At 48.4% G+C, this 230686-nt stretch carries 206 protein-coding genes, 1 tRNA gene and 1 pseudogene (2 of these 208 only partly in view); 73 read left to right on the top strand and 135 right to left on the bottom strand.

Features of this window, described 5'->3' with window-relative positions; all coding sequences use genetic code 11:
- The 3 genes from PPG34_RS04955 to PPG34_RS04965 all read left to right on the top strand — a co-directional run.
- Positions 1 to 432, top strand: partial view of a YifB family Mg chelatase-like AAA ATPase gene (locus PPG34_RS04955; RefSeq protein WP_313832036.1) — the 3' end only. 1095 nt of this gene lie to the left of the window's left edge; the window shows 432 of its 1527 coding nt (coding positions 1096–1527); the start codon falls outside the window, past its left edge; the stop codon is at positions 430 to 432.
- Between the two features lie 72 nt (positions 433 to 504).
- A complete protein-coding gene (locus PPG34_RS04960) occupies positions 505 to 723 on the top strand; it encodes a hypothetical protein (RefSeq protein ID WP_313832037.1) in 219 nt (72 codons plus the stop codon).
- Between the two features lie 17 nt (positions 724 to 740).
- Positions 741 to 1166, top strand: coding sequence for a hypothetical protein (locus PPG34_RS04965; RefSeq protein ID WP_313832038.1), 426 nt, complete (start codon positions 741 to 743; stop codon positions 1164 to 1166).
- A gap of 89 nt (positions 1167 to 1255) precedes the next feature.
- On the opposite strand, the gene PPG34_RS04970 is transcribed toward PPG34_RS04965, so the two are convergent.
- The 3 genes from PPG34_RS04970 to ltaE form a co-directional block, all read right to left on the bottom strand.
- Positions 1256 to 1462, bottom strand: coding sequence for a hypothetical protein (locus PPG34_RS04970; protein ID WP_313832039.1), 207 nt, complete (start codon positions 1460 to 1462; stop codon positions 1256 to 1258).
- Between the two features lie 61 nt (positions 1463 to 1523).
- Positions 1524 to 1754, bottom strand: a complete 231-nt coding sequence (locus PPG34_RS04975; protein ID WP_313832040.1) for a hypothetical protein — start codon at positions 1752 to 1754, stop codon at positions 1524 to 1526.
- 148 nt (positions 1755 to 1902) lie between these two features.
- Positions 1903 to 2931, bottom strand: a complete 1029-nt coding sequence (gene ltaE / locus PPG34_RS04980; protein WP_313832041.1) for a low-specificity L-threonine aldolase — start codon at positions 2929 to 2931, stop codon at positions 1903 to 1905.
- 89 nt (positions 2932 to 3020) lie between these two features.
- On the opposite strand from ltaE, the gene PPG34_RS04985 reads away from it, so the two are divergent.
- Positions 3021 to 3878, top strand: a complete 858-nt coding sequence (locus PPG34_RS04985) for an SDR family oxidoreductase (RefSeq protein WP_313832042.1) — start codon at positions 3021 to 3023, stop codon at positions 3876 to 3878.
- Here PPG34_RS04985 and PPG34_RS04990 read toward each other — a convergent pair.
- The 3 genes from PPG34_RS04990 to purH all read right to left on the bottom strand — a co-directional run bounded on the left by PPG34_RS04990 (position 3862) and on the right by purH (position 7558).
- The gene (locus PPG34_RS04990) at positions 3862 to 4509 is read right to left on the bottom strand and encodes an L-threonylcarbamoyladenylate synthase (RefSeq protein ID WP_313832043.1); all 648 of its coding nucleotides are present in this window, start codon (positions 4507 to 4509) and stop codon (positions 3862 to 3864) included. The genes PPG34_RS04985 and PPG34_RS04990 overlap by 17 nt on opposite strands.
- Positions 4510 to 4536: 27 nt before the next feature.
- Complete coding sequence (purD, locus tag PPG34_RS04995) at positions 4537 to 5790, bottom strand: phosphoribosylamine--glycine ligase (RefSeq protein ID WP_313832044.1); 1254 nt, start codon at positions 5788 to 5790, stop codon at positions 4537 to 4539.
- Positions 5791 to 6001: 211 nt separating this feature from the next.
- Positions 6002 to 7558, bottom strand: coding sequence for a bifunctional phosphoribosylaminoimidazolecarboxamide formyltransferase/IMP cyclohydrolase (gene purH, locus PPG34_RS05000; protein ID WP_313832045.1), 1557 nt, complete (start codon positions 7556 to 7558; stop codon positions 6002 to 6004).
- 289 nt (positions 7559 to 7847) lie between these two features.
- On the opposite strand from purH, the gene PPG34_RS05005 reads away from it, so the two are divergent.
- Genes PPG34_RS05005 through PPG34_RS05015 form a run of 3 tightly spaced genes read left to right on the top strand, consistent with a single transcriptional unit; the run spans position 7848 to position 10282 of the window.
- Positions 7848 to 8411, top strand: a complete 564-nt coding sequence (locus PPG34_RS05005) for an RNA polymerase sigma factor (RefSeq protein WP_313832046.1) — start codon at positions 7848 to 7850, stop codon at positions 8409 to 8411.
- A 14-nt stretch (positions 8412 to 8425) separates the two neighbouring features.
- Positions 8426 to 9040 (top strand): anti-sigma factor family protein, encoded by a 615-nt coding sequence (locus PPG34_RS05010; RefSeq protein WP_313832047.1) that lies wholly within the window; start codon positions 8426 to 8428, stop codon positions 9038 to 9040.
- An 18-nt stretch (positions 9041 to 9058) separates the two neighbouring features.
- The gene (locus PPG34_RS05015; protein ID WP_313832048.1) at positions 9059 to 10282 is read left to right on the top strand and encodes a S8 family serine peptidase; all 1224 of its coding nucleotides are present in this window, start codon (positions 9059 to 9061) and stop codon (positions 10280 to 10282) included.
- Between the two features lie 250 nt (positions 10283 to 10532).
- Here PPG34_RS05015 and PPG34_RS05020 read toward each other — a convergent pair whose 3' ends face one another.
- The 3 genes from PPG34_RS05020 to glgX form a co-directional block, all read right to left on the bottom strand.
- A complete protein-coding gene (locus PPG34_RS05020) occupies positions 10533 to 11768 on the bottom strand; it encodes a hypothetical protein (RefSeq protein ID WP_313832049.1) in 1236 nt (411 codons plus the stop codon).
- A gap of 292 nt (positions 11769 to 12060) precedes the next feature.
- Positions 12061 to 12276 carry a DUF1653 domain-containing protein gene (locus PPG34_RS05025; RefSeq protein ID WP_420888085.1) on the bottom strand — a complete coding sequence of 72 codons (216 nt, stop codon included), beginning with the start codon at positions 12274 to 12276 and terminating at the stop codon, positions 12061 to 12063.
- Between the two features lie 94 nt (positions 12277 to 12370).
- Positions 12371 to 14512, bottom strand: a complete 2142-nt coding sequence (gene glgX, locus PPG34_RS05030; protein ID WP_313832051.1) for a glycogen debranching protein GlgX — start codon at positions 14510 to 14512, stop codon at positions 12371 to 12373.
- A gap of 176 nt (positions 14513 to 14688) precedes the next feature.
- Between glgX and treZ the strand changes: the two genes are divergently transcribed.
- From treZ to PPG34_RS05075, 9 genes are all read left to right on the top strand, one after another.
- A complete protein-coding gene (treZ, locus tag PPG34_RS05035; RefSeq protein ID WP_313832052.1) occupies positions 14689 to 16575 on the top strand; it encodes a malto-oligosyltrehalose trehalohydrolase in 1887 nt (628 codons plus the stop codon).
- Positions 16576 to 16771: 196 nt separating this feature from the next.
- The gene (gene treS, locus PPG34_RS05040) at positions 16772 to 20110 is read left to right on the top strand and encodes a maltose alpha-D-glucosyltransferase (RefSeq protein ID WP_313832053.1); all 3339 of its coding nucleotides are present in this window, start codon (positions 16772 to 16774) and stop codon (positions 20108 to 20110) included.
- A gap of 17 nt (positions 20111 to 20127) precedes the next feature.
- Complete coding sequence (locus tag PPG34_RS05045) at positions 20128 to 22116, top strand: alpha-1,4-glucan--maltose-1-phosphate maltosyltransferase (RefSeq protein WP_313832054.1); 1989 nt, start codon at positions 20128 to 20130, stop codon at positions 22114 to 22116.
- Between the two features lie 116 nt (positions 22117 to 22232).
- A complete protein-coding gene (gene zwf, locus PPG34_RS05050; RefSeq protein ID WP_313832055.1) occupies positions 22233 to 23828 on the top strand; it encodes a glucose-6-phosphate dehydrogenase in 1596 nt (531 codons plus the stop codon).
- Between the two features lie 258 nt (positions 23829 to 24086).
- A complete protein-coding gene (locus PPG34_RS05055) occupies positions 24087 to 25568 on the top strand; it encodes an NAD-dependent malic enzyme (RefSeq protein WP_313832056.1) in 1482 nt (493 codons plus the stop codon).
- A gap of 169 nt (positions 25569 to 25737) precedes the next feature.
- Positions 25738 to 26922: a hypothetical protein gene (locus tag PPG34_RS05060; RefSeq protein WP_313832057.1), complete on the top strand. Its 1185-nt coding sequence runs from the start codon at positions 25738 to 25740 to the stop codon at positions 26920 to 26922.
- 79 nt (positions 26923 to 27001) lie between these two features.
- The gene (locus tag PPG34_RS05065; protein ID WP_313832058.1) at positions 27002 to 27418 is read left to right on the top strand and encodes a hypothetical protein; all 417 of its coding nucleotides are present in this window, start codon (positions 27002 to 27004) and stop codon (positions 27416 to 27418) included.
- A 265-nt stretch (positions 27419 to 27683) separates the two neighbouring features.
- On the top strand, positions 27684 to 30362 hold the full coding sequence (locus tag PPG34_RS05070) for an MGH1-like glycoside hydrolase domain-containing protein (RefSeq protein WP_313832059.1): 2679 nt from the start codon (positions 27684 to 27686) through the stop codon (positions 30360 to 30362).
- 32 nt (positions 30363 to 30394) lie between these two features.
- Positions 30395 to 31213 carry a YihY/virulence factor BrkB family protein gene (locus tag PPG34_RS05075; protein ID WP_313832060.1) on the top strand — a complete coding sequence of 273 codons (819 nt, stop codon included), beginning with the start codon at positions 30395 to 30397 and terminating at the stop codon, positions 31211 to 31213.
- Positions 31214 to 31269: 56 nt separating this feature from the next.
- On the opposite strand, the gene PPG34_RS05080 is transcribed toward PPG34_RS05075, so the two are convergent.
- From PPG34_RS05080 to PPG34_RS05095, 4 genes are all read right to left on the bottom strand, one after another.
- Positions 31270 to 31605 (bottom strand): DUF2934 domain-containing protein, encoded by a 336-nt coding sequence (locus PPG34_RS05080; protein WP_313832061.1) that lies wholly within the window; start codon positions 31603 to 31605, stop codon positions 31270 to 31272.
- 46 nt (positions 31606 to 31651) lie between these two features.
- Positions 31652 to 31885, bottom strand: coding sequence for a YtxH domain-containing protein (locus PPG34_RS05085; protein ID WP_313832062.1), 234 nt, complete (start codon positions 31883 to 31885; stop codon positions 31652 to 31654).
- A gap of 375 nt (positions 31886 to 32260) precedes the next feature.
- On the bottom strand, positions 32261 to 33139 hold the full coding sequence (locus tag PPG34_RS05090; protein ID WP_313832063.1) for a mechanosensitive ion channel family protein: 879 nt from the start codon (positions 33137 to 33139) through the stop codon (positions 32261 to 32263).
- A gap of 62 nt (positions 33140 to 33201) precedes the next feature.
- Positions 33202 to 33741: a hypothetical protein gene (locus PPG34_RS05095; RefSeq protein ID WP_313832064.1), complete on the bottom strand. Its 540-nt coding sequence runs from the start codon at positions 33739 to 33741 to the stop codon at positions 33202 to 33204.
- A gap of 763 nt (positions 33742 to 34504) precedes the next feature.
- Here PPG34_RS05095 and PPG34_RS05100 point away from each other — a divergent pair.
- Together PPG34_RS05100 and PPG34_RS05105 are read left to right on the top strand one after the other, a co-directional pair.
- Entirely contained in the window at positions 34505 to 34675 is a 171-nt protein-coding gene (locus tag PPG34_RS05100; protein ID WP_313832065.1) for a hypothetical protein, read from the top strand.
- Between the two features lie 183 nt (positions 34676 to 34858).
- Entirely contained in the window at positions 34859 to 35158 is a 300-nt protein-coding gene (locus PPG34_RS05105; protein ID WP_313832066.1) for a hypothetical protein, read from the top strand.
- A gap of 10 nt (positions 35159 to 35168) precedes the next feature.
- Here PPG34_RS05105 and PPG34_RS05110 read toward each other — a convergent pair whose 3' ends face one another.
- From PPG34_RS05110 to PPG34_RS05140, 7 genes are all read right to left on the bottom strand, one after another.
- Positions 35169 to 35801: a MarC family protein gene (locus tag PPG34_RS05110; protein WP_313832067.1), complete on the bottom strand. Its 633-nt coding sequence runs from the start codon at positions 35799 to 35801 to the stop codon at positions 35169 to 35171.
- Between the two features lie 79 nt (positions 35802 to 35880).
- Positions 35881 to 37374: a Do family serine endopeptidase gene (locus tag PPG34_RS05115; protein WP_313832068.1), complete on the bottom strand. Its 1494-nt coding sequence runs from the start codon at positions 37372 to 37374 to the stop codon at positions 35881 to 35883.
- A gap of 124 nt (positions 37375 to 37498) precedes the next feature.
- The gene (locus PPG34_RS05120) at positions 37499 to 37837 is read right to left on the bottom strand and encodes a DUF4398 domain-containing protein (protein ID WP_313832069.1); all 339 of its coding nucleotides are present in this window, start codon (positions 37835 to 37837) and stop codon (positions 37499 to 37501) included.
- A complete protein-coding gene (locus tag PPG34_RS05125; RefSeq protein WP_313832070.1) occupies positions 37831 to 38046 on the bottom strand; it encodes a hypothetical protein in 216 nt (71 codons plus the stop codon). Before PPG34_RS05125 ends, PPG34_RS05120 begins: the two co-directional genes overlap by 7 nt.
- 343 nt (positions 38047 to 38389) lie before the next feature.
- Positions 38390 to 39745 carry a sigma-54-dependent transcriptional regulator gene (locus tag PPG34_RS05130; protein WP_313832071.1) on the bottom strand — a complete coding sequence of 452 codons (1356 nt, stop codon included), beginning with the start codon at positions 39743 to 39745 and terminating at the stop codon, positions 38390 to 38392.
- A 10-nt stretch (positions 39746 to 39755) separates the two neighbouring features.
- Positions 39756 to 41351 (bottom strand): sensor histidine kinase, encoded by a 1596-nt coding sequence (locus tag PPG34_RS05135; RefSeq protein WP_313832072.1) that lies wholly within the window; start codon positions 41349 to 41351, stop codon positions 39756 to 39758.
- 74 nt (positions 41352 to 41425) lie between these two features.
- The gene (locus tag PPG34_RS05140; protein ID WP_313832073.1) at positions 41426 to 41596 is read right to left on the bottom strand and encodes a hypothetical protein; all 171 of its coding nucleotides are present in this window, start codon (positions 41594 to 41596) and stop codon (positions 41426 to 41428) included.
- 488 nt (positions 41597 to 42084) lie between these two features.
- On the opposite strand from PPG34_RS05140, the gene PPG34_RS05145 reads away from it, so the two are divergent.
- The 4 genes from PPG34_RS05145 to PPG34_RS05160 all read left to right on the top strand — a co-directional run bounded on the left by PPG34_RS05145 (position 42085) and on the right by PPG34_RS05160 (position 44632).
- Positions 42085 to 42327: a hypothetical protein gene (locus PPG34_RS05145; RefSeq protein ID WP_313832074.1), complete on the top strand. Its 243-nt coding sequence runs from the start codon at positions 42085 to 42087 to the stop codon at positions 42325 to 42327.
- A gap of 35 nt (positions 42328 to 42362) precedes the next feature.
- Positions 42363 to 42815 carry a response regulator gene (locus PPG34_RS05150; RefSeq protein WP_313832075.1) on the top strand — a complete coding sequence of 151 codons (453 nt, stop codon included), beginning with the start codon at positions 42363 to 42365 and terminating at the stop codon, positions 42813 to 42815.
- 208 nt (positions 42816 to 43023) lie between these two features.
- Positions 43024 to 43548, top strand: coding sequence for a response regulator (locus PPG34_RS05155; protein ID WP_313832076.1), 525 nt, complete (start codon positions 43024 to 43026; stop codon positions 43546 to 43548).
- A 55-nt stretch (positions 43549 to 43603) separates the two neighbouring features.
- Positions 43604 to 44632, top strand: coding sequence for a D-alanine--D-alanine ligase family protein (locus PPG34_RS05160; RefSeq protein ID WP_313832077.1), 1029 nt, complete (start codon positions 43604 to 43606; stop codon positions 44630 to 44632).
- Here the strand turns inward: PPG34_RS05160 and PPG34_RS05165 are convergent.
- From PPG34_RS05165 to PPG34_RS05190, 6 genes are all read right to left on the bottom strand, one after another.
- Positions 44624 to 46657, bottom strand: coding sequence for a CocE/NonD family hydrolase (locus PPG34_RS05165; RefSeq protein WP_313832078.1), 2034 nt, complete (start codon positions 46655 to 46657; stop codon positions 44624 to 44626). The two genes, PPG34_RS05160 and PPG34_RS05165, sit on opposite strands and share 9 nt — an antisense overlap.
- Positions 46654 to 47643: a hypothetical protein gene (locus PPG34_RS05170; RefSeq protein ID WP_313832079.1), complete on the bottom strand. Its 990-nt coding sequence runs from the start codon at positions 47641 to 47643 to the stop codon at positions 46654 to 46656. The genes PPG34_RS05165 and PPG34_RS05170 overlap by 4 nt, the downstream gene beginning before the upstream one ends.
- A gap of 103 nt (positions 47644 to 47746) precedes the next feature.
- A complete protein-coding gene (locus PPG34_RS05175; RefSeq protein WP_313832080.1) occupies positions 47747 to 48478 on the bottom strand; it encodes a hypothetical protein in 732 nt (243 codons plus the stop codon).
- Entirely contained in the window at positions 48438 to 49085 is a 648-nt protein-coding gene (locus tag PPG34_RS05180) for a L,D-transpeptidase (RefSeq protein WP_313832081.1), read from the bottom strand. The genes PPG34_RS05175 and PPG34_RS05180 overlap by 41 nt, the downstream gene beginning before the upstream one ends.
- Complete coding sequence (locus tag PPG34_RS05185; RefSeq protein WP_313832082.1) at positions 49082 to 50290, bottom strand: L,D-transpeptidase family protein; 1209 nt, start codon at positions 50288 to 50290, stop codon at positions 49082 to 49084. The genes PPG34_RS05180 and PPG34_RS05185 overlap by 4 nt, the downstream gene beginning before the upstream one ends.
- Positions 50291 to 50295: 5 nt before the next feature.
- A complete protein-coding gene (locus PPG34_RS05190) occupies positions 50296 to 50907 on the bottom strand; it encodes a hypothetical protein (protein WP_313832083.1) in 612 nt (203 codons plus the stop codon).
- Positions 50908 to 51646: 739 nt separating this feature from the next.
- On the opposite strand from PPG34_RS05190, the gene PPG34_RS05195 reads away from it, so the two are divergent.
- Positions 51647 to 52063: a hypothetical protein gene (locus tag PPG34_RS05195; protein WP_313832084.1), complete on the top strand. Its 417-nt coding sequence runs from the start codon at positions 51647 to 51649 to the stop codon at positions 52061 to 52063.
- 439 nt (positions 52064 to 52502) lie between these two features.
- On the opposite strand, the gene PPG34_RS05200 is transcribed toward PPG34_RS05195, so the two are convergent.
- Together PPG34_RS05200 and PPG34_RS05205 are read right to left on the bottom strand one after the other, a co-directional pair.
- The gene (locus PPG34_RS05200; protein WP_313832085.1) at positions 52503 to 52703 is read right to left on the bottom strand and encodes a hypothetical protein; all 201 of its coding nucleotides are present in this window, start codon (positions 52701 to 52703) and stop codon (positions 52503 to 52505) included.
- 59 nt (positions 52704 to 52762) lie between these two features.
- Positions 52763 to 52915, bottom strand: a complete 153-nt coding sequence (locus PPG34_RS05205) for a hypothetical protein (protein WP_313832086.1) — start codon at positions 52913 to 52915, stop codon at positions 52763 to 52765.
- Positions 52916 to 53368: 453 nt separating this feature from the next.
- On the opposite strand from PPG34_RS05205, the gene ppc reads away from it, so the two are divergent.
- The 10 genes from ppc to PPG34_RS05255 all read left to right on the top strand — a co-directional run bounded on the left by ppc (position 53369) and on the right by PPG34_RS05255 (position 65688).
- Complete coding sequence (ppc, locus tag PPG34_RS05210) at positions 53369 to 56197, top strand: phosphoenolpyruvate carboxylase (protein ID WP_313832087.1); 2829 nt, start codon at positions 53369 to 53371, stop codon at positions 56195 to 56197.
- Positions 56198 to 56424: 227 nt separating this feature from the next.
- Complete coding sequence (locus PPG34_RS05215; RefSeq protein ID WP_313832088.1) at positions 56425 to 56979, top strand: ATP-dependent zinc protease family protein; 555 nt, start codon at positions 56425 to 56427, stop codon at positions 56977 to 56979.
- A gap of 4 nt (positions 56980 to 56983) precedes the next feature.
- Positions 56984 to 58513 carry an inactive transglutaminase family protein gene (locus tag PPG34_RS05220; protein ID WP_313832089.1) on the top strand — a complete coding sequence of 510 codons (1530 nt, stop codon included), beginning with the start codon at positions 56984 to 56986 and terminating at the stop codon, positions 58511 to 58513.
- Positions 58514 to 58520: 7 nt separating this feature from the next.
- Positions 58521 to 59471 (top strand): alpha-L-glutamate ligase-like protein, encoded by a 951-nt coding sequence (locus tag PPG34_RS05225; protein WP_313832090.1) that lies wholly within the window; start codon positions 58521 to 58523, stop codon positions 59469 to 59471.
- A 167-nt stretch (positions 59472 to 59638) separates the two neighbouring features.
- Entirely contained in the window at positions 59639 to 60538 is a 900-nt protein-coding gene (locus tag PPG34_RS05230; RefSeq protein WP_313832091.1) for a mechanosensitive ion channel family protein, read from the top strand.
- 109 nt (positions 60539 to 60647) lie between these two features.
- On the top strand, positions 60648 to 62108 hold the full coding sequence (locus tag PPG34_RS05235) for a circularly permuted type 2 ATP-grasp protein (protein WP_313832092.1): 1461 nt from the start codon (positions 60648 to 60650) through the stop codon (positions 62106 to 62108).
- A gap of 1 nt (position 62109) precedes the next feature.
- Positions 62110 to 63999, top strand: coding sequence for an alpha-E domain-containing protein (locus PPG34_RS05240; RefSeq protein WP_313832093.1), 1890 nt, complete (start codon positions 62110 to 62112; stop codon positions 63997 to 63999).
- A 130-nt stretch (positions 64000 to 64129) separates the two neighbouring features.
- Positions 64130 to 64645, top strand: coding sequence for an RNA polymerase sigma factor (locus tag PPG34_RS05245; protein WP_313832094.1), 516 nt, complete (start codon positions 64130 to 64132; stop codon positions 64643 to 64645).
- A 2-nt stretch (positions 64646 to 64647) separates the two neighbouring features.
- The gene (locus tag PPG34_RS05250; protein ID WP_313832095.1) at positions 64648 to 64830 is read left to right on the top strand and encodes a hypothetical protein; all 183 of its coding nucleotides are present in this window, start codon (positions 64648 to 64650) and stop codon (positions 64828 to 64830) included.
- Between the two features lie 12 nt (positions 64831 to 64842).
- Positions 64843 to 65688, top strand: coding sequence for a mechanosensitive ion channel family protein (locus PPG34_RS05255; protein ID WP_313832096.1), 846 nt, complete (start codon positions 64843 to 64845; stop codon positions 65686 to 65688).
- Between the two features lie 235 nt (positions 65689 to 65923).
- Here PPG34_RS05255 and PPG34_RS05260 read toward each other — a convergent pair whose 3' ends face one another.
- On the bottom strand, positions 65924 to 66898 hold the full coding sequence (locus PPG34_RS05260; RefSeq protein ID WP_313832097.1) for a zinc transporter ZntB: 975 nt from the start codon (positions 66896 to 66898) through the stop codon (positions 65924 to 65926).
- 388 nt (positions 66899 to 67286) lie between these two features.
- Here PPG34_RS05260 and PPG34_RS05265 point away from each other — a divergent pair, with 388 nt between their 5' ends.
- The 11 genes and pseudogenes from PPG34_RS05265 to PPG34_RS05310 all read left to right on the top strand — a co-directional run bounded on the left by PPG34_RS05265 (position 67287) and on the right by PPG34_RS05310 (position 77897).
- Positions 67287 to 69017 (top strand): monovalent cation:proton antiporter-2 (CPA2) family protein, encoded by a 1731-nt coding sequence (locus PPG34_RS05265; protein WP_313832098.1) that lies wholly within the window; start codon positions 67287 to 67289, stop codon positions 69015 to 69017.
- A gap of 386 nt (positions 69018 to 69403) precedes the next feature.
- A pseudogene (locus PPG34_RS18340) lies at positions 69404 to 69565 on the top strand (hypothetical protein); the annotation flags it as partial.
- A complete protein-coding gene (locus PPG34_RS05270) occupies positions 69562 to 70596 on the top strand; it encodes a DUF21 domain-containing protein (protein ID WP_313832099.1) in 1035 nt (344 codons plus the stop codon). The pseudogene PPG34_RS18340 and the gene PPG34_RS05270, both read left to right, overlap by 4 nt.
- Positions 70597 to 70742: 146 nt before the next feature.
- Positions 70743 to 71699, top strand: a complete 957-nt coding sequence (locus tag PPG34_RS05275; protein WP_313832100.1) for a hypothetical protein — start codon at positions 70743 to 70745, stop codon at positions 71697 to 71699.
- 92 nt (positions 71700 to 71791) lie between these two features.
- Positions 71792 to 72328: an ATP-dependent zinc protease family protein gene (locus tag PPG34_RS05280; protein WP_313832101.1), complete on the top strand. Its 537-nt coding sequence runs from the start codon at positions 71792 to 71794 to the stop codon at positions 72326 to 72328.
- 1 nt (position 72329) lies between these two features.
- Positions 72330 to 73235 (top strand): 30S ribosomal protein S6--L-glutamate ligase, encoded by a 906-nt coding sequence (gene rimK, locus PPG34_RS05285; protein ID WP_313832102.1) that lies wholly within the window; start codon positions 72330 to 72332, stop codon positions 73233 to 73235.
- Positions 73195 to 74283 carry a succinylglutamate desuccinylase/aspartoacylase family protein gene (locus tag PPG34_RS05290; RefSeq protein ID WP_313832103.1) on the top strand — a complete coding sequence of 363 codons (1089 nt, stop codon included), beginning with the start codon at positions 73195 to 73197 and terminating at the stop codon, positions 74281 to 74283. The genes rimK and PPG34_RS05290 overlap by 41 nt, the downstream gene beginning before the upstream one ends.
- Before the next feature lie 169 nt (positions 74284 to 74452).
- Positions 74453 to 75034 (top strand): hypothetical protein, encoded by a 582-nt coding sequence (locus PPG34_RS05295; protein ID WP_313832104.1) that lies wholly within the window; start codon positions 74453 to 74455, stop codon positions 75032 to 75034.
- 138 nt (positions 75035 to 75172) lie between these two features.
- Positions 75173 to 76054, top strand: a complete 882-nt coding sequence (locus tag PPG34_RS05300) for a mechanosensitive ion channel family protein (protein WP_313832105.1) — start codon at positions 75173 to 75175, stop codon at positions 76052 to 76054.
- Between the two features lie 118 nt (positions 76055 to 76172).
- Positions 76173 to 76361, top strand: a complete 189-nt coding sequence (locus PPG34_RS05305; protein WP_313832106.1) for a lipopolysaccharide assembly protein LapA domain-containing protein — start codon at positions 76173 to 76175, stop codon at positions 76359 to 76361.
- Positions 76362 to 76583: 222 nt separating this feature from the next.
- The gene (locus PPG34_RS05310) at positions 76584 to 77897 is read left to right on the top strand and encodes an MltF family protein (RefSeq protein WP_313832107.1); all 1314 of its coding nucleotides are present in this window, start codon (positions 76584 to 76586) and stop codon (positions 77895 to 77897) included.
- 11 nt (positions 77898 to 77908) lie between these two features.
- On the opposite strand, the gene PPG34_RS05315 is transcribed toward PPG34_RS05310, so the two are convergent.
- From PPG34_RS05315 to PPG34_RS05325, 3 genes are read right to left on the bottom strand one after another with little or no spacing between them, the layout of a single operon-like run.
- On the bottom strand, positions 77909 to 79204 hold the full coding sequence (locus tag PPG34_RS05315; protein WP_313832108.1) for a magnesium transporter: 1296 nt from the start codon (positions 79202 to 79204) through the stop codon (positions 77909 to 77911).
- Positions 79205 to 79207: 3 nt separating this feature from the next.
- Complete coding sequence (locus PPG34_RS05320; protein ID WP_313832109.1) at positions 79208 to 80074, bottom strand: CBS domain-containing protein; 867 nt, start codon at positions 80072 to 80074, stop codon at positions 79208 to 79210.
- Positions 80075 to 80079: 5 nt separating this feature from the next.
- Positions 80080 to 80904, bottom strand: coding sequence for a mechanosensitive ion channel family protein (locus PPG34_RS05325; RefSeq protein WP_313832110.1), 825 nt, complete (start codon positions 80902 to 80904; stop codon positions 80080 to 80082).
- A gap of 368 nt (positions 80905 to 81272) precedes the next feature.
- Between PPG34_RS05325 and PPG34_RS05330 the strand changes: the two genes are divergently transcribed.
- The 7 genes from PPG34_RS05330 to PPG34_RS05360 all read left to right on the top strand — a co-directional run bounded on the left by PPG34_RS05330 (position 81273) and on the right by PPG34_RS05360 (position 88788).
- Positions 81273 to 81755, top strand: coding sequence for a DUF2934 domain-containing protein (locus tag PPG34_RS05330; protein WP_313832111.1), 483 nt, complete (start codon positions 81273 to 81275; stop codon positions 81753 to 81755).
- 21 nt (positions 81756 to 81776) lie between these two features.
- A complete protein-coding gene (locus tag PPG34_RS05335) occupies positions 81777 to 82007 on the top strand; it encodes a 4-alpha-glucanotransferase (RefSeq protein WP_313832112.1) in 231 nt (76 codons plus the stop codon).
- Positions 82008 to 82089: 82 nt separating this feature from the next.
- On the top strand, positions 82090 to 82221 hold the full coding sequence (locus PPG34_RS05340) for a hypothetical protein (protein WP_313832113.1): 132 nt from the start codon (positions 82090 to 82092) through the stop codon (positions 82219 to 82221).
- Positions 82193 to 83719 (top strand): pyruvate kinase, encoded by a 1527-nt coding sequence (gene pyk / locus PPG34_RS05345; protein ID WP_313832114.1) that lies wholly within the window; start codon positions 82193 to 82195, stop codon positions 83717 to 83719. Before PPG34_RS05340 ends, pyk begins: the two co-directional genes overlap by 29 nt.
- Positions 83720 to 83949: 230 nt before the next feature.
- Positions 83950 to 84879, top strand: a complete 930-nt coding sequence (locus PPG34_RS05350; protein ID WP_313832115.1) for a universal stress protein — start codon at positions 83950 to 83952, stop codon at positions 84877 to 84879.
- A 202-nt stretch (positions 84880 to 85081) separates the two neighbouring features.
- Entirely contained in the window at positions 85082 to 86755 is a 1674-nt protein-coding gene (locus tag PPG34_RS05355; protein WP_313832116.1) for an MFS transporter, read from the top strand.
- Positions 86756 to 87075: 320 nt separating this feature from the next.
- Positions 87076 to 88788 (top strand): Na/Pi cotransporter family protein, encoded by a 1713-nt coding sequence (locus PPG34_RS05360; RefSeq protein ID WP_313832117.1) that lies wholly within the window; start codon positions 87076 to 87078, stop codon positions 88786 to 88788.
- A 323-nt stretch (positions 88789 to 89111) separates the two neighbouring features.
- On the opposite strand, the gene PPG34_RS05365 is transcribed toward PPG34_RS05360, so the two are convergent.
- The 4 genes from PPG34_RS05365 to glgB all read right to left on the bottom strand — a co-directional run bounded on the left by PPG34_RS05365 (position 89112) and on the right by glgB (position 93877).
- Positions 89112 to 90005, bottom strand: coding sequence for a hypothetical protein (locus tag PPG34_RS05365; protein ID WP_313832118.1), 894 nt, complete (start codon positions 90003 to 90005; stop codon positions 89112 to 89114).
- Between the two features lie 593 nt (positions 90006 to 90598).
- Positions 90599 to 90925 carry a nucleotidyltransferase domain-containing protein gene (locus PPG34_RS05370; protein ID WP_313832119.1) on the bottom strand — a complete coding sequence of 109 codons (327 nt, stop codon included), beginning with the start codon at positions 90923 to 90925 and terminating at the stop codon, positions 90599 to 90601.
- On the bottom strand, positions 90904 to 91281 hold the full coding sequence (locus PPG34_RS05375) for a HEPN domain-containing protein (RefSeq protein ID WP_313832120.1): 378 nt from the start codon (positions 91279 to 91281) through the stop codon (positions 90904 to 90906). The genes PPG34_RS05370 and PPG34_RS05375 overlap by 22 nt, the downstream gene beginning before the upstream one ends.
- Positions 91282 to 91630: 349 nt before the next feature.
- Positions 91631 to 93877 carry a 1,4-alpha-glucan branching protein GlgB gene (gene glgB / locus PPG34_RS05380; RefSeq protein WP_313832121.1) on the bottom strand — a complete coding sequence of 749 codons (2247 nt, stop codon included), beginning with the start codon at positions 93875 to 93877 and terminating at the stop codon, positions 91631 to 91633.
- Positions 93878 to 93908: 31 nt separating this feature from the next.
- On the opposite strand from glgB, the gene PPG34_RS05385 reads away from it, so the two are divergent.
- From PPG34_RS05385 to PPG34_RS05405, 5 genes are all read left to right on the top strand, one after another.
- Complete coding sequence (locus PPG34_RS05385) at positions 93909 to 94187, top strand: LapA family protein (protein WP_313832122.1); 279 nt, start codon at positions 93909 to 93911, stop codon at positions 94185 to 94187.
- 75 nt (positions 94188 to 94262) lie between these two features.
- Positions 94263 to 95519, top strand: a complete 1257-nt coding sequence (gene glgC / locus PPG34_RS05390; RefSeq protein ID WP_313832123.1) for a glucose-1-phosphate adenylyltransferase — start codon at positions 94263 to 94265, stop codon at positions 95517 to 95519.
- A gap of 114 nt (positions 95520 to 95633) precedes the next feature.
- Positions 95634 to 98531: a malto-oligosyltrehalose synthase gene (gene treY / locus PPG34_RS05395; protein ID WP_313832124.1), complete on the top strand. Its 2898-nt coding sequence runs from the start codon at positions 95634 to 95636 to the stop codon at positions 98529 to 98531.
- Positions 98528 to 98782, top strand: a complete 255-nt coding sequence (locus PPG34_RS05400) for a hypothetical protein (RefSeq protein ID WP_313832125.1) — start codon at positions 98528 to 98530, stop codon at positions 98780 to 98782. The genes treY and PPG34_RS05400 overlap by 4 nt, the downstream gene beginning before the upstream one ends.
- Before the next feature lie 27 nt (positions 98783 to 98809).
- On the top strand, positions 98810 to 99136 hold the full coding sequence (locus tag PPG34_RS05405; protein WP_313832126.1) for a YtxH domain-containing protein: 327 nt from the start codon (positions 98810 to 98812) through the stop codon (positions 99134 to 99136).
- A 43-nt stretch (positions 99137 to 99179) separates the two neighbouring features.
- On the opposite strand, the gene PPG34_RS05410 is transcribed toward PPG34_RS05405, so the two are convergent.
- The 5 genes from PPG34_RS05410 to pal all read right to left on the bottom strand — a co-directional run bounded on the left by PPG34_RS05410 (position 99180) and on the right by pal (position 105760).
- Entirely contained in the window at positions 99180 to 100457 is a 1278-nt protein-coding gene (locus PPG34_RS05410; protein ID WP_313832127.1) for a glycosyltransferase family protein, read from the bottom strand.
- Positions 100458 to 100581: 124 nt separating this feature from the next.
- Entirely contained in the window at positions 100582 to 101298 is a 717-nt protein-coding gene (locus tag PPG34_RS05415) for a mechanosensitive ion channel family protein (RefSeq protein WP_313832128.1), read from the bottom strand.
- A gap of 30 nt (positions 101299 to 101328) precedes the next feature.
- A complete protein-coding gene (locus PPG34_RS05420) occupies positions 101329 to 102603 on the bottom strand; it encodes a glycosyltransferase family protein (protein WP_313832129.1) in 1275 nt (424 codons plus the stop codon).
- Positions 102604 to 102748: 145 nt separating this feature from the next.
- Positions 102749 to 104443 (bottom strand): glycogen/starch synthase, encoded by a 1695-nt coding sequence (locus tag PPG34_RS05425; RefSeq protein WP_313832130.1) that lies wholly within the window; start codon positions 104441 to 104443, stop codon positions 102749 to 102751.
- Between the two features lie 216 nt (positions 104444 to 104659).
- On the bottom strand, positions 104660 to 105760 hold the full coding sequence (gene pal / locus PPG34_RS05430; protein ID WP_313832131.1) for a peptidoglycan-associated lipoprotein Pal: 1101 nt from the start codon (positions 105758 to 105760) through the stop codon (positions 104660 to 104662).
- A gap of 365 nt (positions 105761 to 106125) precedes the next feature.
- Here pal and PPG34_RS05435 point away from each other — a divergent pair, with 365 nt between their 5' ends.
- From PPG34_RS05435 to PPG34_RS05450, 4 genes are read left to right on the top strand one after another with little or no spacing between them, the layout of a single operon-like run.
- Positions 106126 to 107094, top strand: a complete 969-nt coding sequence (locus tag PPG34_RS05435; protein WP_313832132.1) for an ABC transporter ATP-binding protein — start codon at positions 106126 to 106128, stop codon at positions 107092 to 107094.
- 8 nt (positions 107095 to 107102) lie between these two features.
- Complete coding sequence (locus PPG34_RS05440; protein ID WP_313832133.1) at positions 107103 to 107873, top strand: ABC transporter permease; 771 nt, start codon at positions 107103 to 107105, stop codon at positions 107871 to 107873.
- Entirely contained in the window at positions 107864 to 109393 is a 1530-nt protein-coding gene (locus PPG34_RS05445) for a GldG family protein (RefSeq protein ID WP_313832134.1), read from the top strand. The genes PPG34_RS05440 and PPG34_RS05445 overlap by 10 nt, the downstream gene beginning before the upstream one ends.
- 54 nt (positions 109394 to 109447) lie before the next feature.
- A complete protein-coding gene (locus PPG34_RS05450) occupies positions 109448 to 110788 on the top strand; it encodes a DUF4340 domain-containing protein (protein WP_313832135.1) in 1341 nt (446 codons plus the stop codon).
- Positions 110789 to 110898: 110 nt separating this feature from the next.
- Here PPG34_RS05450 and PPG34_RS05455 read toward each other — a convergent pair whose 3' ends face one another.
- Complete coding sequence (locus PPG34_RS05455; protein ID WP_313832136.1) at positions 110899 to 111075, bottom strand: hypothetical protein; 177 nt, start codon at positions 111073 to 111075, stop codon at positions 110899 to 110901.
- A gap of 220 nt (positions 111076 to 111295) precedes the next feature.
- Between PPG34_RS05455 and PPG34_RS05460 the strand changes: the two genes are divergently transcribed.
- Together PPG34_RS05460 and nirK are read left to right on the top strand one after the other, a co-directional pair.
- Positions 111296 to 112048 carry a Crp/Fnr family transcriptional regulator gene (locus PPG34_RS05460; RefSeq protein ID WP_313832137.1) on the top strand — a complete coding sequence of 251 codons (753 nt, stop codon included), beginning with the start codon at positions 111296 to 111298 and terminating at the stop codon, positions 112046 to 112048.
- 100 nt (positions 112049 to 112148) lie between these two features.
- Positions 112149 to 113156 carry a copper-containing nitrite reductase gene (nirK, locus tag PPG34_RS05465; RefSeq protein WP_313832138.1) on the top strand — a complete coding sequence of 336 codons (1008 nt, stop codon included), beginning with the start codon at positions 112149 to 112151 and terminating at the stop codon, positions 113154 to 113156.
- A 92-nt stretch (positions 113157 to 113248) separates the two neighbouring features.
- On the opposite strand, the gene PPG34_RS05470 is transcribed toward nirK, so the two are convergent.
- Entirely contained in the window at positions 113249 to 113569 is a 321-nt protein-coding gene (locus PPG34_RS05470; protein ID WP_313832139.1) for a cupin domain-containing protein, read from the bottom strand.
- Between the two features lie 247 nt (positions 113570 to 113816).
- Between PPG34_RS05470 and PPG34_RS05475 the strand changes: the two genes are divergently transcribed.
- The 4 genes from PPG34_RS05475 (at position 113817) to PPG34_RS05490 (ending at position 116427) form a co-directional block, all read left to right on the top strand.
- Positions 113817 to 114449: a DsbA family protein gene (locus PPG34_RS05475; RefSeq protein ID WP_313832140.1), complete on the top strand. Its 633-nt coding sequence runs from the start codon at positions 113817 to 113819 to the stop codon at positions 114447 to 114449.
- A 287-nt stretch (positions 114450 to 114736) separates the two neighbouring features.
- Positions 114737 to 114940 (top strand): hypothetical protein, encoded by a 204-nt coding sequence (locus PPG34_RS05480; RefSeq protein WP_313832141.1) that lies wholly within the window; start codon positions 114737 to 114739, stop codon positions 114938 to 114940.
- A 151-nt stretch (positions 114941 to 115091) separates the two neighbouring features.
- Positions 115092 to 115183, top strand: a tRNA-Ser gene (locus tag PPG34_RS05485).
- 182 nt (positions 115184 to 115365) lie between these two features.
- Complete coding sequence (locus tag PPG34_RS05490; protein ID WP_313832142.1) at positions 115366 to 116427, top strand: hypothetical protein; 1062 nt, start codon at positions 115366 to 115368, stop codon at positions 116425 to 116427.
- A gap of 143 nt (positions 116428 to 116570) precedes the next feature.
- On the opposite strand, the gene PPG34_RS05495 is transcribed toward PPG34_RS05490, so the two are convergent.
- Positions 116571 to 117560, bottom strand: coding sequence for an SGNH/GDSL hydrolase family protein (locus tag PPG34_RS05495; protein WP_313832143.1), 990 nt, complete (start codon positions 117558 to 117560; stop codon positions 116571 to 116573).
- A gap of 235 nt (positions 117561 to 117795) precedes the next feature.
- Positions 117796 to 118635: an FkbM family methyltransferase gene (locus tag PPG34_RS05500; protein ID WP_313832144.1), complete on the bottom strand. Its 840-nt coding sequence runs from the start codon at positions 118633 to 118635 to the stop codon at positions 117796 to 117798.
- A 377-nt stretch (positions 118636 to 119012) separates the two neighbouring features.
- On the opposite strand from PPG34_RS05500, the gene PPG34_RS05505 reads away from it, so the two are divergent.
- Positions 119013 to 120140 (top strand): SGNH/GDSL hydrolase family protein, encoded by a 1128-nt coding sequence (locus tag PPG34_RS05505; RefSeq protein WP_313832145.1) that lies wholly within the window; start codon positions 119013 to 119015, stop codon positions 120138 to 120140.
- Positions 120141 to 120169: 29 nt separating this feature from the next.
- On the opposite strand, the gene rfaQ is transcribed toward PPG34_RS05505, so the two are convergent.
- The 4 genes from rfaQ to PPG34_RS05525 form a co-directional block, all read right to left on the bottom strand.
- On the bottom strand, positions 120170 to 121198 hold the full coding sequence (gene rfaQ, locus PPG34_RS05510; RefSeq protein ID WP_313832146.1) for a putative lipopolysaccharide heptosyltransferase III: 1029 nt from the start codon (positions 121196 to 121198) through the stop codon (positions 120170 to 120172).
- Between the two features lie 31 nt (positions 121199 to 121229).
- A complete protein-coding gene (locus PPG34_RS05515) occupies positions 121230 to 122270 on the bottom strand; it encodes a glycosyltransferase family 4 protein (protein WP_313832147.1) in 1041 nt (346 codons plus the stop codon).
- A 101-nt stretch (positions 122271 to 122371) separates the two neighbouring features.
- A complete protein-coding gene (locus PPG34_RS05520; protein ID WP_313832148.1) occupies positions 122372 to 123484 on the bottom strand; it encodes a glycosyltransferase family 4 protein in 1113 nt (370 codons plus the stop codon).
- A gap of 60 nt (positions 123485 to 123544) precedes the next feature.
- The gene (locus tag PPG34_RS05525) at positions 123545 to 124354 is read right to left on the bottom strand and encodes a hypothetical protein (protein ID WP_313832149.1); all 810 of its coding nucleotides are present in this window, start codon (positions 124352 to 124354) and stop codon (positions 123545 to 123547) included.
- 162 nt (positions 124355 to 124516) lie between these two features.
- Between PPG34_RS05525 and PPG34_RS05530 the strand changes: the two genes are divergently transcribed.
- Positions 124517 to 125629: a glycosyltransferase family protein gene (locus tag PPG34_RS05530; RefSeq protein WP_313832150.1), complete on the top strand. Its 1113-nt coding sequence runs from the start codon at positions 124517 to 124519 to the stop codon at positions 125627 to 125629.
- A gap of 76 nt (positions 125630 to 125705) precedes the next feature.
- Positions 125706 to 127205 carry a B12-binding domain-containing radical SAM protein gene (locus PPG34_RS05535; RefSeq protein ID WP_313832151.1) on the top strand — a complete coding sequence of 500 codons (1500 nt, stop codon included), beginning with the start codon at positions 125706 to 125708 and terminating at the stop codon, positions 127203 to 127205.
- A 134-nt stretch (positions 127206 to 127339) separates the two neighbouring features.
- Here PPG34_RS05535 and PPG34_RS05540 read toward each other — a convergent pair whose 3' ends face one another.
- The 20 genes from PPG34_RS05540 to bamA form a co-directional block, all read right to left on the bottom strand.
- The gene (locus PPG34_RS05540; protein ID WP_313832152.1) at positions 127340 to 128482 is read right to left on the bottom strand and encodes a glycosyltransferase family 4 protein; all 1143 of its coding nucleotides are present in this window, start codon (positions 128480 to 128482) and stop codon (positions 127340 to 127342) included.
- Positions 128483 to 128498: 16 nt separating this feature from the next.
- Entirely contained in the window at positions 128499 to 129293 is a 795-nt protein-coding gene (locus tag PPG34_RS05545) for a glycosyltransferase family 2 protein (RefSeq protein ID WP_313832153.1), read from the bottom strand.
- Positions 129294 to 129347: 54 nt separating this feature from the next.
- Positions 129348 to 131030: a glycosyltransferase family 9 protein gene (locus PPG34_RS05550; RefSeq protein ID WP_313832154.1), complete on the bottom strand. Its 1683-nt coding sequence runs from the start codon at positions 131028 to 131030 to the stop codon at positions 129348 to 129350.
- Positions 131031 to 131109: 79 nt separating this feature from the next.
- The gene (locus tag PPG34_RS05555) at positions 131110 to 131949 is read right to left on the bottom strand and encodes a glycosyltransferase family protein (protein ID WP_313832155.1); all 840 of its coding nucleotides are present in this window, start codon (positions 131947 to 131949) and stop codon (positions 131110 to 131112) included.
- A gap of 55 nt (positions 131950 to 132004) precedes the next feature.
- The gene (locus PPG34_RS05560) at positions 132005 to 133120 is read right to left on the bottom strand and encodes a glycosyltransferase (protein ID WP_313832156.1); all 1116 of its coding nucleotides are present in this window, start codon (positions 133118 to 133120) and stop codon (positions 132005 to 132007) included.
- Positions 133121 to 133217: 97 nt separating this feature from the next.
- Entirely contained in the window at positions 133218 to 134018 is an 801-nt protein-coding gene (locus tag PPG34_RS05565; RefSeq protein ID WP_313832157.1) for a glycosyltransferase family 2 protein, read from the bottom strand.
- Positions 134019 to 134021: 3 nt separating this feature from the next.
- Complete coding sequence (locus tag PPG34_RS05570; protein WP_313832158.1) at positions 134022 to 135074, bottom strand: glycosyltransferase family 9 protein; 1053 nt, start codon at positions 135072 to 135074, stop codon at positions 134022 to 134024.
- 62 nt (positions 135075 to 135136) lie between these two features.
- Positions 135137 to 135706, bottom strand: coding sequence for a D-glycero-beta-D-manno-heptose 1,7-bisphosphate 7-phosphatase (gene gmhB / locus PPG34_RS05575; protein ID WP_313832159.1), 570 nt, complete (start codon positions 135704 to 135706; stop codon positions 135137 to 135139).
- 11 nt (positions 135707 to 135717) lie between these two features.
- A complete protein-coding gene (gene waaF / locus PPG34_RS05580) occupies positions 135718 to 136812 on the bottom strand; it encodes a lipopolysaccharide heptosyltransferase II (protein WP_313832160.1) in 1095 nt (364 codons plus the stop codon).
- 62 nt (positions 136813 to 136874) lie between these two features.
- Positions 136875 to 137897: a tetraacyldisaccharide 4'-kinase gene (gene lpxK / locus PPG34_RS05585; RefSeq protein ID WP_313832161.1), complete on the bottom strand. Its 1023-nt coding sequence runs from the start codon at positions 137895 to 137897 to the stop codon at positions 136875 to 136877.
- A gap of 37 nt (positions 137898 to 137934) precedes the next feature.
- Positions 137935 to 139221: a 3-deoxy-D-manno-octulosonic acid transferase gene (locus PPG34_RS05590; RefSeq protein ID WP_313832162.1), complete on the bottom strand. Its 1287-nt coding sequence runs from the start codon at positions 139219 to 139221 to the stop codon at positions 137935 to 137937.
- Between the two features lie 218 nt (positions 139222 to 139439).
- Entirely contained in the window at positions 139440 to 139994 is a 555-nt protein-coding gene (locus PPG34_RS05595; protein ID WP_313832163.1) for a lysophospholipid acyltransferase family protein, read from the bottom strand.
- Positions 139995 to 140011: 17 nt separating this feature from the next.
- Positions 140012 to 141769 (bottom strand): lipid A export permease/ATP-binding protein MsbA, encoded by a 1758-nt coding sequence (gene msbA / locus PPG34_RS05600; protein ID WP_313832164.1) that lies wholly within the window; start codon positions 141767 to 141769, stop codon positions 140012 to 140014.
- The gene (gene lpxB / locus PPG34_RS05605; protein WP_313832165.1) at positions 141757 to 142893 is read right to left on the bottom strand and encodes a lipid-A-disaccharide synthase; all 1137 of its coding nucleotides are present in this window, start codon (positions 142891 to 142893) and stop codon (positions 141757 to 141759) included. The genes msbA and lpxB overlap by 13 nt, the downstream gene beginning before the upstream one ends.
- A 16-nt stretch (positions 142894 to 142909) precedes the next feature.
- Positions 142910 to 143884: a Gfo/Idh/MocA family oxidoreductase gene (locus PPG34_RS05610; RefSeq protein ID WP_313832166.1), complete on the bottom strand. Its 975-nt coding sequence runs from the start codon at positions 143882 to 143884 to the stop codon at positions 142910 to 142912.
- A gap of 68 nt (positions 143885 to 143952) precedes the next feature.
- Complete coding sequence (locus PPG34_RS05615; protein WP_313832167.1) at positions 143953 to 144822, bottom strand: LpxI family protein; 870 nt, start codon at positions 144820 to 144822, stop codon at positions 143953 to 143955.
- On the bottom strand, positions 144823 to 145632 hold the full coding sequence (lpxA, locus tag PPG34_RS05620; protein ID WP_313832168.1) for an acyl-ACP--UDP-N-acetylglucosamine O-acyltransferase: 810 nt from the start codon (positions 145630 to 145632) through the stop codon (positions 144823 to 144825).
- Between the two features lie 69 nt (positions 145633 to 145701).
- Positions 145702 to 146154 carry a 3-hydroxyacyl-ACP dehydratase FabZ gene (gene fabZ / locus PPG34_RS05625; protein WP_313832169.1) on the bottom strand — a complete coding sequence of 151 codons (453 nt, stop codon included), beginning with the start codon at positions 146152 to 146154 and terminating at the stop codon, positions 145702 to 145704.
- A 108-nt stretch (positions 146155 to 146262) separates the two neighbouring features.
- Positions 146263 to 146787 (bottom strand): OmpH/Skp family outer membrane protein, encoded by a 525-nt coding sequence (locus PPG34_RS05630; protein ID WP_313832170.1) that lies wholly within the window; start codon positions 146785 to 146787, stop codon positions 146263 to 146265.
- A 77-nt stretch (positions 146788 to 146864) separates the two neighbouring features.
- A complete protein-coding gene (gene bamA, locus PPG34_RS05635) occupies positions 146865 to 149195 on the bottom strand; it encodes an outer membrane protein assembly factor BamA (protein WP_313832171.1) in 2331 nt (776 codons plus the stop codon).
- 481 nt (positions 149196 to 149676) lie between these two features.
- Between bamA and lon the strand changes: the two genes are divergently transcribed.
- Genes lon through PPG34_RS05655 form a run of 4 tightly spaced genes read left to right on the top strand, consistent with a single transcriptional unit; the run spans position 149677 to position 155187 of the window.
- Positions 149677 to 152199 carry an endopeptidase La gene (gene lon, locus PPG34_RS05640; RefSeq protein WP_313832172.1) on the top strand — a complete coding sequence of 841 codons (2523 nt, stop codon included), beginning with the start codon at positions 149677 to 149679 and terminating at the stop codon, positions 152197 to 152199.
- A complete protein-coding gene (thiL, locus tag PPG34_RS05645; RefSeq protein ID WP_313832173.1) occupies positions 152196 to 153251 on the top strand; it encodes a thiamine-phosphate kinase in 1056 nt (351 codons plus the stop codon). The genes lon and thiL overlap by 4 nt, the downstream gene beginning before the upstream one ends.
- A gap of 17 nt (positions 153252 to 153268) precedes the next feature.
- Positions 153269 to 153754: a DUF2062 domain-containing protein gene (locus PPG34_RS05650; RefSeq protein WP_313832174.1), complete on the top strand. Its 486-nt coding sequence runs from the start codon at positions 153269 to 153271 to the stop codon at positions 153752 to 153754.
- Between the two features lie 53 nt (positions 153755 to 153807).
- Positions 153808 to 155187 (top strand): HD domain-containing protein, encoded by a 1380-nt coding sequence (locus PPG34_RS05655; RefSeq protein ID WP_313832175.1) that lies wholly within the window; start codon positions 153808 to 153810, stop codon positions 155185 to 155187.
- A 32-nt stretch (positions 155188 to 155219) separates the two neighbouring features.
- On the opposite strand, the gene PPG34_RS05660 is transcribed toward PPG34_RS05655, so the two are convergent.
- From PPG34_RS05660 to PPG34_RS05985, 66 genes are all read right to left on the bottom strand, one after another.
- Positions 155220 to 156272, bottom strand: a complete 1053-nt coding sequence (locus tag PPG34_RS05660; RefSeq protein WP_313832176.1) for a hypothetical protein — start codon at positions 156270 to 156272, stop codon at positions 155220 to 155222.
- Between the two features lie 27 nt (positions 156273 to 156299).
- Positions 156300 to 157424, bottom strand: coding sequence for a glycosyltransferase family protein (locus PPG34_RS05665; RefSeq protein ID WP_313832177.1), 1125 nt, complete (start codon positions 157422 to 157424; stop codon positions 156300 to 156302).
- A 112-nt stretch (positions 157425 to 157536) separates the two neighbouring features.
- On the bottom strand, positions 157537 to 159276 hold the full coding sequence (locus PPG34_RS05670) for a CsgG/HfaB family protein (protein WP_313832178.1): 1740 nt from the start codon (positions 159274 to 159276) through the stop codon (positions 157537 to 157539).
- Positions 159277 to 159298: 22 nt separating this feature from the next.
- Positions 159299 to 159922 (bottom strand): PilZ domain-containing protein, encoded by a 624-nt coding sequence (locus PPG34_RS05675; RefSeq protein ID WP_313832179.1) that lies wholly within the window; start codon positions 159920 to 159922, stop codon positions 159299 to 159301.
- A gap of 188 nt (positions 159923 to 160110) precedes the next feature.
- The gene (locus tag PPG34_RS05680) at positions 160111 to 160410 is read right to left on the bottom strand and encodes a hypothetical protein (RefSeq protein WP_313832180.1); all 300 of its coding nucleotides are present in this window, start codon (positions 160408 to 160410) and stop codon (positions 160111 to 160113) included.
- Between the two features lie 318 nt (positions 160411 to 160728).
- Positions 160729 to 161253 (bottom strand): hypothetical protein, encoded by a 525-nt coding sequence (locus tag PPG34_RS05685; protein WP_313832181.1) that lies wholly within the window; start codon positions 161251 to 161253, stop codon positions 160729 to 160731.
- Positions 161254 to 161257: 4 nt separating this feature from the next.
- Positions 161258 to 161686, bottom strand: a complete 429-nt coding sequence (gene fliS, locus PPG34_RS05690; protein ID WP_313832182.1) for a flagellar export chaperone FliS — start codon at positions 161684 to 161686, stop codon at positions 161258 to 161260.
- Between the two features lie 18 nt (positions 161687 to 161704).
- Positions 161705 to 164053 (bottom strand): flagellar filament capping protein FliD, encoded by a 2349-nt coding sequence (fliD, locus tag PPG34_RS05695; protein WP_313832183.1) that lies wholly within the window; start codon positions 164051 to 164053, stop codon positions 161705 to 161707.
- Between the two features lie 71 nt (positions 164054 to 164124).
- On the bottom strand, positions 164125 to 164526 hold the full coding sequence (locus tag PPG34_RS05700) for a flagellar protein FlaG (RefSeq protein WP_313832184.1): 402 nt from the start codon (positions 164524 to 164526) through the stop codon (positions 164125 to 164127).
- 155 nt (positions 164527 to 164681) lie between these two features.
- The gene (locus PPG34_RS05705; protein ID WP_313832185.1) at positions 164682 to 166508 is read right to left on the bottom strand and encodes a flagellin N-terminal helical domain-containing protein; all 1827 of its coding nucleotides are present in this window, start codon (positions 166506 to 166508) and stop codon (positions 164682 to 164684) included.
- Between the two features lie 299 nt (positions 166509 to 166807).
- A complete protein-coding gene (locus tag PPG34_RS05710) occupies positions 166808 to 169498 on the bottom strand; it encodes a 6-hydroxymethylpterin diphosphokinase MptE-like protein (protein ID WP_313832186.1) in 2691 nt (896 codons plus the stop codon).
- Between the two features lie 10 nt (positions 169499 to 169508).
- Complete coding sequence (locus PPG34_RS05715) at positions 169509 to 170528, bottom strand: exo-alpha-sialidase (protein WP_313832187.1); 1020 nt, start codon at positions 170526 to 170528, stop codon at positions 169509 to 169511.
- Positions 170529 to 170554: 26 nt separating this feature from the next.
- Positions 170555 to 172594, bottom strand: a complete 2040-nt coding sequence (locus tag PPG34_RS05720) for a hypothetical protein (RefSeq protein WP_313832188.1) — start codon at positions 172592 to 172594, stop codon at positions 170555 to 170557.
- Entirely contained in the window at positions 172585 to 173835 is a 1251-nt protein-coding gene (locus PPG34_RS05725) for an ATP-grasp domain-containing protein (RefSeq protein ID WP_313832189.1), read from the bottom strand. The genes PPG34_RS05720 and PPG34_RS05725 overlap by 10 nt, the downstream gene beginning before the upstream one ends.
- A complete protein-coding gene (locus PPG34_RS05730) occupies positions 173832 to 174590 on the bottom strand; it encodes an SDR family NAD(P)-dependent oxidoreductase (RefSeq protein ID WP_313832190.1) in 759 nt (252 codons plus the stop codon). The genes PPG34_RS05725 and PPG34_RS05730 overlap by 4 nt, the downstream gene beginning before the upstream one ends.
- Before the next feature lie 223 nt (positions 174591 to 174813).
- Positions 174814 to 176700, bottom strand: a complete 1887-nt coding sequence (locus tag PPG34_RS05735) for a B12-binding domain-containing radical SAM protein (RefSeq protein WP_313832191.1) — start codon at positions 176698 to 176700, stop codon at positions 174814 to 174816.
- Positions 176701 to 176859: 159 nt separating this feature from the next.
- On the bottom strand, positions 176860 to 177885 hold the full coding sequence (locus tag PPG34_RS05740; protein ID WP_313832192.1) for a transketolase family protein: 1026 nt from the start codon (positions 177883 to 177885) through the stop codon (positions 176860 to 176862).
- Entirely contained in the window at positions 177872 to 178741 is an 870-nt protein-coding gene (locus tag PPG34_RS05745) for a transketolase (RefSeq protein ID WP_313832193.1), read from the bottom strand. The genes PPG34_RS05740 and PPG34_RS05745 overlap by 14 nt, the downstream gene beginning before the upstream one ends.
- Before the next feature lie 7 nt (positions 178742 to 178748).
- Complete coding sequence (locus PPG34_RS05750; protein WP_313832194.1) at positions 178749 to 179900, bottom strand: class I SAM-dependent methyltransferase; 1152 nt, start codon at positions 179898 to 179900, stop codon at positions 178749 to 178751.
- Between the two features lie 32 nt (positions 179901 to 179932).
- Positions 179933 to 180811 carry a sulfotransferase family protein gene (locus PPG34_RS05755; RefSeq protein WP_313832195.1) on the bottom strand — a complete coding sequence of 293 codons (879 nt, stop codon included), beginning with the start codon at positions 180809 to 180811 and terminating at the stop codon, positions 179933 to 179935.
- The gene (locus PPG34_RS05760) at positions 180808 to 181791 is read right to left on the bottom strand and encodes a class I SAM-dependent methyltransferase (RefSeq protein WP_313832196.1); all 984 of its coding nucleotides are present in this window, start codon (positions 181789 to 181791) and stop codon (positions 180808 to 180810) included. The genes PPG34_RS05755 and PPG34_RS05760 overlap by 4 nt, the downstream gene beginning before the upstream one ends.
- The gene (cysC, locus tag PPG34_RS05765; RefSeq protein WP_313832197.1) at positions 181784 to 182431 is read right to left on the bottom strand and encodes an adenylyl-sulfate kinase; all 648 of its coding nucleotides are present in this window, start codon (positions 182429 to 182431) and stop codon (positions 181784 to 181786) included. Before cysC ends, PPG34_RS05760 begins: the two co-directional genes overlap by 8 nt.
- 61 nt (positions 182432 to 182492) lie before the next feature.
- Positions 182493 to 183557, bottom strand: a complete 1065-nt coding sequence (locus tag PPG34_RS05770) for a PseG/SpsG family protein (RefSeq protein WP_313832198.1) — start codon at positions 183555 to 183557, stop codon at positions 182493 to 182495.
- Positions 183558 to 183560: 3 nt separating this feature from the next.
- Positions 183561 to 184523, bottom strand: coding sequence for an aldo/keto reductase (locus PPG34_RS05775; RefSeq protein ID WP_313832199.1), 963 nt, complete (start codon positions 184521 to 184523; stop codon positions 183561 to 183563).
- The gene (locus PPG34_RS05780; protein ID WP_313832200.1) at positions 184520 to 185884 is read right to left on the bottom strand and encodes an aminotransferase class III-fold pyridoxal phosphate-dependent enzyme; all 1365 of its coding nucleotides are present in this window, start codon (positions 185882 to 185884) and stop codon (positions 184520 to 184522) included. The genes PPG34_RS05775 and PPG34_RS05780 overlap by 4 nt, the downstream gene beginning before the upstream one ends.
- A gap of 1 nt (position 185885) precedes the next feature.
- Entirely contained in the window at positions 185886 to 186665 is a 780-nt protein-coding gene (locus PPG34_RS05785; protein WP_313832201.1) for a glycosyltransferase family protein, read from the bottom strand.
- On the bottom strand, positions 186638 to 187510 hold the full coding sequence (locus tag PPG34_RS05790) for an N-acetylneuraminate synthase family protein (RefSeq protein WP_313832202.1): 873 nt from the start codon (positions 187508 to 187510) through the stop codon (positions 186638 to 186640). The genes PPG34_RS05785 and PPG34_RS05790 overlap by 28 nt, the downstream gene beginning before the upstream one ends.
- A 40-nt stretch (positions 187511 to 187550) precedes the next feature.
- The gene (pseC, locus tag PPG34_RS05795) at positions 187551 to 188717 is read right to left on the bottom strand and encodes a UDP-4-amino-4,6-dideoxy-N-acetyl-beta-L-altrosamine transaminase (protein WP_313832203.1); all 1167 of its coding nucleotides are present in this window, start codon (positions 188715 to 188717) and stop codon (positions 187551 to 187553) included.
- Between the two features lie 11 nt (positions 188718 to 188728).
- Positions 188729 to 189796, bottom strand: a complete 1068-nt coding sequence (gene pseB, locus PPG34_RS05800; protein WP_313832204.1) for a UDP-N-acetylglucosamine 4,6-dehydratase (inverting) — start codon at positions 189794 to 189796, stop codon at positions 188729 to 188731.
- A gap of 300 nt (positions 189797 to 190096) precedes the next feature.
- Positions 190097 to 190351 carry a carbon storage regulator CsrA gene (gene csrA / locus PPG34_RS05805; protein WP_313832205.1) on the bottom strand — a complete coding sequence of 85 codons (255 nt, stop codon included), beginning with the start codon at positions 190349 to 190351 and terminating at the stop codon, positions 190097 to 190099.
- 60 nt (positions 190352 to 190411) lie between these two features.
- Positions 190412 to 190891, bottom strand: coding sequence for a flagellar assembly protein FliW (gene fliW / locus PPG34_RS05810; protein ID WP_313832206.1), 480 nt, complete (start codon positions 190889 to 190891; stop codon positions 190412 to 190414).
- A gap of 23 nt (positions 190892 to 190914) precedes the next feature.
- Entirely contained in the window at positions 190915 to 193275 is a 2361-nt protein-coding gene (locus PPG34_RS05815) for a response regulator (protein ID WP_313832207.1), read from the bottom strand.
- Between the two features lie 25 nt (positions 193276 to 193300).
- Positions 193301 to 194248 (bottom strand): GGDEF domain-containing response regulator, encoded by a 948-nt coding sequence (locus PPG34_RS05820; RefSeq protein ID WP_313832208.1) that lies wholly within the window; start codon positions 194246 to 194248, stop codon positions 193301 to 193303.
- Positions 194249 to 194444: 196 nt separating this feature from the next.
- Complete coding sequence (locus tag PPG34_RS05825) at positions 194445 to 195866, bottom strand: flagellin N-terminal helical domain-containing protein (protein WP_313832209.1); 1422 nt, start codon at positions 195864 to 195866, stop codon at positions 194445 to 194447.
- A 116-nt stretch (positions 195867 to 195982) separates the two neighbouring features.
- Entirely contained in the window at positions 195983 to 197641 is a 1659-nt protein-coding gene (gene flgK, locus PPG34_RS05830; protein WP_313832210.1) for a flagellar hook-associated protein FlgK, read from the bottom strand.
- Between the two features lie 12 nt (positions 197642 to 197653).
- The gene (locus PPG34_RS05835) at positions 197654 to 198154 is read right to left on the bottom strand and encodes a flagellar protein FlgN (RefSeq protein WP_313832211.1); all 501 of its coding nucleotides are present in this window, start codon (positions 198152 to 198154) and stop codon (positions 197654 to 197656) included.
- A 41-nt stretch (positions 198155 to 198195) separates the two neighbouring features.
- Positions 198196 to 198510: a flagellar biosynthesis anti-sigma factor FlgM gene (locus PPG34_RS05840; protein ID WP_313832212.1), complete on the bottom strand. Its 315-nt coding sequence runs from the start codon at positions 198508 to 198510 to the stop codon at positions 198196 to 198198.
- 150 nt (positions 198511 to 198660) lie between these two features.
- Positions 198661 to 199002: a rod-binding protein gene (locus PPG34_RS05845; protein WP_313832213.1), complete on the bottom strand. Its 342-nt coding sequence runs from the start codon at positions 199000 to 199002 to the stop codon at positions 198661 to 198663.
- A 106-nt stretch (positions 199003 to 199108) separates the two neighbouring features.
- Positions 199109 to 200254 (bottom strand): flagellar basal body P-ring protein FlgI, encoded by a 1146-nt coding sequence (locus PPG34_RS05850; protein ID WP_420888062.1) that lies wholly within the window; start codon positions 200252 to 200254, stop codon positions 199109 to 199111.
- 47 nt (positions 200255 to 200301) lie between these two features.
- On the bottom strand, positions 200302 to 201006 hold the full coding sequence (locus PPG34_RS05855; protein ID WP_313834270.1) for a flagellar basal body L-ring protein FlgH: 705 nt from the start codon (positions 201004 to 201006) through the stop codon (positions 200302 to 200304).
- 5 nt (positions 201007 to 201011) lie between these two features.
- A complete protein-coding gene (flgA, locus tag PPG34_RS05860; protein ID WP_313832215.1) occupies positions 201012 to 201788 on the bottom strand; it encodes a flagellar basal body P-ring formation chaperone FlgA in 777 nt (258 codons plus the stop codon).
- A 37-nt stretch (positions 201789 to 201825) separates the two neighbouring features.
- Positions 201826 to 202617, bottom strand: coding sequence for a flagellar basal-body rod protein FlgG (gene flgG, locus PPG34_RS05865; RefSeq protein ID WP_313832216.1), 792 nt, complete (start codon positions 202615 to 202617; stop codon positions 201826 to 201828).
- Between the two features lie 144 nt (positions 202618 to 202761).
- Positions 202762 to 203478, bottom strand: coding sequence for a flagellar hook-basal body protein (locus tag PPG34_RS05870; RefSeq protein ID WP_313832217.1), 717 nt, complete (start codon positions 203476 to 203478; stop codon positions 202762 to 202764).
- Positions 203479 to 203889: 411 nt separating this feature from the next.
- On the bottom strand, positions 203890 to 204639 hold the full coding sequence (locus tag PPG34_RS05875) for a flagellar motor protein MotB (protein ID WP_313832218.1): 750 nt from the start codon (positions 204637 to 204639) through the stop codon (positions 203890 to 203892).
- A gap of 43 nt (positions 204640 to 204682) precedes the next feature.
- The gene (locus PPG34_RS05880) at positions 204683 to 205447 is read right to left on the bottom strand and encodes a flagellar motor protein (protein ID WP_313832219.1); all 765 of its coding nucleotides are present in this window, start codon (positions 205445 to 205447) and stop codon (positions 204683 to 204685) included.
- Positions 205448 to 205480: 33 nt separating this feature from the next.
- Positions 205481 to 205963, bottom strand: coding sequence for a chemotaxis protein CheW (locus tag PPG34_RS05885; protein ID WP_313832220.1), 483 nt, complete (start codon positions 205961 to 205963; stop codon positions 205481 to 205483).
- A gap of 95 nt (positions 205964 to 206058) precedes the next feature.
- Entirely contained in the window at positions 206059 to 207258 is a 1200-nt protein-coding gene (locus PPG34_RS05890; RefSeq protein WP_313832221.1) for a protein-glutamate methylesterase/protein-glutamine glutaminase, read from the bottom strand.
- Between the two features lie 58 nt (positions 207259 to 207316).
- Positions 207317 to 208993, bottom strand: coding sequence for a methyl-accepting chemotaxis protein (locus tag PPG34_RS05895; protein WP_313832222.1), 1677 nt, complete (start codon positions 208991 to 208993; stop codon positions 207317 to 207319).
- Positions 208994 to 209139: 146 nt separating this feature from the next.
- A complete protein-coding gene (locus PPG34_RS05900) occupies positions 209140 to 211251 on the bottom strand; it encodes a methyl-accepting chemotaxis protein (RefSeq protein WP_313832223.1) in 2112 nt (703 codons plus the stop codon).
- Between the two features lie 142 nt (positions 211252 to 211393).
- Positions 211394 to 212353: a chemotaxis protein gene (locus PPG34_RS05905; protein WP_313832224.1), complete on the bottom strand. Its 960-nt coding sequence runs from the start codon at positions 212351 to 212353 to the stop codon at positions 211394 to 211396.
- Positions 212354 to 212445: 92 nt separating this feature from the next.
- Positions 212446 to 214410: a chemotaxis protein CheA gene (locus tag PPG34_RS05910; RefSeq protein WP_313832225.1), complete on the bottom strand. Its 1965-nt coding sequence runs from the start codon at positions 214408 to 214410 to the stop codon at positions 212446 to 212448.
- A 110-nt stretch (positions 214411 to 214520) separates the two neighbouring features.
- On the bottom strand, positions 214521 to 215165 hold the full coding sequence (locus tag PPG34_RS05915) for a protein phosphatase CheZ (RefSeq protein WP_313832226.1): 645 nt from the start codon (positions 215163 to 215165) through the stop codon (positions 214521 to 214523).
- 50 nt (positions 215166 to 215215) lie between these two features.
- A complete protein-coding gene (locus tag PPG34_RS05920; RefSeq protein WP_313832227.1) occupies positions 215216 to 215617 on the bottom strand; it encodes a chemotaxis response regulator CheY in 402 nt (133 codons plus the stop codon).
- Between the two features lie 35 nt (positions 215618 to 215652).
- Positions 215653 to 216066, bottom strand: a complete 414-nt coding sequence (locus PPG34_RS05925; RefSeq protein WP_313832228.1) for a response regulator — start codon at positions 216064 to 216066, stop codon at positions 215653 to 215655.
- Positions 216066 to 217118: a CheR family methyltransferase gene (locus tag PPG34_RS05930; protein ID WP_313832229.1), complete on the bottom strand. Its 1053-nt coding sequence runs from the start codon at positions 217116 to 217118 to the stop codon at positions 216066 to 216068. Before PPG34_RS05930 ends, PPG34_RS05925 begins: the two co-directional genes overlap by 1 nt.
- Positions 217115 to 219055, bottom strand: coding sequence for a HEAT repeat domain-containing protein (locus tag PPG34_RS05935; protein ID WP_313832230.1), 1941 nt, complete (start codon positions 219053 to 219055; stop codon positions 217115 to 217117). Before PPG34_RS05935 ends, PPG34_RS05930 begins: the two co-directional genes overlap by 4 nt.
- A 212-nt stretch (positions 219056 to 219267) precedes the next feature.
- Positions 219268 to 219474, bottom strand: coding sequence for a helix-turn-helix domain-containing protein (locus PPG34_RS05940; protein WP_313832231.1), 207 nt, complete (start codon positions 219472 to 219474; stop codon positions 219268 to 219270).
- A 171-nt stretch (positions 219475 to 219645) separates the two neighbouring features.
- Positions 219646 to 220596: a response regulator gene (locus tag PPG34_RS05945; RefSeq protein WP_313832232.1), complete on the bottom strand. Its 951-nt coding sequence runs from the start codon at positions 220594 to 220596 to the stop codon at positions 219646 to 219648.
- 37 nt (positions 220597 to 220633) lie between these two features.
- Positions 220634 to 223621, bottom strand: coding sequence for a response regulator (locus PPG34_RS05950; RefSeq protein WP_313832233.1), 2988 nt, complete (start codon positions 223619 to 223621; stop codon positions 220634 to 220636).
- 140 nt (positions 223622 to 223761) lie between these two features.
- Positions 223762 to 225141: a cyclic di-GMP phosphodiesterase gene (locus tag PPG34_RS05955; protein ID WP_313832234.1), complete on the bottom strand. Its 1380-nt coding sequence runs from the start codon at positions 225139 to 225141 to the stop codon at positions 223762 to 223764.
- Positions 225142 to 225395: 254 nt separating this feature from the next.
- Entirely contained in the window at positions 225396 to 225752 is a 357-nt protein-coding gene (locus tag PPG34_RS05960; protein ID WP_313832235.1) for an STAS domain-containing protein, read from the bottom strand.
- 186 nt (positions 225753 to 225938) lie between these two features.
- A complete protein-coding gene (locus tag PPG34_RS05965) occupies positions 225939 to 226991 on the bottom strand; it encodes a protein-glutamate methylesterase/protein-glutamine glutaminase (RefSeq protein WP_420888063.1) in 1053 nt (350 codons plus the stop codon).
- A gap of 93 nt (positions 226992 to 227084) precedes the next feature.
- Positions 227085 to 227675, bottom strand: coding sequence for a hypothetical protein (locus tag PPG34_RS05970; protein WP_313834271.1), 591 nt, complete (start codon positions 227673 to 227675; stop codon positions 227085 to 227087).
- Positions 227676 to 227735: 60 nt separating this feature from the next.
- Entirely contained in the window at positions 227736 to 228557 is an 822-nt protein-coding gene (locus PPG34_RS05975; RefSeq protein WP_313832237.1) for a CheR family methyltransferase, read from the bottom strand.
- A gap of 403 nt (positions 228558 to 228960) precedes the next feature.
- The gene (locus tag PPG34_RS05980; RefSeq protein WP_313832238.1) at positions 228961 to 229503 is read right to left on the bottom strand and encodes a c-type heme family protein; all 543 of its coding nucleotides are present in this window, start codon (positions 229501 to 229503) and stop codon (positions 228961 to 228963) included.
- Between the two features lie 107 nt (positions 229504 to 229610).
- Positions 229611 to 230686: the final stretch of a methyl-accepting chemotaxis protein gene (locus tag PPG34_RS05985; RefSeq protein WP_313832239.1), read on the bottom strand. The gene runs 1156 nt beyond the window's last position; only the last 1076 of its 2232 coding nucleotides appear in the window; its start codon lies off the right edge, out of view; its stop codon occupies positions 229611 to 229613.

Here is a 230686-nt window from a genome sequence, read left to right on the forward strand (position 1 = left end):
CCTCAACAAATCCGGCGGTACCGTGGACGGCTTTCTGGACCACTCCTTGATCGTCTTGACATTCACCTAGAGGTACCTGCGGTGGTCGTATCAGAGTTGAGCCAGAACCTCGCTGCGGAATCTTCTCTCACCATTCGCGAACGCGTTTCCCAAGCACGGTCCATACAAACGCAACGGTTGCACACTGAAGGACTCTTTACCAATGCCCAACTCAAACCCCGTCATATAAAAAAATATTGTCCTCTTGATGAACCAGGGAAAAAATTGCTCGAACAAGCTGTGAATCGACTGGGCCTTTCCGCGAGGGCTTACGGCCGAATTCTGCGCGTTGCACGAACCATTGCCGATTTGGCAAACTCTGAACGGTTGGAAATATCCCACCTCGCTGAGGCCATCCAGTATCGGAGCATGGACCGTGTTCTTCCCCTATAGAATGCGTCATGACACACCCGGCTATCAGCCGACGGTTGAGGCATGTCAGCCACCGATTAAAGGTTCACTTGCATGAGTTCCTTGAGAATCTTCACGTGGTGGTTTCTGGTGGGATCGCTCATGGCGGCAGCCGTAATTCTCATCCAAGGTGGCATACGCGACATCATGCTCACCGGAGAACCGTTGTGGGACATCAAACTCATCGAATTGATTACGCCGATCTTCGGAGGAGGCATCTTAGGTGGTTGTATTGCTTTAATCCTTAATCGTATTCGCAAACCTGATTCATAAAAAGGGGTACGTAGGGCATGGATATTCAAATCGGGGCACATCTGTATCGCAACACTGACGGAACCATTGAAATCGAGGGCGCATTGCAAATAGAAATTGATATACGCGGAAATGGGACTCCACCTCGACTGAATTTCGCCATATTCGACGGAGGAGGAAAACTTCCGGCAAAGATCATGAATAGCGTGTTTACCATTAACGAAAGCAACGCCTATGCTTTGGAAAAAACCCCCGACAGCATCGTTGTGACGCATCCAGGATCTGGGAGAGAAGTCCTGAACCTTGCCGTGGAATCTGAAAAGAAGGTCATTATTTCCAGAGGAGAATTCGCCACTCTCAAGGGCCATACCATTAAAATTAGCCCTGAGGAATGGACTATCGAAAAAACCACAGTGAAGGAAGGCGAAACAGATATGAAAGGAAAATCAGCGTGCCTGGGATGAATGGAAATGCGTAATCCTGGAGACATCGGGAAGGGGAAAATTCTGTTCTTTCCACAAGGATTACGGATAGGGCGCTACGGATCATGTTTCTAAATTTCTGCCGCCGGAGCATTCCGTGTCCCTTCACACACCGAACACACCTGAGGAGCAATTCCCTCACTGACTCGAGCCGGTCCCAAAGCAAACTTCGGATCCAACGCCACAACATCGGCGCCTTGATATGTCCATAATCGCCCACACTTCGGGCAGCAAAACCACATAGTATAGCCAGGCCAATCGCGATCTCGCGTTCCCATTAACCCTACATTCTCCTAAACAGGCGTGTTCTTAAGCTGAAGTTTCCCGCCAACAAACATCTTAGGCATCCACATCAAACACCTCTCGAATCTTTGACTCCAGACTCCCCAACCAGTCTTCGAAAGGCTCATCAGCATCTACAACTATTTCTAACTTGCCATTACTCAGCTTGCGAACCACACCTGGAGATTCCGCCCCCAATGGAATTTCCACCCATTCCCGATTAATCTCCAACTCATCCGTCAATTCCAAAATTTTATTGATTTGCTGAAACGACACGGCATCCGACATAGACTTAAGCCTCGCTGTAAATTTCAATTCAACCCGTCAAATTTTAGGAAGCCCTTCCACTCGTGTCAATGATGGCAAACGAAGTATCACCAAGAGAATTAAGGAAGTGACTGGGAACACAACCTCACGAATTATCCAGAAGGCATACTTACGCAGAAAGAACGGAGCCCAAATTTTGTGCAGCTTTTTCTATATCCACACCATCCACATCCAGATGTGTAACCGCACGAAACACTCGATCTCCCATCGCATTTAACAGCACCCCCGCCTCTTTGAATGCCTGCAACAATTCTGGAGTCGATCGGTCACTTCGAACGACCTCAAACACCACAATATTGGTTTCCACCCGATCCGGATCGACAAACACGGTGGGGATTTGCTGGAGCTGAAGGGCAAACTGTTTCGCATGTTCATGATCTTCCTTAAGACGGGAAATATTATGTTCCAACGCAAAGAGGCCCGCTGCAGCTAAAATGCCGACTTGCCGCATTCCGCCGCCAAACATTTTCCTCAAACGACGTAGCTTTTCAATATTCTCCAGCGTCGAAACGATCATTGACCCTACCGGCGCACCCAACCCTTTGGACAAACAAAATGAAACAGTATCAAAATATTGGGCATATTCAGCCGCCGAAATCCCTGATGCGACGACCGCATTGAATAACCGCGCGCCATCTAAGTGGCAGGCCACACCTTGCGCTTTAGCCCAGGAGGTCAGGGTTTCAATGGTCTTGAGGGGGTAGACCGATCCCCCGCCGACATTATGGGTTTGCTCAAGACACAACAATGTGGTGCACGGGTTGTGTACATTTTTTGAACGCCACGCAGCCTGAACTGGGTTCAAGGCAAGAATGCCTCGATCCCCAGGCACACAACTGAGTTGCACTTGAGATAACGCCGATGCCGACCCACCTTCAAACCGAATAATATGTGAGGAACTTTCAACGATGACTTCATCACCGGATCGTGTATGAAGCTTGATGGAGAGTTGGTTCGCCATCACTCCGGTCGGGACAAACAACCCGGCCTCTTTACCAAGGAGTTGCGCCGCGGTTGCCTCCAAGCGGTTGACCGTGGGATCCTCACCATAGACATCATCGCCAACCTCAGCCTGGACCATTGCCTCTCGCATGGCCTGAGAAGGTTGAGTGACCGTATCACTGCGAAGATCTATCATGACTATTGCCTCAATATTCCAAATACAGTTACAAGTTTCTCTTCATTCATTTTACGGGAAGCCCAGAGGGAGGACAACACAGATTTCCCATGTCGCATAGAACGTTACTCATTACTGGGGGTTCTGGCTATCTAGGGTCACAACTCATTCGCATGGCCAAACATTGTGACGTCCACGCGACATTTTTTCAGCACGAACCAAGTCCCAATTCCACCGCCACCTTTCACCAGTGCGACTTACGGGAACACGAAGAGGTCGAGACTCTGCTGACTAAAGTACGCCCGGCCGTTATTATTCACACCGCTTGCTCCAATCAAAATCAAACAAATCTTGAATCCATTCGTCCTTCGGCCTTGAACCTGGCCAAGGCTGCCCTAAGAATTAACGCGCGATTCATTCACGTTTCCACGGACCTCGTATTCGATGGACAACACGGTCCCTACTCAGAAGACTCCCAACCATCTCCATTTTTGGAATATGGATTAGCCAAAGCCCAAGCCGAAGATTTGGTGAAGAACCACAACCCTAACGCACTCATCGTGCGCCCTTCATTGATTTACGGCATCGATCCTATCGACCACCAAACACGATGGCTAGTCCAAGGAATAAAAGAAAACCGAAAAGTCACGCTGTTCACCGATGAAATCCGCTGCCCTATTTGGGTCAACACTTTATGCCTCGCCCTGTTAGAATTAGCGGAAATCACAGAGATTGGAATATTGCATCTTGCTGGGAATCAAGCGCTAACCCGATGGGAATTTGGCCAAGCCATGTTGGCCATGCTGAAGATGGACACACCGCCCAATGTCGTGCCCTTAACGATCAAAGAATCTGGCTTGGTTCGCCCAAAAAACTTGATGTTGAATATTAACAAGGCAAACCAGCTCTTGAACACTCCGATGCTTTCCGTGTCCGAAGTGTCCCAGCAACTCAGTCGAAAAGCGTAACTCCATGCTTGACCAACTCCACTTGGATAGAATTTGAAGAAATCGGTCCCTCCCGCAATATTCGAGGACGACCAACCAGACTCAGCAGTGTCGAAGGCCTCCCTCCCGGTGATGGGCCGCGGTCCAAGATCAAATCAATCTCTCCCCCAAACTCACGTAACACCTCTTGTGGATGAGACAGCGCAGGAAAGCCAGTGCGATTCGCACTTGTCCCAGTGAGCGGTCCCGTCGTACAAAGTATTGAACGCAAGACCTCATTCCCTGGACAACGCACACCGATCGTTTCCCCTTCTCCAAGAAGGGGTGGAGGAAGGCCAGGCTTAGCATGAAAGATACAGGTCAAAGGTCCAGGCCAAAAACGATTTAAGAAAGAATCAGCCCACGGGGGCAGGGATATCACTAAGGATTTCATCTGACGTCGCTCGCCGATTAACACCAACAGCGGCTTATCAGCGGGTCGGCCTTTTATTTCAGCCACACGTTCAACCGCAGAGACCGATCGAACCGAGGCCGCCAGCGCGTAAAAACTTTCGGTAGCCACGGCAAGGATGCCATCTTGTTCCGCGCACTGGCGCACTTCCTCAAGAAAATCGGATGAAAGGGGGAAAGGAACTGGAAGGATGTTGGCCACAAGGCCCTTTGAAGTGGAAATAGATTATTATAGAGCGCGGTTTGCGATATCTCTGCGAAAATACTGCCCATCAAATCGAATCGAGGCTAAGGCTTCGTACGCCTCACGCTGGGCTTGAGCCAGATTCATACTGACTGCCGTCACTCCAAGCACTCGACCACCGGAAGTCACCAACTGATCGCCTTTCCATGCGGTCCCGGCATGAAACACGGTTGAGCCACCAGTGACCAAGGAATCGGGAATCCCGGAAATGGGGAGCCCCGTGGAATACTTTCCTGGATACCCACTAGAACTCATGACCACACATACGGCAGAATCCTCCGACCACTCAATGGATAACTGTTCCAATCGATGTTCAACCACAGCTTCTAACACATCGACCAAATCCGTTTTGAGTAACGGCAACACCACCTGCGTTTCCGGATCACCAAATCGGGCATTGAATTCGAGCACATACGGGATGCCATCCTTGACCATCACCCCGGCATACAGCACCCCAAAAAACGGGCTTCCCACACGAGAGAGCCCTTCAATGGCAGGATACATCACCTCGCGCATGATCGTATATCGAAGGGCTGGAGTCGCTAACGGTGCTGGGGCATAGGCACCCATACCGCCAGTATTGAGACCTGTATCCCCCTCCCCAATCCGCTTGTGATCTTGAGCCGCAAGCATCGGCACGACAGTTTTGCCGTCGGCAAAGGCCATGAGCGTCACTTCTTCCCCTTGAATATATTCTTCGATGATGACCCGTTGTCCCGCCTCTCCAAAGGCATGGCGCTCCAACATATTCTTGACTGCATCCTTGGCCTCCTCATGCGTTTGCGCCACAACCACGCCCTTTCCCTGCGCCAACCCGTCGGCCTTGACCACGATCGGCATAGACCGAGATTCGAGGTATTCTAATGCCGGACTAATCTGCTCAAACGTTCTGGATTCAGCGGTAGGAATACGTTGACGAATCATCAAGTCTTTCGCAAACGCTTTACTCGACTCAATGCGTGCTGCGTTTTTTGTGGGACCAAAGACTTTGAGTTTGTGTCGACGAAACAAATCAGCAATGCCCAGCGCCAAAGGTGCTTCAGGACCAACCACCGTAAGGTCAACCTGCTCGTCCTCGGCGAACTTTTGCAATCCAGGCAAATCATCCGCAGCAATCGGTACACAGGTGGCTTGCTGACTAATACCGGCATTACCTGGGGCACAAAAAAGCTTGGTCACACGAGGGCTTTGAGCCAACTTCCAGACCAGGGCATGCTCCCGCCCTCCACTGCCAATCACAAGGATTTTCATAATATTGAGTGATGAAAAATATTGTCTTTATAGGCTCTAGAAATAAAAACAGGACTTAGAAAATTTTATGAAGCAAGGCGGCAGCCGTAAAGAGGTTGAGGCGCAAGGGTAAGTACGGGAGCCCTCTGAGCGCCAACGGCTCCAAGCCTATGAGCCCGAAGACCGAACCCCCAACTGGCGAGGATTATTCTACGTCCGGTCAATGACGGAAATGCCGCATCCCCGTCATAATCATCGCCACATTCTGTTCATCTGCAGCCTTCACCAACTCCTCGTCACGAATGCTGCCTCCGGGTTGAATCACCGCCTTGATGCCGGCCTTGACTGCGGCATCTAGCCCATCCCTGAAGGGGAAAAACGCATCAGAGGCCATGACGCATCCTTCAATCGGCAGATTCGCTTTCATCTCAGCGAGCTTGACCGAATCCACTCGGCTCATTTGTCCGGCCCCGATTCCCACGGTCTGCGTGTCATTGGCAAACACTATGGCATTGGACTTCACATGTTTGCACACCTTCCAGGCGAACGCACAAGCCGCATATTCGGTATCGGTCGGAGATCGTTTTGTCGGGACTTTTAAGGTTTTCAAATCGGGGAGGCCCCCCAAATCACGGTCTTGTAAAATCAAGCCACCGACGAGTTTTTTCAAATCATACCCATCACGGGCTTGGCTTTGGAGCGAACCCACTTCTAACAATCGTAAATCCTTCTTTCGCTGCAATTCCTCCAGTGCATCCTTGGCAAATTCCGGAGCAATTAGCACCTCCACAAAGGTGGAAGTCACTTCTTTCGCCATAGCCAAATCTACAGGTCGATTACACGCAATCACACCGCCAAAGGCCGAGATGGGATCGGTCTCTCTCGCTTTCACATAGGCGTCGACTGATGAACCGCCAATCGCCACGCCACAAGGATTATTGTGTTTGATGATCACTACCGCGGTTTCACCAAACTCCTTAGCCAATTCCAGTGCCGAGTTAGCATCCAAGTAATTGTTATAGGACATGGCCTTGCCGTGTAGCTGCCTCGCACCGGAAATGGAGGGTTCGCTGGACCCAAGCTCGCGGTAAAATGCCCCTTCCTGATGCGGGTTTTCCCCATACCGCAAGATTTCCGCCCGTTCATAGCTAAGAGACAGTCGGGCTGGAAATTTTTCCACAGCACCCTCACCATTCTGCTGGCTTAAATAATTGGCAATCAAACCGTCATAGCGCGAAGTATGCTGAAACACCTTTTGGGCGAGCTCACGGCGAAGCCCAGCAGAGACGTTTTCGGCTTTCAACGCATCCAACACTCGTCCGTAATCACTTGGATCTACGACGACCAATACATCCTCGTGATTCTTTGCAGCCGATCGCAACATGGAGGGACCACCAATATCAATATTTTCAATAGCATGTTCAAAGGTACAATCGGGCTTGGCAATCGCCGACTCAAACGGATAAAGATTGACCACCACCACATCGATGGGCGCAATGCCTTGCTCCTGCATTTGTTTCACATGATCAGCCTTTCCCCGGCGTCCCAATAATCCACCGTGAATCTTGGGATGCAGGGTCTTGACCCGTCCTTCCAAAATTTCCGGAGAACCGGTATGGGAGGACACGTCAGTGACCTCAAGGCCCGCATCACGCAGGGCTTTGGCCGTTCCACCCGTGGAAAGAATTTTGGCTCCTAAGGCGCTTAATCCCTTGGCAATCTCCACGACTCCAGTCTTATCAGACACACTAATTAATGCATGGTTCAATCCGCCCATCGTGATTCCCTTTATGATTAAATTGGCTTGAAAATGAGTAAAAACGAAGAGGCGTAGCTTACCAAATGCAGGAGGGTAAGTTCAACGAAGATGGAAGCGAAGTAAACAGGCTAAAAGTGGTGGATAACGGCAATGGGTAAAGTATTGCGTTTCTGAGAAAGATGCCCCTATTCTAGAGAACCAAAAGTTCCTGCAAATTATCTGGAAGAGCATGCCATGGAGTTGCAACTGCAGGATTTACCCACATGGAAGTCCGCTAAATAGCCAAACATCATTTTCAATCACCCCCATGCCATCCTCACAGGGAAACACTCCAGATGATTACCGCACACTCATTCGCCAAATGGCCCAAGGTCAAGAAACCGCCCTGGTAGAGTTTTATCGCATTTTTGAACAGAAAATATATGCATTTGCGAAAATTCGCTTAAACGATTCTCAGGAGGCCTCCGACTTACTTCATGAAGTCATGTGGGAAGTCTGGCGAAGCGCGGGACGATTTGAAGGGCGTTCGTCGGTTTCAACCTGGGTATTTGGGATTGCCCACCACAAGGTCATTGATCGAATCCGTCAGGCGAATAAGCACAAAACCGAAACGCTGGAAGGAATACATGCGACAGAATCCGAGGAGGATTTGGAGGCCCTGTTGACCCAAAAACAAATGGGCGAACATATACGTTGGTGCATAGAGATGCTATCTGATGATCAGAGACAGGTTGTCCACCTCGCATTTTATGAAGGTCTGCCCTACAGAGAAATTAGTAAAATCGTTGATAGTCCTGAAGGCACTGTGAAAGCCAGAATGTTTCATGCCAAACAGGCATTAAAGCGTTGCATGTCCAGGCGACTCAAATAAAGGTCTCCCACCAAATGAACCTCGACCCTCTTCAACCATCCTCGCATCCTGACGAACTATTGCCCTGGTATGTAAACCAGACACTGTCGTCTCAAGAACACGACAAGGTGAAAAACCATATCGGTGACTGCCCCCGATGCCAGAAAGAAATCGACTTACTCCAATCCATGCGGAAACAAGTACAGGATACGCCTTTTGATTCACCGGGAGAGGTCGGACTTCAACGACTGCTCTCAGAGGTCAAGAAAGAACAGGCCGGGATTCAGGACCTGCCAACTCTTCCCTCTCATAAACGATGGAAGGCTTGGGCCATCGCCGCCTCATTTATTATTACCGTGCAGGCTGGCCTATTAATGGACGCGTATTTTTTATCAAAACCCTTAGTCCCCTTGTCGGGGCCACAAAGGGAAGGTATCGTCTTGCAAATCTCCTTCATCCCCACAGCCACGGAAGAGGAAATTCGAACAACCTTACTAAACATCCATGGAAGCATTATTGATGGGCCTGGACAACTAGGTATTTATCGGGTCCGTCTTGACATTCACCCTAACACCCCAAAAATCATCGAAGAGACTATGGAATTCCTTCAAACACAAACAGCGGTCATTCGACATGTGGCCAAAGAATAAACGGCTGTGGTGAACCATATGATCAGATCCATCACCCTCCTCTGCCTTGGAGGTGCGCTAATTTTTGTGAGAACTTCCTGCGCCCCGGGGCCAACCAGCTCCTCTCCCTCGACCCTTTCGCCTAATATCATCCAACAGGCCGGTATTGATCTCGAACAACTTGAACCGAACGAGGTGTGCGTGATCAATACCAATCTAGAAGAGACGCAAGAGGTGGACAAATTTGCCTCGGCCCAGGGATACATCAAAAAGAAGCGTCGCATCCTTGAGAATCTCGGCGTCATCATGAGTATTTTTCAAGTACCACCTGGTCTAACAGTGAACCAAGGTATTGCGGAATTTCGTCAGGCGTTTCCTACATTCCCCATCGATGCCAACCATCGCTATCACATTCAAGGAATTCACCACGATTTTGACATCCTCCGTTACGGGCACCTTCTGGTGGGTTGGGATAAAGAAGCCCTTCGCTGCACTGCCACTCCACTCTTCATTGGTATGATTGATACCGGCATAGAAAGCACTCATCCCTTCCTGCAGCCCCATAACATTCACAGGCAATCTTTTCTTCAAGAGAACACGGTCATTGCGCCAACGACTCATGGCACAACCGTGGCCATTCAATTAGTAGGGCAGAGTGATTCAACTACTCATGGGTTATTGCCCCATGCGGTTCTCTTTGTGGCTGAAACATTTCGGGAACGGCACCCCAACCAAATTATTGAGGCCACCACCTGGGGTATTGTGCAAGCACTAGATTGGCTCATCTCGAAAAAGGTTCATGTCATAAATATGAGCCTCGGTGGGCCCAATAATGCCTTACTGGCCTTTGCCGTTCACTATACGTTAGAACAAAACATTTCCATCATCGCGGCTGCGGGAAATTTGGGACCGGATGGACAAGCGGTCTATCCGGCAGCCCAAGAAGGCGTAATTGCCGTTACGGCATTGGATGCCAAACTCAATCCGTATCTGCATGCCAATCGCGGAAATTATATAATGTTGGCCGCCCCAGGGGTTGATATTTGGGTGCCAGACGGAAAAGGACCCGGGCTCTTTCATTCAGGCACGTCCTTCGCAACACCCTTTGTAACGACAGCTGCCGCCGTCCTCAAACTGGCTCATGCTCAATGGACGCCAGCCCAAATCGCCAAGCAACTCGCCAAAGATGCTGTCGACCTGGGGGAAGCTGGCAAAGATCATATTTTTGGTTGGGGTCTTGTCCAAATTTCTAAACACTGCTAATCCCAGTTCATCGTTTCACACCTCTCTCATTTCAGTTTCTCAGCGATCGCTCTCCTCTGCTATTCGTCATCTTTCTGCGACAGCTCGCCCGTGACATCCTTCAAGGTAGCAAAAAGGATGATTTCCTTATTGGCCGTCTAGGCCCAGATATCATGTAGAGGAAAAAAGGAAACGTTTTTTTGGGTGGCGGCACATTGGAATAGGACCATGCCAACATCGCTGCTTCCCATTGAAAGGAAAGCACTGCTTCTTATGGCTTGGAGGTCGCAGGTTTCGAAGCTGGAGGATTGGTCAGAATACCGTTGGAAGAAATGGGAATAGAACTGGGATGAGGGTCCGCACGATAAATACCTTCGGTGCCATCATCAAGTCGGGCATAAAACACGATTTGCCCGGCGTCATTGAATCCCCGATTGGAGAAGACTGGACCATCAATAATTTTCGTCCCAAGGAGCAGGTCCCTCGTTTTAATCACGACATCCGTCGTGGGATTGGGACCAGCAAAGATCCCTGTGATCTCTCCATCCAGAAGGGCGCTAAACACCACCTGCCCTTGATTATTCACGGCATGGGAACTCAGAAGGTCTAAAAAAGGACCTTGCGTAGAAGCCAACACCGTCACCTTCCCGTCCTCAATGGCCACAAGATGTTTGGCCACCCAATCATCTTGTGGTTCGGAAGCGGTTTGCACCACCACCATCCCATGGTCATTAATGACCGGTCGGTAAAAAAGAAAATATTGCTTATCGCCATCAGTGAGGAGAGTGGTGGTCTTGCCATCACTCACATAGACTTTACTGCCCGTGGAAAACGCGACATGACCTACATTGTTCAGGGATAACATGCCAATTTGGTTATTCTGCGATTCTGGAACGGGAATGGGCCTGCCCCCATTTCCTAGAAATATTTGCCTGCGCTCCCTACGCCCCTTGGACTTTTTACCTTTAAAGGCAAGAGTGCCCCCATTGTTAATGACCAAATCCCCAAGATCCTCAAAGTCTTTATTGCTATAGAGGAAATCCCCGGGGACATCGGTGCCACGGGAATACCCGAAATCACCACTTGGCCGGCTTCCAAGAAACACGACTTGGCCGTTACTACTAACGGCGGGCGTTCCGCGAAACGCATCAAAATGTTCAGAAGTATTGGCAATCTGGGTGGTCACTGACCCATCGGACTTAAAAATTCCCTGTCCTCCGCCTACTAAATTCGCCCGGAACAAAACCATCCCTTGCTCATCAATGGATGTTGATAAGTGGAATTCGCGAAACACTCCACCTCGGGTGTCGGCGATCTTGGTGAATTGATAGGGCGCAGGATGTTCTTGGGGAAAAGAGAAGTGCCAGAACCCTGGGACTGCCGCACACAACAGGCCGCATACACCAATGAGTTTCATAGCTCGTCGCTTTCTTGGATTGGGTACTTGGGAAGACTCAGTGGGTGAGAGCTTCCGGGTGGTTGATGTTTCCACCTGCAGGTGTTCCACGTACAAACTCCATTAAGACCTATCCCTTTTTCAGGGACGATTCGGGTTCGCCATGAAGGTCGGGGTAACTGTGGGCAAGACTTTTTTCCTCGTCGCGCCATGCTAAGAACAATTCTACTGAACAATGAGTAAACTTATTCGAAATTATCATTCCTTTGTCTGTATTTATTATGTATTCCATCGGTTCCCGAAAACCGAACCTAAAGGGCTACGGACCATCTATTGGCTTAAATCCTCAAGAACTTTGAGAAAGCCTTTGGGTCCATACGGCAAGACCATTGTTCCCGCCAATTTATGCTGGTTCAATCATCACAAACCGGGGAGTAGCCTTCCCTTCTATGAATACAGTTTCCATGAACATCGACTTAGGTCTCACCCATAAGCCTCGCTCTCCATACAAGGCTCGGTACACGACGACTTCTTCCTCGGTTTCAGTATGCCGCGCACAACCGATTACCTGATATTCCTTCCCTTTATAATGTCGGTACCGACCAGGTTGAAGAGGCAGAGACATATTCATTTTGCGTATCCGAAGTTGGCATCTCGTTTAAGCATTTCCCTTTTTACGAAATACGGACGCCGAGATACTAGAAACCATGTTTTCATCCCCTTCTTTCCCCTCCCGGCATTAACCGCAGTAAGGCACAGGTTCGCTCACCCAAGTGATATTCCTCCCCTCCCTTATGCAGCGGCCCACGCTTGTTGCATTCCGCCAGGGAAGTATCAAAGATGAGCTCCCATCGAACCCCTTTCTTATGAGCTGGCAGGGTAAAAGAAATTGGCTCGTGATAGGCATTGAGCAACAACAGAAATGTGTCATCGTAAATGGCACACCCTTTGGCATCCACTTCTTCGATGGCATCACCGGATAAACGTAAGCCCAAGGAACGAAATCCCTTTCCCCATTCTTCATCCATCATTTCCTTACCGTCGGCATGGAACCAGGAAATATCCTTCACTTCTGAACCCTGAATTCGGCGCCCTTGGAAAAACCTCCGGCGTTGAAACACCGGGTGATTCGTCTTGAGTTGAATCAGGCGTTTGGTGAATTCCAATAAATGCTGGTTATTCTTCGTCAAGGTCCAGTCAAACCAACTGACCTCGTTATCCTGACAATAGGCATTATTATTGCCCTGTTGGGTTCGACCCAACTCATCCCCACCGCTAATCATCGGAACACCTTGAGAAAGAAGCAGAGTCGCTAAAAAGTTTCGCTTTTGTTTTTCTCGAACCTCATTGATTTGTGGATCGTCAGTGGGGCCTTCCACCCCACAATTCCAGCTCAGATTATGATCATGCCCATCGCGATTATCTTCACCATTCGCGGAATTATGCTTATGATTGTACGACACCAAATCGTGAAGAGTGAAACCATCATGAGCTGTGACGAAATTAATGCTTGCATACGGTTGCCGCCCACTGGCGCTATACAGATCACTGCTCCCTGAGAGCCGATGCGCCATCTCTCCAAGAACGCCGCCATCTCCCTTCCAATAACTCCTGATGGTATCTCGATATTTACCATTCCATTCCGCCCATCCTGGCGGAAAATTTCCCACCTGATATCCGCCTTCGCCTAAATCCCAGGGTTCGGCGATCAACTTCACTTGAGACAACACGGGATCTTGGTGGATGATATCGAAGAATGCACTCAGCCGATCCACATCATGTAACTCCCTCGCCAAGGCCGAGGCCAAGTCAAAACGAAATCCATCCACATGCATTTCTAGCACCCAATATCGCAGGCTATCCATGATGAGTTGGAGCGTCCGAGGATGCCGCACATTCAGGGTATTCCCACATCCAGTATAGTCCATGTAATACCGTTCCTTGTGAGGAACTAACCGATAATACGCAGCATTATCCACGCCACGGAAACAGAGAGTGGGACCTAAATGATTGCCTTCACCCGTGTGGTTATAGACTACGTCTAAGATCACTTCGATCCCGGCACTATGTAATGTTTTGACCATGGTTTTAAATTCATAGACTTTTCGCCCTTGTTCCGGAAACGACGAATAGCGAATGTCCGGAGCGAAGAATCCAATGGAGTTATAACCCCAATAGTTGGTCAACCCCTTTTCGGTAAGATATTGATCATTCACAAAGTGATGAATAGGAAGAAGTTCAACGGCCGTGACTCCAAGCGATTGTAAATAATCAATCATGGGAGGAGACGCCAAACCTGCATAGGTTCCGCGCAGTTGCTCGGGAACATCAGGGTGCCGCATCGTAAAACCTTTGACATGGACTTCATAGATCACGGTTTTAGACCAGGGCGTATTTAGCAATTGATCTCCGCCCCACGTGAAGGCTTGATCAATCACCACGCATTTTGGCACATTGCCTGCGTTATTCCGCTCATCAAAAGAGAGATCCTCCTTGGGGTCTCCGATTCGATAGCCAAACATCGCATCCGACCATTTCACCACACCTGTCAGTGCTTTGGCATAGGGATCAATCAACAGCTTGGATGGATTAAACCGGTGGCCGGCTTGCGGTTCATAGGGACCATGAACACGATACCCATATAATTGGCCTGGTCGGACTTCCGGCAAATACACATGCCAGACGAGATCGGTGCACTCTTCCATGCGAATCCGGTGACTCTCTTGATCTTGGTGCTCATGATCGAATAAACACAGCTCCACCGCAGTTGCGTTTTCAGAAAACAGCGCAAAGTTAACGCCTTCGCCATCCCACATCGCGCCTTGGGGATAGGGCCGTCCTGGCCACACTCTCATACGTATCATCCTTTCAATGGAAGGAAACTGTTTCAGAAAAGGGAGCAAACTATACGCTGGAACACCCAAGTCCGCAATAATAATGGTTTAGGGAAAAACCTGTAGACATAAGCAATCAATTTGTTATCATTTATCGCGTCTTGACGCACTCATCACATTCCCGTAAAGCACGACTTATGTCAACGTTGAAATCTTCTTCCACCCACCACACACCTTGGGCTCTCGACTTGGGTGCCACCACTCTGGACTCCACTACGGTACAATTTCGCGTCTGGGCTCCGATGGCTCAACGCGTGAGCGTGAAATTTTTCACCCAATCTTTGAAACCCCATTTGCTCAAAAAAGATAAGGAAGGCTATTGGGAGGCTAAAGTCGCTGGAGTGAAACCAGGAACGACGTATAAGTATGTCATCGATGACGAGCTGGAGCGTCCCGATCCCGCCTCACGTTATCAACCCGAGGGAGTGCATGGTCCGTCACAGATCATTTCTCCTCAGAACTTTTCTTGGAATGATCAGGGTTGGAAGGGACTTCCTCTGGAAGAATACATCATTTATGAATTACATGTAGGCACCTTTACCCCGAGCAGCACGTTTGATGGAGTGTGCACTAAACTCTCCTACCTTCGTGACCAAGTCGGAGTGACGGCGATTGAATTGTTGCCGGTAGCGCAATGTCCGGGTCTACGCAACTGGGGGTATGACGGAACCTATCTCTTTGCACCGCAATCCAATTTTGGCGGCCCCGAAGGATTAAAACGCTTAGTCGATGCCTGCCACGCTCAGGGCCTCGCCGTTATCATGGATGTGGTCTACAACCACCTCGGGCCTGAAGGAAATTATCTAGGCTCGTTTGGCCCTTACTTTACCGACACCTACAAAACACCATGGGGGAGCGCCATTAACTATGACGGTCCATACAGTGATGCCGTCAGACAATTTATCATCAGCAACGCTCTCTTTTGGGTGACGGAATACCACATCGACGCCCTTCGACTTGATGCCATTCATGGAATTTTCGATTTTAGCGCCAAACATATACTTCAGGAGTTAGGGGAAGCCGTTCATGCGGAAGCACAACACTTAGGACGTGCTATACACGTGATCGCTGAAAGCGATCTCAATGATTCAAAGATCATTGCTCCTCTCAACAAAGGTGGCTATGGACTCGATGGCCAATGGAGTGATGATTTCCATCATGCTCTACATTGCCTCCTCACAAAAGAGAAGAAGGGCTACTACGAAGATTTCGGGAAACTCAGCCAACTCGTCAAAGCCATCAAAGAGCGCTTTGTGTACTCCGGCCAATATTCCGTACATCGCAAACGGCGTCACGGAAATTCCGCAAAAATTGTCGCCCCCACACAATTTGTCGTGTTTTCCCAAAATCACGACCAGGTCGGCAATCGGGCTCAAGGTGAACGGTTATCGACTCTCATTCCTTTCGAGGCGCTGAAAGTCACAGCAGCAGCAGTCCTGCTTTCTCCAAATATTCCACTCTTATTCATGGGTGAAGAATATGGCGAGACCTCACCATTTCTATATTTCATCGATCACGGTGACGAAGGCCTGATAGAAGCGGTCCGGCAAGGACGGAAATCAGAATTTGCCGCCTTTGGGTGGACGGAAGTTCCTGATCCCTATGCGCAATCAACCTTCGACAAATCTCGGCTTCAGTGGGACAAGCCACAATCAGAGGAACAACAATTTCTACAACAGTGGTATCACGCCTTGATAGAACTGAGAAAATCTATTCCCGCCCTTGGACCAGGACAAAAAAAAGATTCGATAAAAGTTTGGGCCAATCAAAAAGCCAAAGTCCTTACCATTCATCGAACAGGTCAATCTGGGCCTGAGGCACTCATCTTGCTTAGCTTAAACCAAAACGTCATAAAAACTGGCATCGCCAAGCCTGAAGGCAAATGGACCCTCATTCTATGTTCAAATTCTCAAAAGTTCGGAGGGCAACAGAACAGCAAGCTTTTAAATACCCTTCAAGTACCGTCGGAGTCATTGGCGTTAGAACTTCCACCTTACGCCGTATGGGTTTATACTAATTCGTGATGAAAACATGTTCCACCTTGAACTCTGGAGAGCATGGCGTCCCTCTGGTATTTTGGATAACCGCCCTATTTACAAGTGATCAACAATTATCTGGCATCACCCTTACTTGCAACCCTTAATTTATTTTTCGTGGTCAACGTGACTGTCTTCCTCTGGGAGTGGTCAAAGAATCATTGACCAAGGAGGCCTTTTACCCATGTCCCCTGACTCCCTCGACAATGATCCACTCTGGTATAAAGATGCCATCATCTATGAGTTGCATGTTCGGGCTTTTGCGGACAGCAATGCCGATGGGATTGGCGACTTTCGAGGACTCACGAAACGACTCGACTATCTTCAAGACCTTGGCGTCACGGCAGTCTGGCTCCTCCCCTTTTGCTTGTCGCCACTAAAAGACGACGGCTACGACATTTCAGATTATACGAATATTAATCCTTCCTACGGCACTCGCCGAGACGTTCAAGCATTTGTGCGGGAGGCCCATCGGCGTGGCTTGAGAGTCATTACCGAACTCGTCGTCAACCACACCTCGGATCAACATCCCTGGTTTCAACGCGCCCGCAAAGCTCCAGCCAACAGTAAATGGCGAAATTTTTACGTATGGAGTGAGTCGCCAGAAAAGTACAAAGGCACTCGGATTATCTTTAAAGATACCGAACTCTCCAACTGGTCCTGGGATCCAGTCGCCAAAGCCTATTATTGGCATCGCTTTTTTTCCCATCAGCCGGATTTAAACTTTGAAAACCTAGACGTCCAAAAAGCGCTCCTGCAGGTCATGGAGTTTTGGTTGGATATGGGTGTGGATGGGCTTCGCTTGGATGCCGTCCCTTACCTCTACGAAGAAGAAGGGACAAGCTGTGAAAATCTACCTCAAACCCATGCATTCTTAAAAAAGCTTCGCAAGCAAATCGACAAAAAATATAAAAATCGTATGTTGCTCGCTGAGGCCAACCAATGGCCTGAAGACGCCGCCGCCTATTTTGGGGATGGCGATGAATGCCACATGAATTTCCATTTCCCTCTTATGCCACGACTATTCATGGCTATCCAAATGGAAGACCGATTTCCCATTATTGACATTTTGGACCAGACACCCACGATTCCAGAGAGTTGCCAATGGGGGCTGTTTCTTCGAAATCACGACGAGTTGACCTTGGAAATGGTCACGGATGAAGAACGCGACTATATGTACCGCATGTTTGCTCATGATCGCCAAGCACGAATCAACTTGGGTATTCGCCGTCGCCTAGCCCCACTCTTGGGCAATGACCGAAAGAAAATTGAGTTAATGTACAGCTTGCTCTTCACCATGCCTGGAACGCCGGTCATTTATTACGGTGAAGAATTCGGCATGGGCGATAACTTTTATCTCGGTGATCGGAACGGGGTACGTACACCCATGCAATGGAGCGCGGATCGCAACGCGGGGTTCTCACAAGCCAATCCGCAAAAATTGTATCTTCCCATTATCATGGACCCGGAATATCACTACGAAGCCTTGAATGTTGAAATTCAACAAAACAATTCTCAATCACTCCTCTGGTGGATGAAGCGAACACTGTCACTTCGCAAACAGTACAAAAGTTTTGGCCGCGGAACTATTCAGTTCCTGCATCCTGCGAATCGGAAAGTCTTGGTGTTCCTTCGCCAATACGAGGACGAGACCATTCTCGTCGCCGCCAATATGTCGCGCTACGCGCAATGCGTAGAATTAGACCTCGCCCAATTCAAAGGGATGATCCCGACTACCTTATTCGGACATAATAAATTTCCGCCCATCGGTGATTTACCATATTTCCTCACGCTCTCCGGCCACACTTTCTATTGGTTTCTGCTGGAAGCTCCAACCACAGAAGGCACGACAACCGGCCTTTCTACGGATACCTTGCCAGCATTGACCATAATCCATGAATGGGATGCGTTGACTCGTGGACGGGAAAAATCTCGCCTGGAACGCATTCTCCCCTCCTACCTCAAGGCGCGACGTTGGTTTGGTGGAAAAGCCCGCATGATCCAAAGCACAACTATCTCGGAGGTCGTACCAATCCCAAGTGACAATCCTGTCGCTGTCTTATGTTTTGTGAAGGTGGAGTACACCGAAGGTGAAGCCGAATCATACATTTTACCCTTGGCCTTTGCCTCATCCAGTCAACCCACACATTTTGAAGATACCCCTGCAGCCATTGCCCACGTTACGATTCAAAATAAAGGCCATCAACAAGAAGGGTTGCTTTATGATGGAGTGTGGAGCCAAGAATTTCTTAAATTACTAGTGAGCAACCTTTCCAAAAATCGAAGAGTCAGTGGCCCGAAGGGGGACCTGGTCACGACATCGATCAAAACGTTTCGGCGGCGACTCCAGCAAGAGGGCCCCACGCTAGAACCCACTCTTCATCGAGGAGAGCAAAGCAACACTTCCATTATCTTTGGCAACCAATTCATTTTAAAAATATTTCGGCGGGCGGAAACCGGCATGAACCCCGATGGAGAAATCGGACGGTTTCTCACGGAAAAACAATTTCCCCACACGGCTCATGTGGCTGGACTGCTCGAATATCAACCGGATATGGGGGATCCCACGACAGTAGGAATTTTACAATGCTTTGTCCCTAATGAAGGCGATGCCTGGCGATTTACGTTGGATGAAATCGGACGATATTTTGAAAACGCCTTGACCCAACCGCCACTGGACCCATCCTCTCCCGCTCTATCCCGCAAGCCGCTGCTCCAATTACTCCATGATCCCATTCCTGATATTGCCGAGGAAATGATCGGGGGTTACCTGGAAGAAGCCCGCTTGCTCGGCCAGCGAACAGGTGAACTCCATGTCACGTTGGCTTCGGACATGGAAGATCCAAATTTCATTGCGGAGGCCTTTACAGATTTTTACCGACGCGGGTTGTATCAAAGTATGATTGGATCGATCTCTCAAAACTTTCCTTTATTAAAACAACAACTCAAAACCCTACCCGAGTCGATTCAACCGCTTGCCAAACAAGTGGCCACGTTGGAATCCACGATTCGCAAACAGTTCCTTCCCATTCGCGACCTCAAGATTACCGCGAAACGGATTCGGATTCATGGGGATTATCACCTCGGCCAAGTGCTCTACACGGGCAAAGATTTTTTGATTATCGATTTTGAGGGAGAACCAGCACGGCCACTGAATGTGCGCCGACTCAAAGAATCCCCCCTCAGGGATGTGGCAGGCATGTTGCGGTCATTTCATTACGTCGCCTATGCCTCATTGATAGGAAAAGTCTCCGGTATTCGTCCTGAAGACTTTGCCGTATTGGAGGCTTGGGCTAAACTCTGGCAAACATGGGTCAGCGCCACATATCTAAAGGCATACTTGACAACCACGGCGGAAACAGACTTTCTGCCAAAAACCCAGCAAGAACTTCAGCGGCTCCTCGATGCGTATACTCTCCAAAAGGCCGTGTATGAACTTGGCTACGAACTGAATAATCGCCCCGATTGGTCCAGGATTCCGCTCGAAGGCATCATGCAGATTATTGACTCATCGAACACCTAAGAAGGAATATTCCAGCCATGAGCCATCCTCCACAACACTTTCAGAGTATTATCATTGAGCATGTGAATCCTGAGATTAATGGCGGACGGTATCCCATCAAACGAGAAGTCGGAGACCGACTCGAAGTCTCAGTGGATATTTTCAAGGAGGGGCATGATCTCATTGGAGCCGTCTTACGACATAAAAAGACGAGTGAAGCCGATTGGCAGGAAACTCCCCTTCAGCATATCAATAATGACCGATGGGCAGGTAGTATTGAGCTTACGGAGAACACGCGATACCTCTACACGATCGGAGCCTTTGTTCGAACTTTTGCAAGTTGGCGAGAGGAACTTGAAAAAAAGCAGGGTGTACAAGACGATCTCAGTAGCGAATTATTAGAAGGCCAGGCCCTTCTTCAGGCTGCGGTTGCCTATTGTAAAGATCCCACAAAAGGTACATTACAAAAATGGCTCACGAAATGGACAACTCAACAAGGGCAGGAAGCCATCATCGCCATTGCCTTGAATGAAGAGTTGTCGACTTTAATGGATCGACATGAGGAACGGCATGCCTGGGCAGTGTACCCTCGAGAACTTGAAGTCATTGTGGATCGCGTCCGAGCACGATATGGAGCTTGGTATGAAATTTTCCCCCGATCCCAGGGCACCCAACCAGGAAAAGGCACGACCTTTCGCGAGTGCGAAGCTCGCCTTCCTTATATTAGGGACATGGGATTTGATGTCTTATACCTCACCCCCATTCATCCGATCGGGACAACCAATCGCAAAGGTCCCAACAATAGTCTAAAGGCTGGCCCCAACGACCCTGGGAGCCCCTATGCCATTGGCAGTACCCATGGTGGGTATGATGCCATCGAGCCCAGCCTTGGCACATTGGACGACTTTGATCATTTTGAAAAGGCCGTTCGCGCCCATGGGATGGAATTGGCGCTCGATTTTGCCATCAATGCCTCCCCCGATCATCCCTATGTGAAGTCGCATCCCGAATGGTTCAAGCAACGGCCGGATGGTACAATTAAATATGCAGAAAATCCTCCAAAGAAATATGAAGACATTTATGCCCTCGATTTTTATTGCCAGGATTGGCGTGCCATTTGGGAAGAACTCAAACGAGTCATTCTGTTCTGGGTCAGCCATGGGGTCAAAATCTTTAGAGTGGACAATCCCCATACCAAACCCGTGCCGTTTTGGGAATGGCTCATTCAAGAAATCCAAGCCGTGCACCCCGATGTCATCTTTCTCGCCGAGGCGTTTACACGACCCAAGATGATGCGCGTCCTGGCCAAAGCCGGCTATACCCAATCCTACACTTATTTCACGTGGCGAAATTTCAAACAGGAAATGACAGAATATTTAGTCGAACTCACCCAAAGTGAAATGAAAGAATATTTCCGACCAAATTTTTTCACCTGCACGCCGGACATCCTTCCAGAAATCCTTCAGCAGGGCGGCCCTCCGGCTTTCAAATTTCGAGTCGTGCTCGCCGCCACGCTATCACCGACGTATGGAATTTACAGCAGCTATGAGTTGTGTGAAAACCGGGCATTGCCTGGCAAGGAGGAATATCTCGACTCTGAGAAATATGAAATCAAAGCGTGGGATTGGGATCGACCAGGCAACATCCGGGACTATATCACCAGACTCAATCAAATTAGAAAAGATAATCCAGCGCTTCACGATTTCGAAAATCTTCGATTTTATCAAGCGGATAATGACCACATCATATTCTATGGAAAAAGCACCATTGATAAATCAAACATCTTGCTAATTGCCGTCAATATGAATCCCTATCAAACCCAAGAGGCGGTTCTGCATATCCCCATTGAGGAATTTGAAATTAGCCACAATGACACCTATCAACTTCACGAACTCTTGTGGGGAACCTATCACCTGGTCAAAGGGTCATTCTATACCATTCGACTTGATCCACAGGAGAACCCGGCCGTCATCTTTGCTGTACGTCGCTGGAGTCGCAAGGAACAAGACTTTGATTACTTTTTATAATAAAAATGAGGGATTTCTCTCGCCGGATGATGAATTGATGTCGAGAAAAAGCTCCTATTCAGATTCAACGGAAACACGCCAATGGCTGCATACACAGGTTCGGGGAAAAAGCACTCATGAGTAGTCCGTCACAAACACTACCTTCGCAATCTGACACTACCTCTCAGCCAACAGAAACTCCCCCAAAAGAGACTGCGGAAAGCCCAACACCCGCCAGAGGGCAAAAGCTCCCCCCAACGCTATTCATTATTTTTGGAGCAAATGGGGATTTAACCAAACGAAAATTAATCCCCGCCCTTTACAATCTGGCCGCCAGCCATAACCTCTCGAAAAAGTTTGCCGTGATCGGAGTCGATTGCGTGTCAATGTCGAATGAAGAATTTCGCGATAAAATAGATCGAGAAATCCGGGAATTTTCTTCTCAGCCAATTGCCAGTCAGGTTCGAGAATGGCTGCGCCAACGGATGCATTACCTTGCAGGAGATTTCACCGACCCACAGACCTTTGACTTATTAAGAGCCAAACTCCATGAGGTAGATCTGTCTCAGGGCGGCGCTGGTAACTACCTCTACTACATGGCCACTGCACCCATCTTCTTTTCAGAGATTGTGCAACACCTTGCAGGCAAAGGGCTCATTGCACAACACAAGGGAGGGGCAAGGAGGGTAATTTTCGAAAAACCCTTTGGACATGACCTGGCATCGGCGAAGGTCTTGAACCAACAACTGTGCACTATTCTCGCCGAGAACCAAATTTATCGGATCGACCATTATTTAGGAAAAGAAACCGTACAAAATATTTTGGTCTTCCGATTCGCCAATGGCATTTTCGAACCGGTTTGGAATCGGCGCTACATTGATCATGTTCAAATTACCGTAGCGGAAAGCTTGGGAGTGGAACATCGCGGAGCCTACTACGAAAAAGCGGGGGCCGTTCGCGATATGGTCACCAATCACCTCTTACAATTGATGTCCTACATTGCCATGGAACCACCCAATGCTTTTGATGCCGAAGCCGTTCGGGATGAAAAGGCCAAGGTGCTGCGTGCCATCCTTCCCATGGAGGCCGAGGAGGTTATGCGCTCCACGGTCGCCGGACAATATGGGCCAGGCACGATTTCCGGCCATCCGGTTTTGGCGTATCGCGATGAACCCCACGTAGCTTCGAATTCCAACACTGAGACATTTGTCGCGCTCAAATTATTTATTGAGAGCTGGCGGTGGGGAGGGGTGCCATTTTACCTCCGAACCGGAAAACGAATGGCAAGACGCGTGACGGAAATTGTCATTCAATTCAAATCGGCCCCGCTAATGCTGTTTCGTAAAACCCCGATTCATCACCTGAACCCCAACCGATTAATTATCCGCATCCAACCCGAAGAGGGAATTTCGTTAAATTTCGGCGCAAAAATTCCCGGCCCCTCGGTCCAGGTGGGTACCGTGGATATGGATTTTCAATATGGAAAATATTTTGGTGACACCCCCAATACGGGCTATGAAACGCTTCTTCATGATTGCATGGCTGGAGATGCCACATTGTTTCAGCGAAGCGACAATGTCGAAATTGGCTGGAGCGTTGTGGATCCGATTTTGGATGTCTGGCGAGAACTCGGGGCTCAGGCAACACGTCCTTATGAATCAGGCACATGGGGTCCTCCGGAATCAGACGCCTTACTTGAGAAAGACGGTCGGAAGTGGCGAAATCCAGGATAGTCAATCATTGCTTCAGTGGGTTTGGTGTGACGAAAACCATCCTGAACTTGTCAAAATCCGGAAGAGGGTTAAAGAGAGTTTCTTTCAATGCTTCATAGGCATATGGCCCCTACCCACATTTTCCTAGGAAAAAATTTAAGCATTTGACCAGCATTGGCAGACAAGGTCACGACACACTCCAGTGATTCACATCCCTATTTTTAATTCCTCTCACTCTTATTACCTCTCTATTCGTTATTTCACCAATAAGGGAGCCCTATGATTTGGCGTTGGCTTGGTTTTGGCAAAGATTCTTATCAACCAGAAAAGGATATTGGGCCATACTCAAACTACCGGCTGGCCATTCGACTCGAACTCAACCAAAAACCCGGAGTTTTCGCCAAGCTGACGAATGCCATTGCCAAGGAAGGGGCCAGCATTGGTGCGGTGGACATGATATCAGCCACCAAGACCAAAGTCGTTCGAGATATTACACTAGATACCAAAAATGAAGAACACGGGCAGCGGGTCCTCGACCGTCTTGAAAAACTCCCCGACGTCAAAGTCTTATCCGCTTCGGATCGTATTTTCATGTTGCACCTGGGCGGAAAGCTCAAAATGGGCAGCAAGTTTCAAATTTCGACTCGGAACACACTCTCCATGGCCTATACCCCGGGGGTCGGTCGAGTATCCCAAGCGATTGCAAAGGATCCTTCGTTGACCTATCGCTTCACGAGCAAGAGCAACAGCGTAGCCGTAATAACGGATGGATCGGCCATCTTGGGCTTGGGGGACCTTGGACCAGAAGCCGCGCTTCCCGTCATGGAAGGGAAGGTGATGCTCTTTCAACAATTTGCTGGCATCGATGCCTGGCCCATTTGTTTAAACACTCGAGATCCCGAACAAATCATTCAAACAATTACGAACATTGCCCCAGGATTCGGAGGTATCAACCTCGAAGATATTAGTGCCCCACGATGTTTTGAAATTGAACGCCGTTTAAAAGCTACTCTGGATATTCCAGTGATGCATGATGATCAACATGGCACTGCTGTCGTAATTCTTTCGGCACTGTTGAATGCGTTAAAAGTCACGAACCGAGAACTCAACCAAACTAAGGTTGTCGTGAATGGGCTGGGAGCGGCGGGAACCGCCTGCTGTCAATTGCTCATTGCCGCAGGTATTGGGCAACTCAAAGGGTGTGACAAAAAAGGCCTTGTCCTCAATGAGCCAATGGACGTGTTACGATCCACGAATGATCACCTGACAAATTTTATTCACTATGACCAGCCAACGGGTACGTTACAACAGGCCTTAAAAGGCGCAGATGTGTTTATCGGATTGTCTAGCGGCAACATCTTAAGACCCAAAGATTTAAAGCCTATGGCGCCAGAGGCGATCGTCTTTGCCCTCGCCAATCCCGACCCGGAAATTTCTCCGGAAGACGCTCTTGGTAAATGCCGCATTTATGCCAGTGGTCGATCGGACTACCCAAATCAAAGCAATAACCTCTTGGCCTTTCCAGGACTCTTTCGTGGCGCATTAGATGTGCAGGCCAAGGAAATTAACCAAGCAATGAAATTAGCAGCGGCGCATGCCCTGGCTAATGTCATTCCTGCGCAATCGCTGAATGACGAATACATCATCCCCAGCGTCTTTGATAAAAATGTCGTCCCTGCTATTGCCAAAGCCGTCGCCATCGCTGCAAAGGAAACAGGAATGGCCCGACGCAATCCCAAACATGAAGAAGGCCTTGAGTAACTCTCGGGAAACCATCAGGCGAACAAAAAGACAGCGCGTTAAATCAAGCCCGATAGAATAATCACTCTATTTATGTGCTAATCGCCAATCATAAATCATGATCTTGTTTTCCCCAACTTCTCTTTTGAGAATGGCACCTTTCATTTATAGATCGCTTGAATCCATACCTATGCGTCGGCAGACTGGCATCCTCCTTGGACTCCTCATGATGTTTGCGCTATCAGGTTGCCTGGCTCCGTTAAGTCTTCAACATTCTATCGTGGCCTATGACCATTCTGTCACGAACTCCCTCACGGAGCAGCTCCTGCTCAACATCGCACGAGCGCATAATCATCAAGCCATCCATTTCACTGGAGTATCGAATATCGCCGCAACATTCGACTTTCGCGTGAATGCCGGAGCAACGCCCCCGCTTGGGGGCCTCACTGGTGGAGGAGATTTATCACCGATCTTTGGCGCCAGCATCGCCGAAAACCCTACCATCAGTATTGTCCCCATTGAAGGAGAGGACTTTACCAAACGACTCCTTACACCATTCCAGGAAACCAAACTCACGCTTTTGCTTCGACAGGGGGTCGATATTGATTTATTGCTGCGCCTGATGGCCGGCGAACTTCGCATCCCTAGGAACCATTCGGAAATTGTCTATTATAATCGGCCCAATGTGAAAGACGGATACACCGTCTTTCGACAGGTTGTGTTGCACCTTTCCACGCTTCAGGACCGAAATTTGCTATATGTAGAGCCACTCATTTTTTATAAGACGTGGGAAATTCCCATGGCCTCGGTATCGGGTGGAGATTTTGAGGTCTTGGAAACTAAATATGAGGTCTCTGTGGATGCGCCACGGCAGCTCTACATTCTGAAGAAAAAAATTTTAGGCCGAACCCTGATTACCAATTATGATCCCGAGAACCTGTCTAACGAAGAACGCATTCAACTCAACGCCACAGCCGATCGCTGGCCCCCCAACGATCTGTCTATTGACATCCGACCTGATTTTCCTGGGGGCGAGTACCCCATCCAAGGAAACTTTCGACTTCGAAGTTTCCATGCCATTCTCAATTTCCTCGGCCGCAGCATTCACGAGGAAGCTGAATACCATGTGGAGAAGGATTCCCGAACTCCTCACGTCATAGAAAATCCCATCCGAACACTCAGCATCCTTGAATCCGCAAACTCGCCCCCTGAGGTAAAATTACAGGTTGAATACAACGACCATTATTACTTTGTGAAGGACGGCCCAGACGACACATGGAATCGAGAAGCCTTTCGCTTGCTATATCAACTCTTTCAGATGACGGTTTCAGAAGTCTCCCGCATCGGAGCTCCCAGCATCACCATCGCAAAGTAGCTGGGGGTTTAGAAAAACAAAAGGGAACGCGGTGGGGGAACTAGGTCCCAAATTTTTCTAATAGATAGAGGAAAAACAGATGCAAAGAATACTTCAATTCACCATGATTTCAGTGATACTCGTATCCTGTACACTGTCCATAATGTACTCCAGCAATACCGTTCTTGCCGGGTCTCCCGATGATCCCCAAAATGAAAATTCTTCAGACACCAAACTCAAAGTTGCAAGTGGGGCCTTGACCTTATTTTATCTTCCCGTGAAAGCCACGTATGCCGGTCTTGGTGCCATCGTAGGTGGAATTGGCTATGTCTTAGGAGGGGGGGATGAGGAGATGGGCCAGGTGGTCTGGACTCCCACTATGAAAGGCACCTACTTCATCACACCAGAACATCTTCGAGGAGATAAACCTGTCCAGTTTTTTGGTAAAGCCGAATCGGACACCTCGCAATTTGAATTGGGCAGGGGAAAAGGCTTAAATAAATCCCCACCTCCATAAGCGTAGTATACCTGATCATTCATGCCCTCATTCTCTACTAAACGAGAGAAAGGCTTTTATGAGAAAACCCATTTTTGAAAATAGTCGTGCAAATTTGACAGACAATCTCTAATATACGGATTAGCACAACACAACTCCCTGAATATTAAGTACCACGGGTTAGCCAAAAAATCGGCAACCTAAAATAAACACGGCACTCCTTCCATTCCGACCAATTGTTGAGTACATTCCCACTCTTAGTGTCAGGCAAGACCCAGAGTCACTCATGTCGAAACTGACCAAAGAAGAACAGCGCCTCGATGCTTCTCGGAAGCGACTTGCCCATTGGAAACGATGGGGCCCATATCTGAGTGAACGCCAATGGGGCACGGTCCGGGAAGACTATAGCCCGGATGGCCATGCCTGGCAGTACTTTCCCCACGATCAAGCTCGTTCGCGAGCCTACCGCTGGGGAGAGGATGGCATTGGCGGCCTGTGCGACCGTCACCAATATCTGTGTTTCGCCTTGACGCTTTGGAACGAGCAAGACCCCATTCTCAAGGAACGGTTATTTGGTTTAGCCAACCATGAAGGTAATCACGGTGAAGATGTCAAAGAATCATATTTCTATCTGGACTCGACTCCCACCCATTCCTACATGAAGTTCCTCTATAAATATCCGCAAGCCCCTTTTCCCTACTCCCAATTGGTGGAAGAAAATCAGCGTCGAGACCGTCAACAACCTGAATATGAGCTGAGCGATACGGGCATCTTTAATGAGCACCGATACTTTGATGTCTTCATCGAATACGCAAAATCGACACCTGAAGACATTTTGATCAAGGTCACAGCTTATAATCGGGGGGCAGTGGCTGCGCCCTTGGTCTTACTACCCACCCTCTGGTTCCGCAACACATGGTCTTGGCAACGTTCAGCCGCAAAGCCCAATATTTCCTTGGAGACCCATAGCCCTAGTGGGCAAGCCATACGAGCCGAACATTCCCATTATGGACAACGATGGCTTCTTTATGAAGATACGCCCCAACTGCTGTTTACGGAAAATGAGACCAATTTGGAGCGAATCTGGGGCCAACCAAACCCTACCCCCTTTGTGAAAGATAGCTTTCATAACTATCTCATTCATCAAAAATCTGACTGCATTAATCCGAATCTAACCGGAACCAAGGCTGCCGGTCACTATCACAGGACCATTCCTGCCGGAGAATCTGTCACGATTCGCTTACGCCTCACGGACCAACCTCCTGGCGAGCACCCATTTGGAACAGGGTTCGATCGCATCATGGAGACACGAATAGCGGAAGCGGATGAGTTTTATGCCCAACGCATGCCCGAGCTAAGCACAAAAGAGGCCAAAGCCATTCAACGGCAAGCCTTTGCTGGATTACTCTGGTCCAAACAATTTTATCATTACGATGTTGCCACCTGGCTGGTGGGGGACGAAGCGGGTCCTAATGCACACCCTCATAGAAACTCAAGTCGCAATCAAGATTGGCGTCACCTGTACAATGCCGATGTCATTTCGATGCCTGATAAATGGGAATATCCCTGGTACGCCACTTGGGATCTCGCCTTTCATTGTGTCCCCTTCGCCTTAATCGACCCTGACTTTGCCAAGGATCAACTGATTTTGTTGTTGCGCGAATGGTATCTTCATCCCAACGGACAATTGCCTGCCTATGAGTGGGATTTTAATGATGTGAACCCACCGGTCCATGCCTGGGCGGTATGGCGGGTCTATAAAATTGAGCGACGTATTCGTGGCCAAGCGGACCGAAAATTTTTGGAACGCGCGTTTCACAAATTGCTGTTGAACTTCACGTGGTGGGTCAACCGAAAAGACGCGCAAGGGAAAAACCTGTTTCAAGGCGGGTTCATGGGATTGGACAATATTGGGGTCTTCGATCGTTCGCAGCCGTTGCCAACGGGCGGACACCTTGACCAATCGGACACCACCAGTTGGATGGGTATGTTTTGTCTCAACATGTTGGCCATTGCCCTTGAATTAGCCAGAGATAATTCGGCTTACGAAAGTGTCGCGAGCAAATTTTTTGATCATTTTGTGTACATCAACCATGCCATGAACGGTCGCGGGGACGATTGTTTAAATTTGTGGGATGATGAGGACGGATTTTATTACGACGTGCTCAACTTGCCTCATGGGGAACAACGATTTCTCAAAATCCGATCGCTCGTTGGATTAATCCCCTTATTCGCCGTCTTGACGCTTGAACCGGAAACCCTCTCGCAATTGCCAAACTTTCACGAACGGATGATGTGGTTTCTCAAAAATCGTCAGGAGTTTCGCACCAATGTGGGCACCCAAGTCCGGGAAGATGGCAGCATTCGATATTTATTGTCACTCGTGAGCGAAGAACGGCTCCGCCGGGTATTGCATCATATGCTCCAAGAGGAAGAGTTCCTTTCCACTTTCGGTATACGCTCCCTGTCACGCCATCATCGAGATCACCCTTTTGAATTTCATGTGAATGGAACGGAATATCGCGTGGCCTATGAACCTGGAGAGTCGCGTAGCCCCATGTTTGGAGGAAACTCGAATTGGCGAGGACCGATCTGGTTTCCACTCAACTATCTGTTGATCGAATCGTTACAGAAATTCCATTATTTTTTCAGAGAGTCCTTTACCATAGAATGCCCCACAAACTCGGGGCCCGTCCTTAACTTGTGGGAGGTCGGAGGAGAACTTGCCGCACGCCTCATGGCAATATTTCACCAACATCCCTCGGACAACCGACCGATATGGCCAGCTGATCACATTGCCCAACATGATCCATTTTGGCGGGACCATTTACTGTTTCATGAATTTTTTCATGGAGAAACGGGACAGGGCCTCGGCGCGAGTCACCAAACCGGATGGACTGCGCTTATTGCCAAATTGCTCGAGCAGTATGGAGACGAGTTGATCTCAACGAAAGTAATCTCATAATGCGACTGGCTTCCGTGAGAAATATGGTAAAAATGGTTGTCGTTAAATTTTTCGATGACCATGGACCATTTCTGGCCTCTGGGCTTTCCTTTGACTTGGTTTTGTACTGCTTACCCCTGCCGATTATTTTTGTCTCGGCTCTGGGATATACGGTTGTAGGCTCGGAACAGGCCATGGAATGGACCCGCCATATTATTCGAGATCTCCTCCCCGGCACCCAGAAAGTCTTCATGCAAACTCTCAATGCCATTATGATCAATCGAGGAACGTTAGGACTCACGGGTATTACATTGTTTGTTATTTTTAGCAGCGCGGTATTTGCCTCAGCCCGGCATGTCTTAAGTGGGGTGTTTCTTGTCGAAACACCCGAAACGTTTTTGAGGGGAAAATTGACGGATTTGCTTCTGATGATCGTACTGTCCTTACTCCTTATTGTCACGGCGGTAATCGCCTCAGGTTTTGCAGTCGTGCAAGCCTTAGGCGAGTCAGTTCCGATCATTGGAGGCTTGCTGAATCCCTTTGCCGTAGTTCTCGGCAAGATCCTCAGCTTTTCGTTTTTGACCCTGTTGTTTTATATGTTTTACGGACTGGCCACCACATCCCGCTTAAGTCAGTTAGCGTTGTGGGTTGGAGCCCTGACCGGAGCTGGGCTGTTTGAAATGTCAAAGTTTGCCTTTTCCTATTATGTCTCGATGGCGAAACTTATGACATCTTTTTATGGAGTGTTAAGCGGTATGATGTTTTTCTTGGTATGGATTTACTATGCATCCGTGGTTTTTATCCTTGGAGCAGAAGTTGGTTGGGCCTATGACCGCATTCAACAAGAAAAGCCTGACCTTCCAGCAGAATAAAAAACTAAACGCCTGATATTACACGATGTAGCCTTACTGACGATGCTCAATCTCCCTTAAGAATCTAGTTCGGCCAAGACTTCCCGTTCAGCTCGTAGCCAATCCTGAAGAGATGCCCCAAGACGGCACCGCTCTTCATAGATTTCATAGGCCCGTTGGGCGATTCTAGCCTCGATATTTTCCTTCCGTACCATGGGCTTCTTCGATTGCCCTTTGGGGGCAACCGCCGATGATTTTGGAGCTCCCTTTTTAGGAGTAGCCCCACCGGCCTTCTTTGTGGATGACTTTCCCCGCTCCACCAGTTTTAATTTGCCAACATTGGTAATATCAAGCTCCTGAGACTTTTGGTTTTTCTTGAACCCCACCATTGGAGATTTTTCTTTCTCTCCCACCAGATCACCCCCTAGGGTAAAAACACGTTTCTCAAAATGCCGCGGATTAGGAATTGGCCATGAGTTTCTTTCCCTTGTCTACCCAGCCAGAAACCTTCTCTTTGGTATCCTTGACCAGTGTTTCCGCATCCTCCTGAGCATCCATCGCCATATTCTGCAACTGCCGGCGGGTACGATTACCAGATTGCGGAGCCACTAACAGACCCGTTCCCAATCCAATCATCACGCCCGCGAAAAAGGCCACAAAACCAAACACCAATGCTCGGTTACTTTCTTCCATGGAACACCCTCCTTATCCAAACTCGGGTTCATAAACAATACACAAAATTTGATTATTAGTACTTAGTATAAACTGTAAAGATATTCTTTGCATTAGAGAAGGAGGGGTACCCTGTATCTCTCTTTAGTAGACCAAACATTACGAACATGAAAAAGCTAACTGCCCCCACCCCTAATTAATGCACAAAAAATGCCAAGTTTTCCCAACAATTTGGTCCCCAGTTTCTTTGTTTTTAAAGGAATTTCCTGAGGACCATTTTTTGTCAAAACAGACGGACCTGACAAATTGCGCCATGGGCAGACAACCTTTCCACAACTTCGCGGTTAAGACGCGAAAGTTAAGTTGAAAGGGCATTATACCCGGAAAACAAATCCCCTAAAAGGCTTCCTTGGAGCGGGAGGAAAGGGTATCGAAATTTGAAGGATCAACAAACCGAAACTGGGAGAGAAATCGCCGCAGGATCGCTTGTTCCAATCGTGAGGGAATCCTCGTGGGACAGGGAATACGCAATAGCAAATTAATTCGACCGGGTTCCGGCAAATGAAAAGTCACACGAGGTTCAACCGAGGGCGCATCCAGCCACGTTCGGCCCTCAAGCTTTTTCATATGCTCCTTGGCTTTTTCAATGAAAAGCTGGCACTCCTCATTCGCCGCCTCCAAGAGAATCCGCTCAGCTTCTCTCCAATCATCTGCCGTACTCAGGGGAACGGTAATAATATGGAGCCGATATTCCCGGCTATACGATTCATTGATCACGGTATTCCGAAGCAAGACACTATTGGGAACGGTCATGGCTCGCCCCGTATATTGATGTGAAGTTTGTCCTGGTCCAATTTCTAGGATCGTCGTGGAAAGGAGATTCACATCCACCACATTACCACGCACCCCTCCCATTTCAATACGGTCTCCTACCGAATACACCCCATTGACCATCCGAACCGCGCCCCCGCTAATACAATCAATCAGCTCTTTGGTCGCAATGGCCAGGGCCACCGCAATGGCCAATAACGAAACAGCGAGAGTTTGGATATGCGGGGCCCATATCAGAATTACCCCGAAAATTAGCAGAATCAGCAAGGCGTTCCGTATATTGACCGCCCGGCGACGCCTAGTTTCGCCAACAATATCGCTTCGGCCCAAAAACGCTCGATGCAAGAGCATTCGTATCAACATGACCACCACGATAAGGAAGGTCGTTCCCAAGCTATAGCGGAGGATGGAAGGATCTAAGGACGCAAAAAATGATTCAACCATAGTTACTGGCTCTACTGACATAGAGATTAACGGACAAAAGGATAAAATCCTTCATTTAAAAATTAATTGCCGATTCTTCGCCCAGGTAGTACTCGACGTTTATTCACTATCTCGGTGAGTTCTTCCTTATTAATTAATAAATGTGCCAATTGGCTGTTTTGTTCCATTTGAAACTCCGCCCCACCGTATCGGACAATGGGTTGTCCTTGTTCATTATTCACAAAAGCTAGCACATACACATCCGACTGTGGCCCCGTCCCTCGGACAAAACCAAAGGAAAAATTCTCTTCAAAACTGACGCGGAGTTCAGGGTCTCGCACATCCACCGCAATCCCCGGGGTCCCTCGATTCACGACAATTTCATTCACATCCTTTCCGTCCTTCACGACCAATTTTCCCTTGGCAATTTCATACTTACCGGAAGTGTCTACATGACGAAGCTGAATAGGATGGGACACATAGAATTGCAACCGTTTCAGTTCGGGAGGCGTGAGATTATATTCCATTCTTAAGGAATGGGTAAAAGGAATTTTGTCAAAGGTGCTTCGAACTTGTGGACGATTTTCACACCCCAAAAGTCCGAGAATTCCAAAAAGAACCATAAGAAAAACCACCCGACCCCTCATTTGTGTTTCCACCTTTTTCCGTCTTCCCTCAGGAAAACCCTGACAAATTGCTCGGAACATCCTCACCCTCCTTCACATTCTATTGAGTATTAGTTTTTTTAGAACATTCAAGGACATAACACAAGTCCATAGGCCACCTATTATCCACCTCAGGCAACACCCATGAACCTTAGACCATCAAGCCGACTTCCCCGTCACGGCCTGACTTATGATAAGGATCAGCCATTCAGAGTCCCAAGGCCTAGCATTGGCCGTCAATATTCCATATGGGGAGCAATCCATGTGCTAACCTCCAAGTTCATTCTGGATTATAAACAATGAACCTTTCAGACTCACAAATTTTGGAACCATCGGCGGACCAAATCTTTACTTCCTGACCCTAAAGAAAGGTTATGAAGCCATACCTCCATAGAATTTTTTGGGACATTTTGTTCCAATCCTGGACAAAGTTCCCCATCAATGGAAGTTGATGAAATCCCACGCATTTCAGGTCTCTTTTCTCAACTCTGCTAATCCACATCGAACAATTTGCACTTGGCTACTTGTTTCCTAAGAGTTTCCTAAGGAAAAATTTCATTGAATTTCTTAAGAAATTTGCAGTAAACAAAAAATGCAAAAGTACGTAAAAATTGGTATATCTTTTGCACCTTCTATCTCTTGCAAGCAGGAAGATCCTTCCTGCAAACAATCCTCATTCGGCAGGAATTCATAAGGATGCCTTTAAAAGGAGGTCAGAGAGATGAATGCCTCAATCATTGATGCCACCCTCGCCTTAGTCGGCGCCTTGGGTGTCATTGCTACAGCTATGTTGATGTTTAGTACTTCAAGGGGTGAACGCTTCACGGGTCATATGAAGACTGAGACTTCACTTCAGAATCATGTTGCGGCCACTGTCCGAAAAGCGGCGTAAATCTCTCTGTACACATAAAACATGAATGCTCTTGCACACATTGAGCAACCAACATCTACCATCTCAAGGAAGGTGGAGAAAGTCATCAAGGGGAGAAGACCGTTCTCGGTTTCTCCCCTTGGTTGGTTACAACACACAGTAATAATGGCAGCACAGGATCACCACCAACAGCCAAGGACTTTTATGAGTAATAAACAACAAGAGGGTTGGGTACCCCGCTCAATCAAGTGGGTAGGCCTATCTACGCTTATTTTGGTGATACCTGGGGGGCTGATTGCCTGGGGTGCTCATTGGATCATAAGTCGAAGGCACCAACGAGAGACACCTTCCGAGCCACAGGTTCTCCCACTTATTGATCCCATTACTCCTCTTTCCCTTTCTTCGGTCGAAGAGGAGATGATTCCCGTCATTCCAATTTCGACACCTATCCCTTTGGCAGTAGGCCCTATCGCCATATCCCCTCAACCCACATCGGACAAATAACCAAACCATCCTAGGGATGAAGACCAAACGCCTCTTGGATGGCATTAAACATGAATTGCACGGCAATGGCGGCAACGACAAGCCCCATGAGTCGAATCGTAATCTTCATAGCGATGGGCCCGAACCAGGAGGCGCGTTTGATAGCCACGGAAAAAATGACATAACTAGCCAACCCCACCAAGGCAATACAAGCACACAAGACCGCCCGAGCCCCCCAATGCTGAGCCTGAGTCTCCAAGAGCATTACCGTGGTAATCGCCCCAGGGCCCGCCAACAATGGTATGCCAAGCGGAGTAACCGCAATGTCGAGTTTTTCAATGGCCTCTTTCGCTTCTTCTGGAGATTCTTGAACGGAAGATCGCTGTCCACGCAACATATCCAGTGCAATCAATAAGAGAACTAATCCTCCGGCAAGTTGAAACGCCGGAAGCATAATGCCTAATAATGTGAAGAGCGTCGAGCCTAACAGCGCAAATCCCAGAAGCACGCCCACCGCCACCATACAGGCCACCTTGGCCATGCGGAGTTTATCCTCTGGGATATCACGACCGGTCATGGCCAAAAACGCCGACACGCCGGAAATCGGATTTACCACTACAAATAAGGAACCAAGGGCGAGGAGTGAAAAATTCAGAAGGTCCATGAATAGAATTTGTGGGGTTCAATCCCGGTCCCAGTTAATTTCTTCTGAACCCTTCCCGTAAATTTCCCATCTTCACCCATCACTCATTTTCCAATGTAAGAAAAAGAGTCGCGCCGCCACGGCGAACCAGAAGCAACACATTTTCTCTGGGCCCGAGGTGTTTGGAGAGCGACTCAAAGTCCCTGAGAAATCTCACTGGATTTCGATTAATCTCAATTAAGACATCCCCGATTTGTAATCCTCCACGCTCAGAAGGACTGTTAGGTGGCACGTCGCTGACCACTACGCCTTCATCCCCTTGACCTTGGCCAGGAGGCAAAGGTTCAACAATCACACCGTCCAAAAGGTGGTGGCCTTTGGCTTGGCGGGAAAAGCTTGGCGGTGCGATAAATCTGGGCAATTCGCCCATAGTCACGGACATTCCTAGCTCTCGACCATTTCGGAGAATTCCCATCTCCACCACGACGCCAGGAATCGTATCCGCGACCAACCCCCTCAATTGTTGTGGATTGATGACAGATTGCCCATTGAACTTTCGGATAATGTCTCCGCGTTCAATTTTGGCTCGCCCTGCGGGTCCTCCATCGTTCACATCTCCGAGCAACACGCCCTTGGCATCCGGCGCCTTAAATTGTTTGGCAAGTTCAGGGGTCATGGCTTGCATGGAAATACCCAGCCATCCCCGAACGACTTTCCCTTTCGTCATCAGTAAATGGGATACCTTTTTGGCCATTTGGCTCGGGATGGCAAAACCGATTCCCATGGACCCCCCGCTTTGGCTGAAAATGGCGGTATTAATACCGATGAGTTCGCCTTTTAAATTCACGAGCGCACCACCAGAATTTCCAGGGTTGATGGCGGCATCAGTTTGGATAAAGTCTTCGAAATCCACGATACCCATATTGGCGCGACTCACAGCACTGATAATACCCATGGTCACCGTCTGATTCAGACCAAAGGGATTTCCAACCGCAACCACGATTTCACCAACTTGCAGAGTGGTCGAGTCCCCCCAAAGGAGAAAAGGCAGCCCCCCGGCTTGAATCTTTAAAACCGCAAGATCCGTTTTTGGATCAGTCCCCACAACCTTGGCCTTAAACCGTCGTTGGTCAGTCAGGAGAACCCGTATTTCATTCGCCCCTTCCACTACATGATTGTTCGTCAAAATATAACCATCCGCACTCATAATCACCCCGGAAGCCATCCCTTGTTCTCGCTGGTCCTGGGGAGTTTGCCCCGGCACACTGGGCTCTTGGTCAAAAAACTTACGAGAGTACGGCGGAGAATCAGGAGCTCCTTCGTTTTGAAAATTTCCAACGGTCATGACATTCACGACCGAGGCTTGGGTGAGTTTGGCAATCCGAACCAATTCCAGGCTGAGTAGAGAAACATCTCGTGAGGGGATCTTAACACTTTCCTTCTGGTTGCCAGTACCTGGCACCGGAATGGTGTCCTTCGCCAACACAGTGAGAGTCCTCCCTGACCCAGAAACTTCATCCTGAGGTAGCCCCATTCCCCAACAGCTAACAAAGAAAACACCTGCCCATATGTTCAAGATTAATTTCCGATTCATACCGCCTCTCATCTCTTTACGTCTATACGCTTCGTTCGTTGGCCATGTAGAAAAGTTGTCCGTTCTCTGGAATCTTGTCACGTTTCACAGTCATTGGCCATTGATTTATAGAAAGGTGGGAAGGTTAATTTTGCCGAAGTCGTTGATGTTGAATTGCTTCCTCCATCGCACGATGGGCGTCGAGAGTTGCCAATACAAGAAGATCTATCGTCGTGGAATAATCCCGCTCCCAACTCCACCGGGCATTTTGCGCATGCCACTCATGAGTCGCAGCACTGAAGGCCGCCATGGCCCGGACATAGGTCTCCTGGGAAAACTGTGGGGCATTTTCCTCCACAGCTCGTTTTAGCGCTTGACGAGCTTCCTCGAATTCTGTCACCGGAGTCCCCGAACAACCGGTGAGGACCACCGCCATCAACAAGCTCATCAGCCCCAGACGAAGCCATTGAAAGATGGTCAACACGACGATCCACCAAGGGCAATCACTTCAAGACGTCGAGGCTGCCGACCCACTTTCTTCGGTAGCTGCTTCAACTGACGATGTCGGAGTAATACCGAGTCCGTCACTTCACCACAATTCACACACCGATATCCTTGCGCTCTTGAAGATTGGCCATCCATATCCGACAGCAGTTCTTCAACCATGAATCCATTACAACGATGGCATATCATCGTTACTTCCTTTCTTCCCGATCTTCACATCCACGGAACCACAGCCTCCTGGCCTAATACGTTAATTAGCTAGCAATTGAGATGCCAAATGAGGAAAACCACCAAACCCCATTCTCAATACAAAAACCATAAAAATTTCAATGAAGTAGCGGCATCATTGTCACTTGCCTTTGAAAGGACCAGGGTGACACCTCTTCGCTCCGGAACAAGTTGTCCTGAGAAAAGCCTCTTAAAGGAATAAAGGCCCAGACATTCGGAGAATACACGAGGAGTACAACTTGTTACTGGAGAAGAAGTTATGTCTAGCCGAGAATCGGCTAGATGAAGGAAGGAAAACTATGAATTATCGTAATCCGTATTCCTTAAGTTTTCGTTGGAGAGTTTTTCGGTGGATCCCAAGAATCTCGGCCGCTTGGGCTTCATCCCCTTTATAGGCCTCCAGCACTTTTAAAATCTGTTCCCGCTCAAGCTGATCCAAGGTTTTCCACCCGGTATCCTTACCAACCAGCGGGGGAGCTTGGGAAGCAATTGCCGGAGGAAGATCTTCTGGCACAATGGTCGTGTGAGGGGTCAAGACAATGGCCCGTTCGATCGTATGTTCCAATTCCCGCACATTACCTGGCCAATCATATTGCTGAAGCAGAACCATCGCCTTGGGTGAGATGTCCGTGACCTGCTTCGTATTCGTGACTCCATATTTTTGAAGAAAATAGCGGACTAGCAAAGGAATATCATCAGTGCGCTCCCGCAATGAGGGCAACTGTATCGTTACTACATTCAACCGATAATATAAATCCTCTCGAAATTTTCCACTCTTCACGAGTTTGAATAAATCCTTATTGGTCGCGGCCACGACTCGAACATTTACCCCAATAGAATCCTGACCTCCAACCCGACGAATTTCTCGTTCCTGAAGCACCCGGAGAAGTTTACTCTGAAGGGCTGGGGTAATATCCCCGATTTCATCCAAAAAACAGGTCCCTCCATGGGCCATTTCCAATAAGCCCTTTTTGTTCCCGATGGCTCCGGTAAAGGCACCTTTTTCGTGTCCAAATAATTCGCTTTCCAGAAGCGTTTCGGCCAGAGTTCCACAGTCCACCGCCACAAAGGGACCATCATGTCGTTGGCTATTGGAATGTATGGCGCGAGCAATCAATTCCTTCCCGGTGCCACTTTCGCCTTGAATCAAGACCGTACTTTCACTCGGAGCCACGCGAGCCACGAGCTTATATACGGCAACCATTTCTGAACTCTTTCCCTGAAGTTGATCTATCCCTAAGGTGGCCTGTACTTGTTGCTTCAAAGAACGATTTTCTTGAAGAATTTTTTTATGGTCCAAGGCCCGCTTCACCAACAATCGGACTTCATCCAGCACAAAGGGTTTGCTGATATAATCAAATGCTCCGGATTTAATGCCTTCTACCGCCGTCGTCATGCTGCCATACGCCGTTAACAAGATTACCTGAGTATCCGGATGCCGCGATCGGATATTTCCCAATAATTCAATCCCATCCATAATCGGCATTTGAATATCACTCAACACCAGATCCATCACCTGGCCTTCTAGTTGATCCAAGGCCTGTTTCCCATCCTGCGCCGTCTGTACGACATACCCTTCCTTTTCCATGATTTCTTGAAGAAGGTTTCTCGTTTCTGCTTCATCATCTACAACTAGGATCGACGTTTGTGGGGTCATCATGATCTCCTCGTCAGACCTGCAGAGCAATGACAAATGAGGTGCCGGTGCCCGCTTCACTTTTAACAGAAAGCGTACCCCCATGCAGCGTCACAATTTCATTCGCAATCGCAAGCCCTAACCCGGTCCCTTTACCCATCCCTTTTGTCGTAAAAAATGGGTCAAATATCTTAGATTGAAGTTCTTGAGAAATCCCGGGTCCAGTATCGGTGACTTCAATTTTGACCTGAGGTTTGTTTGTGGATGAATTGGAGGAGTTATCGAGAGAAACGCGAAGGGTCAATCGTCCCCCTTGCGGCATGACATCAATAGCATTATCGATGAGGTTTCCCAGGACTTCTTGCAATTGAGCAGAATCGGCCTGAATGGTGCTCACGGATGGATCACATTCGGTGGTCAGCACAATATGATGTTCATCGCATAACGGCCGAAAAAAAGTTTCAATGTGTTCTAAAAAAACTCGAAGTGAAATGGCTTCCCTATTCAGAATCGGTGGCCGTGCCACATTTAACAAGCTTTGAATGACCTTGCCTAAACGATCGGTTTGCTTCAGCACCGTATCCACTCGATTGCGAATTTTTTCCGGCAACTCTGGGGTTTCCTGAAGGAGTTGTAAATGACCGGAAATTGCCGTTAAGGGTGTCCCGATTTTATGAGCGATGGTGGCTACCAATTGCCCAAGGACCGCTAACCGTTGATGATGAACCACCTCCCGACGAGCAGCCGAAAGCTGCTCATTCATTTGAGTCAATGACTCATTGTTCCTCAATAGTTCGGCGGTGGCGTGATCGACCCGATGCTGCAACTCATCTCGAGATTGAGCCAAGGCCTGCGTCAGTCGGTGATTTTCCTCTACCACCGTTCGGATATGATCGGCCATCGCGTTGAAACTCTTGGCGATCGCGCCAATTTCATCGTCGGCATGCACCGGAACCTGAGCCTTCCATTCCTGCTGACGCAAGGAGGTAATACCAGACTCTATCTTTTCCAGGGGACGCAATACCCAAAGATATAAAAACCCGTTCATGCCGATGACTAAAACCACCCCTAATCCAATTCGTATGATTTGCGACCACTGAAAGAGAAACTTCGTCAGAGCATCAAACTGCCCAGTCCAAAATTCCGCATAGGCAACACCTCGAATTTCTCCCTGAATCATAATAGGCAGAGCCACTTTAATAATGTGTTCACGTCGAACGTCTTGGGGAGTACTCACAGGTTGGCCTCGCTTCACCGCTTCCTCGACTTCATGGGGAATAGTCTGAGAAAAACGACTACTCTCCCCAACCTGGGTGAGCAGCAAGAGTTGGGCTGACTGGGATTTTACGATTTGATACACACTGATATGGAGCAGATCGGGAGTGCGTTCCATTAATTCCCGGACAATCTTTTCTCTCGCTTTTTCCGCACGAAATTGAGCCATAGTTTGAAGCCGGGCATCGACCTGCCGGAGTAAGGACACGGTTTTTAATTGAATGTTTTCTTTCGCTAACTCCGTAACATACGCCCGCTCAACAACCTCTGCCAAAATCAGAGCTAAGGCCACCATTCCAATAACCATCACACTGGCTTTTGCCGGAAGCGAATAAGGCCAATATCGAAACGACATAGCGCATCATATCCACCCCCGTAGATCTTGCCAAGATTAGGGGTCTTGGGGTCGTAGCGAAAACTACAGGATTATTACGCGGCCTTTGGCAACCTTTGGAGCTCACCGTCTGCCATGGCACTAAACAAGCATGTGCCCTGGTAAACTAACCGTTGATAGCACCAAAGACAGACTTCTTGTTGGGTGACCAACTCATAGACCGTCGTTGAAGAATGCCTTCCACACCATTCACATTGATTTATCATGAAATATCCTCCAGGTCTAAATCTCTTTGTTCAACCCACTGCAAGATAGATTTCCTAACAACTGACTTTAACAAAGAATCTCGCAACTTACTTTTTAAAGAAGCAAAGACAATGCCAAATCATTATCTCCGAATAATCCAAACGTCTGAAATCCGAAACAATGAAGGCCACCAACCCTAGGTTCGCGGTGTATTAACGAATAGATCGCAGAATATAAAAAAGGGCATCTATCGATGAAGTTTCGGGACAATTTGTCTTGGCAACGGACAGAATATCTTTCAAACCCGAATTGCATTTTCATTCGGCGAGGACCAAGAATTGGATTTCCATTGTATTTTTTAAAAAAAAGTCTAACCAAAGCGCCCTGGTATGGTTTTTGCTTTATTTTTCTTCTTATTCGTAAGACATCTCGCTCCTAATCATTCATTAGTCGCGATGGATGTCTGCTAAAAAGTCATACCAAGCCAACCTTTACAAAGGAGCATTTCATGTCTTCTCAGCCCACAACGATTGTCGCATTGTTTACCGCCCTCACCTTCACCTTAGGAACACCTGTGTTTGCCGAACCGGAAGTTTCACAACCAGCCGCTCCTCCTGCAGAACAGCACATGGGCGCGGATCATGCTGCAGCTCCAGCCAAATCGGAAGCCAAGCACAAAAAAATGGCGAAAAAAAAGCGCTCAGGGAAAAAGGCCAAAAAGGAAAATAAGAAATCTGGCGACGAATCCTAATCCGCCGCAACCTATCAAGGGCACGTCTCGCAATAATGAGACGTGCCCTTGATCATTTATCTTTATTAACCAGAACAAATTTCAAAATGGCCAACACGCCGCCCCCTTTCCCGTCAATACTAATCGTTGACGACATCCCCTACATTCGCCTTTATTTCCGTGTCGCTCTTGAATCATTTGGACATCAATGTGAAGAAGCGAGCCACGGGCTTGACGCCATAGGAAAATTGCACAACCGCCATTACGATGTAGTCCTCACCGACGTTCAAATGCCCCACCTTGATGGATTCGAATTAGCCAAATGTCTTAAGGAAGACCCGTCTCTCGGGAGTCCAATCGTCCTCATGATGACAGCAAGTAATACTGACTTGTTAGCGCCACTGGCCCAAGCAGCGGGAGTAAGAAAAATTTTTGCCAAACCGTGTCACCCTGTGGTTATTCACCAAGAAATTATGGACATTCGACAAAGGTTTCCCACTGCGGCCTAAGATTTCGCTAAAGTTAAATGGGGTTCACGATTCTTGTTACATTTAATCCCCACCTCCCCAAAGACACTTTTTCCACGATTTAAACAAAATGTCTCTCGCTCGAGAGGACATTCCTCAGGTTCCGTTTATTCTTTCGAGGTATTTTGACATTGGTGTCGGTTAATCCTTGGTACACCTTTTGCTTCACTAATATATGCGAAAGGAGCAAATGATGAATTCAAAATTTTCCACGGACACACGACCTACCGGAGTGAATAAAGATCGCAGCATGTCGCCCTCACCATGCATTTATCAACCTCCTCTCCCTCATGCCACTCAGCCTACATTTCATTCCTTGTCTTTGGGTTGTGCTTTGCCGTCCATATTGATCGTTGACGACGCAGCCGAATTTCGGCGCACCCTGCGTGAAGGGTTAGTTATCTTTGGCTATGACTGCCAAGAAGCCGAGTGTGGAACCGACGCCCTACGCTATTTGAAAAACAGAAAATTCGATGTCGTGCTGACTGACCTGGTCATGCCGTTTCTTGATGGGTTGGGATTAGCCCAACACATCATGGAAGACCGTTCCTACGGTCACCCCTTGGTCATCTTGATGACATCGGGCCACAGTGATATGGTCAAATCGTTGGCTAAAACGTTTGGCATTAAGAATATCCTGGATAAACCATGCAAGGCGTCCGAAATCAACCGGATCATTCGAGAAGAACCCCTCCGATTCCCCAAGGCAGCTTAACAATTCAGACCCACGTTTTGGGACGAATCGAACCCTACTCCAACCGCTTTCTCCCATGACTCAGTCCTTTCAAAAGATTGCCGTAATTACTGGTGACCACCACCTACCGGATACTACCAAGCGCAATGCCCAATACAATGAAGAAGATCGATCCACGCATGTGGCCATGATGACCGCTTTTCAAAGTTGGCCGGATTATGATTTTGAATTCATTGACGATCATAGGGCACTCCTCAAACAAATTCGCAGTCACCCCCCGGATTTGGTCGTCAACTTTTGCGACACGGGATTTCGGAATCAAGCCTCTCAAGAGCTAAATATCCCTGCCTACCTCGAAATCTTAGGAATTCCCTATACAGGCGCGCCCCCTTCCGCGATGGTGATCTGTTATGACAAGGCCATTGTGCGGCTGGTGGCACAGTCCCATGGTGTCTCAGTTCCCCAAGAACAATTTTTAGGCACCAACCTGCTCACACAATCCTTTCCACTCGTCTTCCCAGCCTTGATAAAACCAAACACGGCCGATGGAAGTGTCGGAATCACCAAGGACTCTGTGGTGCGATCTTGGCAAGAAGCCAACACCTACGTGGCCTGGCTGCACGAGACTCTTCCCGGTTGCGACATCCTCATCCAAGAATATTTACCAGGACCGGAATACGGAATTGGGGTCATCGGAAATATCGAGACGGGTTTGCGAATATTCCCGACATTGGAAGTCGACTTTTCTCGTTTACCGTCAGGCTTGAATCCTATTCTTTCTTTTGAATCAAAAGCCTATCCCGACTCCCCGTATTGGACTGATATTCAATTCAAAAAAGCCATATTGCCGACAGAGGTGGAAGCCAAAATGCAGGGATGGGTGCGTACTTTATTCAAGCGATTCGGGTTGCGAGATTATGCAAGATTTGATTTTCGTGTTGGAGCAGATGGCGAGCCCAAATTGATGGAAGTCAATCCGAACCCGGCCTGGGCGAATGATGGAAAACTGGCATTTATGGCTGGCTTTGCGGAAATGGAATATCGAGATATGCTTCAGGACATCCTTCAATCCGCAATCAAGCGTTTGTCGAAGCGGTCAAAGTAGCGCGCGAGGAATCGCCAAGGTCCAATCATGGCGCTTCAAGAGGTGATCCCCTTCAAAGGCTTCAAGTTCCCCGGCAAATTGAAACGTATCCGCCGTCGCACTCAATCGCGTCCGACATTCCACTCGAATAGCCCAATCCCCCCGCCGCATGATGGCCGTTTGAGAAAATTCAGTTTGCGCGGACAGAGGATCATTTTCAAGAATGCGATACCGCTTCAAGAGTGTATAACCTAAGTTCAGATCAATCTCTTCGATTCTAGCCAACGACGCACCATCAAATTCACCACCATCACTTTTGAGGGTATACACCATTTCCGTCGTGGCAAGATCAATTTCAATCGTGCGCCGCATAGGCATCTGTCGCAATTTTTTATGCGTGGTGCCAGGGGCGGCTTCCGGAGGATCAAAGGGGCGCAACTGAGAATCTTCTGGACGCGGTGGACGAACGGGAAGCTCCAGATAACTCGGGCCTGTACGAACGGTTAACGTCACCGGCACGGGAGGAGGCCAGGCAATCGGCCAATAGCTGGTGGAAACAGAAACCCTAATCCGATGTCCCAGCGGAAAGGCATGAGCGAAATCATTGAGTTGGATCCGAACCGTATACCAATTTCCAGGCTTTAGCGATTCTGGCGTTTCATGACTCTCTCTATGCGTAAGGTTCAAAAGGCCATAGGTCACGCGTAACACAGACCCATCGGGTGCCACATCTCCCAATCGAATTGCCACCATCGCCACAGGTTGATCCGTGGCCAATTCCAATTCAACAATCGGAGCCCCCAAGACTTCGAGCCTCCCAGGTAATGGATCACTATCAAACACGAGAGAGCCACCATCGTCAGGACGCTGGTCTCGTGGCATTTCCCCATCCGCACCAAACCCGCACCATTCCCCAGAGCGCACACCAATCGTTTGAGGCGAACAGAATGAGACATCTATGGGCTTCTCTGGAAGGGGAGATAAGTGCCCAGGCTCCAAATACCAACGCTGAGGGGTCATGTGTGAGCTGGGAAGATGGTCTTCTGCCACCCATCGGCCAGGCCATTCTGCATATTGAGGTTGAGGCTGCTGACTCTCTTGCATCCACACGCGAATTACTGGCTCGTCCATGATTCCCGTGGATTTGCCATTCAACCAGTGTTCCCACCACCGCACGGCTTCTTGGAGAAACCCTATAGCTGGCCCAGGAACGCCATCATGCGGAAAGTTATGCGCCCATGGACCAATCAGGGCCTTCTTCGGACAGGAAAGATTTCTCATCAACCGAGGGATGGCATTGGTATAGCCATCGGCCCACCCGCCAATGGCATACACGGGGCATTGGATTGCAGAAAAATCTTCGCATATTGATCCATGCTTCCAAAAATCATCACGCCATTGATGGCGCATCCATACAGCGGGAAACGGTTCCAGGTTTTCGAGGCGTTCCTGCCACATCGCCTTCCATCGATCACCAACAATGTGCGGGTCCGGGGGCAAGGCGGAATACAAGGTGAGGATTGAACCCCATTGCATGTTTTCGTTGAGCAAACATCCGCCCATGAAATGGGCGTCATCGGCATAGCGATCATCTGTGGAACACAGGGTAATAATGGCTTTGAGCGCCGGAGGTCGTAAGGCCGCCACTTGCAACGCATTGAATCCTCCCCAAGAAATACCCATCATGCCTACCGATCCAGAGCACCAGGGTTGGGCCACGATCCAATTAATAATCTCTAACGCATCGGCATGTTCTTGTGGCGAATACTCGTCATGGAGCACGCCCTCTGAATCTCCAGAACCTCGAATGTCCACACGGACACTGGCGAAGCCATGATCAGCAAAATAACGATGAATGGGTTCATCACGAGACCGCATGAAATCCCGCTTTCGGTAGGGAATGTATTCTAAGATGGCAGGCACAGGTTGATGCTGGGCAGAATTCGGCAGCCAAATACGGGCGGCAATCCGGCATCCATCGGACATAGGAATCCAGGTGTTTTCGATTTCCTGGATTCGCTCTAAAATATTGGCATCACTACTCATGAGATTTTTGATTTCTTACGATTACGATTGGAGGAAGATTTGGAACCTTGTGATTCGGCCCCTTCGTGAGAAAGCAACGATTGAGCAGACCAAAAACTCAACGCGAGTTTTTCTCTCACTTTGAACCCTGTTTCGAGATCCCAACAATTCACGATCGCCAACCGAAACCCTCCGGGCGGCATGGAATGATCTTTCGGGGCGCGGTCCTCATGAAATGTGATTTGAATACTCGAGACCTTCGGCGTGTGACGCAATTCATCAACCAATACTTTGGGAGGATGAGAGTATTTCACATCATGCGCCCCAAACAGCACGACACTGAATCCTTCTTGACGTTGCGCATCATTGAATTGCCAAATCCCTTCGGCATACAAGCGAATGAGGGCTTCGACCCAACCTTCCCCATAGAGGTCAGGCCATTGATCGGCAAATCTCAAATGAACCTCAATGATTTTTCCACCAATCGTTTCAAAGTTGACCATGCCCGTATAGTTTGACAAACATCGACGAAGCCAATCCCCGCAATAGGCTTCAACGTCAGGAATGGGATTGGCCATAACGGTCCAATAATCAAACATGCCCCCTTCCAAGGGTTTTCCAGTGGTATGTCTCCACCATTGAGGTTCTCCCTGGACCACAACCACATCACTTGAGACATGATCGCCTTCAAGTAAGGTCATCCAAAAATGCCCTGGCCGTTCATACCGTTTATATTTTTTTGAAGAGCGGATCACCCGACTTCCGGCCCCCATCCCCTTCATGTTGTAGATTGGCTTGGAAAACACCGGAAAGGAAGGTGGCTCTAACCCATGCGGAGCGCAGGGTAAGTTCTGGCTTTCGGCAATCGCAAGTTTGTTGTAGACCCACTTGTACGCTGGATACCACAACCAAGCATCACTATCTTCTGTAGGAATGTTGACCCCATCCGGGCAGGGAATTCCCTCAAAATACTGTATCCGCCATGGATCGGCTTCACAAATCGGCATTGGTCTACTGTCCTTTCATGAAAATAGGAAAATTTACCGCACCATACTGAGGGAGATTCGGGAATGCAATGATTTAGAAACATCGGTCTCAGGAGACCGGTCTTTAGTGACTATCTCCTGAACATGAGGCAGGCACGATCAACATTTTCATGGGACTAACAAGGGCCCAATAGAGGGCTTGGGCTTTTGCAGGTGGCAGGTCGAGCATTAAGTCTCTTGAGGAGGAACCAAAGATGCCCACCCCCCAACCCGAAACCCGCATTGTCAATCTCTTTACCCATTTCGCCGTTGGTTCAAAGACATGATCCCATGCCGAATCAATTTTTTCTGATTGGATCACTAATGAAAACTCTTCCCCCCAAACTACGGTATACCGATGCGGCATATCCGTCACGACCAAGGGATGCGCTTCTGCCTGGGAGACAGACCCGTCATCCTTGGCAATAGAAGGAATCGTCGGTTCGGGTTCAATAAGGGGAATTTTCCGGGTAAGAGTGGCCACCTTCACATTCGTGAACGGCTCTCCCACCCAAGAGGATATGAGAAAGGGAAAGGACTTGAGGAGGATACCGCGAGCCTTGAGTTCCAACATTCCTTGCGAAAGATTCATCACAACGTAGAGCGCTTTTTCTTTCGCTAACACGACTTCTTGTTGTTGGCTTGCACGAAGGATTTCTTTGACTGGTGCGGTCGAGGCACACGTCACCTCCTGCGCAGCTACTGGCAAGGTGAAAACAGTCAGACCACTGACCGCCACCAACCAAGCCGTCCAAAAATTCCCTTTCATGCCATGATTAATAGATAATGAGCGTAGTGCCCACAGAGACATGTTCATACAAATACTGTAGATCTTTATCGCCAAGTCGGATGCACCCATGCGTCACGTTCGTGCCCAACAGACGCGTATACAGGGTACCATGAATGAAGTACCCGTCCCCAAATCCCAAGGCATAATCTCCCAAGACACCAGCTTCGGCTCGATCCTGTTGCCGAGTGGGAATCGGCAGCCCTTCCTCAATAAAAGCCCAGTCAGGTTTAAACCAAATGGGATTGGCAATTTTCCCCGTGATAGAAAATATTCCACGGGGCGTATTGAATATCCAACCTTTCTCGGGGTTACGTGGATCTTGAAGGCGTGACCCACTTCCGGTGGAAGCCACTGCCGCAAACAAGGTCTTTGTCCCGTTTTTCAGATACACCCGATTTTCTGCAGTATCCACCATCACAAACGTTCCTTGAGGAGCCAAGCGGGCCAAGGAAGATGGTGATGGTTTCTTGGAACGGCCCTCACCATTTCCTCGAGAAGTCGTTTTGACAGCAGCCTTGTTGAACTCGGCAGACGGACTTTCCGCACTACCCAAAAGGATGAAACTGAAGAACAGAAGGGATAGCAGGCTGACTCCTGAACGACCTAGGTTTGGACTTGACCAAAGGGAATTCACCCAACTTTCCCTTTTCCAACCGGAATCAATCGTGTCCTATCAGAAATGTGCGCCTGAATGTCCTGAATCATTTTGACAATTTGATTGTCAGGTTGAATGGCACCAACAATGGTCACTGCCATACCAACTTTGGCTTTTTCGAAAAGGCGATCCATCGCCTCATTCTCCAAGGCCACGCATCCGCGAGTCAGTTCCTGGGCATCATTGGCCTTGCCGTGAATTTCAATGAGTCCTCCAATGGATTGGTTACTGGGAATCCTCCCCTTGGCTTGTGCTTCCTTAAACCGAAGAGTCTGCTCAACGGTGGGATAATTGAGGAGTAAGGCTTTGTAAAACCGAGTCTCCCCTTCACTTTTTTTCTTTATGATATGAAATCGTCCCTCGGGGGTGGCTCCGTCACCTTCATGCTTTTTATCCTCCAGGCCATTAAATCCTAATTCCACCGGATACTGGGCGACTTCTTTTCCTTTGTCATACACCAACAATTTCCGCGAGGCCTTTACCACGACTACCACCCTGTCCTGTTGCGTTTTCGACTTTTGGATTGTTTCCTGCACCCACTGCTCCCATTGAGCCAACTGCGACTCATCCGCATACCGCATCATTTGACTCATCATATGGGATTCGACTCCCTGCAACTGCATGACGACCTCCCCGACGGTGACTCGCGCTTCATCGAGTTGGCCGTAAGCCTGACGACGCCCGGCTTCTTCTAATAACCCATACGCCTTGGAAAGCGCAGTCACATCATTTTGGAAATCGAATAAACTGATGAGATTTCGAAGACGTACTAACTGCAGACTCTCATGCGCGATAAAGGCCCGCACCTCTTCTTCCTGAACCGCTCGCTTTTGCTGAGCCGCTTGGAGAAGAAGCGTGCCTTCTTTCACAATGTCCGCATAAGATTGCGCAAACCCCTGACGATCATGGGGCGACCACCATTCTGCGTTGTCTTGCAAAAATTTCTGTCGAAGGGCAGCAATGTTCTGATGAAATATTTGATAGCGTGTAGGGAATAAGGTATGGGCCGAGTCCAGCCAGGCCTTTCGATCCAATTCTTCTACTTCCGAAGGAAAATTCTCCGGCCATTCATCGGTTTCCCACCATGCGCCCATGGCTAAAAACGGTAATGTAATAAGGAGAGGCAGAATTGCCCACAACACCTTTTTGAGATATGAGTGCCACCCTGCCCCCCACATATTCATTAATCTTATGCTTTCGCTTTGCCAGTTTTTTGCAAAGCATGAGCCACCTCATCATGGACCCGAATAGCTAAGGATTCAATGGCCTGCGCCTTGGCTTTTGCACCAAGAAAGTCTTCGGCTACGAGAGCGCCATCAACTTCCACGAGCATGGATTCCGCCGTTTGCAAATCGCCATTTAAGGCTTGCAGATCCGCCTGTGAACCTTTTCCCATCGGGGCTTTGGCTAAAATAACTCGCGCTTCCTGGACACGAGATTTTGCATTCGTCATTGCAGATTGCGCTTCACTTTTTACTCGTTCTTTATTCGCCACGGCTTCCGTCTTGGCTCGAAGCGCCTCCTGATTCACTGCTTGCAACATTCCTTCCACGCTTTCATAGTTTCTCATGATCGCGAACTTGGAATCTTGAATGGCTAGCTCTTCTTGAGCCATTTGATAGGCGGTCTCGGCTTCACGAAAACTTTCCGGAGCATAATCCGGTGCTCCCGCTTGCCGGGCTTCCTTCAGCGCCATGTCCGCCGCATCAAGCGTGGTCATGGGTTTTTCCGCACACCCCAACATCAACATGCCGATTAGAATCGACAAAGTTCCCATACTGAGCACAGTGTTGCGTTTCACGAAAGTCATCCTCCTCATTATTATTGTTGTTGATCGCATAAATCCTTGGTTGGAGGATATTTTCCCCCAACCAAGGGTTCGCCTGAAGTTTGTTGAGACCAAGCTCGGGCAAAGGGTTTTGATAATTCTTTTGGCACTGAAGGGCAGGACCTCCTTAAGGTCAGATTCCAAGTGATCTCAATCCTTGGCATCAGGTTCCTCTCGGAAGGGCAAGGGGTATTACTTGCCAAAAGGCTTTTTGGGTTGAGACTGGGGTTGAGGCTTTTGGGCTGGTTGAGCCGCGCCTGGCTTCCCAACACCCACTCCTTTCTTAGATTCTTGTGAATTGGTAGAACTCATGAATGGTCACCTCCTTTCATCCTGTGGATTAGGCCGTGGCCTTACTTGTAAGAGAGAGCAAAAGATATGCCACACGACATCTTCCACAAGAAAAAGGAAAGGCTTGAATTTTTTTAATGATGTGATTGTTTTCAAATATCATTTGGACAGAATTTCTGTCCCTACAAAGACAGATTGTCTTCGTCTATCCTTGACGATTTATCATTTTTCCTTAGTCGCCTTCCTCACCGTTCACTAGTCTCTCTCATTTGAACTATTTTGACTCCCAACTCCAGGCAAAAAGGACATAGATAACCGATGAAGAAATTTCATGGAGATAGATAGTGGCATACTCCCGATAACAGAAGAATCCAAATGAATTGGCATATTCATTGCACTTATTCAATTGTGGAGTCTCGACATGAGACTAAAAAATCACTCAGTTTGGCAGCGTGCAATCCAGGGACCCCTTGCCTTCTTTTTGGCACCGGCTCATCGTCCTATTCTGATGGTCACCGGGATTTTCCTACTGGGAATCAGTCTGACAATTGGTTTGGCAAGTGACTCTCATCTTACACCGCTTTCCCCACCAGGAACCTTGTCCGATGGTGAAGGCAACACAGACCGCACTACCCTATTCGTCAAAGGAAAAATTCTCGATATTGTTGGTGAACTCATTTTGATTGTGGAGGGGATGGATGGAACAGTGGAATTGCGGCTTACGGAGGATACCGTCTTTCAAAGTACCTTGCATATTGGAGACTACATTGTGGCATCCGTCTCTCCACAAGGGGTCGTGCGACAAATCACGGTTGTGGAATCTCAGGAAAATTTTTAAAAACTTTCACCGTCGACAACGACCACCATTGGGCAGAATCAGGAGTTGCCGACCATGAAATGCGAACGATGCGAAGGCTTAATGGTACGAACCCAACACTATGGGTTCTCCATTTTGAAGCGAATGATCTGGTTTTGGAAATGTGTAAACTGTGGAAATGTTTTTGATCACACAGTGATTATGAATCGGCAACAGATCTGGGAAACTGGCGGGCTTCCCTCATCAGGGCGAGCCGCAGCACCAAGAATTCATTACATTTCCCGACCACCAAAGGGAAGGCGCGCTGCCTAACTAGTAGGGAATACGTCCAAAACGCCCAATATCGGGATCACTCCCTTAGGCCGTTTGCATTTGTCAAGAATACATTGGACTTGGAAAACACAATTCCGAAAAGTCTCTCACCTAAGAACTCCTCAACGCGATGCCTTTGCCTTTAAAATTAGTCTTTTGGTTCCGGAGTTTCTGAAACCGTGTCTTCGCCGGCCGGCTGATCTTCTGATGCACTAGAAGGATCAACCCGTCCTTCTTCCTCTTGGGTTTCAGGGACCGAAGGGGTTTGTGTGCTGGTCTCATTCCCACATCCGGCGAACAATACAATCGCAATAAACAGTGTAAAAACCCATTGTTTTCTAAATTGCATTTTGACTCCTCTGATTAATCAATAGTATGAGATCCGATGGCCCTTTATGAACCGAAAGACTATTTGTCTTCTTTCTTGTCAATTTCCTTTGGAGGTCGTAGCTGTGCGGATTCTTTATCATCCAGTTTAGGAAAAAATGGTTTGCGTTCCTTCTTTTTTTCTTCCTCCGACTGATCCCCATCAAATAAGAATCCTGGAATGCCTGTTTCCATAACAACTCCTGAGTCATTAGGGGTGATAAAATTCCCAACCTCATGGTATGTGGTGCAACTGTCATTCCATTTTCAGAAAGAATCCAAACGACCTGCGCGACGGGTTCAGACCAACTCCCAACACAGCATTTTTCAGGATTTCCTTGGTATTCGAGCTATTGGCCGAGGCAAGACGAATCGGGCTTATAATTGGAAGACTTCACAAGATGAGACATTTTGTCTTGCAAAAGAGCTATTTGTCCTTAAACTAACAACTCAATCATAAGAAAAGTTGAACTAGTGAAGGTAAAACCACTTCCCTGGTGGCCAGAAGAAATGGAATATATTTTGCTTTGACCTTCCATTTCGTATAAGTAAAGGCAAGGCCTGCATGCAGAAACCTAAGTAATCATGTCTCTGGTCCCGTAGCAGACAGACTTCATCCCTAATTTTTTACCAAACTCCCATCTTCCTATGGTCAATCTCCCTAATCCTGCACCCTACCAACCATCCAGCGACAAGGCCTTGCGAGCTCGGGTCAAACTGTTTGGGCATATTCTTGGCGAAACACTACGTGACCACGCAGACCATCAGGTTTTTGCCACTGTCGAGGCCTTGCGAAAAGGGTATATCCATTTGCAAACCAAACCGAATCCAACACGGCGGAGGCGGCTAAGGAAATTGGTAGAACACTTAGAGGAACCAATTTTGGAGCAGGTGGTTCGAGCCTTTAACACTTACTTTAGTTTGGCCAATATTGCCGAGGAGTCGTTTAAGCACCATCAACGCCGCAAAAACAGTCAAGCAGGACTCCCACGTTGGGAGGGATCCTTTGACCATACCCTGTTGGCTTTTCAGGAAAGCGGTCATTCCCCCGAGGATCTCCAACAGCTACTTCACACCATACAATATATTCCGGTATTCACGTCCCATCCCACGGAAACCAAACATCGAAATATTCTGGAAACACTTCAACGCATCTTTGTCATTAGCGAAGAACTCAACAATTCCCAACTCAGTAAATATGAACGCGCTCAGGTCATCAACCAATTGCAAGCCTCCGTCCAGATCCTTTGGAAAACCGAAGAGGGTCGTGCTCGGAAGCCAAGCGTGGAAGATGAGATTCACAATGGATTGTACTTTTTTCGCACCACACTCTTTAAAGCCATTCCATTGGTATATCGACATTTTGAAGAATCCATCCAGCGGGTATATACCGGAGAAACGGAACAGCCCACTCTGCAGGTTCCAAGCTTTTTGCGATTTGGCTCGTGGATTGGAGGTGATCGCGATGGGAATCCGTATGTCACCCCCTCCATAACGCGTCGAGCCATCCGTTTACAAGCCAGAACCGCTTTGAGGGAATACCTTAGACGGGCCAAAGAGTTAATTCAGGTTCTCACCCACTCGGATAAATGGGTTACCTTGCATCCAGCATTTCTCGAGTCTCTCACCCATGACCAACCCGTGGCACAAAAGGCTTTTGCCCGAAATCTCCACCTCTTTCGTCATGAACCCTATTGTCGAAAATTGGCGATCATCCGCTATCGCTTACGGATGAATATTAGTCTGATCGAACACAGTCTCTCCGGCAATAAAGGAAAACCAGCGGACCATGCCTATCGGTCGGAAGCTGAATTGCTCGACGACTTGTATGTCATTCGCGATTCCCTGCATTCGCATGGGGACGGCAATATCGCCGATGGTGAGCTGAAAGATCTTATTCGCCTGGTGGAAACCTTCGGAATGTATTTGGCCCATTTGGATGTACGTGAGGAATCATCTCGGCATACCAGTGCCGTGGAAGATATTCTCAGGGGCCTGGGTATCGCTTCAGCCTATCAATCCCTTCCCGAAGAGCAAAAACTGAAAGTCCTGAGCGATCAACTGACAGCAACCCAGAATTCAACCTGGCCGGAATCACTGAGCGCCGAAACGCTTCGAATTCTTGAAGTCTTCACGGTGATGACCGAGATGGGACGAGAAGTAAGTCAGCACACCTTTGGTAGTTATGTGATTTCCATGACCCACCAGGCCAGCCATGTGCTGGAGGTGGTGTACTTAGCAAAACTGGCTGGTCTCATCAGTTACTCATCGACAGGGCAGTGGGCTTGTCGCATTCGGATCGTTCCATTATTCGAGACCATCGAGGATTTGGCACATTGTGAGGCCATCCTTCACACGTTGTTCAACCATTCCATCTACCGTGAATTGCTTCGCTGTGCCAACAATTTCCAAGAAGTCATGTTGGGGTATTCCGATTCTTGTAAAGATGGCGGCATCCTGGCATCTGCCTGGGGATTACATGATGCCCAACGGAAAATCATTTCCCTGGCAAAGTCTTTTGGAATCACGTGCCGCTTGTTTCATGGACGAGGAGGCACCGTGGGCCGTGGAGGCGGCCCCACCCACCAGGCCATTCTCGCCCAACCCGAAGGCACCGTGCATGGGCAAATCAAATTCACCGAGCAAGGCGAAGTGCTCTCGCACAAGTATAGTCACGTGGAAACAGCGGTGTATGAATTAACCATGGGGATTACGGGTCTACTTAAAGCCAGCTCCCATTTGATTAAAGGATTGTCTTATGACTGGAACCAAGCCCATGACATAATGACAACACTGGCCAAGTCCAGCGAAAAAAGCTATCGGCAACTCACCGAACAAACCCCAGGGTTTTTTGACTATTTCTACGATGTGACGCCGGTTCGGCAACTTGGGCAATTGAACATCGGATCGCGTCCCACGCATCGCCAAACTAGTGAGTCATCCAAAGAATCCATTCGCGCCATTCCCTGGGTATTCGGGTGGGGACAAATTCGGCATACCTTACCAGCATGGTATGGTATCGGCTCGGCATTGGAAATTTGGCGATCTCATGATCCAGCTCGGCTGGGGTCACTTCGTGCCTTGTATCGCCAATGGCCATTTTTCCGGTCTTTGCTCAGCAATACGCAAATGGCATTAGCCAAAGCGGACATGAACATTGCTAGCGAATACGCCCAGCTATGTCGAAATTCCCAACAGGGCGCCATGATTTATTCGTTGGTCAAGGAAGAATACGAACGGACAGTCAAGCAAGTATTGGACATCATAGGGGCCGAGACCCTTCTCCAAGAAGATTTGCCTTTGGCCCTTTCGATTTCACGTCGCAACCCCTATTTAGAGCCGTTGAATCATATTCAAGTCACTTTACTCCAACGACTTCGAACATCTCCGGAAAACGAAACACCACACGCTATCTGGCAATCGATTTTGCTTCGTAGTATCAATGCCATTGCCGCAGGTTTGCGGAATACAGGATAACCACCCCCATCAAAACAAAAAATGGTAAAGTGAAGAAACGGAAACCGGTCACTTCTACATCATTTTCATGACCACCAGAAATACTTACTGAGGAACTGGGATTTTTGGGAATAAGGTGCAGAAATTTGGAAAACATGGCATTATCGGGCTCCAGTATTTTTGGCAAGGCTTTTCCCTACAACAAAAAATATTGAGCGTGAAAATTTCCAACTTTTAAGGATAACTCTATGATGTTCCCCAACCGTCACAATCAATCTTCCAATATGCCACTTGGATTAGGGCAAGGATATTGGCTCGTTATAGCCTTACTGACCCTCGCACTGATGGGAACAGGCATTTCTCCAGTTTTAGCAAAAAAAGCGAAGATAGGGTGGCTAGAAAAAGTACGTGTCTTCCCCGGCCAAATCCTTATGCATGCCAAAATTGATACCGGCGCTGACAACTCTTCAATTCATGCCACTGATATCGCCACCTTTAAAAAAGGAGAGGAGGAATGGGTCCGCTTTACACTAAAGTCTATCGATAACCAAACTACAGTCATGGAACGACCCATTTTCCGAACCACGCAAATCACCCGACATGGCGTTCCCGATGAGGTCCGCCTGGTAGTAAAGATGGGGATTTGCCTTGGCACCATTTACAAAGAGGATATGGAAGTGAATTTAGCGGACCGTAAAAATTTTGAATATAAAATGCTCATTGGTCGAAGCTTTCTTCGTGGAGACACCCTTGTAGATCCGAGCAAAGAGTTTGTCCACGAACCTCAGTGTTTTCCTGAATGACCCCATGTCAAAACGCCACCTGTTCATCCTTGTCGCCTTCCTGACCAGTATGGGCATCGGTGCATTCGCCTACAAGGCGATCGTTTTGGAATTCCCTCTGAAACCAGCTACGACCACCACTATCTGGGATATCGAAGTTCATGTCACATTTTCCGGAAAAAAGAAGCCTGTCAAAATCTCTTTGATGATCCCACGCAACACCAGACGATATTCCGTCGTGAATGAGAATTTCATTTCTCAAAGTTTCGGCCTTACCACCAATACCGATGAGGCCAACCGTCAAGCCGTGTGGTCGAGACGTTCGGTCAAGGGAAAACAAAGCCTGTTCTACCGCGGCACCGTTCGACGAGTCGTGTCGGTAGAAGATCCAACAGTCACAGCCTTTCCTCCGATGCCTATGCCGGACTGGACCGGCGCCAAACTGGAGGCTGCCACAGCACTCCTGAGGGAAATCGAAACCAAATCAGCGGACACACCCACGTTGGTATCAGGACTCCTCACCCGCATCCGAGAAGTGGACTCCGACCCCATTATTCAGGGATTAGTAAACCCCACCGCCACCTCTGAGGAACGTTTGCAGGTAGTCACGCAAGTCTTAGCCCTCGCCAAAATTCCTGCACGTGTGGCTCACGGCATTCAACTAAAAGAAACCTTGAACACCGCTCCAATCATTCATTGGATTCAGATTTTCGATAAAGGCCTGTGGAAATCATATGATCCAGCAACCGGAACGCCTGAAATTCCTGACGACTATTTCACGTGGTGGAGAGGGACCTTCCCAATGATGGATGTCATTGGCGCCGAAAATGTAGAGGCCACCATCCTCGTGGCGCCCAATCAAGAGGCCGCGATTCAATCCGCCATTGTTCGAAGCCAACTCGCGACACCGAAACTCCTGGAATTTTCTCTGTTCAGTCTTCCACTGGAAACTCAAACCGTGTATCGCGTCTTACTCATGGTCCCCTTGGGAGCACTCCTATTAGTCCTACTCCGCAATGTCATTGGACTCAAAACCTTTGGCACCTTTATGCCCATCCTCATTGCCCTCGCCTTTCGTGAAACCCAGCTCCTTTGGGGAATTATATTGTTTACTGTGATCGTCACTTTGGGACTCGGCATTCGATTTTATTTAGAACATTTAAAGCTCCTACTTGTTCCTCGATTGGCCTCCCTCCTGATTCTGGTCGTCATGTTAATGGCTTTTCTGAGTATTTTAACCCACAAGTTGGGTATCGACCATGGATTATCCATTGCCTTATTCCCTATGGTCATTCTGACAATGACCATTGAACGGATGTGCATCGTCTGGGAGGAACGGGGACCACAGGAAGCATTACAACAGGGCTTGGGAAGCTTAGCCGTCGCAACCCTCACCTACCTCACCATGAGCCTACCCTTTCTTGAACATTTATTATTCGTATTTCCCGAATTACTCTTGATTATTCTTGCGGCCACATTACTCCTTGGAAGATATTCCGGATTGCGTCTATTAGAACTGAAGCGATTTAAAGCCTTAGCCCAGGAAACCGGATAGTCTTACGATGTTTGCCCTGGCCAAAAAACTCAAGGAAGGTGGGGTCCTCGGCCTCAATCAACGAAATGCGGAATACACCCTGTGGCATAATCCTCGCCAATTTTTTCCCCTCGTTGATGACAAACTCACTACCAAGCGATTAGCCGAACAGGCAGGAATCGCCGTCCCGCCGCTCTATGGCGTAATTGAGTTTGAGCGGCAAATTAGACAACTCCACACTCTCCTTCAGCCCTATGAAGATTTTGTGCTTAAGCCCGCTCAAGGTAGCGGAGGAGACGGTATCATTGTCATCTCCGGACGACGGAAAGACCGATATCGACATGTGAATGGCCAACTCATTGGTCAAGAGGAATTGGAGCACCACGTCTCGAATATTCTGAGTGGCCTCTATAGTTTAGGCGGGCACCCGGATAAGATGTTGATCGAATACCGTGTGAAATTTGACCCTGTTTTTTCGGCCATAAGCTTTCAGGGTGTTCCGGATATACGAATTATTGTGTTTTTGGGCGTACCCGTCATGGCCATGGTTCGATTGCCCACGAAGATGTCGGATGGGAAAGCCAATCTGCATCAAGGAGCTATTGGCGCGGGAATTAACTTGGCCTCCGGCCGGACACTCAAAGGTGTCTGGAAAAATGAAATCGTGACGGAACACCCGGATACCGAAAACCCCATCCAAGGCGTCCAGATTCCTACGTGGGACACCCTGTTGAATATTGCGGCACGGAGTTATGAATTAACCGGACTGGGTTATCAAGGTGTAGACTTGGTATTGGATCAAGACAAAGGCCCCTTGGTTTTAGAACTTAATGCACGCCCTGGTCTGAATATCCAAATCGCCAATCAGGCTGGACTTCTTCCACGACTGAAAAAGGTAGAACAATGGCACCCCACCCTGACGACTCTGGAGAAACGCCTGGAATTTGCCAGAGAACATTTCGGTTATTTGGGGGCTTAACCTTTTCCCTTCTTCCAAACACGGATCGATTTCCTTCTACCCGTTTCAGATCAAATTGTTCAAACTTCTCAAAATTGGTATTTTAGCCATCCGCGTTACCCCTCACATAGAAAGACCATCACTTTGCAGTACGGCGCATTCGCATTCATTGTATAGGGAGGTTGCATATGGAGACTCAAACCATGGAACAAATCACCACGCAACTGCTTTCCTGGCTCTTGGGAAACGGTCTGTTAATTCTGGTCGTCCTCGTCGCCATGTTTTTAGGATTTACACTGTTAAAGAGAGGGTTGGCCCGTCTCGGCCGGTTTATTGAAGGAAGCTTTCCGGATCAAGCCCAAATCAAGAGGGCCAATACCCTCACGAATGTACTTGGAGATTTAGTTCGCGTTCTTATTACAGGAATTGGTGTCACCACGATCTTATCCCAACTCGGCATCGACCTGGGGCCATTGTTGGTCGCTGCCGGCATTGGAGGCGTGGCCATTGGATTTGGCGCGCAGAGCTTGGTCAAGGATGTGATTTCCGGATTTTTCATTCTACTTGAAAATCAAGTCCGGGTTGGAGATGTGGTCAATATTGCCGGTGTCGGCGGGCTCGTGGAAGATGTCGGTTTGCGAACGATATCCCTGCGCGACCTTGCGGGCAATGTCCATATTGTCCCGAATGGCACAATTTCGACCGTCACCAATATGACTATGGGGTATTCGCGGTATGTCTTTAATGTCGGAGTTGCTTACCGGGAAAATGTCGATCAGGTCATGTCAATCCTGAAAGACGTGGGCGCGGCAATGCAGAACGATCCAAAATACGGCCCAGACATTTTGGAACCCTTAGAAATGTTAGGTGTCGATTCATTTGCAGACTCTGCCGTGGTCATCAAATGCCGAATCACGACCAAACCTATTCAACAATGGGCCGTGGGGCGAGAAATGAATCGGCGTATCAAACTTGCGTTTGATGCAAACGGCATAGAAATCCCTTTCCCGCATCGAACCATTTATTGGGGCGAACCGAAAGAAGGATCGGCCCCACCTTTGAATATCCACAGCTTGCAGACATCATGAGGATTGAGGTTCAATAGCCAGCCATGGATTTGTTTCCACCATCAGAATGGTTGAGTGATACCACCAAACGAATATCATTCCGAATGGAATCGCAGAAAAAGGATACGATGTGAAAAGCTTGTTTGATGCTTATCAGCTCATGCGCGGCTATGATGAAATGTTTGAGGCAAAGGGAACCCCCCGCCCCCATTACCGGCAGCTCTGTCACCGCCTTCAAGAACTCTCTTTGCGTGAGTTTGATTTAAAACGACGCCAAGGCGACCAAGCCTTTCTTCGGCAGGGCATTACCTTTACCGTCTACGGGGATGCGCAACAAACCGAAAAAATTTTCCCCTTTGATCTCCTCCCTCGTATTATACCGAACAGTGAATGGAGTCTGATTGAGCAGGGCATTCGTCAACGCGTTCTTGCCCTCAACCAGTTCCTGCTTGATATCTACAACGACCAAAAAATTCTCCGCGATAAAGTCGTGCCACGGAAGCTCATCGAAAGCTCCATTCATTTTCAGAAAGATTTTCGCGGCTTTCGCCCACCCAAGGATATCTATATTCATATTGCCGGCATCGATCTCGTTCGAGATCATGAGGGCACCTATTTTGTGCTCGAAGACAATCTTCGCTCCCCCTCGGGTATTTCCTACGTGCTGGAAAACCGAATCGTCATGAAACAATTATTTCCAAATTTATTCTCGGAAATGCGGGTACGGCCTGTCGACCATTACACCTCACAATTGTTGGATAATCTTCGCTTCCTTGATCCTCTTTCTCGGGAGCGCCCAACCGTCGTGCTGTTGACTCCTGGAGTCTACAACTCGGCCTATTTCGAACATTCGTTTCTTTCCTTACAAATGGGCATAAAGCTCGTGGAAGGCCGCGATCTCATTGTCGAAGGCGACCGAGTCTTCATGCAAACCACCCAAGGTCTTGAACCAGTTGATGTAATCTATCGACGAGTGGATGATGCGTTCTTAGACCCCGAAGTCTTTCGTTCAGATTCGGTACTGGGCGTGCCCGGTCTCATGCGAGCCTATCGAGCTGGCAACGTGGCCTTGGCTAACGGCATTGGCACTGGCGTCGCAGATGACAAAGCGGTCTACACCTATGTCCCTGCGATGATTGAGTATTATTTAAAGGAGACTCCCATTCTCCCCAATGTTCCCACCTACCAATGCGAAAACAAATCCGACCTACAATATGTCACCGAACACCTGGATTCGCTAGTTGTCAAAGCCGTCAACGAATCCGGAGGCTACGGTATGCTCATGGGTCCTTCTTCTACAAAAGCTCAGCAAGCAGAGTTCAAACAAAAATTGCTCGCGAACCCACGTGATTATATTGCCCAGCCCATTGTACAACTTTCCCACCACCCGTGCGTTGTACGAAAAGATGACAATCAAGATCACCTCGTTGGAAGACACGTCGACCTCCGCCCCTTCGTGCTCTGGGGACAAGATATTACCATGTCACTCGGTGGACTCACGCGAGTGGCGCTTAAAGAAGGTTCCCTTGTTGTCAATTCTTCCCAAGGTGGGGGAAGTAAAGACACCTGGGTCCTGTACGGAGAAGGTTAAGATGCTGAGTCGGACGGCAGAAGCGTTTTTTTGGATCGGACGATACATTGAACGCACTGAGTATATTGCCCGCTATACGGATGTGAAGTTTCACCTGATGCAAGAAATTGCCAATCGTGAAGAGCAACAGGCTGTCTGGCAACAATATTTAGAGGGGACCGGAGAATATGAGCATTTTGTCCAACTCTATCCTCAACAGGGCACCTATCGCTTCTTGGAATTCGTCACGACTAATCCAGACAACCCGAATTCACAGATTAACCTGATCAAAGAAGCTCGTTTCAATGCTCGAGGCATTCAGGATGAACTTTCGAGCGAAGTATGGCGACATTTGAATAACTTTTACTTGACCCTCCGCTCCAAAAGCTCCAATGATTTAGTCAGCAGCCCCCATGAACTCCTTAGCGAAATCCGCGATAGTTGTTACATGCTCGACGGGATCATCGGCGGCACCATGATTCATGGGGAGGGATGGAATTTTTATCGGCTCGGCAAAAACATCGAACGAGCTAACCGCACGGCACGGCTCCTTGACGATTCTACGCTTTGCAAAGCTGAACGCGAACCAGCGGCAATCGCTGACTATCATCACTGTCTATCCCTTCTGAAAACCGCGAGTGCCTTTGAAGCCTATAGAAAGTTTTACTCGGCGTCGCTGGTCCCTCAAAAAATTGTTCAGTTTTTGTTGTTTCACGACAAATTTCCTCGTTCGGTGCGATTTTCCGCCAATGCAATTAGCAGTTTACTCGACCGTTTATCGGGACCGCCTCGCCAGGCAGAACATCGGGAGGTAGAACGGATCGCAGGTCAACTTGCCGCGGATTTGAAATTCGGAACCCTTGATGAAGTGTACAAAGTCGGATTGTCGGCATTCCTCACGCAAATTGTTGATCAATTAGACCTGCTCACAAATCATGTTGCCACAACGTATTTCCGATCGCCTGGCTATTCTGACCAACTTGGCACCGCGACCCAACGGCCGCAACGGCCCGTCGTTCATATCCAACAAGCCCCTACCATTGAAACGATTAAATCCGTGATCGCGGTAAACCATAAATTCGTCTATCAATATTATGAGCCCGTCTCCAAAGTCACGACCATTACCCGAGTCGTACCACCCGAAGATTATGGACGACAACGGCGAATCGATCTTCGCTGGCACATTGATCCACCAGCGGATTATCGCCACTTTACCGATGCATTCGGCAATCTCGTATGGGAATTAAACCACCCGAAAATTCAGAAAGACATCACGGGGGTCGTGGATATTCGAATCGAAACCTTCGCGGATTATCTTCCTAACCACATCCTCGCACTCCAGGGCGTGACGCTCGAAGAATCAGATTGCACGGTACAACCAACGGAATTTCTGGAATTGACCCCGTTGGTCAACACTTCCGAACCCATTACCGCACTCGCCAAACAGGCCAAAGAACGGAATCTTCCTCCTCACGAATTGGTGGAATCGCTGATGCACCAAGTGCATAGCCACATGCGATATGAGGCCGGACATACCGTGGTGAGCACCACGGCGACCGAAGCCTTTGAACAGGGCATAGGCCTTTCACAAGACTTTGTGCATATACTTCTTTCCTTGTGTCGACAATCCGGGCTCCCGGCCAGATATATCTCAGGGTATCTACCCGGAGAAGGGCAAATGCATGCCTGGATAGAAACCCTGATTCCACTCGGAGAAACACAAATCCCGACATGGGTCGGTTACGATCCTACCCACAATCGTCGTTGCCATGAACAATATGTCGCCGTGGCCGCAGGCTGCGATTATCAAGACATTGCCCCCACCAGCGGATATTATATGGGTACGTCAGCCAATAATCTCGAGGTCAACATCTCGGTGGTGACGGAAACACAAGGCGCAACACATCCCTAGGCTTTTCTCGTTGGGATAAACTAGGACCACAAAGGGGCCTTGGTGGATGATAACCGTTCCGTGAAAATTTTCACGGATTCCACCATTAATGATACGGGAACCCTTCCCTTTTCCTGGCAGAATTCAATCCATGACAGATACAAAACAGAGCGATCACGCACTGATTGATTCAATTACTCAAGGCGATATCCATGCGTTTGAGTCCCTGTATGATCGGTATGCCTCCAAAGTCTTAAAACGATGCTACTTTATCTGCCTTCATACTGAACAAGCCCACGACTTAATGCAGGAAGTCTGGATAAAAGTCTTTCTAAATTTGCATACCTTTAAAAAAGAGGCCGCTTTTTCCACTTGGCTGTATCGTCTGACGACCAACCACTGCCTCAATTACCTGAAATCAAAGATTCATTCTGAAAAGTTAATGCAGACAATAGAACAAGAGGAAAGTAAAAGTATTGACTATTCTGTCTCGGCAGATGTCAAAAATATACTCTCTAAACTCTCTATCGAAGACCGGACGATCCTGGCGATGAAGTTTATGGGGGAGTACACCTATGAGGAAATCTCCGCCGCTTGCGGAATGGGAGTGAGCGCCGCCAAGATGAAGGTATCGAGACTGCTTACCAAGCTTCGGGAGGAAGTATAAACATGGAACACGATGAAGAACTCGTATTTGAGAGGGTTCTGGATGCCCTGGATCTCCCCGACCCTGATCGCGAGACCAAAGAAAAAATTATGAAGACCGTGTTTTTTATTTTGGTCGCCCGCGAAATTGGCATGTTTCACGCCTCTATTCCCGGGATCTTTTTGGATGACCTCACTAACGAGTAAGAGGAGAATATCATGGGTGGTCTACAAACTGATTTGAAAGAATGGGGAATCGTGGTTGTGACCTTTTTCGAGAGTCTCTTGAAAACTGTCGGGGCTTATCTGCCCAATCTCATTGGCGCATTTTTCCTTATCTTCATTGGCTGGGCGGTCGCAAGGATCTTGAGGAAGTTGACCGCAAAAGGTTTGCGAGCATGTGGCATTGCTGCCCTTGGAGAAAAAATTCGATTCAATGAATTACTACAAAAAGCGGGCATTACCCAAAGTCTCGATGCCATTTTAGGAGGCCTCGTTTACTATATGGTTTTGCTCGTGTTTCTAGTCTCTGCATCTGAAGTATTGGGAATTCGGGTTGTCCTTCAAACCTTAAATACCTTCATCGCGTATTTCCCCCATATACTCGGGGCTTTCCTTATCCTCATGATTTCCCTTTATGTTGCCAAAATTGTCAAAGACACCATCCGGTCCACCTCTTCCAACTTCAATATTGCCTATGCAGGCATGCTCAGCACTCTCCTTGAGATTGTCATCGTAGGGTCGGGCATCATTCTGGCACTGACAGAAATTGGGTTGGACATGACCGTATTTACTGCAAACATCACTCTCATCATCGGCGGTGTCGTGTTAGCCATTGCTCTTTCGGTCGGACTGGGAAGTCGGACGATCGTGTCCAACGTGCTCTCACGCTATTATATCTGCCAAATTTATCATATCGGAGATGAAGTACGTTTGGCGGGACAAAAAGGCACCATTATTAAGATTACACCCATTTCCGTCGTCCTCAAGACGGAGAATGATGAAAATTTGCATATCCCAAATGAACGGATTATCGCCGAAGGTTCTCGAACACGAAACTCCTAACATCCCCTAGCACCCTAGTATTATTTATGATTTCCCAGACTTTCTCTAGGAGTAGGAAGCGCACCCCTCTTCTTTGCCTCGTGACTGCATCCTTTTCTTAATTCTCTAAATCAGCTTTCTAAGGCAATCCGAGTTGCTCAGACTGGCTTTGTAGACCACCTACAACCAGGGAACCCAGTAGGCTTCAATTTCAATGGGAAGCGGAGAAATCAGGAATCATTGAAGATCAGCCCATTTACACCCACTTGAGCCGTCGAAAAATGACAACCTGTCCGAATGCGAGAATCACGAGCACACTACAGACAGTGATAAAGGCCCAATGATTTTCCGCACCGGGAATACCAGCCACATTGATACCCAGAAGACCCGTCAGTAAACTAAGCGGCAAGAAAATGACCGTGACCAACGCAATGATATACATCGTACGATTCAATTGTTCCGCCAGCCGATTCGTCAATTCCTCTTGCATGACGGCAATTCGTTCTCGCGCCGCATCCAGATCTTCCAGGTACCGCAATAAATGATCTGTCGTTTCCCTGAGACGCAACTTGTGTTCCGGGCCAATCCAGGATAAGGGCTCTTGTTGGAGACGAGACATCACTTCTCGTTGAGGCGCGATGTAACGGCGAAGAGCAATGGCCTCTCGACGCAACGCGCCCAAGCTGCCTCGCAATCCGGAACTGGCTTGTTCGACCATTTGGTCTTCTAACTCATCAGCCGCATCCTCAAGTTCATTGATGACCGGACCCATCCGAGCGATCAACTGATCGGCAACCATGGCCAGGAAATCCCCAGAGGTTTTCGGGCCACCACGTTGCTCCAATCGGTCCTGAATGCCACGAGCAGCCATGAGGGGCCGATGGCGCACCGTAATGATTCGAGTCGGTTCGATCCAGAGTCGTAGAGAAACCATGTCCTCAGGATCGGCTCCTGGATTGAGATTCACTCCTCGAAGGTTCACCAGCAACCCCTCCCCCGTCACAAAATACCGCGGTCGGCTTTCTTCAGCTAAAAGGGCTTCTGTCACAATTACCTCTAATCCACTCTTCTCCCGAAGCCAGGCCTGGGCATCGGCTCCGGTACGATCCAGATGAATCCACAATATACCCGGCGACGTCTTCCTTTCGCTCCATTCCTCCCAACTTACCTGTTGGGCACCACCCTGACCATCCAAGACATAACTCCACACGAGCCCGGAAAAATGTCCCATGTGCTCCCCTTTCAGAATATGTAGGAATCCTTTATGATTTTGAAAAGTACGATACGAGTCGTATCGTGCCATCATGAATTCATTCCAGCAAACATCCCTTCGTTATTCAACCTCGACAATACTCTGGATTAGCCATGGAGACCTTAGATAAATATTGCCCCCTGGCTCGCACCCATACATGGTGACCCGTGAACTGTTTTTTATGCATGATCGGTAATTCATGAAAACTGCAAATATCTCTACCGTTTGGGGATTCGTTTTCCGAATGGTCATACTGGCGCTGGTGCGAGATCTAGCCTATTTATTTAGCCATCAACAAAAGCCATTAGCGCACCGTTCCCTACTTTGACGGGTATTTCTTTTTTGTCTTTCGCTCTAGGTACACATTGTGAACCAAGAAGACTTGTTACTAGGCATTATCATTATTCTGGCTGCGGCTGTGGTTGCCATCCCTCTATGCAAACGTCTTGGCTTAGGCGTCGTCATCGGGTATCTAGCCGCGGGCGCGGCGGTAGGGCCATGGGGACTGGGTGTGACATCCGAAGTGGAGACGCTTCGTCACTTTGCTGAATTCGGCGTTGTATTTTTATTGTTCCTCATCGGGTTGGAAATTCACCTGGACAAGCTTTGGCAAATGCGCCAAGCGGTATTGGGGCTCGGGACGGCACAGATCGTACTGACCGCAGGGTGCCTTGCAGGTATAGGGCTCTATGCGGGACTTCCCTGGCCCGTGGCACTCATAACCGGGTTCGGACTGGCCATGTCATCAACCGCATTCGGCCTGCAAATTTTGGCAGAACGCGGCGAAACGGCAAGCCCCCATGGTCAGGCAGCACTGGCCATTCTACTGATGCAGGATCTTGCGGTGGTACCCTTCCTGGCAGCGATTCCGTTACTCGGAGGCATTCCCGAAACCGCGCAAGATCCCCTGTGGTTCTCTGGGCTCAAAATCCTTGGAGCCCTGGCCCTGGTTCTTTTGGTGGGGCGGTATGTATTACGCCCGGCTCTCCGAATCATTGCCTCCACACGGCATACCGAAGCGTTTAGTGGTGCCGCCATTTTGACGGTACTGGGTGCCGCCTGGCTTATGGAGCAGGTACATCTCTCTATGGCCCTTGGAGCCTTTCTCACAGGACTGTTATTGTCAGATTCCGAGTACCGCCACCAAATCGAAGCAGCTATTTTACCGCTTCGGGAATTTTTACTCGGCCTCTTTTTCATGTCGGTCGGCATGTCAGTGGATTTTGGATTCATTCACCAACAGGGATCTTCGTTAGTCCTTCTGGTCATCAGCGTCATGATCATTAAAGCGCTTGTTCTGTTAATCATTTGTCGGGTTTCAGGCCACACGCGTGAAGATTCGATCCGCGTGGCCTTGCTCCTCCCGCAATGTGGAGAATTTTGTTTTGTCCTGTTTGGATTGGCCGTAGCTAAAGGAGTCATGACACATGAGCTTTTTCAGGTATTACTCATACTGATAGCCATGACCATGTTTTTTACGCCAATACTGGATTTGGCATCATCCAGGTTGATCCACTGGTTCCGCCAACCATCAGGAACCCCCATGGAAAAGCCTCCGCTTTCTCAAGATCAGCATGTCATCATTGCAGGGTTTGGTCGAGTGGGACAAACGGTGGCGAAAATGCTGCATATCCAGAATGTGCCCTATCAAGCCTTTGACGTAAATCCTGCAAAAGTCGACATTGGGCGAAAGCAGGGCTATGACGTGTACTTCGGTGATGTGAGTCAGGCGGAGGTTCTACAAGCAGCCGGTGCCGGGCATGCCAAGCTGGTCGTCCTGACGGTTGACGATCCAAGAATCGCAGAGAAAACGGTCTCGGCGATTCGCTACCTCTACCCGAGCCTGCCGATTGAAGCCAGGGCGCATGACTTGCCCCATGGCCATTTTTTGAAACAGCTTGGTGCAGATCGCACCGTCCCGGAAACTATCGAAGCCAGTCTGGAGTTAGGAAGATCCGCATTGATCTATGGAGGGATCGGGGAACAGACGGCCAACAGCATGCTGGAAGATTTTCGGCGCGACGAATATGCCCTGCTCCGGAAAATACTTTTAAGGAATTCCGAGCTGCCTCCTTCTCCAAAGATCCCTCAGACCTAACCTGTTCAGTTGTCTCCGACTTTCCAATCGTCGGCTTCAGTGTGCCCCTTGTGCATGCGATGGGTATACCTCGCACCTTGGATAATGTGTTTTGGTCAAGACGGTAAGTTTTTTCCACCCCATTCCCCTCCGATAGCCGTTTCAAACCAAGAATATATATCTTCCAGAGCATAACTTGTGTGACCAAACACCCTTGGCAATGGTCTAAACGAACAGATAGGGTCTAAAAATATCCTCGGCGCAACCTCTCTCTGCTTAGCATCACACATCTTGTGACTACACGCATACCCTAATTGTCTAACTAATCAAGCATCGACATGAGAAGCAAGGAAGGTTCCCATGTCTGCTTCATTGAAAGGAATTGAAAAAAAACACTTCAACATGCAGTAGCCTTATTGGCCATAGGCTGGATTATTGCCAACATCGTCGCAAGCATGGTCAGAAAGAAAAGTGCCTCGAATTCTCCGCCTACTGATACGGCACTAGTTCCCCTGAATGAATATATGAGTTTTTCCTATTACAAGAATCCTGGAACAGCAGTAATATGACCCATTCATTTTTCATGTGGTTCGGCATCCTCCTCTGTCTCACCGGCTCGGCACTCTGTTCAGGGTTGACCCTAGGATTTTTTAGCCTCAGTCGGATTCATCTTGAACTCCTGAAAAAACAAAACCGTCCTGAAGCCGGACTTATTCTGAGTTTGCGTGAAAATGCCAATTTTTTATTGGCCACCCTTCTCTGGAGCAACGTCGCCGTCAATGTGTTATTGACCTTGCTTTCAGAACACCAACTATCCGGAATCCTCGCGTTTACATTTTCTCTTGTTGGAATCACGGTATTTGGCGAAATCCTCCCTCAAGCTTACTTTGCCCGAAACGCCTTATCCATGGCCACCCGGTACGCACCCATTGTCAAGATTCTTCAATGGGTATTTTACCCTGTCGCCAAACCTTCCTCCCTCCTATTGGATCGAATCGTAGGAAAAGAGGGGATCACCTGGTTTAAAGAACATGAAATCGAAACACTGTTAAAAATTCATGCGCAAGCGCCGGAATCAGACATTAGCGCAGTGGAAGGTCATGGAGCCTCAAATTTTTTAAGTCTTGATGATATTTCCGCCCTAGAGGAGGGATCGCCCCTCAACCCTCGCAGCATTATTCAGTTACATTACGATGGCCAGCGAGTGATATTCCCCGAGGACGTCCCCGAGACGATGGATTATTTTGTCCAACAAATCCACCAATCCAAAGAAAAATGGGTCGTCATCACTGATGTCACCGACACACCGCGGTTGGTCCTGGACGCGGATGGCTTTCTTCGTGAACTCTTGGTGGAGAAAAAATATCGTCCATTGCGACATTGCCACCTCCCTATCGTCGTCACCAATACGGCCATTCCCCTCGGAGAGCTGCTGGAGCATTTCAAGGTAGATCCCGAACATTTGGAAGACGATGTGATTGATCAAGACATTGTGTTGATTTGGACATCCACTCAAAAACGAATAATTACCGGCGCGGATATTTTAGGCCGCCTTCTCCGAGGCATTGCAAAACGAAAACCCCTGGTGAATTCTGCATGAATGTTTTCTGGTTCGTACACATAACAGGATCGATTGAATTAAAGAATCAACCTTTGCTCGATTAGGGAGAAAATTTTTCTCAACACCAGCCACCACGAAGTGCATCATGTCAACGATTTATCTACTTCACACCATAGGAGGACATCATGTCTGAAGAAAAATCCATCATTGTGAAAACCAAAGAAAGTGTCGTGGAAACCATCCAAGGAACGGGAGAAATTGCCAACGCCCTCGTGGATTTGGTCAGTGGATCCTTGGTCACCGCATTAAAAGGTACCAAAGCTGTTGGAGCGGAGGCTGGATCGCTAGTGAAAGATACGATTATAGGATCGGTTCAAGGTATTTCCGAAGTTGGTGCCGAAGCCGGATCGACGGCCAAAAGCGTGATTCTCGGGGTCATGAAGGGAACAAAAGAAGTCACCACCAACACCTTGGACACCATTGGTACCAGCACATCTACGTTAATTACCACCACCGCAAAAGTCGGGGGTGACCTCGCGGCCACGGCAAAAGGCGCTGTGCAAGGAGCCATTGTGTCGGCAAAGGACCTTGGGACGACCGTCGTGGAAGCTGTTTCTCACACCGCAACAGCAGCCATAAAAAGCGTGAAAGAAGTTGGTGGGGAATTAGCGATGACTGCCAAGGAAACCGTCATGGGCGCAGCCCAAGCCGCACAGGATGTGGGTGAAAAGGTCATCGATACGGTCAGTCACACCGCCGGAACCGTCGTGAAAGCCACGCATGAAGTTGGAGGAGACGTGGCATCCACAGTCAAAGCCTCGATGGTCGGTGCACTTCAGGGCACGAAAGATGTCGGAGAAAAAGCCTTAGATACCATCAGTGGAACCGCGAGTTCTATGGTGAAAGCCACTTCCCAGGTGGGAGGAGACTTAGCCACGACAGCTAAAAATGCCGTCGAGGGAGCCATTGAAGGAGCCAAAGCCATTGGGGTAGATACCGCCGAAGCGGCATCGGCTGCTGCCACAAGTGCACTGAAAGCCGCCGGTGAAATCAGCGAAAGCGCAGGTCAACAAGTTCGCAAAGCCGTCACCGGCACGATTGGCGGCGTCAAAGTTGTTCTAAAAGAGCCATTTAAAAAATAAGGTCTGTTCGATATGATCCCCCCACTCTGAAGTGGGGGGATCAGCTAAAAACCACCCATATCTGTGATAGATTCCCAGATCAAGACTTTTCCATGTCTAAGAGCGTTAAACGACTAAAAAAAAAGGATGCCCTTCAACCTCCCTTAGAGACTATTGGTTGGAGAGAATGGTTAGCATTGCCCGACCTAGGAGTCGAGTTCATTAAAACCAAGGTCGATACTGGGGCTCGAACCTCTGCGCTTCATGCCTTTGACATCGAACCATTCAAGAAAAATGGCCAGGATTGGATACGTTTTACACTTCACCCGATTCAACGCAATGACAAAATCGAACAGGCCTGCAGCTGCAAAATTAAGGGATCTCGATTCGTCACCAACTCAGGCGGCATCGAAGAAAAACGCTTTGTCATTGTCACCCCCATTACCATAGGCCATCAGACCTGGCCCATTGAAGTCACTCTCACCAACCGAGATGAAATGGGATTCCGAATGCTACTCGGTCGCACCGCCTTGAGAAAACGATTTCTGGTAGACCCAGCCAAATCATATTGTCAGGGCCACCCTGGGGAGCCCAAGATCACCATCACCCATCCAGAACATCAATCGTACGGAAAAGATGAAGAGGAATAAGATGAAAATAGCTATGCTCGCGAGAAACCCTAAACTATATTCCCATCAACGGTTGGTCCAAGCCGCCAAAGAATGCGGGCATACCATTGATATTATTAATACGTTAAAAGTGTACATGAATATCACCTCCCATAAACCCGATCTTCGCTATAAAGGCGAAACGCTCACTGGCTATGATGCCGTGATCCCCCGTATTGGTGCCTCGGTCACCTTCTACGGTTTAGCCGTCTTGCGCCAATTTGAAATGATGGGCGTGTGGCCGCTCAATGAATCGGTCGCCATTGGTCGATCGAGAGATAAACTCCGCTGCCTGCAACTTCTCGCCCGAGAGGGACTAGGGCTTCCCGTGACAGCCTTTGCACATTCAGATGACTTTGCGGATGACGTTATTGGCATTGCCGGTGGAGCGCCCGTGGTCATTAAATTGCTAGAAGGCACTCAAGGCATTGGGGTCGTGCTCGGGGAAACCAAAAACTCAGCCAAATCGGTGATCGAGGCTTTCCGCGGAGTCAACGTTAATATTTTAGTGCAAGAGTTTATAAAAGAGGCGGGCGGATCTGATATTCGCTGTTTAGTGATTGGAGAGCGGGTCGTGGCCGCGATGAAGCGCCAAGGAGCAAAAGGGGATTTCAGGTCAAACCTTCATAGGGGCGGCAGCGCAGAGTTGATAAAAATTACGCCCGAAGAACGATCCACCGTCACCCGAGCCGCCCGAACCATGGGCCTCAACGTTTGTGGCGTGGACATCCTCAGATCAAAACACGGGCCTGTTATTATGGAAGTCAATTCATCTCCTGGATTAGAAGGGATTGAAAAGGCCACTGGGGTAGATATCGCCAAGGAGATCATCAAATATATGGAAAAACATGCCAAACCCAATAAAACCAAAACGCGAGGCCGCGGATAATTTGAGTCGCCAAGCTTTTGAAATCGGGGGGCAATCGGTCCTTCCAGGAACCAAGCAAACGATTCAACTCCCCATGAGTTTGCTTTCAACGCATACCCCTATGACCATTCCTGTGCAAGTGGTACATGGGAAGAAAGATGGCCCACGTCTCTTTGTGAGTGCGGCCATTCATGGGGATGAATTGAATGGCGTGGAAATTATTCGTCGGGTCCTGAAGTCACCACGTCTCACCCGTTTACGTGGAACGCTCATTGCGGTGCCCATCGTGAATGTCTTCGGATTTATTTCTCAGTCTCGCTACCTGCCGGACCGGCGTGACCTCAATCGGAGTTTTCCTGGGAACCCAAAAGGTTCCTTAACCGCCCAACTGGCCCATGTTTTTTTCAAAGAAGTCGTTTCGCGCTGTACCCACGGGATTGATTTACACACGGGAGCCATTCATCGAACGAACTTGCCTCAAATCCGCGCGAATCTTGATGGTCCCGGAATGGAAGAGCTTGCGCAAGCATTTGCGGCCCCATTGGTTTTACATTCGAATCTTCGTGACGGATCCCTCCGTCTCGCTGCCACCGAGAAAGACATTCCCACGATGTTGTATGAAGCTGGAGAAGCGTTGCGTTTTGATGAACTATCCATTCGGGTTGGAGTCAGAGGAATTATTCGAGTCATGCAAGCCCTAGAGATGCTCACCCCGCCCCCCTCACCCCATAAAAGTATCGTGTCGCGGTCTTCCTATTGGGTTCGCGCTCCCACGGGCGGAATTCTTCGAACGCGTCTACGGAATGGGGTGCTGATTAAAACGAATGAACGCTTGGGTACCATTGCCGACCCCTTTGGCGAATCGGAAACCACCGTATCGTCCGGAGAAGCGGGCATTCTTATTGGCCGCGCCAACCTACCCGTGGTCAATCAAGGGGATGCAATTTTTCATATTGCGCATGTCCATGATGCCACCTCTGCGGAAAAGGTCGTTGAAGGTTTTCACGAACAGCTAGACCAGAATATCGACGTTGAAGTTGAAGCACTCTTGCCACCCCATAGCCCATGATCCGTGGCAAATGTTGACTCTCTCATTTAATTCTAGGTCACTAAATTTTATTGAAACGTACCTTTCGTAATATTCAACGCGGCTTCACCTCCTGTTGGGAGTTTAAGGGATCTTAAGCAACCCACTCGCGATAATAGCCAAGCATACTATTTAATTAGGAGTTCTTCTCATGTATCGTTGGACGTCTCTCCTGTTGGTTTTTGGATTCTTGACCGGCTGCGTCAATCCTCAAGTGACAACACGCACGGCACGCACATCCGTGGAACAATTGTTATTAACCCAAGCCGTCTCAAAAAGCCTGACCAACCCATCTCAGTCAGACTTTCCCCTTCCTTCCGGAGCCACTGTTAAGGTCGATCTCACAGGATTAACCGAAGACCGGACATTTCTGGGCGCGGCCATAGAAGGATGGTTGGGTGAAAAAGGATACCTGGTACGGAAATCACAGGAGACCGCCACATACCGCCTCCACATTTTGGTTAATGCATTTGGCACTGAATATGGTGAATCATTTCTAGGAATGCCGGCAATTCAAAGCACCTTTATTCCATTCGCGTTACCCGAGATTACAATGTATCGCTCTCAACGACAATTCGGAAGAGTGCAATATTCGATGAACATTTTTGAAGAGCAGACGGGAAAATTGGTGAATACATTAACAACCCATGAGGGGCAAACGTTTCATCGCCTCTATACCATTCTTTTCTTTTTCTCTTACCTTGACACCAATCTTGATTATATCCCTGAATAATGTTTCGTATTGGTGACGACTGAGCACAAGCAGAGAAACTCATAGCATTCCCCCGTCATAGGAAGCCATTGAGGCACGACATCGACCCTTTCAACTTCCCGCGAAATACCCATCGCCAGTTCTGAAGGAGGCTACCGTATGAATGAATGGAATATTTTTGAAACCTTGACCCAATTTTTCCACTACCAATTGTTTTCAGTCAATCAAACGCCAATCACACCGCTTTCACTATTCGTCTTTTCCCTCGTTCTTTCGATATTTTATGTGTTGGCACATGCGATCCAACGACTCTTACGGAATCGGATTTTAAAGCGAATCGATATCTCTTCTGCCACACAATATACGCTGATCCGCATTTCCCAATATATTATTTGGGTCATTGGCGCCATCTTGGCTTTTCAATTCATTGGAATTGACCTGAGCGCTTTGGCCGTCGCCTTTGGATTCCTTTCCGTCGGGATTGGATTTGGATTGCAAAATCTGACATCGAACTTTATTTCGGGAGTTATTCTCTTGTTTGAGCAACACATTAATGTGGGAGATCGAGTCACCGTCGTCGACACCGAAGGCAATGTGGAAGAAATTAATATTCGGTCCACGACGATTCGATCGTTGAATAATGTAGCCATTGTTGTCCCAAATTCTGAATTTATTTCCGGCACGGTCATCAACTGGTCTCACGGTGACCCGACGACCAGACTGGAAATTGATGTGGGGGTATCTTATCAATCTGATTTGGACGTCGTCATTCATGCAATGCTGGATGCGGGAAAAGAGCATCCCGAGGTATTGAGAGAACCACCGCCCAAAGTCTGGTTCATGGGATTTGGGGATTCCGCGTGGAACATGCGCCTACTTGTCTGGGTGGATAATCCTCATGGGCGTCGACAAGTTCAATCCGACATTAATTGCGCCATTGTGCGAAAGTTTCGAGAAAACGGCGTAGAAATCCCCTTTCCTCAACGGGATCTCCATGTTCGAAGTCCCTTGCCGGTCCCCCTTGTGGCCACCACGTCATAAAGAGAAAATTCGCCTTCAAAGAAAATGACCCAAACATAAATTTAGATTTGCCCCCAGGTTGAAGTTTAGAGATTAATCAGAGTAGTTTGAACATTATTGACTTGTAGGAGCTAAAAATTTGTCACAATGGAAACTCATATCCATTTGCGCCCTCACAGGAGTCATCGTGTTATTTACGGTTCAAAACTATGAGGTCGTCGAAATCAAATTCTTGTTTTGGAATTTAGCAATGTCCCGAGCCCTCATGTTATTTATGGTTCTCATTGTAGGCATCACCATTGGATGGCTCCTTCGCGGCCACAAATAGGTAGACCTCTTTATGTCGTTTGGGAATGGGTGCACTTGGTATCAAAAATTCGGAGCCGAGCACTCAAGTACGTCTGAGAGATTATTGATCCTCAAGAGAAGCTGCGCTTTTTGCATAGGGATTCTCGGACTCCTCCTCACCGTTGCCCCCTTTTGCCAGGCAAAACCCTCCTCTCCAAATTCAGAAAAATTCCAAGAATTGTTTACGGGCGATCTTCCAGAAATGAAGAAACGCCACGTCATCCGAGTCCTGGTCACCCACAGCAAGACCAATTTTTTTCTGGTCAAGGGAGAACCACACGGTTTTGAATATGAGCTTCTCCAACAATATGGAAAATTTCTGAACAAGAAGGTCTCTCGAAAAAAGTTTCGAACAAATATCGTGTTCATTCCGGTCCCCTTTGAACAATTACTGCCGGGGCTCATTGAAGGAAAAGGAGACATCGCAGCCGCAGGATTGACCATCACCCCTGAACGAGAAAAGATCATCGCCTTTTCAGATTCCTATCTTCCACGAGTTGAGGAAATCGTGGTCATGAGAAAAAAACTCAAGGGCCTGACAGCACTTGAAGCCCTCGCGGGAAGGTCGGTCTATATTATTCGTGGGGGAAGTTATGGGCCTCACTTAGCCAAACTTAATTCCCAGTTTGCCAAGAAAAACCTTTCTCCCATCACAGTCATCGAAGCAAGCGAATATCTGGCCACTGAAGATTTACTGGAATTGGTCAATGCCGGTGTGATTGATCTGGCCGTGGCCGATCGACACATTGCGGAATTGTGGGCTCCCGTCCTCCCTAAAATCTCGGTTCGCACCGACCTCTCTATTCACGCCGGAGGAAAAATTGGCTGGGCCATCAGGAAGGAGAATACAGAGCTACGAAAAAGTCTGAACACTTTCATTCGTAGTCATAAAAAGGGAACCTTGATGGGCAACATCCTCTTCAAACGGTACTATCAAAATCGAAAATGGATCTCCAACCCCCTGGAATCACGCGAGCGACGAAAACTAGAACAATTTATGGCCCTGTTCCAAAAGTATGGGAAAAAATACGAATTCGATTGGTTGGCCATTGCGGCACAGGCGTATCAAGAGTCGGGACTGGATCATACGCGTCAAAGTCCCCAGGGGGCGGTTGGAATTATGCAAATCCTACCCAGCACAGCAGCTGACGACGCCGTCAATATTCCCAATATCCAGCCGGTGGAAAACAATATACACGCAGGAGTGAAATACCTTGCCCATCTTCGAAACACCTACTTCCAGTCACCCCGTATGGCACCTAACGAGCAATTAAACTTTGCCTATGCCGCATACAACATGGGGCCTAGGAAAGTCCGACAGCTTCAACAAAAAGCTAAAGCCATGGGGCTTGATCCCAATCGTTGGTTTTTCCATGTTGAACGAGCCGCCCTAAAATTTGTTGGACAAGAACCTGTCCGATATGTGGCCAATATTCACAAATATTATATTGCGTATACATTGGTGAAAGAATCTGAATCTCAAAAATTCAGAGAATTGAAAGAACTGAAAAATTAGGGTGGGATCGGTTACGCCAACCAACTCGAAAAAATGGTGGCTAACCCCAGGAAGCTGAAAAACCCAAACACATCGGTCACAGTCGTTAATATGATAGATGAGGATTGCGCAGGATCTTGTTTGAGGGAACGGAGAATGATAGGAATAACAGCGCCGGAGAAACCAGCAATCGTCATCGCGAGAATCATGGACACGCCGATCACTGCGGTCAGACCTAAAGACCGGCTCCAGACATAGACTCCCAAGCAGGTGGTCAACGCCACGGCCACGCCATTGATAAATGCCACGACCACTTCCTTTCGACTAACAGACCACCATTGGCTGGGTCGAATGTCTCGCAACGCCAATCCCCGCATGACCACCGCCAATGATTGCGCGCCCGTATTTCCTGATTGCCCTGCCACCACCGGCAACAACACCGCCAAAGCGGTGAATTGAGCAATCGTACTTTCAAACAGCCCCACCACAAACGCAGCCAGAAAGGCCGTTAACAAATTAATCTGCAGCCACGGCAATCGCTTTTTGACTGCAAACATTGGAGGAGACAGAGCACGCTCATCTGCGCTCACACCCACCATGGTTTGCATATCCGCACTGAGTTCTTCTTGACCAGCTTTAAAAATCGACCGATTGCGAATGACCCCTAATAAATGACCATCCAAGTCCGTCACCGGCAGCGTGAATAGTTTTCGTTCGCTGAAGAGATCCAATATTTGATCTCGTTGCTCCAAGGGATGAATGGTCAATAAATCACGCTCCATCACTGATTGCAGGCGTTCATCGGTGGGCGTAACTAATAAATCTCGAAGCGGCACCCGGCCCACGAGTTTTTGCTCACGATCAATGACATATACTTCATGGATTTCTTTCGAACCCTTAGCCCGAATTTGCGCAATGGCTTGTTCCACCAATAAATCTTCAGGAAGCGCTAGCACACGAGGATCCATGAGGCCCCCGGCTGTATCCACCGGGTAGTCAAGAAACGCCGTCAGTTCCGTCGCCACGGCTGCAGGAACCTTGCCTAAAAAATCCTCACGCTGTTCCTGAGAAAACCGTGAAACCAGTGTGGCTAATTGCGTTGGCGAAAACTCTGGAATGGCACGCAGCAGCACCTCATCATGAAGTCCCAACAACACTTCGGTAGCGAGGGATGGATTCATATTCGATAAGAGCTGGGCAATATTGCGTCCTGGAGTTTGAGAAATGACACGAAGAATATCCCCAATCGGAAAGGACTCCAACGTGCGAGCAGCTTCTTCGGGGTGAGTGGAGAAAAATGTTTCGTATAACAACGTCGACGTGTTCATGAATTAGCCTTGATGCTCTGTATTTTGACTGCCGGAAGGCGTCTGCGGAACAGACGTCATGGCTTGAGATAACTCCGTCAATAACCCAATGCCGGCCAAAGAATAGGCTTCCCATAATTGGATCAAGGCGCTAGGCAAATTACCCGGATCCCGTCGCGACTGCATTTCTTCGATCACCTGCTGTAACGTACGATACCGCAACACCCCAAGGAAGACCCCGTCTTGATCAACGACCGGCAAAGTTGGATGCTGTTGCCAATGGGGATGTCCAACCAACTCATCATTCGTCAAACTCGCCGGCAGGGAGAACACCTGATCATTCATCACTGTGGCAATGTAATCCTCCGGGTCCACCATTAACAATTGTTTCAGAGTCACCACTCCCTCGAGTTTAGCATCCCGATCCACGACGTACACGTAATACAACGCTTGGCGAGGATTTCGTTTGAGTAACTGAATGCCTTGTGCCACGGTCACATCTGGCGGGAGGGTTACCACCCGAGGGTCCGCTAAGCTACCCGCGGTCTGTCGCGGTTGAATTAACGCACGACGAAATCTTGGACCATGCACCGGTCCCAAGCGTTCAATCATTTGGTTTTGCAACTCAGGTGAGAGTTGCCGAAACACCACATAGGCGGTAGAGGCGGGAAGTTCGCTCACCACCCCGGTGGCTTGCTCAACCGTAACATGTTCGAGAATTCTTGCCGCCAGACTCGGTTGACAACATCCCAAAACGGTGGAGACATCGGACACCGGCAATGAGGTAAGCATTCCCGCTGCGGTTTGGGAATCCAATCGTTCCAATTGACGAGACGATTCGACGGGATGGAGCTGAATAAACTTGAGGGTCAGTTGATCTTCAACGCGCATAAGACTTATTCCGAGCTCTGGATAACTCCTGTGGACTCGGAAAACTGTGAAGCGGGAATAATGGCGCGTCCATCATTGGTCTGCACGACCACTGACACCGGAGTAATAGACAACACCTCACCGGAAATAGTCCCGATTTTGACGCGTTGTCCAATTTTCAAAACTGGTTGCAAATAATGGGCAGCAATCAGATTGCCAATTGCCGATTTTGCACCCAAGCCGAATGACAGGGCAGCCCCAGCAATCAATCCCGCCACCAGCAAAATTATGGTATTATTCAACAACGTTGTATCAATGCCTAATTCATTAATGGCAGTGACCACAACTAATAACGCCATTCCCACGTAGAATGTTTGTGCGACGACCTGCCCCTGGGTGACACCCGCAGATCCACAAGCTAAGCTAATCACCTCTTTAAGGAAATTCGCCGCGAATAAACCCAAGACCAAAATGACCACCGCCAATCCCACCTTGGGAAGAAAATAGGCGAGGCCTGTCAGCGCTTGCGAGACAATCGCCAGACCAAGAGTTTCTGTAGAAGAAATTAAAAACAGGAGAAAGACAATCCAAAATCCAAGTACCCCCATTATTTGCGCCATGGTTTTTTGGGAACCCGTTCGTTCAAGCACGGTTTGAATAGCCGTCTTTCCCAGTAACCGATCAATCCCCACCAGCTGAAGGACTTTGGTCAACGCAACTCTAACAATTCGGCCAATGACGAACCCGGCTAAGAGTAACAACACCGCTCCAAAAAGTTTTGGCAAAAAACCAATAAGGAGCGTCACACTATGGGTCATCGACTCTTCGACCGCAGTAATCCAATCCTTCATGCCCTTACCTTTCTATTTGTTCTTTGGAATCGTTTCACGTGGCTTCCCTCTAGAAATGCCTTCAGTTCTTCCATTACGAAGATTCCAACATCTTGCTTTGGAGCCTCCTCAGAGAGGCGCCATTCTTACATGCAATCCAAGCCTCTGCAAGATCCTTTTTTAGAACCCAAAACCGTTGAAAAATTTACGCATGCGATCATTCGCGCCTAGAATTTTCAGGATAGGCGTAATTCTGAGATTGGCCGTCTTTCTTTTGACCACGCACAAGTCAATGTGGTCACAATCGATTTTTTTCGCGGTTTGGTAAAAGGATTGCCAAACTGATAAGATTCTTTAACAAGAACTGAGACTCGACACGAGGTGTCACAGTGATTTTCATCATTTCACACCATCCTCCACACCGGGATCAACTTTTACAATTTTTTGACCAGCGCGGCTTTGACGTATGTTTGGCTCCCCATCGGGAAAATGTTTGCGATTGGATCAAACAGATTAACCCCCATGTGGTCGTGTTGGATGCATTCGTTGCCTCCCCAAATCCTATTGCTGTCCTGCGGAGTATTCGATCTGAAGGGTTCAAGGGCAAGGTCATTTTGCTGGCCAACCCCTCCATCGGTTCCCTCCTGCCCGAGATTCATCAATTAGGAATCGACCAAGTCGTCGGGGGGCCAGGGTTTCCAGAGAACCCCATCAATTTCGATCATCTTGAGTCTAGTATTCGGGTGGTCGTTCACCCTTACATTGCAGCACGTGCCCACGATCTTTTTATTGGGCGCGGTTCAAAAGGGCAAAAGGGATTGGATGATTGGCTCCAGGCTGAACGGGAAATCTTATTTAAAAAAAAGACCTAATCCCTGCTATCAGCTTTTCCCTTGTACTGCTGTTCATCACACCATGAAAGATCCAATTTGGCCATCATAGCTAAAGATCTTGGAACCATTACCCCTGAGATCGAGGAGCTTCGCGATGAATTCGAATTTCCCGGCATAAAAGTTCTTCCAATGGCCTTCGGGCACGATCCCAAAGCCACGACCACCGTCCCCATCAGTATGGTCCCAATGGTGTGGTCTATACCACCATCCACGCCCACAATACGACGATGAGGTGGACCACCTCCCTACCAGCAAAGGAAACCGCCCAGGCCAAAAAAATTGATGAAGACCGCAGATGGGAAATGAATAGAGAATGACTCGTACCGGAACAAAATATGGCAATTGGGCATGGCGGTTTGAGAAAGAACAGCTCACCGATGAAGTGAGCCACCGACTGCATGATTTGACTCGTCTCTATGACCGAGTGCACAAAACGCTACCATAGGACATTCAGGACCTTGACCCGCAAAAAATCTTCCCAACCAAAACAGCATCTCCCTCTAAGACGGGCAAAGATACTATGCACGATCGGTCCAAAAAGCGCCTCGCGGCAAATCCTCGAAGAATTATCAAAAAACGGAATGGATATGGTGAGACTGAATATGTCTCATGGCACACAAGAGTGGCACCTAAATACAATTAAAGCTATTCGATCTGTTGAAAAGCTGCGCCAAACGCCGCTTCCAATTTTATTAGATCTCCAAGGCCCACGAATTCGCATTGGGTCCCTTCCCAAGGAAGGAATTTATCTTCACACGGGGGAGTCCGTGAAGTTAATTTCGGCGAATTCAGAAAAGTCCCGTCTTTCTAAATATTCGAAGAACAAAGGATCAGTGATTCCCGTCGTGTTCCCCACTCTTACCAAGGATGTCAAAAAGGGTCATAAAATTCTGATTAATGACGGGCTCATCGAGTTGCTCGTTAATAAAGCCACTGTTACTGGCTTAGAATGTTCCATAGTAGTCGGAGGAAAGGTCACTTCTCGCAAAGGCGTAAACTTTCCAGATACAAACCTGAGTGGTCCAACCTTAACCGAAAAGGATTTGAAGGACCTTCTTTTTGGCATCGAAAATCGGGTGAATTACATTGCGCTCTCGTTTGTTCGCTCAGCTCAAGATGTTCGAGCCGTCAAAACATTTCTTCGAAAGCACAAGCAAGACATCCCCGTGATAGCAAAAATCGAACGGCCTGAGGCCATTCGCCGCTTGAGCAGCATTGTGGATCAGGCTGATGGAGTGATGCTGGCACGTGGCGACTTAGCCATAGAAATGAGTCTTGAGGAGGTTCCCATTCTCCAAAAACACATTCTCGCAGAAGCCAATCGCCGGCATCGGTTGGTGATTACGGCCACACAAATGTTGGAATCAATGACTCAGCATCCACGGCCCACACGAGCTGAAGCATCCGATGTGGCCAATGCCGTCCTGGACGGGTCCGACATTCTGATGTTGTCCGCCGAAACCTCTGCCGGACAATACCCAGTCCAAACCGTACAAATCATGGCTCGCATTATCCGTTCCGCTGAAAAGGGAACAGTACTTCGATGGGAACCATCGAAAACCGATCAAGAGATTCATGGCTCAATCACGGCTTCGGCCTGCATTGCCGCAGACTCGGCAGCAAGGCTTACACAAGCCAAGGCAATCGTCGTGTTTACAGATTCAGGAGCGACAGCTTTATTCATGTCAAAACAACGACCTGCCGTTCCAATTATTGCGCTCACCCCTTCCAGGGAAAGCCTGAAAAGAATGACCGCCTATTGGGGGGTCCATGCTTACCTTATGCCACAAATTTCGAGCACTGATGAGCGAATTCAACAGGCTGAGGATATTGTGAAGGAACGTGGACTCATCCATTCGGGAGATCGCATCGTCATCCTATCAGGAGAACATGCCCAAAAACCCACAGGGACGAACTTAATGAAAATCCACCTTGTAAAATAAGATTCTACAATTTTTACAGTCAGAGTAAGGCGTTAAAAAATGGTTCTCTTTTTTGTGCAAAGTTTGACCGCTTTTAAGTATCTAAAGACTTAAGTATAATGAGATTTTCCTGGAACACCCGACTCGTTGATTCTTCAAATTCTTTTAAAATCTCCGCGCATTCTCAAGAAGAAAAACACCTCAAACTATCTCTTAATCTAGGAATATGATTTCCCTCTCAAGGAGCACTTATGAAAATATTACTTTCGGTTGATCCAACCAAAAACAGTCAAGCGATCGCTCGTTGCTGGGGGCAGTTCCCCATTCCGAGCGGCACAGATCTTTACCTTTTACAAGTCATTGAGGTTGGAAGAGACCAAATTGCGATCGACCACTCGCGCGTCTGGGAGCGGACCTTAACCATAGCCAGAACAGCCTGGTTGAAAGAAGCCAAGGCCTTCCTCGAAAAAATTCGGAAGTATTTTTCTCGCACTCCCGACAACAAATTGAATTCCTTCACTGCCGAGGGCATTCCAGGAGAAGAAATTTTACGAATAATTTCCACCCACCGTATCGACCTTGTGGCTCTAGGCAACCGCGGACTTTCCGGCATTAAACGTTTTCTCCTAGGAAGCACGAGCGATAGAGTTCTCCGGGAAGCCCCATGTTCCGTGGTGATCTTTCGCAACAAATCGCGATATGCAAAAAAATCAAACCTCACAAAAAACTTTAAAATTCTTTTGGCTTCCGAGGGACCAACCGATGGCCTGCCGAGCTTTGAGATGCTTCAATCATTAAACTTTTTCGGTTCGACTTCTATTTCCATTCTCCAAGTAGTCGAGCCGCCTAGTTTTTTGCCGAATTGGTTTTTTACGAAAAAAAATCCTAAGTTGATCAAGATGAGTGAAGAATTAATGAAACGGGCTCAGCGTACCGGACAAAAACATGTTCGAGAGATCACCAAGAAATTCGAGGCACATGGCATAAAAACCAAAAACTCATTCTCGACGGGAAATCCAGCCGATGAAATTCTTAAAGCCGAAAAACGCCTCAAACCAGACTTAATTGTCATGGGAGCAAACGGATGGACCGACGGCACCCCCATACCTTTAGGAGGGGTGGCGAGAAAAGTCGCACGTTATGCAACATGTTCCGTCCTGGTTGTGAGATCCAAGAAGTAATTCCACCCGCCCAACGATTATTTTCTGGCACACAGTATGTCCAACTTGGGCAAGAAATAGCACTTCCCATACTTTTCAAGACTCACTGATTCAGTGATCGAGGACACTTTATCCAATAGGATTTTTGGGGCCCTTATATTCTTCTCCCCCTTGAACCTTTCTGGGCACGTACTTTCGGCTTCCTTTAAGGTTATACTTCTATATGGGCACTCAGCCGGAAGACCATACCCACCACCCAAAGGAAAGAGCGTTGGGGTCCAGCATTCTCTCCTGGATCGACAAAAACATTTTTGAACTGGGCCGAGAACTCCGTCTTTCCTATTTGCCTCCTCTCATGATCTATCTCGCCGCGGGCATTTCAGGTCTCACCGGAATTGTCAGCACATTTTTCGTCAAAGAATACCTGGGTTTGTCTGCCGAATTTCTGGCGATGCTGGGATTCTGGGCCGGATTGGCATGGGCCATCAAAATGCCGTTAGGGCATTTAGTGGACCTTCTGTGGCGCTGGAAGGCGGGCTTTGTGTTCTTGGGGGCAGGACTGATTAGTGCGAGTCTCGCCATCATGTTGGGCCTGCTCGGGACTCCTGAAATCATGCGCGGCATCATGCCAATGGAAAGCTGGTTCGTGATGAGTGTGCTCCTGGCCCCCCTTGGATATGTCCTCCAGGATGTCGTCGCTGATGCCATGACCGTCGAGGCCGTCCCTCTCGTCGATCCCGAAGGCAATCCCTATGAGGAACAACGGATTCGTTTGATGCACACCACCATGCAAACACTGGGTCGGGTGGCAATCATCGGAGGCAGCATTGCCGTTTCCCTGGTGAACCTTATTCGGTTCGCCGACATTCAAAACATGAAGGAAGCGGATAGAATTTTGGCATATCTCGACATCTACCAAATGGCCCTATTGATCCCGATCGTTTCCATCTTGGGAGTCGGACTCGCCGCCATACTCAAACGAAGACAAGTAAAACAATGGCTAGCCTCAGGCATGACTCAACGAAAGATCGACCAAATGCTCGCTCCAGATCAGCCCTCCCCTGAACCGAATTGGTGGATTCTAGGAGGGAGTGCCGTGTTTGTCGTGTTCACCATGATCATGGGGCTGGGAGATATTCGCTATGGGCAGGAATTGGTCTTTGGCGGGTCACTGACAATAATTTTGTTTTTAATTTCCCGACTCGTCAAAGTGCTGGAACCCCAAGCCCGCCGGATGTTGGTGGGAACCGCACTCATCATCTTTGTCTTCCGGGCGGTGCCACTACCTGGAGAAGGCGCGGTATGGTTCCAAATTGATGAACTTGGTTTTGATCAGAGGTTTCTTTCGGTGTTGGCGTTGATTGCCAATTGCTTGACCCTATTCGGTATGTTTATTTTTCGTCGTTTCATGGCAGAAAAGTCGATCGCCTATGTCATCGTCTTTCTGACACTGGCGGGAACAATTCTTAGCCTTCCAAACCTCGGACTCTATTACGGTCTTCATCACTGGACGGCTTCCCTTACCGGAGGCGTGGTGGATGCCCGCTTCATCGCGATAATCAATACGGCCCTGGAATCTCCCTTAGGCCAAATCGCGATGATCCCCATGCTGGCATGGATCGCGCAATCTGCTCCAGCCAAACTCAAGGCCACATTTTTTGCGATCATGGCATCGTTCACGAATCTTGCGCTATCCGCGAGTCAGTTAGGCACACAATATCTCAATCAGATTTTCATCATTACCCGTGAAGTAAAAAATCCAATCACGGAAACCGTCGAGATCCCGGCTGACTACAGCGAATTAGGAATCCTTCTTATCACCGCGATTGTCTTAGGGTTGGTCCTTCCCATACTCGCCGTAGGCCTGGTTCGTGCCAGCCATGTACCCACCCGCTAAAGCGAGTGACCGAACTGGTTGCGGCGGAAACATTCCGCAGTCCCTACGCAGAAGATGTTGCAATATTCCTCAATTCCTTGCCCTGTTATCGACAGCTATATTCAAAATTTCGAAGATTTCTGACCTTAACGATTGCTCGTAGCACAAGAATCATGGCACCTTAATTGCCAATATTCGTTGAGTGATACTTCACCTTATTTTGAATTCACTTTCCATTCCGCGCAGAATTTTTGAAAGCCGCCGGAAGCAATCATTACTGCCCAAAAACTATCTACGGCACCTCAACAGTCCAAAGAACCAATCAAAGACATAAAGGTTTCATGAACACCGTACTAATCATCGGACAGCTGGCAGGAGGCATTGGACTATTTCTCCTCGCCATGAAATTCATTACCGATGGGCTAAAACTCGCCGGCGGCGATGCCTTACGAACTCTGCTGGGGCAATGGACCAAAACCCCTGCGCAAGGTATTGCGACAGGCTGCCTGCTCACTGCCGTTGTCCAATCTTCCAGCGCCGTCACTGTCGCCACCATAGGATTTGTCAACGCAGGACTGCTGACCTTGTTTCAAGCGGTTGGCGTCATCTATGGCTCGAATATTGGCACAACCATGACCGCATGGCTTGTCGCCATCCTCGGATTCAACATTAAAGTGGAACTGTTTGCCTTACCCATGATCGGCATCGGCATTCCGATGTGGTTCCTTTCTCCAACTTCGAGAAAAGGGGCGGCCGGGCAAGTGTTCGCAGGATTCGGTTTGTTTTTTATCGGGATTGATACGCTAAAAAATGCCTTTCAAACGGTGGCGCAATCCGTCAATTTTGCAATAGTCACAGAGTACGGCATAGTGGGTGTGATTTTACTTGTCGGCATTGGATTTCTCTTAACCGTTCTCACCCAATCCTCAAGTGCCGCGATTGCCATGACCTTGACTGCAGCTAGTGGGGGCGTGTTGGGATTGCCGAGTGCGGCAGCCATGGTCATTGGATCAAACCTTGGGACGACATCAACCGCCTTTTTTGCCTCCCTTGGCGCGACACCCAACGCCAAACGCGTCGCTGCCGCCCATATTGTGTTCAACGCCGTGACAGGTATTGTGGCCCTCGCCATCCTCCCACTACTAATATGGTTCATCCTTGAAACCGGGCGGGTGTTAAAACTCGATGAAACGCCAACCGTCGTCTTGGCCTTATTTCACACCACCTTCAATATTCTGGGAGTCGTTCTTCTTTGGCCTTTTACACAGCGACTCGTCGCTTGGCTTCGACATCAATACCGAACCACCGAAGAAGACGACACCCGCCCACGCTACCTTGATGACACCGTCATGGCGACTCCGGCCTTGGCCATGAATGCGTTAATCATGGAGATTGATCGAATTGGCGTGTTGGCTCGTCAAACTGCCGTGGCCATACTCACCCATGGAAGCGACTATGGCCGTCGACTCCAAAGCCGGAAAGAAACGCTCATGCAATTAGTCGAAACGGTTGGGGATTTCATCAACAAAACCCAAAAACTTTCCCTAGATGCACAAGACGCCGCCGTGCTTTCCCAAACCTTACGCGCTACCCATTATTTTGCTGAAGCCACAGACTTAGTCATTGGGGTAGCAGGATTACGAACCACAGCCCAGAGGTTGCAGGATCATTCGGTGATACAGGACTTAACCGACTACATGCGCACTGCCACCAATTGGCTGGCGAAGATTGAGTTACGATCAACGAAATCCAACATCGACTTTATCCAACAGGGATACGAATCGTTGGAGCAGGATTATCAAACCATTAAGGATCGTCTCTTGCGAAGTGGCGCCACGGCCCAAATTGGCCTTCGTGAACTCGACCACCTTCTTGATTTGCTGAGCCGACTAAGCCGCGCCTTGGAACGACAGCTGAAGGGCGTAAAAATCCTCGTCCTCCTTCTCGAAGAACGAAATCTCACCGTCGCCAAAAAAGAAGGCCGCCCAAAGCATCAGGAACAGAAAGACAAGAAAATGAAAATCGATGATAACGAAAAAACGAGGCTGGTCTAAATCCTCACTAATGGCTTCGACCTGGTCACAAACGGCCAGGAAACAGGCATGTCATGGACTCAATCGTTGTGGAGACCCCGCCGCACTACCAACCACAGGCTCAGCCCAGAAATGATCTACCAAAACTCCCAAAGGTTCCGACCCACACAACCACTAGTTTTTCATCAATCGCCATGGCCTCAAGCAAACTAGTGGGGGAAAGGGCTATGGAGTTTTTCCACCATGCTTGAGTGAGTCAGCCAACCCTGCCTTGCCATGCAACTAAAAATAATTTCCAAAAGACTCTTGACTCCTTTTTCTGGGCTTCAAGTCTCTTTTGAAAACTAAATTCCTCTTTTGATTGAAATTTTGCGTGCCGCTTTCACACGAACATTAGATTTCCATGGTAGAGTACGGGATATTATCAGAACCCCTGGATATATTTTCTCGTCATCATAAGGAGGATTGTCCTCATACCAGAATGCTCCAATTGAAACTTTTTCTAATTCTAGCAATTCCGAAAGAGTTATAAACCACTCGCGAATCTTCAGTGGATCATTGATAGCCCCATATTCCTTGAATTCTGGAATTACGTAACAGATTTCTGTTTTTTTAGGTCCATTTCTATAACTCCTTTCGAGGCTATCCAGCTGCTTGCCTGCCTCGTCAAGCTTTTTCAAAACACTTTTTACCACAATTTTAGGATTTCCCGTTGGCCATAGTGCTTTTGCCTCAATAGTTAAATCCTTTTTTTTTCCAATACTGATCCATAAATCACCCCGTCCAACAGTTTTCTTTTCACTTATATTTCGGAATCCCGTGAATTCTTCTAATCCCCACCCATCCTCTAGTTTCCATGCTGCCACGCAAAGCAATCCCGAAAGCGCTCTTTCTCCATACCAGTAGCCCACATCATTCGGAGGAACATCATAGTCTGACAAAAGATTTCTAAAGGCCTCTAGCAAGAAAACCCATTCCGGATAAGGCATGTAACTTTTTCCACAAACCATCATTTGTAGTTCACCTGGGACCAGAGTGCTGGTGCCTTGGGGATTAATGATTTTAGGAGGCTTGCCTTCTTTGTAATTCAGTCTTTTCTTTTTCCTAATACTCTCAATTATCTCTTTAATCTGCTCCGTAATCCATTGGGCGAATTCTGGATTATCTTTGATAAGTTCATAAATTTTATATAAAAGTGGCCAAACCCATGAGGACCTTTTGTTTGAGATTTTTTTCATTCCCTAATCCTCCTTACCACTTCATCAATTAAATCTTAGTACTCAGTGATTAAGTGGCAATTTAATCACATATCCATGCACCAGCGCACCCAAAATATCCCAATGCAGTGAATGGTACTTTCTTGGAATTCTTGGCACTCCTAGGCTAGGGGTCAAATCTTTGGTTGAGAGTTTCGCCAAAATAAAATTTCGAATGCTCCATTGCCTCTGCGTTGGGCGCGGCTGGGCCGCCGCCCCAAATCGACTTTTCGGCGAGCATTGTTTGAGTGGAGAGGTGGCTTTTCACCTCAGAGCGAGTTGCGCAGCCATCTTGATTTGGGGTGGCGGACTAGGTACCCCATAGGGGCCGCGCACAGGCAGAAATGGTTTTGGGTCCTTTTGCCGAAACAAAAGGACCTCGGCGTGCGGGGACGAAACCCCGCAAAAAAATAAACCTGGATTCCCGATGACTCATGTCGGGAATGGCGTCAAAGTGGAAGAAGTTTACGACTAGGGCCTTGGCTTAAAAAACAACGCCGAAAGCGGAGAAAGCGTAATCGCCATCGAATGGGATTGCCCATGCCAAGGCGTTTCCTCAGCACCTACACCGCTGCTTAAATGGGACTAATCGAAACCCCTTCCCTTCGAGCGACTTCAATGAGCAAATCTGTGTCATCCTCTTCCCAGCATTTATTCCCAACAGCCACGGGTTCGATCCGGCTGTCGGTCTTTGCTCGTGCACGCCATAATTCTGCGACCAACGCCCGACTAGGTCGTGGGTCAAAATCTGGTCCAACGAGAAGAAGATCAATATCACTGTCAGGATTCTCTTTGCCCTTTGCATAGGACCCAAAGAGCACAGCCTTCGATATTCTCACCCCTCTTTTCTTCACTTCCTGTATGTAATCTTGGATGACTGTTACGACTGCTTGGTTAACCATTGGTATATCTCCTGGGCTCTAGCCATTTGCTCCTGGGCTTCCCCTGTATCGGGTGGCTCCATTAAATTCTCCGGATAACGACCCTCAAGTTGATACCGATCGAATTCCGCCAAAAATATTTTCGTCTCTTCCGTAAGATCAAGATTCGCTCTTTCTGCCAAGCGTAATAAAGCATGGATTCGTGGAGCAACATCCTTTGTTGTCCGACAGACTTGTGCTTTCAAGGCCTTTTCTAGGGCTAGGTGAGCAAAGAACAGTCCATGCCTTGTCTTATTTCGAAATAGTAAGTCCTGGGCAATCTCCCAATCTTCTTTCGCAGAATTCAACCAATACTCGACATGTTTTTGAACATTCATACAGAGTGACTATACCAAAATCGAAATGAGTGTAGCATTTCTTTTTCGAAGATCCTATACGACTGCTCTTCTGCGTTGGGCGCGGCTGGGCCGCCGCCCCAAATCGACTTTTGGGCGAGCATTGTTTGAGTGGAGAGGTGGCTTTTCACCTCGGAGCGAGTTGCGCAGCCATCTTGATTTGGGGTGGTGGACCCGGGACCCGGAGGGGTGCGTACAGGCAGAAATGGTTTTGGGCACTTTTGCCGAAACAAAAGTGCCTCGTCGCGCGGGGCCGAAACCCCGCCAAAAATAAACTTGGATTCCCGATGACTCATGTCGGGAATGGCATCAAAGTGGAAAAAGTGTAAGACTAGGGCCTTGGCTTAAAAAACAGCGCCGAAAGCGGAGGAAGGGTAATCACGATTGAATGGGATTGCCCATGCCATGGGGTTTCCTCGGCATTCACCCCGCCACCATTACCCAGGTTACTCCCACCATAAATTTCAGCATCACTATTCAAGAGCTCCTGATAATAACCACCCATTGGCACACCTAGGCGATAGCCTTCTCGCGGCACAGGGGTGAAGTTAAACACGCACACAATTTGGTCCGTCTGGTCCTTGGCACGGCGAATATAGGACAGCGTGGACTGGTCGCTATCATGCAGGTCAATCCATTGAAACCCCGTCCAATCAAAATCGACTTGATGGAGCGCCGGTTCATTGACATACAACCGATTCAAATCCGCAACATATTTTTGCAAGCCCTGATGAGGTTCATAGTCCAGCAAATGCCATTGTAAACTATCCTCATGGTTCCATTCCCACCATTGCCCAATTTCGCCACCCATGAAGAGCATCTTCTTCCCAGGGTGTGCCCACATGTGTCCGTAGAGGGATCGCAAGTTGGCAAATCGCTGCCAAGGATCGCCGGGCATTTTATCAAGCAACGATTTCTTGCCATGCACGACTTCGTCATGAGACAGGACCAGCACGAAATTTTCCGTGAACGCGTAGACCAACCCAAAGGTTACATTATGGTGATGATATCGGCGATGCACCGGATCTTCGCTGAAATAGTTCAAGGTATCGTGCATCCAGCCCATATTCCATTTGAACGTAAACCCAAGCCCGCCGACATAAGTCGGCCGCGAGACCCCGCCCCAAGCGGTGGATTCCTCCGCAATCATCATGGTTCCCGGATGCTCCTGATGGACCATGACATTAAGTTCTTTCAGAAATTCGACGGCTTCTAAATTTTCATTGCCCCCGAATCGATTCGGCACCCATTCGCCATGCTTTCGCGCATAATCCAAATACAACATGGAGGCCACGGCATCCACGCGTAAGCCATCGATATGATATCGGTCGAACCACATCAAGGCGCTATTAATCAGAAAGTTTCGAACCTCTACCCGGCCATAATTGAAGATGCGGCTTTTCCATTCGGGGTGATACCCCATTCGCGGGTCGGAATGATCAAACAAATGCGTCCCATCAAACCATGCCAACCCATGGGGATCGTCAGGAAAATGCGCGGGAGCCCAATCCATAATGACGCCGATATTCGCTTGGTGGCAGGCATCCACAAACGCCATGAAATCTTCGGCCGTGCCAAACCGTCTGGTGGGCGCGAAATACCCGGTGGATTGATAGCCCCAGGACCCGTCAAAGGGATGCTCGACCACGGGCATGAGCTCGATGTGCGTAAACCCCATCTCCTTTACATAAGGAATGAGTTGCTCGGCAAGTTCCCGGTAGGTGAGCCACCGCCCGCCTTCTTCCGGCACGCGTCTCCATGAGCCCAGGTGTAACTCATAAATCGAAATGGGCTTAGTTAACACATCATGAGATTGCCGCGCCTGGAGCCAGTCGGAATCTTTCCATTGGTATCCAGAAACATTTCTGACGACCGAGGCCGTATTCGGGCGCAGTTCGGCTTGGGTCGCATAGGGATCGGCTTTCAGTAATGGCACTTCACTATCCTTGGGACGAATTTCATATTTGTACTTTTCCCATTCTGCTAAATCAGGAATAAACAATTCCCATATTCCCGTTCCCCCTCTTGAGCGCATGGGATGACGACGACCATCCCACCCATTGAAATCTCCCACCACACTGACGCGCATGGCATTCGGCGCCCAAACCGCAAAGTTCACGCCGTTCACTCCTTGATGCTTACAGGGATGCGCGCCCAATTTTTCATATGCCTGATACAATTTTCCTTCCCCAAACAAATGCAAATCAAATTCACTTAAGAAGGGTGTGAAAGCATAAGGATCATGCGACTCAGAAACTCCCCCGTTGGAATGGGTCACCCGTAAACAATAGGCCTCAGGGGCAAGACGCTTAGGAACCTGGGCTTCGAAAAACCCGGGAGGCTCAATAGCCTGCATAGGAATGGGCTCTTGTGTGGTATCAGCAGGAACCACCACCACGGAGGCAGCATCGGGAAGATAGGTTCGTACCACAAAGGCTGCCTGCCCTTTCCGCCGTTCTTCCTGGGGGCCGAGCACTTCGAAGGGATTCCACCACTCCGCCCGAGCGACTTTATCAAATACCTCGGGGTATACGGATTTAGTGGATTCAGCTATACTTGCGGATGATTGATTTTTCATTGACCGTATCCTTCATCAGTTGTCCTAAACAATGCCTTTTTCCTTCATTGCCGCACTGCTCATTGTTTTTTTGGCCGTCGCGTTTTCATTACAAAATGACCAAGTAGTTTCGATTACATTTTTCAAATGGGATTTTCAGGGTTCATTAGTTCTGATATTATTAACGACATTATTTCTCGGTATGCTCATTCACTTGTTGGTATCGCTGCCCGCCAGAATTCGAAAATCACGGCAGGCCTCACATTTACACAAACGGGTCACGGAGTTAGAGCAATCTTTAGCCAGGCAAGGGCAAGCTCCACCCCATTGACTTAAAGCGTACACTAGATTATCCATTAATGAAACTATCCCCTTTCTTTAGGACTGTGAAAAGCGGAATGCACCCATGGTAGAGAGAAGCCCCCAACGAGTCTTAGCCATGATCATGGCAGGCGGCAAAGGCGAACGCCTGATGCCCCTCACCGAACAGCGCAGCAAACCCGCGGTGCCCTTTGCTGGGACCTACCGAATCGTGGATTTTGTACTCAGTAATTTCCTCAATTCCGGCGTCTTGGCCATGTACGTGTTGGTGCAATACCGGTCCCAATCACTCATTGAACATCTACGTCGCGCTTGGGGGATTGGCAGTCCAAACCGCCAATCCTTTATTACCGTGGTTCCACCACAAATGAAGGGGCGTGGCAAATGGTACGAGGGCACGGCGGACGCCGTCTATCAAAACCTGAATATCGTCCAAGATTTTGCGCCCAACCTCGTAGCCGTGTTTGGCGCAGATCATATTTACCGGATGGATATTCGGCAAATGATTCAATTTCACCTGGATAATCAAGCCGATGCCACCGTCGCCGCGTTGCCCGTGCCTATCGAATCGGCCAAGGGCTTTGGCATTATCAAGGCTGATGCGAAACATCGTATTAAGGGATTCGACGAAAAACCCCAAAACCCGAAAGCCATGCCCGGGAACCCTAAAATGGCCTTTTCTTCCATGGGGAACTACATTTTCAATGTCGATGTGCTCATGAAAGCCTTGGAACACGATGCCACCGGTACTGGCTCGCATGACTTTGGACGGGATATCCTCCCCACTCTTATTAAATCCCATAAGATCATGGCGTATAATTTTCTCGATAATGTGGTTCCCGGCGTACATCCCTATGAGGAATGGGGATATTGGCGGGATGTCGGTACACTTGAAGCCTATTGGCAAGCCAATATGGACATTCTCGGCGAGAATCCTATCTTCGACCTTCGGAATGTCAATTGGCCCATCATGACCGATGCCTCCGGCGAACCCATTGCCAGTATAGTGCGTTCACAATTGGATGATGCTATGGTGGGCCAAGGTAGCTTAGTAGTGGATGCCAAAATCCGGCGATCCGTCATCGGCCGGAACGTCAGAATCGGCGAGGGCGCGGAAATTGAAGAATGCGTGATTCTTGATGGTACCGTTGTCGGCCCCAAGGCTCGTCTGCGTCGTGTGATTTCCGACCGTTTCAATCTCATACCGCCCGGAACTGAATTGGGACATGACCAACTTCGCGATCACAACCTGCGCTACTCTGTCGACAAGTCTGGGATTATCGTTATCCCTCGCGGACATTCCTATGGCGGTCGGGCCGTTCCCCTTATTCTTAATAAATAAGAGGGCCGACTCTTTCCCCATTCTCAACCACGGAAGCCTGCCCGCCATCATGAAAAGGCCTCCCCTACGCTCATTGGTTGTGCCAGCCCTTGAATCCCACAGGAGCATATCTTAATGAACTCCCCTCGGGTTCCCATCTCCACCTACCGCCTGCAACTGAATAAGCATTTTACGTTTCAAGATGCCGCACGAATCATGCCATACCTTCATGACTTAGGCATCTCGGATTGCTACACCTCGCCTTATTTGCAATCGGCCCCTGGAAGTCTGCATGGCTATGATGTCGTGGACCCCACGAGACTCAATTCCGAGATCGGATCTCCTGACGATTACCAAACCTTCGTGGATGCCCTTTCTCAACGAGGGATGGGACACATTCTCGATATTGTGCCTAATCATATGAAAATCGAAGGGCCGTGGAATACCTGGTGGCAAGACGTATTGGAAAATGGACCCAGTTCTGCCTTTGCCGATTTCTTCGATATTAACTGGTTTCCCGTTAAACGGGAGTTGGTCAATAAGGTCCTGCTCCCTATCTTGGGAGATCAATATGGTCTGGTGTTGGAACGTGGAGAAATTAAGCTCCATTATCAAGATGGGTTATTCTTCTTTGCGTACTATGACCATCACCTCCCGATCGATCCCCGCACCTTCGCTCATATCTTGAATTTTCGTATGGAAGAACTCACCGCCCAGCATGACCCAACCCAACCTGACATACAGGAACTCCAAAGCATTCATAGCGCCGTATCGAATTTGCCGGATCGGAATAACCCTCACCCAAACCACACCGCCGAACGTTCACGCGAAAGAGAGGTTATCAAGCGCCGCCTCACCACCTTAATGGATGACAGTAAACTCGTCGCCGATTTCCTCCAGGAAAATCTCCGAATTTTTAACGGGACACCTGATAATCCGAGAAGCTTCGACCCACTGGATGCCTTGCTCAATGCGCAGGCCTACCGCTTGGCTTCTTGGCGCGTAGCCTCGGAAGAAATTAATTACCGCCGTTTTTTCGACATTAACGAACTAGCAGCCATCCGGGTGGAAGAACCAGAGGTATTTCAACACACACATGAATTTATTTTTTCACTGATTAAATCCGGTGCCGTCAGTGGACTCCGCATCGATCATGTGGATGGATTGTATGACCCAAGGAAGTATCTTCAACAATGGCAGGAATGGGCGCAAACAGAACTCGGGCTATCAGCCGATGATCATGGGCGAGCGCTCTATATTGTCGTGGAAAAAATCTTAGGAAAAGGGGAAACCCTTTCGGATGACTGGCCAACCTTTGGCACAACCGGGTATGAATTCCTGGGGCTCTTGAATAACCTATTCATCGATTCCTCTCATAAACGCGATTTGGATACGATCTATGCTCGATTCGCGAAGAACAACGCCCACTTCGAAGACCTCGTCTACCAATGCAAAAAGCTCATCATGAGCAGTTCCATGGCGAGCGAGCTGAACACTCTGGGGCATCAACTCAATATCCTTTCGGAAAAACACCGGCAATCACGAGACTACACACTCAACAGTCTGACCCATGCCTTGCGTGAAATCATTGCTTGCTTCCCCGTTTATCGGACCTACGTCACTCCCGATCCGTCCGAACCCATTACGGACCGTGACCGTGCCTATATTCGACTCGCCGTCATCCAAGCCAAACGCAAAAATCCAGCGACTAACAGCCTGGTCTTTGATTTTATCCAAGAGTTACTCTTGAAAAACCCTTCAGGCAATCCGTACCTGCCCTGGTCGGAAGTGCACCCCTTCGTTTTGAAATTTCAACAAACGACGAGCCCTGTCACCGCGAAGGGGGTCGAAGATACCGCCTGTTACCAATACAACCGTTTAGTCTCCCTCAACGAAGTCGGCGGAGAACCGTCGGTGGTTGGGACCCCTCTCTCTGCCTTTCATGAACGCATGCGAGAGCGTCAATCCCATTGGCCAGCCAGTTTATCCGCCACATCCACTCACGACACGAAGCGCAGTGAGGACGTGCGGGCACGCATTCATGTACTCTCCGAAATACCCAAAGAATGGAAAGCCTGCGTCACTAGGTGGCATCGTATCAACAAGAAAAAGAAAATCCATATTGACGGCCAAGAGGTACCCAGCCGCAATGAGGAATACCTGTTGTATCAGACCCTTGTGGGGGCTTGGCCTTTTACCCAATTGAGCTCTCCAGACTACCAAGATTTTTGCCAACGCATGGAACAGTACATGCGTAAGGCTCTGAAAGAAGGCAAAGTCCACTCCAGCTGGATCAATCCCAATGACGCGTATGAGGATGCCGTCTGCGCTTTTGTCCGCCACATCCTCGATCCAATGCAATCGGCATTATTCCTTGGCGATTTCATCCCCTTTCAGGAGAAAATTGCGCGGTACGGGATGTATAATGCTTTAACGCAATTGACCTTAAAAATTACCGCACCGGGGGTTCCCGATTTCTACCAAGGAACGGAAATTTGGGATTTCAGCCTGGTGGACCCTGACAACCGAAGGCCTGTGGATTATGCTCACCGACAGCAACTTCTCAACCACCTGGTCTCTGAGGAACAGCACAACACCGAAGGGTTTTTTTCGGACATGCTTGCACATTATACGGATGGACGAATCAAACTCTATCTCACCCGGTGCTTACTGCACTTTCGCCGTCAGTATCCTGCACTGTTTCAACAGGGTGATTATCAGCCACTTGAAACTCTCGGCGAAAAGCGGCACCATCTGTGTGCATTCCAACGAACGTGGGAAGGTCATACCATCATGGTCATCGTGCCAAGGTTCTTGCATCAGGTCATACCCAACCCAGAACATCCGGCGCTCGGTGACACCGCTTGGGGTGATGCAATTGTGGTTCTTCCTGAGAATAGTGCAGGAAGACCATACCGAAATGTCCTTACCCAAGAAACCGTCCAGACAAGACACATTGATCAGCACAACACATTACCAGCAGCAAGCATTTTTCACCATTTGCCGATAGCCATGATGGAGCAACTACCATGACTCGTTATGCCGCCGATTCGACCAACCATACGGATCAAGATTCCCGTTCCGAGCCATCCGCTTCCCAGGAAACTCTTGGGTGGGAAGGACACGTCAACGTCCCAAAATCCCCGGTATGGAATAATCTTTTGGTAAACTGGCCTGAACTCCGTACAGGCCTCGCATTTAGTATGGTGTTTGTTGTCGGCGCGATGGTGGGCGGAAGTTTGGCGCTGCTCTTTGGTTGCAATCGCAGAAACACTGACAATTAATTATTTGCCGATAAAAAGGAGATTGCCATGGCACAAGACATGTCATCTGATGATTCATGCTGGGTCACCACGTTTGTTTTTATTTCTGGACTTATTTTAGGAGCCGGAGCGGCAATTTTATTGGCCCCAGAACCCGGAGCAAATTTACGAGGCCGATTGGCGAAAGGCGCCAAGATTGCCCAAGAGGAATTTGGGGAGGTGGCCAATGAAACCAAAGAGGCCCTTCGCGTCATTTCTCAAGACACTCAACGAACCGTCAAAAAAGCCGCTTCTCGTATTAACGATGCCGTCGAAGCTACAAAGAACGCTGTCATTGCAAATGAAGGAGACCAACCATCTCCCCCCGTCAATTGATCCTCCGCGGTTAAAAAAAAAACGCTTTTAACCGGAACCTGCTTTAGGCTGGACGCTTCAGGGAGGGATCGCCCTGAGGATTGTTTATGGAGGAATCCTCATGTTTAGGATTCCATTCATGGTCCGCTTCGACTGCGTTCACGAGTCTGTCGAAAAAATCTGGCACGGCGCCAACGACATGATTCCAACTGGAAATCATGGGCACTCCCAGGGGATCTTTGAGAAAAGTCTCGGTCGCAATCAACAACCCTTTGAGAAAAGCTTCGACCGCCGTTCGTTCGGCATGACGGTCAAACTCTAACCCATTTATCGCAGCCACGTTTTCGTATTTCTTGATGGTTTCTTGAGCGATTTGCAAATAGGTCGCGCGAAGAGTTTTGAGCGTGGCGTCTGAAAGTATCACCCCATCACTCGCCAACGTCCGAAAGAGGGTTTTGGCAATATCCACGCTCATTTTTAACAGGCCATCTTCAGGATTTTCAGCAGATAAGTTTTTGTGTTTATGTTCATAACGGTCCGTGAGATCCACCTGACACACCCGGCGATCCGCACAGTTTCGATGGACTTCCGCTAATACCCCGATCTCTAGCCCCCAATCACCAGGAAACCGATTGATCCAGGCGAGATCCGTTACCATACCGAACTCTCCGGCCAGCGGATACCGAAAACTCTCCATAAAGCGTAATTTCTTCTGGGGACCAAGGAGTCTGATCAAACTTTGAATGAGCGGAAACATAAAGAGTCGTGTGACTCGCCCATACAACCGATCCGTGACCCGCGGATAGTACCCTTTACAAAATTCATATCCGAGGTTGGGATTCCCTACGGGATAACACAGCCGCGCCAGAAACTCACGGTCATAGGTATAGACATCGCAATCATGCAATACGATGACCTTGCTTTGTTGACGCGCCAAAACATAGCCAAACGCAAGCCAACATGCCTGGCCCTTCCCCGGCAAACCAATATCAACATCATTCTGAGTCAGGAGACTCATCAATTCCTTGATATTGGCCCCATCGATCCAAACCAATCTGACATGTTGAGGCAGTTTTTGAAAATATTCTTTGGCCCGTCGAAACTCCAATGCCGAGGCCCGTCCCAAGGCCACCACAATTTCCTTTAAATAGGGAACGCCTTGGAGATGGCCAATAATATCCTCCAATGCCGAACCTTCCAATTCGGCGTACAAACACGGAAGCACAAGGGCAATCGGCTGGGTATCGGCATGCTCGCAGAGTTCGGCTTCCAACCGTTCAAGGTTGGTATTGCCCAGTCGATGCAAGGTCGTAATGACCCCTGTTTGATAAAAATCACTCATAATGGTTTCAATATTCTTGTGGTGAATTTTCTGGCTTCAGAGGGATGGATACCTTACCAAATTTTATACGGCATCTCTATAACATTACTCCTCATCCTCTCCAAAACCGCCAAGGGGCCCCTCATTATAAATGTCTTAAATCGTCGGAAGATTCAGATTTTGGTCGAGTCGAAAATCGTTTCTCTAGGACATCTTTGGCCAAATCCTTTGCGCCTAATCCAAAGGCAATCGCCGCGGCCAGCACCACTCCGCCAAAGGCAATTCCAAACCCTACGACGACGATATTGGCCGCAATGCCCAATTGTTCAAGGGCCATAGCGATTGCCGCGAGCTGAATGCCCCATCGTGTAGAAGCCGCCAGCAACCGCGCTGGAGGCAGCCCAGCATTGACTGCGGCAATCAACACGCCTTGCGACACAAAATTCGACAATAAAAATCCACCGACCACAATGAACAGACTGGTGACGATATACGGGAAAAACCCCAACAATGACTCGGTAAATTTATTGACGGGATCAAGACGCAACACGGCTAATGCGGCCACAACGCCAAGGCTAAGAACAATCCAAAAAAACATCCGTCCCGCTAAAAAGGAAGGAGAGGCTTTCACTCCACCCCTCGCCAAAGCCGCAGTCAGTCCCATTCGTTGCGTAAGGATGTCCATTCGAATGACCCGAAGGAATCGCTCAACGGCTTGTCCACAAAGCCACGCCAAGATTAACCCGATCACCAAAATGATTCCCATCGCCACGACATTGGGCAACAACGCCAGCAATTGTTGTCCCAATGCTTTGATGGGTTCCAGCAAGGCTTTCTGGAAAAATGGTTCAAACCACTCCATGAATTATTCCTTCATCCAGGAGACCGTGCCTCATGAGGAAGAGGCCGTCCATTGTTCAACTAAAAAAGACTTTTCTCGCTCAAACGTTTGACAGAGTGCTTCCACACGCTCTTCAGACTCCGCAGAGGTTAGACCTTGAGTCTCCAACACAAAGGATGCCGTTCTACCTAAATACAGAGGCGTCAATGCTTTCAACAGATGATCATGAATGAGCACCCCTCGGTGATGGGACACAGCAGCTTCTAGCACCAACCGCGTCCAAAGATCGTCGGGCACTCGAAACGATTTGGTTTCCACCTTTTGCAATCGTCGCAACGACTCCATGATGGACGGTGAAAAAATTTGCTCCCATATCGGGGCTAAATCTTCGACGCCTTGTTGAAACGTCGACACCATTCGATCCGTGTTCACTTGGACGGGTTCCAACGCTACTTGGTATTGAAAACCAAACAACCGCACCGCATTTGACCCATCCACGTTTTTCCATGTCTGATGATGCTCTTCCATTAACGAAAACAAGGCCCCGACCACTTCCACCAACATATTGGTTAAATCTTGAGAGGGATCTTTAGGATTATGGATTTTGGCGCCCAGGAAACTTTGGCAGACCCGTGCCCCACTGGCAATCGCTTCCGTGGTCATCCAAATATCAATCCCGAATTTGGCCACTTCGGATTCCCACACATTTTTCTCCAGGTAATGTTCAGCGAGTTGTCCGGAAAATCCGAAATCTCCACCGATAGGCTGCCGAATCCTCACACCGTAGAGCATGCGGGTCAATGGATACACAATGGAGTTGGTAATGGTGCCATCATATTTATGACGCAAATAATACGGCGCCACATAATCATACCCTTCATTCATCACGGGACTCAGAAGCAATTCCATCCATTCTGGCGTAATACTTCTCAAATCAGAGTCCACAACCGCACAAGCCTTCGCCTTCAACCGACGAGCCACCTCGAATATCGTGCGAAAGGCACTGCCCTTTCCCGGAATTCCTAAATACGATGTCACAATTTTTCGCAGAGGACTGGGCTGTGCGGTGACCAGCAAGGCTCCAAGATCCACACTGGCATTCGCAACTACATCAGGAGTTCCGTCAAGGGACCCGCCATCCGCATTTACCAATACGGCCCGAGCCCCGGGAAAATATTTGGCTAACCCTGCGGTGACGGCATGCACCACATGGGCGATGGTGTCGGCATTATTGAAACTCGGAATACCCACCAAAATGTCGGTTTCTCCAATGTCCTGAACTTTAATCTCAGCCTCAGGGGTCAAGAGGAGGTCAAGTGTATCCATACAAACAGTTCACCTTTCGAAGTCATCGCTCGACAAAGGAATAAAACCACCCATTGAGCCTGCCGCTCAACAGGACGGTTAGGGCTCAGGGGCAAAGGTTTGAATCAGGGCAGAATAGAGGTCGGCTAGGCCAAAAGGCAAGAGATTATGTTACCCGAAGAGACGAGAAAAGGTCTTGATACTCGCGAACAGCTTGGTCCCAGGAGAACCGGTCCAACATCTGGAAGCCATGATGCATCATCATGGCATACCCACCTTGGTCAGAATGATAGAGGTCAATCGCCCCACTCAAGGCCCCTTCCGCTGCCTGGACCATAGAGCGAAACAAGGGAATGGGCAACCGATCCTTTAATCGGTCCCCTCCTGGCCAATAGGCACAATCTAAGATTTCTCTCCACCCTTGGGCCGTTTCTTTTACGGTAAGACCTGATTCCCGAAAGAGAAACCCAGTGGGATGATCTCCTTCCTGTTGATAGGGCTTGCGCAATTTCCTGACGGCGGCCGTTAATGAAACCCCGGGATAGGGCACAACTTGCTGTACCAACCCACCCGTAGCCCTTGCCACCACGGGGGTTCCCACGGCGTATCCTTCCGTAGCCCCACCAAAGGGTTCATAGAAGGAACACATCACCAAGAAAGAGGCCCCACGTTGCAATTCCATGTAGCCTTGTTCCATTCGAAAGGGAAACACTTTGACTTCGCCCTTTCGTCGTTCTGCCAGATCCTGCAAAAATTGCAATCCCTCCGCCCCTTCATCGCCGGGAATGGGGGTAAAAACAAACCGCGCTTGTCCAGGGGGAATACGATCGATCACAGCAGCCGCTAGGTCATACCCCTTTTGTCGCGGATCATCCCGACCAAAGAAGAGAAACACCGGACCATCAAAGTTCTCAAAATCCAACGATCCCCATGCTCGCTCAGGGGTATATGTTTCCAACTTTGAAATCATTTCACGACGTCGTTGGAATTTTTCATCCAACAGGGCCGAGAAATCACCCTTTGTCGCCAAGGCTCTGGCGTCAGACGAAAAATGTAATGGACTAAATAACCCGTTATTGATGCCTCGAATAGTTCGCTGCTTAAACATCTTTTGCAGATGAGGTGCAAAGATCTTCTTATGCACGGGTTCATGGGTTAATTCCTGCGCAAAATGCTGTGAGACGGTGCAAATCGGTCCGTCAAGAAAGGGACCAGCTTTGGTCAGCAGGGTCGAACCTGACAACACACGGGGAAACATTCTTTTCATTTCCACACGACTCACGGGTTTGTCATATGAATTGTGCAGCGTTAAGACACAGGTCACCTCAGATAACCGAGCATCATTCTTGGTAGTAATCGCACACCCTGCGGCCTCCCAATCTTGAAGGCACAAGGTCACATTACTCGTCTTTCCCAAAGCCACAAGGACTTCGGGCACAGCCGATGAGAAAAACAATGAGTCCTCCAGTAATTGTTCCGGGTGCGCTGGGTCTAAGTAAGGATTACAAGGTGCCTTCATTCCGGGAGGATCTCCGCAATCACAGGGTGAGTTAAAAAATTCTCTCGAATCCAGCAAATAGGTCGTAAACCCCTGGGTATCACGATTCTGAAAAATCTCCACCTCATGCCTTCGCCCACCATATCTAAGCGAACACGTGAGACCCGTCGATTGAATCGCCTCCATGAGTTTCGGTTTACACTTAGTAATCTCACGAAAAAATGGGGTAATCGTGACGCAGCAATCATCACTTAGTTGGGCCATGCGCTTGGGCAACAGACGCATCACCGCAGCCAACCCGCCGAGGGGCGCGAATTCGTTTTCGAATGACACAAAGACAATGGTGTTGATTGGATTACGCACAAAGACCACTACACAGGTGAACGCTCATGAAAGGAGCCCTAATAAGACCTCAGGCGTTTTTGGCCAAAACTCACGAAGATGAAAGAGAATAGTTTGAACCCCAAAAGCCCCCTGTATGGCAAAGACAAGTGAAAAAAATGAAAAAGGCTTCACCCCCTCAGTCCCCAATTGGGCAGGAGTGAAGCCTCGTTTCTTTCATGGGTGAGCTTTCCGAATCTATTGTACGACTATGTGGCCACGACGGTTTTTCTGCCAGCACCATTCTTGTGAAACTGAACAAGACGGTCGTTCTTTGCCATAACTCACAATACGGATTCGCGATGGAGACACCCCAAGATCCGTGAGGTAATTTTTCACGGCCTGAGCTCGTCGCTCACCTAGCACCAGATTATAATCCCTGGTCCCACGCTCATCACAATGCCCTTCAATGAGCACGCTGGAATTTTCATATTTCCCATTTAACAATTGAGCATTGGCCTGTAAGGTCGACACTGCATCGGGTCGAATCACATATTGATCAAAATCAAAATACACATGTTCTAGCTCCATGCCTCCATCGCTCGACACGACTTCTTGGGAGTGCCCTCCCATATCATCGTGACCTAATGGCTCCATGGTGTCCTGAGTTCCGCTATGATCTGGAACCTGCACAACTTCATCACCGGCACCCGAAGATCCGCTCATCCCTTCGCCAGAGTCTCTTGTATCACTCAAAACTGTACCGGAATCTGACGATCCGCTAGAACCCATGTTCAAATCTGGCGTAAAAGGCGCATGTCCAAGATTAGGTTGAGGTGGCCCCTCAGGAACAAAGTCTGAAGGCGTGAGCCCCTGAACAAATTGTTGACCTTCATAGCCGGAAGGACCACCTGGAGATGATTCAACGATAGAATCAGCCGATCCCGAAGGGGTGGGAGGTGGACTACTTTCTGCCATCCCTCCCCCGGTCTCTCTCATATCGGCAATGGTGGACTCACCAGAAGTATCTCCCCCAAAACTAGAACCCTCACCTCGTAGAGTAGGAAGCGGGGGACCCTGCGGAACGAAATCAGAACCCACCCTCATGGAAGAATCTGCAGTTTCGGTTTCCGATCCTCCATCCATGGCAATTGAACCTTCACTTAAACCCTGTCCAGTAAGAGGAATCCCTCCTTGCTCGGACCCAGAACTTTTTGCTTCTTGAAGTGCAGCCTGCTTCCGTGCCAATTCTTCTGCACTCATGACTTCTGCATGCTTCGTCGTTTCACACCCAGTGAAAAACATCATCATGGCTGCGGCCGCTACAATAAAGGCAGCAGCACTTTTCCCTTTACTCATACAGAAAACTCCTTTCATCGAGACCCCTTTCACCGGGCACAATTGGTAAACACAATAGTTGTCACGTCCCTTTGGCCTATTGCATACCATTCTACACATGGGCAAGAGGCTCTTCCTCTTGGCCCTATGTAGGAAACAGAGACCACCATTTTCTGATATTATACGTGTATTTATTAATGAATAAGAGAAAATTGTCAACGAATGAATGAAATTTCCAATAAACTCCCTGCAGCACAGCCGCGCCTTGACTGAGGAATTTTCCGGTCAGTATGATTTGAATCCTTCCCGTTGCCCTCATGGTATCTGCCAATTTTTCAGTGACAACGTAAGCGAGCGTACGAGACCCGACAATTAGCGCCAATAGCATGATTACGGTTCAACACATCACCAAACGTTATGGGTCCCATGTGGCCATTGAAGACGTCACCTTTGACGTGAACCAAGGGGAGATCTTGGGATTTCTTGGACCCAATGGCGCAGGAAAAACCACAACCATGCGCATCATCACCTGCTTCATGCCTCCCAGCAGCGGAAGAGTTGAGGTAGCGGGGTTCGATTGCCTGGAACACCCACAAGAGGTAAAAAAACGCATTGGGTATTTACCAGAAACTCCCCCATTATATCAGGAGATGACGGTCACGGAATATCTCCGGTTTGTCGCCGAGTTAAAACGGCTTCCTACCTCCAGGATTCACGGACGCATGGCGCAAGTCATCGAGCAACTTGGTCTCGGCGAAGTCAGCCACCGAGTCATCAGTCATTTGTCTAAGGGATTTCGGCAGCGGGTAGGATTGGCCCAGGCGTTGATTCATGACCCCCCGGTATTAATCTTAGATGAACCGACCGTGGGCCTCGATCCAAAACAAATTATTGAAATTCGAGAATTAATTCGTGGTCTCGCCGGTTCCCACACCATTATTTTAAGTACGCACCTGTTGTCGGAAGCCACCACCATATGTGATCGTGTCGTCATTATCCACCGTGGCCACATTGTGGCTGAAGACACCCCGACGCAACTCTCCTCCCGATTGCGACAATCGGAAAAAATGAGCCTCACAGTCAAACACCCTCCGGATGATTGGCACGATCGGCTCACAAAGATTCCAGGAGTCCTGCATATCGTCCCTGGACGAACGCCAGAAACCACCATCATAGAATGCCAACTCGGCCAGGACCTTCGGGAAGAAATCGCACAGTTTGTTGTGAATCAGGGTGTTGGGCTCTTAGAGTTGAAACCCCTGTCCCTTTCCTTGGAAGAAGTGTTTCTTCAACTCACTCAGCAGGATGAACCACTAATCACCGAACGAGCAGCCACACCCAAAGAAGAGAGCTAGCAATCAGCATGACACCAGTCAACACCCTCATCGCCAAAGAAATCAGATGTTTCGTGGTTTCCCCTGTCCTGTATGTAGTTGGAGCGGTCTTTTTGTTTATTGCCGGATTCTTAGCTCACCTCATGGTGGTCAATGCCGGGCAACAAGCGCTCCAGTTTTTACAAATGCAAAATACCTATGCGCAACTCAACCTCAACGAACTCGTCTTCCGCCCTATCTTTCAGAGTTTGGCGATTGTCCTGATTTTCCTGCTTCCCATGCTTACCATGCGTCTTTTCGCGGAAGAACGGAAAATACGAACCATGGAATTGCTGTTGACCTCTCCCATTGGGATTAATGAGATCATCTCCGCCAAGTTCATGAGCGTGCTCCTGATTTACCTCGGTCTCCTGGGCTTCACCGGGCTCACTCCGGTGGTATTATCCTTTTATAGCGAGTTTCACTGGGATCCTATTCTGACCGGGTATCTCGGGTTGGCCTTGCAAGGCGCATTCTTTTTATCTTGTGGCGTGCTGGGATCCACCCTGACGGAAAATCAAATTGTGGCCGCATTTCTGAGTTTTGGGATTATTATCGTCTTTTGGCTACTTGGAGGACTAGGGTCCATGCTGGGTGATACAACTCTGGGAAATATCATTTCGTATCTATCCTTTGTCGAACATTACGATCGTTTGGTTCGGGGATTGCTGGAAGCCAAGGATATCGTCTATTACCTCTCGGGTACCATTCTGATGTTGTTTATTGCTCACCGAGTCGTGGATTCCCATCGATGGCAATAACCTCAATCATGCGATGGCTCGGCATCCTCGGAGTCGTACTCGCCTTGGGAGGATGGGTGCTTTCAGAAATCGATCCATCACGACCAGGGACAGTGGCCAGCTTGGAGGGCCTTGGGTTGCTATGTCTCGCAATGTACTTTGTAGGCAATTGGCAACGACTCAAGACCTTTTCGACACAACGATCCACCAAACTCGGGTTTAATAGCCTCCTGGCGATCTTCTTGATGATCGGGATTTTGATCATCGTCAATTTCCTAGTTATCCGCCACGGAGGACGATGGGATTTATCTGAAACGCAACGCTTTTCTCTCGCACCCCAAACTTTTCAGGTCCTGGGTCAACTCAACCAGGATGTCCATGTTCGGGTCTTTGCCCATGAACGCAGTCCAGGGTTCGGCGCCTATCGAGATTTGCTGGACGCCTATACCCACATTACTCCGCATCTCCTGGTGACCTTCATTGACCCCGAGAAAGAACCGCAGATTGCTCAAGAATTCAACATTACAAAAATCGACACCGCGGTATTTTCAAGTGACGTCCAAACCATTCAAGTGAGCAAACCCACGGAAGCAAATCTCACGAGTGCCCTCATTCGAGTTACCAAACAGGAAAAGAAACGGATTGCCTTTCTAGAAGGACATGGCGAACGACGAGTCAAAAATTCCGAAAGTGGCGGACTTTCGTTTTTGCGGGAACGACTGGAATCACAAGGTTACGAGGTTGACCGAGGATTGCTCACCGAAGATGCGGTCATTCTTCACAACACCACGGTGTTAATCATTCCCGGACCGCGCGAACCGATACCACAGTCACAAACCGCCCTCCTGAAGAATTTTGTGGAAACAGGCGGTCGTGTCTTGTTCTTGATTGATCCCCAAACCACGACCGGCCTCACCTCCCTCTTCGCGCAATGGGGAATCACCTTAGGCCCTGGAATCATTGTTGATCCCGAGGACCGTGTTTCCCAGGGAAGCCCCACGGCATTACTTGTTCGACGATTTACCAATCACGGAATTACCCAGGGATTTACCTCTCCGATTCTCATTCCCGTTTCACAAAGCCTGAGTTTCGATCAGACCACCGCCTTAAAATGGACGTTTACGTCGCTCACTCAATCTTCAGAAGAAAGTTGGGCGGAAACAAATTTCTCCCAAAACACACCCACATTCGAAGAAGGGGAAGACCGAAAGGGCCCCTTCACCATCGCGGCCGCCATGGAATTTACCCAAGGAAACAAAGCGGCTGAACCACATCCTGCGATAGTCATCATTGGCAATTCGGCCTTTGCCAGTAATGCTTATGCCAAGTTTCCCGGGAACACTGACTTTCTGTTGAATGCCATATCTTGGCTCGCACAGGAAGAAGCACTGATCTCAATTGCAGCAAAAGAGAAGACCTTTGCGCCATTTATTCCAAACCCGACCCAGGAACACATGTTACTGGCAGTTCAAGTCTTTTCCGTTCCCCTTCTGCTCTTGTTTCTTGGCATGACCATTTGGCGACGACGGAGTCAGTTGTAACCTACGCCGAGAAACGCGAAAATCATTAAGGTACGAAAATAGAATGACTACCTCATGACCAACTATCGAACAACCATTTTGCTCGCCATCATCTTCGCCGGTCTTGGAGTCTACCTCTATACCATCGAAGTCCCGACGATTGAACAAGAAACCATTGAGCAACTGGAAGTTCAACGTCTCCTGCCTTTTGATTATCGGGATGTCACAGAATTCCACCTCACCACCCGTACCGAATCCATTCGTCTGACAAGAGACGATCGCCGCCGATGGAGCATTGTGGAACCGGTACAAGCCAAAGGCGATTCACGAGAAGTTGAAAACATCCTTCGCGCCTTGGAAATCGGGAAAATTTCACGCGTGCTTCAAGAACAAGAACAGGACCTTAGTCAATATGGTCTCGACTCCCCGAATGCCACGATTCAACTGACCGCCGGGGATCAATCCGAAACCCTTCACCTTGGCGGGGTCGCACCCTTAACCTCTACATTGTATGGCCAACGACAATCGGATAAGCAGATTCTTTTGACTACCTTATCCGTCTCAGACTTTCGGCGAAAAACTCTTTTTACCTTTAGATATAAAGACGTGATGTTTTTTGATCGAAACCAAGTCGAGCGCATTCAGCTTCAAACTGGCTCTCAAGAAATTGCCCTCCATCGAATCGCCTCAATTCATGGTCTCACGGGCAATTGGCGATTTTCCACCCCCTTCGAAGGGCCTGCGGATAAAACCTCTGTAGGGCTCCTGCTTATGACCCTGGAAGACTTATCAGCCGTTGACTTTATCGATGCACAAACGGAGAAGGAGGCCTTGCTCAAGCAATTTCCCGAACCGATGTTGACAGCCACGCTTCATACTGGCCAACGAAGCCACCTCGTGGCGTTTTTTCAACCTTCGAACAACGCTAAAAACGCGTACGCCGTCACTTCGGCCGATCAACCCATTTACCAGATCTCGCCCGCAGTGCTCCAAGGCCTTCCCAAGAGGGCCTTCGATCTTCAAGACAAACGATTGTTTGGAATGGAAATGGCAGAGATCGGACTACTGACGGTCACGACTCCTTCAAAGACCTATACGGTTGTGCAGCAGCATGGGGAATGGTTTTTGGATGGGGCACCAGACCAACCCATTAATCAACAAGAAATAAAATTATTTGTGAGCCGGGTCGTCGACTTACCTGCTGAATTTTCGGTGAGTTTTGAGGAGGAAGGGTTGCAGGACTATGAATTGTCTACCCCCGCTATAACCATTGTGGGAATTGATACCAAAGGCCGCCAACGAGGTAATTTAGCCTTGGGTAAAAGTGAAGGCGGCTTAGTTTATGCGATGGGGTCGGGATTACCTGGGGTGTATCAAGCGAGATCGATTATTCTCACCCAATTCCCGTCTTTATAACTTTAGCGGTCCGACGGAAGTAACAGGTGAGCCCCGCTTCTCTGGAATTCGACTAGGTTTCGGGTGAACTTTTTCCTCGATATCACCTCCACCCTGCTCGCGAAAAACAACTATTTCTTCTTTTCTTCTTGCTCCATTTTCTGAAAAAACCGATCCGAGTCCCCTCTCATTTCTTGAGTCGTTCGAGAGGTAGACGGTTCTTCCGGAGTTGACGAACACCCCACTCCGAATAACCAAACAATACTCAACATCACAAGAACACAGATTGGATTTTGTTGACTTGGCATGGTCCTCCTTCTCCCTCATCATTCATTCGCTTTTTTTCAACCGCTGTCCATTCGTGAAAGCCCATAGCGACCATTTCAAGGCATTCCCCATTCACCCAGCATAACTTGTCCAAATTATACTCAGATTCAACATAATCGGCGAGTATTTAGTTTGACGGCTTCTTGGTCATTTGATAGCGTTTTTTGACACTGGCCTCCAAACCAATACTGATCCGCATATATGTCACTTCCTACACTTCTCCGCTCCCTTCCCTTATTTGCGCCACTCTCGGAATCGGATTACGAACTTCTCTTAAAAGACATTCAAGAAATTCCCTATCGCAAAGGGGAATATATTTTTCGCGAAGGCGACCCAACAGAATGGTTTCATATTGTCAAAGAAGGCACGGTCAAATGCGTAAAATCTTCCACGGATGGCCGAGACATGACCTTGAAGGTCCTCACCCCTGGGGACCTCTTCTGTTGCGAAGCCTCGGTCTTTGAAGGCTCAGCCCACCCGGGTTGCGCCAAGGTGTTAGATGGGGCCACCGTCCTCAAAATCCCCAAAGCCCGTTATTTAGAAATTCTTCGCCGCAACCCCGAGATGGCGATTGAGGTCATCCAATATCTCGGAGAACGATTACGGGAAGCCCAGGACAATGCCAAATCCCTGGTGTTTCACCGAGCCGAACGACGATTGGCCTCGATCCTTCTTTCCTTGGCCAACAAGGCTGGGAAACCCAATCCCGAAGGCATTCGACTTCAAGCCAGGCTGACTCGTCTGGACTTGGCTGATATGGCTGGGTTGACAGTGGAAACTACCACACGAATCATGGGCCGCCTCAAAACAGACAAAATTGTCATCGGTAAAGCCAAAAACATCATTATTTCCGACATCAAATCTCTCCAAGCCTTGGCAAACCCCCCACAGAATCCTTCACAAAAGGAGGAATTTACTTCCCCCCTGTACAAGATTAACCCCTCAAAAACATGACATAAATCATATTTTTAATTTTATTTTTCCTCTACACTTTCCAGCACTTAACTTTTTCACTTAACGTTTCTGCCCCCAATTCCCAATTAAGGAGCCAAATATGTTTTTTCTTTGGAAGATCCGTTCGTGTTTTGCAATTGCCTCTCTGCTCTGCCTTCTGCCATTCGGTGCCCTGGCAGAACAACCCACGATTCAGGCCACATTAACCTTTGCCCCGAAGGTACCACCTCCAATTTCCAGATCGACTCAAGCGCGTGTCGTCGTAGACTTTGAAGCCAATGAATTCACTGGAGAACTCACTCACGGCGAGCAATATACCTATTGGGGGTTTAATCAATCAGTCCCGGGGCCAATGATTCGGGTTCGTCAAAATGACACCGTGGAATTTCACCTCAAAAATCACAAGGACAACCGATTTCCACATAACATTGATTTGCATGCAGTGAACGGGCCTGGTGGGGGAGCTGCCGTCAATCTTGTCATACCAGGGAAGAAATCAATCTTTTCGTTTAAAGTTCTCAATCCAGGATTGTATATCTACCACTGTGCATCCCCCGTTCCTAATATTCCAGCACATATTGCCAATGGCATGTACGGAATGATTTTAGTGGAACCCGAGCAAGGGCTCCCCAAAGTGGATCGTGAATTCTACGTACTGCAAAGTGAGTTTTTCACCCAACCCTCGACTCAACCCGACCTGCTGGAACTGTCGATGGAAAAAGGATTAGCAGAACATCCCGACTATGTGGTGTTTAATGGAAAGGACGGTGCCCTAACCGGCGATGGAGCCTTAAAAGCCGTGGCTGGGGAAACGGTGCGTATGTTTTTCGGCAATATCGGCCCGAACAGCATCTCCTCGTTCCACATCATCGGTGAGATTTTTGATACCGTGTATATTGAAGGATCGCTGAAAGGGGCAGTCAATCATAATGTCCAGACGACGGTCGTACCCTCGGCTGGATCGACGATTGTCGAATTTATAGTGGATGTGCCTGGTGATTATTTACTCGTAGACCACAGCATTTTCCGCGTAGCGAAAGGTGCAGTAGGCTTTTTGTCGGTAACCGGCAAGGAAAAACCTGACATTTTCAAAAGTATTCAAAAGTAGTAACCCTAACGAGAAAACGTGAAGCGTAATGCGTGATATTTTCAAGGTCATAACAGCTTGATCCACGCGTTACGCATTACGATTGACGGCCATTACGCGGGATTGGGTGCCATAAACACCAGTACCCGCAAACGGGCTCCAGATGTGTTGACAACCCCATGTTCCTCGCCGGCCGGAGCCATAACTCCTTGACCAGGTCCTAGCACCTGCTCTTGGTCTCCAACCCGAAATGACCCCTGCCCATCCAGCACCAAATACACCTTATCTTGATCAGCATGCGCATGGGCTTTTTGCTCCTGTCCTGGCTCAAAACAATACACATCACAAAAAAAGCGAGAGGTTTGGAACAGATTATGTTTTTTCATTTTCTCGCTGGAATACGCTTGATAGTCCGCCAGACTAATTACCTTCATCCGATCACCTCCCGAACCTATACAAAATTTTCGTTGATAGCCAATAGCGTATTATTCTAACAAAGCCGCGCCGCCCACCCAACCATCTTTTGGCCATTCTCAAAGATCAGATAACATTATTGCTAGTTTCTGTCAGGGCTTTTTACCCGAAGCAGATGGCCGGCTAGAATTTGCCTCAGATTTCTCCGCATGTTAGCGTGAAAAGAAAATAGCACTGGTCATTTATTGTTTATGTAAGAGGAATTTCATGAATCTTCTGAAGATTTTTCGAAATCAAGTGATATGGACGGCAGGGCTCCTGCTGCTCCTTGCCAGCCCACTTCAAGCCGAGGACAAACTTCCAGGCGATTACCGGCTTATGGATGAACCGGAAATTCACACCAAGGGCAAAGTCGTCCTCTTAGAATTTGCTGATTTTTATTGCCCCCACTGCCACATGTTTGAAAGTGAAGTTGTCACACAACTTAAAAAAGAATTTGGAGATCGGTTAGAAGTGCGAATGGTTGGGTTCCCTGTCATGCGTGGAAAGCTCCCCACGGCCTTCGAAATGTACGAGCAAGCTAAATCCATGGGCAGGGGTTCTGAAATGAAATCCGTCCTATTTCGCACCATTCATAAGGACAAAATTCATATTTTTGATCGAAGCCTGCGAGCCCTCTTAATCCGTGAAGTCGGACTCAATGTAAAAGACTTTGAGACGGGAATGTCTAGCGGGGAACCTTATAAGGAATTAGAACAAGGGAAAAAATGGGGAGAACGCATCGGGGTTACTCACACTCCGACCATCGTGTTGAACGGTAATATTCGTGTGGATAAAATAGATATTGAAAACCTAAGAACCCTGATCATAGGAATTCTCAAGCAAGATCAAGCCGGCTAGATACAGGCAATGTAAGAACAGATTTATCATTCATCCAACAGATGTCTCCGTAAGTTTTTCTTGCCATCCCAATGCCGTTCATTTTCATTGACCTGGTTTTTTCGGCTTGCAGCACCAAACTTGATGGGTTCTTTCCCACGCACCTAACCTTGGCTCATCACCCTCGACAACCCCCTCAGTATGCCTGCTATAATCAGCCTCTTGTGTCCCTTTGGATGAAGGATTACGAATGACATTAGATTCCATAATCCACCATACATTCTTTTTTCGCCACCGGAGGAAACCGCATGGGAAAGAAAAAATCCCCCAAAGTATCATTTCCTGAAATGGAAGCTATGCTGGAAGGCATGCAGGAACTTCTTACAGATGAAAATGGGAACCCGCTTCCACCAGATCACCCACAGGTTTTAAAACTCAAAAAATTGGCCGAACAGATTGGGCAAGGCCTGGAAGATGGTGAAGATTTTGCTCCCATTCACGGAAATGCCTGATTCCTGACCTTAGGCTAGACTTCTTTTACGATTTTGCCTAGAGTGCTTATTTGCACCTGGACACATGCAAGGATTCAAAACTGACATGCACCATGCTTGACTATACTTCTCAAACAACCGATATTCACTAAACAATCAACCATAAAAATGCGGAGAGGTGGCCGAGTGGCCGAAGGCAGCGGTTTGCTAAACCGCCGTAGGGTTAACCCCCTACCGCGGGTTCAAATCCCGCCCTCTCCGCCATTTTTTTATCGATTTGACCACCTTTTAATGCATAAACCTCCTCTTTATGGCCACAAGGAACAGTTATTCAACTTTGTGTATCTCCTCTTCTTGGTTCAGGCTGCAATCTCTATTCAAATTTGTTGTCTACCCCTGCCTAAGACTCTTAATTCAATGTTTTTTACTTCAAAACCGAATGCGCCATGCGTGAGCAACGGTGGGAATCACACAATTCACTGAGTTTTGATGAGGTTCTGGCAACCCTCACCCGTCTAGAACAACACGGACTCCGCCCTGTGGATCCAGAAAAAGAGGGGATCTGCTATGTAGAGGAATGGCAGGTGAACTCACCAGATCGCATTCAAGAACTAGATCCCTGGCCAATCGAAGATGTCACCATGATCCATATGGTGGATAATTGGCAGGGCGATTTTTTCCTGTTTGCCGGAGGCTACCACACGATTTTTCAACAATACCAATCCGTGAGTACCTATTGTTCAATCAGTCATCCCTGGCATCTCCCCGGACACCTTGTAACGATCTTGCCCCAGGCAATGTTTTGGGTTGGATTTCGTCATACCCACTCCTTCATTCGTATTCGTCTCCATACTAGTGAAGTGATCGCTCCCGGAGATACTTGGATTCAACACCAGCCAGCCATTTGGATTGACGAACGTCAGCAGGCCTTTCAATCGGCTATTGACCTTTTGGAGCTTCCCATTGAAATTGAATCCAAGAACAATAGGATCACTCTCCGATCAACCCAGGAAGAAGTCCCATTTTTTTGTTCCTGGGCAGATGCCTTTGGACCTTGTCAATTTGAATTTAATTCCTCTGACCCCTTCGCATTCCTTGTCCCGGCAAGTAGCTTAGCCAGTACCCATCAACTCCCTACGGCCAAGATTCGGACATATCTTACCGGGTTCACGCAAAAGGCCCTCCACGACTTCCAGGAGCTAGCCCCCGCAAGCCGTTTTGCCTATCGATGTTCTGGACATATTTGCCTCACTGAGCTTCCTGACATTCTTGAGATAGTTGGAGAAAGTGGACGCCTCTATACAACGATTTGCGAGTTTCATACACAAAGCATTCTTCCGGGCCACAAAGATGCGGCCGCAGTCGTGGGCATTATGACCACGGGCAATCAATATCAACTTGAAGTGCGCTTCAACCTTATGCCCCTACCCAAACCCGACATGGACGCCTGGCTTGAAGAGGTACTAGGAACTCCCATGACCTACGCCCCACTACCTGTGTTTCCGTAAACCAAATCGTGCGCAAGACCTAGGCTCGAGAGATTATATACGGAAGTGGCAACGAGGTTTGGGTATAGACAAGAAACAAAACCATCTACCATAGGGAAAAGTTTTGAATCAATGAATACTCGTCCTCGAATCTTTTGGCAGGGCTAACTTTTAGTACTATGTTGAACTAAAATATTTTGTACAAACTTCACAATGACTTGGGAAAGGATTTTATGTCCATGAGATGTGTAATGACAATGGTCAAAGAACAATTGTGCACCAGATTCTCTCCATTCCTGACGTAAAATTGGCATTACATCTAAAATTGGAATTCCTAATTTCTGCGCAATCCCCAGGGCCTGTCGTTGTGGAAAATTTAAAACTGCCTCATTTTCAACCTGAGATCGAACCGGAAAAATAACCGTTGCCATACCAATATTTTCCTCATCCAAGCGTTCTTTCATGTTGGAAAGAATAACGCTCATTTTATCCCAAGCACCCTGGCTCCAAGCCCCACCCCAATCATGAATGTGAGCTTTCACAAGTTCTTGAAAATCTAAAGAGAACCCACCAGTTGGCTCTAAGTTTTCAAAACAACAATCTATATTGTGCTTCCATTCGTTTAAGGTTTCCGGTGGAATTCTTGGCATATGGTCATCCCATTGTTCCGAATCTTGAGTGAAATCAGCAAAGCGTTTGGAAAATATATGAGACAAATAATTGACTGTCCAACTCCATTGGAGCATAGCTGGAGGCTGAAATAACGGCATCACCCGAGAAGACTGGAAATCGTTCAAATACAATCCTATGACGACCAAATCTGGTTTGACTCGAAGGCCTGTTTCTTGAAGAATATGCCAATAGGTTTCTAGCCCGATTTCTCCCACACCGGCGTTAATAGTTTCAATAGGCAAACGACTTTCCCGACTCAAAGCCTCGACACGCCTCACAAATGTCTCCTCTTCAACCACCGAATCAGCAAAAGTAATAGAATCCCCTAAGAATAAAACTCGTGGATCCGTTTTAGTCTCTATCTCAGGATTTCGGCACCCCAACGAATTAGTATTAATGACAACAGCTTGATGACTTGTACCATGATTGGTAAGGACCGCTGTACTGTTTGGCCTCAATCGTCGTCCAGTCTCGGTGATCATGAATAGCCTCCCACCACGCCTTAGAATGTGGCTTTCGCTTTCTCTCACAGGTTGCGCTAAATGCCTAACATCAACCAACAACGGCGGCGGGAAAAATAGCCGTAAAAAAACTTCAAATAGAAAAAGACCTAAAAAGACAAATATGGCAAATCCTATGACAAGGAAAGTTTTTTTCTTACCACTCGTTAACTGGTTCATAGGAATTTCAATTATTTTCGGAGTACAAAAATATTGATCAATCTGAAGCCTGAAGGTTCGATGAGGCTGCATAATAACGGACAAGAGTCTCTTGGTTAGCCGACCCACGCTCAACCCACAACATATTTCCTCCCGTCAATCTCGTGGCTGGTTTAAACCATGCAATGGACTTACCGGATTGCTGCATCCTTTCATACTTGTAAAGGGTATCAATGAAGGCTGAAACGGCTGAAAAAGGCTCATACCCTCGTTCTAACAGGAGATTCCAAATTGGTTGCGAAAAACCTTCGAAATGTTCCATCTCTACATAGATCAAGGGAAGTGTAGAGGGCCTCAAAAATTCTCCCAATCCCACAAGAACCTCATAATCATGACCTTCCGCATCAATTTTCATAAGATCTACCAAGGTAATACCGGCCTTCTCTAAAAACCAATCAAGGCGTTTCGTCTGAACAATGTGGGACCCTACCGATTCGGAAAATTCTATTAGCGTATGAGCTCCATCATTTCGCGAATCATGCACATGAAGCGTAGCCTCGCCCTCCCTATCTGATGCGGCCCACTGCAAAACGTGCGCCGGGTGCTTGAAACTATTAAGATCGTAATTATTTTGAACAGTTTGTGCCAACCGAGGATGGGGTTCAACAAAAAACACCTTTGCGTTTCGATCATATGCCGCAAGTAATCCCATTAAACCTGCATTAGCCCCTACGTCGAAAAACGTCCCATCGGTGGGAAGAAGTGTTCTAATGGCCCATTGCAAGGCAGGCTCAGTCTCTTCAAAAAACCAAAAAAGGCTGTTCTGGTTAGCTATTCGTAGGTCCACTGAAAGGCGAAGGCCTGGCTTTATTTCCACAACTTGCCATGGGTCCATCATATAGCAAAAAACACGCTTCATTTTCGAACGACCAATTCGCCCCTTCTTTCTCATCCAGTTACGGATAATATGCCTGCAAGAGTCTGGAGAAATTTTCATAGAAAGCAAGATACTTGTACCTAACCTAGTCGTCTAGTACTATTGATTCGGAAAAAAATAAATAATTCCCCATGGTACATACTCACAAAGGGACCTGCCATGGCAAAGGGGTTCAAACCATGCAGATTTGAGGATTTCACTTCATCTCTAACGTTGCTCTGTCCCTAATTCAACTGATCCCTATTCGAATTTCTCAATTAAATACATCGTTGTATGGTTTAAAAATTTCCATCACACATCACCTAATTCCGTTAAACACTTTTAGGATAGATCCTCCTTTGAAACACCCCAAAACCACCCTTCTCATTTTTGGCATTTTGATCCTCATCGCCTTTGACCTTATCCTAACAGTAGGGGTTCGACTGGCCTTAAAAGGCACCATCGAAAAGCGGCCTCTTGGGAATCCCGCTAAAATAAGAATTCAACATCCTGTTTATCATCATGGACTGAAACCCAATTCTTTTTCGAACCAAGAACGGTGGGGGCCGCAAACCTATTCCGTGTTCGTGAATTCTCTTGGATTTCGTGACAAAGAAATCAGAAACATTCCACCTGCAACCAATAAATTTAGAATTGTATTTATGGGGGACTCCTTTACGGAAGGGCCAGGAATGGACTTCGAGGACACGTTTGTTGGAATACTATCTGATCAATATGCTGACAAAAATATTGAAGTGTTGAATGCGGGAATTGGGAGTTATGCCCCTACTGTTTATTATATAAAAACCCTGTACCTGATTAACGAATTGAAACTGAAATTTGATCATGTGGTTGTGTGCTTAGACATTTCAGATATCCAGGATGAAGCCATAAACTATGGGATTGCCAATGGAGTGGTCACGGCCCGTATTGACTCATTTCCCTACACCACAAAAATGTTTATTCACGACTATACAACGATTGGAAGGCTTATCCAACATTACTCTCTCAAAGCCTACTCTCACCTCACCCATCCTTATTCTGAAACATTACGGACTCAAAGAGAAAAGGATCTCTCCATCGGAAAAATCAGAAGTTCATGGACCATTCATAAGGAAATTTACGAAGAATATGGAAAGAAAGGTCTGGAACAAGCAAAAATTCGTTTGCAATCACTCTACGAGCTTCTTCACCCTTTAGGCATCTCATTAACCTTGGTTGTCTATCCATACCCCGATCAAATTATTAATCATGATTTGGACTCTATCCAAGTTCGATTTTGGAAAGAATGGTCTCAGGAACATGATGTAAATTTTATTAATATTTTCCCTGCTTTTATAAAACCAAATGAAACCGAACTGGCCGCAGAAGAGACCATAAGAAAGCATTACTTTCAGGGGGATGACCATTGGAATAAAGAGGGGCATTCCCTAGTGGCCCAAAACATCGCGGAGGGACTACAACAAATTGGCATCCCACCTCAGTAACCTTACCAATCCTTTGGCATTTCCCAACATCACAGAAAATGAGCATTTTTTTCCAGTATCCTTTTTGCTGCAACCAATACTTCTTCACCTCCAATTAAATTCATGCAACTCATTTCGCCCCTGGAACATCCAGGATGGAAACATTCTCGGCAATCCAGGCCCTTATATATAATTTGACATTTCTCTCCCCAGGGTCCCCATACCACAGGATCCGTTGGCCCAAACAAGGCCAACACAGGGCAATCAACAGCGGCCGCCATATGCATGGGGCCCGCATCATTTCCTACAAATAAACTGCATTTCTTCATCAATGCCGCCAATTGCCGAATGCTAGTCTGCCCTACGAAAGAAATCAATTTCAGTTGAGCAGCTCTCGTCACAAAATCCGCGGTACTTCGTTCATTTTCACTTCCTACGATGACCACTTGAAATCCCTCTTTCACGAGGGCATCCCCCAACGCAGCAAACCGATCAGGAGGCCAAGCCTTAAACCAATACCTGGCTGCGGGATGCAGCATGATCCATTTTGAGTTGTTCAACCCATGCCGTTCCAAAATTTGATCAGCAGCTTGATCTTCCTCTGGACTGACATGGAGTTCAGGGGCATAAGGTCGGGGAGAAAGTCCAAGAGGAATGAGCACCTGAGAATGATAATCTACCATCGGCATCGTTCCATATCTTCCAGCCAAGGCCCAAGAATAGACCTTCCCTCGCCATCGGCCCTCATGATTCAAGCCGACTTTCATTGGTGCCCCAGAAATGGCCGTGAGAAAGGCGGACCGATCCCCGTCGGATAAGTCGATCACACAATCAAATCGACAGGAACGAATGAATCTGAGGAATGGTACTTGTTGAAGCACATTGCCACGAGGCAGGACAGCAACACGATCAACACAGGGATTATTTTCCAGAACAGCTTCTGTCCCAGGGTTCACAAGGACCGTAATTTTTGCCTGGGGATATTGCTTGCGGAGAACACGGAGGAGCGGGGTGGTGAGAAGAACATCACCAATATACCGAAGTTTAATGACGAGGATATTTTCAAAGGAGGCGCCCATTAGTTTGGAGAATTTTCAAAAAATGAATGCATCACACATGTGGTCCATCCATCAGTGAGGTATAAACGCTTTCAAGTTTTCTCGTCAGCCGTGAGGCTTCGAATTTCTCACGCGCCTTTTCATAGCCTTGTCTGGCAAACCGCGCTCTCAGATCATGATTCCTCAGCAACTCGATAACCGCATTGGCATATTGCCAACTCCATCGACAGACAAACCCAGTGACACGATCCTCGACCAATTCCACCTGCGCATTCGATTTTTTCCCACGAGGTGTGCTCAACGTCACCACAGGAATTTTATTGGCCATGGCTTCAGCAATGACGCTGCCAAACGTTTCCCCGACTCGAGCGCCATGGGTAAAGATATCAATTTTTTGATAAAATTCTTGGACATGAACATTGGGCTCAGAAATTTTTACTCTCTCTCCTAAGGACAACTGCGCTAAACGTTCTCGCATCGTATTCGGTATCCCCTGAATCACGCACTGAGCCTCAGGCACCTTTCGAAACACTTTGGGCAAGCAATCAATACACACGCGATGCCATTTGGCATCATCCGCCCGACTGCACCGGCCTATGGTATAAGAGAACTCTTTTTGTCTCGGCAATAACTCCTCAAAATCGACGGGATTATACATCACAGCGTATTGCGCAGAAGCTCGTGGAGATTCACGTTGAAGATACCGCATTTGGGAGAATTCCGACATAAAGAGATGGCAGTCGATTCGCTCCCCCTCGATCGGATCAAAATCATGAAAAATGCTGGTTTCAACAATTTTTGGCCAACCATTGGATTTACTTGGGAGAGAGCCTGGTTCATGGTGCCCGGATCGATAGACATGACAGATATCAATCTTATGCTCACGGACAATTGCGTCCAGGTCCACGGGCCCAACAATGACTGGAATCCCGAGCTTTTCCAATTCGTTGACACGACAACCGCCCTGCTGCCATCCACAGGCCATAACCTCAAATTTTGATTTGTCCAAGTATTTACAAAACACTTGAAGGGCCTTCTCAGTGCCTCCCATATCCAAACGATGTGCAGCTTGCAAAACCTTAATTTTAGTCATCTTCTATGGCCATGTTCTGTATGACTCAGCTGAAACTTGTCTGTTTGATATACATCATCGGATTATATAGGGGAAAATCCGTCCTCCCCTTATGTCTCAATTCAATGAGATGAGACTATCGATTGATAGACCCGAAGAGTTTCCTCCGCAGCTCGTGTCCAATTAAAACTGGCAGCCTGTTTCCTTCCCCGTCGCCTAAAGGTTTCCTGAACCTTGGGATCCTGAAGAACGGACAACATCGCCTGCTCTAATTCTTGAACATTGTCAGGATCGACTAAGACCGCCGCATCCCCAGAAACCTCTGGCAACGCCGAGCATCGAGAGGTCACAACTGAAGCCCCACAAGCCATGGCCTCAAGAACAGGAAACCCAAATCCTTCGTACTTCGATGGAAACACAAACAGTGAAGTTCTTGAATACAATATCCGAAGTTCCTCAGGAGGCAGTTGGTCAATACAGACCACGCTGTTCCCCAAATTCAAATCATGAATGTTTCGTTTAATCGAAATTTTTTTAAACGTTGGACTCCCCACCAGAACAAGAGAAAACCCTTGACGAAAAAATTCGTTTAAGGCAAAGGCCTTAAGGAGCGACTGGTGATTTTTTCTAGGATTAGCGCCTCCCACAAACAAGATAAATGGTTTGTCAGGAATGCCGAGTCGTTCGCGCAAGGCATAATAGTCCGTTTCTTCCCCAGCATCTGGGAAAAATTCTTTTGACATTCCATGATAAACGACCGAAACCCTCGTCGGTGGAAGATCATATAATGTTTGAACTTCCGACGCCGTAAATTCTGATACAGCAATCACCCGTGTGGCCCGATGCACCCGCCGTTTCGTCCGCATAAACGAAAGACGTTGACCAAACAACTTTTTGGAATATTCGGGATATCGGTCTAACCAAAGATCATGGATGGTCAATACCGTGCCATGCCGGCCAGAGGTTTGCACCTTGAAGTTGGTTCCATGATAGACATCCAGTTGATCGTATGAACCACGACCCCGGAAGCTTAGGGGGCTTACTTCAACCCAGTTCATCTGGCCAGAATATTTCTCTGCAGGCCAAGGTAACCGAGCTCTCATTCCGGTTGGAATATACCCAAAAAAAATATCTCCGCTTTTGAGTTCTAACAAGGCCTGCAGCAGATGCTTGGCATAATTTGCGATACCCCCAAACGGTTGAATCAGGGGGGCTGCATCAATGCCAATCTTCATGGAATCAGATCACCCAACGGTGCATAGGTTTATCGTGATTGCAAATAGACAACAAAGATCTTACTTTCTAATTCGATCCCATAACTCTGACCACCCTCCCTTATATGGCAGTCGAGAAATCAACGGACCATAATGAGAAATGAGGCTTTTCAAGGAGTCAGCCTGCGACCGCTGCCTCTCCAACCCTCGACTGACAATCTTCATGAACGTCGTTTCAATTTCATGGGTCGATGCCTTCCACCCATCAAAACCATAATCTTGAAAAATAGGCAATCGTAATGCCCGATTAATATCCGGGTGATCGGGAAGATTTATCGTTTGGTACAATTCGTTTCCCCAGCATTCCGATTCCCGTGACAGTCTTCCCCAATTTTTGGTGATACAATGAAACCCCTTTTGATCCAATTCACCTCGCAGCACCACGCACCCAAGTTCTTTTCCCAAGAAATTCATGTCGCAAAGGGTTTGCACTTCACTGGAAATGTCCTGAAATAGACCCCGTTTTCCGACAAAACCTTTGGGATCTTTAGAGAGGGAAAAACAAGCCTTGCCTTTTTCCATATGGCGCCTGATTTCCTGCCACCCCTTGGGTTTCACCACACAATCTTCAGGAAGAAAAAGCCAATAATCCCCTTGGCAATTGGCATCACAAACCAACCAATTATAGGCGAGACTTTTAATGACAGGGTTTCTCACGTACCCCAGGCCTTTGGTGGAAAAAGAACACCCGTTTTGAATCACCGTGAGTTCTACCCCCGCTTCCTGGGCGGATGCTTGACTATGCTTTAGATAATATTCATGGGCGTTCCGATCTCTCTCCCTATCATCAGGAAATAAAGGGGAGGCGCACATAAAACCATGCAGTTTCATTTACCCTCGTTTGTCCAATATCGTTTGTCCATTATCGCGAAAATTGCAAAAGCCCAATACTTCGCATACCTTAAGGACCAATTAATTGATGCAGAAATTATCTTATATTCAGAACTCTCAATAACAGACAGATGAATCACAATCAAGTCACGAAAGCCGATCATGAAAATACTATTCATCACACTTCCAGATCCCGACCATCAAACTGACCAATTGTATACCGGACTCTGTTCCTTGTTAGGATCTGACAAGGTTGTGGATTTTCCTTCTAAACCAACTTACCACGACCCTGCGGCAAAAATCTGGTTTGTCCCTCAAGCCTCATCACCTCCTACCTCCCAAGAAGAGATTATGGAAGGGTTACGTGAACGTCAATTTTCCTGTATGTGTTTTGCTCCCCGTCCCGTAGCATTCAAAACGTTGGATGCCCTCCAAAAATCCGGAATTCCCCTCCCCCCTTTGATCCTTTTCGATGGTGAAGAAGATTCGCGCATTCGGCATGAATTACTCGCACGCTATCCTATTCAGCTTTATTTTAAACGTGATTATGTCTGGGGAACACGCAATCGCGCATGGGACTTTATCGATGCCACGCGCGCGTTTCATTGGAACCGTTCCTTATTCGCACGGACCCATCCACTTCCCTTGGCGGTTGCCCTTCCCACCATTCCGCCGATACCCGACATGCAAAAGACCTTTGATATCTCCTATACCGGACGATCATCCCATCCCTGCCGACCCAAAGTCGTCAATATCTTACGGCGTACCTCAACCTTCAAATTTGATGGCGGCTTGTTTAGAGATCCATACGATCAAACGTACAAAATGAAGGGAACTTGGATTGAACGGGCAAAGGATAAGTATTTACCCTCAATTGCATCGCCTCCCCCATACGAAGTGGCGAGGCTTTCGCCCAGCCTGGATCATCCTGGGATACCGCCCTATTTTCATCAAATTTTCCAATCCAAAATTGCGGTATCCCTTCGGGGGGGCGGGTTAACCCCTCCCATTCGCTATTATGAGATTGTAGCCTGTAAAACACTCCTCCTCTCGGATATCCCCTATTCCGTCATCCCGAATAATTTCATCCATAAAGTCCATGCCGTATTTTTCAAACGTAACTTGACCGATATTGTAGAATTAGTTGAATACTATCTTCGACATGACGCGGAACGGCAGGAAATAATTGAGCAGGGCTACCAACACCTCATCAAATATCATACTTGTGAAAAACGAGCCGAATACTTCCTTGATATTTGCCGAAAAGCTCTGTAAACATTAAGAAACACTTGGGGAAGACCTTGAACCCTCTAATTTAAACACCAAATCGACCCCCCAAAGAACAGAATTCATGCCTCATTCCATTTGCCTCATCATTCCCCCGTCTATTTTTTTGTTAGACGAACGTGTCTTCATGAGTCTGGGAATTTTGCGCATCGCCGCCGTCCTGGAAAATGCCGGGCATACGGTGGAAGTCCTGGATCTATCCGGAGTCGAAAACTACGAAGAGGTTGTTCGAGATTACGCTAGCGCTACCTCAATCAGAACATTCGGCCTCACGGCGACGACCCCACAAGTTCCAGCTGCTGGAAAGGTTTGCGCCGAACTACGGGCTCACCTTCCGCAGGCTCGCGTGATATTGGGTGGACCTCACACCACGCTCGTCCACGCCGCCGCAAAAAAGGAAGCGAAACGAGGCATCAGGGGCAGGGCTATCCAAGCCCTGGAACAGCTCCAACAACACTATGATATTTTGGTCGCGGGAGATGGTGAAATCGCGATTTTCGAAGCCATGGGTGAGGACCCACCAAAGATTATCGACGGTGACAATCCTCAATCCGCCATTTTCCTCACCAATACTATGCTCAACGACTTACCATTACCTGCTCGACACTTGGTGGATGTGGATTCCTATCACTATTCTATTGACAACGTCCCGGCTCTCTCCATGATCGCCCAATTAGGGTGTCCCTTTGGATGCGGATTTTGTGGAGGACGAAGCAGCCCCTCACTTCGAAGGGTACGGACTCGAACAAGCGAGAACGTCGTTAAAGAGATCATTCATCTGCATGAGCAGTATGGGACCCGCGGGTTTATGCTTTATGACGATGAACTCAACGTCAACCCCAAAATGGTTGAGTTAATGTCGCTCATTTCGCAGGTACAACAAGAGCGTCAGGTGGAATTTAGACTTCGTGGATTTATCAAAGCTGAACTGTTCACGGATGAACAAGCAGAAGCCATGTATCACGCGGGGTTTCGTTGGCTGCTCATTGGATTCGAATCAGGATCGGAACGGATTCTCACCAACATTCAAAAAAGAGCAAGTCTAGCTGACAATACCCGATGTATGAATATTGCAAAGCGGCATGGCCTGAAAGTGAAGGCATTGATGTCCGTTGGCCATCCTGGGGAAACGGAAGGCACCATCAAGGAGACCCAAGATTGGCTTAAATTCGTCAAGCCAGATGATTTCGACTCTACCGTCATTACGACCTATCCAGGGACTCCTTATTTTGACGAAGCACAAGAAACTTCACCTGGAGTCTGGACCTATACGTACGAGAAAACTGGAGATCGACTGCATAGCGTAGAAGTCAACTACAATGAAACCGCGGAATATTACAAAGGGATTCCAGGAGAATATACGTCCTTTGTCTACACGGACGAACTGACCGCCAACGACCTTGTTAGATTGCGCGATGGGCTTGAGGCCGATGTCCGGAGTTGCCTGCAAATTCCTTATCCCGAAGCTTCGGCAGGTGTTCGATACGAACACTCCATGGGACAGGGTTCCCTCCCTGAGCATCTTTTACGGTCATCTTCTCAAGCAACCTCAGGGTATCTATAAAAACCTTCCTTTTTCATGATGGCAGCGTCAGCCACGTGCTCAAACCCTCATGTATTCGCCTTTACACCCGGATTGTAAACGCTTGACTTCCTTGCCCTCACAAAAAAATTCTGGTTTTTAGAGGTGTCCTGCCTTCAATTTATTCCCAAAACTCCTTCGGCCCTCCGTTCTTTCAGGACCCCAAGGTAAAGGTCCTGAATTCTTCCCATGGCCGCTTCACGGGTAAATTTTTCCGTGACGATTTCCCTCGCAGCCATACCAAACTTTGCTCTGACCTGCTCGTCTTTTACAATCTCTAATATCGCAGCGCCAAGAGCCTTTGGATCTCTTGGGGGCACCAACAGGCCAGTCACACCATGATCGATAACTTCAGGGACTCCTCCAACTCTAGTAGCCACAATAGGCTTACTCATGGCCATGGCTTCCAACAAGACGATTCCAAACCCTTCCAAAATCGAGGGCAAGACAAAGACATCAAACGCATTGATAAATTCAAAAACATTGGGCTGGAATCCCACGAACACCACATGGGATTCCAATTCCTTTTCCTTCACTAACCGCACAAGTTGGACTTGATATGACTCGGGCCCTTCGCCAACAATAAAACAACGAATATCAGGATACTCATTTTTGATCATCGGAAGCGCTTCAATTAAATATTCATACCCTTTTCTCGGAAATAAGTTCGCCACAGTCCCGATTACGAGCTGATCCCTATTCAACCCATGACGTTTTCGAAAAACATTCCGGGCCTGGGCATCACATGCATGACGGACATCTATACCGCTATAAACCACCCGAGCTCGACCAGGCTCTACCTCCATATTATGCAAGACCCTCTTAATATCTTGGGAGACAGGAAACAGACGATCCGGCTTGGTTAACCAATATTGTGGGACTCGAGATTTTTCTATTTGTTGTCGAATATGGACGACAACCGGAAGGTGACACTTTTGGGACGCAAGGTAACCAAGAGGCGCCCACCAATAATCATTCACATGTACAAGATCAATGTTCCATTGGCGTAAGATATTGATTAATTCCCGAAGTGCCCAATGTCGCTGAAGGACATGCCGCCATTTCCTCCAAGGTGGCAAGGAACAACTCATGACCGGGACCAGAAGTTTTTCCACTTCTGCCTTCAAAGGCCCAGATGCTGGACACACAACATACGGGGAAAATTTATTTCGGTCGAGCAATTCCAAATAGGACAATAGATCCTTTTCAGCTCCACCGATTTCGCCAATTCCATGAATATAAGCAACGTTGATCGCCATAGCTCTCTGGGACTTGCTACTTCAAGGGAGGATTTTTCTGAAAAGAATCACTCGAGGGTAAGAACTTCTCATACAACTTCGCATATTTCACAAAAGTATACATGCTTGCGAATCCACTCACGAGAAACCCGTGCATGCCATCACGATAACCTTTTCGCGGAATATAGTATTTATAAAAGGTAAACAAGGGCCGGATGATGAGATCAGTCCAATAGACCTTCTGTTTACTCCGAGCACGCTCCTGAGCAGCCAGGGTGGTAAAATTTCGAAACTTTCGAAAATGGTCATTGATGGTCCGTTCCGTAAAATGATCGAGGGGCGCAGTCAAGTCAGCACGAGGACCTTCAAAAATAAATTTATTGTGCGGCTCTTCATCATCTAACTGTCCGACCCCATTTCGAAACAGGCGTAGTTGCCGATCAGGATAACACCCCGCATGTTTGACCCATTTTCCATAATAAAAGTTTCGTCTCGGTACGGAATAGGCTACGGGGCCATTGAGGCAGTTCGACCCTAAAATACTTTCAATTTCTTCGCGCAATTCTGGACTAATTCGTTCATCCGCATCGAGAATGAATACCCAATCAGAGGTCGCCTGATAAATCGCGAAATTTTTTTGCTCACCAAATCCATTCCAGGGACGTTGAGAAATTCGATCGGTAAACTGCTTGCAAATTTCTACCGTCCGATCCGTGCTAAAAGCATCGACGACGATGATTTCATCCATCCATTTGGCTGTATCCAGGCATTCATCAATATTTCTTTCTTCGTTGAACACCACGATGGCGCAGGAAATCGTCTGCCTATTCATTTTGCCAGCTCATCCACGCAGCACTCCATTGAAACTTATGGCCGAAGCCTGTCATTATGCATGTGTTGGGACATCTTGGGAATTTTTCATTCCTGCCCCAAGCGCTTTCCACTCAGATCGAAGAAGACGACTAAGTGTTCGGCCCCGCCATTCATGCTTCGCGGCAAAACGCAAGATATCCCTGCCATCCCGCTCATAACCTTCCTTAACCAGACGCCACCCGAGATCTTCCAGTTCATTGGAACGTGCAAAACTTTCCCAACACAACCACCGCTCATACAACGATTTTTTCAACCACACAAGGTCTTTCCCCCAGGGTACTTGGAGTACAGTCGGAAGACCTTTCTTGATGCTAAGCTTAGCGGTGATGATAAAAGATTGCACCGGCCCTTCACCATTATCAGACAACCGCCCCTCGCTCCTAACAATCGTCCAACCAGAAGAGCCTAAAATATTAGCCACCGCATCCCAGCACCACCATATTTCTCGTTCCGTTGGATCGGACAACATCGCATCAGGAGACAACTGCCGGGCGTTCCAATGATCAAAAGTATAGGTGACCGTCTCACATCCGGTATCAGCACTTAAACGTTTCCTCAACGCGACAAGGTCTTGAATGGTGTTTGGAAGTATTCCTGGCTCTTCTTTGACCTGACCTGGAATGGCCTCGGGCTCTTTCCCCAACCGAGAACGAAACAAAAGTCCACATCGGCAAAGATTGGCGGATGCATGCTCCCTCGCGCTCAACACGTAAGGGATCTCATCACACAACGGGCATAAAAGAGGTGACGGAGACCTCAGAGCCTCTCGAACCAACGAATAAACGGATTCTGGAGGAATCGTGGCATGGCCATAGACAAAGGGGGTGAGATGAATTCGCCGAAGTGGAGAATGCGGCTCAACCAAGAAAGGCGGAAATTTTCCCTGCGCTTGCAACCCTACAATAGGAACCGCAAAACAAGCCGCCACATGGGTTAATCCAGAATCCAACCCCACAAAACATTTGGCTTGCGAAATAAGGGCTGCCACTAGAGGCAACGGCAGGCCAAGTGCTTGGCGAATTCTTGGGCCCTCAGGCACTTCACAGCCCTCAACACCCAATACCAAGGCCGACAAATTCAATTCTTCCAAAATTTTATCTGTTAAGTCCTGCCAACAAATGGGTGTCCATGCTTTATCGGCCCATGTTTGAGGAGCAATGGCCACATATTGTCCTGCCTCAAAACCATGGCTGCAAAGAACATTGCGAGCTTCATCTAACACTTGATCCGGCAATGGGAGAAAAGGTCGACAATGTTCCAGGGAAAGCGGTAGACCAATAGCGCGCGCCTTTGTGGCGAGCCCTAACTCTTTTCTGGCCAATTGATCCAGACAGGAAAATCCACCAAGAACGACAAAACCGGGTGACGCCTGAAGCTCCGTCAGAATCTCTTGAATGACCCCACGAAATGTTTCCGAATAGGAAGGTTCTACTGCTTTGCCAGCCAGTTCTCCTGAAGGCGCGGGGACATGATGTCGCCACTCACATCGAGGCATTTCAGGAAGCAAAGGATACAAGGAGTTCCAACGAGGATCGGCATATACAATCGGCATCGCATGGGGATATACGTGAAGTACTTCATGAAGGATTCGAAAGTCATTAACCGTATCCCCTAACCCGGGACCGAGAATGAAAAACAATTTCCCATCGAAGGAAGGTACCACATCAGGAATGGATAATTTAAACGGCTCTAACATGAGACAGGCGGCAGAAGTAATTACCTTAAATATCCGATATTACAGGGACGGCAAAATCAGCACTTCACCAAAACTTGGCTTACCCACGAAATCCGTGCTGAAATACTTCCTGATAAAACTTGGGATTAAGCCAACGATTCCTCCTGGCTCGCAGCCGCATCCCTGATTGGACTCGACTCTGCATAACAGCCGGATGAGTCCCTCGGTAGTCTTTTAGCACATCATAATTCGGAAACTCAGCACGGATCGCGGCCATGACACCCATTTCCTCCTCGGATAAACGCTCACCATCATGCTTGCTATATTGAAAACGCAATTTCTCTCGAAGAATGGTTGAATCCTTGACCCAGCCATAATGAAACATTCGGGCCTTAATCAATCGGCTACTCTTCTCGCTTTTAAGCATTCTGGTTTTACCTGGAGCCAAAAAATCACAACAATCCGTGGTGGAATGAATGCCACGATGATTTCGAACAATCCTCGTCGCCTTGCGATACATCCACGGATCCACTGTCCAATAGTCTCCCTTAAAATGCACCATGCGAAACACCAAACCCAGAACATCGGGATTCTTGTGGTGAGTCCGCATGGCCGCCCTGATAGTAGGATAATCCTCTTCATGCAGGACCTCATCTCCTTGCACCAGTAGCGCCCAATCACCCGTGCAATAGGACAACGCGACATCCTGCTGAATCCCGAAAATGCGTCCATCCTTGCGAAGACTATCATCCCACACAGATTCGACGATTCGGATTTTGTCAGACCCTATGGAACGAATCAGACCAAGCGTGTCATCCGCCGAACGCCCCACGTTGACCACGAACTCATCCACGATGGGCAACACCGAAGTAATGGCCTCCACAATTGGAAAATCATACTGGATGGCATTTCGAATAAAGGTAAAGCCACTGACTTTCATTACGGTACCCTGTCAGAATTTTTCATAGTCAGAGTAAAGCCGGTGAGGATTCGGGTCATCTCTCGGCCAGAAGTTCATGATAAAGAGTTTCATTTTTCACCACTGTACTTTGAGAGCTAAACGCCTTCAAGACTCGTTCACGCCCCTTTTTCGCCATGACAGCCCCTTGTTCAGAATCCCGAACCAATTCCAAAATATAGTGAGCTAACTCCTGAGGATCCCCTGGAGATGCCAGATACCCCGTTTCACCATGTTGAATAATATCTGGAATACTTCCAATACGAGTCGCTACCACCGGCCGTTCCATCGCTAAGGCTTGAGGAATCGTTTGCGTCAATGTTTCACCTGCGGTTGAAGACACCACAAACACATCAAGGGCGGCCATGACTTCCGGCACATCCTGCCGATGACCCGTCAGGATCATACGGTCATTCAACCCCAAGGAAGCGATAAGGCCATTCAATCGCTCCAGCTCAGGCCCATCCCCTACAATCACAAACCGGCATCGTGAAACTTGCTTCACAATCAGAGCCGCAGCCTCAAGAAAATGGTCCAGCCCTTTATAGCTACGGAGAAAACATACACTGCCAATCAAACATTCATCTGGCTGAACTCCAAATTCTCGCCGAAACGCTACCCCCTTGATATGCGGAGAAAATCGCTCCACATCAGCGCCCGTAGGAATCGCCACCACATGGTGTTCCGGAAATCCATGATCCGCGATCAAAGACTTTCGGATTAATTCCCCCCCAGTGGTCACAATCCGATGCACCAGCCGATGATACATCACTCGGTTAATGACATGCTTAGAAATTGGTGTGGACTTATGTCGCGATAACACCACGATCGGTTTCAATGGCGAAATCCAGGCAGCCAAGCTACCAATCCAACTATCCCGAGACCCGTGTGTATGAATCACATCAATATGATGTTTCCTAATGATGGCACATAATTGGAAAATAGCTAAAGGATACAACGCCTTATGCATCATCATGCTCAGACAGGGAATTCCACGCTTGGCAGCCACGGCCTGGAGACTGCTTCCGTCTCGAACGAGCAATTGCACCATATGACCCCGTTGGCTGAGGCCTTCCACTAACGCGAGGGTCGCATATTCCTGGCCGCCCAGCTCCATCGATGATTCAGTATGCAGAATACGCAACACCCTCACGGGGTCATATCCACCCGATCAAGGAACCCAACGTTGCCACATGTCTCGCGCACCTCATCGCCTCCCGGAAACACCGATCGAGACCCGGCACTTCGCTTTACGTTTGATGCCCGACCTCAGCACTCTGTTCCCCAAGCGGCTTCCTCATTATTTCCCACAACTTCGCATATTTTACAAAAGTATAATAGGCATAGAGGCCCGACAAAATAAGTCCCGGCTTTCGATCTCGAAAGCCTTGTCGAAGAATAAACATTTTAAAAAATGTAAACGCCGGATGCGTAATCAATTGATGCCAATGAAATCGTCGGTTTCGCTTGACCATTTCTTCGGCCATCAACATGGAATACCGATCCATCTTCATGAGGTACTGATCAATATTTCGAAAAGGGTATTGATCAACATGTTCGCGAAGATAACCAAGGGTTCCATTCAATTCAAAGCTCTCATGGACAAGGTCTTCCCTATACCGCATGCGGCCCTTGTGAAACAATTGCGGTTGGCGATAATCAGGATACCACCCACATCGCCGAATCCATCGGCCCAGAAAATAGTTTCGTCTGGGGACAAAATACGCATCGGCTTGAGGGCCTTGGGCAAGCGTTTTCAGGATTTCATCACGAATTTCCGGCGTCGCACGCTCATCGGTATCCAAACTAAACACCCAATCATGAGTCGCATAGGCCGTCGCTTCATTACGAAGTTTCCCAAATCCGACAAAATCGTTTTGGAAAACCTTGTCCGTAAACTCCCGACTAATTTCCGCCGTCCTATCAGAGCTATGAGAATCCACCACAATCAGCTCATCAGCCCATGCCAGACTCCCCAAGCATGCCTGCATATTGGGTTCATCATTATAGGCAATCACCACTGCCGAAATTTTTCTTGAGGACTCGCTCATAAATCAATGACCCGAAACCAACAGACGTTCGGCCTGCGACACAACCTGGGAAACAGAAATGGACGTCAAGCACTCAAGTTGGCGATCATTTCGACACGTTCGCTGTCCACAGGGACGACAAGAAATAGGCGAGGTCAACAGATACGGTCCCTGGTGCCTCCCATAGGGTCCCGTGGCTTCGGGGTTTGTCGGCCCAAATACCGTCACAATCGGCGTTCCCCGTGCCACGGCAATATGCAATGGCGCCGAATCATTTGCGATAACGAGCTGCACTCTATCAAAAAGAACACTGAGCTGGCGAACGCGAGTCTTTCCCATCAAATTTACCAGTCCAGACCCAATCACTCCCTCAAACGACCGACTCACTTCTGAATCTTCCGTTCCAATAAGAACAATTTTCACATGGGAAATTTTTATTAAGGCATGGGCCACTTGGATGAATCGTTCCAAAGGCCAATTTTTTATAGCTTGACGAGTGACCGGAGCCATGGCAATCAACCGATCCGTGCCTACAATACCACTCGCACGAAACCATCTATCCACGACTTCCCGATCTTCATCACGACTTGGCAACCAAAATTCTCGGACCATGCATTCGGCGCCCAAGAATTTTGCGACTTCAAGATTACGATCCACGGCATGCATATTCCACAAGCGCCAAGACTCTCCCTTGGGAATAGGCAACTCCACACGATGCGTATACCACCAAGGACTCCCTTCCCGGCCTTGTGCAAACCCCACCACCACGGGCGCGCCTGAGAGTCTTGCAATACACCCGGAACGAAATAGCCCCTGTAAATCAATGACCAGATCAAAACGCCGTTCCCTCACCGCCTGCAGCAAACTCCATCCTCGACTCAAAGAAAAATTCACCGCCAACACTTCGTTGAGATAAGGATTGTCTTCTAGTATCTCTGCCCATTCCTCCTTGACCATCCATGTAATCCATGCCTCAGGAAACCGTGTCCGTAAGGCCACTAACGTGGGAAGAGCATGAATGATATCCCCCAAGGAACTGGGCTTAATAATAAGAATTCGTTTGGGATTTATTCGCACGTTGCTTTTGCCTTCATCTATTTTTCCCAAAGAAGAAAGGATAAACCAGAGGGGAGAACCAGCTATGATTGAATATCCTGAAGGATCCAATCCACGGCATCTTTGAGACCATCGGCAATGAAAACGACAGAAAGCTGGTTCGCCTGAATCATGCAGTGTGCTTCTTCACTGGAAGGACCGGTTTTGACCAATACACCCTTCAACCCTGATCTTGCAGCGAGCTCCACATCAATATACTTATCTCCAACCACATAGCTTTTCTCGAGATCAATGGAATACCGAGCGGCAGCTTGTTCAATCATGCCCGGGTTGGGCTTTCGGCATTCACATCCATCATCCGGATGGTGCGGACACACAAAGATGTCATCAATCCAAGCCCCACCATTGCAAAGCTGATCCTTCAGATGTTGATGTATACTCTCCAAATCCTCCGTCGTGAAAAATCCACGAGCCAGCCCAGATTGATTCGTCACCACCATAACAGGCATTCCCAAATCATTACATTGCTTGATGGCCTCTACCACACCAGGAAACAGCACTAACTCCTCAGGAGACTTGATATAACCAGTATCCCGATTCAGCGTACCATCGCGATCAAAAAACAATGTAGGGCGTTTTTCATTCACAGCCATGACGAATGAATTTACCTATGGAGGGAAGAAACTGGAGGAGTCTTCAGAACCTGCTCCGTGGCAGTAACCACTTGGTCAACGGTCACACCCGTCATGCAGGGATGATCAATAGGACATTCTCGCAATAAGCATGGAGAGCATTCCACAGGAGTTCTGACGATGACATATCCTGGAACAAACGGAGCCGTCGTCTTATGATCGGTTGGTCCAAACACCGCGACAACCGGAACACCCAAGGCATTGGCAATATGCATGGGACCTGTATCATTGGTGAGAAAAACCCGGCACTGCTTGATTACGGCTTTTAATGCACCCAAAGAGGTTTTCCCAGTGAGGACGACTGGAGTCGTACGCATGAACGATGCGATTTCATGACCCAATGTTTCTTCTCCTGGCGCACCCACGATGATGCATTGGGCCCGACTCTCTGAATGTTCCTGGGTCACCCACCCCTCAACGATTTGATCGGCAGCTTGGGCAAAACGTTTGGGCAACCACCGCTTGGCCTCACCATACATGGATCCAGGATTGAGGCCAAGAATCGAACAATTCATCCGTACCGAATGTTCGAAAAGTAATTCGGCGGCTTGCCGTTCATCATCGGAAGATACCTGCAACAAAGGGGGTTGAGGCGAATACTCCGAACACAAAGGACGGATCAGTTCTTCATAATAGTGAACTTGGTGTAGGGTTTTCGCCCCTTGGGGAAGGGGAATTGCATCCGTCAACAACCAGGACCTTCCATCCGTCGCATAACCATACCGGTTAGGAATACGAGCCAAAAAAGTCAGGATCGCCGCATCAAGCGCATTGGGAAACAGTATCGCGAGATCAAAGTGCATCGTTTGCAAGTTCATGGCAAGCCTTAACCTCCCCATCAACCCCGCATGTTGCGCCTGATGTTCATACACTATCGTATCATTTACACTGGGATGATTCTGCAGGAGCTGTGCCACTGCTGGACGCGCCAAAAGACAGATATCCGCAGACGGAAACGTTTGGCGAATGCCCTGTAAGGCCGGTGTACACATCACCGCATCACCGACCCAATTCGGCCCTCGCACAAGAATCCGCCGGACCCTATCTGGATTTAACTTCTCAAGCATTTCGCCTCGTAAAATATCGAATTCAAGATTGGAATTCCGCCAATATATTTTATCATTGATCTCTATAGGCTACATAATTGGTGTTCCAGCCTATCCTGTCCATCCAAGAATTGAAGACCAAGCGACATAACCCACACCGGATCAGCATAAGGCCATATGGGTATGACTTTCACGATGTCTTTTTCCGTCGTTAAAAGAACTTGGGATTGAGCTTGCAATGCCCGCTGTTGAATTTCCTCAAGAGTTTCGAGTGTATATGCCATGTGGTCCGGGTAAATTAGTTCCTCCACGACTTGCGCTTCCAGCCGTTCTACCAAATGTCGAAAGGAGCCGGCATTCGCAATACCACTAAATAAACAGACCCGTTTTCCCTGTAACCAAAATGGGTCGTGAACCACATCGCTCCCCCCACAGAGAATCCCCGTCCCATGAAACCGGGAGGTAATGGGAACAATAGATTCACCAAGGGCAGACTCCAATAATTGTCGGACCGACTCCGTATCTTCCTGTCTCTCCGCACGCGTAAAAATTATTTCTGAGGCCCGACGAGCACCAGATATTGGCTCCCGCAATTTCCCCAGCGGAAGCAAGGACTTTAGACTAGATACATCCGAAACATCGACAAGCAAAAGGTTCAAATCTCGCTCAAGATTCAAATGTTGAAACCCATCATCCAACACAAAACAATCCACGTCATGTTGCTCCAGCACCCAACGACCCAATTCATAACGATTGGCACCGACTGCCACAACAATTCCCGGACAACGGGTCGCCATGAGAAATGGCTCATCTCCCGCTTCTTTCGGTCCGGTGAGGATATCGTTCCCGTTAGAAACCAATAAGAATGGTTTTCCAGACTGGCGCCGATACCCCCGGCTTAGGATTGCTACCCGTTTACCAGTGGCCGCCAAATATCGGGAGACCCACATGGTCATGGGAGTCTTGCCGGTTCCGCCTACCGTAAGGTTTCCGACACTCACGACGGGACGTGGCAACCGCTTGGACTTTTTCAGGCCTTGTTGATACAACCAAAGACGTGAACGCACCACCAACTGATACGGGTAGGTCAAGAGATTGGCCAACACTCTGTGCCCTCACGCTGGAGAAACCCCTTCATGTTATTCAAGATGCCAACATTGGGGCTAGGAACTCCATATTCCGTTTCACTACACCCTGATTTTCAAGAACGACTTTTTGCGCAGCCTTGCCCATTCGACCAGCCAAAGATGAATCGTTGAGAATCGTCAGAACCAACGAGGCCATTTCGCTCGCATCGCCAACCTGACGTCCCCCGCCACTCTCAACGAGAAGATCAGCAATTTCCTGACAATGATCGGTATGGGGACCAAACAAGACCGGTTTTCCCCACGAGGCCGGTTCCAAAAGATTATGCCCTCCCACTGGCACAAAGGTTCCACCGACAAATGCCACCCGAGCCAACGCATACACCTGCGCCAACTCGCCCCGGGTATCAAGTACAATCACTCGAGAACCCGAAGCTCCAACCGGAGCACGACCCTGGCGTATTTGGCTTCTTCTCGTGACTTTTAAACCAAACGATCGCACAGTTTCTTCAAGTTGCTTGCTCCGTTCGATGTGACGAGGGGCCATTAACAAGACCAGATTGGGGTAAACTTTGAGGATATTTTGATAACAGTCCAGCAAGATCTCCTCTTCCTTGGCATGAGTGCTGCCGGCCACAAGCAACACCTCATCATCTTGTAACTCCATCATGTGCGGATTCACTTGGACAGAGCGGGATTTCAATCCCACGAGCTCCACATCGAACTTCATATTGCCTGTTCGATGCACTCGTTCGGGAGAGGCTCCCAGGGCAGTCATTCGCTCGGCATCCCGCTCAGATTGCACCAAACAAACTTTGAATGAAGAGAAAACGGTTTTCATGAAGGACTGCACCCACAGATACCGTTGAAAAGATCGCGTGGACAAACGCCCATTCACCAACGCGCTCGAGACCCCCTGTGCCTGAAGCTCCCTGAGCACATTGGGCCATAATTCGGTTTCAATGACCAGGAATGCCTTGGGACGAACGTGTTGGATAAACCGGCGGACGGTCCAGGGCCAATCCAAAGGCAAATAACAATGACGCGCTATGCCAGCCAAGCGTTGCTCTACCGCTTCACGTCCCGTGTCGGTAATTGTGGAAACCAGGATCGTCAGGTTCGGAAAGGCTTGGTGAATTCCCGTAACCAATGGAACGGCAGCGAGAACTTCGCCCATCGATACTGCATGAACCCACAACACCGTTTGGTCCGAACCTATTCCCTGAGGGTGGGAGAGGCCTAGGCGCTGGGATAACCCTCGACGGCACCGTTTCTTGAGCAATAAAATGAGAACAATGACCGGCGCAGCCACCACCAAAACCATATTATAAAGGAGGTACCACATTTGGAAAGACGTATCGCACGGGCGTAGGTTGATGCTCAGAAGTCCGATGGTCCCTGACCAGAGAAGAAGGGATTCTCCGTTATGGCACAAAAGGAACTATGGAGATTTTCCCACTTGTGGATGTCTGACTACTGCATCAGCCTCGGACCCCAAAGAACATAAGGTGGCTTCTAATTCTTGGCGGCGGATTTCAAGTATGGATTCGTCCACCAGCCGCTCTACCCAGAGAGGCGTTCCCCAAATAAAACACCCTCTGGAAAAAGGAAAAGGCAACACGAATTGATCCCAACTCGAAAAGACTTTTTTTTTGAGCAGGCAAAGGTTAAAGGAACAATGGGAAGACCCGTAGCTTGGGCAAGTTGAATCACCCCTTTTTGGACAACGTGCCTAGGGCCTTTCGGGCCATCGGGGGTCACCACCAAATCAGCTCCTGACTTGCCAAGTCGAATCAACTGGCGCAACGCAACACTTCCACCACGGGTCGTCGATCCTCGAACCGCCCCGAATCCAAATTGCTTCATAATTCCACAAATCAATTCCCCATCTCGATGCTGGCTAATGAGAATCTGTGCAACATTTCCACGATAGGCCAAGGGCATCATCAATTGTTGGCCATGCCAAAAGGCAATAATCACTCGCTTGCCCTCGCCATAGAGTTGATCCACGAACTCCGATCCCTTGACGGACCACCGCATGGTTTTTCCCAACCCACGGATCAGCCAATATCCCACTCGGGGAATGACGGTCTTCGTTATCCAAGGATTGACGTCCATGTATTCTAATTGCCTGGTTAGCTGAGAAGTGATTCCATCGGTACATCGTGGAATTGTGTTTGGTAGAGGCGCTTATACACCCCATTGCGACCAATGAGCTCCGTATGCGACCCAATTTCTAAAATACGTCCCTCATTCAAGACTACGATTCGATTGGCATGCTGAACAGTAGACAGACGATGCGCTATAACCAGAGTGGTCCTATTCTTCAATAAGACCGTCAATGCCGCCTGCACCATGCGCTCCGACTCGGTATCCAGCGAAGAGGTGGCCTCATCAAGGATAAGCAATGGCGGATCTCGCAAAATAGCGCGTGCAATGGCCAAGCGTTGCCGTTGGCCTCCTGATAATTTCACCCCATTTTCTCCAATCAGCGTATTCAGACCATCGGGCAATTGCTCAATGAATTCCCAGGCATGCGCCGCCTTGGCAGCCTCAATAACTTCAGTTTCACTGGCGTCAACGCGACCATATTGAATATTCGCCAAAATCGTTTCATCAAACAACACCGTATCTTGTGAAACAATCGCGATGTGAGATCGCAAAGATTCCAGCGTCACCTCCTGAATATCCTGCCCATCGATCAAAATAATCCCATCGGTTGGATGGTAGAACCGTGACACTAAACTGATTAATGTGGATTTCCCACTACCACTCCGCCCGACAAAAGCGATAATCTCCCCCGCTCGAATAGCCAGATCTATATTCGAAAGTGCAGGCCTCTCGCTGCCTTCATAACAAAAAGTCACGTTTTGAAATTCAAGGGAATGGGCCACTTTTGGCAACACAATATGGCCACGATCTTGTTCATACTCATTCCGCCGGTCAAGCATATCGAAGATACGATACCCCGCTGCGAGGGCACGCTGAATGGCCCCATTGGCCCCGGCTAATTTCCGCACCGGGGCATAAGCCATACCCAAGGCCAGCAAGAAGGAAAAAAACTCTCCTGGCTTCATCTGGTTCTCAATGACTAAAGAGCCGCCATACCAAATAATGACAGCAATCCCAGCCACGCCAATAATTTCCAACAAGGGAGACGCTAAAGCCGAAACTTGTGCCGATTTTATATTCGCGCGCATAAAGGCATGATTGCTTTTGCTAAACCGTTCGCCCTCAAGCTTCTCGGCTCCATAAGCTTTAACGATCCGAATCCCTTTCAGCGCCTCACTCACCGAGGAAGCCATATCGCCCATGGACTCTTGGCCTTTAGTAGAGAATTTCCGAATTCGTTTCCCGATTCGAATGATGGCAACGCCGGAGAATGGAAACACGAGCAAAACCAAAATGGCCAACTTCCAATTCTGATAAAAAGCCACCCCTAGCATGGCCACAAACGTGAGCCCTTGCTGAAAAAGATCTTTCACAACACTAGGGATCGCATTCCCCATTTCATTCACATCATTGACCACCCGGGCGAGGAGACGCCCGGAGGTATTGGCCTGATGAAACGGCATGGGCAAACGCAGAAATTGACCAAACAATTGATGGCGAACACCCGCCACCAACTGATGCCCCACATAACTCATGAGGTAGGCCTGTCCGTAACTAAAAAGCCCCTTACATGCGGCTACGCCCATAATCACGATGGGCAAAACCACCAAGAGCGCCTGATCTTTCGCAATGAACAAATCATCCATGACCGGTTGCATCAACCAGGCATAGGCCGCCGTGGTTCCGGCGACCCCCGTAGCGCACACCAAGGCGGCAAACAGTCGACCATAATACCCTCGAAGGTATTTCAGAATTCTCAAAAAGACGTCTAGGCTTGACATTCCGCTAACACCACCTCCGCCGCACGGTCTGAAGCACCAGGCGCACCCATTTGTTCACGAATAGAGATAAACGATTGTTCCATGGAACGATATCGCTCACGATCTTTCAAGAGGCTCATGGCTTCTTCAAACAATCGATCTGCCGTAGCTTCCTCTTGAAGCAACTCAGGAACAACCCCACGACCCGCGACTAAATTTACTAAGCCCAGGTGCTTGACCAAAGCGATGCGTTTCGCAATATGATAGGTCAGCCAGGATAATCGATAGGTAATGATCATCGGCGTCCCTACCAACGCCGCCTGAAGCGTAGCAGTACCCGAAGCCACAAGCAGCAGATCAGCCGCCGCCATCACCTCATTCGTCTGATTAGCCACGACCGTAACTGGCAATTTTTCACGATCAATCAGGGCTTCGAGGCAGTCACTGGAAATCGACTGCGCTTGACCAACGACGCACCGGACATCAGGATCGAACGTTCTCATTTTTTTGACTGCCTGAATCATTTCGGGGAGCAATGGTTGCACCTCGGAAAGACGACTGCCCGGCAGCACTCCAATAATCAATCCACCCTCGGGCAAGCCCAATTGTTTTCGTGCATATCGGCGGTCATAGGGAAGTGCGAGTGTGTCGAGCAGAGGATGTCCAACAAAGTCACAAGGCACTCCGGCATCTCGATAGATAGCTTCTTCAAAGGGCAGAATGACAATCATGCGACGGACAACTCGTTTAATCAAATGAATTCGATGCCGGCCCCAAGCCCAAATTTGTGGAGCGATATAATAAATCACCCTATGCCCAAGCTTTGCCGCCATTCTCGCCAACCGAAGATTCATGGACGGGTTATCCACGAATACGACACCATTCAAGTTCAATTCCTTGAAAAAACGTTTCATGGTAAAGAGATTGAAGATTCCCTTGCCAATGGTCACCGGACCTGGCACTCCAACCGCATCTAATCGTTTGAGGCCTTGAAGCAATTCCACCCCCGCGGCACGCATGTGCTGCCCCCCCACGCCCAACAATCGAATGTTGGGATCTCTGGCCTTTAAAGCCTTCGCCAAATTCGCCCCATGTAAATCCCCCGAGGCTTCTCCAGTGACAATAAGTAGGGTGGGAGCAGACATGGGCCAAGGTTGATGGTCAGAAGGATACCCCGGCCCCTTGGATCAACCGATCCGGGGCACTGGTTTTATGGATCGAGGCAATAATTTTTTGGGCCAATTCCATAGCGGCCAGACCCTCTTCTCCAGAGACTCCAGAGGATATTCCCGTTTGGATAGATTGGACAAAGGCCAGCAATTCCCGCTTGAGCGGCTCTTCTTCATTACCACGAATAGACTCTTCGACTACAGTTGACTCCTGTGACGCAGCCTGAACACGTCGATAGACAATGCCCTGCCGACTTTGGTAATCCACAGACAAATACAGATCCGATTGGAATAAGCGCATTTTCCGCAATCGGCCGGTCGACATCCGACTGGCCGTAAAACTCACGATGCATCCATCGGAAAATTCCACTCGGGCATTCGCAAAATCCACTCGAGAAGACAGCACGGCCACCCCAACGGCTTCCACCTTTTTCGCGTCTCCCAGTTTAAGGGACAAAATCAGATCCAAATCATGAATCATGAGATCTAACACGACATCCACATCGGTTCCGCGAAGTTGGTACGGTGCAAGTCGATGGCATTCGATAAACCCTGGTGCGCGAACGATTCCACGAATTACATCCATAATTGGATTGAATCGTTCGACATGCCCCACTTGTAGGGTGAGTCCTTGTTGGTTGGCAAAGTGGACCATCGCCTGGGCATCTTCGACTAATGACGCCAGAGGCTTTTCTACTAGAACATGCACACCAGCTTCTAAGCACCTCATGACCACCGCTCGATGATAAGAGGTTGGCACAGCCACGCTCACCGCATCCACCAGCTTTAATAACGCCTCCATATCTGGAATAACAGCCACGCCATGTTGCTGACCAATGACACTCGCCCGATCTGGATCCAGATCGGTAATGCCCATTAGCTGGACATCGGAGAATTGGGAATAGAGCCTGGCATGATGCTGCCCCAAATGGCCCACCCCAATAACACCGACTCTGAGTTTATCCATGGCTTCAATTCCTGGGTGTTATGAGGCGTAATACACAATACTTGGTACGAGAAAAAATTTTTGACGATTCACGAATTAGTCATCCCCACAATGGCTATTCCTGTGCGGTTGGCCAGCGCCAGCATGTCTTCTCGATCAAGAAAAATAGTTTTTCCTGCTTCAACGGCCAAAACGGTGGCTTTGACCTCCTGCATCACTTCAATGGTCTTTGGCCCAACAGCTGGCAAATCGAACCGAAAATCCTGCTGCGGCTTGGATCGTTTCACCACTATGGCTCCCTTGCGCGCCAATTGCCCCCCACGACGAATGGCTTCATCCGTACCTTCCACCGCTTCAACTGCGACAATGACACGATCCTTCACTACCACGCATTGCCCGACATCCAGCAATCCGATTTCTTTTGCCATCTCCCAACCAAAGCGAATATCTTCCAACTCCTTTTTTGTTGGTCGCCGTTTGGACAACTCTCCCACCGGGACTAAAATATCACTGAGCCCAAACGTGGATTCTCGAATTTTGATGCCCTCACTCTCAATTTCTTGGGCAATCGCGCGCAAAATCCCGTCGTCCTTCCATACCTTCAAGCGCGAGAACAATGCAATCGCGCGTAGGTCGGGACGCACGTCTGAGAACATATGCGTTTTCTTGATTCCGCCCAGCATGACGGCCTGGTGGATCCCATCATCTTTGAGCGCACGAATGAGTTTATTGAATTGGCCTATGCGAATCCAATGAATCCGGTCAACGGTCTGTTCTAACTCGGGCGCGGTCTCCCCGACATGGGCAACCGCCGATACCGTGTAACCAAGTTTTTTGGCATTTTCCGCGAAAATAATAGGAAATCGACCATTCCCCGCGATTAACCCGATGGATTCACCTGGAGAAGGCGGTGTCACAAGGGACGTTGTCCCCTGTAAAGGCTGGGACTTTAAGGTCAATTAGAACTCCTCTTGATCATCCTGACCTTTTCGAGCGGGCCGGCAGACTCCCCGCGTGGACGCTTCCAAAAAGGTCAACATCATCAAGACATCCTGACTATCTTGAAATTGATGCCTGGCTAGCTTTGTCGCTTCAGCCAATCGTTGGCCTTTGCGAAAAAGGACCTGATATGCTTGTTTCAGAACACGAATCCGCGCAGCAGAAAAGCCTCCGCGCCGAAGGCCGATGGCGTTGAGTCCATAGAGCTTAGAACGGTTTCCGGCGGCACGCATATAAGGCGGCACATCTCGGGCGACAGCGGAACATCCACCAATCATCGCATAATCCCCAATACGCACATATTGGTGAACCCCCACCAATCCACCAATCACCGCATAGCTCCCAATATGAATATGTCCAGCCAAGGTCGCGGCATTGGCCATAACAACGGAATCTCCGACATGACAATCATGCGCAATATGCACATAGGCCATCAAAAAATTATGCTTTCCCAAAGTGGTCACACCCCCGCCAAATGCCGTCCCACGGTTTACAGTGACATATTCCCGGAGAATATTTTCATCCCCAATGACGACCTTCGTGGGTTCATCATGATATTGTAGGTGTTGCGGAGGAGTGCCGATGGAAACGAACGGGAAAAACTTGCATCGGTGACCGATTTCGGTCCACCCCTCAATGCAGACATGGGACATTAATTCTGTACCCCGTCCGATTTTCACATGCTCCCCCACCATACAATACGGGCCAATTGTGACATCTTTATCAAGCTCCGCTTTGGGGTGCACAATTGCGGTAGAATGGATTGACATAGTCAGGGCCTCACTCCCACTACAGTTCGTATTATCAAGGACTCACCTTTCATAACAGTTTCTAAGGCCTTACGGTTCGGTTCTCGTGGTGACCATGGCGGTTGATTCAGCTTCACACACCAAATCATCACCAACAAACGCTTTGCCTTCCATTTTCCAAAAGGGAGGTCGCCGTTTTATCACCGTAACTTGAAGACGCAGCTGATCTCCGGGAAGCACCGGCTTACGAAATTTGGCCTTGTCAATGCCCGTCAAATAGACAACCGGCGGAGCCTCCCCTGGTGCAGAGCGAATCGCTAAAATTCCGCCGAGTTGAGCCAAAGCTTCGAGAATAAGCACCCCGGGGAAAATAGGGCGTCCTGGAAAGTGGCCCTGAAAAAATGGCTCGTTAATGGTGACATTCTTAAGGCCAATGGCCTTCTCATTCATATCTAATTCTGTCACCCGGTCAACCAATAAAAACGGATATCGGTGTGGCAGAATAGCTTGAATATCAATGTTATCTAACAGGATCTCACTCATGAGGCTCCTCCGCCAATGGGCTCCACTCTTATGTGCAGGAGTGAAAAAAAGAAACTTAGGTAACCGCGTTCATTACCAATGAGTATGGCTCCAAGGCCCATATTCCTGTTATGGGCCCCGCTGATTCAATTCCTCTAATACATTCTTGGAAATATCTAAACTTGGCTCATAATACCGGGTGGGAGTATTTGCCCCTTTTTCTACAACAAGGGCTAAGCCAAGCCGTTTGGCCAATTTTTCTACGACGGCATCAACATTGTCACGAAATTCGGTAAAGAGTTGCGCTTGCTTGCCCTGAACCTCCTGGTTCATGTTGGCCACTTTCTGCTGATATTCCCCCATCCTTCGGCGAAATTGTTCTTCACGCTCCTGTCGGGCGGATTGGCTTAACACACTCCCTTGGCGCAAGAGCTGACTTTCCAAGTTTCTGAGTTCTTTCTGCTCTAGCTCAATCAAGGTTTGACGATCTTTCATGAAGGCTTCAAGGGTTTCAGTGACTTGTTTTCCCAACTTTGATTCTTTGAGCAACCATTGGGTATCCACAACACCAATAGCCAGTGGGGCATCAGTCTTTTTCTCAATGGCAGGAGAAGATGACATACATCCACTGCTCAGCAACAGAACCCCCATCATGAGGCATCCTAGCCCATAACCTTTGATTCTTTTTCGAATCTGCAAAACTCCACGACATCCCAACATATTCACATCCTTTAAAAAACGTTCCCGACTGAAAATTCAAATACGGTTTCTTGTTCATTTTGTTTCGGATCTAAATTCAGCCCCCAAGCCGCACGCAAGGGACCAAACGGAGAAATCCATCGAACCTCAAGGCCAGTGGCGGGTCGGAGATCAAAGGAAAGATCAGTATCTTCCGCAAATCCTTTCCCATAATCGAAAAATACCACCCCATTAAGTTTGGCATCAGCCAACACCGGGAAAATGATCTCGGCATTGAGGACGACCTCTTTATTTCCACCCTCAAGTGTACCGCTGGCCGTCACGGGGCCCGCACGACCGAATTTAAATCCACGAACGGAATTAATGCCTCCCACAAAAAAGAGCTCGGTCAAGGGTACTGGGTCTCCACCGTATCCCTCGGCTAACCCAAACCGACCTCGAAAGGCCATCCGAAGATCCCAGATAGGAAGGGGAACATACTTCAGCCCATCTAGACTCACACGATAGAAGTTATTGGTGCCTCCAAATACCTCAGAACCGAAACCCAGCCGAATCCCCGATCGTGAACCACTTCGCGGGTCCTGAAAATTATCCCTTGTATCACGAAACAAGCTGGCCCGAAACCCAGTCGTAGATTGGTCTCCAACCTGACGAAGAATAAATGAAGGAGCATCTGAAGAGGGGTTGCTAATTTCAATGGCTTCTCCAACCAATGTAAAACTCCCCACAATATATTCCGAAAAGGCTCGACCGAATTGAATCGTTCCCCCACTCCGCTCTTCTTCATAAGTTAAGAAGTCCGTTTGCGTACTGAATCCATCCACTTGAAATGAGGTCGGACCATCAAATAGCGCAGGATTTCGAAACGTAAGAACACCTAAAGTCCGGCGGAAACCCAGCTGTCCACGAATACGCGCTAAATAGCCCATCCCGAACAGATTCCCCTCAGAGATGTTCGCAATGGCGGTAAATTGATCCAAGGTGCTAAACCCACCACCGATACTAAACGACCCTGTGGGCTTCTCTTTCACTTTCACCTCAAGATCGACTTTATCTTCCTCAACTTGGTTGGGCAGTATTTCAACGGTTTCAAAAAAGTTTAAATTATTGAGTCGCTGAAAACTTCGCTTAATAGCCACCGAGTTAATGACTTCTTGTTCATCAACTCGAATTTCTCGACGAATGACATTGTCGCGAGTTTTATCATTTCCAGATATGTGAATCGCCCGAACTCGAATCAGAGCGCCTTCCTTAATATTGAAGGTCACCTGTGTGGTCAGGGTTTCGGGGTTTGGAAGCAGCGAGGGAGTCACTTCCGCAAAGGAATATCCTTTTTCTCCGTATTTATCCGTGATCCTCGTGACTTCCTGACGAATTGTCGATCGTTGAAAAACATCATCAGGTTGAACTAGGGACTCTAATTCTAATTCTTCATTCTCGAAAATTTTGTTGCCGGTGAAGGTGACTGACCCAATGGTATAAGGTTGGCCTTCAATGATTCTAAAGGTAACCACAAAAGACTTTTTATCCTCACTTAACTCAACGGTAGGCACACCCACTTGAACGTCCAGGTACCCCTTATTGGAATAAAATTCTTTAATCCGTTCAACGTCATTCGGCAATTCTTCACGGCGCAAAATTCCCGCATCGGTCAGCAACGATACGAGGGGCACCCACTCTCGATTCGCCATGACCCCTAATAATTCTTTCTTCGTCGTGACGGTCAACCCCTCGAAAACGATGTTTTCAATTCTGGCGCGCGTGCCTTCCTGGATAAAAAATGTTATCCGATTCCGCGTATCATCGAGCGCCTGTACAATGGGAATGACTTTGGCATTATGGTATCCTTCCTTCTGGTATTCTTCCCGGATTTTTTCCGCGCTCGCCTTCACTTCCTTTTTATCCAAAAACACCTGGCTTTGAAGGGTCACTAATTCCTTCAACTTATCTTCTGATAATTCTTCGTTCCCATCAAAAACAATTTCGACGGTAAATGGTTTTTCTTTGACAAGAAAAATAACCCGAACCCCGTTGGGCACATCGGAGGTTTGCACTTGCACATCATCAAAGAAACCCATGTCATAGATGCGTTGAATTTGTTGGCGCGCAATGGCCGTGGTAATGGTATCCCCAGGATTCAATGTCACCCGGGCCAAGATAGCCGATTCTTCAATCCGCTGATTTCCTTGAACTCCAATAGATTGCACGATCATTCCTGAAGTTTGCCCAAGAACCATGGGCGTGTTCACAATCATGACACTGAGAACCAGTCCAAAACAGACCACGGCAAAACGAGCCGAGCCAAATTGCCTGACATACAGCCTCTTCAGCAGCGACCCCGGCCTCTTCCATCCTACATCCATGACAAAGCCTGTCGGTTCACGGCTTGGGAGGCAACGACACTGAGGAAGGAGCCAAGAGACCAAACCACTTGTGATATGAAAATCGAAGATCAGATATTGTTTTCCATGTTGAACAGGGCCCCTAAATGGGCGAACCACCCATCCTGCCCACTAGGGGACCCTGGTGGGCAGGGGCATTATAAGGTGCCTCCCTGAAGTTGTAAAGTATTGTCATTGCAATGATTTTCCTTCCTTGACATTCATTTTTTCCTTCACCTAGTATCCACACACTTCTTGGTAAATCCCTGTCATCATGGTGAAAAATTCAGCTCCACGAAAAGAAAGCACTAATAATTCCTCACCTTCTAAGGATTGGCAACTCTTGGCAATTTGCTTTCATCCTTACCTCTATCGTATTCCTACTAGACCTGCGAGAATAAAGGATTTTCAAGGGACTCGATAGATTATCAGATTCACATTCTGCCTTAAGGTTATTGGACTTATGACTGAAGAAAATGCCCCGAGCCCACAGAATATCGACATTCCAGACACCCTGCCGTTGATCCCAGTTCGGGATATTGTTGTGTTTCCCTATATGGTTCTGCCCCTCTTCGTGGGTCGAGAAATGTCGATCAAGGCGATCGAAGCCTCACTCGCCGGCGACCGATTGGTCTTTCTCGCGACTCAGAAATCGCACGACACGGAAACGCCGGGCCCGGAGGATATTTATTCCGTGGGGACCGTAGGAACGATCATGCGCATGCTCAAGCTTCCCGATGAGCGCATAAAAATCCTGGTGCAAGGCGTCAGCAAGGGACGAATTACCAACTATGTCCAAACAAATCCCTATTATACCGTTCAGATCGACCCCATTCCGGCCACACAGGCGGCGCCACCCTCTCTTGAAATTGAAGCAGTGATTCGTACGGCCAAGGAAACGTTAGAACGCATGACCAGCCTTGGAAAGGTTTTAATGCCCGATGTCATGGTCGTGATTGAAAACCTGGATGATCCAGGAAGGCTGGCCGACATCATCATCTCCAATCTCGGGCTTAAGGTAGAGGCCACACAGGAAATCCTGGAAACCGAAGACCCTATTGTTCGCTTGAAACAAGTCACGGATCTCTTGGGAAAAGAAATCGAAGTGATGTCGATGCAGCAGAAAATCCAGGCTGAAGCCAAAGGCGAGATTGATAAAACGCAACGAGAATACTACCTCCGCGAACAACTCAAGGCCATCCAAAAAGAACTTGGCGATTTGGATGAACGAGCGGAAGAAGCCGCAGAATTTCGTAAGCGAATTCAAGACGCTTCTATGCCGGAAAAAGTGTTAAAAGAGGCCGAAAAGCAGCTCAAGCGCCTGGAAAAAATGCATCCAGACACCGCGGAAGCGGCCACGGTTCGAACCTATTTGGAATGGCTGGTGGAAATCCCTTGGGCTCATGCCTCGAAAGACAATCTCGATATTCCCACCGCACACAAGGTGCTTAATGAAGACCACTACGATCTGGAAAAAGTCAAAGAGCGTATCCTGGAATACCTCGCTGTTCGAAAATTAAAAAAGAAATTGAAAGGGCCGATTCTTTGTTTTGCCGGCCCACCCGGCGTGGGCAAAACCTCCCTTGGCAAATCGATTGCTCGAGCGCTTGGCCGAGAATTTGTTCGCATAAGTCTTGGTGGAGTCCGCGATGAAGCAGAAATTCGTGGGCATCGACGTACGTACGTGGGCGCTCTTCCAGGGCGGATCATTCAAGGCATCAAACAGGCCGGGACCAACAACCCCGTGTTCATGCTTGATGAAGTCGATAAAGTAGGAATGGACTTTCGTGGGGACCCTTCAGCAGCGCTCTTAGAAGTCTTAGACCCAGAACAAAACCATTCGTTTACCGACCACTACTTGGGCGTACCCTTTGATATTAGTAATGTCATGTTCATCACCACAGCGAACCTAATCGACCCGATCCTTTCCGCCCTGCGAGATCGAATGGAAATCATCACCATCCCTGGGTACACCGAAGAAGAAAAATTTGGTATTGCCCATCGATTTTTGATTCCCCGCCAATTAGACGAACATGGAATCACCGAAAAGCATTTCCGGATCAGCGACCCAGCACTTCACCAATTAATCTCTCATTACACCCGTGAGGCAGGAGTCAGAAACCTCGAACGGGAAATTGCCAATGCCATGCGTAAAGTCGCAAAGCAGGTCGCGGAAGGGAAAACCAAACCACATAAGATCGTGCCAGAGACTTTGCAAAAGTACTTGGGGGTCCCAAAATATTTGCCAGAAACCGAGAAAGAAAAAGATCAGATTGGGGTGACGACGGGGTTGGCTTGGACCGAAGCCGGCGGTGATATTTTGCACATTGAGGCCACGGTGATGAAGGGCAAAGGCAGTCTCACACTTACCGGCCAACTGGGCGATGTAATGAAAGAATCCGCGCAAGCCGCATTAAGTTATGTTCGCTCACAAGCCAAACATCTCGGGATTAAACCAGAAGCCTTTACCACGACGGATATTCACATTCATGTGCCAGCCGGAGCCATTCCCAAGGATGGACCATCTGCAGGCATTACCATGGCTACAGCCATTGCCTCGAGTATGGCTAACATACCAGCCCGCCATAATGTGGCAATGACCGGTGAAGTCACCTTAAGAGGAAGGATCCTTCCTATCGGGGGGCTCAAGGAAAAAGTGCTCGCCGCCAAACGTGCCACCGTGACGAACATTATCATTCCCAAACGCAATGAAAAAGATCTAGAAGATCTCCCTCCACATTTATTAAAGGGAGTTAAATTCGTGTTTGCCGAAACCATGGGCGATGTCTTTGGCGCTGCGCTTTTGCTCCCCAAACCCCTCTTAAAACACTACAAACCTATAGCCATTGCACGGGCGACTCCCAAACACACCAAGTCAAAATCATCTCCCACCAGGGCTCCAAAGCCAAAGACACGGATAGCGGCCAAACCCACCACGGGAACCAAACGTCGCAAGACGTCTCCCACATCCCGCGCCACACGATGATTCACGCGTCACGGCCATCCACCCTTCAGACGATTGGAGAATTTGGCCTGATTCGCGCACTTGAACAACATTGTCATCATCTTCGATCTGACGTCCTTCAGGGAATTGGCGATGATGCCGCCATTCTTCGCACTACACCAAACGAAGCCCTCATTGTCAGCACTGATCTCGCCATCGAAGGCATTCACTTTGATTTGAGTTTTGAATCATTTCAGGATGTAGGCTACCGCACCGCCGTGGCCAATATTAGTGATATGGCCGCTATGGGCGCCACCCCAAAATTTCTCCTGGTTGGGTTGGCTGTTCCACCTTCGACGGCGGTCAAAAGTTTAAAAGACTTGTATCGCGGCTTCAAGGAACCATGTCGGCGATATAATATTTCTATGGTCGGCGGGGATACCTCATCATCACAATCTGGCTTGTTTCTTTGCATGACCATTCTCGGGCAGGTGAAAACCAATCACGCATTGAAACGTAGTGGGGCAAAGGTGGGGGATCACGTCTATGTCACCGGCACGTTGGGGGATTCAAAAGCTGGCCTTCAGATTTTACAACGACGAGCAACACAGAAAAATCCCAATGCCCCCCAGCCCTATGAATCATTTTTAATCAAAAGACACCTCCGCCCGACACCACGACCTGCCATGGGGCAACAGTTGGCCAAAAGTCGCTGGGCGCATGGGGCGATAGATATCTCTGACGGACTTTCCGGCGATATTCAGCATCTTTGCAAAGCCAGTGGCGTAGGGGTTGAACTATGGGCCTCGCAACTGCCCATTTCACGCCAATGTGCCACCTATGCAAAAGCCTACGGACATTCCTCCATTGAATTAGCGCTTGAAGGAGGCGAAGATTACGAGTTATTGTTTACCGTCTCTCCCCGGCATCAACAGACAATGGCCAAACTCTCCAGGACCTTTAAAACGCCACTTACCTGTATCGGCGAAATACGACCCCGATCCTTTGGCCTCAAGCTTAAGTCCGAGGGTGGAATCAGCCGAAGTATTGCTAAGCATAGTTACGATCATTTTTCAAAGAAACCGATCCGCTAGCTAAACGATCCACTATCGTGATCTCACTCCAATCCATTCGAACACAATTGAAGCAGGTGCTCCACCTTGATGAATCTCCACATCGGACGGCTCTAGCCTTCGCTTGTGGAGTGTTCATTGCCTTTAGCCCAACGTATGGGTTGCATACCATATCAGCTATTTTTTTGGCTTGGGCATTTCGCTTAAACTTTCCAGCCTTACTGTTGGGGAACTTTATCAATAACCCTTGGACGACAATTCCAATTCTTGGCGCCACGATGTGGACAGGGTTTTTCATTCTCGGCATTCCTGACACTCCAACCTTTTCCTGGGATGACCTTTCCGCGGAAGCCATCTTCGAAGTGGCCATGCCCTACATTCTACCATTTACCCTCGGAGCCCTTACATTGAGTTTGTTAGGTGCGTTGCTTGCCTATCCCCTCGGCCTTCTCCTCATTTCCCGTTACCGGAAGAACCAAGTATCTCGCTCCGATCCCCCCAGTTGTTCCGAAAAGCCGGCTTGAGTTAAGATCACGGTCGTTTGGCGTTTCCCAAGTCACACGGCCACGACTTTCTTATGCCACACCCCCCGTTAAATCACATTTCGCTTATTGCCGATCCCATTCATCAGTACATTCAATTCACCGTTCCACTCGAAAAGACAGGGTCCAGCGAAACCACGGAAAAGGATCTCATCGATTCTCCCTGGCTCCAACGACTTCGTTACATCTATCAATTACAAAGCGCTCGATGGGTCTATCCTTCGGCAGAGCATAGCCGGTTCCAACATTCGCTGGGAGCCATGCATTTGGCAGGACGGTATGCCAAGCATATTTATCCCACCTTGGCCCAGATCGTCCGGGACGTTCCCTCACTCCCCTATATTGAAGAACTTCTCAGAGTCACCGCGCTCGTCCACGATATTGGGCACGGACCGTTTTGCCATTTTTTTGATCACCATTTTCTTAAACACTACAATTTATCCCACGAACAAGTTGGACAATCGATTATTCGTCATGAGCTTGGTTCAATCATAAAAAAATTAACACGGAGTCCCTCCGGTGCCTTTGAACACGAAGAAGTCCTGAATCCTGAGCATATCGCCTTCCTGATTTTGAAAGATCCCCACAAACAAAGCCTACGCTATCCCAGATGGCTTCAACTCCTCCAGCCATTGATCGGCGGTTTGTTCACTGCGGATAATTTTGATTACGTCTTGCGAGACTCGTATATGTGCGGAATTGCGGTGGGACCGGTTGATATTTCTCGATTAATTCACTACACCCTCATTACCCCGAAAGGACTGACCTTACACAAGAATGGGCTCCCTGCCCTTCAAATGTTTTTGAATGCGAGATTTTACCTCTACTCCAACGTTTACTTTCATCGAACAACACGAGCCATCGATTTGCATCTCTTAGAAATTTTTCGCGAAACCATGGAATGCGTGTTTCCCCATAATCCGATCGAATCTCTAAAAGACTACCTTCGTCTAACAGATTGGTCTCTGCTGGAGACAGTTCGGAGTTGGACCAGATCGACCAATCGGAAACGACGGCGGCTCGCTAAAGAATGGGGAGAGATCTTAGGCCGTCAGGTGAAATGGAAAACCGCATACAGCCAACTATTGACCACCAAAGATTACCATCTTCAAAAATCAGCCACCACGCCAGCCAAACTCGAAGCACGCATTCGGCAGCAACTCCCTCGCAGCCTGAAAAAGTTAACGTTTCGCGTGGATATTGCCAGTAAAGATACTCGCCCCTTCAACGTTCTCAACATGGGACAGTTTCAATTTTATATTTACGACCCTGCCACGCAATCTGTGGCCAAAGAACGCCTCAAGGAATTATTTGAGTTTTTACCTTCCAAAATTGTCCAACTCCGAATTTTTGCCAAAAACCATCATGCCGATGAAGCCCTCGCAAAGGCCATTGAAACAGTTCTCAGAAGATAGCTTGATTTTTTAATGTGAAGAATGCGTAGCCGTCAAACCAGAGCCGACTGCGAGGCCGGGAGGGAATTACCTTTGATGCGAGGAGGGGATGCCAAATTTTCATGAATCTCCGCCTTGGTAAACAGGCCAGACCAAAGCAACATGGCCTCCCGTAACGCTGACCAATACTGACCTTCCAATGTCAAAGATTCCGCAATTTCTTGATAACACTCAATAACGGTTCTTCCAGTCAGGCAAAGCCGATCAACCGCAGACCAAAATTCTTCATTTACTTCGAGGCCGGGAGCTTCTTTCCGAAGATTGGCCCACACATTTGAGGCTCGTTGATGAACGACGATGGGATCGCCACTCTTAATGGCATATCCAAGGTGATCGCAAATCTTCTTCACGAGAACCCCGCTCCAAATATCACCAAATCGATCATACTGATATCCTTTTCCCATGAGCAGAAAGTACATGGCCGGAATTAATTCCGGGCGAAAGGCTACATTCATTCCACACATGGGGAAATATCTCCCAACAGGAATGGTTTGATTGACAGGGATAAATGTTTGAGGAACCCGCGATTGGACCAACTGTGTTGGCGCATCGAAATCTGGAACATGGTCCCATAGCCCATGATTCAACATGCAAGGCCATTCTCGATGTCGTTGGAAATAGGGAATTCCTCGAGTCGGGATCCCTTCCCCCGTCTGCTGCCACGCCTCACTGGTACCAGAGTGAGTTAACGCCTCCCAATGGGTTTCAATAAAGTGGGTCCCATCATCAACTGGATGACAATCATCGTCCAAGGTGATGACCATATCCGGATGATCTTGATAGGCTTTCCAAAACCCATAAGATCGAATGCAATCGGTTCGCCGAGGAATGATCCAATTATTGGCTCCCAAGTCTCGGTCAATATCATTCCAGGAATAATGAGTTACTTGAGGATATGCACGGAGATCAAAGGTGGGAGTGGGATTGTCTTCAATAACGATCAAATGAGCAGAGATCAGAGCCTTTTTCCAGACGGCTAAAAATTCCTTGATCGAATGTTCGCGAATAGTAGGAACGACAATCGTACATTTCAACGAAACTGGCACCGGTGCATGACGCCTCTTCATAATGAGTTAGGCCACCAACTCTTCAGAAGGCAGCTCTCCCTCACGATGACCATCCCCGATTTCTCCCCGCAATAAGGCCAGAAACTCCTTTCCACGACACACCCAGGAATGCCCTGTTGCCACGGCCGCATGCCCAGCCTCTCCAACAACTCCCCAATGGGATCCACCAAGAATCAAGCGGGCAAGATCCACGGCCTCATTTTCCTTTTTAAAATAGGCCAAGTGAACACCATGAAGGAAATGTTTCGACAGATAGGGAGTGGACATAGTCAAGGGAACAGCGCCACTTCCCATAGCAGTGAGAATTCGATCATGGCCCCCTTGGGTAAATCCACAACCTGGACATAACACCACCTTTGCCTGACTCATTAATTCAGCAATCTGTGGATACGGAACTTCCCCAATCCATCGGTGCCGGGGACTCATCTCAACCTTGTCCCACCCACTGCCAGCTATTACGACAGGAAATTCGGAAAAGGCCCGCAATAAATTTAGGCGATGGGTACTTCGTACGATATGATCTGCCACCGTAAGTACCAACATCGAATCGGACACCTGCATGTTGACACCCTGGTGCTCCAAGAGCTTGATTAACAATTCTTCTAATGCCCGCTCGGGAAATGCTAACGCTTCTTGGATAAGCCGCTCAGCAAACGTTTGTAATTCGAGAGAAAGTCCCTTCATCAACTGAGACTTCCGGTCAATGCTCGGCGCAGTCCCGGTTAAAAGAATATCAATTTCCCGATGTGGCCAAGAACGAAAGGGATGAGTATCGCCACCATGTGGGAAAAAAGTACCGGTTCGATTTAACAAGGCCAGTAATGATAAATGAGAAGGATCCACGACCGCATAGTTCACCGATGACGGTCCAAGCCAAATCCACCCAGCATGGTGAAAAGGCGCATCCAATAAATATGTCCAATAATGCTGAACATTTTCGAAAATTTCTTTTTGAATATCCAGCGCAAGAGAATTGAGTAGTACAAAAGCGTCAAGCCCTCGAGTGTCTTGAACTTTATGCACAAGGATTGGGCTCCCACCTGATTCCCGTATGCCCTGCATTAATAATTTCTGAATATGCGGGATCACGTGATAGCTAGATTGATTTAGCGCCGAAAAACCTACCTTCATGCTTTACCTTCTTTTTTAAAAATTTGCTTACCTGACACGGTATTAAACAAAATAATTAGGTTTTTCATCGCAAGTCTTATGCCACAGGGACAGTCGAAAATAGGCGGAGCGCTTACCTCAATCGACCAAGTCCGGCATGACGAAGATCCTTATTCAATTCAAACTGGATTCGCAGAGTAAACGGTTGCGGGGCACTCTTCTTGGGATCAGAGTTCTCACATTTCCAAAAACATTCTCCCGGCAATTTCCTCAACGCATCGTCCACGCTATCGGCAAATTTTTCCTCTTCATCGATGTGCACGATCTGAATGTGAGCAATGGTCCCACCTTTCCCAGAGACCAATGCCACCGCATGGCGGCGGTTCCCTGGAAGGTACCCTGAGGTAGGAATGGATTCTGCGACTGAGGGATGCCATCGATGATCCAACCAGGTGCGTAAAGACGTAACCCAATCTTCAGCTTCCAAATTCGACAGACCATCTTCACTATGATCTTCCACGACTTCCACTGAAACCGTTCGAGATTCTTCCGGAACCGGAAGCACCAACGCATCAAAAGTAATGGTGGCGTCTTGACGAGATAGCAGGGCTCCCCAAAAAGTTGCGTTCCCCATCAGAAAGGGCGACGACGAGCGAGGCAGACCAACGGTCCCATCCGGCCTTATGTGCACATATAAATCCATCCGCCAAGACCATTCCGACGAAACCGCGAGCACTTCGCCTGATTCTCGAATAGCCCGAACAAATAACCGTCGTGGCGCTTGCAGGGCTTCACGAAACAATTGCTGCGCTCCGGCATCTGACTCTTCAAAACCTAGCACAATTTCTCCACCCTCTGGCCCACCTCGCTCCACAATATTGATAGCGGCATCAAGTGTGGTCAGGGCTTTTTCTCGTATGGTTGCTGACACAGGAATATTTACGGTTAACGCATGCGAGGCATCCTTGTTTCCAGAATGCGATTGATAATTTAAGTTTCCTAAACGGATATCGAGCGCCTGAGACCATAAATCATGAGCGATACTGGCCGCAGCCTCGCGTACATGCTTTAACCGTTCCAACCCTAATACCGTATCCGTTCTAAGGGTCGTAGCAATCGAAGCCTGGGTTTCGGTAGATGGAGCCTGACTTCCTATCTCTTTATGAATATCCAGGATTTCTTGAGAATCAAATTGAACGATTGGCGCTTCGTTTCCCACCGAGGAAAGTTCCTCCACATGTGATTCCCTTCCCTTTGAATCAAAGACTTGGCCTAAACTGGAAGCCAGTTCAAGCTCAAGCCCTGGAATGTCCTGAGGCGATCCGGTGACGCGGAATGTCCGAACGACAGCGCCTTGTTCGACATCTAGCAGATGCACTTCGAGGATTAACTCCTCCCCGCCAACATAATAGAGACCACTCAGTAAATACCGGGCGCCCACAAGTCGCCCCAAGCGAACCGAGGACGCCTCCTCAAAGGCACCCCGATGCTGTAGCCATTGCTCTCGAAGAACTTCCCCTAATCGATGCCGAGACACGACACGAACTCCGGGAAGCAAAGCCAAGTCCGTGACTAACATGTCAGGCAACCCTTGCCGCAACCAGCTTAAATCCTGTCGATTGGAATAATCTTCAAACGGGAGAATGGCCAGAGAATAGGGAGAAGAAACCGGGTGAGGCGTATCAACAGAAGAAACCGTCGATGGGATTGGAATAGGGGCTGGAGGATTGGCTGGATTATTGACCTCAGCACATCCCCCTAACAGAGTGGCTAGTCCAGCCAAGAAAAAAATCAGACAGATGACCCAAAGCCGGTCAAACCCGACAGAGCTGCTTCTCGGACTACACGTACTCGCATTTCCCCGGACCATCATGCATCAGGACTTCCTGTACCCACTAGGTCACAAAAGCTTCTTGGTGGGTAAGACGTTGGCGTTGCAAACTAGCTTGCGCCCGAAAGACATGCCGAATAATAGCTTCCCGATCATCAGACCCAATTTCAGAGAATTCACAGGCCGTTTCAAATCGGGTTTCCCCCTCAACCTTCATGGGGCGAACTCGCAGAACCTTTGCTAAGGCTTGAATAGGGACAAACGGGCGAAGCACCATGCGAAGCATCACCTCGGACTCTGTGGGAAACTCCTGCCGAGTGAGAAACCGAATCCCAGAGGCACTCATATTCGCCATCAAAAATTCAGGAAATCCTTGTTGAACCGGGGAGTTTTTTCCTAAAGTTTTCATCACTGTCGTCAACATCCAATCAATGCGTGTCAGCATTTGGAGTAACAAAGGTTCTTGCGTCAGAAGATCGGTTTGGGTCACCATGGATTTCACTAAATCCGGGGACACCGCGAGATCATCCCATTGCCAAGAAACATTCACCCCGTGTCTAGGCGGGAGTGCTTCGCAGGAAAGAGCCAACGGCATATCCACGGACACGCAGATGGGCATATCAGCACGAAAGTCTTGGCGTCGATCGTCTCCTTGAAGTTCAGGTGAAGGAACAGGTGGCTTACTCATTCTTGACATCCTTTCTTGCTAGAACCCTCATTCCACATTACCTTTTCTTCCAGGCATACCATTCCCAGCGACCTCGATCTTTCCACATGCGTCGCCAAAACATGAACAGCAATACACCCATTTCCTACTCTACCTTTCTTCAACATTCACTGGCTCAACACATCACTCCAGAGCATCCTTCTCGACTTCTACAAGCTATCCGTCGGCTTCTCGTGGCTCCTAGGCGCAGGACCATTTTTTTGTTGAACATCCTGCCGAAGTTGAATGATAAGATCCCGAGAATCCCGAGCCGCCTGCCGAATTTTTTCAAAATATTCCCGAAGGGTTGGATCTTCACAACGGCGCGAGCCCAAATCAGAGAACGCGACAATAGGCAGTAACTTATTCGAAAGAGTATGCAAGACTCTAGGCATATGAGGAACCCAATCATCTTCTTCCCAGGTGAGCTTCTCCACGGATACGGATTCCTGTGATGGTTTAACTTTCATTCTTGGTCAATACCCTCCGGTCAACTTATGCACACCCAGAACATTAATAGGGGACTTATCTCTTAGCTAATGAAGCAATTTTTAAGCCAATTCATAGATCAAGCATCCCCCAAAGGAGAGACTTGGACAACTTATGGTTTTAAAAGCAATTTCTGTTCCCGTAGTCTTTCTCACCGAGACTAGAGAAGAACCACCAAAGATAAAGGGCAACGACCACTCTTTGACGCCTTCCTGTCAAAAGAATGACGAATGACAGACCACCTTTAATCACGAGTTTTAGGATAAGGTTTGAAAATAGATTGAGGGAATTCTTGGGAATTAGGACTGTTCGTGAAAGCGATGTCCAACTGTTTCTGATTCGCGAGAGGGAACCGTCCAAGGGCTTTGGGCGGGAGTAGTCATGACGGGGACGGTTTCGTCCTGAGTAGAAACACTCGGGATGTTGGGGGTTGGAATCATACCGTGGGAAGCCACTTGCTTTTGCTGCAGATAAGACGCCAAGACACCGCGGTGGGGTTGAGAGGAACGGTATTGCTGGATATCAGCCTTCATTTGACTTAACCAACTTTGAAGACGGGTTTCATTTTCCTGCACTTGCCGCTGCGCCCGCTCCATAAGTAAAACGAGGTGCCTAGAGTCCGACAGAAATGAGGTTTCACGAATACTTTTAATATCCGTGGCTTCGACTAGATCTTTTCGGTTGGCCTCAATTATCAAAAAAAGATCGGTACTGGCTTCTCTCAATTGATTCAACAGGCTTTCGTCCCGATTTTCAATCGCCTTCGCTATTCTACCTTGTAAATGAAGATAAGCCTGATATTGGTCAATAAGAGTGTAAATCATCGGTCTAAATCTGGGATTTGAGGGCACTCGCCCCTGTGGAAACTTCTCCATCTTTTGTCATGAGATCTAATTCCTGCCATCCTTTTCGTAATTCTTCCAGGACACCCAGGACTGTTCCAAGTGGCGCAGGATCACTATTCATGTTGGCAATTGTGATTTCTCGAATCATGAACTCGTACATGGCATCTAATTTTTCCGCGACGACTCCACCATCCTCCCGATTCAACACGGCTTGTAATTCACACAGAATATCCACGACTCGATTGAGGGCTTCCCCTTTGGCTTTTTCATTTTCCCTCTCGATATGTTGCACCGATTGGCGCACTAAGGCAACGGCCTTGTCATACAATAACACCACGAGCCGCACAGGAGAGGCCTGCTCCACCTCGTGCTGCACCTGCTGCTGTCGATACATCTGAAGATTAGGATTCAAAATAAGGAACTGTCTTAATTAACGATTATTAATTTGTGCTTGAAGGTTTTGTATGCTTGTTAACCCAGCGGTCAACGCATTGCCCTGAATTTGGAACTGCCCCAACAACACTTCTAATCGCTGAAATTGTTGCCTCGTTCTTTCTTCAAAGGCCGCGACCAACACACCTTTCCGCTCGATCTCTTCATCAATACTTTCCACAGAGTCCGCGATACCATCTTGTCGCACCCGAATGGTACCCGTCGAGGTATCAATATTCCTCCGAATTAACGAAGCAATGCGATCTGCCACCCCAGAGGATACCGTAATGGTGCCAAAATTTCCGGTCGTGGTCACCTCGGCACGAATGGAAAGCCCATCGTCCGCAAAGCCAGACCCACTAGTCAGTACTGCACCTTTTCCATTAGCCTTAAATCCATTTATGGTTCCGGCAATATCAACTCCGGTATTTTCCTTGGCGGTACTATCTGCCGTGCCCAGTCCTGATTGGGTTGCCGAATTATCCTGATCTGAGTGGACTTGAATTTTAATATCATCGCCATATTCAGTCGCCCGAATCCGAATGGCCCCACTATTATTCGAAGCACTGGCAGCAATTTTTTGCGTCGCAAAGGCGCTATTCAAAGCATTGACAATATCATTGATCGTACTTCCCGCCGCCGCCGTAATTTGAGCGGTCGTCGGAGAAATAGCGCTATTGGTCGCATCCGAAAAGAAACTCACCGAGATCACTTCTTGAGCTGTAATTCCCCCAGCTTGGATGGCATGGTCAGCATCAATGGTGGCTCGTGTGGGCGCAGTATTAATGAACAGGCCATAGCTTCCAGAATCCGTTTCATCAGTTTTACTGACAAACTTTATTTGCGAATTACTGGGCACCCCAATTCCCACAAACAGGCGTGTGACATTTGTAATATTGGCCGCAATAGCGGCACTAAACGTCGCCGAGTCCAAACTAATTTTTGAGGTATCCTCATTCGTTGAGATTCCCAATTTCGCCAAGCTATTCAAACTACTGCTTGCGCCGGGAACGGCCGAGGTAATTAAATTTTGCAATTGCCGATTTAACAATACTGCCGTGGTATCACCCAACAATGGTTTCGCGGTATTGGACTCTGGGTCTTCGGGATCAAATGATAACTGTTCTTGTAAATATTCAATCACATCATTATAGGCCGAGATAAAGCCCTCAATCTGGGATTGAATACCGCTCGTATCATTCACTACCGTCACATCAATGGTGGAAGCCGAATCAGCCTGCAGCAGATTTAACGTGACACCTTGAATGACATCAGAAATGGTGTTGGAGGATTTAGAAATCGTGAGGTTCCCGACTTCGATCACGGCATCCTTGGCTTCTTGCAAGGTAGGGTTGAATACATCAATCGTAAATTCATCACCTGCGACCAGCGTTCCCGACGAGGCCCCAAAAGAAATTTGGACACCCTCGTTTTCTCCCTCCGTCGTGCTAGAGGAACCCTGACCGTCAATATAATTGGTCAAAGATGTTTGGGTTGTGATGGCATTGGATCCGTTATAGGCGGCCCCATTGGCTCCGAGGAAGGTAATACCTCCATCAATGGAGTATTTATACGTCGCAGTTCCTGGATCTCCTCCTGTAACAATCTCCACAAGAAAAGTCTTGTTGGTCGTCCCAAGATAATTATTGCCGGAATTGGACGCGACGGTTCCAGAATAACTATTGGTGGCATTGGCATAGGCGTCTTCCACCTGTTTATTGGTAAAGTCCAGGGTCGTAGGGTTACTGGTAATGTTAACCGAATTTGCCGTACCGGTATTCTTGGATGCCAGCACCAAACGATATGGGTTTGAACCGGAACCATCATTCAAAATCGATGCTTGTACCGAACCATTGGCATTATTAATCGCATCCCGCAACTGGACTAACGTCGTTTCGTTGGTAATACTAATTGACGTCTCTGCCCCGGCATTGCCAACTTTAAACTTAAAGGTCCCCGAAGCGCTGGCGATCGCCGTTGTGTCATCATCCACAAATCCTTGAGAGGCAATAGAATGTGCCTGGGCCAGTTGATTGACTTGCACTTGTGATGTTCCGGGCACTGCCGAGCTATTCACTGTAGCGGAAAGCAACTCGATTCCTGACGTGGATTTCGTGACGGAAACCGAATTGACATTGAAATTGGCCAGAGAAGACAACTTACTGGCTGCACTTTGAAGGCCAGAAAGTTTGACGCTCAGGGTGCTCAGCTCCGCGCTAACGGTTTCTAGGCTGGCTTTTCGAGATTGAAGTAAAAGGATGGGTTGAGATTCAAGTTCAACTAACTGACTGACGACCTCGTTGAAATTGATCCCGGAAATGAGTCCAGTCGCCGACGTGAGTCCCATGCTACATTCTTCCTCCTGAAGTGATGAGCAACATTATTTTACACAACCAATCGGTATGCGAAATGGTGGTCTCACCCTTGAACGGACAACAGGCCACTGAATTCCCCCTGAGCCAAGATGCTCAAGGAGGGTTCCGGGGGAATGGTACGAACGACTTTCCCCGTCTCTTTATCCACCACCTGCACTTTTATTTCTTCCGTCGTATCGTCTATATGGAATCGAAGGGTGTTATTGGCCAATTCTAACCGGTGATTGAGATCTTCGACTGCGGCACTCACCTCTGCCAATTCAATCTTTTTGTCAGATGGAAAAGCAGATGTGATATTTTTTGCACCCACATCAACTGCCTCCGCTACCTGAGCCCCCCTCGCTTCGCTCCGTCCTGACTTAGGCGGAGAGACAGTAGGAGATTTCCCGGTGTGAGACACCGTTTGGTTGTGGGTTCTTATGACACTGACTTCCTCCATACTCATCTCTCACATATAGATCACAAGGATCCAGCTTGGCTCTCACTATCTCAACTCCATCCTGAGTCTTAAGAGGAGAACGTCGCATGAAAGACGAAAACTCGCATGGGAAAGAGTCCACCGCTCATGGCGAACTCTTTCCCAATGGATGATCAAACCAATTACTGGAGCAACTGCAATGCGACCTGGGGCTGGGCATTCGCCTGAGCCAAAATGGCCGTCGCAGCCTGCACCAAAATCTGACCCCGTGTAAATTGGGCCGTTTCCAATGCAAAGTCGGCATCACGAATTCGCGATTCCGAAGCTGCCTGGTTTTCAGCGGCATTATCCAAGAACGCAATGGCCGTGCTGAGTCGGCTTTGCACAGCACCGATACTTGACCGGCTCGTATTGATCGTATCCAAGGCCGAGTCAATCTGGGTAATCGCGGTATTAGCCGACGACCGACTGGTAATGGCCAAGGTGCTCAAATTTCCAGAAGCGACATACGTCGTAGCAGAGATAGCGCCGATATCGCTTGTCGTCCCAGCCACGGTAAAGTTATTGGTCGAGGTTAAGGTAAGGGAACCACGGACAACCCCTGTTCTCCCTGAAAAAGTAACATCACCACTATTCCCTAACGCCGTCTGGGCAGCACTGGTCGCGGTAATGGCAATATTTCGACCATCCGCGGCCGTCAACGTCAACTTACCAGATGACACGGTAGCTTTAACGCCTGTACTGCTAGACTGCGCATTGATCGCCGCCGCTAGAGCCCCATTCGAATCGTTCGTGGAAATGGTCAGCCCTCCAATGTTCACGCCATTGATGAACAAATCACCTGACGTCAGGGTGGCAGACCCTACGGAGTTAGTAAAGGTCACGGCATTCGATTCCACCGTCGCACTCACACCGGTTGTTGAACTAATACCATTAATCGCCGCTGCCTTCGCGAGTGCAGAAGACTGCCCATTATACGTTGTAATGGCACTCGTTGTGCCTGTGGAACCCACAAAACCCGATCCAATTCCCAAGTTGGTAGCAACATCCGCACCATTACTAAAGAGGGTGTTGGCAGCCACAGTGCTAAACCCAATGGCAAGGTTGGTTCCAGCCGTAGTTTCAAAGACAAGATTGCTCGACTCGATTACCCGAGCAGTGACATTCGTGATAGAAGCCGCATTCACCAATGAGGCAATATCCGTAACCAAGGATGCAACGGAAGACCCCGTTAAACCGCTCAAGTCAATAGCCGTGTCATTGATATATAAAGATGCATTGATCAAACTAGCAATGTACGCACTATTTCCAGCGATGACAGTAGCCGATGTAATGGTACCACCACCGATATTCAACACCGATACTTGGTCGTCACTATCGGAAGTCGCCAAAACATCGGTTCCATTGATGCTGAATTCTCCAGCAGATAAGTTCCCAACACCATTCGCCGTAGCACTGGACACTCCATCCCCGACATCGGCAGCTTGAGAAGCAAACTGGCCAATGGCCGTAGCCCGAACATCCGCGATTTCAAACGTCAGTGTTTGATCAGCATTCGCACCGATTTGGAACTTTTTCCCGCTGAACGTTCCATCGAGAAGAGTGGTGCCGTTGAATTCCACAGTTTGGGCCAACCGCGTCAACTCATTTCGTAGCTGAGTGGCCTCATTGTTGAGTGCGGTTCGGTCGGTATCGGTGTTATCGTCAGATGCGGCTTGCACGGCCAACTCACGAAGCCGTTGCAAAATATTCGTGACGGAATTGAGAGCACCTTCAGCAGTTTGCACTAATGAAATGGCGTTATTGGCATTCCGAGAAGCTTGTTGCAGACCACGAACCTGCGCTTGCAACCGTGTGGCAATAGCTAAACCGGCAGCATCGTCAGATGCCCGGTTAATTCTCAAACCTGAAGATAACCGCTCAAGAGATCGGTTGATGGCGTTGTTGGCACCTGTTAATTGGCGCTGCGTGTTGAGACTGGCAATGTTGGTATTAACTACAAGTGGCATGATGATTCCTCCTTGAATCGTTTAGTGATTGTTATGCCATTCGTGGCATTTTCTTAACCGTGGAATTTTTGCATTTCCTAAAATACAGCCGATTTTCTCTCTATTCGGAAAACAATCGACCAAACTTAACGTTTATTTCACCTTTATTTGCTATCAAGAACATCTTTCGGTTTTTCAATCAAAATCCTTGAGACGGTTCACACCTTATGAAAACGCACCCAATCAGCAACATTTCCTGTATGTTTGAGTCTCAAGCTGTTGAATGTACAGGAATCACATTCAGGAAAAGGCGTAATTTTCTAAGCTGTGGGAACCGCTTCAAAAAGGTTCTGGTAGGCTTCGGAAATTTTATTAATAAGGTCGGGATCTTGAGGACGCTGAAGTAGGGCTTGCTCATAAAATGGGATGGCCAAAGTATAGGATCCCGCTGCAGAAAACACCGCTCCCACGGCTTCGAAAAAATCCGGATCATCGAGACTGACTTCGGCTCCTTTTTCAAAAAATCGCTGAGCCACCTCGACTCGCTGCTCCTGCAGAGAAAGAACCCCAAGGTCATAATACACACGAGGATCAGACGCGTTCATAACCAGTGCCTGCTCCAAGGCCTCAATAGAATTCTCACGATTACCCAAAGCCTGCTGGGCCTTCGACAACCGGAAATACGCTTCCCCTCGTGCGATCACTTCAATCTTCGGATTATTAGCGATGGTTCTATAATGAGTGCTTGCCTTCTCATAATTCTCAAGACGAAAGTAAAAATCCCCTGGATAGAATAATTCATCACTCTGCCGATGCGGATCAGGACGAGCATCGACAATTCTTTTTTGCCATCGCTCATAATCCCGTTTGGCTTTTTGATAAAGGGTCTCGATTTTTTTATTGCCTGACCATTTATCCTGAGCCGTCCTTACCAATTCCCAAGCCATTTCCGGATTACTCTGGCCCAAGGCAATCATAATTCCAACCGACATACCGTCTTCAGTAAGGGAGTCAATGTGGGTTTTTTCTAAGACATGAGAAAAAGGAACTTTAGCATTATCGTAACATTCAATGGCAATGAACTTTTGAGCACACCTCAATAATTCTTGCCTAGAAAAATTGTCATGCGCAGTGGATTCTAGTTGATCTAATGCTTTCAACCGACCATAAAGCCGCCTGATTTGTTGGCGTAGGATAGGGATCGCGTTAGTCAAGTCGCCATAATATCGAAGGCCTCGACTGACCTGTTTATCTAATCGATCAAATTCAGTTTCCTCCCCTTCAATAAAATCTGCAGCATCGGTCTCCTCTCGACACATATATAATTCCAGATCGAAGTCGATGAGCTGCAAAAGCCCAAGCGTCTTGGCATAGCCTGGAACTAAGCTCGTTATCCGTTCCGCCTTTCTGCTTAACCGTACTAGGGCTGGAGATCCATCATCACCTTGCTGCCGTAAAATCTTGATTTTTTCCATTAAGTCGCAGAGCCGAAGAGAAGCTCGCTCAAGCTTTTGAAGTTCTCGAAGACGTTGGCGAATTTCGGAAAGAATAGGAGCCCGGCTTACTCGTTCAGATTCGCCAAGGCTATGTTGAATAGTTTCGAATATGGGGGAAAGGCCTTGAAGGCAAAATTCTGTGAGAACATCGCGAAGAAGCCAATTTTGGGCTCCTTCAATATTCACGCCACCTTCAGTGGCATTGATCACGGTGTTCGTGCAATTTCGAATTTTCTGCTCCCAGGTCTGTTTATATCCAAAAAACACAGGTTCCGCTCGTACGGGTTCTCCAAAAATGTTTTTCGTCCACTTTCCTTGTTTTTCTATCCAAGATGCTTCTGTACCTTCTACAAAATAGGATCCTCCTTTCACATGCGGTAGATCATCGGTATAACTCAAATCTAGTCCTATCAATACAATAGGATCACACCCTAACCACTGAGCAAGATTAAATCCCATATGGACCTGACACTGGATTTGGCCCTCTATAGACCCCTTTTCAGGAAAAAAATCCTGAAGCCATTGGTACGCGGTCATACTCGTAGCCGTCACAAATTTTGGTCCGGGAAAATGCTTTACAAACCGATCATGACAGGAGGGATGGAATACGAGACTGACATCTTCCGGTATGACTACGCCTTGATACTTACAAGTGGTCTCTTCTTGAGGATCAACGCTCACCACGAAATCAGGTTTGATACCCTGAGCCAAAAGAAAACCGATTATAGTATCCGCAGCAATAATCACGGCCCGCCCTTTGAGTTCTTTCAAGTAATGACAATTTTTCCGCAATGAGGGACCAGCGGCCACTATGACGGCTGGGAGCCCAGGAAATAGACCTTTCAGCCTATCAACGCCACTGGCGGTCATCACATGAGGCATGGCTTCAAAAATTCTTTTCGTAAATAGTTGGCCAAACCGCGAGGCCGTCGCTAGGTTAATCTTAGCTCCAGTCGTGAATCGCACTAATTCTTTGTCGATTTTCCGGTTATAGATGGCCGGTGACAACTTTAGGGCAGGAGCAAATCGGATGACGAACACATCGCCTCCCGTTTCCAACATATATTGGTAACACGAAGGTTCTATTCGCACCTCTTCCCCGACCAACACCTTAATACGTGAATGGGTCAATATTGGCGTCAGATCGACCAATTCCATAGCTAATCGAAAAATTTGCGGGTCAGCTTCATATACGATGAGTGCCGATCCTTTTTTTAAATTCTCAGCAAGTTCCTTTGCCAAATACCCCAATCCCATTCCCATAACCACCAATACTCTATTGGCATTGCCCTGCAATTTTTTTGCAGTGTTCCTTGCCACCTGAACTGGATCATCGCCATTATGAACCGCGACCGTCTCTCCAGATAAGGTTTCGACTAGTAATCGACAGGCTCCGCTGGTAGCCTTGGTAACCTGGTATCGCTCAGATGGCTCGACATGCTCCACCACACCTCTTAGCTCTGGATGATGCTCCTCTAACGCCCTGAGATTTTCTTCATAGAGGCTTTCGTTCATTCGTATCTCCTCATGTCAGTTGGTATCGAGTCCCGGCGATATAGGGAGCTCCACCTCCACGATCCGAGAAATAATACACGGTGAGGATTTCTCCATTGCTCAACTCTATAGAGGAAGGGTAGCCCAATTCCCCATCATCATGCCCGTCGGCTCGGAGAACTTGCTCATCAAAAATAGACCAGGATAGTCCCGATTGTGACCGACAACATCGAATCCCAGCGGGCAATTGGCGATATCCATACGTGGCAAGTACACCACCGCGGCTCAACATCAATAAGTCCGCAGGATACCCCCAAAGCGGAAGTCGCTCAGGTACGTTCCATGTGACACCTTCATCCTCTGAAATTGTTTGATACACATACCCCCGTCCCTTGTGATCCGTTCTAAGAAAAGAAAGTAATCGACCATCTTGGAGGCGCATTAGGGCAGGCTCTTCAAATATTGGATTGCCGGACACTGCAAGAGGCCCAATCACAGGCCAGGAATGGCCACCATCCTGAGAGCGTAGAAGATACGATCCATTGGCGCCCTGATCCGAACAGCCATACAGCGGCATCAGTAATTCACCAGAAGGAAGTTCCAGCACGGCGTCAGTCGTGGCAAGTCCATTGGAAAACCCGGACACGTTAATATCTTGAGGAGCTTCCCACGTCTCGCCTCCATCCAAAGACTTAACGATCGTCAAACACAGCTTGTTTTGAGAAACATTCATCCGAAAAAAATTTACCAATACGATGCCATTCGAGAGTTGGACGATGGAAGGATCACGATCGTCCCAATCGGTATCACAGATAACTTTTGGAGCCGAAAATGTTTCCGTATTTCCGGGAGTCACCGATCGGCACATCATCAATCTCCCCGAGGCATCGACATGCTCCGCGCCCTCACGATACACCACAAGAATTTCACCTGAGATCAATTGGCAAACATCGGGAAAGGCCAAATGGCGGTTGGGATTCTGAGCAATCACAACATGTTGCCTATTCCGCTTCAAATCCATTTCCTCCTGCACCAGAGCTTCTTCATTCATTGCAAAGCCTGTTCCCCTGTACCCATTCATGACACAGCACCAATCATCATCGCGTCTACTTCGGAAATTTCTTGAACCTCGGCTTGGGTTTTGGCCACCAAGCTCAACTCATAGACCTTAGGATTTTTTCCCCTCACCGAGATTTGACGTGTCGTATCATCACATTCAGATGCGGAAAACGAGACACGAGAAAAATATGACTTGCCCACTGGAAACGATGTCACCAATGGGACGAGGTATCCCGTCGACTGTTTGACCGCCATAGACAAGGTGGTTCTGTGATCACCCACTAGCATGGTGCCTTCCGTCATTCCCAACCCTCCATTCGCTGACACCAAAAAGGAGACGGCCCGAGAATGGTCAATGGACCCAGCCTGCAACAAAAATTTCTCAGGGACGAATCCGCCGTTATGAGTTTGGATCATGAGGGAATTATAATCGAAGGCATCAGGCATTAACGTAATGGGCCATAGCCGAAGGGCCCCAGCCGGGACTTTGTTCCAAAATAATTGATAACGTACATGAAGCTCTCCATTCCATCCCAGACATAACGATTTTTCTATGGGGCCAAACCGGGTCGGAATCGTACAACAGATTTCCACACCGCCATCACCCACCATGGGCGTAACATCTGGTTCGACAGGAACCAAATCCGTAATTTTTGGTCTACCGTACGACTCCAGCACTAAGTGACCTGAATAAAAATCAGCACCCATCGTAATATCATCAAAGAACCCATGGTGTATTGTTCCGATAAGAGGTTTCGTTGAAACGGCATGTACCCAAAAACCATCAATGGCAAGCCCCCGTCTGCAGTTCAATCGAGCCTTGACTTGGTTATTTTCCACCTCAAGATATTTTCCACATCGGCGAATCTCCCATTGTGGATGAAACTGGGAATATGAATAGGTTTTCCCTGGAAGGATGAAAGGGGAGGCTTTTTGCTGCGTGGCCAAACCCAGTTTTTTTTGAAACCGGTTTAAGCGTTTCTGGTAAGCCACCCACCGACGTTTGGTAATATGGGTTCGAAAGTCGCTACTCCAAAGATAGCAGAGCTCTTTCCAATCATCGTCCGTCACAAATGGATTCATCTTCAGGGCTTCAAAGGCACGGTAGCAGGCGGCATTGATTCCCGCATCATCACGCCCGGTGACTGCCCATCGAAGTACGTTATATTTAGCCTGTTTCTTCACGGGAATGGGGCATTGCGAGGATTCTAATCGTAGGTGATGCCCGGCTAAAGAATTTTCCAGAAATCTCAAGGTGTCGCTGGGACGGATAAATTGAAAGCGATCATCACCTTTCAATTGAGCAAATATGAATCGAATGCGCTCCCATTCATCGGCCATGGGCGCCGGCTCTGTGAGATACCGCCCTGGACGATAATCAAACACCTCAGCATCGTTTCCATATAGAGGAAAAACTCTTGGCGTCGATCCCACATGATGACCGAGATAGGTGAGATAATCTGCCCATTCCAAATCCCCATGAACAAACCGTTGAAATTTTTGAAAGGCGATGGACTTATTCCATATCACAGGAAGCTCTTGCCCAGAGGGACTAGAAACAAGTTGAGGATAATACCGCCACTCTGGGCTCCATTCGGGATTTTCGTGAAAAGGATTATCCCATTCCATCATCATGGCTTGAAAACCGGCATTCACATAATGATCGATGATCCCCGCGGAATAAGCCTGTTCATTGATAAGCGCAAGGGACGGGGAACACCCGAGCAATTGCTTGTAGATTTCGTTTCCAAACCGGAGATTCGCACCATTCACTTCAGCAGGAACCAAAGGACCAATAATTTGGGCATAGCCGCTTCCAACAAATTCACAAAGACCGTCATCAATCAGTTCTCGTAACTGTTGAACCCAGGTAGGATCAATTTCGAAGATGCTTTCCAGGGTGGCGCCCGTAGCTTCAATACCAATGGGAACCCGTAAATCTTTAGAAAGTTTTAAAAGTGGCCAGTAGCAGCGGGAAATAACCGAGAACCGTTCCTCTTCTTCAATCGAGGAATACGCCAGGTTCAAGTGAAAAACGGTAAAAAGGTTTAATGACATAGTGAGAGCATTGCCTGAGAAATAGGAATTGTCTCGATCTGAATATTCTGAACTACGTTTTGGGCCCTATTGGCGGCTTCTTCTCTCGTCTCTCCCGTGGCAATCACGACTCCGGCTCTTGCCGGATGATGCTCAATGGTACCCACAACATCTCCGACCTGAACCCGTACTTGCAAAAAAGCAATCCCAGGTTTATGAGCCCAATGGGAAAAGTCAGAAATCCGCGTGACCCTTCCTGGCGATGGGAACAGATATCGTTGAGCAACACATTTTTGGTAGCGAGGTAATAAATCTTCCGGTTTGGGTTTCTGCCCTAAGGCCACATAAATGGCATGCCGAACAAATTCCACTCCCGTATTTAAAGGAATTTCGTGCGTACAAAAATACCCGCCGCTCAGACGAGCCGCGATCTCAATGATGTACGGTTGACCATGGTGGACAACAATATCCCCCTTCACCACTCCCTCGACAATGCCCAGACTTCTGGCTGCCTGCTCAACCACCTTGCCAACCAATTCTTGCTGTGACGGAGAAAGATGACTGGGCAAATCACCTCCATTTTCAATAATATGTGGGGCATAGGTTTCTAACAATTCATAATTGCGATCAGAAAAACCAGGGGTATGGGCAACCCCATCGACCATCATCGTTTCTGTACTCACCTGAGGCCCATCTAAAAATCGCTCAACCAGAACTTGCTGGGAAGGCGAATATGACAAAGAAAATTGGTAAGCCCAGGCTAAATCGATTTCAGCCGTCAAACGAAGAACACCCCGGGCACCGCGACTATCCACTGGCTTAATCACCAGTGGCAATCCTTGCTCAAGAACGATTTCCTGTAAGTGCGTTAAAGAATGAACCAAAGAAAACCAGGGAACGGGAACACCATCCGCCAATAACTTCATTTTCATCGCATATTTGTCTGTAGCCAGTCGGGCCGACTCACGGGAAATCCCCGGAAGCCCCAGGTCTTGAGCTATGGCAGCCACGGTTTGTGGGACATCAGAGCCCATACACATCACGCCATGAATGGGTCTGACGGTTTCGCAAAACATTTTTGCCTGAGCGACCGTGCGACTAACGTCATACGTATCGGTAAGAAGAAAGTCGTCAGCTACAGCTGCACCTTCTGCATCTGCATCCCGGTCACTCACTACCACATGCAAGCCCATCGATTGAGCCAACTGAATGCCCGGTACAGCCTCTATGCCCCCACCAACGACAAGTAAGGTCCGTTTCAAAAATATAATCCCCCATTCACATTGATCGTTTGTGCGGTTATATAACTACTCATGTCAGAAGCTAAAAACACCACGGCCTGCGCCACTTCCTCCGGAGTGCCAAGTCGCTTGAGCACAATCTGCTCCGCAGCCTGTTGGACACTTGGGGCCTGCAATCCTGATTGGGCCATGTCTGAAGCAATTAACCCTGCCGCAACCGTGTTGCATCGAATATTCCATTGAGCCCCAAAACGAGCAATCACCTGTGACAAAGAAATCAGCCCGGCCTTACTTGCCGCATAATGCGCGGTCCGCGGTCCCCCGTATTGTCCACTGACCGACCCAATATTAATAATACTCCCATGTTGTCTTTTTTTTAGAAACGGAAGGGCCTCCTGCGCACATATAAACGGACCTTTTAAATTCACGGAAAGAATCCGGTCCCAATCTTCGTCCAAGATTTGATCAAAGTCCGTAGGCTGATTGATTCCAGCATTATTCACCAAAATATCTACCCCACCATACGTGTCTTCAATACGAGACAACGCTGACGCAATGCTCTTCCGATTCGTCACTTCCACAGACAAGCAACAGCTCGTCCCCCCAGCCGCCTCAATGTCTTTCACGACACTTTCTGCTGCTTCAACTTTGTGCTGATAAGCTACCGCAACACGAGCTCCCCCTCGAGCCAAAGCCAGAGAAATGGCCTTTCCAATCCCCCGGCTTCCACCAGTCACGAAGGCAACTTTTCCATCAAGTTTTTCTATCATGGTCATGGCGTATCTACGTAAATATTTGACGCGAATCTCTACTTAACTCGTCCACGGCCTGACGCAATAACACAACCGGCGACGGGTTCAGGGACTTCAACCGAAGGCTCCTTTTTAAAATTGCAGCATCTCAGTAGTTCCTTCGATAAATTTCTTTGAAAAGGATCCACCATGGAGGAACATTCTTGAATAAAGGAAAGTTGCCCTATGCCTTTGATTCATTTTTCTTTCATTGAGCAGAGTCTACAGAGGCGAGGTGTTCCTCTGGTAATGGTGAAACCCATCGAGGAACAACTTGTGCGGATTTTGTATGTGATTGAATAATATATGCCTGAACATTGCTCTCATTTCGATCTTGCATTTCTACAGTTTCATATTCAGGAAATTCTTCTAAGAGTTGGGTCCCAATCCAATTCATTGAATCAACAGATAGATTTGAACCAGCAAATTGAACGTTAAGTTTTTCATCTAGATAATTTTCTGTGATATTGACTCCGATATGGGGACCCTGACCATGTTGAGATAGTTTATCCACAGTTACAGACATTATATCTTCTACAATTTCAAGCTCGACACCACACTCTTCAGCAAAATTGGCTGCCATACGATCTTGGACGAATCGCAGAATTCTTCTTTGTCGTGCCCCTCTCTTTAGGCGGTCCGCACGCATGTGAGCATCACGAATAATTTCACGTGAGGCTTCATCAGAAATAAGTCGCGAATGAAAATATGAACTTCGTTGGTGGAAGAGCGTCAGGAAGTCTTCGTCGTAATTGATCAAACCTTGCTCTTTGCAATATTCAAAAATTTCTGTTCCTGGCAGAGGAGTCAATACGCTGATTTCCGGGCTATCTGGCTGAACATCTTCCATAAAGCAAAGGGTTTCCTCGATATCAGCTGCGGTTTCCCAAGGAAAACCGATCATAATAAACATCGTTAAATGGAGACCTGCCTCTTGAATAATTCTTGAAGCACGGCGTACGGTTTCCTCTGAACTAGCCTTCTTAATGTTTTTCAAGGTTCGTTGGTTGCCGCTTTCTCCTCCAATAGCCGCTGCCACACAATTAACTTCCTTCATAGCGTGAATCACTTTTTCATTCACCAAATGAGGATGAATCTCACACCACCAACGAAATTCGGACTTTGGCAAATCCCCAAGGCCTCGCTTTTGCATCTCTTCACATATTGCCAAGGTATAATCGAGATCAGTGACAAAAATATCATCCTGGAATGAAAAGAAGGAACTCCCATACTTACCTTTGATACTTAAGATCTCATCAACGATATAACGGGGAGAATGACGTCGAACTTGGCGGGTCCAGGTCGCCCGAGAATCGCAAAACGTACAGCCGTAAGGGCAACCACGTGAAGAGAATAGATTGCTAAAATCATTTGGTGTCATTTGATGACTATGAAGAATAATATCTCTCTCAGGGAAACGCAGCGTATCAATGTCAGAGATAAGTGGTCGATCAGCATTTTGAATGAATGGTCCTGTCGATACTGAACTTGCATCCAACATTAAGTTACGTTTTAGACTTGGTGTTTGTACAATATTCCCATTTCGCCTAAATCCAATTCCTGCAACACTTCCAACTTCTTGATTGCCTCGATTAAGGGCTTGGATCAGCTCCACAATCGTGTCCTCACCTTCACCCCGTGCAACGAAATCCGCCTCCGTACGCTCTAAAACATGGTCCGGATTCGCAGTTGCATGAGGTCCCCCCACAACAATAATCACCTTCGGCAAGGCTTGCCGAATTAAATGAATAACCGTCTTGGCAATAAAAAACTTTGCTGTCCGAACTGACATCCCAATGAAATCTGGCTGATAATCGACAACCGTAGACACAACTTCTTGATAAACAGGATGCTGCTCATTGGTGACATCTGCCAAATATTGATCAAACATATTCATTTCTTCTAAGTATCCTCGATTGGCCACACATAATCGCTGATGAGGGTCAAGGTCGGTATTATAGATCACCACATCCCTGTAACCCTTTGACCGAAGCGCAGCGGAAAGATAGGCAGCTCCTAGCGGCACACCCCGTTGCTCTTCGTTTAAAAATCGATAAAATGGTGGGTCCATCAACATAATTCTATTGATTTTCATGATTACCTCCCTAGACAAACATCCGAACCGGGAATGGGCCAACTAGTTCTGTTTGGGCAAGACGATGAGCTCTCTTAGGCCGCACCAAGGGGAACGGTTGCTTAACGAAGATTGTTTCCCCATGAACTACATACCTGGGGGGATAGACATGTAAGTATTTCATTGCCCACTCCTTGCCATCTGAGTAGCTTGACTGTCCTCCATGCTTTCCCTTCGCTTTAAGACCCGGCAAACAGCCTCAGCGATTCCCTTAGAACAGAGGCCATACTTCACGGCGAGTTCTTCAGGTTCTCCTGACTCACCAAAGGAATCCTTTACCCCCACAAACTCCATGGGGCAGGGATGGTCCCGGACAAGCACTTCAGCCACGGCACTGCCTAACCCTCCATAAATGTTATGGTCTTCAGCGGTGACAATCGCACCAGTTTCTTGAGCGCACGACACCACCAATTCCCGATCGATTGGCTTAATCGTCGACATATTCACTACTCGCACTGAGAGCCCTTCTTTCGCCAACAATACAGCTGCATCCAAAGCCCTCGCCACTTCAACCCCACAAGCGATAATGGTGACGTCCTTGCCTTGTTGAAGGATTTGCCCTTTTCCAATTTCAAATTGGTAGTTGGGATGAAGAATCCTTTTCGCAGGACTCCGCCCAGTTCGCATGTACACCGGGCCGTCATACATCAGCACGGCTTTCGTAGCTTGCTCCATTTCATATGGATCAGCCGGAGAAATCACCACCATTCCAGGAATGGCGCGAAAGGCCGCGAGATCTTCCAAGCATTGCGCTGAACCCCCGTCAGGCCCCACATCTAATCCAGGATGACTGGCCACAATTTTGACATTCCTTTTGGCATAGGCAACCGAAAGCCTCGCCTGCTCTAATGCACGCAAACAAAACACGGCAAAGGTCGTGACAAAAGGCACCAGCCCCACACTAGCTATTCCACCCGCCACTCCCATCATGTTTTGCTCCGCAATGCCACATTGATAAAACCGATCAGGGAAAGCCTTTCGAAAGTGATGGGTCCCCGTCCCTCCAGCAATATCGGCATCTAACACCACAAAGTTAAGATATTGATCACCAAGCTGCACTAACGTACGGCCAAATGCCTCTCTCAAAGAGTCTCCACTGGATCCGATTTGAACCGGAACTGGTTGCCCCACTTCACACATTCCCATGGAGACTCCTTTGAATTTCTTCGTTGGTCATTCCCAAATCATCAAGGCTGGTTTCCATATCCTCCAGTTGCAACTTCACACTCCCATGCCATGCAGGATTCCCTTCCATAAAGCTGACGCCCTTTCCCTTGAGGGTATGCGCAATGATAAGAGTAGGCCCCAACCCATGGCTCCTCGATTTTGCCAATGCCTCAGAGATTTCAAAAAAATTGTGTCCATCGATTTCTAGAACATGCCAATTAAATGCTTCCCATTTGGCCCCTAAGGGTTCAAGCCCCATGATGCGTTCATTGAAATCATCGCTTTGGAGTTTGTTATAGTCGACGATCGCACAGAGGTTATCTAACTGGAATTGAGCCGCACACATCGCGCCTTCCCAAATTTCGCCTTCCTGTAATTCTCCATCACCCAGTAGCACGTACACACGTTCTGCCTTTTGTTGCTTCTTCAACCCTAGGGCCATCCCGATTGCCACGGAAAAACCTTGTCCCAGGGACCCCGTACTGGCTTCCACGCACGGCAGGTCAAGCACATGGGGATGACCTTGTAGAGGACTTCCCAGTTTTCGCAGTGTCTTGAGTGCGGTTTTTTGTAAGTAACCCATTTCTGCAAGAATCGCATAGAGGGCTGGACAAGCATGGCCCTTGGAAAGGATAAATTTATGGCGTGAGGTAGATTCCCTGTCTTCAGGAAACACGTTTAACTCCTCACTCCATAACGCAGTTAATAGATCTGCTGCAGACAGTGAGCCCCCAGGATGTCCCGAGCCCGCAAAATATATTGACAATAGGCTACCAATCCTCACCTGGCGTGCACGTTCGATTAGGAGGTCTTGATTAATTGCAGAACACAGCATAGTTGTTTCAACTTATCGTTACAGGTTGTTCTGCATTGGCGGCATCGAGCAATTGTACGACACCAATGACTTCACACGATGGAATGAGGGTATGCACCTCCTCTTGAATCTCAGAAAAGTAGGAGCGGGACATAATCAGCACCACGTCGGGGTTCAGGGCTAAAAGATCATCAGGAACTTTCAAGTGGCACCCATGAACCGAAGAGGTGAATTTGACGAGATGTTTATCGATCACACCTTGTAAGGCTTGGGTATTCAATCCACCAATCTGCACAAGCACATCAAATAGTCTCCCGGCTCCCCACACAACCACGCGCTGCTTGTGCAGTAGCTCATTCAAGGTGTCCCCGACCTTCCGCAATCGAGATTTACCCTGAGCCATTGTCTCTTGATAGCACCTAATCAAATCAAAACTTTTTGTGGCTAAGGCCGGCATTTCGCCACCGAAACGCGGCGCAGGCTCTTCCGGCTTGCGCCCCACACATGTAAGGTTTTCCAATGAGGAATCCGGCACAATGGCTTCTACCTGGAATCCAGACACTTCAAGGTAATGGGTAAGGTGCTCAGGAAGAAAATGGAAAAGGTGTTTATCAATAAACCATTCTTCAACCACATCCTCGCGCCCTACAAATTCTAAATTGGGCACTTCAAGGAATAACAACCCTCCCGGGATCATGGCTTTTTCAATCTGCCTTAAGGTTTCTCGTGGAGAACGAAGGTGCTCAAGTGTATGTCCGCAATACACTACCTCAAAGGTATTGTCTGGCAAGGTGACGTCTTCAATACGATTGACAAGCACATCAATGCCTTCGATTGAAGAATAGTCCCCAACAATATTGGGGTCAGATTCGATAGCCAAAATTGATGCCTGTGGAGCTAACGCCTTTATGTGCTTCACAAAAGATCCGCGATTGGATCCAACATCTAAACATGAATGGATTGTTTCCAAATCTACGAATTCCTGCAAAACGGATATGGCTACTGTTGTACGAAACCCTTTGCCATATCGAATATTGCCCCAGTCAGCCCCACCTGATACGGCGACTTTTCGGTCGGCAACATGATCGATTCTTGGCAAACTTTGGACCAAACCACAAACACAACACACATAGACGGAAAGACCGCGGGTCCCTGTGGGAGCTTGGTACGCACGTTCCATTCTTTCTTCCTGACACAAATCGCAATAGCTGTTCATGGCGACGTCGCCCAACTTGGCTCAGGCTCAGGAATAGAGTCATACTCCATTCGATATTCCTCTGTTCGATCGTATCCAAATTGCCGCATGACATCTCCCGCAATAGTCATCAAATCCAATCGCTGTTCATCAGTGAGAAGGCGATCAATAGGGGTACCCACATTGTGTGGATGTTTAATTAATGAGAATATTTCTTGATCAATCGGCAATCCCAAGAAACTCAGCATGTCTTCGACGGCATCAGGATTAGAGACTAATTCTTCAAGTTTATAGATCCGCTTTCGACTTTCACCGAGGGGTGCCAGGGTTCGTTGAATCCACCGATTTACCTCGCCCCAGTGAAAACATATGCGCTGAAATTGATTAAACCCTCTGAATTCATGAGCCATTGCGCTACCCGCTGGTGGCAAATTCCACCAATATTTTTTTTCTGGCGGCGGGGCAGATAATTGATCTGGGTGATCAATATGATTTTGCAGGATATTCGTACTTCTATCGTCGTAACACTCGTGACCCAATTTATGAAAAAATGAACTTGTCACTTTTCGTCCATCCCGAACGATGTAAATAAATTTTGCGTTCGGAAAAAGCCGATCTAACGCTTCAATGAGCCACGAAAGCTTATTCGATGAGTCTCCCCAAAACCCGCGTGTACTATAATTGATTGCTGCCCCATGATATGTGGATAATTCTTGACAGACTTCATCAAGTGAAATTAATCCCATATAATATCGCACGGCCAATGGCTGAACATGTGTACACAGATACTCATGATGCATTTCAACTTGCGGATACAGCCCAAAAACTTTTTCCATAAGCTGTGTTCCAGATCTCCCACTCGATACGATAAAAAATGGTTTTGTGTCCCTGCTCATAAATTCTCCTCCTCCTGCTCAGGGGACTGAACATTTGGCTTGGCATACACCACAAGCTCTCTTCCAATGCCCAGTGCTGCGAAATTACGAAAGATCGTAGCTTTTTCTTTTTGCAACCCTGTTTGACTTAGATTGAGCTCAAATTGCATGCGTTTTTTATGGCAATTCCTTCCTAATTTGTCATTCCCAATATAGTGCTCCCCCATAAGAAGAAAAAACTCCATAGGAAATGTGGTATGAGAATCCACAACCGAAAAGCCACATTGCGCAAGGAGATGGCAAAGCGACTGTAAAGTAAAATAATTGAGGTGATGGGGAGGAGCCACCCACCATGATTCGCACTGAGTCAATTGCTGGACAGCCCGCTGCAAGGGATTGTAGTCATTCGGAACAACCACACAGAGAACACCCTGAGGGTCCATCATCATTCGTGCGATTTTCAAAAACTTTTGTGGGTCAGGATGGTGCTCCAAGACTTCACTCATTTGAATCGCGTCAAATCGTCCCAAGGAATGGGCAAGCTCTGGGGTCAAAAATTCCTCGACAACATTTGCACCATGAGCACGACTTTGGGCTGCCGCTTGCGACGATGGTTCGATTCCAAGCGTGTCCCACCCTCGGCTTTTCCCAGAGAGGAGAAATGATCCTGGACCAGAACCAATGTCACATAAGCGCCCGCTCTGTTGTCCTAATAATTGTTCTATGCGTTCATACCGTTCGCCATGAACCACATTCCACCAATCTAAATCTTCGCTATGTTCTTCAAGATAATTTGGTTTTTCCTCTCCGTAATATTCATCGTGATAGACTCGTTGCAGTTCAGACTCATCAGGAATCGGCACGACATGTGCAAACTTACACAGTTGGCACTCCAGCACGTCATACCCATTCACGGAGTCCAGTATAAATCCTTCATGCGCTTTCCATTTTTTTAACCCACCCGTTGCATACTCATTCAAAAAGAGTTCCTGCCTAGACATCACATTCTCCATAAGAAGATGCAGAATGAAATTGGGCATGAATCCTGGTTTCCGAACCTTGCAACCATCCATGTGTCTTCACATAACCGACCACCAGCTCAGCATTGGCTTCTGGAGAAGAATGTGTTGTTTCCAATTGCAATTCAGGAGATAACGGTTGCTCATAGGGATCATCAATTCCAGTAAATCCTGACAATTGTCCACGAGCCGCCTTAGAATACAGCCCTTTGGGGTCACGGCGCTGACATTCCTGAAGTGGCGTATTCATAAATACTTCGATAAAGTGATTCTCCCCAATCATCTGCCGAACTTCCTGGCGAATCGCACAATAGGGACTAATCGTTGCGCACACCACAATTCCCCCATGACGCACAATTTCTTTAGCGACAAACCCAATACGGCGGATATTGGTATTCCGGTCTTCTCGACTAAAACCCAATTCTTTGGACAGATGCGTCCGAATAACATCTCCGTCTAAGAGCGTCACCTCTCGTCCAAGCTCTAAGAATTGAGACGTCAGCGTTTGAGCTGTCGTCGACTTACCAGACGCACTAAGTCCAGTAAACCAAACACAAAATCCTCGTTGGGAAGACGGAAGGCTAGAGAAGGCTAGTTGATTATTGTCTACATGAAGAGTCATCTTGTTCCCTTTGCACAATCAACTTTTTACTAAACTCCATCCATCAAAATTGCCCTTACCATTACTGTTGGCAAACTAACTCATTGACCTTTTCTGACACCTGCGAGACCACCATACTGGCAATACGTTGCGCGCCAAAACCATCAACAACCCTCTTTCCGTTTTGAGCCATTTGCTCACGCTTCAATGGATTATCTAGCAATTGAATTATTTCGCGAGAAATATCCACTACTTCTACATGTTCGTGCAGACCCAAACACATGGCAGCCCCCTCCTGAGATAGAGCTCTTGCGGATTCAACATGATCTTCTGTAAGACAAAGATACACAGTCGGCACACCCATGGCTGCCAACTCATACGCAGTGATACCAAAAGATGCCAGCGCAACATCGGCTTGATTCATAAGGTCAGACATCGTTTTAGGTCCAAAGTGAATTTCAACATCCAAACTAGAACCTTCCACCCAATTTGTAATAGCTAGAATTTGTCGACATGCTGGACCAAGAACCAAAAGGACTCGACAGTCAGACTCTAAACTTGCCAAAGCTTCAAGTGCTTTAAGGGTTAGTCCTGCGGGATCACTGGCTCCCATGGTTACCAAAATAACTGGACGACTCTTGGGCAAAAACGCTGAGGGTGTTCGAAACTCATCTCGCAAAATGATCCACTCCCACCCAGAATGCATCTGCCCGGTAAACCCGTTCCAATCCATACGGTGTACTTGTGGAACCGGTGGATAAAAAGCGAGATCGGCATCCAAGCGACGGTCGGTAGGATCATCGATGGTCACAATCAGTTTTCCCTCGTCTCGCAACCGTTGCACCACCTCGCGAGGCAATTCATCACGGACATCCAACACCACAACCTCGGCATGGATGGCTTGGCAAAGATCTCGAAGCCACACTCCTTGATCGGGTAAATTTGGGGTCAACCCTCTTACGACACGATATCCCCGTTCCTCACATAGACCAACACCCAAGGCATCTCGCCGCATGGCAAAGGTCACCGCACAGCCATGCTGAAGTCGGAATTCATCGGCCAAAGCCAAACACCTGGTCACATGACCGAACCCAATTTCGGAAGATCCGTCACATCGAATAAGAATAGTAGGACCAGCCTGTTTCATGGATTACTCCGGCCAAGAACTCGGGTTAAGTAAGGGTTCATCGGATAGTCCCCACGACTGCGCACAATAAAATTCCTCCGTGGGCAACGGGCCACATTCTATGGAATCTAAGGTCTCTTGAAGTTCGGCTTGTGTACGCAAACCAACGAGAGCGGTCGTCACTCCTGGAGTAGACACACAAAACCGCAACGCCATCCGAGACACGTCCCTCCAAGACCCTTCAAGATACCCACAAATTTTTTCTGCACTATTTTTGAGAGGCTCAAGGGTAGCAGGAAGCCATTGCGCTTTCTCAGTCAGCACTCCTTTAAGAAAGACCGACCGTACCATGATGGCCACTCCAGCTTGTTCCGCCAGGGGAAACACACGTTCCGCCATCTTTTGGTCAAGAAGGTTGTACGGTACTTGAATCAATGAACAAAGCCCTAAACGAATAGCGGACAGAGCCTCTTCTTCTGTGTAGACAGATGCGCCCCACACCCGCACCTTTCCTTGCTCTGTTGTCCGGGCCATTATTGTTTGCCATTCATTAGACTCCAGAACTTCGACCGTGGCATTGTGGATTTGCACAATATCCAAGGTATCCCGTCGTAATTGCCTCCTGCTATTGTCCAACGATTCATTGATGCTTTTTTCGAATTCCTGTCCCCTTCGCAAGTTTCTATTGGCATCGACCGGAATATTCACTTTAGTCGCAATCACACAATCGGGCCGATCGTTGAGTACACTACCGAGCAACGATTCGCTCGTGCCGTAGTTGGGAGCGGTATCAAAGAGGTTGATGCCTGACTCCGCAGCTTGTGAAATCAAACGAACGGCATCGGATGTTTCCGGACGACCATAAGCCCCCGGCATGGGAATGCCATAATCCAGACCGAGTTCGACGGTCCCCAGTGCGATCTCGGATACCATAATTCCGGTTCGGCCTAAGGCCTTTTGTTCAATTTTACGATTCAAGACATTCATGACTCTGTCAGTCGATAAAAACCTTTTTTCGCTTGTGGACCTTTGAGACGTCGATCGACATCACCCCAGGCCACAGCCTCGGCTATGACAAGAAAGGCATCGGAGACCGCTTCCAAATATTCCGCAACATCTTCCATTTCATGGGCAAAAGAAGGTTTAAACTGATCGCCCGCCAAATATCCTTTTTCCAACATGAGTTGAGAAAACAGCGTCATGAGTTTCACGCCATCCTCATGCATGATGGCAAAATGCGCTAAACTCGGAAGACCATCGACGTGCACGTGAAAACCCACGTGTTCACCGGCTTTTTGCCAACCCATTTTGACCATGTTGCCGATCATGATCAGGTGTGAGGCTACATTCTCTCGACGGTGCTTTCGAATGGTGGCTAACGCGGCCACCGGCCCCATGCGCTCGGTCCAGTTCGTACTACTGATAAAAGTATTTTGGGCTGAATCCATGACTGTCGAGGTGCCAAGTATTGCGGCCATGGGAAATCCATTGGCCATGGCCTTCGCAAACACCGCGATATCCGGCATGATATTCAACAAAAGGTGAATACCTCCGGTGGTCATCCGAAACGCCGTGGTAATTTCATCGAAGATCAACACCGCGCCGGTTTCCGTGGCCAGATCACGGACCTGTTCTAAAAATCCTGGATCAGGATTCTGCCCGCGTTGGGGTTCCATAACAATCGCAGCCAAATCATGGCGATGTTCGTCGACAATTTTTTTCAATTCTTCAATCTGGTTATAGTGGAAGGGAAATGCCGTGCCACGTAAACTCCTGGGGACACCTGCCGGCTCTAACCCTGGCATCAAATGTCCATCAAGGGCATCCACTTCCCCAAGGTTGGCCGCGAGGTACCAATCCCCCCAACCGTGATATCCACAGAATGCAATTTTTTCCCGTTTGGTATGTGCCCGTGCAATTCGCACCGCAATGGACATTGCCTCACCGCCGGATTTCGCATAACGAACCATCTGCGCCCAGGGGTGGAGTTCACATAAGAGTTCGGCCAACTCCACTTCTTCCGGCACGTTCAATGTACACATCACCCCCTTATCAATGGCTGCTTTAACAGCTCCGTCGACTTCAGGATCTGCATACCCCAACACACAAGCCCCGATGCCCATCAGGCTCATGTCCTTAAAAACACGACCATCGAGATCGGTCACTTCAATCCCCTGAGCCTGGGCATAATAGGTTGGCCACTGATTTGGCAATATCAGTTCAGGACGCTTCGACAGTAATTGCGTGCCACCGGGAATGAAGCGTTTCGCTCTTTCATACAAACGTTGTCCTGATGACCGATGCTCAGGAGAAACTGCTGGGGTGGAATGTTGAGTCAGTATCGCCATGTTAGTTCCTTGCCCCCACGCGATGGTCAGCTTCCAAAGAACGCAAATACCCTTCGTTCCGAACAATTCCCTGATTGATCGACATCAACTCAGGCTCACGCTCTAATAACGCCAAGACATCCGAAGCCACAAACGGCCGGTCTTCTTGATAGAGGCGATGAAACACCCGTTCAAGAAATCGCAAATCTGCTTCCTCATCTAAGGTCCATCGATGATGAGCCAAATTGAAAAATCGTTCGAACTTTCCTGCACGGAATAGTTCAGGATGCGCATGGAGATACGGCGTCACATGTTCACGTTCAGAAGCCAGTTCAGCCTCCTTCCAAGCCCGCTCCAAGGAGCAAAAGTCCATGACCTCACAATCCAAGCCATCAGGAAATGATCCCGACAACCCGCAAATATCATAGGTATGTTTTTCGAACTCCTCGATCAATTCATCGACCACCTCTGGATCAATCGCCGGGCAATCGGCAGTAATGCGAAGGACGGAGGATGCCTGATAAAAGGATGCCGCCTGATAATATCGATCAAGCACATCGTTTTCGCTTCCACGAAAACATCGAACCCAATGCGCAAAACACCATTCTTCAATCGCATCATCTTCAGGCGCCGTCGTGGTGGCGACCACAATGGATCCAAGTTGTTTACAAAACCGCAAACGATCCACGACATGCCAAAGAACGGGCTTGCCGATCAACAAGCGCATCACTTTTCCGGGAAGGCGGGTTGAACCCATCCGTGCCTGGACAATCGCTACCGGACGCTGGCTGGCTGTATCCATGTTTCCCTCACCTGTTGGAGTGGTCGTAACCCATCAAGAGGATCAGCCCGCCACTTCCGCTCATCAACCTCACTGGCCGTCGGAGCTTTCACTCCATGTCCATCCGCGCCAAGCCCACAATTCACCTGTTGAATTACCGGCGCCATTTCTTCTGGCAACCAACAATGACCGGCCTGATATTCTTCTCCTTGCCGATCTAAGTCCAAATGAAACTCCACCATCGCCGCTCCCCATCGATGAACCGCTCGATAGACGACTCCAGGATTGACGGTATGATCCGACCACCCCACCGCACATTCACAATGTTCCCGAAGAGTCTCAAGACTTGAAAGATTGCACTCACTCGGGACGGCAGGATATCCAGATACACAGTGCAATAAGGTCAGATCTTGGCATCCAGCTTCTCGCATCACCCGTGTGGCATGGATCACCTCATCCATGGTCGACATTCCCGTGGACAGCACGACTGGCTTTTGCGTTTGTGCGCAAGCAATTAACAAGTCATCCCACAACAATTCGTAGGAGGCGATTTTATAAAAATCGACAAAGGGTTCTAGCTCCTGGACTGCCTGTAAGTAAAAGGGGGTGCAAGAAAATTGAATGTCTCGCTGACGGCAACGCGCCACCAATTTGGGAATGTAGGATATCGGCAATTCCCATTGCTCACGGGCGCGATGAACCTCACTTTGCTCCAGCACTTCAGGAGCGAACAATTCTCGCACCTTAAACAACTGGAACTTGACCGCCGCACAACCGATAGCTGCGGCGCGATCGATAAATGCCAGACACCGATCCAGGTTCTGATGGTGATTACTCGAGACTTCTGCGACAAACCGGACAGGCATGGCCTCTCTCATTTCATGACTCGCAACCTACAATCCCCGCTCATGCCACCCCCGCCGATACCAAATCATGATGAGTGACAAGATCCTGTATCGTCCCAATTACCTTATCTATCTCTTCATTCTTGAGCATAGGAAAAATGGGCAAGGACAAAATGCTTTCGTAGGCAGATTCAGCATGTGGACAACATCCTAGCCCCGCACCAAATTCCTCGCGATAATACGGTTGCAGATGCACGGGAATGTAATGCACTTGAACCCCTACCCCTCGTTCTCTTAACAATGAAAAAAGAGCGCCGCGATCGATCCCACAAACGTGTTGATCTACACGAATCACATACAAATGGTAGGCATGGGACACTCCCGCACGAGTCCTGAGGGGATGAATACCTGGCACGGACGACCACGCCTTATCATAGTGCGCTGCATGCGCTTGCCGACGGGTGACCCACTCTTGAAGTTTATTCAGTTGGCTGATTCCTAACGCACATTGAAAATCAGTCAGCCGATAATTCATGCCCAGACGGATCATCTGGTATTCCCACGTTTGCTTGGCTTCGCGCTCTTTGAGAGTTGAGGTAATCCCATGATTTCGAAAGATGCGCATCCGCTGAGCATACTCGGGATGATTCGTCACAATCATTCCGCCTTCGCCAGTCGTGATCGCTTTGACTGGATGAAAACTAAAAATCGTCAGATCAGCCAACGACCCTACGGGACGACCATTCAACGTCGCACCAAGGGAATGACAAGCATCCGCAATCAACACCAGGTCACGTCGATCGGCAATGGAACGAAGGGTTTGGTAGTCACAGGGCTGCCCGGCAAAATCTACCGCGAGAATGGCTTTCGTCCGAGGTGTGACCTTGTCTTCCACAGCTTGAGGATCCAGTAGCAGGGTCTCGGGATCCACATCGGCAAACACCGGCACGCCACCGCACATCACCACTGCATTGGCAGTGGCGACAAAGGTGAGAGGAGGGAGAATGACTTCATCGCCTAGCTGTATTCCCACTGCATGCAACGCGCAATGGAGTCCCGCGGTTCCATTGGATACTGCCACCGCCTCACGGGCTGAAACGAGTTGCGCCACGGCTTGTTCAAACTCTTGGACCTTGGCTCCCGTGGTTAACCAATCGGACTGCAAGGTATCGACCACAGCAGCAATATCCGCGGCATCAAGACTATGTCGTCCGTAGGGAATCATCATCCTAACACTTCCTACCGCACCACAAGCCCACGAGATTTTTTAACCACAGGAGCTCCCGTATTAAATCCATTCTGCATTAAAAGGTTTCTTAACTCGGAAACCGATAACCAATGCGTATTGTTTTCACTGCTATACCGATAGCCTTCTGGAAGCGTTCGTCGTTTCCCTGCGGAACCCTCGCGTACGCCACCTTTCCAGGATTGGTATTCAGGCAAAATGGTATACAAGTCGTCATATTCCACGGCATGTCGACTCTCATCTTCCGTCAACAACACTTCGTGAAGTTTTTCTCCCGGTCGAAGGCCGATATATTGGATGGAACATTCCGGAGCCATCGCCTCCACCAAATCCAAAATCCCTATACTTGGAATTTTGGGCACGAAGATTTCTCCACCGCGGGTCAGAGTCAGGCATCGCAAGACAAACCATGCCGCTTGATCCAAGGTGAGCCAAAATCGCGTCATTCGCTTATCCGTCACGGTGACGGTCCCTTGTTTTCTCTGGGCCTGAAACACCGGAACCACACTTCCCCGACTGCCCAGCACATTGCCATATCGCACACAACTCATCCGGGTCGGCTTCGGCCCCGCGTAACTATTCCCTTGGATAAAAATCCGTTCGGCGCAAAGTTTGGTCGCTCCATAGAGATTGATGGGGTTCACGGCTTTATCCGTACTCAATGCCATAATTTGCTTCACATCTTGATCGATGGCGGCATCGATCAAATGCTGGGCACCCACGACGTTCGTCCGAACCGCCTCAAAAGGATTGTATTCGCAGGTAGGAACTTGCTTCATGGCGGCGGCGTGAATGACAATGTCCACGCCTTGAACGGCGCGGCGCACGCGACTCTCATCCCGCACATCCCCGATAAAGAAACGAATCCGGTCATCAGTGCACTTTCGCGCCATATCATGCTGCTTTAATTCGTCTCGACTGAAAATTCTCAGAGTTTTAAACGAAAAATGCTCTATCAGGATTTTGGTGAGCCGCTGTCCGAACGATCCGGTTCCCCCGGTCAACAAAATCGTTTTTCCCTGGAGATGACGTTGGATAAGACTCGATAAATTTTTTGCCATTGCAGAGACACTCCTTCCTGAGGCCATCACACCCCGTGCTGAAGGAACGCTACAATATTCATGCCATGCTGGGAGAAGGTTTTTTGGCCAGGTTTGACTCATTCGTTGTCAAACTTGACACTCCCAAGACCTTAAAGCGCTATGATATTGACGAGAGTTCAAAGGATGTTGGGGGACGAGTCGGGGATTTTTCTTATAAGGACGGTAGGAAATATTAGCCGAGAGGCAGTTTTGACACCCCAAGGTCTCGGCCATCAATTTCGACAAATCTCCGACTCTCAATGAATGCGAAAACCTCCATTAGGACTTTGGAGATTCCTTCGAAGATTGCGGCAAGATGTGCTTAGAGAGATCTTTCATATGCGCCGGATCAGCTGCCATGGCCGCAAGATTTTCATGCCGAACAGCTTGATACAATTCTTCTCGTAACACGCGCATATTGTTTGGACATTCAATCCCAAGTCGGACTTGGTTGCCTTTTAGCTGGACAAGCACCACTCGGATGTTATCACCGAGCCGAATGCCTTCGCCTTCCTTGCGAGTCAATATTAACATGCTGCCCTCCTTGGCAGACAAACGTGAGACATCAACGAAGATCGTCGTATGCGATCAACATTAGGAATTCACCGTGGCTTGAGAAGGCGTTTCGGCCCCGTGCGCCACATCTTGTTTTTCAGGAATCAAGGCATAACGAATGGGGAATGACTCATTTAAAATGATTTGTTTTCCACGAGCTCGACTGGAATTGATGACGAGTGGGCCCTGTAAATTCGCGGTAGCCTTTTCGGGTTCATTTGGCGGAACCGTGACAATCGAAAGGACCACAACTTCATCCCCTTCTTGAAATTCGATCTCATGCAAGGCATCGTCTTGAATCTCGATATGATAGTCCGCCTTGATCAATCCAGGCTGCACCACGACAAAGGCCAAATTCCCATCATCGAGAGATTGCAACCATTGATAGCCGATCCCCCGCTCATCTCCCAGCAGGGCATATCGAGTATGTTGGTTAAATCCAATCAACCCTGCATTAAATAGGAGGATATGTTCTTCCGGGATTGTTAAAGCGCCAAATCGACTTGTTTCAATTTCCATAAGCTCACTCACCTTTCAAGAAGTTACACGTCTTCCTTCGTCCCAGGCGAACACCCGGACAACGCATACTGCTGCCCTTCCCGATCAGGCACACATGCCTGTGTTAAAGCCAGAGACAAATCTTCTACGTCAAAAGGCTTCTGCACAAATCCTGCCAGACCTTCATCGCAAAGCTGTTGAACGGAATAGGGCACCTCTCCACCACTGGAAAATACAACCTTGAGGGAAGGATTGATGGTCTGGAGGGTCCGAAAGCAGTTTTCCCCGCTCATCGTGGTCATGGTGAGATCTAACAGGACCACATCAATTTCATGGGCATGGCCTTGATAGCAAGTCAAAGCCTCCTCTCCGCTATAGGCCACACACGTCTCACATTCCAAATGGCGCAACATCTCCACTGTTGTGTCCGCGACCAAATGCTCATCATCCACGACCAACACCCGCGGATGAGGTTTTTTTAACAAGGTAGGTAAATGAATCAGGCTAGACGGAGGACTTGGGTGTTGTGGAAAATAGAGATGAAATGCACTCCCTTTATGAGGCTCACTGGAGAGAGAAATATGCCCTCCATAGGATTCCACGATCTCCTTAACAATCGCTAAACCCATTCCAGACCCCCGGCTAGGAGGTTTGGTCGTGAAGAAGGGCTCAAACACGGTTTCAGCGAGTTCCGCGGAAATACCGCATCCTGAGTCCTTCACAATAATTTCCAAATAGGGGGAATCATGAAATGAAGAATTTTGAGAGTAGGCTGGATCATGGGGTCGAAAAGAGTCGGTTGAAATTTGTAACGTCCCCCCATTCGGCATCGCATCACACGCATTTACCATAAGATTGAGCAACACCTGATGCAGTTGCCTCGCATTCACACCGATCCAAGGATCCCGTGCCACTAAAGCTTTCATAATCTGAATGCTCTTGGTCCGGTCGCCAGACAGAAGCGCAAGAACTTCATCAATGGCATCATGGACATTAATGGAGGTACGCCGCTCTTTTCCCCTTCTTGCTGCTCCAAGAAGCTGGGCCGTAAGTTCTTGACCCCGATGAGCCGCCTGACGAATCACTTCCGCAGGTTTTTGAGTCGCAGCATCAGAAGAATCTTTATAGGTTAGAAGACTGGCATGGCCCTGGATCGCCGTTAAAATGTTATTGACATCATGGGCAATGCCCCCAGCCAGGTTTCCGATGGATTCGATTTCTTGAAATTGCCGTACTTGCTCCTGCATTCGTTGTACTTCCATGCGAAGTTCGCTCAACTCTTGCACATTTTTCGCTACCAGCACGAAGCGAACCCCTTCGCTCCAACAGACTGGATAGGTCGTGACCATGACTTTCAATGTCGAGCCGCCACGGGTCCGAAAGCAAGCCTCTCGAGATCCATGACCATTCTGGTTGGAAGACCACCAGTCCAACGGAACCGAGGGTTCAAGCATCACTAAGGAATGCCCGCACAGCTCACTGCCAGACCAAGATAGTTGCCGACAGCCCTGTGGGTTCAGATCCACAATCTTGCCTTCACCATCAGTAAGAATGACCACCTCATCAAACTCGTGGAGGAATTTTTTGAATTCCTCATCACCCGGTTTCGACAAAGCAGATGAGGTACTCCATTCGCCCGAGAAAAGATTGCCAACACGTGTTCGCTCGGCTTTGACCAGCAACTCATCAAGATATTTCGGATCCACTGGTTCTCGAATAAATTCATCGGCGCCGTACTGCAGGGATTCCAGGGCTAATTCCGGATTGGGATCGTCAGTGACTACAAAAATTTTTGCATTGGGTGCATGCCCCTTGAAGTCGGCTACCCAGTCAAGACTCCAACAACCAGCAAAAGGATGATGTCCTACGATCAGGTCAGGACTATCCCCTGCTTCTTGCCAGCAAGGCTCTGGTACTCCCTGAGACTCTCCGACCGACCAACCATTGCGTTGGAACATTCGGGACAAGCTGGTTAACCATTCCGTTTCCTCCCCAATCACCTGAACTCGAAACGGAGCCAGCAGCGTCTTCCCCTCAAGAATCTGAACCAAAGATTGAGTCAAAGATGCCGGGTCCAAAGGCAACGGAAGAAACGCCTGCCCTCCGAGGAAAGCGGTCACACGTTCCCCTTCCATTGTCGACAAACTCGAGGACAAGCAGAGTATCGGAATATTGGCAAACCTGGCCTGATAGCCACGACGGAGCATCCGACAAAACTCCCAACCACTCACACCAGGTAGGCGAAGGTCAATGACCATGACATCGATGGAACCTTCCCCTTGGAGGACACGGCATGCATCTTCCGCATCGGCACTCACCACAATCTCCCACCCTTGGTGCTGGAGCAAGGAGCTAAGAAAATGCCGCTGTACCGAATCATGATGGACGATCAGAATACGTGACATTACAAAAAATCCTTCATGCCTAACGTCATGATGTCGAGACCTGGGTATTTTGGTTTGTTCGATCAACTTCCAAATATTCGACACGATTCCGTCCACTATATTTCGCCAAATACATTCCCCCATCCGCCGCTTTCAACAGGCTTTCAATATCGCCTTGCGAGGTACTCGTCCACGTCGTGACCCCTTGACTACAGGTCACGGTCACCGAAAAATCTGAAAACACATACGGACGTTCTCCCATTGCCGCCTTCACACGCGCTGCTTCATTTAAGGCATTGGTCGCATCACTTCCCGGCAAAACGATAAGAAACTCCTCGCCACCATATCTCCCCAATGAATCATAGGGACGTATACAAGATCCCATTCGTCGGCTCGCTTCGATGAGTACCGCATCGCCAACCAGGTGGCCATGGGTATCATTGATTGTCTTAAAATTATCGAGGTCAACCAATATGACACTAATTGGACTCTGCTCCCGTTGAGCCCGAGCCAGTTCTCGATCTAAGTTTTCCAGAATAGCCGCGCGGTTTAAAAGACCCGTTAACGTGTCATGAGTGGCCTGGATACGCAGGGACTCTTGAGCCGCCATTAGCTCAGCTTGAAGTTCCAAAATTCGCCGTCCTGCACGAAGCCGTACTTCCAGTTCCTCCACATTAAATGGTTTCGTGAGGTAATCGTCCGCCCCGGCTTCCATTCCTGCGACAAGATCTGCCGTTTCGCCTCGCGATGTAAGTAATAAAATATAAATGTAGGGTGTGTTTCGATTCGCCCGAACATTCTGGCAAATTTGCAAGCCATCCAAGCCAGGCATCATCCAATCCAAAATGGCCAAACGCGGAGGAGACTCAGATTGCAAAATCTTCCAGGCTTCTTGCCCATCCGTACAGACCGTGACGTTGTACTGCCATTTTTGCAGTTTGGATCTGAGCAAATGGAGCGACACTGGATCATCATCCGCAAGCAGGACATCCATTCAAGTATTCCTTTTCACGCACTGTACGAGTGATCATATATCCAGGAAAGGCACTTGCGGATGGAGGGTGAGCGAACCAACCCCATGGCAAGTTTTGTCTGAGAAAGGAGCCTTCCTGGCCTCTAAGATTCTTTCGGTTGGATAGCAGGAAAACTAAAGGATCTGCGATATTCTCAAGAAACGGCTAAGATTCTGCCTAACGGAGGAAGTTGAGCAGGCTAATTTGAAATTGCCGGTTGAGGGTGAGCAGCGAGGCCTGCAGGTTGAGCTCTAGCGTGGCTAATTGCGAGGAGGCTTCGGCAAAATCCGTATCTTCAATCGCCGAGCGCTCATCCTGGGTGGTGACCGCCAAGAGATCTAACCCTTCCGCGATCCGATCCAGACGATTCACTTTAGACCCAATATCCGCTCGGGCATCCGTCAATTGATCTAAGCCAGTGCTTAAATTGGTAATCACGGCTGCCAGGTCCGAAGGTGAATTCGTCAATAACGCTTGTTCCAGATCTTGTAACGCATCAAAAATATCCACGCTCGGTCCAGAAAACACCTGGCTGCCAACCACATTCGTGGCAATGGTTTTCCCATCTTCGTATTCCACTGCAATACTTCCCGTGTCGCCCTGATAGGTATAATTCGGGCGAACGCGGAACACATCACCTGGCTGTGGAGTCACCGTGCCATCCGTCACCACCGCGGTAATCCCAGCAAACACGATATTAGCCCCAGAGACATACGCGTTCCCGGTCGAGAGCACTTGATTATCGGTCAAGTTCACAATGTCAAAGGCGGTAGTGCTGGTAAATCGAATTTCATAGATATTGGGTTGTAGTGCTGAAGGAGTGGTCACCGACGCAGTAATTGTCGCATCAGAAGGATTATGCGCGGTGATTTGAAATTCATCTCCTCCGAGCGGACCACTGGGATTATCGGTAAGAACGGTTCGTAACCCATCAAAATCAATATTCGCACCAGACGAATAAGTTTGGCTGGCCAAGACGGTGGCACCGGTAGTCAGGTTAATTACATCAAAGGTCGTGGAATCGGAAAAGGAAATCTTGTACTCATTCCCCGTGAGTGAGGCCGCCGTTTGAATGGCCACGGTTGAGGACGTAGTGCCGGTGTTATCGTCATTGGCCGAAATCGTTGGAGTCCGTCCCGTCGCAGAGACCGACGTCGAAAGCGCGTAGGTTTCCGTTTGCGTTTCAAATCCGGAAAACAGATACCGTTCATTGATTTTCGTATTCGCCGCATCTCGCAAGCTCAGCAATAACTGATGCACTTCTTTCGCCACCGCTTGACGTTCTGCGGAAGAACTCGTGTCATTTCGTTGCTGCAGAGCAATTTCTTTTGCCCGCTGTACGATGGATCCAGCGGTTCCAATGGAGTTTTCGGACAAGTTTAATCGCGAGGCGCCTTCATGGACGGCTAGGGATCGTTTCTCAATATTATTGAGCACATTTCGAAACTTCAAAATTTGTTCATACGCAATCGGCTCATCCGAGGGGCGATTGACTTTTTTCCCAGATGACAAGGCTTCGCTGACACGCGCAAACGCCCCTTGCTGATTCTGATATTGTCCCAAAATGAGATTAATCTGTTGTTGTTGAGTGATACGCATGGGTTAAGCTCTTTATCGCAATGCGTGAAGGGTGAGGCATTCGAGCAACACTATACAAGCTCGATTTACCTTCAATCTGATTCACTGGTTCTATGTTCCCAACATGACACATCATGTTACAGGCCAAGACCTAATACGGTTTGAAATAATTCATCAGCGGTTGAAATTAATCTCGCCGAAGCTTCAAACGCCCGTTGAAACTCTAGCAACCGAGTCAGCTCTTCATCGAGGTTTACTCCAGAGACACTTTCTCTCAAAGACGTCACTTGGTCTCTTTCAACTTGCTTCGCTTCACGCTGCAGCCCCGCTAGAAATGTATCGCTGCCCACATCCCCAACGGTGACAGCATGATAATCGTCGATGTTGATACCACCCAATGTGCTTTGACTCGTTGACTGTATCGCCACGAGCGCAATAGCATTGACATTATCTCCAGGAACGCCAAGGGCCGTAGAGGAGGCTGCGACTTTATCCGTATCGGTCAAACTCACTGCCATGTCCGTGGCGGCACCTTTATGCGCGCTCACGAAAAAAATATCGCCGGTTGCCGGGGCACCGCTCCCATTCGTAATCACCACATCCAGTCCATCAAAGGTAATTGTGGCTCCGGAAGTATAGGCCTGAGCGCTGAGCGTTGTTGTGCCATCGGTCACATTGACGACATCGAAGGTGGTCGCATTGGTAAATCGAACTTCATAGTTGTCCATGGTCAATGAAGCCGCAGTGGAAACTGCCGTCGACGTCCCGGCCGCCCCTCCGGTATTCGTATCCTTGGCCAGCGGTGCATCAGGAGTTAATGCAGAGAAAAGGGAGTTGGTCGTGGTGCCGTCGAGACCATACCCAGCTTCATGTTGAATATTAATTTGATTGACCAGTACGGCAGCTAATCTGTCCAAGCGATCTTGATAACCTTGGATGTCAGCATCCCTCACGGCTAACCGGCCAGCCACTTCACCATCATTGATTTTCGAGGTCACCACGAAATCCGTGCCATCAGATCGCCGAACCGCGACATCATTCATGCCAGGATTATCGGCATCCGACACCTGTACAAGGGTATTATTCCGATCCCCGCTCACTAACAGCTGTCCACCAACCATGATGGCCAAACCATTGGGCATCTCGACGGTTTCGATGTTGACTAACTCCGCCATATTGTTCACCAACAAGGCGCGACGATCCCGTAAATCATTGGCGGTTTTTCCACTCGATTCGGCAAAGTGAATTTGTCCATTTAGCTCGGCAATTTGAACCGCGATCGTATTGACCGTGGATAAGTTTTGGCCAATGGCATTATCAATGTCGCGACGAATTTGCGACAACGTACCTTCGGCCAAATTAATCGTATCCACTAACGCCTGCGCTTCATTGATGACCAACGTCCGTTGAGAACTTTCTTCCGGAAATGTGGAAAGATCGCGGAACGCATTAAAGAGCCGATCAACCGCATTGTTGATTCCCCCTGAATCCGTTTCCGTAAACACGGTTTCGACCCGTCGCAGGAGATCACGGCGAATATTCAAACGCCCGAAATCTTGTGTGGTGTCGGTCAACTGGGCTTCGATAAATTGATCCACCACGCGCGTGACATCCGTGACACGAACACCGGTCGAAATAATCCCACCTTGAGGACGACCCGCTTCAAATATGGCTCGCTGACGGGAGAACCCTTCCGTCCCCGCATTGGTGATATTATTCGACGCCGTCGACAAGCCTTGCTGATTAGCTAGAATGCCGGTCCGCCCGATTTCAAATATATTGGTGATCCCAGCCATAATTCGATACCGTTACCCAAGAACACTTAACGACGAGGTGACGGAGGGCATTCGCATTTCGCCCGACCCTTCATACGTCGGATCCTGATTCCCACCGCCATGTATTAAACGCAAGGCTTCACGCACCATGCCTAATCCACGGTGGGTGAGCTCGGCGTTTTGACGACCTTGGTCAGCAACCCGACGCGCAACCTTGACGACCTCTCGAAATTCGGCGGCCGCCTGACCTCCCCAGGGAGGTTGTGCCTGTGTGAGGAGTGGGAGCCAATCCAACGGAGTGTGAATTGTTTGCGACCCTAATAATGCCTCAAACAACGTCACACGACGTGTATCCAGATCACGTAAATCCGACAATACGATTTTTTTATGTTCCGCTAATTCCAGTAAAGGGTCAGACGCCATCCGACGCAAGGCATCATGTTCTTGTGTCAAGAGCGTGAAGAGATGATGGTAGGTGGTACGTTCCGCGCGAAGAGTTCCTAGGAGATCATCCCATAATGCTGTGGAATTCATTGAACCTCTTCATTCACAAGGTGAGCCACGTAAACTACCGATTAGGCAACGGCATTTAAGACCGTTTCCCGGATGACTCCGGCGGCAATACGAACACCGTCGACATGATGTTCTCCAGCCTCAAGGGCTTTTTGAATCGACGCCACGTAGTCCACCCGGATATCCGGTAACGCATGAATTTGGTTGATCACCGACTCCTGTTCTTTTATGGCCGAAGAAAAAACCACCGTATCCCCGGATTGACCGGTGGATTGGGAAGGGACATCCCCTGGGCGTTTATCCCCAGCTTGAGGTCGCCGAATCCCAAACAATGCCTGGTTGAGATCACTGACCGGATCTGATCCTGATATAGCCATTTGAGTATCCTCCTTACCGTTATTATCGGTTATTCACCGTTATAACTTGAGAAGGATGATTGTAGATCTGAATTTTTGCCATATCACTAGGGATGGTGCGGCCAGAAGGAAGCCCTTGGCCCAAGTGGAGACAGGGGAATCCGACACCTATTACGCCACCTTTTCTTCCTGGCTAAGAATCACTTCCTCTTCTCGTAATTTCGACTCAATGTATTGGGCAAGACCTATTCCTCCGACTTTGGCTGATTCTTTTCCAATGGCTTCATCATAAAATGATTGAAACGTTTCACCCATTCGGTTTTGGGTGAGGGTGCTCTTGGGCACAGTCTCTCTCATCACCTTCATCATGAAGGCAAGGAAGTACGCTTCAAAATCTTCACTGGCTTTTTTGATGTCGCCTTGCTGAATGGTCTTTTTAATGGCCTCGACGCGCCCATCAGACACGGCATGGTCGGCTGACTGCGCCACAAGCGCCCCTACGTCAGAAATCATTGACAAAACCTCCTGGCATGAACTGTTACTAATCGCTGGTTTCTAGTGCTGGAAAAATTGTTCCCGTTTTTGAGCAACTAGCGTAGAGCAACCAACAACGGGTTTTTTAAATCATTTCCAAATCCGCTTGAAGTGCGCCTGCAGCTTTTGCCGCAGTCAACACCGCCACCAGGTCACGAGGGGTAACCCCCACCGAATTCAACGCTTTCACTAAATCACCCAGAGTTACCGAACCATCGACCTGAATGACTCGGCCATCTTCTTCCTCAATATTCGTATCAACCTCCGGAGTCACCACGGTTTCCCCTCCAAAGCTGGCCGGTCCTGGTTGCGATACATTCAAAGTCGTCTTGATTTTGATTGTCAGATTTCCATGGGAAACTGCCATGCTGGATAATCGTACATGCTGTCCCATGACAATCGTGCCGGTTCGTTCATTGACAATGACCTTTGCGCGCACATCCACTTTCACATCCAGGCCCTCAACCGCGGCAATCAACTGAACAATTTTTCCTTTATAGGCATCCGGCACCGTCACGACCACTTGTCCGGAACTCACGGGCGTCGCCAACCCCTCCCCCAAATGGGTATTGACCACTTCAGCTAATCGAAGCGAGGTGGTAAAATCGGCTTGTTGCAACGATAAGGAAAAGGAATCCCATTCTTCAATTTTTAAATCCACGGCTTTTTCAACAATCGCCCCGCTCGGGACAATTCCCCCGGACTGTTGATTCTTCACCACAGAATTTCCCCCATCCCCGCCTTCAAACCCGGAAGTCGAAATAGGCCCTTGGGCCACAGCAAACACTTCTTGGTTTGGTGCCTTCAAGGGTGTCATCAACAACGTTCCGCCTTTTAAACTTTTGGCATTGGCCAAGGACGACACCTGAACGTCCAACCGAGTTCCAGGTCTCGCAAAAGGAGGTAGTTTTGCCGTCACCATCACCGATGCGGTATTACGCGTCAGCAATTGAATGGGGTCGACTTTCAAATTAATGCCCATCGTATTCAACATGGAAATAATCGCTTGCGCGGTGAATTGTCCACCAACCACTGAATCACCGGTTCGGTCTAATCCAACGACCAAGCCATAGCCGATCAATTGGTTGTCTCGAACGCCCTCAACGGCAGCAATATCTTTGATTCGGGCGGCCTCCGTGGCATTCCATCCATCCCCTGCTAAAAGAGCTAAGATGACTGAAACGGCCAACGCACTGAATTGCCGGATTTTTTTCACCAACCTCCACCTCATTATTTCAATAACTTGTTACTAGGCTTTAGAAAAAAAGAGTCCGATCATTACAATGGAAGAATCCAGTCAATGATTCGGACTCCCCAACCTGGGCGTTGGACATCATCCACCACTCCCAAGCCCGAATACTCAATTTGAGCATCTGCGATAGAAGAGGACAGCACGGTATTTGTCGTATCTAAATCAATTCGGCGCACAATACCGGAAATAATCATGGTTTGTTTTTCGCTGTTCACGGTGACTTCCCGACGACCTTTGATCCGCATATCCCCATTGGGCAACACTTCCACCACCCGAGCCGCTATGGTCCCAGTGAGGGTATCCTCACGACTGGTGGACCCCTTTCCCTCAAATTCATTTTTCGAACTGGCATTGAGCGCCACCCCATCGACTAAAGCCGAGGCCAAATCATTCAATCCGAGAAACGAGCCACCAAGACTGCCATCGTAAGAAGAGTCGCGATCGGCTGTGGTATCCGCACTTTTGGAACCTTTATGGTCCTCCACAATTTTCACGACCACGATATCCCCGACACGACTGGCTCGTAAATCTTCGAACATGTACGCGCGCCCATTCCCATCCTGCCACAAGGACCCCACCGTACTAGGAGGGCTCATCATTGGCAGATCCGGCATCTTTTGTTCCTTTGCCTCTTCCTTGAGTATGGGAAGGGGTTGAGCACAAGCCGTGGCCAACACCACCATCAACGCAGGAGCGACCGAACGAAACACGGCACGAATGGATTTGAGCACTAGGTTCAAAACAAAACCTCGACTAATCCTGAATTTACAACCTTCCCCAAGACTTCTCGACCCGATTGCTGATTTTCAACGGCAATGGTTTTTCCTGGCTCTCCTGAGTCTTTAGCAATTCCCACAGCCTGGACGAGCAAGGCACCCTGTCGAACTTCCAGAACGACTCGATCACCTTTATGAATGACCGGCGGAGAGGTTAAATACGGTTTTTGAATGGGAAGGTTGGGGGAAAGAAGCCGCATGGTTTTTTTCCCTATCGCCATATCTACATCATCCAAATACTCATGCTGAAGTGCCGGCAAGGCCACATCCATCATATTAATGTCTTCGGGTTTCACCACCTCATGCGCCTTAATAAAACGAACTGGCACGACCACCTTGGTGTGTGCGGAGATGTCGGCCACGAGATTCACCATCTGTTCATACTGGGAATCTACGTGGATCGCTCCTCGAATCGATCGCCGCCCGGTTCTCCCGTTCATGGTATCCGGAGGGATTTCAATTCCGACTCGCCCTTTGGGCACGAGAATCGGTTGTTTGGGAAAAAGAATATCGACCGAAAAGTCCACATTATTCATGGGAAATTGTTCACGAAGCTGCTGTTCCAATGTGGACTGAAGTTGTTTCGGAGTCACCTCTTGAGTAGGAGGCACGTTAGTGGCAACTTGAATTGGCGGTCGCACCTCACTCCACGTTACCAACGGGAGAGCAAAGACCAATACCATCAGCACTCCTGATTTCAACCAATCCATGTATCCTCCATCTTTCGTTTGACTCATGCTCTTGACACCTCACCAGTCAATCAGAGGCCAAAGACTATCGCTTGATGTTATTGACGACCTGCAACATATCATCCGCAGCCTGGATTGCTTTCGCATTAATTTCATAACTGCGTTGCGCAATGATCATATTGACCATCTCGTCGGCAATATTGACATTGGATGTTTCGAGAAACCCTTGTCGAATCAAACCAAACCCTGTCGTAAACCCTGGACTTCCAGCCTGGGCCGGGCCGGATGCAGTACTGTCGATAAACAAATTTCCTCCCTGGGCAATTAACCCTGAGGGATTATCAAATCGTACCAACTGAATTTGCCCCACTTGAGTGGATTGAGACACGCCTGGAAGAAGGACAGATACCGTTCCATCTTGACCAATATCAATTTGCAATGCCCCAGAGGGAATGGTGATGTTTGGGATTAAATTATCCCCATCACCCGTAACCACATTACCGGTATTGTCGATCTTGAAAGACCCAGCCCGGGTATACATGGTCGTTCCATCTGGACGTTGCACTTGGAAAAACCCTTGCCCTTCGATCGCGACATCCAATGAATTATCCGTGCGTCGCAAATTCCCCTGGAGGTATTCCTTGGCCACCGTGATAGGACGCACCCCAGCACCCACCTGAATTCCCACGGGGAACACCCCAACATTTGAGGCACTTGAACCCGGCAGACGTTGGATCTGGTATAACAGATCTGCAAATTCCGCGCGGCTTCTCTTGAAACCATTGGTATTCACGTTGGCCAAATTGTGAGCAATCGTATCAATATTAAGCTGTTGAGCCTCCATGCCCGTTGATGCCGTATGCATTGCACGAATCATGCATTACCCCCTTGCCCAGAATAAACTCGTTGAGCCGCCTTCATTTGTATCCTGCCAAACTTCTAGATGCTGTCGTGAAACGAAAAGGGCAACATTCCATTATTCAATGCTTTCTATTTTTCCCTTCACAACTATTCTCTGCTCTTATTGAACATTGGCGGACCGAATCATCCGTTCGGTCATTTCATCCATCGATTGGATGGCCTTTTGCATTTGCTCATACGCACGCGTCACTTTGATCATATTCACCAATTCCATACTGGGATTCACATTCGCCTGCTCCAGACTCGCTTGAAACACTTCCACGTTTGTGGCCTCGGTCACCTGATTGGGGACTTGCCAATACCGATCACCGACTTTCACCGCCACGGTCGTAGGAGGCAAACTTTCAATCCGCAACTTCCCAACTTGACGCCCTTCCACATTCACAATTCCTTTTCGATCAATATTCATAGTGCCGGCAGGCACCTTAATTGGACCATTCTCTCCTAAAACTGGGTCATCGAGTTGGGTAGCCAACTCCCCCTTGGAATTGATTTTGAGCTGCCCGCCTCGGAAATGCCGAAGGCCATCCACGGTCGATACCACCAGATATCCATCGCCTTGAAGCCCAACATCCATATCATGTCCAGTAAATTTCAGCGTACCTTGACTCGTATCCGGACGGACAGTCGCGACTTGAGGAAAGAGGTCAAAACCGGCGACGGGTTGGCCAACAGAACGAGCTAAAATAGTTCCAAACACCGAGTCATCTTTCTTAAAGCCCGTCGTATGAATGTTTCCAAGATTATGGGCGAGCAATTCTAATTGACGTTCTTGAGTAATGGCCCCGGCCACTACTGGATAAATTCCTCGATTCATCGCACAGACCTCCAAACTTAAATCATCTTGGTCAAGAAGTAGCAACGGCCATGCCAAAATTTTTATTTTCCTTTGGAATCTTTCCTCTCCTCACATTTTGACTAGCTTGCCAAAGGCGGACATCGCCTATTGGTGTTTCACAGAACATCGCTTTGAGGCATAGGAACGTTGAAAGAATAGGGCCAACTACGGCGAGTTTCCTAAAAATTCAAAGGCATTTTTTCATCCGTGCCTTGTCTGTGCGGTTTTTCTAAGAAAAGAGGGAGGGATTGGGAGGGTGAGCTCAGATAGGCATGGGATTCTAGGCAGAAGCTGCCCTCTGCCAGGTTTTTGCCTAGAGAAGATCCAACACACAAGGGCATTAGAAAAATGAAAAGGATAAAGCTCGAGGTAAGGGTGCCAAAAAGCAATTTAAAATAGGGAAGACATTTGATCCGATTCAGGAATAGCGGTTTCCCGCAAAATCACAATTTCTACACGTCGGTTGGCTGAACGCCCTTCCGAAGTTTCATTGGATTCCAAAGGCCGTTCGCCACCAAACCCGGTGGCCGAAAACCGTTCAGGAGATAGTTGGTGCTGATTAATGAAATATCGTACCAATGCGGCAGATCTAGCGGCAGACAATTCCCAGTTCGAGGGAAATTGTGCGCTGCGGATGGGAATGGTATCGGTATGTCCCTCTACGCTAATCAGATTGGGCAAATTTTTCACCAGCGCGGCAAGGAGATCCAAGATCTCTCGAACCTCACGCTTTAGCTCAACACTTCCACTATCAAACGCCACTTCGTCTTTAATTTTTATAGAGATTCCGCGTGCGGTATTTTGAACCGACACATCGGCACTCCCATGATCGAGGGATTCCAAGGCATTCGCAACTTGAATATAGACTTGAAAATCATCAGGTCGCTTCTGAATATCTTTTTCCATCGCCGGTCGGGATTGTTCAAGTGGAAGTTCCACCACCGACATTTGGCCCAGAGGCTTCTGATTCGTAAAGGCGGAAACCATGGATTCACTGAGCACCCGATATTTCCCTTCGTTTACTGACGAGACCGAGTACATAACGACAAAAAAGGCAAAGAGCAGAGTAATGAAGTCGGCATAGGATACCAGCCACCGCTCGTGGTTTTCATGTTCTTCGTGTTTTTTCTTTTTGGACATATACGGAGAGCTCGATCTGAATGGGTTGCCAGAGAACGATCATTTATTCCGGGACCGAACGTTCGCTTTCTGGAAGATATCCACTTAGTTTTTCTTCAATCATTCGCGGATTCTCCCCCTGAGCCAAAGAGACCAACCCTTCAATCGTCATTGCACGAGCCGTTACAAGTTCTTTCACCTTCATTTTGATTTTCCCTCCCATAGGAAGAAAAAACAGGTTGGCCAGACCCACGCCATAGACGGTGGCAACGAAGGCCACGGCGATACCACCCCCCAACTTCGAAGGATCAGCCAAATTTTCCATGACGTGAATCAACCCAAGCACCGCGCCAATAATCCCGACCGTCGGGGCATACCCGCCAAACCCATCAAAAACTTTTCCAGCATTGGCGAATTCTTCTTCAAACATTTCCACTTCGACTTCCAAAATTTCACGAATTTTCGGTGGCTCGGTGCCATCCACCACCATCTGAAGCCCTTTTTTTAATAAGGGATCTTCCAATGTTTTAATTTTTCCTTCAAGCGCCAACAACCCCTGTTTTCGGCTGAGATTGGATAATTCGACCAATTGAGCAATCAACCCCTTGGAATCCACATGGGGATTGACAAACACCATGCTGATGGACTTTAAGGCTTTCATGAACACGGGCATAGGGAATTGGAGCATCACGGCGCCCAACGTCCCACCGGCCACGATAATAAACGCCGTGAGCTGCAAAATCGAACTCAGATGGCCGCCTTCCAGATGCTGCCCCACCACAATGGAGCCTAAGGCCAAAATTATTCCAAGAATAGAGAGAATATCCATCGTAATACCACTACATCAAAAATAAAATTCGGATCAGCCTGCTGCCGTCCCTACCAGCCTTGTCAAATCCAACAGAACTAATAAACGACCATCCACACGTCCAACGCCTTTATGAAACTCCGAGGCCCCTTGTTTCCCATTCGGTGGGGATTCAATAAGGTTAGAAGGGATTCGCAGCACCTCGGACACGGAATCCACTACTAAGCCCAAGATCACACGATTCACATCGACCACCACGATACGAGTCTCCTTGGTGCGCTCCGCCTCCGAAAGCCCAAAGCGGAGTCGCATATCAATTATCGGAATGACTTTGCCACGAAGGTTGACCACACCTTCAACATAGTAGGGCGCCTTGGGAACGGGCGTAATTTCCACCATCCTGATAATTTCCTGGACCTCCAGAATATCTACGGCAAATTCCTCCGATCCTATATGAAAGCTGACGACCTGAAATACTTCACCGGAATAGGCTGAAGTATCTTCTGCCACTTTCGCTTCTTGGGCTGTCTGAATCATTGCGCCATCCTCCTACAATCACCCCCTATGAGGACAAGGCAGGATTATCTCCTCGCCTACCACACCCTTTCCTCATAAGTCCTCTACGATGCATGCTAAGAATGAGAGGTTGTGAGACCCACCAACACAGTATCGGCCGAGTCATGCCTTGACTGATGTTTCACCCATAACTGAATTTCCGTTGAGATCTTCTGCAGTGATACCACTTTATCAACAATTCCATGATCAGCTACCGCTTTGGGCATACCATATACAATACTACTCGCTTCATCTTGCGCCAAAACTGATCCTCCAGCCCTCTTGATTGCACGAGCCCCCTCAAGACCATCTTGGCCCATTCCGGTCATAACTAATCCAACCACCTTCTGGCCATACAGCTTCGCGGCAGACTCCATCAACAAATCCACCGAGGGACGATAGGGCAAGTGTTTCGGGTGATCACTCACATGAGTCATCACGACATGTCCCCTTCTCTCGAGAGTTAAATGTTGTCCCCCTGGTGCAATAAGGACCCGGCCAGGCTTGAGGTGATCACCTTCCTGAGCTTCTGCCACTTCTAATGCACACAACTGGTCCAGACGTTCGGCAAAGGGTTTCGTAAAAAACTTTGGCATATGCTGAGCCACGACAATAGGGTACGGGAATGTACTGGGTAAGAGGGTCAAGACAACTTGAAGGGCTTGAGGACCGCCGGTTGAACAGCCAATAATCAGAACCCCTGGATCACCAGGTAGGTTCACCTGCATCCCACCATCCGAGTCAGGATTCCCCGTGTTCGCATTTTTTGAAGAAAATGGAAACGGAGGAGTCGCTTTTCGAAGCGCCCTTGGAACGACCGGTTGCCTGCTCCCCGATTGAATTTTGCTTCTGGCCGTTGCTGCGGCCCGAACCTTTTCTTGCAACGGCACACGAATTTCAGAAATTTTTAAGGACGACCCACCCAAATGTTTGAAAATAAAATCTACAGCGCCCAATTCCAGGGCGCGAATCGTCACGGCAGCGCCTCCTTCAGTTAAGGAACTCACAATCACCACCGGAAGGGGATGATGGGCCATGACCTGTTCCAAGACGGCCAACCCATCCATACCAGGCATATCGATATCTAGTGTCATCACGTCAATATCCATGGCTGCCACTTTGCGCAAGGCATCCTCTCCGTTTATAGCCGTTCCCGCGATAACAAAATCCGAGGACTCGCACAGCATATTAGAAATCGCCTTACGCATAAATGCGGAATCATCCACTACCAGGACACGGATGGGCAGTTGAGATTTCAAGAGGTGATCATGTTGCATCAAAACCCTACCTCATGGGCAAACAAAATAGATTCAGACCTGCCGAGTATGCTTATTCTCACACTCGAAAGTTTCCGACAATTGCCTGCAATTCAGTTGCAAGCATACTCAGGTCGTGACTCGCTTTGGCAGATTCTGCAGATCCACTCGAAGAATCACGGGTCACCTGAGCCACCGTTTCCAGGTCACTGGCAATTTGCCTGGTCACCGTGGATTGTTCTTCTGCAGCTCCGGCGATTTGTTGAATCATGGAAGCCGTGCTTTGTACCATATCTTGTATCCGGCTCAATGCGTCCCCTGTTTTATTCGCCAATTCCACACCACTTGTCACCTTTCCTGTACCCTCCTCCATGGAAGCTACGGCACTTTTGGTGTCCTTCTGAATTTGGCGAATCATATCGCCAATTTCTTTGGTGGCCTTGGTCGTTCGTTCTGCAAGTTTTCGGACTTCATCCGCGACCACCGCAAACCCGCGACCTTGTTCACCGGCCCGAGCAGCTTCAATGGCGGCATTCAATGCTAACAAATTGGTTTGGTCGGCAATGTCTTCAATCACCCGAACGATCTCTCCAATTTGATCGGAGGAACTCCCCAAGGCGGATATAATCGTTGCTGATTGTCCTACCGCATCTGATAATTGCCGCATGCCCGCGACGGTTTCATTCACAACCGAATGGCCACTTTGCGCGGTTTGAGTCGTCTCTTGAGCAATCGCGGCCGCTTCCTGAGAATGACGCGCCACTTCACTCGCAGTCATGGTCATCTCCTCAACCGCAGAGGCTGATTGCGTCACTCGTTGTGTTTGAGTATCCGCCCCCTTGGCCATTTCATCCGCAGTTGCGGACAATTGTGCCGAGGCAGAAGCGACGCGATCCGTCACCTCACCAACTCGTCGAATCGATCTTTGCAGTTTTTCGATAAACCGGTTGAAGTTGTCAGCCAACTCACCAAGCTCATCTCTTCCGGCAACGGGAACACGTTGGGTCAGGTCACCTTCACCCGCTGCAATATCCTTCGTAATATTACGGAGTTGCCCAAGCGGAGCTATGATAAATTTATGCAGAAGGAGATAGACCATGACTAAACTGGTCACAATAATTCCGACTAACAGGCCACCTGTTCGCTGCAAAGAACCGAGCATGGCCGCATTTACATCGGCCATGGGAATAGAAACGGATAACACGCCTAGGGTATCCCCAACGCTGGTGCCAGCATGACAACCAGTGCAAGCTTCAACCGTGGCTTTATCCGCGCTCGCGCGCCGAAACACCATAGAACCCCCAGACCCTTCCACTACGGAATAACTATCTTTTCCTTCTGCGATTGCCGCTAATGCCTGGGTTTCAAAACTATCCTTGGGCTTGTTCGCGGGATTCAACGGGGTTTTACTGACCAACCTGGATTGAAAAATATTCCGTTCACCAAGGGCTTCTCCAATTTCCCGAGTCGCTGTCGCTGGGAACGGAATCGCATTGGGATTATTAGCATGATCCCTCGCGACCTCAATGGACGAACCTGCTGAAGAGTTTTTCATTTTGCCGACATAATTTTTTGCGATATAGCTTCGCGTTACCTCGACTTGGGCTTGAATAACTTTCCCGCGTTCTTCAAGCTGTCGAAGCATGTTGGCTTCCTCTTGACTGTATAAGAAATACAATCCCACCAGACTCAGCACCGCCGCGATGGCTCCTAAACAGGCCACCATTTTTGTTCCAATCTTCATGTCGGCTAACATCGAGCTGCCCCTCCTTTTCCTGCTACCTCATTGGCCTATGCAACCCTAGCTTCTGGCCCCTTGGTAGACGATCAATCTTTCTGTCTTGAAGAAACCACAAACCGTGAAGCGTAATTTCTTTGTGTATTCCCTATTGATTTCAAGCCTTATGCAAGTTGAAATTGTTTGAGATTTGATTGTAATTTCGCTGCCATTTCAGACAAGTCGCTCGTCGCCGTCACGACTTGATCCACACTGTTTTCATTTTGCTGACTGAGTCCGGCCACAGTTTGAATTCCGCCAGCAATTTGCTCGGTGGCCTGGGTTTGTTCATCAATCGATCCAGCCAGTTGTTGGACCATAGTCGTCACTTTTTGCACTCCATCCACGATTTCGTTTAATCGCAAACCCGCTTCATTCACTAAATCCATGCCCGATTGAACTTCTGCTGTTCCGGATTCCATGGAAGCGACAGCCTCTTGGGTCCCGACTTGAACGGTTTCAATCACGCCGGCGATTTCCTTCGTGGCTTTTCCTGTTCGTTCTGCAAGTTTCCGAACTTCGTCCGCCACCACCGCAAACCCACGACCCTGCTCTCCTGCGCGAGCCGCCTCAATCGCCGCATTCAAAGCCAACAAATTCGTCTGATCGGCAATATCCTCGATCACCCGGATGATCTCGCCAATTTCTTGGGAACGTTGCCCTAATACTTGAATGCGCTCTGACGATACTTGCATGGTACCGGCTACTGCTTCCATGCCACGGATAGAATTAGCCACTACCTCACCACCCTTCATCGCGGTTCCGCTTAACTCTTTGGCGGTCTGAGCCATGACTTGGGCATTTCGTGTCATTTCATTGGCGGTCGCAGACATTTCCTCCACGGCAGAGGCAACTTGGGTGGATTGACTCGCCTGGTCGCGACTGGCTTGAGAGACTTGCGTTCCATTAACGGATAATTCCTCTGCTGCCGCGGCCACAGTATGTGCAACCTGAGCGGTTTGCCCAATCATGGCATTGAGACTTTCCAAAAAGGCATTAAAGGCCTGCCCCATTTGGCCTAACTCGTCGGCACTGGTGACAGGGACTCGTCCTCGCAAATCACCCTTTGAGGCCTGCTCGGCCACGGCAATCACGGGTTTTAATTGACCAATAACCGCTCGACCAATGAACAGGCCAGCAGGAATAATGAGCGCTAAACATGCCAGCACCGCGAGCCAAATATCTCGTTGAATGGAAAAGGCCTCAGCGGCGGCTTCAGCGGAAGGCACTCGCACCAACACCGCCCAATTCATCCCTGGGAATCCCATGGCCCCCTTGAGATGGGTGAACCCGCCAACTTGCATAATTTGCTTTCTGTCATGAAGCGATTGCATGAACCCACTTTTTCCCTGGATCGCCTCTTGAGCCATGGCCACGCCTTTGTCCGCCAGATTTAATTTCAAAATGACATTTTCGAGATCAAAGCTTATCTTTTCTGATCCTTGTGTCTGCGGATCAAAATCCAAAATGACCCGTCCCTTGGAATCGAGAAGCGTCAATTCAGCCCCCTGCATTCCGGCACGCTTTAACTCTGGATAAGTTTGCTCAAAAATATCAGCCACCAATCGAAACTTCGCTCGATTGGTCCAATAGCCAATGACATCTTCACCTTGATACACCGGAGCTGAAAAGCCAATTGTTAAGCCACCATCCTCTGGAAAAATGGCTTTCACATCTTGGTCCACATGGATATCTTCGATAAACGTACCAGTGGAAACATCATTACCCGGAGCCGTAAACGGCATGCTGGTGGTGAATTGCTCATTTTGCAGCGCTTGAAACCAGGGCGTGTCGGCATAGTTTTTGGTGTATAGGGATTCAGTAGGAATCGGGTTGCCCTGTGCATCGCGACTATTGACCGCAATGACATCCCCTTGTAGATCCACGAACATGGATAGGTAATACATCCCATAACTTTTCACATACGCATTCATGGTCCTGACAATGGAATTTTCGGCTTCATCAGGGTTATACCAGGCATACCGTTCTTGCAAAATTTGATTGCTGGCAAAGGCCTGCACGTCCCCATATCGCTCGAACAAGTTTCGATCGATTTTGTCGGCAATATTTTCGCTCACCAGCTGAAAGCGTTGGCCGGCGCCTTTCTCAATATCCGCAGTGGCACTGAATCCAATATAGGCCACGACCGCCATCGGAATCACACCAAAGACCAATAACAACGCGACCAGTTTAGAAGTCAACCCGAGTTTTCCTAGAAATTTTTGTTTCTGTGGCATAACTGCCTCCTTGGCATCGAACCCCGGGTAGAGTGAGCATCCCCTCCGCTCGTTGGTTCACAAAATCGAACTATGTAGACCTCTGCTACACGTCTGAATGTATTTTCGTTTTTTCCTTACTTTCGCCCGTTGCACACCAATATCAGAGTTTAGAATTTGCGGCATCCTCTGCCGGTTCAAAAATTCTTTGAATCACTTTGCGTAAATGCTGGGCATCGAATTTGGTGACATAATCGGTCACCCCAACGACTTTTCCCTTTTCCACATTGCACGTACCAGACAAGGAAGAATGCATGAGAATCGGAATGTTCCCAAAACGCCCATCGCTCCGCACATGCTTGGTAAACGTAAACCCATCCATTTCAGGCATTTCGATATCAGTTAGAACCAATTGCATAATGTCCTGAAAATCCTTACCCAGAAGTTCCGCGCGCTCGGCATGCATTTTCATCCGCTCCCAAGCTTCTTTGCCCGTACTGACTTCCTCATAGGTCATACCCAAACGATCAAGAGCTTTCACCAGTTGTTTGCGGGCCACCAGCGAATCATCCGCCACCAGAACATGCTTGCCTTTGGTCGCAGGGGTCGCTTCAATCCCAGCGTAGGTTTCATCATCTGATCGTGGGGAAATTTCCGCCAACACTTTTTCGACATCCAGAATGAGCACCATTCGGTCATCATCCAGCTTGGTCACTGCGGTCACGGCACCTTGTCGGCTCGTCCGGATCATGGGTGGAGGCACATTTACACGATCCCACGACATCCGGATAATGCGATCAACGGAGGCCACGAGAAACCCCTGCTTGTTGTCGTTGTATTCGGTAATGATGAGCTTGGCTCCCTCTTTATCCAGGGGTCCCAGTCCGATGGATTGGCGAAGGTCCACCAGGGGAATATTCTCTCCGCGGAGGTTGACCACTCCCAGTATCCGTGAATCCGAGTCTGGAATTTTCGTAATCGCCGGAATTTTCATGACTTCTCGAATCTTGAAGACATTGATGCCGTAGATCTCCTCCGTCCCCAAGGAAAACATCAACAGTTCCATTTTATTCGCACCGGCCAGTCGCGTACGTTGATCAATTTCAGCCATCAGATTCGACATGTCTTTTTCCTCCAGGATTTCTCGTGACTCCAAAACACGAGACCTCCATACCCACTGTTTTTCCCTACGTCGTTCACGGGTTCAGATCGAGGTTACCCAACCATCGCCAGCCCTGAACCACCAAGAGTACCGACTTTTTGCACCATATCTGCCATATCCAATATCAGCACGACCTTGCCATCCCCGGTAATCGTGGCCCCGGCTACTCCTGCGACTTCGGAAAGATATTCCCCGAGCGACTTAATGACGACTTCCTCCTGGGCACGCAACCGATCAACGACAATTCCCAATCGGCGTTCGCCTACCGCCACCACCACGACATAAGACTCTTCCGCCTCATCCATTGAGGGAATTCCAAATTCATCGGCAAGGCGAACTAAGGGCAATATCCGTTCTCGTAAGTTGAGAACCGATCGACCATTGATCGTCTTGAAATCCTCTTTGGTTACTTTGACGGCCTCAACTACGGAGGCTAAGGGGATTGCGAACGTGGAACATTCCACCTCAACCAGCAATGCTTGGATAATCGCTACAGTCAATGGCAATTTTATGGTTACTAAACATCCATGCCCAGGCTCGGAGTTCAACTCAATGCTGCCGTTCATGCGACTGATATTCGTGCGAACCACATCCATGCCAACGCCTCGCCCGGACACATCACTCACCACGTCGGCAGTGCTGAATCCTGGCAAAAAGATCAAGTTCATCGCATCACGTTTATCCATTCCGGCCAAATCACTTTCTGTCACCAGGCCTTTGGACAATGCTTTTTCTTTGATCTTTTCGACCTGGAGACCGCGGCCATCATCTTCGATGCGAATGACGATACTGTTGCCTTCTTGCGAAGCGGACAATCGAACATTGCCTTCCGGATGTTTGCCAGCGGCTTTTCGTTCACTCCCCAACTCGATCGCATGATCGATGGAATTCCTCACCAAATGCACAAGGGGATCACCCAATTCATCCGCCACGGATTTATCAACCTCCGTGTCTTCCCCTGCCATTTCGAGATGCACGGTTTTCCCTAATTTGTGGGCAAGATCGCGAACCAATCGTGGAAATTTGGCAAACACTTTTCGAATAGGCACCATGCGGGTTTTCATGACGGCAAGCTGAAGATCGCTAGCCACCAAGTTAATCTGAGCTAGAGTAACTCCTAATTCTCGAACCAGAGTGTCATTCTCGTAACGTTCTTCCAACCCTCCTCCAAGTTTCATGAGCCGATTCCGCCCAAGTACCAATTCGCCGACCAAGTTCATGACATGATCCAAACGACGGGTTTCCACACGAACACTCTGATCCTCTTCACGAGTGGAAGGCTTGGGTTGTGTTTTTCCCGCATGTTCCATGGTTCGGGTGGTGGCCTCTGACATTTTTGCCAACATCTCCGATAAAGCTGGCGCAGCAGGAGGAGTTGCTGGTGGAACTTCGGATGGATTGGACGACTGCGAGGCAGCAAACTCAACCGCATGGGGAATTGCTGGCGGTTTGGGTATCGATGAGCTTTCCTTATTTTCCTTTGGAGCCTGAACAACCGGAGGTTCAGGATCTGAGGTCGCTGAAGGTGTTGCTTCCAAAACATCGGATTCTTCAGCAATTGGCTCTTCGGCAGTTGAGGCACTTGGGGCTTCAGGCACCGAAGAAGCTGACGAGGCTCCAATGTCCGCGGCACTGTCCATCGTCAGGGTCAACTTTGTCACAATTAAATCGGTATCGACATGGGTGTCTTCCCCCGTACTGCGGATGTCTTCTTGAAGCAACTTAATGATATCGACTGTTTCGAGAATAATATCCACTACGTGGCTGGTTGCAGCCATTTCCCCGTTGCGGAGTTTATTCATCAGACTTTCCGCGTTATGAGCCACCTCCACTAAATGCGAAAAACCAAGGAATCCTGCCCCCCCCTTCATGCTGTGCATGGCGCGGAAGATTTCGTTCAATAATTCCACATTTCCAGGATCTGATTCCAAGGTCACAAAATGCTGGTCAAGCGACTCCAGCATTTCCGCACTTTCGGCGAGGAAGTCACCTAAGATTTCTTTCATTTCTTCATTCATAGAAGACCCCGTTTATTCAATCAGATATGCATTACCGACTGCCGCTGTTTCCATTTGTCCAACAAGGTTCTCTTGGACCAACTCTTCCTTTTCACAACCATGGTGCACGGTTAGTTAAAACCAAATTCGCCAAGGATGTCGTCCACCAAATTTTGTTCCAACGCCGTTTTGTTCGAAGCTTCTAATTGTTTAAGCATTTCATGGCCTCGACCGTCTTGCTTCGATTTTATTTCATCCTGCTTCAATCCAAATACCACCACCAGCTTCAGCAGCTTGTGTTGAATGTCTTCCAAGATCGTCACCAATTTCTTCACTCGCTGGGCCACTAAGTCTTGGAACGACAAGGCGACGGTGATTTCCATAAGCTGGGCTTCATCCTGCCCCAACCTCTGGATCACGGAGGCAATCCGCTCTCGAGCCGGCCCCTGGTCTTCTGCACCCGCCAAAAGCGTTTGCGTCTCTTCCAAAGACTTCATGACCGTGGCGCGACTGTCCAAAATCTTTTCCGTCAAACTCATGACTTTATGGGTGCCCTCTTCAGTCATGGTCGCCAGTTCTTGTAAAAAATTATTGGCATCTGGTAGCGTGCTGGCCGTCGACGCCACTGGTGATTCCATATCACGAATCGCCCGTGTAGTTGCTTCCACAAATTTCGCCAACTCCCCGAGTTCTTCATAGATCGTCCGATCTTCAGCCGATTCCAAAGGCGTAGGATCTTCCTTCTCTTCCGTCTCAAAACTGCGGTCCATCAACATGAGCATCTCCCTTGGTCGTAAGTTTTCCAGTCAGGATATCTATGTGTGAACTAGGCGTTAACCGTCTTTTTGGCAAATATTTTTTGCAATTTTTCCAGCAACGCATCCGGGGTAAAGGGTTTCACTACATAGTTGCTCACTCCAGCTTGAACGGCTTCAATGATATTTTCTTTTTGGGCTTCCGCCGTCACCATCAACACCGGAACGCTTTTGAGTTCGGGGTCGGCCCGGATGGCACGAAGCATGTCAATCCCCATCATGACGGGCATATTCCAATCAGACACTACAAGGCCAAACCCGCCGGCCCTCAGTTTCTTCAACCCCTCTTCTCCATTTTCCGCTTCCTCAATATTCGAATACCCAATCTGCTTCAGCACATTTTTGACGATTCGCCGCATCGTGGACATATCATCAACCACTAAAACCTTGATGGAAAAATCTAAATCTGACATGTGTCTTCCTCCCGTAAATCGTTATCAAACTCTTGTTAGGCGATGGGCATCGGATTCGTTTGGCTTGATGATGACACGACTCGGATCAATTCCTTGAGCAGCAACTCTTGAGAAATCGGTTTGGTTAAAAACACCGAAACTCCAGCTTCCAACCCACTCTTCCGTTCACGTTCTTCACCCTGTGTGGTCAACATAAGTATGGGAAGATCCCGATACACCGGGTGCTCCTTCAGGGATTGGGTTAACTCAATTCCATCCATTTGCGGCATATTCAAGTCCGTAATTACGGCGGCACAGGATTCCCGTCCTAATTGCTCTAGGGCTTCTAACCCATTTTCCGCCATCAACACTTCATACCCAGCTTCTCGAAGGTACATGGAAAGCAGCCGACGGGTCATTCGGCAGTCATCCACCACCAAAATTACTGATCCCAGTTTGCCTTCATCCATTATCGGGTTCCTCGGGGTTCACTCTTTAGTGTTTTGGTATCTATTTTCATTTCGGGGCTAGAAACCTTCCCAGAAATAGAGTTTCCGGTTCCTACCGGAACCAACCGAGAAGGTTTGTCAGGTGTTTGCCCACTGTGAGCCTCCCCATCCTTCCACACCTGAATGCCTGTGGGCCTCGAGCTCGTGTCTATAGAAGGAGTCGTGGGAATCGCCACAGGTGTACCAGCCTTGCGGTACATCACAGTTTTATTCCAAGGAATGGGATGAAATAATCGGTTCACACCACTCAGAGACTCGGAGAATCCAATCATCAAAACGCCGGATGCCTGAAGTGAGTCATAAAAATTCGTAATAATTTTTCGTCGGGCTTCCTGATCAAAATAAATCAGCACGTTTCGACAAAAGATGACGTCAATGTCTCGAAACGATCGCATCCGCAGGGAGTCAAACAAATTCAGGCTGGAAAATGTGACAAATTTACGAAGGGCTGGCCCCACGGTGTACACGCCATCCGAGAACGTAAAATATTTCTGCAACAATGGAGGGGTAATATTACGCACCGAATACGGACCGTACACGCCAAGACGAGCCGCCTCTAGAATTTTCTCACTCAAATCCGTCGCGACAATTTGAACATCCCAATTGGCCAACGCTGGAAATTCTTCCATGATGATCATAGCCAAGGTGTATGGTTCTTCCCCTGAAGAACATCCAGCGCTCCAAATGCGAAGCTTGCGCACTTTATCCCGTGCAGTGGTGACCTGCGGTACAATCACCTGTTGAAAACAATCCAACTGCGCCTTATCTCGAAAAAAGAAGGTTTCGTTCGTGGTCACACAATTGAACAATTCTACAATTTCCTTTTCACGCTGTGGGTCAAATCGCAAAAATTTGTAGTACTCCTCAAAATTTTGACAATGAACAGCCAGGAGTCTCGATTGCAATCGAGATTCTAAAAGATATTTTTTAGAGTCTGGAAATTCTAGCCCACTCTTTTGGTAGATGAACTCCCGTAAAGTCTGGAATGTTTCGGAGGATAGCGAAGAGGTCATAGGACCACTCCCTCGCTCGCTTGAGGCTCATGAAGTTGAGCAAGGGCATGATTCACCACGCGTTGTAGTTCTGGCTCTTCGACAAACTGAAGTCGAGACAAGGGTTCTATGGCTGACCGATCCTTCAATGTGCCCAATGCTTCGGCTACCGCCAATTTCAAAAGCGGCGGGGCTTCCTCTAATAACTCGATGAAGAACGGCACGATCGAAGAGTCTTGAATGGCCGCTAGTTGTTCCACCGCCCTTGACCGGACCCACACATCTGGATCTTCCGCAGCTACCTTCCGCAAAATTGACAGCGTGCGAGGTCCAGAGTAACGCCCTAAGGCTTGCACCGCAGACTGACGTATGTGGGGATGCACATCGGTGGATGAAGTGACAAGAATCTCAAAGATTGATTCGTCCTGCACTGTACTCAGCCGATCCACGATTTGAAGTCGCACACGCCATTCAGAATCACCGAGGTGCCTTATCAACAGCGCCAGATCAGGCTGGTCTAAGGGTGTACTCCAATTCGCCACGACGGCTTCACGAACTTCTACCCGAGGATGCCCCAGCAACCTTTCCAGCGTTTGTAACGAATGAGGCCCTGAAAGAGCCACCATGGCCCGCACTTGCTCTTGCACGACGTCAGGGTATGGTTCGACTTCAATCTGCGCTTCCAAAACCGCACCGGCTTTTTGAATACCGTGCATTCCCACAAGACGAGCCGCTTCAGCTCTGATGTAGCCACTTTGATCTTGGAGCGCCATCATGACCGAGGATTCAACTCCTTGGATACCAATGCGTTCCAGAGCCACTAATGCGGCACGACGAACCTCACGATTCTCTGATCGCACAACCAACTCCCCAAGGGCCGGTACCGCCAAAGACGCGCATCGGCCGGATAGGGCCTGGATGCAAAACAATGCGATCCTCTCATCTTGATTTTTTGCGGATTCGATTAATTGGGATTCCTCTCCAATTTCCGTCAAAGCATCTAGGACCGCAGCGTGAATCTTGTCCTCCATAAATTGCTGGCACGTTAAAAACTGAAGCAGCGCAACTGTGGCACGAGAGTTTCCCAACAATCGCAACCCTTGAAGCGCCGCAAGCTGAACTTCCGATTCTCGGGATTTCAATGCTCCTACCAATTCCGCAAATAAAAATTCCTGAAGTTCTTCTTGACGAAACACCCAAGAATCTTCTCCCACCAACTTCACAATCGTCACGAACAGAAGGTGACGTAACGGTAGCCGAGCCATTGGCAAGATCTCTAATAAGTCGGGAAGGCATTCGGGATTGCCAATTTTTCCAAGCGCCTCGACCACGGCGTCTTGAAGAGCCGAAACGTCGGAAGTTAGTAGGTCCAAAAGGGCAGGTAATGCCTGATCATCACCCAAATTTCCAAGCGCATTGATCGCACTGAACACCACCCATTCCTCAGGATCTTGCAGGAGGGCAATCAACGGGACAGCGGCTCGAGAATCCCCAAGATTCCCCAAGGACTCCGCTGCGGCTGAACGCACGTTGGGGCAAGAATCATTCAATAACCCCAACAGCCCATCCACGGCTCGAGGCCCACGAATATGTCCCAGGATATCTGCGATAATTTTTCGTATGTGTGGATCAGAATCTGCGGCCGCATGAAGAATCGGAACAACCGCTGGGGCGGCCAGCTGCTGTAAGACTTCTATGGCCAGACTTCGGAGATGAACCGCGGCATGTAGTAGAGGTAGCACATGGATCACAACCCTTTCCGGCTTGAAATCCATTAACGAATGAATGGCCGCATCCTGCACGGCCACATGAGCGTCACTTAATGCGGCGACAAGGATTTCAATCGTCCCGTCCTGTGCCCCGGGCAACTGAGCATCCTGCTTCAGTTCCTCAATTGCAGTACGACGTACCGCAAAGTCCGGGTTTTGGAGAAGCGTCCTTGCCACACCATTCGTCATGAAAACCACTCATTGGATTGGCGTCTCTGAAGATGTGACTATCCACACAGGACAACTTGTTAATACCTCTCCATTTGAGAAGCCCAACATCCTATATGGCTCACTCATCCCCACCATGTATGTAGACCTAATTCCACGTTTGCTTGAAACGCGAACCAAATACGTACATCCACATGCGTGTTGAAGGAACGCCGAGGGCTACGTAACAAAAATTAAGATTGTTTTGCCGATGTCGCGGCAGCCGAAACTTCGTCAATCCCAGCGCTTTGCACCCACGACTCAATTTCTTCGCGCACGAACCGCCAATGCTTCCCGACTTTGTGACCAGGAAGACGCCGTTCGCGTGCCAATTTGTAAATCGTAGACTTCGGCACTTTGAGAAACGACGAGACTTCACTCAATGTGAGTAGATCTCTCATGTTTTTACCTCATTAAAACTGTTTCTAGTTGATTGGGTTATCGGAGTAGGAATCGACAAACTTAAGGAAGATTTTCCTCAAATAGGCAAATTTGTTCTCAGGTCATTTTTTTCTGATATGAACGTTTGGAATTCTCGCTAACTTAGCCCTGAGGAGCTTAGCTATTCACCATCATTGCGGAGATGGAGAATTGGAAGAACCGTCCCCCAAAGCTCCATATTGCACGGTAAGCATCACCTCATTGCCACAACCAAAATATTGGATTTGAGGAATCATCGTTTTCACCAAAAAAATTCCTCGCCCTGATCCTGCTAAGGCGGGAATGGAATCGACATGGCCATGGAGAAGAGGTTCCCAATCAAACCCTTCACCTTCGTCCTGAATGCGACAATGAAAAACATGCTTGGCTGGATCATTTTCCATCCACACCTTCACCCGACGATTGGCATAGAGTGGAAGTTTCCGACGTGCCTCCAATAATGCGTCATAGGTATCCTCCATCAAGGCCGTACGCTTCTCCTCCGCCGTAATCCCTAAATTTCCATGCTCAACGGCATTGATCAATAACTCTTGCAAACCCATTCGGACATGCAATTGACCACCTTCGGACAACCAGACATCCACAGGTCGAAGCATGGTCGTCAGAATTCCACCTAAACTATCAAGGTTATTTTCGATTTCGAATGACCACGTCACCTTCTTGAGGGACTGTAATGCCTGGGTTTCTGTGGATCTTGCACGAATGAGTGAAAGAGACCGTTGAACGGTGTTCTTTAATTCCGAAATTTGAAACGGTTTATGCAAATAATCACTGGCTCCAGCTTTTAACGCGGCGACCGCTGTAGCCTCATCTCCATATCCCGTCACCATGATCACCGGACAATCAGGACAGCGGGCTTTGACTTGATGAGTTAACGACAACCCATCCATGTTCGGCATTCGAACATCGGTGATCACGAGACTCGGGTTCTGTTGTTCAAACACTAACAGAGCCTCATTGCCATCGGAAGCCACACACACCTCTAATCCCAATAGGATGATGGTTTCTCTTAAACAATCCAAAGTCACCGGATCATCATCCACCACCAGTACTGTCTCAGGATGTTGTGAGGGAAAAGCCATATCGCCTTCAATCTTTTATGGTAATAGGTTGAAAGATTCAGGAGTTTTTCTGGGCACAGAGGTGGTGGAGATACTCCTGAAATTCCCGAAATAGTTGTGTCATCTTTTCGGATAATTGTTGAAAGACAAGTTCCGCCTTGTCCCCTCGTTGTTCAACAGCGAGTCGCTCAAGGTCTGCGGCCAAAACCATCAGGGAATCGACGCGAAATGCTCCAACCGAACCCTTGAGGGTATGGGCCGAACGTTCAATCGTTATTAAATCTTGATCATCAAGCGCCTGACGAATTTTTGATAACGTCGCCGGCCCGATTTCCAGAAACATTTCAATTAACTCGTGCAACAATACCGGATCACCATCCAGATGAGACAGCGCAATACTGGGGTCCCAAATCGTGGATTCCCCACATGGAGTGACATCGTCAGACGATGGCATTCCTTCACTATTGTCGTCACTCAAGGTGACACATGTCGAATCATGAGTCTCGTCTAATTCTCTGTCCCATGCGGACTCTTGAAGCGGCAACCAAGTGGTCAACATATCGACCACAGCCGACATGCGAAGCGGTTTCACCAAATAATCATCCATCCCAGCCGCCAGACATTTTTCTCGATCTCCTGGCATGGCATTGGCAGTCATGGCAATGATGGGGACGTGATCCCTATGCCGTCGCTCCAAAGTTTTTTTGCCATCATTCTGTTTTTCGGCATCACGGTTGCTCCCCAGTGCTTCATGCTTTCTCATTTCTTGGGTAGCTTGAAGACCATCCATATGGGGCATTTGCCAATCCATGAAGACAAGGTCATACCGTGTCGTCACAAAGGCTTTGTAGGCCTCTCGCCCATTGCTCACCGCATCGACTTCGACCCCCGATTTTTGTAACATCCCTAGGACTACTTTGAGATTAATCGGGTTATCCTCTGCCAATAATATTCGTCCCTGAAATCCCTTGGCGGGAGAAGTAAGCCCCTTGATCACACCCCCCTGAGCTTCTGATTTTTCGGGCACCGCTTCTCGGCGGGATAAGGCACCAGGCTGATTGAGTAACGATTGAAGGCATTTGTATAGCCTGGACCGGCGTAAGGGCTTGGTCAGCCATAAATCTCCACCAACCTCGGAAGCCAACTCGCTACTTCTCCTATTGCCACGAAGAAGAGGAACTAAGGGGACCTTGGCTGTCCCCATCGCATCTTGAAGAGCTTGCAGGATTGATGAAGGGGCGGTTTCCAGCCCCTCACAATCAATGATGGCCATATCGAACACCTGAGGATTGGAAGACAGCCCTTGAAGGGTTTGAATCCCCTGCGAAAGTGAATCTACGCTATGACAAGACACTCCGACTGCTTCCAACGACGCTTCGATGCTCTTCTTCGTAGGGGCATGGGCCTCCAAAAGTAACACTGCCCGGTCTTGCAGCATGGAACGTTCAGTGGCAAACATTGCAACTGCGTGATCCGGGTAAAATTCAAACGGGATGGTGACCCAAAACTCACTCCCTTGCTCTGGGAGAGAAGTGACTCCGATGCCCCCCCCCATCAACTCCGCCAGTTGTTTGGAAATCGCCAACCCCAAGCCTGTCCCCCCATACTTTCGCGTCATCGTGGAATCGGCCTGTGAAAATGCCTGAAATAATCGATGTTGCCCTTCCGGGGTAATGCCAATCCCCGTATCCCGAACGGAAAATTTTAACTCCACGGTCTTCAGGTCTGTGCGACCAACAGCCAACGTATCAGAGTGAGCGTCTCGAGCTTGAGGTTTAATCTCAACAATCACCTCTCCTCGCTCTGTAAATTTTATTGCATTACTAACAAGGTTAGTCAGGATTTGCCGCAATCGCATGGGGTCCCCTCGTAGGCCACCGGGCACATCATGAGAGACCCACCCTGATAAATGGAGCCCCTTATCGTGAGCTCGCAACGCAAGAATGTCTAACACATCCTCCAGCAATTCCTGCAAATCAAAATCGATGACTTCAAATTCGAGCCGACCTGCTTCAATTTTCGAGAAATCCAAAATGTCATTAATAATACTCAAGAGGCCTTCGGCGGATTTTTGTATCGTCTCAGCATCTTCCTGTTGTTCAGCAGACAAGGAACTGTCGGCGAGCAATGCCGTCATGCCAATGATTCCATTCAACGGAGTACGAATTTCATGGCTCATTGTCGCCAGGAACGCGGCTTTCGCCTGAGTCGCAGCTTCTGCCTTCGTTAAGGCTTCATCCAATTCAATATTTTTACGGCCGAGCATTTCGACAAACTGGCCGAGTTCATCAGCCGCGTTCTTCCGCTCAGTCACGTCAATGCCATAACCTCGAACTAACTGTAGTTCTATCAATGGGCAAAAGAGCCACGCATATTGTTTATGCCCCACATCCACCTCAACGTCTTGCTCCGATACTCCTGACTCCAAACATCGCCCAACGATGTTGGACACATCATGAGGCAACGCCGCGGAGAACCCTTCGTCACGAAATCCTGCCTGTTGCATCAACCGGGTCATGGAAGGATTCGCATACAGCATATTGGCTTGGCTATCCAACTCAACAATTGGGAAGGGACTTTCCTCTGGGATCGAGGCCAACCGACGCAGATTTTCCTCCATTTGAATCTGGGTGGCCAAATCTCGAAAACTTAGAACAATCCCTGACGCTCCCTCATCAACCAGAGGCGTACATGTCAATTCAACCACCAGCCATTCTCCATTCCGAGCCTTGAGGCCCGCTCGGGGGAGCCATAAAGGTTTCCCTGTCTGTAAAGCTTGAATAATGGGGCAGACGTCTTCATTTGAGGAAGACTGACTTGATGAACATTGAGTCAATTCATGAAAGGACCGACCCTGGCAGACCGATTCACCCCAACCCAGAAGCCTCACCGCTTCCTGATTTAGGGTTTGGATGATGCCACGCTGATCCACCGTACACACCGCAACCGCTAAGGAATTGAGCACCGCCCGATTGGTCGCATGAAACCAACGTAATTGTTGCTCCAACGACCCCTGCGATCCTATTGGTGATCTATTTTGTGACATGCAAACACCTTTGATCAGCCAGCACGATTACCGCCTCATTGAGCCAAAACTTTTCAGCAGCGCTAGGTTGCTGATTAAAATGGCTCAGGGGGCACAAACAACACAGCCTAGAATGCGGCACCATGTGCGATCGGTAAGATTCAAGCTGAAGCGCCGACAGTCATATATTTTTCAACCTGAATTTGTTCCTGATGCGCATCTAACAAGGACCGAATCGATCGGGCTGGATCCCCAGGTGCCGAATCATTCAGGTCAATAACAATGGGAACCGGATAAGGAAGATGGTCGGGCCCCACAATCAACTTGATCTTGGGTTTAAGCAAGCTCGTAGGATTCGTCATAACGACCACTCCCTGCTCCCCGGTGGACAGCTCAACTAGACTCCCTAAAGGATACACACCCAAACATTGAATCAGGCGTTCGATGGGGCGTAAGGAAAAACGACCTTGTTGCGCCTCATGGTACAATTCTCTTAAAACCAATGCCGTAGGCCGAGAAGGCCCTGCGCCCCAATTGCTCGTCAACTTGTCAAACTCATCGACCAAGCCCACGACCTGGCTCAAAAGGGAAAGGACCGAACCTTGAAGTCCATGTGGCTCTCCCGTTCCATCCGATCGTTCATGATGCTCCAAAATAATCTGTTTAATACCTGGAGAAAGTTCGGTAGAGGATTGCACCATGGCATATCCCAGCTCCGCATGTTTGGACAGTAACTGACGCTCTGCCTCTCCGGCCGTTTTCCTTTTTCGGACCAAATTGTTGGGTAACCGAACATAGCCGAGGTCATGGAGCAGGGCACCCATGGCGAGAGTTTTCAATTCTTTTTCCTCCCATCCCATTTCAATTCCCAAGACGACGGATAGGGCACAGACATCTACCACATGGTGGTAGAGATATTTATCAACCGAGGAAAGATTTTGGATCAGGATAATCTGAGAAAAGGCTTTTGGATCATCTACGACATTCTGAACAATGTCGTGAGCCATATTCTCCAGCGCTGGCTGGTCGATCGGCTCTCCTGAATGCACTCCTTCAAATACTTTTTGGACGGCGCGTACGGCTTCATCACGGACACGTTGGGCACCCTCTTCTGGTGTCAGCTGAGGACTGTCGGATGGTCTGGACCCAGAGCCAGAATCCATTCTGAAAGACGGGGCAAGCGAATCCTTAGGATGTTGGGGGTTATGATCATCACATGATTCGGCCATTCTAACATCAGAAACTTTATTCGGAATGTCCGATCCTAGTTCGGGCAAAACGGTTTCATCCACAACAGATGATTCAATTCCCTGCGGCTCATTGGCATCGGGTGTATCTGGAGCACTAGACTCCTCAACGTCCAGCCCCTTAGAGGTTTCAATAACCACGGTCCGAACACCGGACTGCCGTAACCGTTCCACTTCCCCTATATTTTTTATGATTCGGTGGTGCAGGATGAAAGGAGTATTCCACCAACTTTGGTCCATGCCCATGAGAAACATGCCGGGTTTAAGCTGATCTAATGAGATCTGTTTTTTCATGATGTTATGAATCGATGCTCAGCACTCCCTCATCCTAACAACCATGAAGCGAGAGAACTGAAAAACAGGCAGGAACGTCCTGGAGAAACCACGGGTTTGAACCCGGTGAGAAAAACAAAAAAAGACCGGCCAGACAGGATTGTGGACCCCATCAAAATAATGGGCTCGCCAATACCGCGTCACCCTTTCCCTTCATGGCAGACAAAGGGTTATTCCAAAAGTTTTGGAAGGCGCCTCTGCCAGACAGCTTTTTCTTAATGAGCGACGGCCACGGACTGATCAAACCCCGAGCATGCCTCTTCCACAGACGAAAACACTGGGATCATCCTGGGCACATTGGCAAGATCTAATATCTGCCGAACATACGACTGTGGATTTACCAAGGAAATACGACCTTCCTTTAGCTTCAGATTTTGATGGGCCACGACCAACAAACCTAATGCGGAGCTATCGACAAAGGATACTTTCTCGAGATTGAGAATCACATGGTGACATCCAGCTTGTTGAAGTCGATCCATGGCCTCTTTAAATTCCCGCCGGGATGCAAAATCAAACCGACCACTGATATCCAATACTGTCGCGGAACCCTGCTGATGTTCTGTCAACTCCATGACGACCTCCCTAAAAAGGTAAACTCTGTACTTCGACTCGAACCAAAGATGTTATGCTCAATTCCTGGGGTGGCCCCCTGAAGAATTTCCCATGAATTCGATAATCTTGAGGAATCGTCTGATATTTATCAGGACAACCCGCTAGGGTATTATCGGTGATCAAGACCTAGATCTTTACCCAAAAGATCACACTTGAGACACGCGATGTAAAATGTCAGCAGGTATTTCGCTTAAAGGTAGGATTTTATCGACCCCTCCAGCCTTAATGGCCTCCTTCGGCATTCCAAACACAACACAAGAGGCCTCATCCTGGCCGATCGTATAAGCTCCAGCACGTTTCATCTCTAAAAGACCGGCGGCCCCATCATTTCCCATTCCTGTGAGAATCACGCCAACACTGTTCGTTCCTGCATATTGGGACACTGATTGGAACAACACGTCAACCGAGGGTCGGTGCCGATTCACCGGCGGGTTTTGATTGGTCACGACATGATAGCGAGCACCGCTCCTACGAAGCTCCATATGAAAATTTCCAGGAGCAATGAGCGCTTGCCCCGGAATCACGCTATCGCCATCTTCGGCTTCCTTGACCCGAATTTGGCAAATTTCATTGAGCCGATCCGAAAAATGCTTAGTGAATCGCTCCGGCATGTGTTGCGTGATAATAATAGGCGGAGTATTCGGAGGAAGAACTTCAAGGATATCGCGCAATGCCTCTGTGCCCCCGGTTGACGCGCCAATGGCAATAATCGTGTCTGTCGTTTTCAACATAGCCGATGAGGCCAACGAAGGTCGGACTTCTACTTCAGAATTCTTTCGTTTCTGCCGGGCCCGAACAGTAGATTGGGCCGCCGCTTTGACTTTATGAATAAGATCTTGCCCAAGATCTTCCATACCATGCCGAATATCTAAGGTCGGTTTGGTTGCAAAATCCACCGCTCCCAACTCGAGTGCCCGAAGGGTAGTTTCACATCCTTGTTGGGTTAACGAACTGACCATGACCACAGGCATAGGATGACCCGTCATTAATTTTTCCAAAAATGTCAGACCATCCATCTTGGGCATTTCAACATCCAAGGTCAGGACATCAGGATTGAGGGTTTTTATTTTTTGTCGGGCGATATAAGGATCTGGAGCCGTACCTATGACTTCGATTTCAGAATCTTGAGACAATATCTCTGTCAATACCCCGCGAATTAATGCCGAATCATCAACCACGAGAACACGTATCATTTTCATTACATTCCTTCCCCAAAATCAGAAGTAGTTTTATCTCCCCATGGTCCACGATCTCTTTCACTAGGCATGAATCTCAATCCTGAATATAGGCACTTAGAAAAGCGTCACATCACCAGCACTAACTTCTTTTTCAACAATCTGCTGGTATTGCTGTTCTTCTTTCACAATCTGTTGTCGTTGAATACCATCCAGTTTCTTTAATAGCACTCTCCCAGATTCCGTAAAGTAATAGACCTTTCGCGGACACACGTCTCCGACATCAGCCTTGATAGGCTGCATACCTTCACGCTCCAAGTATTCTAGGGCCCACGCTGCATTTTTCGCCCCGACATCATTCCGACCTTCATAAATTTTTCCACCGCCAAACACCTTCACTTCAAAGCGACTCTTGTGGCCTCCTTGTCCCAACAATTCATTTACGAGTACTTCCATGGCATAACTACCATACCGCGCCGAAGGGCCCCAATGATCGTTTTCCACGTTTCCGCTAGGCGAAGCCAACATAAAATGATTCATACCGCCGATTTTGGTAACGGTATCCCTGATACACACCGAAATGCACGATCCGAGAACCGTATACACCACCATGGGCGCCCGACTCACAAAAAACTCGCCCGGCATAATCACGGCAATTTCATGAGGAAACCGCATATCTCGCATTCGCCGTATATGGCCAAACTCCATCACGACTTCCCTCTTCCCCCCTCTTGCGCTGGCGTTCCTTCGAAAATTCTCATTTCCAATTTAGACCGATTTTCGATAGATCGTCGGTGCCACATAGGTAAAAGGATGATCGATCCATTGCAAACTTTCTGAATGTCCGATAAACAGATAGCCTCCTGGTTTTAAATATCGAAAAAACTTCGCCATCAGTTTGGCCTGTGTTGGACGATCAAAATAGATCATGACGTTCCGGCAAAAAATGACATCTAATAAACTTTGAATGGGAAAAGATTCATCCATTAGATTAATGCGTCGATAGATGACCATCTGACGGACTTTGGGCTTAACCTTCACGTATCCTCGTTGTCCCCCGTTCCCTCGAAGAAAATGACGCTTCACCATCTCCGGCGGTAAATTCAATACACGCTCATCTTCGTACACTCCACGAGCAGCCTTCGCCAACACTCGTGTCGATAGATCCGACGCCAAGATTTTACAATTCCATTGACTCGGGTCGGGCACGGCATCTAATAAAGTCATGGCAATGGAATACGGCTCCTCTCCACTTGAGGAAGCGGAAGACCAAATTCGAATATGCTTGGATGGAGAGAGCGTGGGAATGATTTGTGCTTTTAAGAATTCGAAATGGACGGGCTCCCGAAAAAAATCCGTTTTATTAGTGGACAAGAGGTCCAGCATTTGCGTGAGCTCGCCAGAGTCCACTCCATTCACGACCAAATCATAATAGGCTTGAAAGGAAGGCAACCCGAGGTGTCGAATCCGCTTGGATAGCCTGGATACGATCAATGTTTGTTTTTGTTCGGTCAGAGTAATCCCTGCCTTTTGATATAAGAGGCTTTGAATCTGTTGAAATTCATTGGTCGTAAGGGTCATATCCATCATAGACTCGTTCGTAGGCTCATGTGCCCCCTCGAAAGAACATTCGAGAATCAACATGCAATCATATTTTTTGGTGAGATTTCACTTTGGTTGTGTGTTCTATATCGGTGTTCATCAACAAGCCCTTTACCAGATGTCATTAAAAGAACTTTCCTGAGATAGAACAATTCATTCACAGACACTTCAAGATCGCTTTTTCCCTAGGGCAATTAAAAAATGTTCGCACGTACTCTTTCAGACTCGTTTAACTTTGCCCCAGGGCGCATGTAAGAAAATAAAGACCCAAGTAAAAATTGGAGGAGGATTTCAACGTTCATCAGGCGAATCATCTCCCTTGTGACAAAAAAAGCCCAGGGAAACTAGGCTAAACCTAGCGTCCCTGGGCTCAGAAAATTCCGAGATAGCTTTATCGCATTCTGACGATAATTGCCCCCATGAAATCTCCCTTTTTCCAATCCTTCTTCGTCGTTTTGGGATGTTTATTATGACAATCGGCACACCCTTCAACAATAGCAAAATCCGCAGACATGCCTTTTGTCATATTTCCATCTTCAAACGTCACCATTTTCTCTTTCCCGCTGGCCAGAGCCGCCAGCATTTCTTTTTCCTTGTCGGTCTTCGCCGCATTGGACGAGTACAGAGGATTAGTCCCAACTAAGGTCAATTCAAAATCCTTAATTTCCGCGCCAATGGCCTTGACATATTGGGCAGGAAGCATAATCGAATGATCTTCCTTGACCCAATCTTCATTAGGGCTCACGCCGCCCTTCTTAGCCTTGCCAATAATACCTTTGACATAAACTGTTCTCGCTGCTTTCGCGGTCGCAAGAATGTACTTAATCGCCGTATCCTTGCTCATGTCAGCCGCTTGGCCAGACGAAACAATAACGCCTGTCGCAAATACCACACCGACTCCCAACAATACCACTGTCTGCAATGTTTTCCTCATACATCCCCTCCTTAGGATAATACGGTGAATAGTAAACGCTTTTCCCATTACTGAGGATTGCGTATTCTTTGCCGACTCCCCCTGTATGTCAAGCAATATTTACACTCTTAAAATTCCTCAAACTCATCATCTGTTCGCTCCCGGCTATTTTGCCCTTTGCCGGCACCAGCGCCGACTAGCTCAAAGGTTTCTTTCTTAGGAGCAGGAGAGTTAGGAGTTTTCTGTGGTGCTGATTGCCCTTTTTGCTTTGCCGTAACGGTTTTGGCCTCAGGACTGGATACCTGTAAGCGTGACGACGCATTTTCCACCGCGGTTTTGAAAAATTCCACTTCTTGTTGCAAGGCACCAGCTTGCTGTTGCATCGATTGTGCACTAGAAGCCGCTTGTTCCACTAAGGCGGCATTTTGTTGGGTGGTTTGATCCATTTGCATAATGGCTTTGTTCACTTGGTCAATCCCGGCCGATTGCTCCTGCGAAGCTGCAGTGATTTCGGAGATAATATCCGTCACCCGTTTCACCGAGCCCACAATTTCCTCAAGCGTCTTTCCAGATTGATTCACTAACTCAGACCCATCACTGACCTTTTGCACAGACTCACTGATGTGGTCTTTGATTTCTTTGGCGGCACTCGCCGAACGCTGCGCCAAGTTCCTGACCTCGGAGGCCACCACGGCAAACCCCCGGCCTTGCTCGCCGGCTCTGGCAGCTTCCACCGCTGCATTCAAGGCCAACAAGTTTGTTTGGAAGGCAATTTCATCGATCACATTGATAATGTCAGCAATCTTTTTGCTGCTTTTATTAATTTCTTCCATGGCATGAACTGCATCCGCCGTCACCTTGCCACCTTTTTCCGCTACTTCGCGAGCGGCAATGGCCAATTGATTCGCTTGCTTGGCATTATCCGCGTTTTGCTTCACAGTCGAAGTCATTTCCTCCATCGACGCACTTGTTTCCTCTAATGATGAGGCTTGCTCTGATGTCCGTTGTGAGAGATCATCATTGCCCTGGCTAATTTCTGCTGAGGCGGTAGTCACTTGCTCTGCCGCCTGCCGGACTTGCCCAACCACCTTCGACACATTCTCGAACATACTATTGAGTGCCTCGCTCATTTTTCCTAACTCATCATTACTCGTCACCGGAATACGCTGAGTCAGATCTCCTTGGGCCGCGAGTTGAGCCACTT

This window comes from Candidatus Nitronereus thalassa (genome assembly GCF_032191465.1).
Taxonomy (GTDB): Bacteria; Nitrospirota; Nitrospiria; order Nitrospirales; family UBA8639; genus Nitronereus; species Nitronereus thalassa.

What these genes read in the sequence shown, in the direction of transcription:
- PPG34_RS05250 (WP_313832095.1), top strand. Translation starts at nt 64,648, where the DNA reads ATGGAACACGATGAAGAACTCGTATTTGAGAGGGTTCTGGATGCCCTG.
- PPG34_RS05735 (WP_313832191.1), bottom strand. Translation starts at nt 176,700, where the DNA reads ATGAAAATCAATAGAATTATGTTGATGGACCCACCATTTTATCGATTT.
- PPG34_RS05910 (WP_313832225.1), bottom strand. Translation starts at nt 214,410, where the DNA reads ATGAATGAAGAAATGAAAGAAATCTTAGGTGACTTCCTCGCCGAAAGT.
- PPG34_RS05145 (WP_313832074.1), top strand. Translation starts at nt 42,085, where the DNA reads ATGTCTTCTCAGCCCACAACGATTGTCGCATTGTTTACCGCCCTCACC.
- PPG34_RS05785 (WP_313832201.1), bottom strand. Translation starts at nt 186,665, where the DNA reads ATGGATACAGCCAGCCAGCGTCCGGTAGCGATTGTCCAGGCACGGATG.
- PPG34_RS05705 (WP_313832185.1), bottom strand. Translation starts at nt 166,508, where the DNA reads ATGCCACTTGTAGTTAATACCAACATTGCCAGTCTCAACACGCAGCGC.
- PPG34_RS04965 (WP_313832038.1), top strand. Translation starts at nt 741, where the DNA reads ATGGATATTCAAATCGGGGCACATCTGTATCGCAACACTGACGGAACC.
- PPG34_RS05350 (WP_313832115.1), top strand. Translation starts at nt 83,950, where the DNA reads ATGAAAATATTACTTTCGGTTGATCCAACCAAAAACAGTCAAGCGATC.
- PPG34_RS05940 (WP_313832231.1), bottom strand. Translation starts at nt 219,474, where the DNA reads ATGAGAGATCTACTCACATTGAGTGAAGTCTCGTCGTTTCTCAAAGTG.
- PPG34_RS05065 (WP_313832058.1), top strand. Translation starts at nt 27,002, where the DNA reads ATGCAAAGAATACTTCAATTCACCATGATTTCAGTGATACTCGTATCC.
- treZ (WP_313832052.1), top strand. Translation starts at nt 14,689, where the DNA reads ATGTCAACGTTGAAATCTTCTTCCACCCACCACACACCTTGGGCTCTC.
- pseC (WP_313832203.1), bottom strand. Translation starts at nt 188,717, where the DNA reads ATGATGATTCCCTACGGACGACATAGTCTTGATGCCGCGGATATTGCT.
- PPG34_RS05045 (WP_313832054.1), top strand. Translation starts at nt 20,128, where the DNA reads ATGAGCCATCCTCCACAACACTTTCAGAGTATTATCATTGAGCATGTG.
- PPG34_RS05290 (WP_313832103.1), top strand. Translation starts at nt 73,195, where the DNA reads ATGCCAAACCCAATAAAACCAAAACGCGAGGCCGCGGATAATTTGAGT.
- PPG34_RS05460 (WP_313832137.1), top strand. Translation starts at nt 111,296, where the DNA reads ATGTCACTTCCTACACTTCTCCGCTCCCTTCCCTTATTTGCGCCACTC.
- PPG34_RS05280 (WP_313832101.1), top strand. Translation starts at nt 71,792, where the DNA reads ATGTCTAAGAGCGTTAAACGACTAAAAAAAAAGGATGCCCTTCAACCT.
- PPG34_RS05315 (WP_313832108.1), bottom strand. Translation starts at nt 79,204, where the DNA reads ATGAACACGTCGACGTTGTTATACGAAACATTTTTCTCCACTCACCCC.
- nirK (WP_313832138.1), top strand. Translation starts at nt 112,149, where the DNA reads ATGTTTTTTCTTTGGAAGATCCGTTCGTGTTTTGCAATTGCCTCTCTG.
- PPG34_RS05320 (WP_313832109.1), bottom strand. Translation starts at nt 80,074, where the DNA reads ATGCGCGTTGAAGATCAACTGACCCTCAAGTTTATTCAGCTCCATCCC.
- lpxA (WP_313832168.1), bottom strand. Translation starts at nt 145,632, where the DNA reads ATGTCAATCCATTCTACCGCAATTGTGCACCCCAAAGCGGAGCTTGAT.
- PPG34_RS05950 (WP_313832233.1), bottom strand. Translation starts at nt 223,621, where the DNA reads ATGTCACAAAATAGATCACCAATAGGATCGCAGGGGTCGTTGGAGCAA.
- PPG34_RS05135 (WP_313832072.1), bottom strand. Translation starts at nt 41,351, where the DNA reads ATGTCGTTTCGATATTGGCCTTATTCGCTTCCGGCAAAAGCCAGTGTG.
- PPG34_RS05780 (WP_313832200.1), bottom strand. Translation starts at nt 185,884, where the DNA reads ATGGCGATACTGACTCAACATTCCACCCCAGCAGTTTCTCCTGAGCAT.
- PPG34_RS05670 (WP_313832178.1), bottom strand. Translation starts at nt 159,276, where the DNA reads ATGATGGTCCGGGGAAATGCGAGTACGTGTAGTCCGAGAAGCAGCTCT.
- PPG34_RS05475 (WP_313832140.1), top strand. Translation starts at nt 113,817, where the DNA reads ATGAATCTTCTGAAGATTTTTCGAAATCAAGTGATATGGACGGCAGGG.
- csrA (WP_313832205.1), bottom strand. Translation starts at nt 190,351, where the DNA reads ATGTTAATATTGACTCGCAAGGAAGGCGAAGGCATTCGGCTCGGTGAT.
- PPG34_RS05310 (WP_313832107.1), top strand. Translation starts at nt 76,584, where the DNA reads ATGAAGAAACGCCACGTCATCCGAGTCCTGGTCACCCACAGCAAGACC.
- PPG34_RS04975 (WP_313832040.1), bottom strand. Translation starts at nt 1,754, where the DNA reads ATGTCGGATGCCGTGTCGTTTCAGCAAATCAATAAAATTTTGGAATTG.
- flgG (WP_313832216.1), bottom strand. Translation starts at nt 202,617, where the DNA reads ATGATTCGTGCAATGCATACGGCATCAACGGGCATGGAGGCTCAACAG.
- PPG34_RS05490 (WP_313832142.1), top strand. Translation starts at nt 115,366, where the DNA reads ATGCGTGAGCAACGGTGGGAATCACACAATTCACTGAGTTTTGATGAG.
- PPG34_RS05955 (WP_313832234.1), bottom strand. Translation starts at nt 225,141, where the DNA reads ATGAAAAAACAGATCTCATTAGATCAGCTTAAACCCGGCATGTTTCTC.
- PPG34_RS05680 (WP_313832180.1), bottom strand. Translation starts at nt 160,410, where the DNA reads ATGAAAGTTAAACCATCACAGGAATCCGTATCCGTGGAGAAGCTCACC.
- PPG34_RS05655 (WP_313832175.1), top strand. Translation starts at nt 153,808, where the DNA reads ATGCCACACCCCCCGTTAAATCACATTTCGCTTATTGCCGATCCCATT.
- PPG34_RS05325 (WP_313832110.1), bottom strand. Translation starts at nt 80,904, where the DNA reads ATGAAGGATTGGATTACTGCGGTCGAAGAGTCGATGACCCATAGTGTG.
- PPG34_RS05355 (WP_313832116.1), top strand. Translation starts at nt 85,082, where the DNA reads ATGGGCACTCAGCCGGAAGACCATACCCACCACCCAAAGGAAAGAGCG.
- PPG34_RS05255 (WP_313832096.1), top strand. Translation starts at nt 64,843, where the DNA reads ATGGGTGGTCTACAAACTGATTTGAAAGAATGGGGAATCGTGGTTGTG.
- PPG34_RS05760 (WP_313832196.1), bottom strand. Translation starts at nt 181,791, where the DNA reads ATGTCTAGGCAGGAACTCTTTTTGAATGAGTATGCAACGGGTGGGTTA.
- PPG34_RS05885 (WP_313832220.1), bottom strand. Translation starts at nt 205,963, where the DNA reads ATGATTCAGACAGCCCAAGAAGCGAAAGTGGCAGAAGATACTTCAGCC.
- PPG34_RS05230 (WP_313832091.1), top strand. Translation starts at nt 59,639, where the DNA reads ATGGAGACTCAAACCATGGAACAAATCACCACGCAACTGCTTTCCTGG.
- PPG34_RS05820 (WP_313832208.1), bottom strand. Translation starts at nt 194,248, where the DNA reads ATGGATGTCCTGCTTGCGGATGATGATCCAGTGTCGCTCCATTTGCTC.
- PPG34_RS05275 (WP_313832100.1), top strand. Translation starts at nt 70,743, where the DNA reads ATGTCTGAAGAAAAATCCATCATTGTGAAAACCAAAGAAAGTGTCGTG.
- PPG34_RS05815 (WP_313832207.1), bottom strand. Translation starts at nt 193,275, where the DNA reads ATGTCACGTATTCTGATCGTCCATCATGATTCGGTACAGCGGCATTTT.
- PPG34_RS05595 (WP_313832163.1), bottom strand. Translation starts at nt 139,994, where the DNA reads ATGGACGTCAATCCTTGGATAACGAAGACCGTCATTCCCCGAGTGGGA.
- PPG34_RS05730 (WP_313832190.1), bottom strand. Translation starts at nt 174,590, where the DNA reads ATGACCATGATAGAAAAACTTGATGGAAAAGTTGCCTTCGTGACTGGT.
- PPG34_RS05055 (WP_313832056.1), top strand. Translation starts at nt 24,087, where the DNA reads ATGATTTGGCGTTGGCTTGGTTTTGGCAAAGATTCTTATCAACCAGAA.
- PPG34_RS05825 (WP_313832209.1), bottom strand. Translation starts at nt 195,866, where the DNA reads ATGCGTATCACTCAACAACAACAGATTAATCTCATTTTGGGACAATAT.
- PPG34_RS05470 (WP_313832139.1), bottom strand. Translation starts at nt 113,569, where the DNA reads ATGAAGGTAATTAGTCTGGCGGACTATCAAGCGTATTCCAGCGAGAAA.
- PPG34_RS05935 (WP_313832230.1), bottom strand. Translation starts at nt 219,055, where the DNA reads ATGACGAATGGTGTGGCAAGGACGCTTCTCCAAAACCCGGACTTTGCG.
- pyk (WP_313832114.1), top strand. Translation starts at nt 82,193, where the DNA reads ATGACCGAGTGCACAAAACGCTACCATAGGACATTCAGGACCTTGACC.
- PPG34_RS05215 (WP_313832088.1), top strand. Translation starts at nt 56,425, where the DNA reads ATGATGTTCCCCAACCGTCACAATCAATCTTCCAATATGCCACTTGGA.
- PPG34_RS05755 (WP_313832195.1), bottom strand. Translation starts at nt 180,811, where the DNA reads ATGAGCAGGGACACAAAACCATTTTTTATCGTATCGAGTGGGAGATCT.
- PPG34_RS05260 (WP_313832097.1), bottom strand. Translation starts at nt 66,898, where the DNA reads ATGGGACATTTTTCCGGGCTCGTGTGGAGTTATGTCTTGGATGGTCAG.
- PPG34_RS05845 (WP_313832213.1), bottom strand. Translation starts at nt 199,002, where the DNA reads ATGATTTCTGACGTAGGGGCGCTTGTGGCGCAGTCAGCCGACCATGCC.
- PPG34_RS05245 (WP_313832094.1), top strand. Translation starts at nt 64,130, where the DNA reads ATGACAGATACAAAACAGAGCGATCACGCACTGATTGATTCAATTACT.
- waaF (WP_313832160.1), bottom strand. Translation starts at nt 136,812, where the DNA reads ATGCTTGAGAAGTTAAATCCAGATAGGGTCCGGCGGATTCTTGTGCGA.
- PPG34_RS05970 (WP_313834271.1), bottom strand. Translation starts at nt 227,675, where the DNA reads ATGGAGTTTGGCCATATACGGCGAATGCGAGATATGCGGTTTCCTCAT.
- rfaQ (WP_313832146.1), bottom strand. Translation starts at nt 121,198, where the DNA reads ATGGGCGCCTCCTTTGAAAATATCCTCGTCATTAAACTTCGGTATATT.
- gmhB (WP_313832159.1), bottom strand. Translation starts at nt 135,706, where the DNA reads ATGGCTGTGAATGAAAAACGCCCTACATTGTTTTTTGATCGCGATGGT.
- PPG34_RS05105 (WP_313832066.1), top strand. Translation starts at nt 34,859, where the DNA reads ATGAGTAATAAACAACAAGAGGGTTGGGTACCCCGCTCAATCAAGTGG.
- PPG34_RS04960 (WP_313832037.1), top strand. Translation starts at nt 505, where the DNA reads ATGAGTTCCTTGAGAATCTTCACGTGGTGGTTTCTGGTGGGATCGCTC.
- PPG34_RS05495 (WP_313832143.1), bottom strand. Translation starts at nt 117,560, where the DNA reads ATGATCACCGAGACTGGACGACGATTGAGGCCAAACAGTACAGCGGTC.
- PPG34_RS05945 (WP_313832232.1), bottom strand. Translation starts at nt 220,596, where the DNA reads ATGGCTTTTCCCTCACAACATCCTGAGACAGTACTGGTGGTGGATGAT.
- PPG34_RS05140 (WP_313832073.1), bottom strand. Translation starts at nt 41,596, where the DNA reads ATGATAAATCAATGTGAATGGTGTGGAAGGCATTCTTCAACGACGGTC.
- ltaE (WP_313832041.1), bottom strand. Translation starts at nt 2,931, where the DNA reads ATGATAGATCTTCGCAGTGATACGGTCACTCAACCTTCTCAGGCCATG.
- PPG34_RS05365 (WP_313832118.1), bottom strand. Translation starts at nt 90,005, where the DNA reads ATGAAAAAAATCTCAAACAAAAGGTCCTCATGGGTTTGGCCACTTTTA.
- PPG34_RS04970 (WP_313832039.1), bottom strand. Translation starts at nt 1,462, where the DNA reads ATGGGAACGCGAGATCGCGATTGGCCTGGCTATACTATGTGGTTTTGC.
- PPG34_RS05110 (WP_313832067.1), bottom strand. Translation starts at nt 35,801, where the DNA reads ATGGACCTTCTGAATTTTTCACTCCTCGCCCTTGGTTCCTTATTTGTA.
- PPG34_RS05715 (WP_313832187.1), bottom strand. Translation starts at nt 170,528, where the DNA reads ATGAATGAAGAAGCTCTGGTGCAGGAGGAAATGGATTTGAAGCGGAAT.
- bamA (WP_313832171.1), bottom strand. Translation starts at nt 149,195, where the DNA reads ATGGATGTAGGATGGAAGAGGCCGGGGTCGCTGCTGAAGAGGCTGTAT.
- PPG34_RS05665 (WP_313832177.1), bottom strand. Translation starts at nt 157,424, where the DNA reads ATGAAGGTAGGTTTTTCGGCGCTAAATCAATCTAGCTATCACGTGATC.
- PPG34_RS05005 (WP_313832046.1), top strand. Translation starts at nt 7,848, where the DNA reads ATGCCATCCTCACAGGGAAACACTCCAGATGATTACCGCACACTCATT.
- PPG34_RS05840 (WP_313832212.1), bottom strand. Translation starts at nt 198,510, where the DNA reads ATGGCTATATCAGGATCAGATCCGGTCAGTGATCTCAACCAGGCATTG.
- PPG34_RS05450 (WP_313832135.1), top strand. Translation starts at nt 109,448, where the DNA reads ATGACCAACTATCGAACAACCATTTTGCTCGCCATCATCTTCGCCGGT.
- PPG34_RS05590 (WP_313832162.1), bottom strand. Translation starts at nt 139,221, where the DNA reads ATGTGGTACCTCCTTTATAATATGGTTTTGGTGGTGGCTGCGCCGGTC.
- PPG34_RS05070 (WP_313832059.1), top strand. Translation starts at nt 27,684, where the DNA reads ATGTCGAAACTGACCAAAGAAGAACAGCGCCTCGATGCTTCTCGGAAG.
- PPG34_RS05160 (WP_313832077.1), top strand. Translation starts at nt 43,604, where the DNA reads ATGACTCAGTCCTTTCAAAAGATTGCCGTAATTACTGGTGACCACCAC.
- PPG34_RS05015 (WP_313832048.1), top strand. Translation starts at nt 9,059, where the DNA reads ATGATCAGATCCATCACCCTCCTCTGCCTTGGAGGTGCGCTAATTTTT.
- PPG34_RS05720 (WP_313832188.1), bottom strand. Translation starts at nt 172,594, where the DNA reads ATGTCATTAAACCTTTTTACCGTTTTTCACTTGAACCTGGCGTATTCC.
- PPG34_RS05370 (WP_313832119.1), bottom strand. Translation starts at nt 90,925, where the DNA reads ATGGTTAACCAAGCAGTCGTAACAGTCATCCAAGATTACATACAGGAA.
- flgA (WP_313832215.1), bottom strand. Translation starts at nt 201,788, where the DNA reads ATGAGTCAAACGAAAGATGGAGGATACATGGATTGGTTGAAATCAGGA.
- PPG34_RS05555 (WP_313832155.1), bottom strand. Translation starts at nt 131,949, where the DNA reads ATGAAAGTCAGTGGCTTTACCTTTATTCGAAATGCCATCCAGTATGAT.
- PPG34_RS05565 (WP_313832157.1), bottom strand. Translation starts at nt 134,018, where the DNA reads ATGAGCGAGTCCTCAAGAAAAATTTCGGCAGTGGTGATTGCCTATAAT.
- PPG34_RS05410 (WP_313832127.1), bottom strand. Translation starts at nt 100,457, where the DNA reads ATGAGTGATTTTTATCAAACAGGGGTCATTACGACCTTGCATCGACTG.
- PPG34_RS05185 (WP_313832082.1), bottom strand. Translation starts at nt 50,290, where the DNA reads ATGAATATGTGGGGGGCAGGGTGGCACTCATATCTCAAAAAGGTGTTG.
- PPG34_RS05500 (WP_313832144.1), bottom strand. Translation starts at nt 118,635, where the DNA reads ATGATGGACCCATGGCAAGTTGTGGAAATAAAGCCAGGCCTTCGCCTT.
- PPG34_RS05075 (WP_313832060.1), top strand. Translation starts at nt 30,395, where the DNA reads ATGGTTGTCGTTAAATTTTTCGATGACCATGGACCATTTCTGGCCTCT.
- PPG34_RS05920 (WP_313832227.1), bottom strand. Translation starts at nt 215,617, where the DNA reads ATGTCAGATTTAGATTTTTCCATCAAGGTTTTAGTGGTTGATGATATG.
- PPG34_RS05550 (WP_313832154.1), bottom strand. Translation starts at nt 131,030, where the DNA reads ATGTTAGAGCCGTTTAAATTATCCATTCCTGATGTGGTACCTTCCTTC.
- zwf (WP_313832055.1), top strand. Translation starts at nt 22,233, where the DNA reads ATGAGTAGTCCGTCACAAACACTACCTTCGCAATCTGACACTACCTCT.
- PPG34_RS05360 (WP_313832117.1), top strand. Translation starts at nt 87,076, where the DNA reads ATGAACACCGTACTAATCATCGGACAGCTGGCAGGAGGCATTGGACTA.
- PPG34_RS05960 (WP_313832235.1), bottom strand. Translation starts at nt 225,752, where the DNA reads ATGGAGTTGACAGAACATCAGCAGGGTTCCGCGACAGTATTGGATATC.
- PPG34_RS05095 (WP_313832064.1), bottom strand. Translation starts at nt 33,741, where the DNA reads ATGGTTCTTTTTGGAATTCTCGGACTTTTGGGGTGTGAAAATCGTCCA.
- PPG34_RS05415 (WP_313832128.1), bottom strand. Translation starts at nt 101,298, where the DNA reads ATGGAGTGGTTTGAACCATTTTTCCAGAAAGCCTTGCTGGAACCCATC.
- PPG34_RS05405 (WP_313832126.1), top strand. Translation starts at nt 98,810, where the DNA reads ATGGCACAAGACATGTCATCTGATGATTCATGCTGGGTCACCACGTTT.
- PPG34_RS05540 (WP_313832152.1), bottom strand. Translation starts at nt 128,482, where the DNA reads ATGGCGATCAACGTTGCTTATATTCATGGAATTGGCGAAATCGGTGGA.
- PPG34_RS05750 (WP_313832194.1), bottom strand. Translation starts at nt 179,900, where the DNA reads ATGGAACGTGCGTACCAAGCTCCCACAGGGACCCGCGGTCTTTCCGTC.
- PPG34_RS05085 (WP_313832062.1), bottom strand. Translation starts at nt 31,885, where the DNA reads ATGGAAGAAAGTAACCGAGCATTGGTGTTTGGTTTTGTGGCCTTTTTC.
- PPG34_RS05165 (WP_313832078.1), bottom strand. Translation starts at nt 46,657, where the DNA reads ATGAGTAGTGATGCCAATATTTTAGAGCGAATCCAGGAAATCGAAAAC.
- PPG34_RS05675 (WP_313832179.1), bottom strand. Translation starts at nt 159,922, where the DNA reads ATGAGTAAGCCACCTGTTCCTTCACCTGAACTTCAAGGAGACGATCGA.
- PPG34_RS05010 (WP_313832047.1), top strand. Translation starts at nt 8,426, where the DNA reads ATGAACCTCGACCCTCTTCAACCATCCTCGCATCCTGACGAACTATTG.
- PPG34_RS05090 (WP_313832063.1), bottom strand. Translation starts at nt 33,139, where the DNA reads ATGGTTGAATCATTTTTTGCGTCCTTAGATCCTTCCATCCTCCGCTAT.
- PPG34_RS05195 (WP_313832084.1), top strand. Translation starts at nt 51,647, where the DNA reads ATGAGACTAAAAAATCACTCAGTTTGGCAGCGTGCAATCCAGGGACCC.
- PPG34_RS05535 (WP_313832151.1), top strand. Translation starts at nt 125,706, where the DNA reads ATGCCTCATTCCATTTGCCTCATCATTCCCCCGTCTATTTTTTTGTTA.
- PPG34_RS05895 (WP_313832222.1), bottom strand. Translation starts at nt 208,993, where the DNA reads ATGTTAGCCGACATGAAGATTGGAACAAAAATGGTGGCCTGTTTAGGA.
- glgX (WP_313832051.1), bottom strand. Translation starts at nt 14,512, where the DNA reads ATGAGAGTGTGGCCAGGACGGCCCTATCCCCAAGGCGCGATGTGGGAT.
- PPG34_RS05890 (WP_313832221.1), bottom strand. Translation starts at nt 207,258, where the DNA reads ATGCAACATGATCACCTCTTGAAATCTCAACTGCCCATCCGTGTCCTG.
- PPG34_RS05375 (WP_313832120.1), bottom strand. Translation starts at nt 91,281, where the DNA reads ATGAATGTTCAAAAACATGTCGAGTATTGGTTGAATTCTGCGAAAGAA.
- PPG34_RS05630 (WP_313832170.1), bottom strand. Translation starts at nt 146,787, where the DNA reads ATGATGGGGGTTCTGTTGCTGAGCAGTGGATGTATGTCATCTTCTCCT.
- PPG34_RS05270 (WP_313832099.1), top strand. Translation starts at nt 69,562, where the DNA reads ATGACCCATTCATTTTTCATGTGGTTCGGCATCCTCCTCTGTCTCACC.
- PPG34_RS05775 (WP_313832199.1), bottom strand. Translation starts at nt 184,523, where the DNA reads ATGAATGTCTTGAATCGTAAAATTGAACAAAAGGCCTTAGGCCGAACC.
- PPG34_RS05225 (WP_313832090.1), top strand. Translation starts at nt 58,521, where the DNA reads ATGTTTGCCCTGGCCAAAAAACTCAAGGAAGGTGGGGTCCTCGGCCTC.
- PPG34_RS05515 (WP_313832147.1), bottom strand. Translation starts at nt 122,270, where the DNA reads ATGACTAAAATTAAGGTTTTGCAAGCTGCACATCGTTTGGATATGGGA.
- PPG34_RS05400 (WP_313832125.1), top strand. Translation starts at nt 98,528, where the DNA reads ATGACTCGTTATGCCGCCGATTCGACCAACCATACGGATCAAGATTCC.
- PPG34_RS05240 (WP_313832093.1), top strand. Translation starts at nt 62,110, where the DNA reads ATGCTGAGTCGGACGGCAGAAGCGTTTTTTTGGATCGGACGATACATT.
- glgB (WP_313832121.1), bottom strand. Translation starts at nt 93,877, where the DNA reads ATGAAAAATCAATCATCCGCAAGTATAGCTGAATCCACTAAATCCGTA.
- PPG34_RS05930 (WP_313832229.1), bottom strand. Translation starts at nt 217,118, where the DNA reads ATGACCTCTTCGCTATCCTCCGAAACATTCCAGACTTTACGGGAGTTC.
- purH (WP_313832045.1), bottom strand. Translation starts at nt 7,558, where the DNA reads ATGGGCGGATTGAACCATGCATTAATTAGTGTGTCTGATAAGACTGGA.
- PPG34_RS05685 (WP_313832181.1), bottom strand. Translation starts at nt 161,253, where the DNA reads ATGATTTACACTCTTATTGACCAATATCAGGCTTATCTTCATTTACAA.
- fliW (WP_313832206.1), bottom strand. Translation starts at nt 190,891, where the DNA reads ATGGAAATTGAAACAAGTCGATTTGGCGCTTTAACAATCCCGGAAGAA.
- PPG34_RS05925 (WP_313832228.1), bottom strand. Translation starts at nt 216,066, where the DNA reads ATGGATGAAGGCAAACTGGGATCAGTAATTTTGGTGGTGGATGACTGC.
- PPG34_RS05905 (WP_313832224.1), bottom strand. Translation starts at nt 212,353, where the DNA reads ATGTCGAATCTGATGGCTGAAATTGATCAACGTACGCGACTGGCCGGT.
- PPG34_RS05125 (WP_313832070.1), bottom strand. Translation starts at nt 38,046, where the DNA reads ATGATATGCCATCGTTGTAATGGATTCATGGTTGAAGAACTGCTGTCG.
- PPG34_RS05435 (WP_313832132.1), top strand. Translation starts at nt 106,126, where the DNA reads ATGATTACGGTTCAACACATCACCAAACGTTATGGGTCCCATGTGGCC.
- rimK (WP_313832102.1), top strand. Translation starts at nt 72,330, where the DNA reads ATGAAAATAGCTATGCTCGCGAGAAACCCTAAACTATATTCCCATCAA.
- treY (WP_313832124.1), top strand. Translation starts at nt 95,634, where the DNA reads ATGAACTCCCCTCGGGTTCCCATCTCCACCTACCGCCTGCAACTGAAT.
- PPG34_RS05745 (WP_313832193.1), bottom strand. Translation starts at nt 178,741, where the DNA reads ATGCTGTGTTCTGCAATTAATCAAGACCTCCTAATCGAACGTGCACGC.
- fliD (WP_313832183.1), bottom strand. Translation starts at nt 164,053, where the DNA reads ATGGGACTCACGTCGGCGACTGGACTCATTTCCGGGATCAATTTCAAC.
- PPG34_RS05150 (WP_313832075.1), top strand. Translation starts at nt 42,363, where the DNA reads ATGAGACGTGCCCTTGATCATTTATCTTTATTAACCAGAACAAATTTC.
- PPG34_RS05420 (WP_313832129.1), bottom strand. Translation starts at nt 102,603, where the DNA reads ATGGATACACTTGACCTCCTCTTGACCCCTGAGGCTGAGATTAAAGTT.
- PPG34_RS05710 (WP_313832186.1), bottom strand. Translation starts at nt 169,498, where the DNA reads ATGAACGAAAGCCTCTATGAAGAAAATCTCAGGGCGTTAGAGGAGCAT.
- PPG34_RS05130 (WP_313832071.1), bottom strand. Translation starts at nt 39,745, where the DNA reads ATGATGACCCCACAAACGTCGATCCTAGTTGTAGATGATGAAGCAGAA.
- PPG34_RS05700 (WP_313832184.1), bottom strand. Translation starts at nt 164,526, where the DNA reads ATGAGTATGGAGGAAGTCAGTGTCATAAGAACCCACAACCAAACGGTG.
- PPG34_RS05835 (WP_313832211.1), bottom strand. Translation starts at nt 198,154, where the DNA reads ATGAATTCCACAGCATTATGGGATGATCTCCTAGGAACTCTTCGCGCG.
- PPG34_RS05455 (WP_313832136.1), bottom strand. Translation starts at nt 111,075, where the DNA reads ATGCCAAGTCAACAAAATCCAATCTGTGTTCTTGTGATGTTGAGTATT.
- PPG34_RS05610 (WP_313832166.1), bottom strand. Translation starts at nt 143,884, where the DNA reads ATGGATAAACTCAGAGTCGGTGTTATTGGGGTGGGCCATTTGGGGCAG.
- PPG34_RS05205 (WP_313832086.1), bottom strand. Translation starts at nt 52,915, where the DNA reads ATGGAAACAGGCATTCCAGGATTCTTATTTGATGGGGATCAGTCGGAG.
- pseB (WP_313832204.1), bottom strand. Translation starts at nt 189,796, where the DNA reads ATGGCAAAAAATTTATCGAGTCTTATCCAACGTCATCTCCAGGGAAAA.
- PPG34_RS05770 (WP_313832198.1), bottom strand. Translation starts at nt 183,557, where the DNA reads ATGAAACAGGCTGGTCCTACTATTCTTATTCGATGTGACGGATCTTCC.
- PPG34_RS05900 (WP_313832223.1), bottom strand. Translation starts at nt 211,251, where the DNA reads ATGCCACAGAAACAAAAATTTCTAGGAAAACTCGGGTTGACTTCTAAA.
- PPG34_RS04985 (WP_313832042.1), top strand. Translation starts at nt 3,021, where the DNA reads ATGTCGCATAGAACGTTACTCATTACTGGGGGTTCTGGCTATCTAGGG.
- PPG34_RS05440 (WP_313832133.1), top strand. Translation starts at nt 107,103, where the DNA reads ATGACACCAGTCAACACCCTCATCGCCAAAGAAATCAGATGTTTCGTG.
- PPG34_RS05220 (WP_313832089.1), top strand. Translation starts at nt 56,984, where the DNA reads ATGTCAAAACGCCACCTGTTCATCCTTGTCGCCTTCCTGACCAGTATG.
- msbA (WP_313832164.1), bottom strand. Translation starts at nt 141,769, where the DNA reads ATGTCAAGCCTAGACGTCTTTTTGAGAATTCTGAAATACCTTCGAGGG.
- treS (WP_313832053.1), top strand. Translation starts at nt 16,772, where the DNA reads ATGTCCCCTGACTCCCTCGACAATGATCCACTCTGGTATAAAGATGCC.
- PPG34_RS05340 (WP_313832113.1), top strand. Translation starts at nt 82,090, where the DNA reads ATGACTCGTACCGGAACAAAATATGGCAATTGGGCATGGCGGTTTGAG.
- PPG34_RS05385 (WP_313832122.1), top strand. Translation starts at nt 93,909, where the DNA reads ATGCCTTTTTCCTTCATTGCCGCACTGCTCATTGTTTTTTTGGCCGTC.
- PPG34_RS05170 (WP_313832079.1), bottom strand. Translation starts at nt 47,643, where the DNA reads ATGCCGATTTGTGAAGCCGATCCATGGCGGATACAGTATTTTGAGGGA.
- cysC (WP_313832197.1), bottom strand. Translation starts at nt 182,431, where the DNA reads ATGACTCTTCATGTAGACAATAATCAACTAGCCTTCTCTAGCCTTCCG.
- PPG34_RS05115 (WP_313832068.1), bottom strand. Translation starts at nt 37,374, where the DNA reads ATGAATCGGAAATTAATCTTGAACATATGGGCAGGTGTTTTCTTTGTT.
- flgK (WP_313832210.1), bottom strand. Translation starts at nt 197,641, where the DNA reads ATGGCTGGGATCACCAATATATTTGAAATCGGGCGGACCGGCATTCTA.
- lon (WP_313832172.1), top strand. Translation starts at nt 149,677, where the DNA reads ATGACTGAAGAAAATGCCCCGAGCCCACAGAATATCGACATTCCAGAC.
- PPG34_RS05740 (WP_313832192.1), bottom strand. Translation starts at nt 177,885, where the DNA reads ATGGGAATGTGTGAAGTGGGGCAACCAGTTCCGGTTCAAATCGGATCC.
- PPG34_RS05915 (WP_313832226.1), bottom strand. Translation starts at nt 215,165, where the DNA reads ATGTTGATGGACCGCAGTTTTGAGACGGAAGAGAAGGAAGATCCTACG.
- PPG34_RS05875 (WP_313832218.1), bottom strand. Translation starts at nt 204,639, where the DNA reads ATGTCCAAAAAGAAAAAACACGAAGAACATGAAAACCACGAGCGGTGG.
- PPG34_RS05880 (WP_313832219.1), bottom strand. Translation starts at nt 205,447, where the DNA reads ATGGATATTCTCTCTATTCTTGGAATAATTTTGGCCTTAGGCTCCATT.
- PPG34_RS05980 (WP_313832238.1), bottom strand. Translation starts at nt 229,503, where the DNA reads ATGAGGAAAACATTGCAGACAGTGGTATTGTTGGGAGTCGGTGTGGTA.
- PPG34_RS05445 (WP_313832134.1), top strand. Translation starts at nt 107,864, where the DNA reads ATGGCAATAACCTCAATCATGCGATGGCTCGGCATCCTCGGAGTCGTA.
- PPG34_RS05975 (WP_313832237.1), bottom strand. Translation starts at nt 228,557, where the DNA reads ATGATGGATATGACCCTTACGACCAATGAATTTCAACAGATTCAAAGC.
- PPG34_RS05870 (WP_313832217.1), bottom strand. Translation starts at nt 203,478, where the DNA reads ATGAATCGAGGAATTTATCCAGTAGTGGCCGGGGCCATTACTCAAGAA.
- PPG34_RS05965 (WP_420888063.1), bottom strand. Translation starts at nt 226,991, where the DNA reads ATGAAAATGATACGTGTTCTCGTGGTTGATGATTCGGCATTAATTCGC.
- PPG34_RS05200 (WP_313832085.1), bottom strand. Translation starts at nt 52,703, where the DNA reads ATGCAATTTAGAAAACAATGGGTTTTTACACTGTTTATTGCGATTGTA.
- PPG34_RS05060 (WP_313832057.1), top strand. Translation starts at nt 25,738, where the DNA reads ATGCGTCGGCAGACTGGCATCCTCCTTGGACTCCTCATGATGTTTGCG.
- PPG34_RS05545 (WP_313832153.1), bottom strand. Translation starts at nt 129,293, where the DNA reads ATGAATAGGCAGACGATTTCCTGCGCCATCGTGGTGTTCAACGAAGAA.
- PPG34_RS05295 (WP_313832104.1), top strand. Translation starts at nt 74,453, where the DNA reads ATGTATCGTTGGACGTCTCTCCTGTTGGTTTTTGGATTCTTGACCGGC.
- PPG34_RS05530 (WP_313832150.1), top strand. Translation starts at nt 124,517, where the DNA reads ATGAAAATACTATTCATCACACTTCCAGATCCCGACCATCAAACTGAC.
- PPG34_RS05155 (WP_313832076.1), top strand. Translation starts at nt 43,024, where the DNA reads ATGATGAATTCAAAATTTTCCACGGACACACGACCTACCGGAGTGAAT.
- thiL (WP_313832173.1), top strand. Translation starts at nt 152,196, where the DNA reads ATGATTCACGCGTCACGGCCATCCACCCTTCAGACGATTGGAGAATTT.
- fabZ (WP_313832169.1), bottom strand. Translation starts at nt 146,154, where the DNA reads ATGAGTGAGATCCTGTTAGATAACATTGATATTCAAGCTATTCTGCCA.
- PPG34_RS05300 (WP_313832105.1), top strand. Translation starts at nt 75,173, where the DNA reads ATGAATGAATGGAATATTTTTGAAACCTTGACCCAATTTTTCCACTAC.
- PPG34_RS05790 (WP_313832202.1), bottom strand. Translation starts at nt 187,510, where the DNA reads ATGCCTGTCCGGTTTGTCGCAGAAGTCTCGAGTAATCACCATCAGAAC.
- ppc (WP_313832087.1), top strand. Translation starts at nt 53,369, where the DNA reads ATGGTCAATCTCCCTAATCCTGCACCCTACCAACCATCCAGCGACAAG.
- PPG34_RS05175 (WP_313832080.1), bottom strand. Translation starts at nt 48,478, where the DNA reads ATGAACATGTCTCTGTGGGCACTACGCTCATTATCTATTAATCATGGC.
- pal (WP_313832131.1), bottom strand. Translation starts at nt 105,760, where the DNA reads ATGAGTAAAGGGAAAAGTGCTGCTGCCTTTATTGTAGCGGCCGCAGCC.
- PPG34_RS05525 (WP_313832149.1), bottom strand. Translation starts at nt 124,354, where the DNA reads ATGAAACTGCATGGTTTTATGTGCGCCTCCCCTTTATTTCCTGATGAT.
- glgC (WP_313832123.1), top strand. Translation starts at nt 94,263, where the DNA reads ATGGTAGAGAGAAGCCCCCAACGAGTCTTAGCCATGATCATGGCAGGC.
- PPG34_RS05850 (WP_420888062.1), bottom strand. Translation starts at nt 200,254, where the DNA reads ATGAGGTGGAGGTTGGTGAAAAAAATCCGGCAATTCAGTGCGTTGGCC.
- lpxB (WP_313832165.1), bottom strand. Translation starts at nt 142,893, where the DNA reads ATGTCTGCTCCCACCCTACTTATTGTCACTGGAGAAGCCTCGGGGGAT.
- PPG34_RS05480 (WP_313832141.1), top strand. Translation starts at nt 114,737, where the DNA reads ATGGGAAAGAAAAAATCCCCCAAAGTATCATTTCCTGAAATGGAAGCT.
- PPG34_RS05520 (WP_313832148.1), bottom strand. Translation starts at nt 123,484, where the DNA reads ATGAAGATTGGCATTGATGCAGCCCCCCTGATTCAACCGTTTGGGGGT.
- PPG34_RS05100 (WP_313832065.1), top strand. Translation starts at nt 34,505, where the DNA reads ATGAATGCCTCAATCATTGATGCCACCCTCGCCTTAGTCGGCGCCTTG.